189 protein-coding genes and 7 pseudogenes are annotated in these 230,686 nt (G+C 68.9%); 99 read left to right on the forward strand and 97 right to left on the reverse strand.

What is annotated here, in order from left to right:
• Positions 1 to 748 precede the first annotated feature (748 nt).
• Together O3597_RS25660 and O3597_RS25665 are read left to right on the forward strand one after the other, a co-directional pair.
• The gene (locus tag O3597_RS25660; RefSeq protein WP_281602618.1) at positions 749 to 1,102 is read left to right on the forward strand and encodes a CU044_2847 family protein; all 354 of its coding nucleotides are present in this window, start codon (positions 749 to 751) and stop codon (positions 1,100 to 1,102) included.
• Positions 1,103 to 3,941: 2,839 nt separating this feature from the next.
• Positions 3,942 to 6,125 (forward strand): annotated as a pseudogene (locus O3597_RS25665) (bifunctional (p)ppGpp synthetase/guanosine-3',5'-bis(diphosphate) 3'-pyrophosphohydrolase); the annotation flags it as partial.
• 35 nt (positions 6,126 to 6,160) lie between these two features.
• Here the strand turns inward: O3597_RS25665 and O3597_RS25670 are convergent.
• Positions 6,161 to 6,886: a hypothetical protein gene (locus O3597_RS25670; RefSeq protein ID WP_281602619.1), complete on the reverse strand. Its 726-nt coding sequence runs from the start codon at positions 6,884 to 6,886 to the stop codon at positions 6,161 to 6,163.
• Between the two features lie 116 nt (positions 6,887 to 7,002).
• Here O3597_RS25670 and O3597_RS25675 point away from each other — a divergent pair, with 116 nt between their 5' ends.
• Positions 7,003 to 7,359, forward strand: coding sequence for a hypothetical protein (locus O3597_RS25675; RefSeq protein WP_281602620.1), 357 nt, complete (start codon positions 7,003 to 7,005; stop codon positions 7,357 to 7,359).
• A gap of 155 nt (positions 7,360 to 7,514) precedes the next feature.
• On the opposite strand, the gene O3597_RS25680 is transcribed toward O3597_RS25675, so the two are convergent.
• From O3597_RS25680 to O3597_RS25710, 7 genes and pseudogenes are all read right to left on the reverse strand, one after another.
• A complete protein-coding gene (locus O3597_RS25680; protein WP_281602621.1) occupies positions 7,515 to 7,865 on the reverse strand; it encodes a helix-turn-helix transcriptional regulator in 351 nt (116 codons plus the stop codon).
• A gap of 55 nt (positions 7,866 to 7,920) precedes the next feature.
• Positions 7,921 to 8,835 carry a thiopeptide-type bacteriocin biosynthesis protein gene (locus O3597_RS25685; RefSeq protein ID WP_281602622.1) on the reverse strand — a complete coding sequence of 305 codons (915 nt, stop codon included), beginning with the start codon at positions 8,833 to 8,835 and terminating at the stop codon, positions 7,921 to 7,923.
• A gap of 10 nt (positions 8,836 to 8,845) precedes the next feature.
• Positions 8,846 to 9,925 (reverse strand): lanthionine synthetase C family protein, encoded by a 1,080-nt coding sequence (locus O3597_RS25690; RefSeq protein ID WP_281602623.1) that lies wholly within the window; start codon positions 9,923 to 9,925, stop codon positions 8,846 to 8,848.
• A pseudogene (locus O3597_RS25695) lies at positions 9,922 to 12,664 on the reverse strand (lantibiotic dehydratase). Before O3597_RS25695 ends, O3597_RS25690 begins: the two are co-directional and overlap by 4 nt.
• Before the next feature lie 74 nt (positions 12,665 to 12,738).
• Positions 12,739 to 12,885: an FxLD family lanthipeptide gene (locus tag O3597_RS25700; protein ID WP_281582658.1), complete on the reverse strand. Its 147-nt coding sequence runs from the start codon at positions 12,883 to 12,885 to the stop codon at positions 12,739 to 12,741.
• A 13-nt stretch (positions 12,886 to 12,898) separates the two neighbouring features.
• Entirely contained in the window at positions 12,899 to 14,137 is a 1,239-nt protein-coding gene (fxlM, locus tag O3597_RS25705) for a methyltransferase, FxLD system (protein WP_348650312.1), read from the reverse strand.
• A gap of 826 nt (positions 14,138 to 14,963) precedes the next feature.
• Positions 14,964 to 17,171 (reverse strand): tetratricopeptide repeat protein, encoded by a 2,208-nt coding sequence (locus O3597_RS25710; RefSeq protein ID WP_281602625.1) that lies wholly within the window; start codon positions 17,169 to 17,171, stop codon positions 14,964 to 14,966.
• Positions 17,172 to 17,805: 634 nt separating this feature from the next.
• Between O3597_RS25710 and O3597_RS25715 the strand changes: the two genes are divergently transcribed.
• On the forward strand, positions 17,806 to 19,683 hold the full coding sequence (locus O3597_RS25715; protein WP_281602626.1) for an Hsp70 family protein: 1,878 nt from the start codon (positions 17,806 to 17,808) through the stop codon (positions 19,681 to 19,683).
• 28 nt (positions 19,684 to 19,711) lie between these two features.
• Positions 19,712 to 21,676 carry a hypothetical protein gene (locus tag O3597_RS25720; protein WP_281602627.1) on the forward strand — a complete coding sequence of 655 codons (1,965 nt, stop codon included), beginning with the start codon at positions 19,712 to 19,714 and terminating at the stop codon, positions 21,674 to 21,676.
• A gap of 266 nt (positions 21,677 to 21,942) precedes the next feature.
• On the opposite strand, the gene O3597_RS25725 is transcribed toward O3597_RS25720, so the two are convergent.
• On the reverse strand, positions 21,943 to 22,404 hold the full coding sequence (locus tag O3597_RS25725) for a hypothetical protein (RefSeq protein ID WP_281602628.1): 462 nt from the start codon (positions 22,402 to 22,404) through the stop codon (positions 21,943 to 21,945).
• A gap of 255 nt (positions 22,405 to 22,659) precedes the next feature.
• Here O3597_RS25725 and O3597_RS25730 point away from each other — a divergent pair, with 255 nt between their 5' ends.
• Positions 22,660 to 23,604: a hypothetical protein gene (locus tag O3597_RS25730; protein WP_281602629.1), complete on the forward strand. Its 945-nt coding sequence runs from the start codon at positions 22,660 to 22,662 to the stop codon at positions 23,602 to 23,604.
• Between the two features lie 438 nt (positions 23,605 to 24,042).
• Here the strand turns inward: O3597_RS25730 and O3597_RS25735 are convergent, their stop codons facing one another.
• Positions 24,043 to 25,089, reverse strand: coding sequence for a hypothetical protein (locus O3597_RS25735; protein WP_281602630.1), 1,047 nt, complete (start codon positions 25,087 to 25,089; stop codon positions 24,043 to 24,045).
• 467 nt (positions 25,090 to 25,556) lie between these two features.
• Entirely contained in the window at positions 25,557 to 26,951 is a 1,395-nt protein-coding gene (gene ltrA / locus O3597_RS25740) for a group II intron reverse transcriptase/maturase (RefSeq protein WP_281602631.1), read from the reverse strand.
• Between the two features lie 790 nt (positions 26,952 to 27,741).
• Here ltrA and O3597_RS25745 point away from each other — a divergent pair.
• The gene (locus O3597_RS25745; RefSeq protein ID WP_281602632.1) at positions 27,742 to 30,792 is read left to right on the forward strand and encodes a BTAD domain-containing putative transcriptional regulator; all 3,051 of its coding nucleotides are present in this window, start codon (positions 27,742 to 27,744) and stop codon (positions 30,790 to 30,792) included.
• The gene (locus O3597_RS25750) at positions 30,789 to 32,192 is read left to right on the forward strand and encodes a hypothetical protein (RefSeq protein WP_281602633.1); all 1,404 of its coding nucleotides are present in this window, start codon (positions 30,789 to 30,791) and stop codon (positions 32,190 to 32,192) included. Before O3597_RS25745 ends, O3597_RS25750 begins: the two co-directional genes overlap by 4 nt.
• A 181-nt stretch (positions 32,193 to 32,373) precedes the next feature.
• On the opposite strand, the gene O3597_RS25755 is transcribed toward O3597_RS25750, so the two are convergent.
• From O3597_RS25755 to O3597_RS25780, 6 genes are all read right to left on the reverse strand, one after another.
• Positions 32,374 to 33,585: a hypothetical protein gene (locus O3597_RS25755; protein ID WP_281602634.1), complete on the reverse strand. Its 1,212-nt coding sequence runs from the start codon at positions 33,583 to 33,585 to the stop codon at positions 32,374 to 32,376.
• A gap of 378 nt (positions 33,586 to 33,963) precedes the next feature.
• Positions 33,964 to 35,745, reverse strand: coding sequence for a hypothetical protein (locus O3597_RS25760; protein WP_281602635.1), 1,782 nt, complete (start codon positions 35,743 to 35,745; stop codon positions 33,964 to 33,966).
• Positions 35,746 to 35,771: 26 nt separating this feature from the next.
• The gene (locus tag O3597_RS25765) at positions 35,772 to 37,037 is read right to left on the reverse strand and encodes an AAA family ATPase (RefSeq protein WP_281602636.1); all 1,266 of its coding nucleotides are present in this window, start codon (positions 37,035 to 37,037) and stop codon (positions 35,772 to 35,774) included.
• 450 nt (positions 37,038 to 37,487) lie between these two features.
• On the reverse strand, positions 37,488 to 38,138 hold the full coding sequence (locus tag O3597_RS25770) for a hypothetical protein (RefSeq protein WP_281602637.1): 651 nt from the start codon (positions 38,136 to 38,138) through the stop codon (positions 37,488 to 37,490).
• Between the two features lie 217 nt (positions 38,139 to 38,355).
• Positions 38,356 to 38,811, reverse strand: coding sequence for a DUF4262 domain-containing protein (locus O3597_RS25775; protein ID WP_281602638.1), 456 nt, complete (start codon positions 38,809 to 38,811; stop codon positions 38,356 to 38,358).
• Positions 38,812 to 38,862: 51 nt separating this feature from the next.
• Positions 38,863 to 39,219 (reverse strand): hypothetical protein, encoded by a 357-nt coding sequence (locus O3597_RS25780; RefSeq protein ID WP_281602639.1) that lies wholly within the window; start codon positions 39,217 to 39,219, stop codon positions 38,863 to 38,865.
• Between the two features lie 92 nt (positions 39,220 to 39,311).
• Here O3597_RS25780 and O3597_RS25785 point away from each other — a divergent pair, with 92 nt between their 5' ends.
• Together O3597_RS25785 and O3597_RS25790 are read left to right on the forward strand one after the other, a co-directional pair.
• Entirely contained in the window at positions 39,312 to 39,554 is a 243-nt protein-coding gene (locus O3597_RS25785) for a hypothetical protein (RefSeq protein WP_281602640.1), read from the forward strand.
• A 66-nt stretch (positions 39,555 to 39,620) separates the two neighbouring features.
• Positions 39,621 to 40,214 carry a hypothetical protein gene (locus O3597_RS25790; protein WP_281602641.1) on the forward strand — a complete coding sequence of 198 codons (594 nt, stop codon included), beginning with the start codon at positions 39,621 to 39,623 and terminating at the stop codon, positions 40,212 to 40,214.
• Positions 40,215 to 40,347: 133 nt separating this feature from the next.
• Here the strand turns inward: O3597_RS25790 and O3597_RS25795 are convergent, their stop codons facing one another.
• Positions 40,348 to 41,196 (reverse strand): hypothetical protein, encoded by an 849-nt coding sequence (locus O3597_RS25795; RefSeq protein WP_281602642.1) that lies wholly within the window; start codon positions 41,194 to 41,196, stop codon positions 40,348 to 40,350.
• 273 nt (positions 41,197 to 41,469) lie between these two features.
• On the opposite strand from O3597_RS25795, the gene O3597_RS25800 reads away from it, so the two are divergent.
• On the forward strand, positions 41,470 to 42,462 hold the full coding sequence (locus O3597_RS25800; protein WP_281602643.1) for an IS481 family transposase: 993 nt from the start codon (positions 41,470 to 41,472) through the stop codon (positions 42,460 to 42,462).
• Positions 42,463 to 42,621: 159 nt separating this feature from the next.
• Here the strand turns inward: O3597_RS25800 and O3597_RS25805 are convergent, their stop codons facing one another.
• The 11 genes from O3597_RS25805 to O3597_RS25855 form a co-directional block, all read right to left on the reverse strand.
• Entirely contained in the window at positions 42,622 to 42,963 is a 342-nt protein-coding gene (locus O3597_RS25805) for a hypothetical protein (RefSeq protein WP_281602644.1), read from the reverse strand.
• 240 nt (positions 42,964 to 43,203) lie between these two features.
• On the reverse strand, positions 43,204 to 44,004 hold the full coding sequence (locus O3597_RS25810; RefSeq protein ID WP_281602645.1) for a hypothetical protein: 801 nt from the start codon (positions 44,002 to 44,004) through the stop codon (positions 43,204 to 43,206).
• Positions 44,005 to 44,447: 443 nt separating this feature from the next.
• The gene (locus tag O3597_RS25815) at positions 44,448 to 44,822 is read right to left on the reverse strand and encodes a hypothetical protein (protein WP_281602646.1); all 375 of its coding nucleotides are present in this window, start codon (positions 44,820 to 44,822) and stop codon (positions 44,448 to 44,450) included.
• A 295-nt stretch (positions 44,823 to 45,117) separates the two neighbouring features.
• Positions 45,118 to 46,239: a M23 family metallopeptidase gene (locus O3597_RS25820; RefSeq protein WP_281602647.1), complete on the reverse strand. Its 1,122-nt coding sequence runs from the start codon at positions 46,237 to 46,239 to the stop codon at positions 45,118 to 45,120.
• A 151-nt stretch (positions 46,240 to 46,390) separates the two neighbouring features.
• Positions 46,391 to 47,128 carry a GGDEF domain-containing protein gene (locus O3597_RS25825; RefSeq protein WP_281602648.1) on the reverse strand — a complete coding sequence of 246 codons (738 nt, stop codon included), beginning with the start codon at positions 47,126 to 47,128 and terminating at the stop codon, positions 46,391 to 46,393.
• Between the two features lie 97 nt (positions 47,129 to 47,225).
• Complete coding sequence (locus O3597_RS25830; protein WP_281602649.1) at positions 47,226 to 48,179, reverse strand: hypothetical protein; 954 nt, start codon at positions 48,177 to 48,179, stop codon at positions 47,226 to 47,228.
• A gap of 188 nt (positions 48,180 to 48,367) precedes the next feature.
• On the reverse strand, positions 48,368 to 49,729 hold the full coding sequence (locus O3597_RS25835) for an IS4 family transposase (protein WP_281602650.1): 1,362 nt from the start codon (positions 49,727 to 49,729) through the stop codon (positions 48,368 to 48,370).
• Positions 49,730 to 49,882: 153 nt separating this feature from the next.
• Positions 49,883 to 50,218, reverse strand: a complete 336-nt coding sequence (locus O3597_RS25840; RefSeq protein ID WP_281602651.1) for an Lsr2 family protein — start codon at positions 50,216 to 50,218, stop codon at positions 49,883 to 49,885.
• A 140-nt stretch (positions 50,219 to 50,358) separates the two neighbouring features.
• Positions 50,359 to 51,519: an FAD-dependent monooxygenase gene (locus tag O3597_RS25845; RefSeq protein WP_281602652.1), complete on the reverse strand. Its 1,161-nt coding sequence runs from the start codon at positions 51,517 to 51,519 to the stop codon at positions 50,359 to 50,361.
• Positions 51,520 to 51,717: 198 nt separating this feature from the next.
• Complete coding sequence (locus O3597_RS25850) at positions 51,718 to 52,254, reverse strand: hypothetical protein (protein WP_281602653.1); 537 nt, start codon at positions 52,252 to 52,254, stop codon at positions 51,718 to 51,720.
• A gap of 97 nt (positions 52,255 to 52,351) precedes the next feature.
• Positions 52,352 to 53,083, reverse strand: a complete 732-nt coding sequence (locus O3597_RS25855; protein WP_281602654.1) for a hypothetical protein — start codon at positions 53,081 to 53,083, stop codon at positions 52,352 to 52,354.
• Between the two features lie 548 nt (positions 53,084 to 53,631).
• Between O3597_RS25855 and O3597_RS25860 the strand changes: the two genes are divergently transcribed.
• Both O3597_RS25860 and O3597_RS25865 read left to right on the forward strand, forming a co-directional pair.
• Positions 53,632 to 53,757 (forward strand): hypothetical protein, encoded by a 126-nt coding sequence (locus O3597_RS25860; RefSeq protein ID WP_281602655.1) that lies wholly within the window; start codon positions 53,632 to 53,634, stop codon positions 53,755 to 53,757.
• Between the two features lie 528 nt (positions 53,758 to 54,285).
• Positions 54,286 to 56,205: a hypothetical protein gene (locus O3597_RS25865; protein ID WP_281602656.1), complete on the forward strand. Its 1,920-nt coding sequence runs from the start codon at positions 54,286 to 54,288 to the stop codon at positions 56,203 to 56,205.
• A 5-nt stretch (positions 56,206 to 56,210) separates the two neighbouring features.
• Here the strand turns inward: O3597_RS25865 and O3597_RS25870 are convergent, their stop codons facing one another.
• The 5 genes from O3597_RS25870 to O3597_RS25890 all read right to left on the reverse strand — a co-directional run bounded on the left by O3597_RS25870 (position 56,211) and on the right by O3597_RS25890 (position 63,259).
• Complete coding sequence (locus tag O3597_RS25870; RefSeq protein WP_281602657.1) at positions 56,211 to 56,579, reverse strand: hypothetical protein; 369 nt, start codon at positions 56,577 to 56,579, stop codon at positions 56,211 to 56,213.
• A 234-nt stretch (positions 56,580 to 56,813) separates the two neighbouring features.
• A complete protein-coding gene (locus O3597_RS25875; RefSeq protein WP_281602658.1) occupies positions 56,814 to 57,710 on the reverse strand; it encodes a replication-relaxation family protein in 897 nt (298 codons plus the stop codon).
• Positions 57,711 to 57,922: 212 nt separating this feature from the next.
• Complete coding sequence (locus O3597_RS25880) at positions 57,923 to 60,412, reverse strand: DUF87 domain-containing protein (RefSeq protein ID WP_281602659.1); 2,490 nt, start codon at positions 60,410 to 60,412, stop codon at positions 57,923 to 57,925.
• Positions 60,413 to 60,509: 97 nt separating this feature from the next.
• Entirely contained in the window at positions 60,510 to 62,300 is a 1,791-nt protein-coding gene (locus O3597_RS25885; protein WP_281602660.1) for an SCO6880 family protein, read from the reverse strand.
• On the reverse strand, positions 62,297 to 63,259 hold the full coding sequence (locus tag O3597_RS25890; protein ID WP_281602661.1) for a PrgI family protein: 963 nt from the start codon (positions 63,257 to 63,259) through the stop codon (positions 62,297 to 62,299). Before O3597_RS25890 ends, O3597_RS25885 begins: the two co-directional genes overlap by 4 nt.
• 165 nt (positions 63,260 to 63,424) lie before the next feature.
• On the opposite strand from O3597_RS25890, the gene O3597_RS25895 reads away from it, so the two are divergent.
• A complete protein-coding gene (locus O3597_RS25895) occupies positions 63,425 to 64,579 on the forward strand; it encodes a hypothetical protein (RefSeq protein WP_281602662.1) in 1,155 nt (384 codons plus the stop codon).
• 39 nt (positions 64,580 to 64,618) lie between these two features.
• On the opposite strand, the gene O3597_RS25900 is transcribed toward O3597_RS25895, so the two are convergent.
• Together O3597_RS25900 and O3597_RS25905 are read right to left on the reverse strand one after the other, a co-directional pair.
• Complete coding sequence (locus O3597_RS25900; protein ID WP_281604640.1) at positions 64,619 to 65,533, reverse strand: conjugal transfer protein TrbL family protein; 915 nt, start codon at positions 65,531 to 65,533, stop codon at positions 64,619 to 64,621.
• 15 nt (positions 65,534 to 65,548) lie between these two features.
• On the reverse strand, positions 65,549 to 65,929 hold the full coding sequence (locus tag O3597_RS25905; RefSeq protein ID WP_281602663.1) for a pilin: 381 nt from the start codon (positions 65,927 to 65,929) through the stop codon (positions 65,549 to 65,551).
• 656 nt (positions 65,930 to 66,585) lie between these two features.
• On the opposite strand from O3597_RS25905, the gene O3597_RS25910 reads away from it, so the two are divergent.
• Together O3597_RS25910 and O3597_RS25915 are read left to right on the forward strand one after the other, a co-directional pair.
• A complete protein-coding gene (locus tag O3597_RS25910; RefSeq protein WP_281602664.1) occupies positions 66,586 to 68,976 on the forward strand; it encodes a PKD domain-containing protein in 2,391 nt (796 codons plus the stop codon).
• A gap of 95 nt (positions 68,977 to 69,071) precedes the next feature.
• Positions 69,072 to 69,539, forward strand: coding sequence for a hypothetical protein (locus tag O3597_RS25915; RefSeq protein WP_281602665.1), 468 nt, complete (start codon positions 69,072 to 69,074; stop codon positions 69,537 to 69,539).
• A 149-nt stretch (positions 69,540 to 69,688) separates the two neighbouring features.
• Here O3597_RS25915 and O3597_RS25920 read toward each other — a convergent pair whose 3' ends face one another.
• Entirely contained in the window at positions 69,689 to 70,573 is an 885-nt protein-coding gene (locus O3597_RS25920) for a hypothetical protein (protein WP_281602666.1), read from the reverse strand.
• A 763-nt stretch (positions 70,574 to 71,336) separates the two neighbouring features.
• Between O3597_RS25920 and O3597_RS25925 the strand changes: the two genes are divergently transcribed.
• Positions 71,337 to 72,128 (forward strand): hypothetical protein, encoded by a 792-nt coding sequence (locus O3597_RS25925; RefSeq protein ID WP_281602667.1) that lies wholly within the window; start codon positions 71,337 to 71,339, stop codon positions 72,126 to 72,128.
• Positions 72,112 to 73,041, forward strand: coding sequence for a DNA methyltransferase (locus O3597_RS25930; protein WP_281602668.1), 930 nt, complete (start codon positions 72,112 to 72,114; stop codon positions 73,039 to 73,041). The genes O3597_RS25925 and O3597_RS25930 overlap by 17 nt, the downstream gene beginning before the upstream one ends.
• A gap of 300 nt (positions 73,042 to 73,341) precedes the next feature.
• On the opposite strand, the gene O3597_RS25935 is transcribed toward O3597_RS25930, so the two are convergent.
• Entirely contained in the window at positions 73,342 to 73,470 is a 129-nt protein-coding gene (locus O3597_RS25935; protein WP_281602669.1) for a hypothetical protein, read from the reverse strand.
• 26 nt (positions 73,471 to 73,496) lie between these two features.
• Here O3597_RS25935 and O3597_RS25940 point away from each other — a divergent pair, with 26 nt between their 5' ends.
• From O3597_RS25940 to O3597_RS25955, 4 genes are all read left to right on the forward strand, one after another.
• Entirely contained in the window at positions 73,497 to 74,126 is a 630-nt protein-coding gene (locus tag O3597_RS25940; protein WP_281602670.1) for a hypothetical protein, read from the forward strand.
• Between the two features lie 168 nt (positions 74,127 to 74,294).
• The gene (locus O3597_RS25945; RefSeq protein WP_281602671.1) at positions 74,295 to 74,567 is read left to right on the forward strand and encodes a DNA-binding protein; all 273 of its coding nucleotides are present in this window, start codon (positions 74,295 to 74,297) and stop codon (positions 74,565 to 74,567) included.
• A gap of 90 nt (positions 74,568 to 74,657) precedes the next feature.
• Positions 74,658 to 76,124: a tyrosine-type recombinase/integrase gene (locus O3597_RS25950; RefSeq protein ID WP_281602672.1), complete on the forward strand. Its 1,467-nt coding sequence runs from the start codon at positions 74,658 to 74,660 to the stop codon at positions 76,122 to 76,124.
• A 93-nt stretch (positions 76,125 to 76,217) separates the two neighbouring features.
• Positions 76,218 to 76,811, forward strand: a complete 594-nt coding sequence (locus O3597_RS25955) for a class IV adenylate cyclase (RefSeq protein WP_281602673.1) — start codon at positions 76,218 to 76,220, stop codon at positions 76,809 to 76,811.
• Here O3597_RS25955 and O3597_RS25960 read toward each other — a convergent pair.
• The 3 genes from O3597_RS25960 to O3597_RS25970 are packed head-to-tail and all read right to left on the reverse strand — an operon-like array spanning position 76,808 to position 79,337.
• Positions 76,808 to 77,608 carry an endonuclease/exonuclease/phosphatase family protein gene (locus O3597_RS25960; RefSeq protein WP_281602674.1) on the reverse strand — a complete coding sequence of 267 codons (801 nt, stop codon included), beginning with the start codon at positions 77,606 to 77,608 and terminating at the stop codon, positions 76,808 to 76,810. The genes O3597_RS25955 and O3597_RS25960 overlap by 4 nt on opposite strands.
• 13 nt (positions 77,609 to 77,621) lie before the next feature.
• On the reverse strand, positions 77,622 to 78,227 hold the full coding sequence (gene tmk, locus O3597_RS25965; protein ID WP_281602675.1) for a dTMP kinase: 606 nt from the start codon (positions 78,225 to 78,227) through the stop codon (positions 77,622 to 77,624).
• 6 nt (positions 78,228 to 78,233) lie between these two features.
• Positions 78,234 to 79,337: a radical SAM protein gene (locus O3597_RS25970; protein WP_281602676.1), complete on the reverse strand. Its 1,104-nt coding sequence runs from the start codon at positions 79,335 to 79,337 to the stop codon at positions 78,234 to 78,236.
• A gap of 714 nt (positions 79,338 to 80,051) precedes the next feature.
• Here O3597_RS25970 and O3597_RS25975 point away from each other — a divergent pair.
• From O3597_RS25975 to O3597_RS26005, 7 genes are all read left to right on the forward strand, one after another.
• A complete protein-coding gene (locus O3597_RS25975; protein ID WP_281602677.1) occupies positions 80,052 to 80,357 on the forward strand; it encodes a hypothetical protein in 306 nt (101 codons plus the stop codon).
• The gene (locus O3597_RS25980; protein ID WP_281602678.1) at positions 80,354 to 81,808 is read left to right on the forward strand and encodes an APC family permease; all 1,455 of its coding nucleotides are present in this window, start codon (positions 80,354 to 80,356) and stop codon (positions 81,806 to 81,808) included. Before O3597_RS25975 ends, O3597_RS25980 begins: the two co-directional genes overlap by 4 nt.
• 263 nt (positions 81,809 to 82,071) lie before the next feature.
• Positions 82,072 to 82,848 carry a hypothetical protein gene (locus O3597_RS25985; protein ID WP_281602679.1) on the forward strand — a complete coding sequence of 259 codons (777 nt, stop codon included), beginning with the start codon at positions 82,072 to 82,074 and terminating at the stop codon, positions 82,846 to 82,848.
• Positions 82,845 to 84,038 (forward strand): histidine decarboxylase, encoded by a 1,194-nt coding sequence (locus O3597_RS25990; RefSeq protein WP_281602680.1) that lies wholly within the window; start codon positions 82,845 to 82,847, stop codon positions 84,036 to 84,038. Before O3597_RS25985 ends, O3597_RS25990 begins: the two co-directional genes overlap by 4 nt.
• A 31-nt stretch (positions 84,039 to 84,069) precedes the next feature.
• A complete protein-coding gene (locus O3597_RS25995; RefSeq protein WP_281602681.1) occupies positions 84,070 to 85,191 on the forward strand; it encodes a class II histone deacetylase in 1,122 nt (373 codons plus the stop codon).
• A 68-nt stretch (positions 85,192 to 85,259) separates the two neighbouring features.
• Positions 85,260 to 86,021: a class I SAM-dependent methyltransferase gene (locus O3597_RS26000; protein ID WP_281602682.1), complete on the forward strand. Its 762-nt coding sequence runs from the start codon at positions 85,260 to 85,262 to the stop codon at positions 86,019 to 86,021.
• Between the two features lie 14 nt (positions 86,022 to 86,035).
• On the forward strand, positions 86,036 to 86,935 hold the full coding sequence (locus O3597_RS26005; RefSeq protein ID WP_281602683.1) for a hypothetical protein: 900 nt from the start codon (positions 86,036 to 86,038) through the stop codon (positions 86,933 to 86,935).
• Positions 86,936 to 87,864: 929 nt separating this feature from the next.
• On the opposite strand, the gene O3597_RS26010 is transcribed toward O3597_RS26005, so the two are convergent.
• A complete protein-coding gene (locus tag O3597_RS26010; RefSeq protein ID WP_281602684.1) occupies positions 87,865 to 88,680 on the reverse strand; it encodes a helix-turn-helix transcriptional regulator in 816 nt (271 codons plus the stop codon).
• 399 nt (positions 88,681 to 89,079) lie between these two features.
• On the opposite strand from O3597_RS26010, the gene O3597_RS26015 reads away from it, so the two are divergent.
• The 3 genes from O3597_RS26015 to O3597_RS26025 all read left to right on the forward strand — a co-directional run bounded on the left by O3597_RS26015 (position 89,080) and on the right by O3597_RS26025 (position 91,664).
• A complete protein-coding gene (locus tag O3597_RS26015; protein ID WP_281602685.1) occupies positions 89,080 to 89,304 on the forward strand; it encodes a DUF397 domain-containing protein in 225 nt (74 codons plus the stop codon).
• 598 nt (positions 89,305 to 89,902) lie between these two features.
• Positions 89,903 to 90,655, forward strand: coding sequence for a hypothetical protein (locus tag O3597_RS26020; RefSeq protein WP_281602686.1), 753 nt, complete (start codon positions 89,903 to 89,905; stop codon positions 90,653 to 90,655).
• Between the two features lie 379 nt (positions 90,656 to 91,034).
• Positions 91,035 to 91,664, forward strand: a complete 630-nt coding sequence (locus tag O3597_RS26025; RefSeq protein ID WP_281602687.1) for a hypothetical protein — start codon at positions 91,035 to 91,037, stop codon at positions 91,662 to 91,664.
• A 228-nt stretch (positions 91,665 to 91,892) separates the two neighbouring features.
• Here O3597_RS26025 and O3597_RS26030 read toward each other — a convergent pair whose 3' ends face one another.
• The gene (locus tag O3597_RS26030) at positions 91,893 to 93,539 is read right to left on the reverse strand and encodes a GNAT family N-acetyltransferase (protein ID WP_281602688.1); all 1,647 of its coding nucleotides are present in this window, start codon (positions 93,537 to 93,539) and stop codon (positions 91,893 to 91,895) included.
• A gap of 513 nt (positions 93,540 to 94,052) precedes the next feature.
• Between O3597_RS26030 and O3597_RS26035 the strand changes: the two genes are divergently transcribed.
• From O3597_RS26035 to O3597_RS26045, 3 genes are all read left to right on the forward strand, one after another.
• On the forward strand, positions 94,053 to 94,661 hold the full coding sequence (locus O3597_RS26035) for a sigma-70 family RNA polymerase sigma factor (RefSeq protein WP_281602689.1): 609 nt from the start codon (positions 94,053 to 94,055) through the stop codon (positions 94,659 to 94,661).
• Positions 94,662 to 94,675: 14 nt separating this feature from the next.
• Positions 94,676 to 95,479: a hypothetical protein gene (locus O3597_RS26040; RefSeq protein ID WP_281602690.1), complete on the forward strand. Its 804-nt coding sequence runs from the start codon at positions 94,676 to 94,678 to the stop codon at positions 95,477 to 95,479.
• A gap of 174 nt (positions 95,480 to 95,653) precedes the next feature.
• Positions 95,654 to 100,537 carry a DEAD/DEAH box helicase gene (locus O3597_RS26045; protein WP_281602691.1) on the forward strand — a complete coding sequence of 1,628 codons (4,884 nt, stop codon included), beginning with the start codon at positions 95,654 to 95,656 and terminating at the stop codon, positions 100,535 to 100,537.
• A 368-nt stretch (positions 100,538 to 100,905) separates the two neighbouring features.
• Here O3597_RS26045 and O3597_RS26050 read toward each other — a convergent pair whose 3' ends face one another.
• Both O3597_RS26050 and O3597_RS26055 read right to left on the reverse strand, forming a co-directional pair.
• Positions 100,906 to 101,982 carry an integrase core domain-containing protein gene (locus tag O3597_RS26050; protein ID WP_281602692.1) on the reverse strand — a complete coding sequence of 359 codons (1,077 nt, stop codon included), beginning with the start codon at positions 101,980 to 101,982 and terminating at the stop codon, positions 100,906 to 100,908.
• Between the two features lie 119 nt (positions 101,983 to 102,101).
• Positions 102,102 to 106,151: a hypothetical protein gene (locus O3597_RS26055; RefSeq protein ID WP_281602693.1), complete on the reverse strand. Its 4,050-nt coding sequence runs from the start codon at positions 106,149 to 106,151 to the stop codon at positions 102,102 to 102,104.
• A gap of 707 nt (positions 106,152 to 106,858) precedes the next feature.
• Between O3597_RS26055 and O3597_RS26060 the strand changes: the two genes are divergently transcribed.
• Together O3597_RS26060 and O3597_RS26065 are read left to right on the forward strand one after the other, a co-directional pair.
• Positions 106,859 to 113,596, forward strand: a complete 6,738-nt coding sequence (locus O3597_RS26060) for a polymorphic toxin-type HINT domain-containing protein (protein ID WP_281604641.1) — start codon at positions 106,859 to 106,861, stop codon at positions 113,594 to 113,596.
• Positions 113,593 to 114,060: a DUF4304 domain-containing protein gene (locus O3597_RS26065; protein ID WP_281602694.1), complete on the forward strand. Its 468-nt coding sequence runs from the start codon at positions 113,593 to 113,595 to the stop codon at positions 114,058 to 114,060. Before O3597_RS26060 ends, O3597_RS26065 begins: the two co-directional genes overlap by 4 nt.
• 523 nt (positions 114,061 to 114,583) lie before the next feature.
• Here O3597_RS26065 and O3597_RS26070 read toward each other — a convergent pair.
• Positions 114,584 to 116,119 carry a tyrosine-type recombinase/integrase gene (locus tag O3597_RS26070; RefSeq protein ID WP_281602695.1) on the reverse strand — a complete coding sequence of 512 codons (1,536 nt, stop codon included), beginning with the start codon at positions 116,117 to 116,119 and terminating at the stop codon, positions 114,584 to 114,586.
• A gap of 280 nt (positions 116,120 to 116,399) precedes the next feature.
• Here O3597_RS26070 and O3597_RS26075 point away from each other — a divergent pair, with 280 nt between their 5' ends.
• Positions 116,400 to 117,749: an MFS transporter gene (locus O3597_RS26075; protein ID WP_281602696.1), complete on the forward strand. Its 1,350-nt coding sequence runs from the start codon at positions 116,400 to 116,402 to the stop codon at positions 117,747 to 117,749.
• A gap of 107 nt (positions 117,750 to 117,856) precedes the next feature.
• Here O3597_RS26075 and O3597_RS26080 read toward each other — a convergent pair whose 3' ends face one another.
• From O3597_RS26080 to O3597_RS26105, 6 genes and pseudogenes are all read right to left on the reverse strand, one after another.
• Positions 117,857 to 118,048 carry a CsbD family protein gene (locus tag O3597_RS26080; RefSeq protein WP_281604642.1) on the reverse strand — a complete coding sequence of 64 codons (192 nt, stop codon included), beginning with the start codon at positions 118,046 to 118,048 and terminating at the stop codon, positions 117,857 to 117,859.
• A 63-nt stretch (positions 118,049 to 118,111) separates the two neighbouring features.
• Positions 118,112 to 118,820, reverse strand: a pseudogene (locus tag O3597_RS26085) (hypothetical protein).
• A 98-nt stretch (positions 118,821 to 118,918) separates the two neighbouring features.
• Positions 118,919 to 119,191, reverse strand: a complete 273-nt coding sequence (locus O3597_RS26090; protein ID WP_164449697.1) for a GlsB/YeaQ/YmgE family stress response membrane protein — start codon at positions 119,189 to 119,191, stop codon at positions 118,919 to 118,921.
• Positions 119,192 to 119,364: 173 nt separating this feature from the next.
• A complete protein-coding gene (locus O3597_RS26095) occupies positions 119,365 to 119,586 on the reverse strand; it encodes a hypothetical protein (RefSeq protein ID WP_120732857.1) in 222 nt (73 codons plus the stop codon).
• A gap of 105 nt (positions 119,587 to 119,691) precedes the next feature.
• Positions 119,692 to 120,780, reverse strand: a complete 1,089-nt coding sequence (locus tag O3597_RS26100; protein ID WP_281602697.1) for a sporulation protein — start codon at positions 120,778 to 120,780, stop codon at positions 119,692 to 119,694.
• Positions 120,781 to 121,038: 258 nt separating this feature from the next.
• Complete coding sequence (locus O3597_RS26105; RefSeq protein ID WP_281602698.1) at positions 121,039 to 122,355, reverse strand: hemolysin family protein; 1,317 nt, start codon at positions 122,353 to 122,355, stop codon at positions 121,039 to 121,041.
• Between the two features lie 278 nt (positions 122,356 to 122,633).
• Here O3597_RS26105 and O3597_RS26110 point away from each other — a divergent pair, with 278 nt between their 5' ends.
• Positions 122,634 to 124,004 carry a hemolysin family protein gene (locus O3597_RS26110; protein ID WP_281602699.1) on the forward strand — a complete coding sequence of 457 codons (1,371 nt, stop codon included), beginning with the start codon at positions 122,634 to 122,636 and terminating at the stop codon, positions 124,002 to 124,004.
• Positions 124,001 to 125,065 (forward strand): hemolysin family protein, encoded by a 1,065-nt coding sequence (locus tag O3597_RS26115; RefSeq protein ID WP_281602700.1) that lies wholly within the window; start codon positions 124,001 to 124,003, stop codon positions 125,063 to 125,065. Before O3597_RS26110 ends, O3597_RS26115 begins: the two co-directional genes overlap by 4 nt.
• A gap of 628 nt (positions 125,066 to 125,693) precedes the next feature.
• Here the strand turns inward: O3597_RS26115 and O3597_RS26120 are convergent.
• Positions 125,694 to 126,416 carry a class I SAM-dependent methyltransferase gene (locus O3597_RS26120; protein WP_164449692.1) on the reverse strand — a complete coding sequence of 241 codons (723 nt, stop codon included), beginning with the start codon at positions 126,414 to 126,416 and terminating at the stop codon, positions 125,694 to 125,696.
• A gap of 295 nt (positions 126,417 to 126,711) precedes the next feature.
• On the opposite strand from O3597_RS26120, the gene rpmF reads away from it, so the two are divergent.
• The 6 genes and pseudogenes from rpmF to O3597_RS26150 all read left to right on the forward strand — a co-directional run.
• Positions 126,712 to 126,891, forward strand: coding sequence for a 50S ribosomal protein L32 (gene rpmF / locus O3597_RS26125; protein WP_164449691.1), 180 nt, complete (start codon positions 126,712 to 126,714; stop codon positions 126,889 to 126,891).
• Positions 126,888 to 128,120, forward strand: coding sequence for a GTP-binding protein (locus O3597_RS26130; protein WP_281602701.1), 1,233 nt, complete (start codon positions 126,888 to 126,890; stop codon positions 128,118 to 128,120). The genes rpmF and O3597_RS26130 overlap by 4 nt, the downstream gene beginning before the upstream one ends.
• Positions 128,121 to 128,122: 2 nt before the next feature.
• Complete coding sequence (locus O3597_RS26135; protein WP_235945119.1) at positions 128,123 to 128,836, forward strand: class I SAM-dependent methyltransferase; 714 nt, start codon at positions 128,123 to 128,125, stop codon at positions 128,834 to 128,836.
• Positions 128,837 to 128,862: 26 nt separating this feature from the next.
• Positions 128,863 to 129,174, forward strand: coding sequence for a hypothetical protein (locus O3597_RS26140; RefSeq protein WP_164449571.1), 312 nt, complete (start codon positions 128,863 to 128,865; stop codon positions 129,172 to 129,174).
• 115 nt (positions 129,175 to 129,289) lie between these two features.
• On the forward strand, positions 129,290 to 130,153 hold the full coding sequence (locus O3597_RS26145; protein WP_164449689.1) for a methyltransferase domain-containing protein: 864 nt from the start codon (positions 129,290 to 129,292) through the stop codon (positions 130,151 to 130,153).
• A pseudogene (locus tag O3597_RS26150) lies at positions 130,137 to 130,229 on the forward strand (transcriptional repressor); the annotation flags it as partial. The gene O3597_RS26145 and the pseudogene O3597_RS26150, both read left to right, overlap by 17 nt.
• A 37-nt stretch (positions 130,230 to 130,266) precedes the next feature.
• On the opposite strand, the gene O3597_RS26155 reads toward O3597_RS26150, so the two are convergent.
• From O3597_RS26155 to O3597_RS26170, 4 genes are read right to left on the reverse strand one after another with little or no spacing between them, the layout of a single operon-like run.
• Positions 130,267 to 130,689, reverse strand: coding sequence for a Fur family transcriptional regulator (locus tag O3597_RS26155; protein WP_164449688.1), 423 nt, complete (start codon positions 130,687 to 130,689; stop codon positions 130,267 to 130,269).
• Entirely contained in the window at positions 130,686 to 130,883 is a 198-nt protein-coding gene (locus O3597_RS26160) for a hypothetical protein (RefSeq protein WP_235945118.1), read from the reverse strand. Before O3597_RS26160 ends, O3597_RS26155 begins: the two co-directional genes overlap by 4 nt.
• Positions 130,880 to 131,140, reverse strand: coding sequence for a type B 50S ribosomal protein L31 (locus O3597_RS26165; protein WP_164449687.1), 261 nt, complete (start codon positions 131,138 to 131,140; stop codon positions 130,880 to 130,882). Before O3597_RS26165 ends, O3597_RS26160 begins: the two co-directional genes overlap by 4 nt.
• Positions 131,137 to 132,432, reverse strand: a complete 1,296-nt coding sequence (locus O3597_RS26170; protein WP_164449686.1) for a GTP-binding protein — start codon at positions 132,430 to 132,432, stop codon at positions 131,137 to 131,139. The genes O3597_RS26165 and O3597_RS26170 overlap by 4 nt, the downstream gene beginning before the upstream one ends.
• A gap of 45 nt (positions 132,433 to 132,477) precedes the next feature.
• Between O3597_RS26170 and O3597_RS26175 the strand changes: the two genes are divergently transcribed.
• The 14 genes from O3597_RS26175 (at position 132,478) to O3597_RS26240 (ending at position 145,028) form a co-directional block, all read left to right on the forward strand.
• A complete protein-coding gene (locus O3597_RS26175) occupies positions 132,478 to 132,999 on the forward strand; it encodes a winged helix-turn-helix domain-containing protein (protein ID WP_164449685.1) in 522 nt (173 codons plus the stop codon).
• 57 nt (positions 133,000 to 133,056) lie between these two features.
• Complete coding sequence (gene rpmB, locus O3597_RS26180) at positions 133,057 to 133,293, forward strand: 50S ribosomal protein L28 (RefSeq protein WP_164449684.1); 237 nt, start codon at positions 133,057 to 133,059, stop codon at positions 133,291 to 133,293.
• Entirely contained in the window at positions 133,293 to 133,460 is a 168-nt protein-coding gene (gene rpmG / locus O3597_RS26185) for a 50S ribosomal protein L33 (RefSeq protein ID WP_095565727.1), read from the forward strand. Before rpmB ends, rpmG begins: the two co-directional genes overlap by 1 nt.
• Positions 133,460 to 133,765: a 30S ribosomal protein S14 gene (rpsN, locus tag O3597_RS26190; RefSeq protein WP_164449683.1), complete on the forward strand. Its 306-nt coding sequence runs from the start codon at positions 133,460 to 133,462 to the stop codon at positions 133,763 to 133,765. Before rpmG ends, rpsN begins: the two co-directional genes overlap by 1 nt.
• A 139-nt stretch (positions 133,766 to 133,904) precedes the next feature.
• A complete protein-coding gene (locus O3597_RS26195) occupies positions 133,905 to 135,377 on the forward strand; it encodes a choice-of-anchor M domain-containing protein (RefSeq protein ID WP_281602702.1) in 1,473 nt (490 codons plus the stop codon).
• Positions 135,378 to 135,506: 129 nt separating this feature from the next.
• Entirely contained in the window at positions 135,507 to 136,745 is a 1,239-nt protein-coding gene (locus O3597_RS26200; protein ID WP_281602703.1) for a DUF916 domain-containing protein, read from the forward strand.
• 26 nt (positions 136,746 to 136,771) lie between these two features.
• Positions 136,772 to 138,346, forward strand: a complete 1,575-nt coding sequence (locus O3597_RS26205) for a TIGR03773 family transporter-associated surface protein (RefSeq protein ID WP_281602704.1) — start codon at positions 136,772 to 136,774, stop codon at positions 138,344 to 138,346.
• Positions 138,343 to 139,938 (forward strand): anchored repeat ABC transporter, substrate-binding protein, encoded by a 1,596-nt coding sequence (locus tag O3597_RS26210; protein ID WP_281602705.1) that lies wholly within the window; start codon positions 138,343 to 138,345, stop codon positions 139,936 to 139,938. The genes O3597_RS26205 and O3597_RS26210 overlap by 4 nt, the downstream gene beginning before the upstream one ends.
• Before the next feature lie 14 nt (positions 139,939 to 139,952).
• Positions 139,953 to 140,939 (forward strand): choice-of-anchor M domain-containing protein, encoded by a 987-nt coding sequence (locus O3597_RS26215; protein ID WP_281602706.1) that lies wholly within the window; start codon positions 139,953 to 139,955, stop codon positions 140,937 to 140,939.
• A complete protein-coding gene (locus O3597_RS26220) occupies positions 140,936 to 141,679 on the forward strand; it encodes an anchored repeat-type ABC transporter ATP-binding subunit (protein WP_281602707.1) in 744 nt (247 codons plus the stop codon). Before O3597_RS26215 ends, O3597_RS26220 begins: the two co-directional genes overlap by 4 nt.
• Positions 141,679 to 142,617: an anchored repeat-type ABC transporter permease subunit gene (locus O3597_RS26225; protein WP_164449679.1), complete on the forward strand. Its 939-nt coding sequence runs from the start codon at positions 141,679 to 141,681 to the stop codon at positions 142,615 to 142,617. Before O3597_RS26220 ends, O3597_RS26225 begins: the two co-directional genes overlap by 1 nt.
• A 120-nt stretch (positions 142,618 to 142,737) precedes the next feature.
• Positions 142,738 to 143,385, forward strand: a complete 648-nt coding sequence (locus O3597_RS26230; RefSeq protein WP_281602708.1) for a choice-of-anchor M domain-containing protein — start codon at positions 142,738 to 142,740, stop codon at positions 143,383 to 143,385.
• Positions 143,382 to 144,035: a choice-of-anchor M domain-containing protein gene (locus O3597_RS26235; RefSeq protein ID WP_164449677.1), complete on the forward strand. Its 654-nt coding sequence runs from the start codon at positions 143,382 to 143,384 to the stop codon at positions 144,033 to 144,035. The genes O3597_RS26230 and O3597_RS26235 overlap by 4 nt, the downstream gene beginning before the upstream one ends.
• An 816-nt stretch (positions 144,036 to 144,851) precedes the next feature.
• Positions 144,852 to 145,028 carry a hypothetical protein gene (locus O3597_RS26240; RefSeq protein ID WP_281602709.1) on the forward strand — a complete coding sequence of 59 codons (177 nt, stop codon included), beginning with the start codon at positions 144,852 to 144,854 and terminating at the stop codon, positions 145,026 to 145,028.
• A 501-nt stretch (positions 145,029 to 145,529) separates the two neighbouring features.
• On the opposite strand, the gene O3597_RS26245 is transcribed toward O3597_RS26240, so the two are convergent.
• Positions 145,530 to 145,985, reverse strand: coding sequence for a nitroreductase/quinone reductase family protein (locus tag O3597_RS26245; RefSeq protein WP_281602710.1), 456 nt, complete (start codon positions 145,983 to 145,985; stop codon positions 145,530 to 145,532).
• Positions 145,982 to 146,761, reverse strand: a complete 780-nt coding sequence (locus O3597_RS26250; RefSeq protein WP_164449675.1) for a glucose 1-dehydrogenase — start codon at positions 146,759 to 146,761, stop codon at positions 145,982 to 145,984. The genes O3597_RS26245 and O3597_RS26250 overlap by 4 nt, the downstream gene beginning before the upstream one ends.
• Positions 146,762 to 146,890: 129 nt before the next feature.
• Here O3597_RS26250 and O3597_RS26255 point away from each other — a divergent pair, with 129 nt between their 5' ends.
• From O3597_RS26255 to O3597_RS26265, 3 genes are all read left to right on the forward strand, one after another.
• Positions 146,891 to 147,535, forward strand: a complete 645-nt coding sequence (locus O3597_RS26255) for a TetR/AcrR family transcriptional regulator (protein ID WP_281602711.1) — start codon at positions 146,891 to 146,893, stop codon at positions 147,533 to 147,535.
• A gap of 425 nt (positions 147,536 to 147,960) precedes the next feature.
• Positions 147,961 to 148,653, forward strand: coding sequence for a response regulator transcription factor (locus O3597_RS26260; protein ID WP_348650367.1), 693 nt, complete (start codon positions 147,961 to 147,963; stop codon positions 148,651 to 148,653).
• A complete protein-coding gene (locus O3597_RS26265) occupies positions 148,650 to 150,101 on the forward strand; it encodes a HAMP domain-containing sensor histidine kinase (protein WP_281602713.1) in 1,452 nt (483 codons plus the stop codon). The genes O3597_RS26260 and O3597_RS26265 overlap by 4 nt, the downstream gene beginning before the upstream one ends.
• A 61-nt stretch (positions 150,102 to 150,162) precedes the next feature.
• On the opposite strand, the gene O3597_RS26270 is transcribed toward O3597_RS26265, so the two are convergent.
• From O3597_RS26270 to O3597_RS26285, 4 genes are all read right to left on the reverse strand, one after another.
• Positions 150,163 to 150,759, reverse strand: coding sequence for a DedA family protein (locus tag O3597_RS26270; RefSeq protein ID WP_281602714.1), 597 nt, complete (start codon positions 150,757 to 150,759; stop codon positions 150,163 to 150,165).
• Positions 150,750 to 151,397: a DUF998 domain-containing protein gene (locus O3597_RS26275; protein WP_281602715.1), complete on the reverse strand. Its 648-nt coding sequence runs from the start codon at positions 151,395 to 151,397 to the stop codon at positions 150,750 to 150,752. The genes O3597_RS26270 and O3597_RS26275 overlap by 10 nt, the downstream gene beginning before the upstream one ends.
• A complete protein-coding gene (locus tag O3597_RS26280) occupies positions 151,394 to 153,172 on the reverse strand; it encodes a glycosyltransferase (protein WP_281602716.1) in 1,779 nt (592 codons plus the stop codon). Before O3597_RS26280 ends, O3597_RS26275 begins: the two co-directional genes overlap by 4 nt.
• A 316-nt stretch (positions 153,173 to 153,488) precedes the next feature.
• Positions 153,489 to 154,910 (reverse strand): phosphatase PAP2 family protein, encoded by a 1,422-nt coding sequence (locus tag O3597_RS26285; RefSeq protein ID WP_281602717.1) that lies wholly within the window; start codon positions 154,908 to 154,910, stop codon positions 153,489 to 153,491.
• Between the two features lie 720 nt (positions 154,911 to 155,630).
• On the opposite strand from O3597_RS26285, the gene O3597_RS26290 reads away from it, so the two are divergent.
• From O3597_RS26290 to O3597_RS26300, 3 genes are read left to right on the forward strand one after another with little or no spacing between them, the layout of a single operon-like run.
• Entirely contained in the window at positions 155,631 to 156,341 is a 711-nt protein-coding gene (locus O3597_RS26290; protein WP_281602718.1) for an ABC transporter ATP-binding protein, read from the forward strand.
• Positions 156,338 to 157,909 (forward strand): ABC transporter permease, encoded by a 1,572-nt coding sequence (locus tag O3597_RS26295; RefSeq protein WP_281602719.1) that lies wholly within the window; start codon positions 156,338 to 156,340, stop codon positions 157,907 to 157,909. The genes O3597_RS26290 and O3597_RS26295 overlap by 4 nt, the downstream gene beginning before the upstream one ends.
• The gene (locus O3597_RS26300; protein ID WP_281602720.1) at positions 157,845 to 158,870 is read left to right on the forward strand and encodes an ABC transporter permease; all 1,026 of its coding nucleotides are present in this window, start codon (positions 157,845 to 157,847) and stop codon (positions 158,868 to 158,870) included. Before O3597_RS26295 ends, O3597_RS26300 begins: the two co-directional genes overlap by 65 nt.
• A gap of 175 nt (positions 158,871 to 159,045) precedes the next feature.
• Here the strand turns inward: O3597_RS26300 and O3597_RS26305 are convergent, their stop codons facing one another.
• The 3 genes from O3597_RS26305 to O3597_RS26315 form a co-directional block, all read right to left on the reverse strand.
• Positions 159,046 to 159,486 (reverse strand): hypothetical protein, encoded by a 441-nt coding sequence (locus O3597_RS26305; RefSeq protein WP_164449668.1) that lies wholly within the window; start codon positions 159,484 to 159,486, stop codon positions 159,046 to 159,048.
• Between the two features lie 123 nt (positions 159,487 to 159,609).
• Positions 159,610 to 160,020: a MerR family transcriptional regulator gene (locus O3597_RS26310; RefSeq protein ID WP_164449667.1), complete on the reverse strand. Its 411-nt coding sequence runs from the start codon at positions 160,018 to 160,020 to the stop codon at positions 159,610 to 159,612.
• Positions 160,021 to 160,035: 15 nt separating this feature from the next.
• Positions 160,036 to 161,019: an NADP-dependent oxidoreductase gene (locus O3597_RS26315; protein WP_281602721.1), complete on the reverse strand. Its 984-nt coding sequence runs from the start codon at positions 161,017 to 161,019 to the stop codon at positions 160,036 to 160,038.
• A 302-nt stretch (positions 161,020 to 161,321) separates the two neighbouring features.
• Here O3597_RS26315 and O3597_RS26320 point away from each other — a divergent pair, with 302 nt between their 5' ends.
• The 4 genes from O3597_RS26320 (at position 161,322) to O3597_RS26335 (ending at position 165,297) form a co-directional block, all read left to right on the forward strand.
• Positions 161,322 to 162,521 (forward strand): sensor domain-containing protein, encoded by a 1,200-nt coding sequence (locus tag O3597_RS26320; protein WP_281602722.1) that lies wholly within the window; start codon positions 161,322 to 161,324, stop codon positions 162,519 to 162,521.
• Entirely contained in the window at positions 162,509 to 163,171 is a 663-nt protein-coding gene (locus O3597_RS26325; RefSeq protein WP_164449664.1) for a response regulator transcription factor, read from the forward strand. The genes O3597_RS26320 and O3597_RS26325 overlap by 13 nt, the downstream gene beginning before the upstream one ends.
• Positions 163,172 to 163,301: 130 nt before the next feature.
• Positions 163,302 to 164,075, forward strand: a complete 774-nt coding sequence (locus O3597_RS26330; RefSeq protein WP_164449663.1) for an ABC transporter ATP-binding protein — start codon at positions 163,302 to 163,304, stop codon at positions 164,073 to 164,075.
• Positions 164,076 to 164,172: 97 nt separating this feature from the next.
• Positions 164,173 to 165,297, forward strand: coding sequence for a serine hydrolase domain-containing protein (locus tag O3597_RS26335; RefSeq protein WP_281602723.1), 1,125 nt, complete (start codon positions 164,173 to 164,175; stop codon positions 165,295 to 165,297).
• Between the two features lie 53 nt (positions 165,298 to 165,350).
• Here O3597_RS26335 and O3597_RS26340 read toward each other — a convergent pair whose 3' ends face one another.
• From O3597_RS26340 to O3597_RS26370, 7 genes are all read right to left on the reverse strand, one after another.
• Positions 165,351 to 165,959 (reverse strand): ATP/GTP-binding protein, encoded by a 609-nt coding sequence (locus tag O3597_RS26340; RefSeq protein WP_164449658.1) that lies wholly within the window; start codon positions 165,957 to 165,959, stop codon positions 165,351 to 165,353.
• Positions 165,940 to 166,317, reverse strand: coding sequence for a DUF742 domain-containing protein (locus O3597_RS26345; protein ID WP_164449657.1), 378 nt, complete (start codon positions 166,315 to 166,317; stop codon positions 165,940 to 165,942). The genes O3597_RS26340 and O3597_RS26345 overlap by 20 nt, the downstream gene beginning before the upstream one ends.
• 8 nt (positions 166,318 to 166,325) lie before the next feature.
• Positions 166,326 to 166,736, reverse strand: coding sequence for a roadblock/LC7 domain-containing protein (locus tag O3597_RS26350; protein ID WP_164449656.1), 411 nt, complete (start codon positions 166,734 to 166,736; stop codon positions 166,326 to 166,328).
• Positions 166,737 to 166,753: 17 nt separating this feature from the next.
• The gene (locus O3597_RS26355) at positions 166,754 to 169,153 is read right to left on the reverse strand and encodes a nitrate- and nitrite sensing domain-containing protein (RefSeq protein ID WP_164449655.1); all 2,400 of its coding nucleotides are present in this window, start codon (positions 169,151 to 169,153) and stop codon (positions 166,754 to 166,756) included.
• A gap of 119 nt (positions 169,154 to 169,272) precedes the next feature.
• Entirely contained in the window at positions 169,273 to 170,901 is a 1,629-nt protein-coding gene (locus O3597_RS26360; protein ID WP_281602724.1) for a prenyltransferase/squalene oxidase repeat-containing protein, read from the reverse strand.
• Positions 170,902 to 170,927: 26 nt separating this feature from the next.
• Entirely contained in the window at positions 170,928 to 171,818 is an 891-nt protein-coding gene (locus tag O3597_RS26365) for a terpene synthase family protein (RefSeq protein ID WP_281602725.1), read from the reverse strand.
• A 26-nt stretch (positions 171,819 to 171,844) separates the two neighbouring features.
• The gene (locus O3597_RS26370) at positions 171,845 to 173,227 is read right to left on the reverse strand and encodes a cytochrome P450 (protein ID WP_281602726.1); all 1,383 of its coding nucleotides are present in this window, start codon (positions 173,225 to 173,227) and stop codon (positions 171,845 to 171,847) included.
• Positions 173,228 to 173,471: 244 nt separating this feature from the next.
• Between O3597_RS26370 and O3597_RS26375 the strand changes: the two genes are divergently transcribed.
• Positions 173,472 to 174,452, forward strand: coding sequence for a helix-turn-helix domain-containing protein (locus O3597_RS26375; RefSeq protein WP_164449653.1), 981 nt, complete (start codon positions 173,472 to 173,474; stop codon positions 174,450 to 174,452).
• 471 nt (positions 174,453 to 174,923) lie between these two features.
• Here O3597_RS26375 and O3597_RS26380 read toward each other — a convergent pair.
• Together O3597_RS26380 and O3597_RS26385 are read right to left on the reverse strand one after the other, a co-directional pair.
• Positions 174,924 to 175,163, reverse strand: a pseudogene (locus O3597_RS26380) (hypothetical protein); the annotation flags it as partial.
• 308 nt (positions 175,164 to 175,471) lie between these two features.
• Positions 175,472 to 176,254 (reverse strand): transposase family protein, encoded by a 783-nt coding sequence (locus O3597_RS26385; protein ID WP_281602727.1) that lies wholly within the window; start codon positions 176,252 to 176,254, stop codon positions 175,472 to 175,474.
• Between the two features lie 228 nt (positions 176,255 to 176,482).
• Here O3597_RS26385 and O3597_RS26390 point away from each other — a divergent pair, with 228 nt between their 5' ends.
• Complete coding sequence (locus O3597_RS26390; RefSeq protein ID WP_164449652.1) at positions 176,483 to 176,902, forward strand: helix-turn-helix domain-containing protein; 420 nt, start codon at positions 176,483 to 176,485, stop codon at positions 176,900 to 176,902.
• 32 nt (positions 176,903 to 176,934) lie between these two features.
• Here O3597_RS26390 and O3597_RS26395 read toward each other — a convergent pair.
• Positions 176,935 to 177,559: pseudogene (locus O3597_RS26395) on the reverse strand (phosphoesterase PA-phosphatase).
• A 218-nt stretch (positions 177,560 to 177,777) separates the two neighbouring features.
• Between O3597_RS26395 and O3597_RS26400 the strand changes: the two are divergent.
• Entirely contained in the window at positions 177,778 to 178,296 is a 519-nt protein-coding gene (locus O3597_RS26400; RefSeq protein ID WP_164449650.1) for a hypothetical protein, read from the forward strand.
• 13 nt (positions 178,297 to 178,309) lie between these two features.
• A pseudogene (locus O3597_RS28620) lies at positions 178,310 to 179,461 on the forward strand (MAB_1171c family putative transporter); the annotation flags it as partial.
• An 87-nt stretch (positions 179,462 to 179,548) separates the two neighbouring features.
• Here the strand turns inward: O3597_RS28620 and O3597_RS26405 are convergent.
• From O3597_RS26405 to O3597_RS26430, 6 genes are all read right to left on the reverse strand, one after another.
• Entirely contained in the window at positions 179,549 to 180,580 is a 1,032-nt protein-coding gene (locus O3597_RS26405; RefSeq protein WP_281602728.1) for a trypsin-like peptidase domain-containing protein, read from the reverse strand.
• A 494-nt stretch (positions 180,581 to 181,074) separates the two neighbouring features.
• A complete protein-coding gene (locus tag O3597_RS26410; protein WP_281602729.1) occupies positions 181,075 to 182,493 on the reverse strand; it encodes a ricin-type beta-trefoil lectin domain protein in 1,419 nt (472 codons plus the stop codon).
• 99 nt (positions 182,494 to 182,592) lie between these two features.
• Positions 182,593 to 184,968 (reverse strand): non-reducing end alpha-L-arabinofuranosidase family hydrolase, encoded by a 2,376-nt coding sequence (locus tag O3597_RS26415; protein WP_281604643.1) that lies wholly within the window; start codon positions 184,966 to 184,968, stop codon positions 182,593 to 182,595.
• Between the two features lie 648 nt (positions 184,969 to 185,616).
• Positions 185,617 to 186,162 carry a peroxiredoxin-like family protein gene (locus tag O3597_RS26420; RefSeq protein WP_281602730.1) on the reverse strand — a complete coding sequence of 182 codons (546 nt, stop codon included), beginning with the start codon at positions 186,160 to 186,162 and terminating at the stop codon, positions 185,617 to 185,619.
• A gap of 26 nt (positions 186,163 to 186,188) precedes the next feature.
• Positions 186,189 to 187,223, reverse strand: a complete 1,035-nt coding sequence (locus O3597_RS26425; protein WP_281602731.1) for an NAD-dependent epimerase/dehydratase family protein — start codon at positions 187,221 to 187,223, stop codon at positions 186,189 to 186,191.
• A gap of 86 nt (positions 187,224 to 187,309) precedes the next feature.
• Positions 187,310 to 187,873 (reverse strand): TetR/AcrR family transcriptional regulator, encoded by a 564-nt coding sequence (locus O3597_RS26430; RefSeq protein WP_164449645.1) that lies wholly within the window; start codon positions 187,871 to 187,873, stop codon positions 187,310 to 187,312.
• Positions 187,874 to 188,083: 210 nt separating this feature from the next.
• Between O3597_RS26430 and O3597_RS26435 the strand changes: the two genes are divergently transcribed.
• From O3597_RS26435 to O3597_RS26460, 6 genes are all read left to right on the forward strand, one after another.
• Complete coding sequence (locus O3597_RS26435) at positions 188,084 to 188,794, forward strand: alpha/beta hydrolase (protein ID WP_164449644.1); 711 nt, start codon at positions 188,084 to 188,086, stop codon at positions 188,792 to 188,794.
• An 81-nt stretch (positions 188,795 to 188,875) separates the two neighbouring features.
• Complete coding sequence (locus tag O3597_RS26440) at positions 188,876 to 189,427, forward strand: hypothetical protein (RefSeq protein WP_164449643.1); 552 nt, start codon at positions 188,876 to 188,878, stop codon at positions 189,425 to 189,427.
• 55 nt (positions 189,428 to 189,482) lie between these two features.
• A complete protein-coding gene (locus tag O3597_RS26445; RefSeq protein WP_281602732.1) occupies positions 189,483 to 191,297 on the forward strand; it encodes a glycoside hydrolase family 15 protein in 1,815 nt (604 codons plus the stop codon).
• 32 nt (positions 191,298 to 191,329) lie between these two features.
• A complete protein-coding gene (locus tag O3597_RS26450; RefSeq protein WP_164449641.1) occupies positions 191,330 to 192,109 on the forward strand; it encodes an SDR family oxidoreductase in 780 nt (259 codons plus the stop codon).
• Positions 192,110 to 192,186: 77 nt separating this feature from the next.
• Positions 192,187 to 193,176: a PaaX family transcriptional regulator C-terminal domain-containing protein gene (locus O3597_RS26455; protein WP_281602733.1), complete on the forward strand. Its 990-nt coding sequence runs from the start codon at positions 192,187 to 192,189 to the stop codon at positions 193,174 to 193,176.
• A 202-nt stretch (positions 193,177 to 193,378) separates the two neighbouring features.
• Positions 193,379 to 194,617: a cellulose binding domain-containing protein gene (locus O3597_RS26460; protein ID WP_281602734.1), complete on the forward strand. Its 1,239-nt coding sequence runs from the start codon at positions 193,379 to 193,381 to the stop codon at positions 194,615 to 194,617.
• A 108-nt stretch (positions 194,618 to 194,725) separates the two neighbouring features.
• Here O3597_RS26460 and O3597_RS26465 read toward each other — a convergent pair whose 3' ends face one another.
• Both O3597_RS26465 and O3597_RS26470 read right to left on the reverse strand, forming a co-directional pair.
• Positions 194,726 to 195,391: a response regulator transcription factor gene (locus O3597_RS26465; RefSeq protein ID WP_281602735.1), complete on the reverse strand. Its 666-nt coding sequence runs from the start codon at positions 195,389 to 195,391 to the stop codon at positions 194,726 to 194,728.
• A complete protein-coding gene (locus O3597_RS26470; protein WP_281602736.1) occupies positions 195,388 to 196,572 on the reverse strand; it encodes a histidine kinase in 1,185 nt (394 codons plus the stop codon). Before O3597_RS26470 ends, O3597_RS26465 begins: the two co-directional genes overlap by 4 nt.
• A 201-nt stretch (positions 196,573 to 196,773) precedes the next feature.
• On the opposite strand from O3597_RS26470, the gene O3597_RS26475 reads away from it, so the two are divergent.
• The 3 genes from O3597_RS26475 to O3597_RS26485 all read left to right on the forward strand — a co-directional run bounded on the left by O3597_RS26475 (position 196,774) and on the right by O3597_RS26485 (position 199,077).
• The gene (locus tag O3597_RS26475) at positions 196,774 to 197,784 is read left to right on the forward strand and encodes an NAD(P)-dependent alcohol dehydrogenase (RefSeq protein ID WP_281602737.1); all 1,011 of its coding nucleotides are present in this window, start codon (positions 196,774 to 196,776) and stop codon (positions 197,782 to 197,784) included.
• A gap of 49 nt (positions 197,785 to 197,833) precedes the next feature.
• Complete coding sequence (locus tag O3597_RS26480; protein WP_093411352.1) at positions 197,834 to 198,205, forward strand: metalloregulator ArsR/SmtB family transcription factor; 372 nt, start codon at positions 197,834 to 197,836, stop codon at positions 198,203 to 198,205.
• Positions 198,206 to 198,429: 224 nt separating this feature from the next.
• Positions 198,430 to 199,077: a carbohydrate-binding domain-containing protein gene (locus O3597_RS26485; RefSeq protein ID WP_281602738.1), complete on the forward strand. Its 648-nt coding sequence runs from the start codon at positions 198,430 to 198,432 to the stop codon at positions 199,075 to 199,077.
• Here the strand turns inward: O3597_RS26485 and O3597_RS26490 are convergent.
• Positions 198,965 to 199,747: a transposase family protein gene (locus O3597_RS26490; protein ID WP_164446258.1), complete on the reverse strand. Its 783-nt coding sequence runs from the start codon at positions 199,745 to 199,747 to the stop codon at positions 198,965 to 198,967. The genes O3597_RS26485 and O3597_RS26490 overlap by 113 nt on opposite strands.
• A gap of 144 nt (positions 199,748 to 199,891) precedes the next feature.
• Here O3597_RS26490 and O3597_RS26495 point away from each other — a divergent pair, with 144 nt between their 5' ends.
• The 3 genes from O3597_RS26495 to O3597_RS26505 all read left to right on the forward strand — a co-directional run bounded on the left by O3597_RS26495 (position 199,892) and on the right by O3597_RS26505 (position 202,906).
• On the forward strand, positions 199,892 to 201,169 hold the full coding sequence (locus tag O3597_RS26495; RefSeq protein ID WP_281602739.1) for a cellulose binding domain-containing protein: 1,278 nt from the start codon (positions 199,892 to 199,894) through the stop codon (positions 201,167 to 201,169).
• Positions 201,170 to 201,250: 81 nt separating this feature from the next.
• Positions 201,251 to 201,520 carry a hypothetical protein gene (locus O3597_RS26500; protein WP_281602740.1) on the forward strand — a complete coding sequence of 90 codons (270 nt, stop codon included), beginning with the start codon at positions 201,251 to 201,253 and terminating at the stop codon, positions 201,518 to 201,520.
• A 108-nt stretch (positions 201,521 to 201,628) separates the two neighbouring features.
• A complete protein-coding gene (locus O3597_RS26505; RefSeq protein WP_281602741.1) occupies positions 201,629 to 202,906 on the forward strand; it encodes a CehA/McbA family metallohydrolase in 1,278 nt (425 codons plus the stop codon).
• An 86-nt stretch (positions 202,907 to 202,992) separates the two neighbouring features.
• Here the strand turns inward: O3597_RS26505 and O3597_RS26510 are convergent, their stop codons facing one another.
• Both O3597_RS26510 and O3597_RS26515 read right to left on the reverse strand, forming a co-directional pair.
• Positions 202,993 to 204,618, reverse strand: coding sequence for an alpha/beta hydrolase-fold protein (locus tag O3597_RS26510; protein ID WP_281602742.1), 1,626 nt, complete (start codon positions 204,616 to 204,618; stop codon positions 202,993 to 202,995).
• Between the two features lie 322 nt (positions 204,619 to 204,940).
• Entirely contained in the window at positions 204,941 to 206,236 is a 1,296-nt protein-coding gene (locus tag O3597_RS26515) for a hemolysin family protein (protein ID WP_281602743.1), read from the reverse strand.
• A gap of 240 nt (positions 206,237 to 206,476) precedes the next feature.
• Here O3597_RS26515 and O3597_RS26520 point away from each other — a divergent pair, with 240 nt between their 5' ends.
• Together O3597_RS26520 and O3597_RS26525 are read left to right on the forward strand one after the other, a co-directional pair.
• Complete coding sequence (locus tag O3597_RS26520; RefSeq protein ID WP_281602744.1) at positions 206,477 to 207,148, forward strand: lytic polysaccharide monooxygenase; 672 nt, start codon at positions 206,477 to 206,479, stop codon at positions 207,146 to 207,148.
• Between the two features lie 150 nt (positions 207,149 to 207,298).
• Positions 207,299 to 207,631, forward strand: coding sequence for a hypothetical protein (locus tag O3597_RS26525; RefSeq protein ID WP_281602745.1), 333 nt, complete (start codon positions 207,299 to 207,301; stop codon positions 207,629 to 207,631).
• A gap of 41 nt (positions 207,632 to 207,672) precedes the next feature.
• Here O3597_RS26525 and O3597_RS26530 read toward each other — a convergent pair whose 3' ends face one another.
• Both O3597_RS26530 and O3597_RS26535 read right to left on the reverse strand, forming a co-directional pair.
• On the reverse strand, positions 207,673 to 208,188 hold the full coding sequence (locus tag O3597_RS26530; protein WP_164449723.1) for a YetF domain-containing protein: 516 nt from the start codon (positions 208,186 to 208,188) through the stop codon (positions 207,673 to 207,675).
• A gap of 51 nt (positions 208,189 to 208,239) precedes the next feature.
• Complete coding sequence (locus O3597_RS26535) at positions 208,240 to 208,515, reverse strand: BON domain-containing protein (protein WP_164449627.1); 276 nt, start codon at positions 208,513 to 208,515, stop codon at positions 208,240 to 208,242.
• Between the two features lie 287 nt (positions 208,516 to 208,802).
• Here O3597_RS26535 and O3597_RS26540 point away from each other — a divergent pair, with 287 nt between their 5' ends.
• Positions 208,803 to 209,474 (forward strand): hypothetical protein, encoded by a 672-nt coding sequence (locus tag O3597_RS26540; RefSeq protein WP_208021017.1) that lies wholly within the window; start codon positions 208,803 to 208,805, stop codon positions 209,472 to 209,474.
• Entirely contained in the window at positions 209,471 to 210,661 is a 1,191-nt protein-coding gene (locus O3597_RS26545; RefSeq protein ID WP_164449626.1) for a DUF2254 domain-containing protein, read from the forward strand. The genes O3597_RS26540 and O3597_RS26545 overlap by 4 nt, the downstream gene beginning before the upstream one ends.
• Before the next feature lie 51 nt (positions 210,662 to 210,712).
• Here O3597_RS26545 and O3597_RS26550 read toward each other — a convergent pair whose 3' ends face one another.
• Positions 210,713 to 211,543 carry an NAD(P)H-binding protein gene (locus O3597_RS26550; RefSeq protein WP_166459120.1) on the reverse strand — a complete coding sequence of 277 codons (831 nt, stop codon included), beginning with the start codon at positions 211,541 to 211,543 and terminating at the stop codon, positions 210,713 to 210,715.
• Between the two features lie 123 nt (positions 211,544 to 211,666).
• On the opposite strand from O3597_RS26550, the gene O3597_RS26555 reads away from it, so the two are divergent.
• The 3 genes from O3597_RS26555 (at position 211,667) to O3597_RS26565 (ending at position 215,455) form a co-directional block, all read left to right on the forward strand.
• Positions 211,667 to 212,083 (forward strand): MarR family transcriptional regulator, encoded by a 417-nt coding sequence (locus tag O3597_RS26555; protein WP_164449624.1) that lies wholly within the window; start codon positions 211,667 to 211,669, stop codon positions 212,081 to 212,083.
• A gap of 466 nt (positions 212,084 to 212,549) precedes the next feature.
• Positions 212,550 to 214,079 carry a non-reducing end alpha-L-arabinofuranosidase family hydrolase gene (locus O3597_RS26560; protein WP_281602746.1) on the forward strand — a complete coding sequence of 510 codons (1,530 nt, stop codon included), beginning with the start codon at positions 212,550 to 212,552 and terminating at the stop codon, positions 214,077 to 214,079.
• 230 nt (positions 214,080 to 214,309) lie between these two features.
• Positions 214,310 to 215,455: a glutamate--cysteine ligase gene (locus O3597_RS26565; RefSeq protein WP_281602747.1), complete on the forward strand. Its 1,146-nt coding sequence runs from the start codon at positions 214,310 to 214,312 to the stop codon at positions 215,453 to 215,455.
• A gap of 17 nt (positions 215,456 to 215,472) precedes the next feature.
• Here the strand turns inward: O3597_RS26565 and O3597_RS26570 are convergent, their stop codons facing one another.
• From O3597_RS26570 to O3597_RS26585, 4 genes are all read right to left on the reverse strand, one after another.
• Positions 215,473 to 217,257 (reverse strand): N-acetylglutaminylglutamine amidotransferase, encoded by a 1,785-nt coding sequence (locus O3597_RS26570; protein WP_281602748.1) that lies wholly within the window; start codon positions 217,255 to 217,257, stop codon positions 215,473 to 215,475.
• Positions 217,258 to 217,328: 71 nt separating this feature from the next.
• On the reverse strand, positions 217,329 to 218,984 hold the full coding sequence (locus tag O3597_RS26575) for a right-handed parallel beta-helix repeat-containing protein (protein ID WP_281602749.1): 1,656 nt from the start codon (positions 218,982 to 218,984) through the stop codon (positions 217,329 to 217,331).
• Positions 218,985 to 219,224: 240 nt separating this feature from the next.
• Positions 219,225 to 220,292, reverse strand: coding sequence for a lytic polysaccharide monooxygenase (locus O3597_RS26580; RefSeq protein WP_164449619.1), 1,068 nt, complete (start codon positions 220,290 to 220,292; stop codon positions 219,225 to 219,227).
• Positions 220,293 to 220,518: 226 nt separating this feature from the next.
• The gene (locus tag O3597_RS26585; protein WP_164449618.1) at positions 220,519 to 221,301 is read right to left on the reverse strand and encodes a pyridoxamine 5'-phosphate oxidase family protein; all 783 of its coding nucleotides are present in this window, start codon (positions 221,299 to 221,301) and stop codon (positions 220,519 to 220,521) included.
• Positions 221,302 to 221,412: 111 nt separating this feature from the next.
• Here O3597_RS26585 and O3597_RS26590 point away from each other — a divergent pair, with 111 nt between their 5' ends.
• Complete coding sequence (locus tag O3597_RS26590) at positions 221,413 to 223,233, forward strand: carbon starvation protein A (RefSeq protein ID WP_281602750.1); 1,821 nt, start codon at positions 221,413 to 221,415, stop codon at positions 223,231 to 223,233.
• Positions 223,233 to 223,685: a hypothetical protein gene (locus tag O3597_RS26595; RefSeq protein WP_281602751.1), complete on the forward strand. Its 453-nt coding sequence runs from the start codon at positions 223,233 to 223,235 to the stop codon at positions 223,683 to 223,685. Before O3597_RS26590 ends, O3597_RS26595 begins: the two co-directional genes overlap by 1 nt.
• Here O3597_RS26595 and O3597_RS26600 read toward each other — a convergent pair.
• Positions 223,651 to 225,057 (reverse strand): NAD(P)-binding domain-containing protein, encoded by a 1,407-nt coding sequence (locus tag O3597_RS26600; RefSeq protein ID WP_281602752.1) that lies wholly within the window; start codon positions 225,055 to 225,057, stop codon positions 223,651 to 223,653. The two genes, O3597_RS26595 and O3597_RS26600, sit on opposite strands and share 35 nt — an antisense overlap.
• A gap of 141 nt (positions 225,058 to 225,198) precedes the next feature.
• Here O3597_RS26600 and O3597_RS26605 point away from each other — a divergent pair, with 141 nt between their 5' ends.
• Complete coding sequence (locus O3597_RS26605) at positions 225,199 to 225,576, forward strand: metalloregulator ArsR/SmtB family transcription factor (RefSeq protein WP_164449614.1); 378 nt, start codon at positions 225,199 to 225,201, stop codon at positions 225,574 to 225,576.
• A gap of 109 nt (positions 225,577 to 225,685) precedes the next feature.
• Positions 225,686 to 225,808 (forward strand): 50S ribosomal protein L36, encoded by a 123-nt coding sequence (locus tag O3597_RS26610; protein WP_164449613.1) that lies wholly within the window; start codon positions 225,686 to 225,688, stop codon positions 225,806 to 225,808.
• On the opposite strand, the gene O3597_RS26615 is transcribed toward O3597_RS26610, so the two are convergent.
• Together O3597_RS26615 and O3597_RS26620 are read right to left on the reverse strand one after the other, a co-directional pair.
• Entirely contained in the window at positions 225,777 to 226,769 is a 993-nt protein-coding gene (locus tag O3597_RS26615) for a DUF817 domain-containing protein (protein WP_348650313.1), read from the reverse strand. The two genes, O3597_RS26610 and O3597_RS26615, sit on opposite strands and share 32 nt — an antisense overlap.
• A gap of 42 nt (positions 226,770 to 226,811) precedes the next feature.
• A complete protein-coding gene (locus O3597_RS26620) occupies positions 226,812 to 228,635 on the reverse strand; it encodes a hypothetical protein (protein WP_281602753.1) in 1,824 nt (607 codons plus the stop codon).
• Positions 228,636 to 229,007: 372 nt separating this feature from the next.
• On the opposite strand from O3597_RS26620, the gene O3597_RS26625 reads away from it, so the two are divergent.
• Together O3597_RS26625 and O3597_RS26630 are read left to right on the forward strand one after the other, a co-directional pair.
• Positions 229,008 to 229,343 (forward strand): YciI family protein, encoded by a 336-nt coding sequence (locus O3597_RS26625; RefSeq protein WP_164449610.1) that lies wholly within the window; start codon positions 229,008 to 229,010, stop codon positions 229,341 to 229,343.
• On the forward strand, positions 229,340 to 230,665 hold the full coding sequence (locus O3597_RS26630; RefSeq protein ID WP_281602754.1) for a sigma-70 family RNA polymerase sigma factor: 1,326 nt from the start codon (positions 229,340 to 229,342) through the stop codon (positions 230,663 to 230,665). The genes O3597_RS26625 and O3597_RS26630 overlap by 4 nt, the downstream gene beginning before the upstream one ends.
• The last annotated feature ends 21 nt before the right edge of the window (positions 230,666 to 230,686 follow it).

Raw genomic sequence — 230,686 nt, forward strand, 5'->3', positions numbered from 1 at the left:
ACCTGCGATCTCGTGTCACCTCACCATCCAGTTGTCGCCATCGGCGCGGTACGTTCCGTGGACCGGTATGTGTTTGGAGGCAGATCGACCACGAGTGGTTGCCCGGCTCCAACCCTGTTCCAGGCCACGCTGAATCGAACATCACGACCGACCGTCCAACTGCCAGCGGACATCTTCGTCCGGATCCGACTCGACCCCGTCGCGATACTGCTCGGCGTGCGGCGTTCACCAGCTCGTCTTCTCGTACCCCGCAGCCCACCGTGGAGACAGCCGGTCCGAGGGAAGGTACACCGTCTGCGCTGGCTCGTCGCCCAGAACGGGCGCCCGACAGCGGCCACCAAACCGATGTATCCGTCGGCCGCACATGCCCGGCGTAGTCACCCCAGCTCTCCGCCGGTCCACCCGTGCTACTCGCAGCGGTCCACAGCGGCAGCGCCGATCGCGGAGCGACGAGCAGCGGCCACCAACCGAGAAACCACGGGTGCAGCCCTCGTGCCAATCCTGCCGCACCGCGGCGGCGACAGACGATTGCCCAAGCGAACGTGACGCCTGCGAGGGCTTCCCACGATGAACTTTGTCCCGAAGAGCTCACAGCCCTCTGAACTGGACCGGATCGGCCCCAACGTGACGTCCCAAGCTGCAGCCGCCCCGGTCTACTTTGACCCAGCGACGGCGCTGGGGGTCGTGCGCCTTGCGCACCTCCGCTACTCTTCGCGCGTGTTGCATCACGACTGGCGAGGGGTGCGGTGTGAATGAGGAGACCGGAAGTGCCGGGGTTTCGTCTGTGGTGCCGCTGCACATCGATGGGCACCTGATCTATCTAGCCGGCGCAGTCCTAGATGCACAACAAGGCAGCGACGAGGTTGAGGTTGCGTCCCGACCGCTTGATCTTGACGAGGCGCTTTCGGCATTGGCGGCCTTTGCGGTAAAAGTCGGGGATCGCCTTAAGCAGGCCGATGTCAGCCGATTGGCTATCGAGTTCTCCTGCGAGTTCGCCGTTGAGTCTGGCAAGTTAGTGGCAGTGCTGGGCAAAGCATCGACCAAGTCTGGTGTCAAGGTTGGCCTTGAGTGGGACAGAACCAGGCATGAGCAGCCATGCTGAATCTGGCTGGGAGGGCTATCTCCGGACAGCCGTTGTGGCCGTCGAAGCTCCTGCGGCGAGGGGGACGCGACCAGTCTTAGGGACCGGATTCGTAATCGCGCCGGGTTTAGTAGCAACATGTGCTCATGTGGTTGGCGAACAGGATCAGCCGCTTCCTGAGACTGTCAGCGCAAGAGCAGTAGACGCCAAGGTTCAGCTCGTTCTTGAAGTATCGACCGAACGGTGCTTCCGCACATCTGCTGGATTAGACTTGGCTTTGCTGCAGGTGCGCGAAACCTCCATTCCAAAGGATCTCCCTTCGGTGCTCACGAGTGGTGTGGTATCTGTGGGTGATTCACTATGGACCTACGGTCACCCGGCTGGCATGTTTCGCGCGGGTCAATCGGCCAATCTCGTTTACGAGGGTGAGTCGCGGCGCAGCGAGGTCGACTCGTTGCGACTTCTGCGTGGGCAGGGTACCTGGCTGCCTGAGGGTTTCAGCGGAAGCCCAGTCGTTAACCAACGCACTGGTGCAGTCTGTGGCATGATTTGCACCTCGGCCAGAACGGGTAGTACTCACATGTTGCCCATCGACGAGATCGTGCGTCGTTGCGAGCCGGCACAAGTCACGCTAATAACAGCGCCTGCCACTCATCGTCGCTGGCTCGATTCACTCACGGATGAGCAGATCGGTGCAGGTGAGTGGCGCTTTCCCGGCCGGCAAGTTCGTGCCTATCTTGCGCTCGCCTCCCGCACAGCCGCCGCGCACCCGTATAACCTACTGTCGGGAGCCGTAACTCCTCCGCTGTCTACTGTCTATGTTCGACAGGCTGCTCGGCGACGCGAGGCAGGCATTTCTGAAGTTGAATTGACGCAAGGGCATCCGGCAAGCATCGTATTTGATGGCGAAAAGGATGCAGTAATTGTCGGCGGCGCTGGTGCAGGAAAATCCAGCTTATTTCAGATCGCCATAACGGATATTGTCGATCGTTGGCGTGATGGCGAAAGTGCCAATGTCCCTGTCCGAGTGCAAGCAGCCGACATACTCGCTACTGGCCGTCTAGGTGAAGCGATCGCCCGAAGCGTACGTGCTGAACTCAACTTGCTGGTTGCCGGCCTTTGGTCTGCTGAATTCTTTGAGCGGCCACCTTTCTTTGGTGGCCGCTGGTTGGTCTTGGTTGACGGCCTTGATGAAATTATGGACACTCGCAAGCGGCAACGAGTGTTTAGGATGATCGAGAGCTACCGCAGCGGCCCTGGCTGCGTCCACCGATTCATCTTGGCCACCCGTCCAGGAGCAGTGGAAGGAATTGCTGGGCCGGAATGGGAACCTTTCCACTACGAGCTTCTTGCCTTCGATGACGAACAACGCCGCCAGCTTGTTAATGGCTGGTTTATCCAGTTGAAAGTCGCTAGACCTAGCGATACGGCAACAGATTTCATAAAGGAGCTCACGAATCTTGGCTTGGACGAGTTAGGGCGAAACCCGCTCATGGCCACCATGCTCTGTCAGCTCTTCATCGCCAGTCCTGACCGTCGCCTTCCGCCAGGAAGATCGCGGATTTTTCAAGAGTTCGTTCAACTTCTGCGTGAACGTCAGCACAGCGACGCCGAAGGTGGTGTTCGCCAGCAATTGCGCCACGCACTACGCCGCTATGGGGCGGGTGCCGAGCAAGCCGGAGAAAGGCTCATCGCCGAGGGTGAAAACCTTATCGGGCGTCTAGCGGCTGACCGTCTAGACGGGGATACCGCCTCGGCAGTGGACAAGCTTGACGACTGGACCCGTGAGCTACGTGGCGCAAGCGTTCCGCAGGCGGTCTGGCGAAGCTTGCTTGTTGACTACCTTCGCGGCAGCGGGGTCCTGCTCGCCTGGGGTGACGACTTTATGTTCCTGCATCAGACTGTTCAGGAGTATCTGGCTGCGCAGTTCATTCCTCGTGATACGGCCCGTGCTGATGCCGTCTTTTGGGATCTCTTCAACAGGTCGGCCGGTGGCAAAGCGCTGGCTCCAGTTGCGTGGCGACAGTCCCTTGCCCGGTTTCTCGTCGCCGCGTGGGAAGAGTCGCGGGCGATGGCGAGGGCTCTGGACTCTCTCGCCTCTACTGGTGGCTTGAGCGGGGCCTTGTTTGTAGCGGCGGTTATCGATGACGTCTGCTACGTTGCCCCCGAGACCGTCGCTGCCGCGGTCCACACCCTGTCCGTCACCGCGCGAGATGCTCGAACGTCTACGAAAAGTCGCCATCTAGCCGTCGTTACCTGCCTTCGTCTCGACCGGCAGGTAGGCCTAAACCTTGCCGCAGAACTCGTTATCGATGAGCGGCAGGACCCCGTGCTGCGAACTCCGCTCCTGCGAACTATGGCATCGATGGCAGGGGCCGCTGACAACCTGTCGAAGGTTGACGACGATGGGGTAACCATCGCCGGTGACCAGTGGATCATGCGGCAGATTCTTCGACTCGAGGGCGTCGATGCAGCTGCCATCCTGTCGGCAATCGCTCGCCACCGCCCGCCGCGTAAGCCCCACCCTCAAGACGCGGGATCCGAACAGCGGCAGCGAGTATGGGCCGCCGACGCCCTTGCGCGATCAGGAAATACCTTGGGGCTGCAACTTCTCGTCGACCTCGCCACTGATCGACGACTTGACGCAGCCGAACGGCGTGCAGCGGCATCGGCTCTGCACGCCACCGGCGACGGCCGGGGTGCAACTTTACTGCGCAGGCTTGCCTTTGATGAATCTGTGAAGGGCGCGGAACGTCAACTGGCGGCTCGCACTCTGCGAACCACCCCGGGGACGAGATCGCCTGTCCGCCGCGTTGTCAACGGGCTCGGCTTGGGTAAGGTTTTGAACATCGCGCCCACGGTCAGCGTGGTCCTCGAACCCCTTGTTGCCTGCCACCGCCATCATTACCCGCGAGCAGATGCGCGCATCTTACAGCAGGCATTCGACGCCGCGGCTTGGTGGCATTCCGGCCAGTATCGAAAGTCTGGCGACCCGTATATCACCAGCCCGTTGGCGGTGGCGACGATCCTGGCGAATTTGGGTATGGACACCGGAACGCTTGCCGGCGCGCTACTGAGCGGTACGACAGACGGCAGCGGCTTCGACGTTCACCAGATTCGCGAGGAGTTTGGCGGTGAGGTGGCAAGCTTAGTCGACGGAGTACGGAAGCTCGACCGTCTCCCTTCCGCTGATGACGATTTCGCCACCGTACGGAGGGTGGTCGGAACTATCGCACGAGACCCGCGCATCTTGGTGATCAAGCTCGCTCGGCGCCTCCATAATCTCCGTACGCTTACTTTCGAGGTCCGGAGCGAGCAGGAACGAGTTGCTCGCGAAACGCTGCAGCTTTGGACGCCCCTCGCACACCGCGTCGGCATGAACACGATGCGATGGGAGTTAGAGGATCTGGCGTTCGGGACGTTGTTCCCGAAGCGGTTTGAGGAGATCAACAGGCTGATTGGGGAGCACCAGCCGCAGCGGGAGGCGTTGCTGCGGCAGGTGACCCAGAAGGTGCAGACCGACCTGAAGGCCGCGAACATCAAGGCGGAGACCACCGGGCGGCCGAAGCACCTGTACTCGATCTATCAGAAGATGATCGTGCGGGGGCGGGAGTTCAACGACATCTACGACCTGGTGGGTGTGCGGATCCTTGTCGACACGGTGCGGGACTGCTACGCGGCGCTGGGGGTGATCCACGCGAACTGGCAGCCGGTGCCGGGCCGGTTCAAGGACTACATCGCCATGCCCAAGTTCAACATGTACCAGTCGCTGCACACCACGGTGATCGGGCCGACCGGCAAGCCGGTGGAGATGCAGATCCGCACGTACGCGATGCACCGTACGGCGGAGTTCGGCATCGCGGCGCACTGGAAGTACAAGGAGCACAAGGGCACCCAGATCGTCGGCCCGCCGGCGCACATCGACGAGATGACCTGGCTGCGGCAGCTGCTGGACTGGCAGCGGGAGGCAGCGCACCCGAGCGAGTTCCTGGACGCGTTGCGCTTCGACCTGTCCAGCCAGGAGGTGTACGTCTTCACCCCGAAGGGCGACGTGATCCCGTTGCCGACGGGTTCGACGCCGGTGGACTTCGCGTACGCGGCGCACACCGAGGTGGGGCACAAGTGCATCGGGGCGCGGGTCAACGGCAAGCTGGTGCCCCTCGAATCGACGCTGTCCAACGGCGACGTGATCGAGATCTTCACCTCGAAGTCCGACACGGCCGGCCCCACGCAGGACTGGCTCGGCTTCGTCAAGAGCCCCCGGGCCCGGACGAAGATCCGGCAGTACTTCAACAAGGAGCGCCGCGAGGAGGCGATCGAGGAGGGCAAGGACGCGATCGTCAAGGCGATGCGCAAGCAGGGCATGCCGTTGCAGCGGATGCTCACCTCCGACAACCTGATGGCCATCGCCCGGGACCTGCACCTGCCCGACGTGGCGTCGCTGTACGCCGCGGTCGGCGACAGCCAGGTCTCCGCCCAGTCGGTGGTGCAAAAGCTGATGGCCTCCTACGGCGGCGAGGAGGGCGCCGCCGAGGACATCGCCGAGACCGCCGTGGCCACCCGCCCGCCGCGCGGAGCCTCCAACCAAGAACCCGGAGTAGTGGCCCACGGCGTCAGCGATAGGTGGGTGAAGCTGGCCCGCTGCTGCACCCCGGTCCCGCCGGACTCGGTCTTCGGTTTCCTAACCCGTTCGGGCGGGGTGAGTGTGCACCGCAGTGACTGCGCTAACGCTGCCCGGCTGCGCAGTCACAGCGAGCGGCTAGTAGAAGTGGAATGGAAGCCCGGCTCCACCTCTTCATTCCTGGTCGCCATCCAAGTGGAGGCGCTCGACCGGCACAAGCTGCTCGCGGACGTCACCCGGGTGCTCTCGAACGAGCGGGTCAACATCCTCTCCGCCACCGTCACCACGACCTCCAACCGAGTGGCGGTGAGCCGGTTCAGCTTCGAGATCGCCGACCCGAAACATCTGGCTCACCTACTTGCCCGAGTGCGCAGGGTCGACGGGGTCTTCGACGCCTACCGGATGACGGGGCTTGCCCCCTGACCTTGGATGTGGGGTAGTTGGGATGCGCCATCATCTTATCCGGCGAATCTAGTAACGGCCTCCTTAATCATTTCTTGCGCTCGACGAATGGCTGTTTGTGCCTCCGCTGCAGAAACTTCAGCCTTCTGGAGCATGGAGTACGCGTCCTGGAGCGTCTTTGAGGGTAGTCCATTAAGGTGCGGATGAAGCTGCGCGGAAATTTTCTGTAACTCGTCCACAAGATCTGCGGCGTGCCGCAGCGGCAGACCTTCCTCGGCTAGTTGGAACAGCCGGGCAGTGGATTCTCCAAGAGACACTGCGCCTCCGAAATTGTGTTGTTTGGTACGCGCCGGGTGTTGGGCTGGCTTTCGCTTGCCGACGCGCCGCTCGAACTCACGAGCTGGTACGACTTCGGCTCCGATGACGCTCTTGACCTCTTCTGCCAGTCGCGCGAGTTCCTGTTGCAGATGATCGGTGCGAGCGGAGGTGGCGGATATTTCCCTAGTCAAACGCGTTAGCTGAATCTCGAACGCTTTGTCCCGGTCCATATTTCGCCGAAGCGCCCTGGCTAGCCTAATAATGTTTTTTGGATCGTTCGGGTCCTCATCTGCTTGATTCAGGGCGGCAAGGTCACCGTGATCCTTGCTGAGTCGTCCTTTGATAAGCCCGACGAGGTTGGCTAGCTGGCCCCAGGTTGCTTGCCCTGCCGCTGCCGCAAACGCCTCACCGCCCTTGTATGCAATCAGCGCCATGGCAGCAATCGCAACGGATATGGGATCCATACCACCTCCTCAGGCAGCCTGGTACCGGCGTTCCGGAGCCTGCCAAAGAACTCACCACCCACCTTCCCGGTTGGTCCCGTCCCGGCAGCGAAGTTCCGCTTCACGGTAAGCCCTCGATGCTCGGCGCCGATGTTTGGGTGGGCCGCTGCTGTAAGGACGGTCGGTGGCTGTCGAACACGACAAGCGGTCACAGTCGTTCACCCACCGCAACAACGCCGGAGGCAGAGCTCCTCGAGCCGGCGACCCAGGAGTCCCCGCCGGGGACGATCAAGAAGACCTTTGATCTCCTCAGGGGCCAAGTGGCGGGGTTGGTTGATGTCGCAATGGACTACCGAAAGCTCTTCGCGGACGTGCATCGTCGCCCGGTGATGTTCACGCTGGACGGCTCGTTCCACGACTTCACGGTCTTTATCCGGGGCTGCAACGCCGGCAACGACTGGCAGCTTGGTGGATTCCATCAGCGCGTTGTCTAGGGCGTCACCGACACTGCCGATCGAGGCGTCGATACGGGCGTCGAGCAGGTGGGGGGTGAACCGGAACGATCCGTGCTGCGCCGCTGCATGTTGACGCCGGTCGCGTCGACGCGATGATCGGCGCGTGCCTGTTCGCCCCCTGGTAGGAGTTCAGGTCAGGGTTCATCGGCCATATTTCCCCCGTCCATCACCGTCTCCCAGCGTGCTCGGCGTGCCGCCTCGGCCTTTTCGGCGCGGTGTATGGTCGCGAGCTGGCGGTAGGCGTCATAGGCGGCGATGAGTTCGCCTTGGGCGTCGGGGAGTGACTCACATTGCCGCCAGAAGACCCGGTCCACCACCTGATGGCCGCGCTCGACCATCGCCACGGTGCTGCGACTGCTGCGGACCTGCCGTGCGAGATCACTCTGGATGAGTTGGCGTGCCTTACGCCAGGTGGCGAGCTTGCGGCCGAGATCTTGCCGCGCTTCCTGGAGCTGCTGGCGGTCGATCATGAGCTGCCTACCCATCTGGAGACTGTCGCCCCGGGCGCGGCGGCAGTGTTCGACGCACGGCAAGCCGACACTAACGAATCGCAGTGGACATCGGCTGGCTCGCCTCACGGTGCTGAGCACTCGCCGAGGCAGGTACGTCGTCACCAGGCGTCGCCTCGAGGTCTGTTGGAGGTGTCGCGGGAGGCAGCGGCCCCTTGACGTGGCGCGGCCAGTGCTCGCCCGGTGGCACCGGAGCGTGGCCGAAGATGGCTTGGGAGGCGGCGTGGGCGAGCGTGGCCTGGGTGGTGGCGGGTATCCCGATCCGGTTCCAGTGGAAGATCACGTGTTCGGCGATGACCGCGCGCACACCGCGGGTGAGCTGTCCTGTTTCGCGTAGGCAGTGCAGGGCTGTGCCGGTGGTCTCGAAGGCGGCCTGCCAGTCGCCGGGTGTGCGGGCGGTGCCGAGGAGCAGGTGGCGGACCTTGCCCGTGAACGCCTCCCAGGTGTCGGCGTCGGGCGCGGGGCGCTGGTGGGGTTCTGCGGTGCGCCGGTGGGCGAGGCGTGCCCAGACGTCGCCTTGTTCGTTGAGGTCGAGCCCGGCGGCGCGCATGAGGGCGGTGCACAGGACCAGGGAGCGTTCCCGCCGGTCGGTGGGGTGGTCGTGGAGGTAGGTGAGCAGGTGGCGGCTGTCGTGGTGGAACAGCGTGTGGGCGGTGTCCATCGCCTCGGTGCCACCAAAGGTGTGGGTTTCAGGTTCGTAGATGTCGCCGCTCCACGCGCACCCCTCGGTGAGCAGCTCGATCAGCGGCTGAGGGCCGGTGGGCGTGCTGGGTAGGTAGCGTATGCGCCAGGGTCCTTTGCGGATGAACCACCAGGCGGTGATCAGGCCGGCGGTTTCGGCAGCGGGTAGCATGCGGCTGAGGTGCGCTACCGCCTGCCGTTCGCGGTCGTGGCGGTCGCGGCCGGGGTAGCTGATGGTCACGTGCTGCCAGGCGGTGCGACTCATGGCGGTCCCTTCAGGTGAGCAGGAGGCAGGCGTCCCACAGGGTGGCGGTGGTCGCGGCGGTGGTGAGGCGGCAGCCGGTGGTGCCGTCGAGAAACCCGGCAGGTTCGTCGGCGGCGGGCGCGGCGTCGTGGTGCAGGCGTGCCAGGTCCGTGACGGGTGTGGGGGTGAGGGCGTCGGCGGCGATGCGTCGGCCGGTGGCCAGCAGGCCGGCGGTGCCGTGGCAGAGGCTGCGATCGGTGAGCCGCTCAAGTTGTGCGGGGTCGGTGACGCAGGTGGTGAACGCGGTTTCGGCGAGGCGTTGGCGGGTGGTGTCGTGCAGGGCGAGGGCGGCCAGTTGGTGGGCGCGGGCGATGCCGGGGGTGCCGTAGCACCAGGACGGGCGCCCCGGCTGGTGTTGGGCCGGTGCGCCGCGGTGCAGGTCGTCGACGGTGAGGGTTTGCGGCCACCAGATGCCGCCGGTCTCGGTGTGTTGTTGCCAGGTGTCCAGCCAGCGGCAGATGCGGGTGATCGCGGTGGTGTGGTCGTCGACGGTGATGCCGTCGCGGTGGGTGAGGGCGAGCAGCGCGAGGGGGCCGGTGATGCCGTGGGCGATGCCGTGGTTGGCGTGCCCTCCTGGTGGGGGTGGCTGGTGGCGGTGGGGTCCGTTGGCGCACCACCAGCCGGGCAGGTCACCGACGGGTTCGGTGAGCCGGACCAGATAGTCCAGGACGTGGCGGAGCAGGACGTGGTCGCCGAGGCGGCGCAGGACGACGCCGAGGCCGGTCAGGCCGCGGATGAGGTCGTACTCGGCGTAGTGGGGTTGCTGGCGGGCGTCGATGCGGCGGTGCGCCGTCTGCAGCCGTCGGCGGGTGACGGTGGCGGTGCCCGTGGCGGCGATTGTTCGTGCGCGGGTGAGGCCGGGTTCGTTGCAGGTGGCGAGGACGAAGGCGAGCGCGGGGGCGCCGTAGAAGAGGCTGGCGCCGGCGGCGATGCTGACGCCGTGGGCGGTGGCCTTGCGCAGGGCGGCGTACGCGGCGACCTGGTTGCCGGTTTCCAGGTGCAGCAGGGCGACGCCGGCCGCGCCGTCGGCGAGGGACTGTCCGGTGGTCATGACGGTGCCGGTCGGGTGCGGGCGATGGTGCGGGCCAGGCGCAGGCAGTGCCGTTCGGAGGCGAGGTCGACGCCGATCATGCGGGCGTGGTGCAGGTGCAGCAGGTCGGCCAGCACCTGGTCGAGGTCGAGACCGTCGGCCGTGGCCAGATCCCGGTAGCCGGTTATCGCCGCCGCCAGGTCGCCGTCGCGGTGCGGGGTGCGGGCGAGGTGGAGCTGGTTGGGGTCGAGGCGTGCGCCGCGGTGGTGGGGGACGTGGTCGGCGAGCCAGCGCCAGCCGTCGCCGGTGAACGCGCCGGCGATGGCGATCATCCCGGCGGCGGTGCGGGCCTGCCGGTCGCCGGTCAGCCGCCGCAGGACAGTTTGGGAGTCGGCGGCGAACACCGCCTCCGCAGCGGTGAGGGTGTGGCCGGTGCCATGGCGGGTTTCGGGCCGGTAGGTGTGCAGGCTGTAGTCGTGCACCACGCCGTCGTCCTCCAACCGCTGCACCCACTGGGCGAGGGTCCTGGCGGTGACCGCGAACTGATCCATGTCGCTCAGCGGGATGCGCAGTCGCAGGTGAGGTTCCGGGTCGGGGTAGCGCAGGAACCACCAGCCCGCCGGCAGCAGCGGGACGGTCCGGCGGGCGAGGTCGGTGACGATGTCCTCGACCCGCCCGGACAGGTGACCCTCCAGCCACGATGACTGTCCCGGCCGATGCCGCACCGTCGACACCTCCCGGGCAGGTCGAGGCGGAGTGCTGGCCGGTGGGGCGTGGGTGAGGGTGAGCAGCAGTTCGGCGGGCCGGTTGTCGATCCAGCCGGCTGGCCCTGGGGCCTCGGTGACGACCGTGCGAGGCTGCCGCTCCAGCTGGCGGCGCAGCACCGCCAGGTGGGCGTTGTCGTTCAGGTCCAGGCGCAGCTGCACATCGTCGTCGCCGACCAGGATCTCGTCTGGCAGCCGGCGGCGTTCGCGCCACCGCTGCCAGGCATCACGCCACCGCGGCCACGGCACCCCACGAGGTAACGCGGAGTGGTCGATGATCCAGCGGGCGGGATGCAGGATGCTGCGACCGCGTCGCACGCGGGGCAGGAACGGCAGGTCAGCGGCGTGGCCCCAGTCGAATCTGCCGCACGGTGCCGCCCACGCGGTGCCGATCTCGGTCAGGAACCGGACCAGCGGTTGCTGCAGACCCGGGAGCAGCACACTGTTGAGCAGCAGCGGCTCGACCGGCCGCCCGCTGCGGCGCGACACCAGCCACAGCCGCTGTCCGTCGCCGGTCACCCCCAGGTCCGCGACCGTGAACGGCGGGTCAAGGTGGAAGTCACCGACGGGTAGGACGGGCAACACCCCGGGAGTGCGGGCAACCGCAACCAGGTGGGCGTCCAGTGGCGGACCGGACACCTGCACCGCGACCGCGCCGGGCAGGACCGTCGACAGGTTCCGATAGACGTGCTGAAACGCGGCCCGTTCGGCAGGGGTGAGCAGGTGTAGGAACCGGCCAGCGGACACCCCGGCGTGACGGGATCCGCTGAGCACCGTCAACGCGAACCTGCCTCGGTCCAGGTCGTGCCCGGTGGCGGCGGCGAGGGTGAACCGCAGCTCGGTGTGCGGGACCGGCGGCCGATCATCGCCGTCGCGGAGGCGGCCGATCAGGTCGTCGTCGAGGATCACCTCCGCGCCGCCGTCCAACGCCGACTGCTGGGCCAAGTGCCCGAGCAGCCGGTCCCTGCCGGTGACCAGCGCCGGTGCGTACCGGGTGGAGCCTCGGTAGCCGGCGGGAAAGCCCAGCACGGTCAGCACCTCGCGCACCGGCACGGCCGCACCCGGACCCCACCGCTGGATAAACGCCCGGTGGTACTCCACCCACCCCCGCATCGGCGGCGCTACCGCCGTCAGCGTCTCCGCGGCCCGGCCGGCCTCCCGCAGCACCGCTGGCGGCAGCGTCACCGACACGTCGACACGCAGGTCCACCGCAACCCTGGCCGCCGGGGTCGGGTAGCGGGGCGTGGCGGGCCAGGTGGGCGGCGGGGTCGGTGACGGTCATCGCCGGCCGCACCGCCGACAGCAACACCCCAGCACCGACCAGCGAACCCAGCATGCGCTCGGCCGCGCCGATCCTGGCTGGCTCCGGCCCGGCGACCGTGGTGGCGAGGTCACCGAACATGATCGGGGAAGCCGCCGCGTGCAGTGCCGCCCGCACCTGCCCGGTCAGGCGGACCTCGACGTCCCACCGGCGGTCGCCGTCGGCACGGGCGCACGGCAGCACCCACACTTCGCCACGCTGGTAGCCCACCGCGTTCGTCACCACCGCCACACCGCGCAGCACCGTCAGGTCCTGCTCCACCCGTGCGGTGTGCGCGGCGATGAACCGCCCGTCCGGCCGGACAACCCTCCGGTGCTCCTCGCCCCACCGAACCGAACTGCGGGCACCGAAGTCGACCGGGGCTACCCCGGCGAACGTGCCGAACGGTGTCGCCCGGCCGGTCCACCGCAACACATACCGCACCACCGACTCAACGAGGCGGCGCAGCCGATCCGGATCAGCAGGCTCGCCGGTCACCGCCCGGGTGACCTGCTCGCACAGGTGCGGCGAGGCGCAGGCGACGGCCTCCGCGAACCCCGGCAGCGCCCACACACTGGTCAGCCACTGCCGCCACAGCTCCGGCCGCTGAGAGGTCAGGTCAGACCACGCGGGCAGGGTCAGACCGCTCGGGTAGGCGGCGACCCGGATCAGCGCCGCACCAGCCGTAGAAAACACGCTGCACCACCGAAAACAAGGGGGAAGGGCCCGGTGTCGGCGGACACCGGGCCCCGACAGAGGGTGCGACAGGGTTACTTGCTGCCGCCGGAGCAGGCATTGGAGCCTGTGTTACCGGAGCCGCAGTTGTCGTCGGTGCTGGTGGCGTACCCACCGGCGGCGGGGCCGGCGTCCACCAGCGTGATGTCCAGGTCGAACTCGTCGAGGTCCGTGGTCTCCACTCGCTGTGCCTTCCTATGCGGGGGTGAAGGTGAGGACGAGACGGCTGTGCCGCTTGTCCAGCACCGTCCCGGCCGGCAGGTCGCCGTCGGGAGTCCGCGCGGGCAGGACATGCAGCACCGGCGCCGGTTCGCCGCCGTCCACCCACGCCCGCATGTGCGCCACCATCCGCCCGGCCGCGCCGGCGGCGTCCGGTCCGTGGGCACACGCGCCAAGGTCGAACACGTCATCGGTCCAGCGCAGCGCCGACCGGTAGACGAACGTGCCCCCATGCAGGGCGGCGGGCGTCCCGAACCGCCACGCCGGCGCGACGACGCCGGCTTCGACGGCCTCCTGATGCGCCGCAAGCACCACGAACTGATCCACCTCGGCGGCAAGACGCGCCGCCAGCCACAAGTCCAGATCGGCCAGGACCGTCCGAGGCGGCAAATTCACTCCCGCCCACGCCTGCTCCCGCGGCCGCGACAACAGCCCACCCACCAGGTTCGGGCTGACCTGCTGACCCTCATCCAGCCGCAGATGCACACCGTCGGCCACATCGACGTACCGCACGTCGTGCGCTCCGGCGCCTTGCATCGACACGAACCCACACAGGCGCTGGCTTCGGCTGACCAGCCGGTCACCGTCACGACGCAGCGCCCACGACCGGGTCATCCCGAACGTCCGCAACGGCACCACCAACACACCGCCCTCGACCAGCTGACCGGTCCACGCCGCCGGGATGTCCCACGCACCAACGGTCACGATGATCAGGTCGAAGCAGGGCCCCGGAACCAGCGGCTGCTCAGCATCGGCGCACACCACGGTGACGTCGCGGTACCCCGCCGCCGTCAGACACGCCACCGCCCGCTCGGTCACCTCCGGGTCGATGTCCACGCTCGTCACCGACCCCGACTCACCGACCAACTCGCGCAGCAGAGACGCGTTGTAGCCACCCGAGCCGATCTCCAGCACATGCCGACCCGCCAACCCACCATCGAGAGCGTCGACCGCCTGACCCAGCATCTCCGCGATCAACCACGGCGCCGACACCGAACTGACGGTCTCCTCACCGCGCCGCTTCGTGACCACAGCGCTGTCGCCGCGATACGCCTCCTCGACCGCCACGCCCGGCGTGAACACCTCCCGAGGCACCGTCCGCAGCGCCGCCTCGACCTCGGGCCGCAGCACCAGCCCTTTCGCCTCCTGGTCGGCGACCAGTTGGTCGACCATCGCGTCCCGGAGGCCTTCGCTGCTCACCGTGTCGACACCCATGTGCTCTCACTTCTCCTATTCGCGGGCTATCCGTACGACCCGCTTTTTCTCTGCATCCGAGGCTGGCAGGACGGCCTCGGGGGGTACGGATCCTTATGCCGCAGGGGCGCCGGCGTTCGTGGAACCGGGCGCGTCGGCCGGTGCTTCGCCTGGATCGTCGCGGTGAAGCCGCTACGTCAGGCCGAACCTCGCCCCGGCTGGTGCGTGCCCGGCGTCGGTTGGCCGCCGATCGGGGGAAGCGACGACCAACCGACCAGCACCACCGGGACGACAGGTGCATAGCCGAGGGTTACGGCCGCTCAGATCTGCTGCCGCCCCAAGGGCCGCACGATCCGATCGCTGGCGGTCCACCGGTTGGCGCAGATGCCTCTGGGCTGATCACGGCCCCGGCGCCATGGACATCATCAAGGGCCCGAGGTGCAAGATCCATGAGGTAGGCCTCCCTTTCGTGGACGATGCCGACGATCGGCCGTCCGGGGCCGCGCTCGTCGCATCACCACTCAACGCCTGCCCGCCGATGTCGAACACCCTCGACACGAATTCTCGACACGGGCAGTGCCGGCTGAGAGAGTGCCGGCGACGATACACAGACAAATACGGCTCGACGCCAACAGCTGCACCGGATTAACCCGCTTGCCGCTGATCAGCTGCCACAATGCCTGCGACGCGCGGCTCGGCGTCCGGTTCCGCCGACGGTGGCGTGTTCCCAGAGGAAGCTCTGGTGGGAATGGATCAGTCGGTTTCGCCTAGCCGCAAGTACTGCCAGCTCGGCGACTCGACTACCAAACCTGGTGGCAGGCAGCGCTGGAGTCGCCCGCAAGATTGACTACGCCTCAGCCCGCCACGCATTCAAAACACGAACCGCTGCCGACGTTTCCGGGTGCTCGTCACCCTGCACTCGCACCGAGTCGTTGACCACTTTCTCCAGGATGGTGATCGCCTCTCCGGTTCGGCCGGCCCGCCGATAGGAGACGGCGAGGTTGGCGCGGGCGGTGATTGTGTCCGGGTGCTGGTCACCCAGCACGCGCACCGAGTCGTCGACAACCTTCTCTAGGATGGTGATCGCCTCTCCGGTTCGGCCCGCCTGCGCGTAGGCGGCGGCGAGGCTGGCGCGGGCGGTGATTGTGGACGGGTGCTGGTCACCCAGCACCCTCTTCCGGTCGTTGACCACTTTCTTCAGGATGGTGATCGCGTCTCCGGTCCGGCCCGACTGCCAGTGGGAGGCGGCGAGGTTGGCGCGGGCGGTGATTGTGTCCGGGTGCTGGTCACCCAGCACGCGCACCGAGTCGTCGACAACCTTTTCTAGGATGGTGATCGCGTCTCCGGTCCGGCGCGCCTGCCGATAGGCGGCGGCGAGGTTGGCGTGTGCGGTGATTGTGCCCGGGTGCTGGTCACCGAGCGCTCGCAGCGCGTCGTCGACCAGCTTCTCTAGGATGGTGATCGCGTCTCCGCTTCGGCCCGCCTGACAGTAGGCGGCGGCGAGGTTGGCGTGTGCGGTGATTGTGGACGAGTGCCGGTCACCCAGCGCTCGCAGCGCGTCGTCGAACATTCGGCGCCAGTAGCCGATGGCGAGGGTATGCAGCCCGGAACGCAAGAGGCTATTGCCGGCGTGGTACAGCAGCGGATGTCCGTCCGGGTGCCACAGCAGCTCACCGCCGATGCTGGCCAGGGTGGTGGTGTTGGTACGCAGCGCATCCACGAGGTTGGTGGTGGCGTGGTCGCGCTCCGGCCACAGCTGCAGTAGCGCGTCGGCGGTGGCCCGGATGACGACGGTCGGGTCGATCGTGCTCGCTTCCCGGGTGGCGCGGGCGGTCAGAGCATGGACCCGCACGGCGCGGGGCCCGTCAGCGGGGGCATGGGTCAGCAGGCCGTAGCGGTGCAGCGTCCGCAGAGCCATATAGGACTGGTCGGCGGTGACGACCCGGTCGGCCTGGTCGGATAGGTAACCGATGACCGCGGAGGTCTTCCACAGTTCGTCGGGGTGACCGTCGGGGTTGAGTACGGCGGCCAACGCCAGGGCGGGCCGGGCCAACCCGGCAGGGTTGGCCCGATCGGCGGCATCCAAGGCGAGCAGGAGCGTGACCGTCACGGGTCGGCCGTAGTCGTCGGGGTCGCTGTCGGCGGGCATCACCTCGGCCACCCGCGCTGCGGCGGTGTATCGGGCCAGATATTCCACGCACCCAACCGCCTGGTCGATCATGTAGGCGGTAGCGTGGGACAACGCTAGGGGCAGGTGCCCGACGGCGGCGGCCAGGTCACCCGCGCCCGAGTCGAGCAGGCCGGGATACCCGGCTTCGGTGAGCCGGTCGGTCAGGTATTCCACAGACTCCGTCGGGCTGTACACCCCGATGTGGATACTCTGCCGGCCGCCGGTGGCCAGGGCAGCGTCGCGGCGTCGGGTCGTCGCGAGCGTCCATCCGGTCGGCCGGTGCGGCGGCCACCAACCGACCAGATGGGCCGGGTCTGTGATGTCGTCCAGGACGATCAGCCAGGTCCGGTCGGTGGTGTGCAGCCATTCGCAGAACGCGGCGGCGTCGGCAGCCTGGTCCGTGCCGTCGGCGCCTGGGGCACCGACCCGCAGCGCGGCCCGCGCGTAGCCGGTGATGATCTGCTCAGGGCTGCCCGCGGGCACCCACGCCACCAGATCCGCGGTCCGCTCTACCTGGGCCTGATGAGCGAACCACGCCGCCAGCTGCGATTTGCCAACCCCACCCTCACCGGCGAGGACCCGGGTACCCACCCCGACCGGCCAAGCATCGTGCTGGGTCAACACGACATCAGCACCGTCATCACGTGCTTCCTGAATCCTCGCGCGCACACCGTCGCGGAGCTGGAACGCCGACGCCAACACCGGCGGCTGCCCTACCTGGGCCGGCCACTTCACCTCTACCGGATGATAGTGGCGATGCTCGTGAAACTCGGGCCGGACATCGCCGTGGACGATGCCGGTGTTGGCCACACCAGCCCGGTCGGCCCTCGCGGCACCGGAATCGGTGACCGCGGCCGCCGCGGGCGGATCAAGCGGTGAGGTCACGGCCGGGACCGGCGCCGAACACCGGTGTTGGCCACCGAACCGGGACCGTCCGCAGTCGCCTCCCCTGATCGAATGACCTGCGCCGGACGGTCGTCACCCTCGACCATGTCGGCTCCCGTGTTCGCCTGCCCGCCACCGGTAGCGCAGGCCGCGCCCGTGTCCTCTATCCGGTCCGGCTCCACTCTCGACCCATCCTTTGAACCATGCTTAGGCAGCAGGTATGGCGCGGCCAATGCGACTACCGCCACCACCGCACCGATAGCACTGGCCACCTTGTCCGCCCTATCCAGGCCCACCGCCACCAGGTACACCACCAGCCCAGCAACGATCACCCCGAACGCCACGCGCCCGGCCCGCACCCACCCTTGGCTTCGACGAGGCACCACGACCTCCGACATCACGACCAGCGCCGTTGAATGCCTGCCAGTCTATGAACCCAACCCACCGAGGGTAACGGCAAGGCAACCGGCGACGGTGGGAAGGACTTCCGGGTGTCGGGTCACCAGTATCGATGTCAGGGTTCATCGCCTCCATTCGAGCGCCCCACCAACCTTCTTCCGGGCTTCTCCCCGCTTCGCTGCTCGCTGTAGTTGAGGCGTGACGTGAATATGATCCTCATGTTTGACTGTCGGGTATGCGAGCGGGGCAGGCGCGGCTGGCGATCGATTGTGGAAGCGCCACGACGACCGCGGTCCTGGCCTGGCCGGACGGGTCGTGGTCACCGCTGCTGTTCGACGGCGAACCGGCGTTGCCCAGCGCGGTGCTGGTGGCTGGTGATGGGTCGGTGGTGACGGGGCAGCGGGCGTGGCAGGCGGCCACCGCTGATCCGCAGCGGTTCATACCCCGTCCCCGGCTTTCCGTCGACGAGCAAGTGAGCGTGGCCGACGTGCAGGTCGCGCCCGCCGATTTGGTGGCGGCGACCCTGCGGCGCGTCGTCGACGAAGCCCACCGGATGGCTGGTGGGCCGGTGGAGGATGTGCGGTTGGTGGTGCCGGCGGGATGGGGGCCGCGGCGGCGGACGTGGCTGCGACAGGCCGCCCACCGAGCCGGCTTGGCGCAGCCGCGCCTGGTGGAGGCGCCGGTGGCGGTGGCCTCGGATGCCCTCGCCTCGGGTGTGCAGCTGCCGGTGGGTTCGGTGGTCGTGGTGTGTGACCTGGGCGCCGGCGTGGAGGTGAGTGTGCTGCGGCGGGGCCCGGCTGGGTTCGAGGTCCTGTCTACCCTCGCGGACCCCGACGCTGGTGGTGACGCCATCGACGCCGCGTTGACCGCCACCGTGCTCCCCGACGGCGGGGTGCCGGCGGCGGATGGGTGGGCGTTGACGGCGAGCCTGCGCACGGCGAAACACGCCCTGGTGGGGCATGCGGCGGTGGCCGTGCCGGTGCCCTCAGGGCCGGCGGTGGTGCTCAACCATCTGATGGTGGAACAGGCCGCCCGCCCGGCCTTGGTCCGGGCGGCGGGCCTGGTGCGTAACGCGGTCGACGCCGCCGAGGTCGACCCCGCCACGATCGCCGCCCTGTGGTGCGTCGGGGGTACCGCGCAGATGCCGCTGGTCGCCGACGTCCTGGCCGCGGAGACCGGGTTACGGCCGACGCTGGTGCCGGATCCGCTGGTGGCGGCGGCCCGCGGCGCGGTCGACGCCGGCGGCCTCGACACCGGGCAGGCGGCGGTGGTGGCGGAGCCGGTGCCGTCGGTGTGGCGGGCCGTGGCGATCGGGGTGCCGGGGTTCGCGTCGCTGGCGTTGGTGTCACACGCGCTGTTCACTCCGACGTGGCATTCCGGGCTCATGCGGGAGTGGGCATTCATGAACTGGGGTGAGGTGGCGATGGCGTCGGTGTTCGCCGTGATCGCCTGCCTGGCCGCCGGCACCGTGCTGGGTTCCACGTTGGCCGCCCGCACCGACAGTGGGGTGCCGTTGTCGGCGGGGGCGCAGGTCGCCACCGGCATCCTCACCTCCGCCTGGCTCGGTGTCGCCGTGGTCGGCATGTATGCGGTGGTGGGTTCCCAGTACATCGGCACCGAGTTGGGGGCGTTCCTGCGCTGGACCATGGTGCCGGTGGTGCCGATGCTGGTGGTCGCGATGGTGCTGGCGCTGATCGCGTTCCGCCAGTGGCGCACCCCAAAGGGCGGCTGGTCGGACTTCCTCGCCTTCCCCGTGACGTCGGTGGTGACGGCGACGGTGGGGATGATGCTGGTCCAGTGGTCGCTGCCCGCGACCTATGCACCCGGCATGGAGGTGTGGCTCGGTGTCGCGCAACGGGTGGGTGGGTTGCTGATCGGGGTCGGGGTGATCACAGCGTTGGTGTCCGGGTGGTGGTTGCGGCTGGTGATGGGGGTCCCGTTCGCGATCCTCACCGCCACCCTGGTCGGCCGGTACAACACCGGCACCGTCGCCGGTCTCTACATCGTCGCCGCCACCGTGTGGTGGCTGGGCCGTCTGTGGACCCGCATCCTCTACACCGCCCCCACCCAATCCCGCCGCAGTCTTCCCCTACCCGGCCCGCCACACCCGTGACGCACCAACCGACGGCAGGGGGTGGGTGATGCGGTGGCCGCAGCGGGTCGCGGCAATGCTGCTGACCACCGTCCTGCTGGCCGGCCCGCCGACCCTGCTCGTGCGGCTGGTGGGCTGGCCGACGACCGACACACCACGGGTCGCCCTGTGGCAGTGGGTCCGCGACCCACTGACCGAACAGAACCTGACCCTGATGCTGGTCGTGGCGGCCTGGCTGCTGTGGGCCTTCATCGCCTACCTCGTGACCGCCACCACCGCCACCCGCCTGTGGGCCAGCGTGCGATGGCTACGCCACCTACCGCTACCCACCCCCTGGCAGGCCACCGCCACCGGCATCGCCAGCGCCGCCGCCCTCACCATCACCACCCCCACCGCCCTGAGCACCGTGGACGAGCATGCGGGTACGACGGTCGGCACCCTCGAGACCCACCCCTCCGACGGCGCTGAGCAACCAAATGCCGCCGACGGTGTCAGTGTTCCCGGCGGCTGGCTGCCCTCGCAGGTCGCCGAGCAGGTCGGTGCCGCAGCGAGCCTGATGTGGCTGCGCCGCCGCCGCGCCTACCGCCCCGCACGTCCCGACCAGAACGGCCCGGACGTCGGCGAGTTGGCACCGCTACCGGCCACCGTGACCGCGGTCCAGTCCGCGATCGCCACCCACGACAAGCCCGCCCCGACCGCGGCCGCAGCGGTCGGGATCCTGCCGGAAGGGTTTCCGCCCGCGGGAGCGAGCATCCTCGGCCCGGGTGCCCCAGCCGCCGCTCGCGGTCTGCTGGTGACCGTCCTTCTCGCTCGCCTACGGGACCACACCGCACCGGAGGTGGTGATCACCCGCGACGCGGTGGCCGCCCTGCTCGGTCCGGCGGCCCCGCGGCTACGACCCGGGCCAGGACTGCGGATCGCCGACGACGCCGACCACGCCGCAACACTGGCAGCAACCGCGCCCATCCCAACCGGCGAAGGCGGGGGCGGGCGGCCGCGGTCGGTGCTGATGCTCGCCGCCCCACCGAGCGGCCGCCTTGCGGACATCCTCACCGCCGGCCCTGTGACCGTGGTCGTGGTCGCGTCCTGGCCGCACGCACCGGTCTGGCACGTCGATGCCGACGGCCACTCCACCACTGATGCCGGCGACGGCCCGGCGGTCGGGCCGCGGGTGTGCGTGCTGGATCCGCTCGCCACCACCGACCTGCTCACCGTCACCGGGCACGCCCACCCCGCACACCACAGCACCCCGACGCAGCCACGAATACCGCGTCAGAGCGGCCCGCAACCCGCCCCCGTAGACCCAGGGCCGCGACTGTGGATTCGGGTGCTCGGCGAACCGGTCCTGATTTTCGACGGCGCACCCCTGCCCGTGCGGCGCAGCGCAGCCCTGCACGCCGTCGTCTATCTGGCCGTGCATGCCGGCGGGGTCGACAGCCAGCAGTTGGCCGAAGCGTTGTGGCCGGGACTGCCCGCGCACCGGCTCACCGCACGCCTCTACACCACCCTCAGCGACCTACGGACCCTGCTGCGCACGACCACCGGACACACGATCATCGACCGCACCGGCGACCGCTACCGCCTCAACCCGGACCAGGTCGACGTGGACCTGTGGCGCCTGCGTCGCGCTGTCGCGCACGCCGCGTCCACCCTCACCGATCACGGTGCCGCCTGGCAGGCGGTCGTGAACGCCTACACTGGCGACCTCGCCACCGGATACGCCTGGCCGTGGCTGGACCCGCACCGCGAGACCGCCCGCCGCCGAGTCCTCGACGCCTACGCGGCCCTGGCCGCCACCGAACCCGACCCGAGACGGGCACTGGCCTGGCTCCAGGGCGGGATCCGCGTCGACCCGTACAACGCCACCCTGCACCAACATGCCATTGCCGTCCTCACCGCCCTGGGCGAGCACGCGGCGGTCGCCGAACTGTCCGACCGGTACACCCGTCGCCTCGCCACCGCCGGCCTCGACAGCGCCCTGGACGCCGCCAGCGTGCCCGACCCCGCCACCTGACCGCCCTCATTTGTCGCTGTACAGGACCGGGTTTACAGGCAGGTATGCCAGAGCATACGAAGATCCACGTCTAGGAAGAGCCGAACGAAGCGTTGTCGAGCAAACCTCCGTGCCACAACGGCGGACCCATTCTCCGACTACACCCCGTCACTGCCGGGGTTAGTCCTTGTCGCTCCGCGGCGCGAAGCGGCCCTAATCGGGAGGAAGTAGGTCTACTTCCGAGTTAGTCGCGCTCGTACCGGATGCGGCCATGAGCGTGCGGCTGATCATGTTGGAGCATCACCCACTGCAGACTCATCCCGGGTCGCTAGACGTGTGGCCGCGAGCACCTCGTACTCGGCGTCTGTCGGCGGATATGCGAGATGCCCATCATTGTCGATCCACTGACGTAGGCTGTTGGCCCGGTTGACGGATTGTTCGACTCGGATGAGGGCGTACTCGGACGGTCCGCCGTTGGTCAACTCCTCAACCGCCCGAGCCACTTCCTCGGGATCGGTCACATTGGACACCCCGTACACCGCGTGCATCCCCTTCTTCCACCCGTAGTGATGGCGCTCCCGGTCTAGACGAATCTGAAGGGCCTGCTCATCGGCTCGCCGCTTTTCGGCCTGCTGACGATCCCGCCAGTCACTGAGCGCGGACTTGCCGCCCATGAAAGCGAATACCGCAAGCACTGCGGTCGCGAACCCACCAACACCGTCGCCGACGTTGCCGAAGTCATCGAACACGCTTCTCACGGTAGAGAGTCGGCTCAACCCTGAAAGCGGGCCGACCCGAGCAACTACTGAGGCAGGTGCCGCGACCACGCGGCGTAACTCGGTACGACGGTCAGCTCACACCCACCGGGCACGGATGCGGCAAATGGGGAGGCCCGCTGGTCTTGAAGTGGGGCGTGCCGAAAGTCGTGGCCACCGTCCGTTCCTCTCCACGCATCCAGGAACATCGGCGAACCGGCAACTCCACCGCTCCCTTATCATGTCGATATGGCATTCTGGCAACACTCTCCCGATGACGTCGTCAGCAGACTGGTCGAAATCGCTGACCTGTTCGTCGCCTCCCGTGATGCCTTCTTCGAGACGGCCGACCGCTTTCATTGGACGCCGGCTCAAGGCTCCCCCGCCGCACACGCCGCGGCGGAACTTCCCTCGCCTGACCCCGCGGTCGCCAAGCCGCGAGGAGAGACCGGGCATCGGCTGATCGCTGAGGTCGTCCAGACCTACCTGCTTACGGCTAGCGGCCACCTCGGCGGACTCGCGAGCCTTTATGCAAGCTGCGAGGTCATCTTCCCCACGCCAGCGCTCATCCGTTCAACCATTGAGAACTGTGCACACGCTGTGTGGGTGCTCGGCAAAGAGCCTGACGAGCCGTCCGAGAACAGGCTTGCGCGCGCCTACCTCGAAGAGCTCGTTAGCGCGGAGGAAGCGAAGAAGAACGCCGGTCGGATGCGAGCCAAGACGCAGCCGAGTTACCTGCTGGCTGTCCAGCACTACACGGCCCTGAAGGATGAGATTATCGCGCGCTTTCCCGGCACTACCAGGGAGGACCTGGGGAAACGGACCCTGAACGGACAGGCCCTTCCCAACTTGGAAGCTGCCGTTAGCTGGATGTACGAACTGACCCAGAGCCACGGCGGGACGATCGACAGCCGCGCCGGGACCGGCGTTTACGGCCTTCTTTCCAACATGACTCACCCGACCCTCTACCCTGCCCGGCAAAGACGCGAATGGGCTGACGACCCGGTCACAGGTCACCAGGTGGCCTACCTTCGTGTCGACCTGGGTTTCGCTGAGAAAGCGGCGACGGCAGCTCTCGCAACGTTCTACAACGCCCTCAACTACACGACGTCCTACTTCGGCTGGCCCACCGCCGTCATTGACGAATTCACCGCGAAGATTGAGGAGTCCATGCCGACGTTCTTCGTAGATTAGGAGCGAGGACACTCGGCGCCTTTGAACCGAGGTCGTCCAGAAAACATTTCTCGGGCGCACACGTAGCGCATCGAGACGAACAGGGGCTACTCCGGTTCGTCCTAGATCGGCTCAGCTTGTTCTTCTTTCCACGCGACGGCTGCGTCGCGAGCGATTCGCGGCAAAGCAGTGAGCCGCACTGTTGGACCCAAGTCCTGGCGGAGGTTGAAGCTGGATCCATTTCCCCAACTCCGGATCCTTTCCGGCCCGATCGCGGTCGCGGACCGGCTCACCCACCTGTTGGCCGGACGTGGCGACACCGTTGTGCTCCCTGCCTGCGATGACGCAGCGGCGAGGAAATGCCCGTTGGCGCGGGCAGGGTTGGGTTGCGGTTCGCGGACCACGGGGCGCACGGCGCACTCGATGCCGTTTAGCTTCCAGATCTCAAAGTGTCGTACATCAGATCACCGAGCGAAACCGCCATGCTTCGAGAACCGCTAGTCGTGATTGTTCGATCCAAGTCCTGCCGCCGACGTCGACCGTCGATCCCACGTGATGGTCATGAGTCCGCCGAGGTGCATTGATAAAGGATTCGACTGTTTTCCGCTTGAAAGGAACCCATGATATTGCGGCGTGCTCGTAGCCGGAATGCGCTATTCGAGTTCTCTCGAGAAACGCGTCATCGTCTACTTGAATACGCACCACCGCGACTACATGCCCCCGGAGGATGGACTGCAATATTCCAAGCCACGTGATAAAAATTCTCCCGTAACAATCCGGGGTTAGCCCCAGCTCCTCATTCAGGCCACGCATAATCAATCCGTACAGGTCCTCAGGGAATCCTGGACGGGAAAAATCTGGCTGCTTCATCGTCTCGAATACACCGACCGTCCACCAGCCGACAGCACTGTCCGTTGCGGCAGATCGTTCGACGCATAGTAGCCTGCCTCCGTCTTGGGAAACTAGAACTATATTTGCCGCAAGCGAGCTGGGAACAGGGCGTTCCAGGTAGCGCCGAACGTTTTGCTCGATCGCACTGTCGGCGCCCGTGAAAGAGTCGGGATCTTCGGCCCTAAGGCGCTCGATCGCAAGGACTTCCGGGTATTCGCTCGGAGCTAAGGTGATTCGGCAGTATTGGGTTCCCTCAGACTCCCGATGATCGATTTTAAAGCCGGTCAGGTAAACAGTGTTGCCAGACACCATCCGCTTTGCGATATCGACTTGGTTGGCGAGCTTTGTGGAGTCGATCCATTCCTGCCCCGGGCGCCCACTCTTGCTGACATGCTCGGTTATTAGGCGATGTGGTTCCAGCTGGCGGGCCGGACTCCACATGCCTAAGGGGAATAGCCCGTCCAATCGGACATCGAAATTTACGCCCCGCCCTCGCGTGAGTGTCCGCGCCACCTTTTTGGCGTAGTCGCTGATCATGCCTGTTGCCAACTCTGTGGCCACTGCTGCACCGACGGCAGATGCGGTGGAGAGCACGGTCACCAAAGTCAAATTCATTGCCTGACTATAGCTGTCATCTTCAACTGCGTTGCATTTCACCGTGTCGTTGCAATTTCCGGAACTGTCTGCGCCGCGCGTTCAGGGCGCACTCAACTCGGCTAGATCCGCACGCCGAGAGGACGGACGAGTCAGCAACATCCCGTAACGCAACGTCACCGACTTGGACCGTGACCAGAGCAGGCAGCGACTCGCCGAACGCATATCGAACTCGGCGCCGGGGTTGCACTTGCAGCCGTACCTACCTCTGCACTCGGATCTGTACACCGACACCATTCTCTGCGTCGTCGAGCCCGATACGCCTGCCGGCTGATCGGTGCCGCCGTCCTGCTGTGTAGCTGTCTGACCTGGGGTGTTGAGTCGGCCTGGAGCGCGGTTCCAGCGTTGCCGCTGGCCCGTTTCTCCAGGCCGCTCGCCGAACCCGCCGTGCGTGTCTCCACGCAACGGGCTCTCCACGGGTTCTGTCGTTAGGTGTTGATGGTTGCGGTCCACGGGTTGGGGATCTTGGTTCCTCGGTAGCGGTAGCGCGTCACGTGGATCGCGGCTATCCGCTGGAGTTCGATCCCGCTGGCGGTCGGCTGCTGCCAGTGCCCCTCTGGGGTGATGTGGCGGCGGCGGAACTCCTTCCACCTCCACCTGCGCCGTGTGGTTATCATGCTGACCACGCGCCAGAACGTGAACGTGTCCAGCATGTTGAAGGTGTGCTTCGCCACGGCATGGCGGAAGTAGTTGGCCCAGCCGTGCGTGACCTGGTTGATCCTGGTCAGCACGTATCCGAGGTCCTGCTGTGATGTCCTGCGGGTGAGTGCACGGATCTTCGTCTTCAGCGACCGGATCGGTCGTTTGGCGATGAAGGTGTACACGTACCACTTGTTCGTGCCTCGCTTGCGGCGCCACTGGATGTGGAACCCCAGGAAGTCGAACCCGTCGCTCATGTGCACCACCTGGGTTTTGGCTGCGGACAGCCGCAGTCCGAGTGGTGCCAGCATGCTCGCGACGTCCTCGCGCAGCGCGTGGACGTGGTCCTCGGTGCCGTGCACGAGGACCACGAAGTCGTCGGCGTAGCGGACCAGCCGCCACGTCGGCAACCCCTTGCCGCGCCGGTAGTGCCGGCGTGTGCCGGTGGACATCGGCCCGCCTGGCTTCCACGGTGCCATCAGGTGCTCATCGAGCGCCGACAGCGCGATGTTGGCCAACAGCGGGGACAGGATGCCACCCTGCGGCGTGCCGGAGTGCGTGGCTTCCCGCTCGCCGAGTTCGGTCAGAACTCCGGCCTTCAGGAACGCCTTGACCAGCGCCAGAACCCGCTTGTCCTTGATCCTGTGCCGGATGCGGTCCATCAGCACCACGTGGTCGATCGAGTCGAAACACGCTTCGATGTCCGCGTCCAGCACCCACCGGTAGCCTTTGCTCCCGTACTGGTGGATCTCAGCGATCGCGTCCTGGGCCCGCCGCTTGGGCCGGAACCCGTACGAGACCGGCGCGAAGTCGGCCTCGAATATCGGTTCCAGCACCAGCTTCAACGCCGCCTGAACGACCCGGTCCGCGACAGTCGGAATACCGAGCTTGCGGACCTTACCCGACCCGCCCGGCTTCGGGATCCTTCGTTCCCGTACCGGCAGCGGCCGGAACGTGCCCGCCTTCACCTGGGCACGTAGGTCGTCCAGAAACCCGGGGACGCCGATGTACTGCTCCACGTCGGCGACCGTCAGGCCGTCCACGCCAGCGGTACGCGCTCCCAGATTGCCCGCCACCCGATCAAACGCCAACAACAGCGTCGCCGGGTGGTGCACGAGGTTGAACAGGTCATCAAACCGGCGGCCAGGCTCGGCCGCCGCCCAACGATGAAGCTTGGCCTGCATCTCCGATACCCGCCCATGCGGACCCAACGGCCGCACCGGCGGAGCGTCGCCGTTCGGCGTCGCGTCTTCCGGCATTACAGCATCCATCCCTTCTCGAATCCGCTGCCGTCCTTCCCCATGTGCCGGACTCTCTCCGGCCCGGAGTACTACGACGGCTCCGCCCCACCCGGCCCGTTCAGCGGTCGGTGCGCCTATCCCGACCCGACCGGCTGGCCGCCGGCCGACCCGGGAACCGTGACCAGGTGGTTCCCGCGTTCACTGCTGTTCGTTCGTCGAAGTAGGAGCCCGACTATGCCCCTGCGGCATCGCCACAGGTACGCCGCAGACCTTCCCCGTGGCCTCCCGAACCATCACGCCGCTCGGGAGATCCCCGCTGCCTCACAACACATCGGGAAAGCACCGCACCCGGCCCATATCCACCAGGTTCGAGCCGGTTACACATTGAGGGGCTTATTAACGCCGGTTCCTCGCGTACTCCTCTCCGTCTCGCTTGCCGGACCCACGCCATCTGGCAGTACTGACGCATCCCGGCTTTGTCAGGGCCGCTTCCACCCTCCCCGGCACCACCCGGATCAGGCTGCCCTCAGCTACGCCCACCTGCTGCGACAGATAGACGGTGGTGGTGTTTCACCTCCACTCGAACAACAGCGCCTCGCGGCGCACTGTGAGGTCGTGTTAGGTGCTGTGAGGTGCTGTAAGCCGTAGAAGTGGCATCGACGACCCTGCCTGCTCCTACGGTCGGTGACACCACACCAGCCGATTGACATGAATCTGGGGACGGAGGAAGGGCATGGCGAAACCACCGGTCTCGATCGCCACCGTGGTCGCGGTCGTCCTCGCGGCAGCACCACTCGTCCTGGCCTACCGGGCCGGCTGGCTGCGCCCGATCACACCGGCGCCGGAGCAGATGAGGGCATGGCTGCAGCAGCCGCTCACTACCGGCTTCGTCACCACGCTGCTGCAGACCTGCGCGTGGCTGCTATGGACACTGCTCGCCACCAGCGTGGCCCACGGCTTGGACCGGCAGCTGCGGGCACGGATGCGGTGGCGGCTCGCGCTGCGCCTACCCGGGCCGTTGCAGGGTCTCGCGGCGGCGGTGCTGGGCGCCACCGCCGTGACCTCGTCCGCCCTACCCGCCGCCGCGCACACCGGCTCCACAGCCGACGCGTTCCCCGCGCTACCTCACGGCGACGACACAGCCCGGCCGGTGCTTGGCCCGCACCAACCGTCCAGCACTATCGAGATGGGCCGAGCCGCCGCCCCCAGCGTGCTCGATGAGGCGGTACACGACTCTGCGGATCAACGTCTTCGGGCTGGCACTGACACCGGGCGGCCGGAGCAGGGACACCGGCCGGCGGCACACACCACCAGCGTCTCGTCCGAACAGCCCGCTACCTGCCGGGTGGAACGCGGCGACACGCTGTCGGACATCGCCGCACAGTGGCTTGGTGATCCCGACCGGTGGCCCGAGATCTTCGCCCTTAACCGGGGCACTCATTACCCCGACGTCGGCGGCACGCTCACCAACCCGGACCTGATCTACCCCGGCTGGCTGCTGACACTGCCCGACGACGCCACCCCACCGGTTAGCACACCATCCCTCACCCCACCGCCGACCGACCCCAGTCCGGCAGAGCCCGAACAACCGGCCCCCGCCCAGCCGTCGCCCAGCGCGCTCCCGTCCGAGTCGCCGACGGCCGAACCGGCTCCGCCCGGGCCGCAGGACGATGACGACGGCGTGGTGGAACCTGCCGCACCGGCCACCGAATCCGCCGCACCGACGGAACCCTCACCGACACCCACCACCTCGACGACCAGCCTCGACAGCAGCGACAAACAGCAGCGTCCCACCCCGCGGCCGGAACCGCCGGGCATCTCCCTCGGCGGCGGGAGCTGGCTCGACCTCGGCCTCGTCACCGCGATCCTCGCGGCCGTCGCCCTCGTCTGGGCACACCGCCGTCGCCGCTACACCCCCCAATCACCCACGCCGCAGCTGCGCCTCAACGACCCGAGCCTCGCCCCGATGCCGAAACTGGTCACCCGGATCCGCCGCAGCCTGCGCCTATCAGCGTCCGGCACCCCACACGACGACCTCGCCGCCGGCCCGGACGCAACCACCGCCCCCGCAGCCGACGACGAACCCGGCGGTGCGCCGACACGTGATGGGCGGCCGCTCACGCCGGCGCTCGATGGTCCGATGATCGAGGTGTGGCCACCCGCCGGGCTCGGACTGACCGGTCCCGGCGCCCACGCCGCAGCCCGAGGCTTCCTGGTATCAGCCCTCGCCACAGGCGGGGTAGACGACGCCCACGGGCGCGGCGGCCAGGTCGTCATCCCCTCCAGCACCCTCACCGCCCTGTGGGGCACCACCGAGGCCGTCGGCCTGCCGGACACACCGCGGCTGACCGTCACCGACGGGCTCACCGACGCCCTGACGCTGCTCGAAGAGCAGACCCTGCTCCGCACCCGGTTGTGCTTCGACGCCGAAGTCGACACCACCGCCGGCCTCCACGAGCTGAACCCGCAGACCGAACCCGTGGCACCGATGGTGCTCATCGCCGATGCCACCGCCGCGTATGAGCGCGCCCGTATCGCCGCGCTGCTCACCCAGGGACAGCGACTCGACATCCACGGCGTCCTGCTCGGCGCCTGGCCCGACGGCGACACCGTCGTCGTCGCCCGCGACGGATCCACCAGCCCCGCCGACGGCACCGCCCACCGGCACGGCCACCACCCCGCCGACGTCGGACGCCTCACCGTCATCGACCCGACCGACGCCACCGACCTGCTGAGGGTCCTCGCCGAGTCCCACACCGGTCAGACCCCGCCGCCACCAGCGGACGACGCACCCCCAACCGTCGACATCCCACCCGGCCCGGAAGTCACCGACAACCGCGACGGCACACCCCACGACGCGGGCGACCTGCAGCCCGGGCCCGCCGAACCACATCCTCGACCAGCTCCCACCGCGGACGAACCGGCCGCACCACCAGAAGCGACCCAACCACCAATTACCCACGACCAGGCCGAAGCCGACGATGCCAATGCCGCTCAAGACGACGACGCCATTGCCACCGGGCGGGTTCAGGTCCAGGTCCTCGGCGATGCCCGCATCGTTGACATGGCCACCACACTGCCGCTGCGCGGCAAAGCCCTGGAACTGCTCACCTACCTCGCCGCCCGCGCGGGTGTCGCCAGCCAGGAAACGATCCTGGAAGACCTGCTACCCGACGCCGCGACCAGCAAAGCACCACACCGGCTGCACACCTACGTCTACAACCTGCGCCGCGTCCTCGCCAGCACCGGCGGCCCCGCCACCTACCTGACCCACCCCGGCCGTCGCTACATCCTGCACCGCGACACCCTCGACGTGGACCTGTGGCGCATGAGCGACGCCCTCGACGAGGCCAACCGCGCCACCACTCCCACCGCCCGCATCGCCGCACTCCGCCGCGCCGTGGCCACCTACCAAGGCCCACTCGCCGACGGCAAAGACTACGAATGGATCGAACCGTACCGAGAAGCCGTGCAACGCCAAGCCGTCGACGCCGCCCTCGCCCTGGCCGACGCCCTGCACGACCAACCCGGCGAAGCGCTCGCCGTGCTCACCACCGCCATCGGCCACCACCCGCACACCGAAGCCCTTCACCAGGCGGCCATGCGCGCCCACGCGGCACTCGGCAACCCCACCGCCGTCCGGGATTTGCACCGCCAACTGACCCGCGCCCTCCACGACATCGACACCACGGTCAGCGACGACACCACCGCCCTCGCCCGAACCCTGCTCAACCAGCCGCAGCGCAGCCAACCCGCCAACGGCGATGACAAGGGCCCCTCATGACCGCCACACCCGCGGCCACGGGCCGCTCCAACGGAACCACCTGGCACCCCGCAGCCTCGCCCAGCCGTTTCCCCGCCGAACACAGCCCGACCCGACCCAATCAGCCCGTCGGCGAGCAGACCGACATGCAGCTGAACCAGGCCGTCCACCGCGCCGCGAAGATGCGCACGCTCTTCTACGTCGTCGTGCTCCTCGTCGCCCTCGCCGGACAGGTCACCGCCGCGACACAGAAACTCGACATCCACCCACTCATCGCGATCCCCGCCGTCGGTGCCCTGGAACTCGGCGGCATCGTCGTGATGACCAACGCCGACGTACGCCGCCGCCTCGGCGAACGAGCGATCGCCTCCCGCATCCTGTCGGCCGCCATCGCCGCCAGCGCCGTCGCCTTCAACTGGCTGGCCCACGACAACCACCTCCTCGGCGGCTTCTTCGCCGGCATGTCCGCCCTGGGCTACCTCGTCTGGCTGATGCACGTCGAGAACGGACGACGAGACCGCCTCCGCGCCACCGGCGCAATACCCGCCACCACACCGGCGTACGAACTCCTCGGCCACTGGCTACGCCACCCCCTCATCACCCACCGGGCCCGCAACATGGCCAAGGCAGACCCGCGGCTCGGCCTCTACGGATCCCTCCATGCCGCGCGGGAAGAATTACGTCTCGCACGGCGCGACGCCGCGGTCGCCAAAGTCCTCCACCGCAAGATCAGGTCGGCGGTCGACCCGGCCACGGCCGCGATCGCAGTCCACGTCTACAACCTCGACGAGATCGCCGCCCGCCTGGCCGACATCGCCGACTACGACGGCCTCACCACCCTCATCGCCGCCGATCTCACCCCAGCCCGCATCGCCTGCAGAGCCGAGCGACGCGAGCAGGAACGCCGCGACCGAAAGCGCCCACAGCCCAGGCGAACCACTGCTGGTCGGCAGACGCCCCCAGCCCGCGACGAGCTACCGGGCGGTCTGTCTGTCGGGTCGTCGCGCACGCCAGATGAGACACGGGGTGCCGAATCCTTGACGGAGGTGGACGCTAACGGCGATGCCTACGAGGTCCGAACGCCTCCGACTTCAGGCGCCGGGCACGCCAGCAAAGATTCACGGGCAGCAGTATCGACGCGGGCGGAGGCTGGTCTGGATGGTTCGACCGCAGCCGGTTCCGGCCTGCCGTACGCCGACGAGAGCAACGTCGACGATGCCGCTAGGGACTCGGGGCCACGCAATCATGCAAGGTTGGCTGCGGTCCCGGGCGCTACAGCCGCTGCCGTTGCCTACTGGCTCAACCTCGACCCTCAGTTGGGGTACGACGAGATCGCACGCCGTGTTGGTCGGACAGAGCGAACCGTGCGCCGCAACCTGCCACCCGGCTTCCGTCGGCAACGCGTCCATCGCCAGCCGTAGGCATGGTGGGAGTAAGAACTTGATCAGGGGTCAGGCGCGAGCCCTCGTGACGTGGTGTCCCTACTTCGCGGCTGCAGGCCGTCCGCGTTCGGACGGCCCCCAGCTGGCATACCTCACGTTGCTTGACCGTCGATCGTAGGTACTCGTGGCTGGGCGTGGACGGCTGTGCAGTGAGCGGATCTCAGTTTCCCATCGCGACCTTCACAGCTTCGGCAGCGACGGCAGCACCTATGGCAGTCGCGGTATCGAGCGCCCATTTACCGGCGGCCTTAAGGTGCCGGAAGGCGCCTGCCCCGTCGCCCTGCCGTGCTGCGAGTTCAGCCTGACCGATGTCCGCTACGACCTGATCATCTTCCGGTGTTGTCGCTTGTTCGCGGAGTGTGACACGTAGTTGGGCAAGTTCTTCGGCGAGGCTTGGTAGATCGAGCTTATCTCCTTGTTGATTCCAGAGTTGCACGAATGTGACGTCGTGTACGTGACTGTTCGGTCCAACTGCTCCGGGCTGTCCTTGTACGTGGTACCGGTCACCCATAATGACCTCCACTCCTCGTTCTCTTGTCAGGGCGCCGTATCGGCCTCGGCCACCGAGCTCGATGAGAAATTGTGTATAACGATCAGCGCTGGAGCCATCTGACAACTCAAGGAAGTCTTCCTCGAATATCTCCAGTTCATTCGCAACCAGTTCGATCAGCGCTGGTGCCCCCAGATCAGGGTCCATAACCCTGGGCTGGTACTCGACAGGCACTCTGGCTGAGGCTGCAGATAGAGGTTCGGCCGTCACCTGGATTAAGGGGATGTTCGTGCCTCGAAGTTCTCCTAGTAGGACGTCTTCGCGTCGGTCCGAGGCCGCACCTGTGAACGCAATGGCCAGGCTGACCTCGCGGAGTGCGCTGTATCCGGTTGGATGTTCGTCGATGCCGGTAAGCAGTCTCCGAGAGGGGAGGACCGCGTAACGTCGGTTACGCTCGATGAAATCCTGCAACGTATCACTTAGCTCAGGTGCTAATACGGAAGATCCAAGCAAGAGGCACGTTCTCGGGCTTAGCGGGCTGAGGTGGCGAGGTGTGGGCTCCCCTATGTACGCTCGAAGCATTGTAAGGGCTTGCCGATGCTCGCGGACATTCCGCGGATAGGAGCGGAGTGAGAATCGGCACTGGAGGATGCCTGGCGGAAGCGTCTTTCGCGGAAGTGTGTCTTCCACGAATACCAGGAGCGGCTTCCCGCTCCGAATTCCGAGGGAAATCTCGTACATGATGTGTGGTGATGTGCCGGTTTCGCGTTCGGTCAGGACGACGACCATTGCGTCGCAGCAGCTGAGGTGACGCTCAAGTTTCGCCGAGTTGACGTGTGTTGAGGGAGGGTCGAGGCTGGCGATCAGGCCCTCGGCCTCCATCAGCCGAGCGAAATAATCATTGACCATGGCGTCTCGAGGTCGATAGCTGTGGGAGAAGTAGACCAAGCTACTCAACTCGCTGCCCTCCGACTTGGTCCAGCCCTCGCGGTACATTATCGCAGGTGCGCGCAAGTGGCATGTTTCCCGAGCTTCGTGTCGACGACCATTCTCGATCGTCCGTGGCAGGTTGCTGGCAAGCTGGCTCAGGAATTGCGCTGTTGAGGCCGTCGTGTCTGGCCAGCAACGTAAAAAGGGCTCGACCTCTCACTCGGCAGGATGGGGCGGGTGCGCGCTGTTGTCCGCCGACGTGTCACACCGCCAGGTCGGCACCGCCGGCCCCACCGAGAGTGGAGACAGGCGGCGCCGACCTGGCTGCGGTCAGGTGTTGCGCAGCGCGGTGGCGGCGGCGCGGGCGATGAGGCGCCCGGCGTCGGCCGGGTTGCCGAGGACGGTGGCGTGGGCGCCGGCGAGTGGTCGGGCGTCGGGTGGGCCGAGCCAGAGCAGTCCGCAGCCGGCGCGGACGAGGCGGTCCAGGCGTGCCTGCCCGTCGATCAGTTCGCTGCTGGTGAACTCGCCGTCGCTGACCACGACGAGTAGCCGTGCTCCGGCGCGTGGATCGGCCAGCCCGAGGGCGGCGTCGAGAGCGTCGACGGCGAGGGGGAAGCCTTGGGTGTGGCCTTCCCGGGCGAACAGGCGGACCTTTGCCGGTGGCTGGCCGGGGTGGGTGACGGCGGTGACGTACTGGCCGAAGGTGACGGTGGCGCTGGTGCCGCCGGCCCAGGCGGTGGCTTGAGCGGTGATCCACGCCGCGGAGGCGATCGGTCCGGCGAACGCGTCCACGGACGGGGACACGTCGGCGACGATGCCGACGTGGATCGGTGGTTGGGGTGTGCGGCGGCGTTCGGTGCGCCGCCACGGCTGGGAGGTGGGCAGCTGCCCGGCGGCGCGTTGGGCGTCGGCGGTGAGCGCGGCGCGGGTGACGAGCCGTCCCGGTGGTGTGGTCGAGGTGATGACGGTGTCGGTCGGTTCCCGGTGGGCGGCTTGCCGCAGGGTGCGGGCGAGGTGACGGGCGGCGGCACGTTCGTCGTTGTCGGGTGGGCGGGTCCGCGGCGTGGGTGGCCGTGTGCGCACCAGCGGCGACCCGTTGCTACTGGCGCCGCCTCCACCACCGGCATCTGTGCTGGTGCCGAACACGGTGGCGGCCGCGTCCTGGGATCGTGTGCGCTGGTTGGCTTCGGCTTGGCGCTGCGCGGCGCGTTGCTGGGCGCGGGCGGCGGCGGCCGCGGCGGTTTGGGCGGCTTCGGCGTCGTGGCGGGCCACGGCACCGACGACGTTGCTCGCGGCGTTGCGCAGCACACCTCCACCGGCGGAACCACCACCCCCGCCCTGTCCTGGGCTGCCCGGCCCCGCTTGGCTGGGGGTGGGTGGTGTGGTGTCGGGGTCGATGCCCAGGGCGTGGCACCAGCGTCGGCCGAGGGCGAGCATGGCGTCGGTGTCGTCGTCGGGCACCTGGTGGGCTTCCTGCCAAAGCCGGGTGAGGGTGCCGAGCAGGGCCGGGCGCAGGATCCGGCTGACCGCTGCGCGGAGTTGGTCTGCCTCGTCGGGGTCGAGGACACCGGCGTCGACGCGGCCGAGGACGAGCGCGGCGCTGGCGGCGGCCGCCCACGGGTCGTCGGTGGTGGGGATGTCGTCGAGCAGGATTGTGGTGACGGCGGCGCGTAGCCAGCGGCGGTCGCCGGGCCGGCGTCGTAGTTGGGCGGCCTCGATGCGGGATTCCTCCAGCAGCGCGGCGGCTTCGGCAACTCGGGCGGGTCCGGACCCGAAGGCCCAGCGGGTGTGCTGGGAATGGGCGGCCTCATGCACCAGTAGCCCCCATGCGACTGGGTACTGTTCGCGGGCGTCGGGGTCGTGGGGGTCGACGTGGCGGGGGTCGACGCCGAGGTAGGTGCCGTCGATTTCGATGGTGGCTTGTTCGCGGATGAAGCAGGCGGGTGCGCCGCCGGCGGCGCCGGGTTCGATGACGACGAGCAGGTCCTCGCGTCCGGCGATCGGGGGGATGTGCGCGCTGAGCGCGGCGGACAGGTGCAGCCAGGCGTGGTCTGCCGGCAGCGGTGTGGACGCGGCGTCGGGGTCAGCGTTGAGGTGCTGCGACAGGGACATGGTGCTGCCCTCCTAGATCAGTGGGTTTAGAGCTGGTTGCCGAGGGCCAGCGGCAGGATCTTGGCTTTGGCGAAGGCTTGGCCGACGGCTTTGTGGACGACGTCGCGGTCCTCGACCGGGGCGAGGCCGATCAGGTTCGCGGTGGCGGTGTCGATGCCGAGAACGTCGGTGATCCGTTTGAAGGCGAGCAGTTCCCGTAGCTGGGGTGCCCAGCCGATTTCGCCGCTGTCGTACTGGGTGGCGAGGTTGCGGGCGGCGCGCACCATCCGGGAGTCGACGCCGAGCGCGGCGGCCAGGTCGTAGTCGGAGGACACCTTGACCTGGGTGGAGAACCGGGAGGAGAGGGCTTCGGTGAGCACGGCGCCGTGCACGCCGGGGTTGTGGCCGGCGACGATGTAGAAGCCGGGGGCGGCGGTGACGACCCGGCCGGCGGCGGCTTTGAGGATGATCTGCCGGCGGCCGTCCATGGCCGGGTAGACCACGGCGAGGACCTTCGGCTGGATCAGGGTGGCGTCGTCGATGAACAGCACCCCGCCGGCTTCCATCGCCTGCGGTAGCGGGCCGGGCACGAATTCGTAGCCGCCGCTGTCGGTGGGCACGTAGTCCCCGACGATGTCGCCGACGGTGGTGTCGCCGTCGCCGGGCACCGTGTACAGGTCGGTGCCGAACGCGGCCTCGATCAGGGAGGTCTTGCCGGTGCCGGGTGGCCCGTACAGCAGCACGGGCACGTCGGCGTCGCGCAGGTCGCGCAGCACGTCGACGTCGGGGCGTTTGGCCAGCAGCCGCGGGTAGTACAGCTGCCCGTTGGGGCGCCGCACCGGTCCGCTGGTCGGCTTACGCGGCCCCGCCGGCGCCGCCGTCGAATGGGTTGTGGTGGCCGGTTGGGTGGCGCTGGTGGCCGACGGCGGTGGTGGGGTGGGGGTTGCCGGTGCGGTGGCGGAGGCCGGTCGAGCCGGCTGGGGCTGCGCCGACGGTATGGGGGTCGGGTTCGCCTGGTGTTCGGCCGTACCGGCCGCGGTGATGCGGTATCGCTTGGGTGAGCCGGGCAGTAGGTCGGCGTGGCCGCGTTCGGTGAGCCGGTCGCAGGCCTGACCGATCGCGCCGGAGGACCGGCCGACCAGTACCGCGGCGATGTCACCGACGTCCATCGCGCTGCTGGCGTGGGCCAGGACGGCGAGGACCTGGTTCTGCAACTCCCCGGCGCGCAGTCTCGGTAGTCCGCTGACCGCGTTGATGCCGCTGCTCGTGGCCGACCCGCCGGGCGTGGGTGTGCCCGCTGTCGGTGTCGTCATCGCTGGTCCTCGGACGCCGCCGGTTGGTGCGGCGGGGACACGACCACCGTCACCCGCCACGGCGCTCACGTCCTGGTCGCGGCTGGTGGGCGGTGGTGCGGGATGAGGGTCCATGGTGTTCCTCCTGTCGGAATGGGCAGGAGGTGGCCCCGCCTCCGGCGCGGCCACCTCCCGGAACGGGAAAGTTGGTCGGCGCCGCCGGACGGGCCCTCGGATACGGGGCGTGGCGGGCTACCGGTGGTGGTGCCGGAGTGAGGCGTCGGTCAGCTACAGAACGCGCCGCGGATACCGCGGGAGCGGTGCCGCTCGCGCCGTTCGTTCAGCAACGCCGGTGCGGGCAGCAGGTTCGTGTGGTGGCGGCTGACGGGCATCGGATGGCGCTGGCTGCGGATCTGCGCGGTTCGTTAGGACCGGCGGCTACCGGTGCCGTGGCCGCGTCAGTGGAGGGCGCTAGTCAGGCCACTCCTCCCAGTTCCACGTGCCGGCACCGACAGCGAACAGGTCATCGTCGTCCGGGCCGACGAACTCCCGCACACCTGCGTCGTGCAGCAGGAGCACGTCGCCGCTGGCGAGTAGCTGTCCGGGCAGGAAGTCGGGCAGCGATCCGTCGCGGCGCCACTGCGCGTCCAGATCGGCCATCAGGCGCGCGACCACGTCTCGGGTGAAGCGGGGCCTGTCCCAGCCGTTCCAGCGCGGCGGCCCGATCTGGCACGGGTACGGGCCGCCGTGCGTGCCGGAGATCCGGACCACGGCGGGACGCCACGGCTCCCCGTCGGCGTCGCGGCTGCCGGTCGGGGTGAGCTGCCGGGCGGCCCCGACGCCGACCGCGGTGGCCAGCAGCATCGCGATGGCCCGCCACGCCCGTCCGATCGCGGTGACGGTGTCGGCGACGATTCCGTCGAGGTCGTCGGGGTCCTGGCTGATCGTGTATCGCAGGTGAGCATCGGTAATGCCGGTGACGTGCTCGATCAGGACCGCGCAGAGTCGAGCGGACTGAATGTCGGTGGTGGCGACGCGCGGGTCGGCCAGCAGGGCGGTTTCGTCGAGGTCGTAGCCGAACAGGGTGCAGACCCGCACCAGCGGGCTGTGCGATGGAGGCATCGTGTTCTCCCAGGAGGATCGTCAGCTCGCGAGGACGTGGTGGCGGCGTGCCTGGCTGCAGGCGGCCCGTCCTCGCGGCGACAGGTGGGCGGGATGGGTGGTCTCGTGTCGGGCATGACAAGCCCCACGCGGGGCGCGTGGGGCGGGTTGATTGCGAGCACCCGCTGGCCCGCGACGGATGACGGCTGGTGTGCGGCTGCCAGGCCGAGTAATTGAGCTAGGGGCGGGCGAGCAGTGGTTGGACGTGTGGCGGGTAGGCGTAGCCGTCGTCCCACGGGAAGCGCCCGTGCTTGTCCGGCCACACGATCTGCCGCAGGCGCACACGGTCCTTGCCGTATCGGGCGTAGGCCGTGCCAGGATGCAGCGCCTCGGTGGCCAGCCCGTCGACGATCGTTACGTCATAGCCGACGATGAGGTCGTCGAGACGTTGATCGTGAACCAGTGGCGGCACACCACCGTGTAGGCGGTGGGCCAGGTCGTTGAGCAGTTCGTGGGCGATCAGCGGATGGAGTCCGGCGATGATCAGCTCGGGAAGGTGGCGTTCGGTCAGGCCGACGGTGTAGGCGAACGTGGCGTCGGTGTCGCCGGGCTCCGGCACGACAGCGGTCACCGACCAGCCGACGTCGTGGATGTGCTTCTGCTGGCGTCGGAGGTATTCGTCGGAGGCAGGCATGCGGTTCTCCTTACCTGTAGGCGGGGCATGGATGTGGTGAGGTCCCGGCCGTCACGCGGCGAGGCGTACGGCAGCCGTCACGGGATGCCGCATCGGCGCGGACCGGCTCACCGCAGGGGCGGGGCGCGTGGGGCGGAACCAGCCGACGAAGGTTTGCGCGACAACGGCGACGGCCGGAACCTGCGCACGTCCGGATAGGAACCGTCGGGGGCGGCGGGCGACGTCCTGTGCCCGCTGTGCGTCCCGCAACGGTGGACACGGGTACACCTCGTGCACGCAGCGCAGGTTGCCGCACCGGCCGCGGCGGTGCGGGTCGGGTTGGTGATCGGCGGTGACGCGCATGGCCATGCGCCACAGCAGGACGTCCGTGACGTCGTGCGGCACCTCGGCGGGGGCGGTGGGCAGCATCGAATGGGTCTCCTTCCAGGGAGTGGATCGGTGGGTGGTCACCACCGGCGTGCCGCCGTGGCCTGGGAGCCGTCCTACCGTCGGGTCCGGCGGTGACCGCACCGATGGACGCTCGACTTTGCGGTGAGATCAAGTCGTCCACGGGCGGCAGCGGACAGGGAGATCCGGTGGATGGCCAGGTAAGCAGCCGTTGCCGCATCGACCCCATGGGCAGCGGCTTCGTTGGCGGGACGTGCGGCCATCTGCTGAAGCGGATGGTCAGTTGCCAGATGGTGACCAGGTCCGCAGAGCTCACGCCCGCCGGCACCTGGTACGGCGGCCACCTGCTCGATTGACCTGCGCAGACGAGGACACAGCGTCGCGGTTGAGGTTCACATGCAGGTCGGTCGTAGGCTTCGGGCGTGACGGTCGGGCGGACCAGCGGACTGACCACACCGCAGGGGCATTTCCTGCACGCCGTGCTGCTCGGGGATCGTTCGTTAGCGCGTCGACTGCAGTCACGAGCCGGGCAGGATGCGACGGCATGTGCCGCGGTGCTGGAGGGCGCGTTCGTCGTGGTGATCGGCCGGCTGCGCCAGACTCGGTTCGGTCCGGTGGAGATTCGCTTGTTCTCTCAGCGGGTGATGGGACATGTCCGTGCCGACTCCGGGGTCACAGTCGATGACGTATCGCGGATCATCCATCGGGAGCTGGGAAACGTGGTGTCCGGCGATGACGTCGTCCCTGCGCATAGCGTTGTGGTACAGCAAGCGGTGGTCGCTGCCGCCACCACTGAGCTGAGACTCACGCCGGGTGAGATCGACCGCGTGATCAGTGAGGCCGAGGCACTCGCGAGGCAGTGGGGTTTCGCACTCGCGCCCTATCGGCCCAGCCTGCTGATGCGCTGGCGCTTCGAGCTAGCAGAAGGCCGCTGGTACGGATCCCTCGGTCGAGAGCGTTGGGCTGCCGAGAGGATGGGAGCCTTCGTCACCTGGTTAGGCGCTATCCGGTCATGAACGCCCGTGAATCCGCCACCGTTCGCCCCTGCTGCTACTGTCCGACTGCGTAGACGCACACGGCAGGCGGCTAGATCCGATGGTCGGGCGTTAGTTTTCAATCGGGCTCGACGCATTTTTAGTAGGCGGTGACTTAGGAGGTAGCTGTCAATCCACTGGTCGAATCCCGACTCCCATCGGGCTTCGATCCGTTACCCTCGGGCCGCGCATCAATATGAACTCGGGGAGCCGCGCGTTCACCGTCGTCGGACGCGCGGGCTGCCAGCAATTCTAGTTCAGTAACTGGAATTGAGACACCTAAGAGTGCCGTTGCTGTGGCGACCTTCACGGCGTCGCGGAGCGAAGTGGTCTTGATGGCCGCAGCGGAGGCGAGGCCGGCGATGAAGTGAATCTCTCGATCGCGATCTTCGCGCAACTTGTCGATCAGCCTTATCATGAGCTCGCGTGCTTTATCCGCTCGTCGGAAGAACAGGTATCCGATCGCCTGGTTTACCAAGCCGACTGCTCCGAGCACGCCCGCTGGCTCCGGTTCATCTGGATGCTGGAAGAGATACACGCACGCCCATACGACCACTCCGAACCCTGCGACGGCAAACACAAGGCTAGCTACGAAAGTTGCCAGCGCCTGCTGATAGCCTTGTGCGTAGTATTTAACGATCAGACGTGTGTGGCCGTCCGAGTGCTGACGGACCACTTCCGCTATTGCCTCCGCGGACTCGCTGTCATCTCCGAAATTGACGAAGATGTTGTTTATTGACTCGCGCTCTGTCTGTTCCGGCGGTGACGAGTGCGCACCATTTTGCGGGCTTTTTTCATCGCTCGAATTGGGTGCTCTCTCGGGGAGTCCCAGAGTCTGAATAAGGTCAGACTCTACGCTGCCCGCCTTCTTGCCTACAAAACGCGACACGGCGCTTGCTATCGCCGCAGCCACGCCAGACGAGCCGAGCGCCGCAACGGCAGCGATCAGTAGCTCTGCGCCCATACAGATCCCCGATTCGTCACTGGACAGTGCGATGGATCGTAGCTAGGTTTGAGGATCTTTTACAATGTCATCATTCCGACGCACCGACAGCGGTTTTGACCCGCAGCATCGGGAAGGCTACGCATTCTCGTCGGAAGATCCGCACGTCAAGAGGATCGGCTGGGCTAGTTGTTCCGTACATGGACGTTGGTGACACGGTCAGATCTTGAAAAGGTGAGGACCTCCGGGTGAGGTGGAGCTTGTCGAAGGTTCCGCTTCACCCAGGAGGTCCTCGTGCCTCACGCTAACGCACCGTTGACCGAGCTCGGCCGGCTACGCCTGGCCCGATGCGTGGTCGAGGACGGTTGGTCGTTACGGCGTGCCGCCGATCGTTTCCAGGTCAGCCACAACACCGCCCGCAGGTGGGCCGAGCGATACCGCAGCGGCGGACCCGCTGCCATGCACGACCGGTCCAGCCGGCCACGTCGCAGCCCACGGCGCACTCCGGGCCCGCTCGAACGCAAAGTGCTCCACCTGCGCATCAAGAAACGGTGGGGACCGGCCCGCATCGGCGGCCGGCTCGGCTTGCCCACCTCGACCTGCCACGCGGTGCTGCGCCGCGCGAACGTGTCCCGGCTCGCTCACCTCGACAGGGCCACCGGCCAGCCGATCCGCCGCTACGAACATCCGGCACCTGGCGATCTGATCCATGTCGACATCAAGAAACTTGGCAACATCCCCGACGGCGGCGGCTGGCGCGTCCACGGCCGCCGCATCGGCGGGCGCAACAGCCAACGCCATCCCACGACCAGCCGCACCCCGCACCGCAACCCGGTCATCGGATACGGCTACCTGCACACCGCCCTGGACGACCACTCACGGCTGGCCTATACCGAGATCCTCACCGACGAGACCCGCGAAACCGCCACCGCCTTCTGGCAACGCGCCCATGCCTGGTTCACCAGCCACGGCATCACCATCCGCCGCGTCATCACCGACAACGGCTCCTGCTACCGATCACGGCTCTGGCGCGAAACTCTCACCGCAGCCGGCATCACCCCGAAGAAGACCCGGCCCTACCGGCCACAAACCAACGGCAAGGTCGAACGCTTCCACCGCACCCTGACCGAGGAATGGGCCTACGCACGCCCCTACCCCTCAGAAACCGCACGCCGGGCAGCCCTACCCCACTGGCTGCACTCCTACAATCACCACCGAGCCCACACCGCACTCAACGGCCAACCACCCGCCAGCCGCGTCCCCAACCTCTCCGGACGGAACAGCTAGTGCCGTGACCACGAACGTTCACGGTGTTGGTTGACACGCCGTGCCGCCTCTAGTACCGCACCAGGTGCGGCTGGAGTACGAGACCGGACGGTATCGCAGCGGGTCAGGCTGCGGCGGTGGCAGATCTTGTACGTGTGCGCGGCTAAGTGATCAGGAAGGTCAGCAGCTGCTCAGACTGGACCCAACACGCCGAAACGTCGTTGGGGACGCACTGCATGTGCTGCCTGAGCAGCATGCCTCGCCGGTTGGTCGCCCGACCTCGCCAAGCGCATCCAGTAAACGATTCCTCGCATCCTGCAATCGGACGGGATAGTCCGGCCTGAACACCTCCGCCAGCGAGGTCTCCAACGTCCCGGAGATGCGATACAGCGGGGACCACACCGCACGATCGCGATCGACCAACTCGTCGAAATCGGCAGTGTCCATCATCCGGTGCAGCCAGTCTGAGAGCACCAGCGCTTCGTATCGGCTGAGCCTGATCATGAGGTCGTCCTCCGTCACCGCGCCGAGGCTACCGCCCGCTGGACACCGTGAACGTTCGTGGTCACGGCACTCGCAAGTCCCTCGCAAGATCCTCTACGGCGGTCCGCTAGGTCGAGGTGCCGGTCGTCGTTCGGCGGCTGAACTCGGCGGGGTGCAGTCTGCGGCCGTACCGATCTTTGTACATGGACCTGTACGCCGACCCCGCGCGGATGATCGCGGACTTGAGCGGGCACGAGACCGGGTAACGGTCGGTCTAGGTCACGGCTGTGCTTGCGGTACGAGCTGCCACGGCCATTGGTGGGCGCCGATGGCGTAGCAGCCGTTGTCGTCCGGCGGTACGCGATCGTCCTCGATCCAGCGGCTGTTGATGCCGTTGTCGTGCTCCCATTCGACGATGGCCAGGTTGCCGTCGAATCGCAGGCGGGGGTGTTCCCCGGGCATGTCGCTGGGGTGGAGGTCGGTGAGGTGGGTGGCCATGCGTTGCACGGCGAAGCGGGGGAAGCGGCACAGCAGACCAGTTCCGTCGCAGGTGGTGTAGTCGACGGCGACCATGGCGCGGTACTGACCGTCGCCGACCTGCTGGCAGGTGACAGTCGCGGGGGTCCAGGTGGCCAACGGTGGGGTGATGTCGCCGCGGGTGTGGGCGATGCGGTAGCGGTCGTTGGTGTGGTCGCTGGTGGGGTCCGGGTGCAGACCGAACCAGTGCATGCCCTGCTGGTTGGCGAAGCGGAGCAGGTCGAGGAGGTCGCGCCGGCCGCTGCGGAGGGGCAGGAAGCCGTGCCCGTCCTGGGCGGGTATCGGGTTGCCGGTGGCTCCGGTGGGGGCGTGGGTCCACGTGTCGGCGCGGACGCGGTGGGCGGTGCCGTCGGCGTCGTACCAGCGGGGGACGCCGTTGGAGGTGAGCCAGGCGCCGTCGGCGTCGTGGGACCAGATAAGCGCGGCCTGGTCCGGCATGCCGGCTGCGTACTGCTGTCGGGTCCTGTGGTGGGCGATGGTGGCGGCGGCGTGTTCGGCCAGCGGGAGGACCTGGCACACCCGCCACCAGACTCGAGGTGTCATGGCGGCCGTTCCTTCCAAATAGGAAGGCCACCCGGGTGCCGCGCGGGGGCGCGGGCCGGGTGGCCGTCGGTCGTGGGATGGGGGGTCCGCTGTCCGCGCGGGCGGGCGGTGCCGCGAGAGCGGCAGGCGCTGTGGGGTCCACGGGTGGCTGGGCGGCGTCGCCGTGGCGGGCTTCGGGCAGCCGCTGTGCGTGCTGGTGGCGAGGCAATCGGTCAGCGGCGGCTGGTCATCGAGAGGGCGGTGTTGTGCCGGCCGATGCCGGGCAGGCCGGTGGGCGCCGTCGGTCAGGAGGCGGTGAACTCGGCTTGTGCGCTAAGGCTGCCGGCCGCGACATACGCGCGGGGCTGCGGGGGCGGGACTGGCGGTTGCCGGTGTGGATCACGTGGTGCAGGGCGGTCTCCGCCGCGCGGCGGGTCACCGTCCTGGAAAGGGGTGGGGTCGGGTCAGCGGGATTGCGCAGTGGGGTGCTGGGCTACCCAGAGGCGGGTCATGGCGCGGAGGTGCTCGATCTGCGCGGTCCGTCGGCCGATCAGTGCGTCGAGGCGGGGTCCCCGCGCCTGGAGGGCTCCGGTGGAGTCGATGACCGGGATCCGGTCGTCGGGCCCGGCGGCGAGGACCTGCTCGACGTCGCGCAGCGCGTCGCGGAGGGTCGGGACGAGTCGGGTGATGTGGGTTTCGGTGCTGGCGAGCGCGGTGAGCACGTCGCGCAGTTCCGAGGCCACGGTCGGCTGGTCCGTGCCAGCCGGGAAGGCGTCGGTGAGCGCGTGAGCGTCGATCCTTACGCCGCAGTACTTGAGCACTAGCCGGGTGTCGATCATGGTGCTGTCTCCTGGTTGGGTGCGGAGCCCGCGAGGGGTACGCGGTGTGGTCGGGTGTGCCGGCCCGGTGGTGGCGCTTTGTCGGCTGCGCCTACTGGACGTCGTCGGGGCGAAGGATGTCCGCCGTGTTCGGCCGGTGAGAAGACGCCGTTGATCCGCGACCAGGGCCTCGCGCATGTGGTGCAGGTCCATGCCTGCCCGACACCTGGTGCGCCGTAGGTGGCGACGAAGGCGAGTGTCCCGGCCGCTTCGCAGGCGTGCTCGCCGCCGTGCACAGGGTCATCGTTCGTGGTGTTCATGCCGTGCTCCTGTCGGTGATGGATCGACGATGTGCCGGCGCGTTACGGCTGCTGCCGAGGGGTGCACCCATGCCGGCCATGAAGGGCACGGGGTCGACCGCGCCGGCAGCGCTGGCGTCGCCGCGAAGGTGCACCTCGTAGTGCAGGTGGGGGCCGCTGGAACGGCCGGTGGAACCGACGACGCCGATGGGCTCACCGACGGTGACCTGCTGCCCCACGGTGACGATCGGCGGCTTGTCCAGGTGGCAGTAGCGGGTCATGACCCCGCCGGGGTGGTGGATGTCGACGTACCAGCCGCATCCGGCGGTGAGGTGGGGGTCGCCGTCGCGGTGGCAGCCCCACTCGCGTCCGGTGCCGCGATGGATGGCGTTGCAGCGGACGGTGCGGACGGTGCCGGCGGACGCGGCGCGGATGGTCGTGCCGCGGGGGACGCTGAGGTCGACGCCGTCGTGGCTAGGCCGCTCGTGGCTGCGAAACCCTGATCCGACCGGGGCGAGCACCGGCTGCGTCCACGGACCTACAGACCCGCACCCGGGCAGCCCGTGCGCCGATAGGTCGGCGCGGGCGGCGATGACGGTGACCATCTGCGCCGCCGGGTGTTCCCAGGTCGCGTAGGCGTCGGGGTAGGCGCTGATCTGTACGGCCTTTGCGGCGTCGGTCAACGGCATGCGCTGCCAGCCGTTGACCGTGAGCAGCGTGGCGTAGAACCGCTCCGCGGCGTGGGCGGGATCCTGGAGTTGCACTGGTGTGCCCCAGCCCTGGCTGGGGCGTTGCTGGAACAGTCCGACGGAGTCGCGGTCGCCGCCGGGCAGGTTCCGCAGGCTGCTTTCCTGCATCGCGGTGGCGACCGCGATGACCCAGCCGCGGGCTGGGACACCGAGCCGGGCGCCGGTGGTGACGATTGCCGCCGCGTTCGTGACCTGCCCACCGTCCCACCCATCGACCGGCGGCCAGGCACCGACTGTGGTCGCCGGGGCGGCGGTCGGTTCGGTAGAGGGGTGAATCGGCAGGCAGGTGTCGGCGGCGCTGCCGGTCAGCAGGCCACCGAGCCCTCCGGCGCAGAGCACGAACACGGCGATGACCGCGATGATGGCTGTCACCAGGGACCGGATCTTCATGGATGCCTCCAGGTGTCGCCGAGACAGGAACGGCCAAGGCCCTGGCCCAGGGCGTGGCAGGTGCCAGGGCCCGGCCCGGGTGGTGGCGAACCGCTGCAGCGAGACCGCGACCGGCTGGTCTAGCGGGAAGGGCCAGGCCTTGGCAGTGGCGTCAGCGGGGGTGTGGCGTGGGCCAGTCGCGGGGGCGACCGCCGCTCGGGATGTCTCCCATGTGCTCGGCGTAGCCGTGCACCACACCGCCGTGGGCCTTGGCCCAGTACATGGCGATGTCGGCCAGGTGCAGCAGAGCCTCGGGATCGTGGCCGGCCTGACCGGTGCTCGTGTAGCCGACGCTGGCGACGATGTCGATGCGCCGGCCGTCGAGGACGAACGGGACCTGGCTGACCTCCGACCAGGCACGGTCGGCCACCGCGGCCGTGGTGTCACGGCCGCCGTGGACGATGAGGGTGAACTCGTCGCCGGAGAGCCGGGCGGCGAACACGTCTGTGCGGGTCAGTCGGCGGAGCCGTTCGGCGACCTGGGCCAGCAGGGTGTTACCGGCCCGGTGCCCGAGCCGGTCGTTGACCAGCTTGAACCCGACGAGGTCAACAACGATCACACCGACCTCACGGCAGGTCGCGACGGCGTGCGTCAGCCGTTGGATCGCCGCCCGCCGGTTGGGTAGACCGGTGGTGTCATCGGTGGTCGCCTGCCGGTGGTACCGGTCGCGTTCGACCCGCAGGGTTTCGACCAGGGTGTGCGCGTTCGCCACGACCCGGTCCAGCGTCCGCAGCCGGGTCCGGGCGCGGGTCAGCAGGGTCCACAGGCGCAGCGCCCACAGCCCGGCGACGGTCAGCCCGGCGAGGAGCCCGCCCGCGGCGGTGAGGACAGAGGTGAATGTCTGAGACACTGGTTATCGCTCCTTGTGGATGAAGGAGCACCGGGGGCAGGCGTCAGCGCGCCAACGTCGAACGCCCGCCCCCGGGCTGCCACGGGTGAGGGCGCCGCTACGCGGCCTGGTACGTCGCGACCGTGGTGTCCAGTCGCGTGACGGTGCCGGCGATGACGAGCTTGTCCAGGGCGTTGGCCACCGCTCCCGCGCTGGCCTTGTTGACGTTGTCGCCGTCGTGGGCCTGGTTGATCAGCTTGCAGATCTCGGCGATCTTGTAGGCGGTGTCCGGATGGCGTCGCAACAACTCCTGGACCTGGTCGCGCAGCTCGCCCTTGCGGCGTCGGGGCCGCGCCGACGTCCGGCGTCCGTCGCGCTGCGGCGTGCTGTCTGACGATTGGTCCGCCTGCGCGGGTGGCGGCTGCGCGACGTGCACCGGTGAGGCGGCTTCCGAGACGCTGGCACGGTCGTCGGGGCTCGGTTCGTCGCCGGGCTGGTCCTGGCTGGCATCGCTGCTCGGCGTAGCACCTCCGGGCGGCGGCGCCGATCGGTTGTCTCGCGCGGGCGGTGCTTCCGATCCGGGCTCTGCCTGCTGTTCGGGGGTCTGCTCGACCGTCGCGGCCGGGACTGCCGCCTGCTGCGGCGGCGCCGTGCCGGTGTGGTCGTGGTGTGCCGTCGTGTCATCGGTGTGCTGGTCGTCAGGCTGGCGGTCGTCGACGGGTGCGGCGGCCTTGGGCTGCAGGTCCTCCTCCGGCGGGCCGCCCTCGCGCGGTGGCGCATCGTCTGCAGCGGGGTCGTCGTCGGGTGGTGGGGCAGGCGGGATGCGGCTGCCGCCGGCGACAGCCGCGGCGGCTGTGGCGCCGGTGTCGGTCACCTGCCACAGCGTGGTGCGTTGCTCGGTGCGGATCCGCTCGGCGTAGCCGGCGTTTTCCAGCTCCCGCAGTTTGGGGGTGGTCGTGGGGTAGGCGATGCCGACGGACGCGGCGATGCTCGCGGCGGTGGCCGGGCCGCGCTCGGCGAGCGCGGTCAACACCCGTTCCAGGGTGGACGGGTTCGTGGTGCTGTCGGTCATACGATGGTTCCTTCCTGCCTATCGGGTGTGGATGTGGTGAGGGCGTGCACTCATGCACGCTTCGACCCGAGCCCGGATCAAGTCGTGTGGATGAACTCCCTGCCTACGGGCCGCGACGCCCCCGGACCGCGGTTGGCGGATCGTGGTTCGCGGCCCGTAGCGGCCGGGCTAGCGGCAATGCGGGGTAGTTAAGGTTCCGGGCTGGTCGTCAAGACCGGCCCGGCGAGGACGTTGAGGCTGATGGTGGCCTGGTAGGTGTGTCGGTCGATGTTCGGGCCGCGAGCGTTGTATTTGGAGATCGCTCGTTTGACGGTGCGGGCGTTGACGCGGAGCCGCCGTTCGGGCAACAGCTCGGCGAGGACGAGGCGGCCGATTCTGCCGACCAGGTCGATGACGGTGCCGGCGATGACACCGGCGGCGTGGATGAGCTGGTCACGGGCCGTGTTGAGCGCGATGGTGAAGCTGGCCCGGTCCGGGTCTGTGCCCGGCTCGCTGTTGGTGGCATCAGCCATCGCGGTGCGCAGGATCTGGTAGGTGATCAGCAGCGCGTGGATCTCCTGATCGACGCCGGTCGGGGTCCGGGCCCGCAGCACCCGGCCGCCGAGGATGCTCGACTTGATCTCCAGGTAGGCGGTCTCAATCTCCCACCGCTCGTGATACAACCGCACGATCGCCGTGGCCGGGTAGGCGTCCGGGTCGAGCAGGGTGGTGATCAGCCGGTAGACACCGGTGAGCACGCCGGCCTTGGTCTTGATGCTGATCTCGGCGTCGATGACCCGGACACTCTGACCGCCGAACACCGACCGGTAGGAGCCGTCGGCCAGACGGTGCAGTACCGGCAGTTTCGGACCGCCCCGGCCGGTCTTGGCCCGCACCAGCAGATGCGCCTGACGGCCGGTCACGATCGTGAGGAGATGCCCGGCGGCGAAGTTACGGTCGGCCAGCAACAACACTCCGGCGGGTAACCGGGCGAGGAGGTCTTTGGCGTAGGTGGTCTCACCGGAGGTGATCGGCCCGAACACCGCGTCGATCACCGACCGGGTGCCACACGCCATGATCGTGACCAGCCGCAGCATCGGATAACTCGACCCGCCGGTGCGGCCCCCGCGCTGCTTGCAGTACCGGGCCAGATTCGCCGCGCTGTCAGCCGCGAACAGGGTGGTGCCGTCGATCGCGCAGACCAACAGCCCGCGCCAGCGCACCGGCCCGGCCATGCTGGCCGCCGGGCCACGCAGCAGATCGAACAACGCCCGCAACGGTTGCGGGCCGAGCCGGCGTCGGGCTTTGGTCAACGCCGCCTCGCTCGGGTCCGCGACCGGCAACCCCTCCAGGCCGGCGACCAGGCGCTGCCACACCTGCCGATACCCGAGTTCAGCGAACAAACAGCCCGCGAGCAGCAGATACACCACCACCCGCGAGGGCAAATCCCGCACCCGCCGCTGAAGACAACGCGTCTGAGCGAGGACCGTATCGACCATCTCGAACGGCACCTGCTGGGTCAGCTCACCCAGATGACCCGGCGCGAACGGGCCCGCAGCGACCCGCACCACACGCGCAATGACAGACTGAACCAACAGCGGGACTCCCAGCGGTGAGGCATGTCTTGGCGGACGTACCTCTCTACCGGAGTCCCGCTGCCTGCATCCGCACCGACACGCCGCCCTTGACCAGCCACCGCCGCGCTTAACTACCCGGCATTGGGGCTAGCGGGCGGTGTAGGCGTCGCGGACGGCCGCCGGGATCGCCCCTCGGGTGCGCGGTTCGGGTAGCTGGTGCTCGCGCCAGTGGGTAGCCCACCACCGTCGGATGTCGGCATTGCGGCCGGCACCGGCCTTCTGTGGAGTTGGTGTCGTGGTGGGTTTCGGGAGGCGGCGGGCGACGGCGATGAAGGGCTGGAAGGCGGCGGCCATCCGGTCGAAGTTGGGGCGGGACAGGTCGATCTCGTACCGCACACCGTTGAAGGCGAACTGGTAGGTGCCGACCTCGTCGGTCGATCCGTCGAGGTCGTCGTAGACCATGCTGGTTGTCCTGATAGCCATCGGCTCGGGTCCTTTCGCATCGGAGACACAAAACAGCCCCCGGCCGGTACGGCAGCGGGGGCGAGTGAGGGGATCGCGGGTCTGGATGCCGCGTGGGGCAGCTTCCATGGGGCCCTTCGGCCCGGTGGAGGCGGCGCGGGCTAAGGGGTGCCGAGGCCGAGCTTGGTGCCGATGACCGGGCCGTGCCGTACCGCGGCGACGGCGGCCGGCAGGTGCCGGCGTTGCCATCCGTGCAGAGCCGCGGGCATGTCGGCGTCGTAGCGGCGGTGCTGGGTGAGCGCGACGGCCAGCCCGGCGGCCTGCTCGATGCCGTTGTTGGCGCCGCGGGCGGTGTGCGGTCGCACCGGGGCGAGAGCGTCACCGAGCAGGACCGCGTGCCCGTCACCGACCGGCCACACCATGCGGGTGGGCGGGTCGATGTCCAGCACCGGCACGGCCATCCGGGTGATGGTGGCCGCCACGACAGCCGCATGCTCCGGCGGCAGCAGCTGCGCGGCGTGCTCGTCGACATCGGCGCGGGCGGCCGGGGTGATGTGCCGGGGCAGGGCGAACACCCGCCGGGTGGGCTCCGCACCGAAACGCCGCTCGTACTCGGCGGTCGTGCAGCCGAGGTAGAACGTCCAGTCGCAGCCGCCCGGCACCGGCGCGATATTGAACTGGACGCCAGGGCAGGGCTCCAACCGGACAAAATCCCGTAGGCCAGGCTGCGGGGCGCGGTCGGCGATACCGCGGTGCGCGACGTAACCCGCATAGCGCAACACCCGCGCGGGGTCCAGCAGCCGACGGCCGATCGAGGACCGGCCGTCGGCGAACACGACCAGGTCAGCCGGGTCACGGCGGCCGTCGGCGAAGGTCAGGACCGGCCGGCCGCCCTCGTGGGTCAGACCGGTGACCCGCATGCCCGTGCGCACAACGCCCGCTGGAACCCGCGCGGTCAAGGCATGGTGCAGCAGGGTCCAGGTGGTGTTGCGGCCGGGATAGGTGCGCAGGACCGTCTGGTGCGGCCGGCGGTCGCGGACCGCGATCTGCCGGATCGTCTCGGAGTCGTAGGCGACGACCTCGCGCTGCGCGATCCCGAGCCGGTCGAGCACGTCGAGCGCGGTGTGTTCCAGGCCGATCAGCCCGCCGCCGCGCGGGGCGGACGCCGGCATGGCTTCGTAGACGGTGACGTCGCAGCCGGCCCGCAGCAACAGCAGGGCGGCGACGGGGCCGGTCAGGCTGCCGCCGACCACGGCGACGCGCAGCCGACGTCCATCGCCGACCGGGGCGGTGCGGGCGGCGGAGGCAGGGTTCGGGTCCATCAGGGTTCCCTTCGAGATGGGGTGGGAACCCGGGCACGGCCGTACGGCCGTGCCCGGGGTGCGCGGTCTGCGCGGTGGTCGGCCGGGCAACGGCCAGGTCGTGCAGGTGCGGGCGGGTCTCAGGCCGCGAAGAAGACGGTCAACAGGCGGCAGCGGGAGACCCGGCGAGATCCGGAGGCGGGCCGGCCACGCCGGCGATCACCGCAGGTGTCTGCCCCGGGAAGAGGTGTAGGGCGGCCCGTACGCGGGCCCGGCGGGTTCCGACGCCCCAGCCCGGGGCGGCCGGCGGGACCGCCGGGTGCGAGGCCGGCGGCGGGCGACGGCCAGCCGCAGGTCGGTGTCGATGGTGACCATGTCGAAGCCGGCGGCGTGGCCGGCGCGGAGCAGGTCGAGCAGCCTCCCGTCATCGAGGACGATCCGAGCCTGGACGGGGACGTGCCGGCGTGGTGGACCGCCGAGCCATTCGGTCCAAGTGATGCCGTGGATAAACCGGCGACCGTCGGCCGCGCGGTGGAACGGCTCCGCGGCGGCGTCGTCCGCGGCCGGGCTCGGCTGGACGTTCCCGTCGAGGTAGAGGCGGTCGTCGAGGTCGCTACAGCAGTCGCGCATCAGGTGCAGCGCCGGTGGAACATCAGCGGTGACGGTGCCGTCGAGGTCGACCCGCTGGCGGGCAGCAACCGCGGCGTCGGCCAGTCGCCGCACCGTCGTCAGGTCGAACCAGAGTCGCAGGGGCATGCGAGGTCACCCTTTCGAGGACTGGGGAACTCGGGTTGAGCAGCACGGGCTGTCGGACGGGCGGCAGCCGCTGCTGCGGATCTGGCTGGTCGTGTGGTCACGGGTGCAGGTCGACGGCGAACAACCGCTGGTCCTCGTCGAGGGAGTCCAGATGCCGGGCGGCCTGCTCCAGATAGGTGATCCGGTCGGCGAAGTACGCGCTGGCCGGTTGCAGCCGGTCGCCGCCAGCGGTGAGGAACGCGTCGGTACACAGCGCCCACAGGGCGTGGTAGTTGGCGTACGCGCTGGCACCAGCCTGGAACATCTCCAGGTCTCCCACGTCGAGGCGGCCCGGCCCGTACGTGGCGGCGTTGTGCATCCGCATGGCCTGCACCCGCGGCAGCCGGTGGAACTCCGCGGTCGCCATGTCTATCGGGTAGGCCTCCGGGTCGGACAGATGCCGCTGCAGGAACACCGGCCACGCCGCGGCGGCCTTCGTTCCCGCGACGACGCGCGCCCAGTGGGCGTGGCGCACGGTGGCCCCGACGTAGGCGCCGTGACGCATGCCGGCCAGATCGAGCAGCCGGATGGGCCCTCCGGCGCAGTACCGGGGTCCGGCCGTGGTCGTGCGCAGGTCGATCAGCTGCCGACGCTGCCACGGGTAGAGGGCAGGCGACGCCCAGAACCGGGGGCAGCTGGTGCCCGCCACGCCGAGGTGGCGGTGCAGGTTCCGGGTGCTGTCGAGCACCTGGGACAGGTCCCCGGACACGCAGACGATCATGGTGCGGACGACTGCCGGCGGTACGGCCACGGAGACCGGGGTGAGGGCGGGGGTCGTCTTTTTGGCCATGCGGTTCTCCTCGCTGGTGGGCGTGCTGCGGGCACGCGGAGGTGGCCGGGCCACTGGATGCGTGGTCGCCGGCTGATAGGTGGGCTGGATGTGGTGCGGGTGTGGTGGTGCGACCGTCGGGGTCGTCGCGGGCTGCTGGGCCGACCAGGCCGGTGAGGGCGGGTGGGCGTCAGGGGCCGGGGTGCGGCGACGGGGTCCGAGGGTGGGACCGACCGGGTGGAGATAGATGAGGGTGTTGTTGTGCCGTGAACCGTAGCGGCCCGATCTGTCAGCACGGAGAGAGCCGCAGAATCGGCAGAGGCCTGCTGACCTGTTGTGTCAGCCAGAGCCCGGCAGTTTAAGAGGCCTGGGCAGAGGCTCTTGACAGATTCCGTGATCTGACAGGAAAGGAGTACGCCCGACAGACCTTTGGCTGCACGACCTGAGGCGAGTGTGCCTGCCGCTCGGCGTAAGAACGGCGATGTCATCACAGCCGAAGGCCGACGCGCCGGTGATGGTGGACGAGAAGAAGGGCGGTCGTCCTGGTATTGCCAGAGGTGGCGGAGCAGGTGATCGGTGAGCATGCGCTGGGTGTGATCCTGGGCGGCGCGGCGCGGTCCTTACCGAAGACCCTGGTCACGGCCACGATGGCCCTGCGTACCGGGCACGATGATTGGATCCGGCGCGCCCGCTGATGCGGCGACCGCCACGATCAGCGACCAGGTTGCTGTCTGCCTTACCCCCGCGCTCCGTGGGATCGGGCAATACCCGACTCGTCCGAGTCAAGGGCACCGCGCTTAAGGTGACACTCGACATCGAGCCAGCCGAGTCGGATATCCGGCGGCGAAGAGCTCTCACATGGTGTGCAATCCGATCTGCTGCGGCACTGCCACTGCATCCGTACGCTAGCGTCAAGATTCGCACGCACATCGATACGTGAGGGTGTGGTCGCGATGGAATTCTCTAGTTCTCCCGAAACGCCCGATGACCTCGAAACGCCCAGGCTTCCCGAACCGCCCAAGCGTCTTGAGGTGGCCCCGCTCACGCCACTTCTTGATGACATCGACCCGAGACAGTTGTTCCAGCGTAGTGCTACTAGGGCAAGCAGCCTTCCCCTCCTGCGGCAAGGCCACCTGGCCCCCGACGAGTCACCGGATGACCACTCGGAGTTGGGGCTCGGGGGTATGACGGCACCTGACCGGCGACGCCCGTCGCTTCGTGCCTTGACCGCCGACGTATTGGACCAACGCTCAGACGAGGGCCTCGGACCAGAGGGCGGGACTGGCGAGAACGACGTGGTTGACGCGCATCCCGATCGGTCCAGGGGTGCCACCGACAACCTGCCGGAGGTGGCCACCAGCCGACCGAACGACCTGCCTGGCGACCGCGAAGCTACGGGCCGGGTTGACGAGCCCCGCGTGATGGCCGTTGATGTTTGGCGGCCAGAGCGCGACGAGGACGGGACTGCCAACGGCGGCAGTCTCGTACGGCGCGTCAGTGTGGGGGGAGTGCCGGATCTGCCCCGCGTTGTTTCCGCTGATGTCACGGTGCGAGATTCGGCGGAAATCGAGCTCTACAGTGGTCCACTTCCGGCCTCTGCGGGCAGGGAATCGGAAGTCCCGCAGACGGCGCCCAGTAGGTCGGGCGACGCGTCTGACCTCGAACCTTCGAACCGATCCCACGGCCGCGACCTGACCACCGCTCACATCTGGCGGCCAGAGCAGGACAACGGCCTTCCTGATATTCACCCCAGTCGTACCGGTTATGACCGGGGTCCAGGGCTTACAGATCAGCAGGCCGGGGTCGCAACGGATGCGCCGCTGGCGCGCCCCGACCTTGTTGCCAGCGACTATGAAGTCCCCAGTGCGGAGACCGAGCCGGCACAGGCCGACCGCGATGTCCGATCAGACGACCCACGGTGGGCAGACCACCGAGCTGCGCTCGCCTCGGAGAAGGAGCTGGCTGCGGCCGACGTCGATGAATCGGACCTCAGTCCCTTGCCGGACACGGATAGGCCCGACCAAGCCGCGTCGACACATCGGCCGGAACGTCTCACCCAGATTCAACGAGTTCACGGTGAGCATCCGTCTCCGGCCTTGGGGGACACGGCGCTGCGGGAGCCCATCTCCGACCTCGTCGCTGAGCTGGACCTCACCACGCAGTGGCATCGGCTTGTGGAGCAGCGGACCTCGCAAGTCGCGGACCTGGTCGACCGCGTGCGAAGCCTGCCAGTGGTTCGCGCCAACCCCGATCTTGTCGAGGAACTGGACGCGTTGCGGTTGGCCGACCCCGCCACATGCCTACACACGGTCAGCCATCTGCTGGCCGAGGTTCTCGAGCTCAGATCAGCGCCAGACGGCGGGAACGGCTTCCACGAATGGATGGCGGCTCTCGACGCACTCGCCACCAAGGCCGCACGACTGCAGCCGGAAGCAGTGGTCGCTCCCGATGCGCGCGGCCACATCGACGGGCGGATGCCAGCTGGACCGGTGTCGGAGGTGACGATTCGCGACTCGGTGGGCGTGATGTGGGGTGCCCACAACCGGCTCAACGTTGAACACCGATGCGTGGTGGACAGCCCGATCATCGAAGTAGCCGAACTGATCGACATGGACGACGGAGAACCGGTCTTCAACTGGTCGGCCTGGCGCTACAACCCCGCCCGCACGTCCGGCCACCGACCAGTTGCAGGCGGGGTGGTCGAGACATCACTGCACCACGGATTCCTAACCAATATCTGGAACTGCACCGGGATCACTGTCGGCGACCGCAACAAGGTGAACCTGACCTACGTCCACCGGATGACGTCCTGCGAGGTAGATCTCGTGCCGCTGCTGCGCCACCCGCGGGTGCGAGCCGACCTGGCGCTGTGTCGCGACGACTCGCCGGAGAATGCAGAGGCCGCGGAGGAGGCCCGCCGCCGGCTGCCGACCACCGTGGCACAAGCGGTGCGGGCAATCGACATAAGTCGACTGATCTCCGAGGAAGAGGTTGCCGCCTGGGCTGCCCGAATGCCCCCGCCTCAGGTCCGCGGGCGAGTGAGCACATTGACCATCAAGCATGGCTTCGGAGTGGCGGTCGGGATCGACCCGACGGTGACCTGGAACCGCACCACACGGATCAATCCGATCCGGGTCAGATGACGTGGCTAGCCGTTGAATGTGAAGTTGTTCGTGTTGCCGTCGCCGACGACGACACCCTTGCTGTCGTAGATGTACACCTGCTGGTGACCGGGTGGCCGGGTCACATCCAGCAATGTCCGAGCCGCGTCGAGCACGTCTTCGTCCTGGTCAGCTCCGACTGCAGTGAGATCGTCGCCGATCGCGGCGACCCAGCGGTCCGGGTCGGGCTCGGGCACCTCGAGCGCCTGCTGCGCCCCCGGCCGGCTGGTAAGTCGGGCGCGTAGCAGGCCTTTCAGTGCGGCATAGGTTTCCCGCACCGCGTCGCCAGCCACCCCCGTGGTGCCAGCGAGGGCCCCGGCGGCCAACGCCGCGGCGATGAGTTCGATCCCCGACATCGCAGCCCTCCAGGAGGTGATGACACGTATTCCGGCTGATCCGCAGCCGCTACGGTAATCCGCCGCGCCAAGTGTCCCGCGGCGACGAGGCAGCCGATGTCGCGTAGGCGAAACTGCTGTAGTCCGACCGGTGTCTCGGGATTCTCGGGCGCAAGTACCTCATGAACAGCGAGGCCAAGCGCGACCAACGCCGTGTTCTCACCGTCGCTGAGTTGCGTCACCTTCGGCGGGTAGTCACGGCGGCCTGGGCGTCTCCGCATCGCAGGCAGTGAACCGGTTCGGGTTCGTGGCCGCGTGCGGGCCGTGGTCGCTGGGAAGTTCGTGCAGGTGCCGCAACCGGGCAGGGTCGCTGGTGAGAGTCCAGACACGTCCGGCGGGGTCGGCGCCGTGCACGGCGGTGGCGATCGGCATCGGCGTGGGGATGCCGGCGAGCGCGTCGAGGAGGTGGCGTTCGCGGGCCCGGCTGGGCAGCCGGAACAGGACGGGGTAGCGGGGGCCGAATTCGGTGACTCGTTGGTAGGCGCGCAGTTTGGCCAGGACTCGTCCGAGGGGTTCGGTGCCGTTGTCGTGTTCGAGGAAGAACCCGACGGTGGTGTCGTCGACGGTCCAGATGCCGTGGCCGTCGGGTTGGATTCCGGCGGCGCCGTAGGCGTTGGTGGTGTGTTGTTCGGACCACCATCGGTGCAGGCGGGCGTGGGGGTGGGTGCGGGTGTGGGCGATCAGGTCGGTGAAGAAGTCGTTGACGCCGAGGAGGTGGCGCAGTTTGCGGCTGCCGAGGATGCGGTCGGCCCGGCTACGGCTGCTGCGGGGCGCCTTCGCGGTGGGGTTGTCGGGGTCGTGGTAGGCGTCGCGGTGCAGGCGCAGCCCGAGGGGTCCGAGCGCGTACAGGTATTGGGTGGAGTCGGCGGCGCTGGTGTCGACGAACCGGTCGACGGCGGTGATGCGGTGCAGCAGGGTCAGCCGCAGTCGGGCGCTACGGTCGGACGGGAACAGGGCTTTGGTGATCTGGCGGGTGGACAGCAGGTAGTGCTCGGCGAGCCAGGACAGCAGCAGCCGGTCCCGGGGGGTGAGCCGGCGGGTGTGCCGGTAGGGGTCGGACGAGGCGGCGCGAGGCGGAAGACGACCGGACACGGGCAGGTGCTCCTAGGGGGAGTGGGCCCTCCTTTCGGAGGGTGTCTGAGTGAGCCCCGACGACACCGGCCAGCCGGCAGGCTGCGGTGCGGCACGAACAGCGCGGTCACGGGTTCTGTCAGCCGGTGTCGTCGGTGAGGGGTGGAAGGGGCGGTGGATCCCGTCGGGGATCCCGGCACGGAAGCCGGCACCGGCCGGGGTGACAGGACTGGTCAGGGCGAGTTCTTGGCGGGCCTGCGGCGCCGGTCGTCGGGTCGCTGGCTGTGCCGTTTGACCAGGGCGTCGATCGCGGACGGGTCCTGGGCGGGCATCGCGGTGGCGACCTGTTGGCGGATGGCGGTGGCCTCGCCGATGACCGGCAGCGGCGGGCGGGTCCGCAGGGTGAACGCCGGGGTCTGCCGGCCGTCGACGACCAGCCGCCCGACGGCGGTGTACGCGTCGAGGTGGGCCAGGTCGTGCTCGTCCAGCTCGGGCAGCGTGTGCCGGGCCAGCACGCGGGCGTCTTCCGGCGCGACACTGAAGTAGATCTTGTTGCGGGCGTTCGCGGACACGGCGGCGAGCAGCTCGCGGGGGAACTGGGCGAGGTCCTGGTGGGCGAGGGTCATCGCGAGGCGGTACTTGCGGGCCTCGGCCAGCATCGTGTCCAGACTCGCGGCCAAGGTCAAGAAGTTCTGCGCTTCGTCGAGGTAGATCGCGCAGTCCCTGCGCCGCTCGGCGGGGATGCTGGCGCGGGCGGTGGCGGCCTGCCAGACCCGGGCCAGGATCAGCGAGCCGAGCAGTCGGCTGGTGTCCTCGCCCAGCTCGCCTTTGGGGATGCGGACCAGCAGCACCCCACCGTCGAGGATTGTCGACATGTCGAAGCTGGACCGGGGGTAGCGCATCGTGGTGCGGACGAAGTCGCGCAGCAGGAAGGCGCGGAGCCGGGCCAGGACGGGGCCGATGATCTGTGAGCGCAGCGCGGGGGACAGGTCGTCGTACCACTGCCAGAAGCCGTGCAGCCCGTCCGGGTCGTCCAGGTCGACGGTCATCGCCGACCGGAACTGGGCGCTGGTGAGCAGGGGCGGGATGTGTTGGAGGGTGACGTTGGCGTGCCGTAGCAGGGTCAGGCACGACACCCGCATCACGTCGTCCATCCGGGGCCCCCAGGCTTTGGAGAAGATCGACCCGAAGATGGACACGAGGTTGTCGACGACCAGGTCATGGTCGTCGCCTTCGAGGGGGTTCATCGCCGGCGGGTTGGGTTGGGCGGGATCGAACAGCACCACCCGGTCGGCCACGGTGGCGGGAATCCGGTCGAGGACGTCGAGGACGAGATCGCCGTGCGGGTCCAGCACGACCGTGCCGCGGCCGGCCCGAATGTCGTCGACGATCAGGTTGACCAGCAGGGTGGTCTTACCCGAGCCGGTCTGACCGACCAGGTGGGTGTGGTAGCGGGCGTCCGGTACCGACAGGGCGACGGCATGCCCGCCGACCTCGGCGTCACCGAGCACCTTGCGGCCCCGCCCACCCCCGGGCACGGCGACCGGGGCTGGCATGGACTTGGCGCGGGCACGGTCCAGTCCGGGCACGGCGAGGTCACGCGGCAGACCCGCCATCGCGGCGAGCTCCGGCGTCGAGGTGAGAAACCCCGGTCCGAGGCGCCGCGTAGTGATTATGTGGACGGGGTGGCGCATGCGGGTTCGGTGGGCGAGGCGGTTGCGGCCGGCGTAGACGGCGAACGTCGACGCGACCGCGTCGGCGATCCCTCGCAGCCGGTGATGTGGCAGCGTGCCGTCCCGCAACGGGCGGGCGGCGACCGCGTAGCGGATGCCGGTTTCCCACAGTTGGTGGGACGTCTTGTCCAGGATCGCCCGGACATCCCTCTCCACCGTCGGATCGCGGCGGCCGACCGGCGCCGCGCTGGCGGGGGAGCGGGCGTTGCCGGGCAGGAAGATGCCGATCAGCTCGGTCAGCGGTCCGGCGAGGTTCACCGATGGCACGCCGCTGGTGCCCTGCCGCAGGCGGCCGGCGGCCTGTCGTGCCCGCCCGGCGCGGCGGGCTGTGGCGGGACGGGCGAGGATCTGCACACACGCGTGCTCATCGGCGTGCAGTTGGGCGCCGGCGGCCATCAGGGCGCGCAGCGGATCGGCGTCGTGGTCGGCGGCCAGCGGTAGCCACTCCGCGGCCACGGGCAGCAGATGCCCACCCACCGCCGCGGTGGCGGTGGTGGTGGGGATCGGGTCCGGGGCGGGTGTGGTGGTGGTGGCCGCGGCGGGCCACGCCGCGCGGACGGCGGCTTCGACCGCCCCGCTCGGGACGGTGCCGGGCACCCACACCGAGATCACCAGTCGCCGTCCGGTCCAGGTGTACTGCCAGACGATGTGCGGGATGCCGTAGAGCAGCCGCCGACGGCGGGACGGGGTGAGGATGCCGGCCAGGTTCGCCCACAGGGCGGCGGCGCCGTGCTGGTCGACCTCAGGTGGTGGGGCGATGGTGACCAGCCGGGCACCGGCGGCGTGGTGGCGGTGTCGCCAGAGGGCGACACGGTTCCGCCCGGCGACCCAGGCGCAGAGCAGGAGTCCGGCGACGCCGAGCAGCCAGGGCCGCTCGATGGCCCAGTGCGCTGCCTGCAGCACCCAGCCGGTGACAGGTGGAGCAGGGATCGTCGGATCGGGATTCGGATCGACAGTGGATGGTGACAGGGAAAGCCAATGGGTTGCCATGCGGGTGTCCTTCGCGGGGGAGGCGAACGGCAGGCGGACGGCGCCGCACCCGTGCTGGGATGCGGCGCCGTCCGCCTGCCGTGTCGGTGAGCGGGGTCTAGACGCGGTCGGTGTCGACCAGGTCGAGGGGGTGGGTGGTGGCCAGGGCATGCTCGGTGTCGCTGGAGATCGCCTCGAACGCGGTGCGGTTGGTGCCGCTGATCAGCAGGCCTTGACCCCGGTCGGCGGTGAGGAGCAGGCGTCGTTCACCGGCGGTCAGACCGAAGGCGTCACCGACGGCGTCGATGGCCTGTGGGGCCTGGCGCAGCAGGATCTGGGTGGCGGCGTTAGCGACGACGGCGTGGCCGAGGTCGGTGCCGAGCACGTCGGCGGCGTCCTGGGTGACCACGGTCAGTCCGGTGTGGCGTTTACGGCCGGCTTTGGACAGGCGGAACAGGAACTTGGCGCCTTCGCCGTCGCGCATGAGCAGCCATGCCTCGTCGACCACGACGATCCGCCGCGGTGGAGGGCTGCTGGCGGGTGGGGTGTCGACCTGCCGCCAGATCGCGTCGAGGGCGAGCAGGGTACCGACGCCGCGCAGCTCGTCGGGCAGCTGCCGCAGCGACCAGACGACCAGGTGGCCGTCGGGTCGGGTGGTGCTGGGCCCGTCGAACAGGTCTTTGAACGAGCCGTCGATCCAGGGTGCGAGCCGGGCGGCGAGCTGCCGGGCGGCGGGGTCGGTGTCCGCGGTCAGGGTGGTGGCCAGGTCACGCAGCAGGGGGGCGGGCCGGTGGTGGGTGCGCGGGTCGGCGGTGATCCCGGCCTGCCGGTAGACGGCGAGGATGGCACGGTCCAGGGCTGCCCGCTCGGCCGGTGGCGGCTGGCCGCCGACGAGGACGGCGATGAGGGTGTGCAGGAACAGTCCGCGGCGGGTGAGCACGTCGGGACGGGTGTCGCCGGCGGGCAGGTCGAGGGGGTTGATCCGCACACCAGGGGCGCCGAGCCGCACGATCGTGCCGCCGACGGTGTCCGCCAGGCGCAGGTACTCGTCTTCCGGGTCGATGATCGACACGTGGACGCCTGCGTACAGGTGCCGCAGCGTTTCCAGTTTGACGAAGTAGCTTTTCCCGGCGCCGGATCGGGCCAGCACCACGGCGTTGTAGTTGTCCTGGGCGAAGCGGTCCCACCAGACGACTCCGGTGCCGGTCGGGTTGATGCCGTAGAGGACCCCGCCGGTGGGCGCCGGGTCACCGGGTAGCGGTGCCGGCAGGTCGGGGGAGGCCAGGGGGAACGCGGCGGCGAGCGCGTCGGTGTCCATGGTGCGGGGCATCCGCAGCCCGTCGCAGGCCAGCGGCAGGGTGGTGGTCCAGCCGGCGAGCTGCCGCCAGGTGGCCGGCTGCACCTCCAGCAGGGTGGACGCGGCGGCGGCCTTGACCCGGGCACACGCCTGGACCAGTTCGTCCTCGGTGCGGGCGTGCACGGTGACGTACACGCCGACGCGGAACAGCTTCGCCGCGCCGCGGGCGAGCCGGTCGGCCAGGTCGGTGGCATCGGCGGCGGCGGCCTCGGTGTATGGGTCGGCGAGCGCGCCCCGGTCGGCGGCGAGACGCCGCGAGGACTCCAGCCGGGCGCGTTGCTTGCGCAGCCGGGCGGCGGCGACCGGCGCGGGCAGCGGGTCGATGTGCAGGGCGACGTCGACCCGGCCGGGGTAGGACAGCAGCGGCTCCAGCCATGCGGGTCCGACCTCGGCCGGGTAGCCGGTGACCACGAGGGTGGCGGTGTAGCCGTCCCCGACGCGCAGCCACCGCGGTGTCACCTCGACCGAGGCGGGTCCGACCGCGCCGGCCAGACCGGCCGAGTCCTCGCCGGCCGCAGTCGTGTGGGCGCGGAGTCGTCGAATGCCGATCACCGGGTTCTCCTTCCAGCGGACGTGTGGGGGGCGGTGACGGTGATGACCGTGTCCGGGGCAGCCAGGCCACCCGGGCGCGGCGGCCGGTAGGGGTCGGCGGCAGCGGCGAGCGCCGCGGTGGCCGCCGACCCGTCGAGGACGCGGGCGGCCACCCCGAGCCCGGACAACGCGCGGACGGTGTCGTCACCACGGCGACGCGCACCCTGGTCGCCGCCGGCGGTGCGGGTGGCCACGAGGACCTGGCGGCGCAGCGGATCCCGCCGCTGCGCCAGGTCGGCGAGGAACGCGGCATGGTCGGCGCACGCGGCCTCCAGCGCGGGGTGCGGCTGCGTGCGGGCGGCGTCGGCCACCGCCCGGGCGTGGGAGGCCAGGTCGACCGGCTGCGCGGACACGAGAACCTGCGTCGGCGCGGACAGGCTGTTGAGCCACCGACCGAACCCGTCGATGAGGGCGGCCTGCTCGTCGGCGGTGCGCAGCGTCAGGTTGACGGTCCCGGCGGCGACGATCGCCGCCCGGTCACCGCCCACGGTGATCTCACCGCCGTCGTCGATCGCGGTCGCGGGCAGCCGCAGCGGAGCCGGCAGCGGCACACGTGCCGTCGGCGGCTGCACCCACTCGGGCACTACGGCCGCGGCTTCCCCTGCCGGCGCGAGACCTTTCGGGCTGCGGGAGTGCCGCGCCGCGTGGATCAGCCACACGTCCATCGGCAGTCCGTCACGGCGACCGAGGACCAGGCCGACCACGACACCGCCGACGACCACGCCGGCGACGACGATGACCTCTAGCGGCAGCACGGCCCGCAGGCCGCTACCGGCGCTGTAGAACAGCAGCCCGGCTACCGCGAGGATGGCCAGCTGCCGCCAGGTCAGCCCGTAGGCGACCTTGTCCGGCGCGTCGACGTCGGCGGGAACCCGCGCCCGGAAGGGCTCCTCCTCGGTGACGCTACTCTTCGTACTCATTTGATGATCACTCACCTTCTTTGGTGGGTGGTCCGGCGGTGATGCTGGTAGCGCGGCACCAATGCCCGGACCTGGATGTGTGGGGTTGACGGACGGCGACGGGCATTCCGTTGCCCGAGCAGTGGGCGCTCGCCGGTGGCGACGGTCGTGGAAGGACCCGAGGCGATGACTGGTTGGTCTGCGGTGGCTGGCACTCACGCGTTCGTGGTGCCGGGCGAGGAGCAGGCGCGGGCGCTGGCAGAGGACCTGGCTGCGTACGGCTTTGCCCTGGTCACGGCCAGACCGGCCCGCCAAGCGGCAGGGTGGGCCGTGATGGCCTTCGACGAGGGCCCCTACCCGCCGGACGCCGCCGGGCACCGGAGTATCGACGCGGTCGGGAGGCAGGCTGCCGCGGTGGCCCGCCGGCACGGCGGCTATCCCGACGGCGGCAGCCGCTGCGACCCGTCGCTGCTCGAGCGGATCCGGCCGACGGGCGCCCCGATCGAGCACACCAACCCCGGCGCCCGGCCGCCGGTGCCCGACATTGTCATCGGTGAGGCGCCGCCACCCGCCAGCCTGACGCTCGCACCCGACCAGGTTCGGGACGTGCCGATCGACCTGTCCGGGTTGGATGAGATCGCCTGGGCGGATCTGGAGCACGTCCACGGGCCCGCCGATGATGTCCCCGACCTGGTGCGGGCCCTGGCGGATCCCTACGGCGACTGGGAGTCAACCCTCGACGAACTGTTCGGCGACGACCTGCTGCACCAGGGAACCTGCTACACGGCGACCGCGCCGGCGCTGCCGTTCCTGACCCGCATGATCGTCTCCGGGGCGCTGCCGGCCAAGCAGCGGCTCGACCTGCACGTGTGGCTGCTCATCGCGGCCGGCCGGCGGGCCGAGGGTCTCCTCGTCGACGCAGACCGCGCCGCCGTCGAGCACCGCCCGCCCACGGTTGACGAGATGGTCCGGCAGGTGCACTACACCGTGGGTGCGCAGCTTCCCGTGCTACTGGCCCGGTGGGACAGCGAACCCGCCGCTATCCGCTACGCGTTGGCATGCCTGACCGCGCTGTACCCCCACCACGCCCACCCCATCGCCGAGCACATCGCCGACATGGCCGCACAGTTCGACGGGACGCAACCAGGCGCCTACCTGAACCTGGCGCACGCCCTCGTGCGTTCCCAGGACGATCAGGCCTTGAGCATCGCGACTGACATCGTCGGATGGGAACCTGACCACAACCCCGCATTGTTGGACGCACCTCACGTCCCAGCGGCGGTCAAGGCGAGCTACATCCTGACCGAGGGAGCGCTTCGGGTCCTCAGCACCACCCCATAGGACACCACCGGAACCACACCAACCACTGCCGTCGTCGGGTCATCTCCTGAGCGTTCTGATGGCGGACAGGCCGGGAATGCTGCGGGCGAGCTGCTGCACGACCACGACCCGCACGACAGTGCCGAGGAACGCGGTCGGGCCGCGTCCGCCCTGGCTGGCCCACCGACCGACCAACGCCGGAATCTTCACCGTGGTCCACAGCAGGACGATCACGATGAACAGGTTCAGCACACCCCCGGGATCGACCGGCAGTCCCAGGACGGGCAGCAGATGAGCTGCGTCGAGCAGCATCCACTGTCCGGCGGTGAGGGTGAACGCCTGCGCGGTCGGGATCGCCAGGCAACCGCCGTAGGCGCGCCACCACATCCGGGCGATGCCCTCCAGGGCGGGCACGGCATGGCAGGCCAACGCCAACGGGGCGATCGCGGTCATCACCAGCAGGGCGATGAATCGGCCGATGAGCTGGAACGCCGTCATCACGATCAGTACCGTGATGACCAGCACGAGGATGAGGAACAGCAGCGACGCGGTCGCGTCCCGCCCGGCGTCGACGTGCCGGCGTACCGCGGCGAACGTGCTGTCCCCGTCGTAGGTGCCCTCGCTGATCGCCCCGGTCAGGGCGTTGGCGACAGTGATCAGCTGCCCGCAGAGCAGCTGGGAGAAATGCGCGGTGACGAACCCGACGACCAGCCGCGGGGCGAGGTCCTTCACGGTGTAGCGGGACTGCTCGTTGCCGCCGGACGCCATGACCATGACGCCGGCGGCGACGAACACCAGAACGAACACGGTGTCGACGATCCAGATCGACCGGCCGGTCAGGGCCTGCACCTGAGGCAGCGCCGTGACCTGCGGGGTCGTGAGCAGCATATTGGTGATCAGACCGAACACCGCGTTGAGGCAGGCCAGGACCGCCTCGATCAGCCACTCGACGACCTGGTCGAGGATCGGGCCCATCATCCAGCTCACGGCTCACCCCCCGACGACGCCGCGCATCAGCTGCAGCAGGACCGGGGCCAGCACTGCCAAGCCGTAGCCGACCAGGGCGTTGCGCAGCGCGCTCTTGGCCTTGTCGACCTGGCCGGGGTCACCGCCCGCGGTGGCCCAGTAGACCCCCGCGAGAACCAGGAACAGGGTGGCGATCCCGGCCAGCAATCCCATGATCAGATTGCGGAGGTTGGTGATGACGACCGGCAGGCTGTTCGCCGCCAGATGGGTGAGCTCGCCCGCGTCGGCGTGCGCGGCGCCCGGCGCGGCGAGGACCACGACGGCGACGCCGACAGCGGTGGCGGCGCGGGCGATACGGCTGATCACCGGGCGACGCGCGCCCGGTCGGGTACGGATGAGAAGCATGGTGGTCACCTCCCACCCCACCGCCGGTCACCGAATAGGGGCACCGGGGCGGGGTGATTGCCAGAACGGACAGTGGGGTGCCGTCGAGCGCGGGGTCGGCATGTCATGCCATCCCGGGAGGAGCTTGTCCTCCCTTGTGGGCGCTGGCGTGATCGATGAGGTGTCAGCGCATACGACGGCGCGGCACCCGGGGAAGCGTGAGAGGCGTCGCCCGCTGCTCGACGGCGAACGGAACCCAACGACGGCGCTCGCCGTTCTCGTCGGGTCCCGTACCTACCAACCGGCCTGTGTCAGACGTGGCGCACACGTGCCGAACTGACAGCGCTCTGACCCCGCGTCCGGAACAAACGTCACTGACGGGCATCGGCCGACGACAAAGCATCGGTCGTTATCTCTACAGAAAGCTGGGATGAGGCTGTTCGGTTACATACCGTCGGCATCGGTGCCCGCCAGGGCATCGCCGTCGCCTTCTCGTCAGCCCCTCGAGGTGATGCGGAGCCTTCGCGCGGCGGCTACACGGGGAAACGGGGATCGCAATGGGAAAGGTTGGTAGGCGCCGTGCTGCCGCGATACTGGCGGTCGGCGCGGTGCTGGCGTGGCCTGCGTTGACCGCGCCAGCGGTGGCAGGCCCGTCGACAGGACAGGTCGATGCGGCCGTGCCGTCGGGCACCGAGGGTGAGCAGCGTGTCCTGGGCATCGTTCCCGCTGACGCGCCGCTGCCGGAGCCCGGCAAGGCTGCTGCGCCGCGCCGGTCCGCCGCCGGCGATGAGCCACTGACGGTGCAGCAGGCACAGCAGATGGCACGGGACAACGCCCGGCCGGCACCGCCGGGCGCGGCGGGTTTCGACGTCGCCGCCGCGGCGGGTCCGCAGATTCTGCGCGAGCGGTTCAGCCCACCGGATCAGCCCGACGAGGACCTGGTGCGGGAGTGCCAGACGACGTCGGCGGCGACCGGCGAACGGGGACACATGCGCAACCGGCTGATGTGGTGTGCCCGCTACATCGCCTACGACTACGTCTTCGACAGCCAGAACAAGCAGACCGGATTCGTGTACATGCCGGTCATCGCCGTCGGGTACGGCCGCGACGACAGCCAGCGGAACATCACGATGTTCCTGCGGGCGGAGTCCGTGACGTTCGGCGGCAGCTACACCCCCGCGTCGCTGTTCGGCCTGGAACTAGAGTGCTACCGCGACACTCCTGGCTGTGACGTCAGCGGCGGCACCTATCTGATGCCGCTGTCGCTGTGGGCCGAACGGGCCGCCGACAACCGGTGGGTCACCTGGCACCTCACCTCCGACGAGTCGGTGTCGACTCTCCAGGACCAAGCGTTGTACCACGCGTTCAACTTCGAGGTCCAGGCTCAGGACGGCCACACCTCCGACAACGACAACGTGTACTGGGTCCGCTGCGACTCGGGCACGTACTTCCTGCCCACCCGGGTAGGGGCCTGCATCTTCCACGACGTGATTCCGCACCTGCAGTACCGGCTGTACGAGGCCGACGGCAGCCAGACGCCGGTGCACGCCGTGGCGAAACACATCCGCGACGCGTTCGCCAATCCGAACGCCACGTATCCGCTCAAGCCCGACGGTGACAAGGTCATCCCCGGCCGGTACGGCGGACCACTGGACCATTACCTCGAGCGGATACCCAGCGACGGATCGACTTACGACCGCAACGGGCGGGAGAAGGACCGGGCGTGCGACCGTCTCCCGCCGTACGACAGCACTGGTCTGCCGAACCCGCCCGGCGAGGGTGAGCAGTGCGACGAGTTCCCGTTCGCCAGCACCCAGCAGGGCGCGGCCAACCCGAACTGGGACTTCTCCGTGCGGGCGGTGCCCACCGGTGACAACAGCCGGGCCGGGTCCGCCCTGCGGGACTTCTACCGCGACGATCGGATCCTGTACTCGGAGAACAAGCCACCGGGGGAGTGGGTCGACCTGTTCTTCGTCGAGATCATCGAGTCCTCCGACGGCACCGGCGGCGGAATCGGCGAGATCGATCAGGCACCCGTGGTCGACGCCGGCCCCAACGTCACCGGTGACGAAGGCTCTGCGATCACCCTGCACGGTTCGGCCCGCGACCGGGAGTCCACCCCGTCGGTGAGGTGGACCTACACCGCCGGCGACAACGTCGATGCCGGCGCGACCTGCCAGTTCACCGACGCCCATGACCCGCAGACCTCGATCAGCTGCACCGACGACGGCACGTTCACGGTCACCCTGACCGCCGACGACGGGTTCAACGCGCCGGTGTCCGACACCGCCGTGGTGACCGTGCACAACGTCGCCCCGCAGGTCACCGTGACCGGCCCCGATCCGTGGCAGCTGTTCAAGGCCCGCACCCCGGTGACCGTCACCGCCACCTTCACCGACCCGGGCAGCAACGACACCCACACCTGTGCGGTGAACTGGGACGACGGCACCACCGGCACCGCCGCGGCCAACGCACACACCTGCACCCTGCGGCGCAGCTTCGCTCACGCCGGCATGTACACCCTCGACGTGACCGTCACCGACGACGACGGCGGCAGCGACGCCGCCACCGTCATGATCGTGGTCTACGACCCGGACGGCGGCTGGACGAACGTCGACGCCGCCACCGAGACACCAGCCGGCGCGTTGAACGGCACCCCCACGACCGCGTGGACGTGGGCGCACCTGACCGCCCGCTACTACACCCAGACCGGCCCGCCCACCGGCGAGGCCAAACTGTGGATCCCCGAGGTGATCCGCATGGAGCCCACCTCCCGGCTGGAATGGCTGGTGGTCACCCCCGACGGCAAGGTCGCCGCCAAGGGCACCAGCACGACCACCACCGGGGACAACGTCGGATTCGTCGTGTACGGCTACCGGGGCTGCCCCGCCGCCGGCCCGAACTGCCAGCCCGGCCCCGACCGGATGCGAGCAGTTCTCTGGCCCACCAGCAGCGGAACAATCCCCGGTAACACGATCACCTACGACAACCGGCGCGGCGCCGACTACGACGTCGACCGTTTCCAACCCCTACCCGTAACCGCCGGAGCGGTGCAGATCCACCACTGACCTCCGGCCGTCCGCTAACGTTCGGTGTGGGTCAGCCCCGTCCTCTACGTGGCAGGCCCACACCGAATCCCTAGAGACATCCTTCGGGAGGTGCGGTGGCGACCCTGCTGGGCAGCATCGACGCCACACCAACCCCCGACCACTGCATGATCACCATCATCGGCGGCGACTTCGACTCCTTCGGCCATCCCGACACCAACGCCGTCGTGCTCTGCTGGGCCGGCACCGAACAGATCCAGTTGTTCAGCGAAATCAGCACTGGTCACCGCCCACACGTCACGGTCGAGGCCTGGGACGGTCCCGCACCGACGGACACCGGCGAATGGGAAGCCCACGGACACGCTGAACTGCACTCCACCAGCGGCACGCTGGGTATCAGCATCTTCGACGAGAAGATGCTGACCCCGTTCATGCCCATCGGAGCGCCGGGAACATACACCGTCGACGTGCACGCCACCGGCAGACGCCAAATCCGCGCGCTGTACGGGAAACCCCCGTGGTTCGCCGACGAACTACCCACCGGCATCGAACGTTTCCGCGTCCGTGTCTGGCCCAAGCAATAGCGCCGCCAGCACCTTACAACCCACGTCACTGCGGAAGCTCAGCCCCACGGCCACGAGCTCGCGACCGCCGAACGGTCCGCTGGCCAGCCCGAACCACATGGAAGACCAGAATGGAGCTGGGCCTGGGCACATATGCCCAGGCTCACCAATCAGGTGGCCAGCGTGACGCAAGCCCGGGCCGCGACGCGTGCGCCGGCTTTGCCAGCACGGATGCCACTGCGCCGCCTGGCCTGCGCCGCCGCCCGCTCGACAACGTCGGCCGAAGTGACCTCGCTGAGGCTGCCCTCGACGACAGCCCGCGCGAGTCGCTCGTCGGCGCGGGCCAGCCGCATCCGCAACGCGTCCACGGTGATACCGAGCCGGACGGCGATCGGTTCAGGAGCCCGCCGGCCCAGCCGGATCTCAATCCACGGCTGCACGTCCGCCTCGTCGATGACGCCGAGGGTGCCGGCGCGCCGGACCAGCAGGTCCGGATGGCCATAGGGCGCCTTCGGGGTCCGGGATCCTGCGAGGGCGGACTCGATGTCCTCGACCGGCACCACCTGGTCGTCGGCCAGCCGCACCTGCCGCGCGGCGCGGAACGCCGCCATGGTCAGCGACGCGTACACCGCAGGCCCGGTCAGGTCGCAGTGATCACGCAACGCCTCCAGGAAACCCGTCAGCACCTCGTTGTCGATGTCGGCGGTATCGCCCCGGTAGCCGGCGGACACCTGCCCGGCGATACGCACGAGCGCGGGCATTGCCATCCCGACCGCGGCGATCGTCCACTCCTTGCCCCGCAAGCGGGCCCGCAGCACCAGCTCCCGCCACACCGCATCACGGCCCGCGTATCCGCCGGGATGGGTCAGCAGCCAGTCCCGCAGCACCGGCAACGGCACGACACCGCACGGCAAACCCAGGTCCTGGCCGATCTCACGCGCCAGCCGGTCACAGTCAAGAGCCAACGGCGCCGGCCCGCGCGTCAGCGCCACGAACGCCGCGTCCGCGGCCAGTAGATGAGAGGCCGGCCAGGACGGGGTGTCGGCTACGACCATGTCAAAACTCCCAGAGGACAGAGGGGGACACGACAGCGGTGATGCCGCCGACGGACATCGGCGGATCCCGTGCGAGCAGTACGCCACCGGTGTCTGACCCGGGCATGACAACCACGCCCCGCGCCTGTCACCGACCACCGTTCACCCGGGATCTGACACCAGCCCTCCCCGCCGGTCGGCAACACCGGCCCTCTGCCCCGAGCAGCTCCTTGACCTGCGCTGTCAGCCCGACGACCGCAGGGGAATCGCCAGCGACCATGTGCTCATCCCGACGCCGGCAGCCGGTCTGACGAACCCGCCGGACTGTCAGAGCCTGAATGTCTGACACCACGTCGCTGACAGAATCCGCCCACTCATCCAGGGCTTGTGTCCGGCAGGGATGTCAGAGGTGTCCGCCGATGACAGGGACATGCCACTGGTCGCGGCGTCGGTGGAGGACGCCGCGGACGGGGAACGGTGCCGGACACGTCCCTGTCAACGGTGACCGTGATGTCCGACGCCGATGTCCACGTCGCACCCGTCGAGGTCAAACCGGACAGTGGCCAGCCGGACACCGCCGCCACCGCGACACGGGTCACCGTCGGCGTCCCTGCGCTGTCAGGCCGGTTGACGTCCCTGTCAGATCGGCAGGTGTTCGCTCGGGCTGACAGACACCGATTGGTAGACGTCAGCGCATCACGGCGCGGCGCGGAGCCGACACCACATGAGCGAGCACTCCACGCCGCAACCCGCCCACACGGGCGGCACTGCCCACGTCCCTGCCATGGATCTGATCACCGGCGACCCGCCGGTGCCGATCACCGTCTGGCGCACCGCCCGCGGCAGCAACGACCACCACGGCATTTCCCGCCGGCTGGCCTACCGGCTCGTGGCCGCCTACAGCCGACCCGACGACGCGGTCGTCGACCTCACTGACGCACACCTGCTGAGCACCGCCTGCCGGCGCGGCAGGCGCCGGCACCACCCTGCCTGGTTCACCGGCGACCCGGCGCTGGTCATCGGCCCCGCCACCCCGCACCACCCGCACACCTGCGACAACCCGGACACCGACGGCCCGGATGACGCGCCAGCGTGGTTCGGTGACGACCTCACCGACGGTGACCCGGCGCCCGCCGACAACCCACCCCACACACTCGGCGGTGGTGACGATCTTCAAGGGCGCACCAGCCTCGTCGTGGCCACCTGGCCGCTCGATGACAGCAGCGACACCGCCAACCGCGTGCGCCTCGCGTGGCTGCTCGCCGCCTGCACCCGGCTGCTGCGCCCCGGCGGATGCCTCGTCCTCGTCGTCGCTGTCCCCGCCGGGACGGTCGCGACACCCGAGGACTTCACCCCCGTCGTCGACGCCGCCGCCAGCGCCGGACTCGGATACCTGCAACACATCGTCGCGGTCACCGCCGACACCGACGGCGACCGATTCACCTACCACGCCACCGACGAGGAACTACTGTCCCTGGCCCGAGCCACCGGCGCCGAGCAGCTCGTCCTCCACGTCAAAGTCCACGCCGACCTGCTCGTCTTCACCACCCCACCCGGCGGTGACCGGCATGCCTGACCCCACCCCGCATCAGCCCACCGGTACACCAGACGGCACCGACACGATTGCGGCCTGGCCGCAGGACCTGTCGGTGTGGGCGACCGCCCAGTCGACCGGCCCCATTCAACGGCGCGGCCGATACGTGCCCCAGTCGGTCAAACACCCCGCCCGGATGCTGCCGGCGATCGCCGCCCATGCCGTGCGCTCCTACACCCAGCCCGGCGACCTGGTCCTCGACCCGATGTGCGGAATCGGCACCACCATCGTGGAAGCCATCCACGCACACCGCGACGCCATCGGAGTCGAATACGAATCCCGCTGGTCCGACATCGCCGACCTCAACATCACCCACGCCCACCGACACGGCGCCACCGGACGCGGCTCGATCATTCGCGGAGACGCCACCCGCCTGGCCACCCTGCTCCCCGCAGCCCTGCACGGTCAGGTGTCCCTGGTCGTGACCTCACCACCGTACGGACCAACCGTGCACGGCCTCGTCCGACCCGGAACCGACGGAGTCACCAAATTCGACAACCGCTACGGCGACGACAAAGGCAACCTCGCCTACCGCAACTCCCTGACCGCCCTGGTCGACGGGTTCACCGACATCCTGCGCGGCTGCCACACCCTCCTACGCCCCGGCGGAGTCGTCGTAGTGACCGCCCGCCCGTGGCGCAAACGAGGCGAACTAGTCGACCTACCCTCCGCGGTCCTGGCAGCCGGCACCGCCGCCGGCTTCACACCCCTCGAACGGTGCGTCGCCCTGCTCGCCGCCGTCCGCGGTGGACGACTGATTGCCCGACCATCGTTCTTCCAACTCCAGCAGGTCCGCAAAGCCCGCTCATCCGGAGTGCCGATGCACCTCATCGCCCACGAGGACGTCCTCGTCCTGGGCAAGGCTACTCCGGAGCCAGGAACCGAACTGACGTGACCACCGCACCTAGGGTCACGACGGCGGCGAGGCGGGGCAGGGCCCCTCGGTATCGCTGCCTATGCGGTCGACCTCGATGGAGCTCGGGGTGTCGGCGTACAGGCCGGATGCAGAGGTTAGGTACGGCAGCAAGTGCACACCGAGCCGAGTTCGATCTACGTCCGGCGACCCGCCGCCTCATCTGGTGGCCGACCCCAGTCGGTGACGCTGCGTGACAGGTGTTGTTCGACCTAGCCTCTGCCCCGGCGGACCGATGTGCCGACGACGGTGTATCCGCTCTCGGTATGCCGCTGCTGAACTTCATTGCTGCTCGATGGACTCATTGACCTCGGGGTCCTGCAGGGTTACCCGAGCCGAGATCCTCGCGATCGTGGTGGTCGTCGTGAAGCGCTGGCAGAGGGTTGGTCCCTTGCGGGCCACCAGCACCATGAGGGGTAAGCCGAGGAGGTCTCAGCATGCGAGGGCGACGACCGGCGCGGAGGCGGCGGGACGCGCGACGGCGCGAGCCCGCTAAACCGACGGATTGGATTCAGGGAATTTCCGCTCTGCTGGCGGTCGTACTGGCGGCGCCAGCCCTGGCCGTGGCGGTAGTAACGTACCGCGACCAGCAGGAGATCAACCGGGCACAGTTGGAAATGACACGGCTGGAGCGTCAGCGGTACGACCAGCGCTTCGCATCGCGGGTCGCCGTATGGCAGATCCGGGAAAAGCCATGGGATCAGGAGGCGCCGGTACACGTGCGCGTGCAGAACCGAGCACCCGTACCACTAAAGCGCCTGTATGTCGAGGCCACATCGGATTTCCTGCTGAGCTGGCCCAGCGGTCCCAGGTTTTTCGATCTGAACGTGGACATCCCGCCCTGCACCCTAATGACATTCGACATCAACAACATGATCGTGCCGGAGGGTGAAAGTGATCTGGCACTGATCAATGTCGCCCTCTGGTTCTCCGACCCAGTCGGCTCGTGGAAGGCCGGACCTCAGGGGGTAGAGAGGGTCGACGAAACGTCACGCAAGCCGGTGTTCGGTTACGGCGTGGAGTTGTCGGAGGAGCGGGAGACCGCAGCCGACTGCGGCGAGGGCTGACTCAATACCACAACCGGCCCTCGACTTGGCTGATGCGTCTACAGCAGCCGAACTGTCCACACCTGATCGTCGCGGTCGAAGGCCGCATCGACTCCGCCACCCTGTCCCTAGAGGGCCCGCCACCCCAGGTGGCGGGCCCTCTTTCTTGCACCAAGAAGGACAAATGCCATGGATAGCACGAACCGTGCCTCCTTCCTGAACACTTCAGCATCCCCACCCGTCTGGACGATCGAGCGCATCCGTGCACTAGGCGCGGTGACCGATGTCGCCACCGCCGGGCAGATCTTCGGCCTGTCCCGTAGCAGCGCCTACGAGTTGGCACGCGGGGACCGGCTACCGGTGCCTGTGTTGCGGGTCGGCTCCCGCTACCGGGTCTCCGTCGCGACGATCCTGGCCGCCCTCGGCGTACCCAGCGAACCCCCGACCCCACCAGCGACTTGATCACCGCCCCACGACGAGCGTCGATCACCACCCAACGGACACCCACAACCCGATGCCCGCCCACCGGCGGCGTCGGCGAGGAGAGAACTCGTGGCAGACGGATCCATCACCAAGCTCTGTAGCTGCCGCACAGACGGCAAACGTCTCGGCGCACGCTGCCCCAAGCTGCGCCGGGGCAACGGGTGGAACCCACACCACGGCACATGGCGCTACCAGCTTGAACTCCCCCTCGACGCCGCCGGTAGGCGGCGGCAACTACGCCGCGGCGGCTTCGACACCCGAGACAAGGCCACCGACGAACGCGACCACGCCCGTGCGCTGCTCGACCTCGCTGGCCGCGATGAGATTCGACGCCGGCAGGTCGCGGACCTGCTGCAGGCGGTCCCGCCCCAGCAGCCGCTGCCCGACCGCGATCACGTGGCCCGCCGCATCCGCGCCGATGTGCCCGCCGGCACCCAGCTCACTGTCGGCGAGTACCTCGCCGAGTGGATCAAGGGGCGGACGAAGCTGCAACCGGCGACCCGCCGCAGCTACCAGGACCACATCACCACGTACTGGACACCCCACCTGGGGCAGGTTGCTCTTCAGGACCTCACCGCAGCGCACATCGAATCGGTGTTCACCGCGATCGAGTCCCGCAACGCCGAGATCGTCGCCGCGAAGGCCAGCCCTGTGAAGGAGGTCCGGGACACGGTCAAGGGGAAACGGACGGTCGGTGCTGCCAGCCAGCAGCGCATCCTGGCGACCCTGCGCAAGGCCCTCAACGACGCGCGCCGTCTCTACCATCACCGCCTGATCGACCGAAATCCGGCCGAGTCCGTCGAACTCAGGTCCGGCAAGTCACCGAGGCCTCGGTTGTGGACCGACGCGGCGGTCAACCGGTGGCGTCACACCGGGCAGCGACCCAGCCCGGTGATGGTCTGGACACCCGCCCAGGTGGGCGAGTTCCTCGACATCGCCGAAGCCGAAGAACCCGAGCTGTATCCCCTGTTCGACCTGGCCATCCACCGCGGCCCGCGCCGAGGCGAACTGTGCGGACTACACGACTACGACATCGACCTGACAGCCGCCGCGATCACCATCACCAGCCAACGCACCAGCGTCGGCTACCAGGTGATCGAAAAGGGCGTGAAGTCGGCGGCCGGGGACCGGGTCGTCGACCTCAGCGACGACACCGTGACCACCCTGCGCACCTACCGTCAGCGCCGCGCGGGGTGGAAGCTCGCCGCCGGCGAAGCCTGGCCGGACACCGACATCTTCTTCGTCCGACGCCGCGACGGCCGACCCTGGCACCCGGAGACGGTCACCGGCCGCTTCGACCGGCTCGTCGCCCGAAGCGGCCTGCCCCCGGTTCGGTTCCACGACATGCGGCACATCGCCGCGACCCTGATGCTTGCGGCCGGGGCCAGCATCAAGGAAATCCAGGACACCCTCGGCCACTCCTCGTACACGATGACCGCCGACATCTACACCTCCGTCCTCGCGGAGTTGAAGAGGACCACCGCCCAGGCGACGACCAGGCTCGTCCCACGCCGCAACCGCCCGAAGGCGGCGTAGCTTCCCACCTACCTGCCGCAGATCGTTACCACGCCCTGTCGCCAGGGCGTGGCTTCCATGTGCTGCTGCTGTCACGCCGTAGGCTGCCACGACGTGACGCCCTTCGACGCATCCGCAGCGGCGGACTCGACCGTGATGGCCGTTTGCGAGGTGGAGGTCAAGTACCGCGTCGCTGACCTTCCCGCTCTGGAGACGGCTCTGGCCGCGCGTGGGGCGGTGCTGTCGACGCCGGTCGTTCAGGACGATCAGGCTTATGCGCGGGTCGGATGGGAGTACGGGCAGTCCAAAATCGGTATGCCGTTCGCGCGGCTGCGCACGCAGCGGGGGCGGCATCTGTTGACGGTGAAGACTCCGGTGGCCAACGAGCAGTCGTGTGTGGAGCACGAGACGGAGGTGGCCGACCGGGATCAGATGCACGCGGCGATCCAGCAGTTGGGTTTCTACCCGACGGTGCGGATCCGTAAGACCCGCCGCACCGCCGAGCTCGGCCGGATGTCGTTGTGTCTGGATGAGGTGGACGGTATCGGCTCGTTCCTGGAGATCGAGCGGATCGTCGCGGTTGGTGAGGCGGGCGAGGAGGTTCAGGCGGATCTGCACCGGTTCGCGGTTGCCTTGGAGGTGCCGTTGGAGCGGACCAGCGACACCTACGACTCGTTGATCCGGGCGGCGCAGACGGCCAGGGTTTAGAACAGTGTGGCCGGCGCGACCCCCGACGACACCATCATGCTGGTGGTGTCGACGGGCAGGTCCAGGTCGACGGTGACGGCGGCGTGGTCGGTGAGACCCTGTTCGCGCGGCTCCTGCAGGTAGCCGCCGCCTCGGATCGTGTCGTGTAGCGCGGCGCCGATGTGCCAGTAGTCGAAGCGGTAGCCGTTGCCGGCCCGCCCGAACCAGCTGTGCTGCTGGACGCCGGGGGCGAGGTGGGTGTGTGCGTCGGTGAGTCCGGCGGCGGTGAGCGCGTCGAACAGGGCGTACTCGAACGGCCGCCACACCCCGGGGTAGGGCGGCTGGTGGTCGCGGGGGATGACGTTGTAGTCCCCGCCGAGCACCAGATGGGCCCGCTCGTCGGCCGTCATCCGGTCGAGGGCGTCGGTGAGGGATGCCAGGAACGCCCGTTTGCGTTCGACCTTGGCGGGGGCGCGGTCGCTGGAGGGCACGTAGACGCCGAGGACCGTGACGGCCGGTGCGGTGTCGATGGTGGCGGCGACGGCCCGTCCGGGGACGCTGAGTCCGGCGGTGAGATCCGGGCGGGCGGTGACCGGAATCCGGCTGATTATCGCCGCGCCCCGGTCGCCGGGCAGGGGTGGGTGGTGCACGTGGCAGCCGGCGCGGTGGAACTGGTCGAGTAGGTAGGCGGTGCCGTCGCCGGTGCTGGTTTCGGTCAGCAGCAGGATCTGCTCGGGCCGGTCGGCGAGCCACCGCAGTAGCCCGTCGGCGCGTCGCCGGGAGGTGGCCTGGATGTTCAGCGTCAGGATCGACAACACAGGGGCGAGCCTGTCAGGCCGCGGGGCGGTGGGCGAGGAGCGGGTCCAGCGTGTCGAGGATCGCGGAGGTGACCTGGTCGGGGTTCCGGCCGCGGCAGTCGATGGTGGTTTGGTGCCATGACTGGCGGTGCAGGAACGCGAACGCCTGGTCGTAGAGCTGCAGTTCCCGCTCGGGTGTGCCGGTGGCCTCCAGGCGGGTCAGCTGCCGGCGGGCGGTGAGGCGGGCGCCGATGGTGTGCGGGTCGTCGACCAGGTAGAAGCAGACGGCGGGTTGTAGCACGTACCGGTTGTAGCTCCAGATCTCCCGCAGGTCGACCGCGTCGACGCGCTGCAGGACCAGGGAGGACTGCACATACCTGTCGCTGATGACGATGTGGCCGGCGTCGAGCGCGGGGATGATCTCGTCCTCGACGTGCAGGGTGCGGTCGGCCGCGATCGCGAGGGCGAGGGCCCGGCCGTGGATGACGTCCTCGGCCTGGCGGAGCAGCTCCCCGAGCCGGGTCCGGGTGGGCTCGGATGTCAGGTGCACGAGGTGGCCGCGGTGGCGCAGCCGTTCGGCCAGCAGGCCCGCGATGGTGGTTTTCCCGACGCCGTTGGGTCCCTCGATCACGATGAACATGACCGGTCACCGCCGAGTCGTCGGGATGGGCAGCAGGGGGAACCGGATCGCGTCGGGTGGGCACTGCTCGGCGTCCGGCGCGCCGATGCGCTGCCCGGCGGCGACCACCGCCGCGGGGCAGCCCTTGCCGCAGGAGCTGTTCAACGCGCACGCGCCGCAGGTCGGGTCGGCGCCGACCTGGTAGCGGTCGTGGAACCGGTACGCGTCGAGGACGTCGGCGATCTCGCCGTCGAAGATGTTGCCGACGAGGAATTCGCGGTCGGTGTGCCGTGACTGCGGTGTCCGGGCGGCGAAGACCAGATAGGGACACACGGCGGTGTCACCGTTGGCGAACACGTAGATCAGGGTGCCGGCGTCGCAGCCGGACAACGGCCGCTCGTCGTTGGGGAACCGGATCGGCACCAGCTCGACCCGATCGGCCAGCGGCGCGGTCGCTGCCGTGATCGCCCGCATCGTCTGCTCCGGTGCGGCGAGCCGGCCATGGGACTTGATTCCTCGGCCGAAGCTCGACAGCGGGTTCATCAGCACGTACTCCGCGCCCAGGTCGGCGGCGAACGCGCACAGCTGCGTGAACTCCTCCGGGCGGGTCAGCACGTTGGGTGTCGACAGGATCCCGTGCAGCAGCCCGGCGTCGGCGAACCTGCGGGTCGTGTCGACGGTGACCGCGAAGGAGTCCCGGTTTCCCCGGAACCGGCCGTGCGAGGCAGGACGGAACCCGTCGAAGCTGACATTGACCCGCACGGTGCCCAACTCGGCGAGCGCGGCGATTTGCGTGTCGCTGGTCTGGGTGGCGTTCGTGCAGATCTTCACGGGCAGGTCCATCCGCGCTGCCGCGGCGCACATCTGCACCAGGTGCGGATGCGCGAACGGTTCCCCGCCGGTCATCGTCAGCCGGGTCACCCGGGCCCGCCGCAGCCGAGGCAGGACCACCTCGACCATGTCCTGAAGCGCGATGTCGGCTCCGGTGTCGGTGGAGGAGACGAAGCAGTGCGCGCAGTGCAGGTTGCACCGCTCGGTGATCTGCACCAGCGCCTTGCGCTCACCGTCGTCGACGGAGGTGCGGAAGTAGCAGGAACTGGCGTGGGTGTCGACGACCAGACGTTTCCTCATGACCCCTCCCAGCGTCCGCGGGCCGCAGACGTTTGCGCCGCCTGGCCTTGCCCGTGTGGGACTCCTCGTTCAGGAGACGGCTCGTCTGCTCGTGTCGACCACCCTCGACACCGAAATCCGACACGCCCGGCAACCCGGTCATACCTGTGGTAGGGCACCTGCGCTGCCGCGAGCCGAGACGGGACGGAAGGTCTCACGGCGCGATGCGATCCGCCGGGGGAGGGGCTGCCGTCGGCGCTACCGGCACCGGGCCGGCGTGGATGTCGAATCTTCGCGTCGACAGTGGTCGACACCGCACCGTCTGGCCATAACTGATCCCACGACATCGACCGCTGCGGCATCCGCACAACCCCGGTACGGCAGGTGACCCGACACCCGCCCGAGCCGGTCGCCGGGGTCGCAGCCCGGTGAGGCGAGCGGACGCTCGCGTCACCCGCTCGTGGGGAGGCACAGGTGCGAATCCCGTCTGACCCGTCCGCCTACCGGACGAACCCGGCCGCCGCCGGGTTCCGGCGGCGTGGGACGCGGACTCGCCCGCTGCGGTGTCCGCGCCGCCACCCCGAGCGCCCCGGGTCTCACCCGACGGCGGCAACCGTCGGCCCACTCGTGAGACCCGGGGCAGCACCCCGCCCCCTGTCACACCGTCTCGACGACGAAGGAGCATCCCTCGTGTCATGCGTTCGGACCCGTCACCGCCCGTCACGCCGATCGACAATGCGCACCCGGCTGGCGGCGACACGAGCCCCCACACCTGCCAGCCCGTCGGTCGAGGACGGGTGGGGTTACGCGATCCGGCGGGCGTGGCGCAACGGCAGCCACGACCTGTTCGGGTTCACCACCGACCGGCACCAGGCCGACCGGGCCCTGGCCCGCGACCACCGCTTCTGGCGTAGCGGTCCGGTGCGGCCGGCGGCGGTGTACGTGGTGGCGACCCCGGCCTGCGCCGTGATCGCCCATCCGGTCGACGGTTGCCGCAGCTCGTCGTGCCCGGACTCGCTCGGGCGGGGTGAGGTGCGGTGACGGCGGGCGTGCAGGTGGCGCTGGAACGTAAAACGGTGACGCCGTTCGGGTTGTGGGTCTTCGGATCGCAGGCGTCGGCGCCGCTGGTGGTGCTGGTCGGCGGTATCCCGGCGATCTACGCGACCACCGGGGTGAGCGCGCTGCCCCTGACCTATGTGCTGGTCGCCGCGGCAGTGGGCGTGCTGGCGGTCGGGTACACGGCGATGGCGCGTCAGGTCGGGCACCCGGCGGCCTACTACGGCATCCTCGCCCGCGGTCTCGGACCTGGCTGGGGGGTGGCCGGCGGCATGGTCGCGCTGGTGGCCTACAACGCGATCCAGATCAGCCTCTACGGGCTGCTCGGCGCGACCCTCGCCGCCCAGGTCGGCGGGGCGTGGTGGGTGTGGGCGGGCATCGCCCTGGCGGCGGTCGCGATGTTCGGGCGGTGGCCGATCCACCGGTCGACCCGGGTCCTGACCGCCGTCCTGGTGGTGTCGTTGCTGATCGTCGCCCTGTTCGTGCTGGCCGGGGTGGGTCAGGCCGCGGCCGGTGGCCTGTCCTGGGAGGGCTTCGACGCCTCCGGGTTGGCGGTCGGGGGCATCGGCGGGGCGGTGGCGTTCTGCGTGGCCTCGCTGATGGGCATCGACGCCCCCGGCTCGTTCGTCGAAGAGGCCGTCGACCGGCGTGCGGTCAGCCGGGCCACCGTGGTCGGGGCGCTCGTGCTCGGCGGGGTGTACGCCGCGGCGGCATGGGCGATGGGTGTAGCGGTCGGCCCGCACACCGTGGCCGACCGGGCCGCCGCGGACGCCGATCTGCCGCTGACGATCCTGGGCTGGTTCGGAACCTGGCCGGTGGCCGTGGCCGGGGTGACGCTGCTGCTCGGGATCGCCACCGCGACACTCAGCTTCCACAACGTGATCGCCCGGTACGTGTTCGCCATGGCCCGCGAGGGCGTGCTGCCGGCCAGACTCGCCGGAGCCGAGGATGGCAGGCGGGTCAGCGCGCCGCGCGGCGGCTCACTGACCCAGACCGGCATCGCCGCGGTGGTGGTCGCCGGGTTCGCCGCCGCCGGCGCCGACCCGCTCACGCAGATGTTCACCTGGCTGTCCACGGTGGGAGCGATGGGCCTGCTGAGCCTGCTGCTGGCCGCGTCGCTGGCCACCCTGATCGCGCCCCTGCCTGGCCGCGGTGAGCGGGCCAGCGTGTGGCAGTGGCGCCTCGCACCCGTCCTGGGTCTGATCGCCGGGACGGTGCTGCTGGGCCTGATGGTCCTCAACGCGGGCAGCCTGCTCGGCGCCGCACCCGGGTCCCTGGTCCCGCTGCTGCTGCCCCTGATCATCGTCGCCGCCGCAGTGATCGGCGGGGTGTGGGCCGAGCATCTGCGGCTGTTCCGGCCGCAGGTCCACGCCGGTATCGGCCGTGGCACGCCGCCGCCGAACGCGGTGCCCGACGCCATCACCATCTCGATCTGACGAGGACCGCGATGATGACTCACGCGCAACGACCTGCCGGCCACCACGCTGGCCGCGTCGACCCGCTGCATCCCGGCTGGCACCCGCAGCACGGCCAGGTACCCGCCGACCATCAACCTCCCGACGCGTACGGCTCACCGCGTCACTATGGGCCTGCGTCCGGCTACGGTCCGTCGCCCGCGCCGGGCTACGCAACGCCGTCCCGCTACGGACCCGCCGCCTACCCGTCGGAGCCTGCGCCCGAACCGCCCCCGCCCCCACCTGTGCCGCCGGCACCGGCCGGGCAGCTCGGCATCGAGGCAGCGGGGCGTGACGAGCGGTGGTGGGCGGATCTCCGTCAGCAGGTGGTGTACCGGTGCACACGTCTCAACGCCGGGCACCTGCACGCCGCCGACGAGCGGTACGGCACCCGCGAGGCCCTCGGCCCGCACGCGGTGATGCTGTTCTTCACCTCCGACGCCCCGGCGGAGCCGCAGGGCTTCCGGCTGCACACCGCCGTCCGGCTGTTCCTGTCCGCACCCGAGTCGCAGCATCTCCCGACGCTGCTGACCGACCTGGCCGGCATCGCCCGCACCAACATCGCCTCTGCGGCGGCCGCCGGGCAGCCGTGGCATCCCCTGGGTCCGCAACGGTCGATGGTCAACGGCGGCGACATGACCCTTCCACCCGACGCGACCTACGCCGGCGCGGGGGTGAGCACGCTGGACTCCGCCGACGGCTCCTGGCATCAGCTCGCCCACGCCCTGCGCAGCCCGTCCGGCACCGCCTACAGCAGGTCGGCCTTCGACCTCAAGGGCCAGTGCTACGTGCTGCTGACCGACGACACCGCCATCAAGGTCGACCGCGACCCCCACGCCCGCCGCACCGGCGACGGCGTGCGCTCCAGCAAACCCCTCGACCCAGCCTGGAACCCGCTCTGGCACAACCCGAACGCCACCCTCACCCAGCAGGGCGACTCGACGATCCGCGAGGTGTGGCAACGTCTCGCCGCCCTGCACGACATCCTCCGGGCACACCTGGACCGGGGGCCGGCAGCGTGACCCTCGATCTGACCGCCGCCGCGGACCTCACCCGCGACGACATCGACGTCACCGCCGTACTCGACCACCTCATCCACACCGCCGACGCCGCCGCGGCGACGAGCATCGGCTACCCGGGCGCGGTCGACCTCGACCACACCCCGGTCATCACCCGCCTCGCCGCCCGGCTGTGGAACAACATCGGCGATCCCGCCGACACCGGCGGAGTGGCGCACACACGGGTGCTGGAACAAGCCGTGATCACCTGGGTCGCCGACCTGCTCGGCATGCCGGCCGACGACCGGTGGGGCTACGTCACCACCGGCGGCACCGAAGGCAACCTGTCCGCCCTGCACGCCGCCTACCGACGGTGGCCGACCGCCCGCATCTACTACTCCACCGCCGCCCACTACTCCATCCCCAAGATCGTGACCATGCTCGGCGCCTCCACCGTCGTCGTGCGGGCGCACCCGGACGGCGACATGGACTACGACGACCTCGCCGCGCAGATCCGCAAACGCCGGCGCTGGCCCGCGATCGTCGTCGCCACGGCCGGCACCACCATGACCGAAGCCATCGACGACACCACCCGCATCCACACGATCCTCACCGCCTACAGCATGGTGGGGCACCTGCACGTCGACGCCGCCCTGTCCGGCATCCCCCTCGCCCTCGACGGACAACTCCGCCTCGACGACCCCAGCGGCATCAGCAGCATCGCCATCAGCGGACACAAGTTCCTCGGCGTGCCCACACCCTGCGGAGTGGTCCTCATCCGCAACAGCGCCCGCACACCAGCCCGCCAGCCGATCGCCTACACCGCCAGCGTCGACACCACCATCACCGGCTCCCGCTGCGGCCTGGCCGCCGCCCTGCTCTGGCACGCCATCGCCGCACACGGCCGCGAAGGCCACCGCTGGCGCGCCAGCCACGCCCGCAGCATCGCCGCCTACGCCGTCGAGCAGATCCGCGCGACCGGCTGGACAGCCCGCCGCTGGCCCCACGCCTTCACCGTCGTCCTACCCACCCCACCCGAGCCGGTACGCGCCAAATGGCTGCTGGCCACCGACGGGCCCCTGAGCCACCTCATCTGCATGCCCGGCATCACCCGCGGCCAGATCGACGCCCTCACCGCCGACCTGGCCGCCGCCATCCAGGCACCGATCCCCCACCCCCGCACACCACACCCCACGTTCACCACCGCGCCCTGACCCTGGCACCCGTTCACGGAGGCGACACCCCATGCCCACCGGCTACGTCTTCCACCCGCACTACCTGTGGCACGACACCGGCACCAGCGACGGCCTCCTGCCCCCAGATCCGTCCGCGGGCATCCCACCCGGCACGCACATCGGCAACGCCGACACCACACGCCGTATCCACGACCTGATCCACGCCAGCGGCCTGCTCCGCGACCTCGTCGCCATCGAGCCCCGCGAGGCCACCATGACCGAACTCCTGCGCGTACACACCAGCGACCACGTACAGCACATCAAAGACCAGAGCGACCAGCGCGGGGGAGGAGACGCCGGCGACGGCTTCACACCCGTGGGCCGAGGCAGCTACCGCATCGCCCGACTCGCCGCCGGCGGCCTGACCGAACTCGTCACCCGCGTCGCCGAAGGCCAGGTCACCAACGGCTACGCCCTGACGCGGCCGCCGGGCCACCACGCCACCGCCGACCACGCAATGGGCTTCTGCCTGTTCAACACCATCGCCGTCGCCGCCCGCCACGCCCAGACCACACTTGGCCTGCCCCGCATCGCGATCGTCGATGTCGACGTCCACCACGGCAACGGCACCCAAGCCATCTTCTACGCCGACCCGACCGTCCTCACCATCTCCCTGCACCAGAACAACTGCTACCCACCCGACTCCGGCGGACTCCACGAGAACGGCGCCGGCCCGGGTGTCGGGTACGCCCTCAACGTGCCGCTACCGGCCGGCACCGGCCACGCCGGCTACCTCCACGCCATGCACCAGGTCGTCCTGCCCGCCCTCGACCGCTTCGCCCCCGACCTGATCCTGCTCGCGGCCGGCTTCGACGCCAACGTCTTCGACCCCCTCGCCCGACAGATGCTCACCGCCGACACCTACCGACAGATGACCCGCCTCCTCGTCGACGCCGCCGGGCGGCTCTGCCACGGCCGACTCGTCGCCACCCACGAAGGCGGATACACCCCCTGGTACGTGCCGCACTGCGCCCTCGCCTTCCTCGAAGAACTCGCCGGCACCACCACCCACCTGCCCGACCCGTACGCCGCCGTCGTCGCCGGCTACGCCGCCGAACCGCTCCTGCCCCACCAGCGCACACCCATCGACGCCGCCGCGCAACTCATCGACCGCATCAACCCCGCCACCTGACCCACGGCCAGGCGCGGCCGGCGCCGATGCCGCCGACGTCACCCACATCCAGCCTTGAAGAGGAACCGATGACGATCACGTCGCTGTCCGCCAACCCTGGGCCCGTGCACCTGTTGCTCGACCCGGTCATCCGCACGGACCTGGATCGGATCGACATCCGATCCCACCAGTCGGTGCTGGAGATCGGGGCCAGCCCCGGTGAGATCACCGCCCGACTGGCGCAGCTCGTCGGCCGCTACGGGTCGGTCACCGCCGTCGACCACGACACCAGCCACCTCACCCCGACCAGCGTCATCGACGTCCAGCAGCGCGACCTCGACCGAGACCTCCTGCCCGGTACGACGGACAGCTATGACCACATCGTCGCCCGCTGGCCGTACGGCTCCCTCCGCGACCCAGTCGACGTGCTCGAACAGATGATCGCCCGGCTACGGCCCGACGGCTGGCTCCTCCTAGCCGACATCATCCCCACCCCACCGCGGATCCACCGGACACCCGCGGACGACGACACGAGCCTGATCGACCACATGCTGCACCAGATCCACCACGCACTCACCGGCCCCGACGGCACGCCGACATGGACCAGCGACATCGCGACCCTGCTCGTGGACCACGGCATGGTGCAGCACTGCGTGCACACCACCACCGAAACCTGGACCGGCAACGGTCCCGGTTGCCGCCTCCTCGCCGACATCGCCGCACAGCTACATCCCACCCGGGTCGGCATCACCGACACCGACATCGACCGGTTCACCGCCCTCATGACCGACCCCCGTGTACTCCTGGCCTCCTACGAGCGGCGGGTCATCCATGCGAGTAAGAGCAAGTGAGGCGCGGCCGCTCCATGACGACCCCGACTCTCGCCGCCCGCCGCCTGCTCACCGCACTCCTCGGCGGCGGCGCCATCCTGCTGACCGCATGCCAGCCCGGCCATACCGCCGACCCGCGACCGAGCGCCACCGGCTCCCCAGCCACCACACCCTCGGCCAGCCCACCTACCCGGACAGCCACGAGCCCTGGACTGACTGCACAGCAGCGGCTGACGGTCCTCGCGGACAGCGTCAACAGCACACCCGCCGAGACCACCAGCGACCTGCCCTACACCTACCTGCACCTGCAAACCTGGGCCCGCGCGACCAACACGATCGTCCGCACCGACCTGCAACGCTGGCGGCACACCGCGGACAGCTCCGGCACAGAAATCACCCGCCGGGCCCCGGACGTGCCGGGCGTGGACCATCGCCCCACCCGCCAGGAACGGCGCCTGTTCGACCAGGCCACGCCGACCACCACCCACTACCCAGCCGGGGAACTGCACGCCTACCTACCCGGTGCCTTTCCCACCGACGCGCCAGCGTTGGCACAACTGCTGGCACCGCCCGAGCTGGCCGACGAGCCCGCCTACCCCAGACTGCTGGCCGGCGGTGTCGTCGGGCTGGCCACCAGCCATCACCTCGACCAGCAGCAGCGAGCGGCGACCCTGCACGTCCTCGCCACGATCCCCGGCATCACGTACCACGGCACGACGACCGACCTTGCCGGACGCACCGGACTGACGTTCCGGGTAGAGGCCGAAGGGTCAACCTCGACACTGATCATCGACCCCACCACAGGGCAGCTGCTCGCCGCGCACGAGACCGTCGCCGGGATCAAACCAGGACTGTTCTCCTACGTCCTCATCCTGGCCAGCGGCCACACCAGCGCCGACAACATCACACCCGCCACCACCGGGATGATCAGATGAAAAGCTGACCAGCCGGCGAACCTATTCGGAGGTGCCGGCGCAAGATCCGGTCCCCGCCGGCCAGCGGAAAGCCGTCCCGTCCTCGTCCGGACCGAACGTGTCGAGCAGACCGAACCGCACAGCGCGACGCGCCCACAGCAGCGCCGCAGCACGGACCTCGTACGGCCGTCGATAACCCGGTCGAAGAGGTCTGAGCTGCCGGACCGCAATACGTCGGTGGACACCCACCGGCAGCGCGTCGGGGTCAACCGGCGCGGCCGCGCTGTGGCCTCCCGACGTCGGCTGTCTCGTCGTGCGCTCTCAGGTCACCGATCATCTGCCGCCATCGTGACCTGATGCGACTGGCGTGGCGCCAGTGCCTGAACCGCGGCGGCTGACACGACACGCCGCCTCCGCGTGGCGCGCAAGCAGGACGACCACCATCCGCTAATCTGCCAATGGCAAGTTGCCATGGGCGGATCGGATTTTGCGTTCTGCAAGTCAAGTGGATCGCGCGAGGGTAAACGGAGGATCTCGATGATGGTTACCGGTGGCGGCGTGAGGACGGACCCACTGTCCGACATCGACACGTCGTCCATGCGGCTATCGCTGGCGGTGTCGCCGCCGAAGACCTGGACGGCCGGCCCGTGGCGGGCGGCCCTGATGGTCCGGAGCGAGACGATGAGCCGAGCGGTGATGGCCGCCGTTGCCTTGCCAGCGGGAGCAGCCCTGGGGGACATGCGCATAGCGGTCCTGGCAGGTGTGCTGCTGATCGTATTGGCGTACCCGACAGGGCGTGAGTCGGTGAGGGTCATCCTGCAGCCTGTGTACGGCCGGCGGCACTCCGATGACGTCGACGGAGGCAGGGGTGGACCGAGGGCGGTCAGGCCTGAGGCCGAGGTGATCCCTGTGCCCAGGCCCCGTCATGCGCGGGGCGGTGACCGGGATGGTCAGTGAGGCCGGTAGCGGTCGAGAATTTTTTGAGCAGTTTCGTCCTCGCCGGGGACGGCCTGGTCGTACAACGCGCGGAACGAGGCCTTGTAGCCGTCCACCATGTCGGCGTCCTCGACGAGGGCCACGTCGTCGGGCTGGTTGTCGAGGTAGACCACGTCGGGATCAAGGTCGGAGTCGAACTCGTGAAAAGAGAACGGACCAACGAAGCCGGCTTCGGCGGCGGTTTCTTGCTGGAGGACGACCAGGTCGAGGCGAGGTAGAAGCTTCACGATCTTGTCGATCTGATGTCGCATCACGTCGGGGCTGTGGACGGGCTTGAGCGCGCGCTCGTCCAACACGACACGCACTAAGCATTGCCGATCAGCCGTGAACACCCGAGCCTGCCGAGCCATACGTAGCCGAACCCTCGCCTCTGCAGCCTGACTGTCGTTGCGGTAATGCGGACCGGCGGTAACCACGAGCCGTGCGTAATCCTCGGTCTGCAGAAGCCCGGGGATCAGGAAAGGGTGGTACTGGCTGATCTGTGCGGCATCGTCCTCATAGCCCAGAAAGTCCATGTAGGAGGCCGACACGTAGTCCCGGTACTCCGCCGCCCAGTGACGTCGGCGCGCCAAACGCGCCAAGTCGATCATCTGATCGACCTCGTCAGGGTCGCTGACGCCGTAGAGGGACAGCAGCACCCGGAGATCGTTGACCGAGATGCTCACCGTGCCGCTCTCGATGCGTACGACCTTGGACAGCGACCATTCCATCTCGCTGCGGACGTCCTCAAGCGAGTAATTGCGACGAAGCCTCATGCTGCGCAGCGCCATACGCAGGCGCCTGCGATTAGTCGTCGGCCCCTGCCCGCCCGTCCTCACGTCCACGCCTTTCCGCCGATAATTGCAACAGGCAAAAGGAACGCGGAAACTTGCCTGGAGCAGTTTGCTTTCGCCTGTCCGGCTATGACTAGTGGCAATAAGCTAGCAGACCATCCCATCCAGCCCCGCGCGGGCCAATGGACCATGACATTCGTAGCCGAACCCGGCGCCGCCCTGCTACTTTGCTTACAAAGAGCAATCACCTGCAAGACGCAACGTGAGGGTGGTTGCTCGACTGGCGGGCATCCTCCACGCCGACGAGCTACGAAAACGACCAATGATTTCGTCCGATTCGCACAACCACCCATAACTACGACCCCCAGCACGAGTCAGAGAAATTCAGGAGGAAGAATGGAGAAGAACGAGTACTCGGCGCCCTTGTGGACACGACGCAGCTCCAAGTGCGCCAACGACCACTGCGTCACCGTCTCGCGCCATGACCGCGGTGTAGACATCTTCGACTCCACCGACCCCGGAACCGCACTGTCATTTCCCGACAGAACATGGAGGGCCTTCCTCCTTACTTTCGCGAACCCGCGATCTTCGCGAGATTCAGAGCCGACGCGACTCGCTTGATCGGCGTCCCCAAGCCCAGTTCTGTGTCAGCCCTGGGACTGTCGGCTAGTTGACACCACTGGCAGGGCGTCTCTCTGGGGCGCCCTGCTTCATTCGGTCTCTCCTTCACGTACCAACAGCAATACGTACGCGAGCCCACCGTTGCCCGGTCGCGATGGTCCCACCAACAGGACTTCTTGCCGCTAGACACTACGAAAGGCCGGCCCTGCGATGTGGGCACGACACGGCGGAGCAGCACCGGAACGCCGACCGTGGAACTTCCACCGACGCCGCCGAGCAGCCTTGCGGCCAGCGAGCACCTCTCACGCGATACATGTCGTCCGGCCATCGCCGACGACGCCCGACTCGGAGTAGCCAATCTTCGAAGACGAGGAGATGGCCCGCATCAAATAGATCTCCGGAGGGCAGATGACGGGGAACCCAATCCAGGCAAAATACATTTCTCACGTACAACCTCGCCCCACCCTTCGCGGAAGAGGGCGACCACGACCTTGATGCGACTGCTCCACCGGCTGATAGCGATGTGACCCGACAAGCGCTCCAATCGTGTCCTGTCGTATGACCGCAGCCATCGGTGCAGGTGAGGACAATGTCCGCCGTGACAGAGGTCGAGTGGACAGCGGCTCTCGCCGAGTTCGTGCGCAGCCGGGCAGCCGGTGAGGCACCCGACGAGATCACTGCCTTGGCGATTACGGAACGAATCATCGAGTCGTTCCCCGAACCCACACCTGCGCACGCCGTGCGATGGAAGCTCGCCGCCTGGCGGCGCCAACCAGTGGACCCGGCCGTCGCCGACGCTGTCGAACGGGTCGCGCACGTCCTCATTCACACCGACATAAGCGCCACCATCAGTCGTCAGCAGGTGGGCTCCCACGCCGGACGTCCGCTCGATCTCTTCGTGGCAACGATGGCATGGGGATTCGGCGAGCAGGCGTACGGATGGCACCGCACACGCCGGATCCTCGACCGGGACGGACAACAACGCCTACCCGCGCTCGTGGACGCGCTCCGCGGGAACGCGAACCGCCCGGCGCAGACGTGGCACATCCTGATGGGCCCGCAGGGTCTACGCGGACTGGGCCCTGCCTTCGGCACGAAGCTTGCCTACTTCGCCAGCTACAGCAACGAACGCGGCGACGGCCCGTTGATCGCGGACCGATGGACAGCGTGGGCGTTCTGGGCCTTCGCGGGAACGTGGGACATCCGATCGTCGCCGCACACCTACGCCGAGTACGTACACCACTGCCACGCATGGGCGACCCGGCTACACCGCCGGCCAGACGACGTGGAGCGGGCGTTCTTCCTCGCCGGCCCATACATCCGACAGGTCTGGCACCAAGCGATGCAGTAAGCCTCCCGGCTGACAGTGCCCCACCGCAGGGTTGAGCATGATGCCCTTCCGGCCCTGAGCGACCTCTCCGTCAGGACCGGACCCAGCCTGCTACCCGCTGACGCGCGCCCGGCACCGCATCAGCGAGGCACGCAGCGACCCGGGCGATGAATAACCCCAAGACCCATCCCACAGATCCCTAATCTGCTCCGGATTGCCGGGCGGCTACCTCCAGAGCTACGAGCTCCGCCTCATCGAACACCGCCTCCGTCCACCCCACCAACGTAGCCTTCCGGCGGGTACCGCTTCGCGGCCTCCGCGAGGGGACGTACACGGTCCAGACCGGCGAAAAACCTCTTCCCGTCGTGCTTATACCGACAGCTGCTGCTACCTAATATCGATGTTCGATCACGGCCTGACGCACCTTGTCGATGTCATCGGCATCCCCCGCCGGCTGCTGCCACCGGCGCTTCACCTCAACGAACAGCCGATTGTTCTCGATACCCCGCAGACCTCGTCGATGGACGACAAGGTCCGGCTGCATTCGCGTCCTCTTGGCCCTGTCCCGAACCTTCATGGCCCCTTTCCTGCCCTGTCGGTCGTACTCGGCGTCCACGTGCCACATCGGATCCACGTGCGCCACAAGGTGATGGGTGAGGCGAGCGGTCAGCGCTCGCTCGCCGACTCCGTAACGAAGCAGGGCCCAGTCGTGCACGTACAAGTCGCCGAGAGCCCGCCTCAGCCACATAAGGGCTACCTGCTCCGCGTCGAGGAGTTCGTCAGCCCTCATCGGCTCGCTTCATCGATTCCCTGGTACGAGTACACCTGGACGTCATCCCAGCGCTCGCTCTGGGCGTACAGATGCGCCACCACCGGCATCGCGCACTCCGATGCACCGACGTACAACCCAGCCTGCGGCATCCTCACCACCGCCGGGAGGACGCCCGCTGCGGTCGTCTCCACCGGCATCATTCGTCCGTCTACCGGTCCGCCGATGAACCAGGCTTCCACCGCCGCCACACAAAGATAGTGCCCGCCGGCATCTGCCCCGGCCATCGTCCGCCCGGATCGACGTACCACGCTCGACCTCGCATCGGGCCGGACTACTTGTGCCCGCATCGCCCGCCCATCACCTGAGTCGGCGCCTTTCGCCTCCCCGGAACCACTCGCCATCCACGCTAACCAAACTCTCGTGCACTCGGTTGAGCATGCGCGCTTGTAGAGCGGCGGCGATCCGTCAGGCGCGGAAGTGCGAGGGCTACTGCTGTCCGCCTAGGCCAGAGCCGGGGACCGGAACCTGGTCGAGGCGGACTGGCCCGCCGGGAAGGTGAATCAGCACGTCACCGGTGCTCTCGTCGGCACCCATCACAGCGTCGCCGATGACGTCGAGCAACGCCGTGAGGCGGGGAAAGGCGGTGGTCTGTTGGATCCGGTCGACGGCTCCAGCATCGCGGAACGCCTGTACGGCCATCGCGGCTAGATTGATGGCGCTGCGTCGGTACTCGGCGTCGTTGCGGGTCAGCAGCGGCCCACTCAGCAGCCGATCCCGGTGTTCGGGCCGGACCGGCTGGTACTCGATGAGCAGACCGGCGCGCTGTACGGCAAAGCCGGTCCCGCCGTCATACAGCGCATGCCGGCTCTGCTCAGGCAGCCGCCCGATGACCGGGCCTTGTCGCAGCTTCCGAATCTCCGGGACCTGTTCGATCGTCGGGTCCACTAGCCTGCCGTGGTCGGGCAGCAGCAAGACGGTGTGCCCGACCAGAGTGGCGTCGTCGTGCCAGCGCGGTTCGTCGGTGGCGTACCGGGTCCTACTACCGTCCGGGTAGTGGATCACCACACCGACCGGCACGATTTCGGCGCGGATACCGAACTGCTGGTAGGCGTGCCGCAGCTGCGCACACGCGTCGAGGCACGCATTGGCCCGCTGGCCCTCAGCCATCTTCACCCACAGCAGGGGCAGGAACTGGATGGCAAGCAACTCCCCAGAACCGTGCATCAACAGCGACGGCAAATGGTCGTCAGACAGAGCCAGCGTGCCTGGGTCGAACTGCGTCCGACCGCCGCGCGGCACCGGCACCCGCCCAGGCCGCCGTCGGTCCCGGCCGGCCTCCTGATATCGGACGAACGTGCGCTCACCCGGGTCGGGTCGGATCTCGGTGTGCACCCCGAGAACCACCCACGGGTCGAACCCGCTGTCACGCTCCAGCACCTCGAAACTGTGGTTGCGGTAGAACCGCTCCAGCGCCGGGCTGTCGGCCATCTGCCCATACGTGATCATGTAGCCGCAACGGGCGTACATCTGCTGGCAGCGGTATAGCAACGTACTGCCGATCCCGTGACCGCGCATCGCCTCATCAACCGCGATCGCCTTGACCCGCACGATCCACATCACACCAGCCATGACCAGCTGGGACAGCTGCTCACCGGTCAACCCTATTCGCCGGTGATGCTCGACGAGCTGCTGGATCACACCGCCCGGCGGGTACGCAACCAGCGCCCCGATGACACCGTACTCATCGTGCTCGGCCACCAACACCAGGGTCGTTGGCGGCAGCAGCCGGCGCAGATCCATGGCCCCCGGACCGATGAACGTCTCAGCCATGTGCCGCATGAACTTGTCCGGACCACCGTTTAGGCCGGCCCGCAATGCGGTCCCACCGACACCGGCCTCCACCGCGTCGGCGACTGCCTCTTCTAGATGAACTCCCGCGAGCGCAGAGAGGCGACCCACCGTAGCCATGTCCGCGCCTCGGGCCAGCCGCACTCGCACCTTGTCCCTTACTCGCCAGCCGTCGACCAGGTGCTGCTCCGTCAGGTCCGTGCCCGCCGACGCGGACAGCCGCGCTGCCGGGATCGGACGCCGAATCGGCTCCCGGCGCCGAGACCGGCTGCTGCGCTTACCCACCACAAGCTCCCTCCCATCGGCGACTCTTGTCAGAGAGTAATCGCTCTGTTGCTATGCGATGTACTTCGATTAAGGGATGTGTGGGGGTAAGGGGGCGCCCACGACATCGGCGTTGATGGGATAAAGGTCGGTATCCGCCGAATGTGACGGGCATGCTGTCATCAGCGGACGGCGCTGCGGGTAAGAAAATCTTGATCCGGCGGTTCACGCAGCCCTGTGTTTCGCCCTCTACCTATCAGTGCCGTGCACCAGCGCGGCCCCGACGAGTGAAGCGAGGTTCAGTGGACGCATCCAACTGGGGCGGACTCGCGGCTGCCGCTGTCGCCAGCCTCACCGGGTTGCTGGCACTGTGGATCCGCGTCCGGTGGCACGTACGACAGGAGAAGGCCCGCGGTGACTCGCTCATCGCGATCGCCGAGGCGTTGCCCCACGGTGGCCGACTCCGTGACCAACGCGCCGACGGGTCATGCATCACCCTTACCGTGCCCGCCGCATCCGTCACCGGGAGCCCTCGTGGATGACAAGACCGCCGAGCGGGCCGAGCCGCCAGCGCAGCACGGCAACTGGTCCTGGACGCTCCACCGGACGCTATACGCCCAGACAGACGAAGCTACGGTGTGCGATCGAGAACGGATCCGCGAGGAGTTCAGCGCGTTCTACGAGGGGTTTATGACCCGGCTGGGTGCCTGGCTATACCTGCACGGCTGGGCGTCCGAGGCTGACGCATACGACATCGCGCAGGAGACGATGCGCCTGGCGTTCGAGAAGTGGTCCACGATCGAGTACCCCAAGGCCTGGGTGCGGAGGACCGCCTCGCGGCTGTGCGTTCAGCGACTGGCAGAGAACAAGGTGCTCCCATTGGAGGACAACGAGGAGAGGATCCCGCGCAAGGCGGACGCCTCTGGATACGCCGCCTCGGAAGCCCTGCACGACTTCCGGGCAGCTCTGCAGCAACTCCCTCCGCGCCAACGCCAGGTGCTGTTGTGGGCATCCGAGGAGTACGAGCCGGCCGAGATCGCCAGGGAGTTGAACATGACGCCAGAGGCGGTGCGAAGCAGCCTGTGGAAAGCAAGACGCAAACTCGCCGAGATCATGCGGGCGCAGGACCCGGGCGAGCAGTGAGCGAGGGGGCGACCATGAACAACCGGACCACACCAACGCCGAACAGCCGCCCTGCAGCCGTTGACCCGAAGCCGCCCGTCAGGATCTGGAACGCCGAGGGCATTGATGCAGCGCTCCGTGCTGCCCGCATTGAAGTCCAGCGCCAGTTCGAGGAGACGTGGGATGTCACGGCGGGGCTGCAGGAAATCATGCTCGCCGAGCGCTACCACCAGGCAGTCGCATCCCGCGAGGGCAAGGTCGACCTCGAAGCTGGCTTGGCGGAGATCGTCGGCCCACCGTCGCCATCCTGGCCTGACAGGGGCAACGAGGGTTCAACTCTGCCCACCGACGGTGGCGTCGACCTCGTCGTGACGGGCAACGGCACGTACCAGGTGTACCTGCCGAAGGTCATGCACCAGCCCCTCCCGACTCCGCGTGACACCCTTGAACAGGTCCGCTCCGTGGCAGGCAGGATCCTCACCACCATTGAGGAGGTCCGGCAGACGGACGCTGCCGCGCTCGTCCACAGCGTCGCGTACGCCGAGGCCATGTCTATCGCGCGTCACTCAGCCGAGAGGCTGCAAGGCCTGCCAGACGCCATCGAGGGTCGGCTCGTCACGCGGGAACAGGCGGTGCAGGTGGTGGAAAGCACGGGGGTCGCCTGTCAAGCCATGTGGCGGCATTTGCATGTCCGTACAGTCGGCGACTCCCCGCTCCCACTGGGCGTCAGGTACTGCGAGCAGGCTCTGCTCGATCTGTCGAAGGAAGCATTCCAACTCCGCGTACCCGTACAACGTCTGTTCGAACCCTCGGACGACTTGGTCGACATCATGGGATGACCCGGGCCATAGGTTGTCCCATGGGTTTCGCCAAGCGGGGACCGGGCTGGCCGGGGGCCCGTCACTGCGGCGGTATCCACAGCAGCGGTGGGTGACGGTAGAGTCCCGTACCTCCGGGGTGACTCTTCCGGCGGGTGGTGGCTCGCCGGCAATTGTGACGGGATTCGAAGCGCAGTGACGACGACCACGACCGTGCACGACGTCATCAAGGCGATCCGCGACAACTCGCCGAGCAATCGAGATCGTGGCACCCGCTTCGAGGAACTGATGCTCAAGTACCTCAGCACCGACCCGCAGTGGACCGAACAGTTCAGCCGGGTGTGGATGTGGGCCGACTGGCCGGGAGCCGCAACCGACAAGCGGGACGTCGGCATCGACCTGGTCGCGCAAGACCGGGAGACGGGTGGCTACTGCGCGATCCAGTGCAAGTTCTACGAGCCGGACCATACCGTGGAAAAGGCGGATATCGACTCCTTCTTCACCGCCTCCGGCAAGGGTGGCTTCACCCGTCGCCTGATCATCTCGACGACCGACAAGTGGAACGTCCACGCCGAAATGGCCCTCACAGATCAGCAAATTCCGGTCACTCGCATCGGGCTCGAGGAGATCGCGCAGAGCCCGGTGCAGTGGCACCTGCCCACCCTCGACCACCAAGTCGAGATGACGCTGCGGGCCAAGAAAACGCCGCTCAAGCACCAGCGCGAGGCGATCGACGACGTCTTCACCGGCTTCGCCAAGCACAACCGCGGCAAGCTGATCATGGCGTGCGGGACCGGCAAGACGTTCACCAGCCTGAAAATCGCCGAACGGCTACAGCGCGAGCGCGCCGTCGCTGGGGAGGCAGAGCACACCACCGTGCTCTTCCTGGTCCCCTCCATCGCCCTGCTCTCGCAGAGCCTGCGCGAATGGTCGTACGAATCCGAAGTGACGCTGCGCGCGTTCGCGGTGTGCTCGGACACGAAAGTCGGCAAGCAGCGAGCGGCCTCGGGCGACGACAACGACATGGCCACGTACGATCTGGCGCTGCCCGCCACCACCGATCCGGACCGGTTGATCGACCAGATGGCCCGGGTCGCGGCCGAGCCGGGGCTGACTGTGGTCTTCTCCACCTATCAATCCATCGGGACGGTGGCGGCGGCCCAGCATAAGGGCCTGCCTCGCTTTGACCTAATCTTGTGCGACGAGGCTCACCGTACGACTGGCGTGACGCTGGCCGGCCATGACGAGTCGTCGTTTGTCCGGGTTCACGACGACGCCTTCCTCGGCGGCGACCGCCGTCTCTACATGACCGCCACCCCGCGGATCTACAACGAGGACACCAAGGCCGAGGCGAGGAACGCGGACGCGTTGCTGGCCTCAATGGACGACGAGGCCACGTATGGCCCTGAGTTCCACCGACTGGGCTTCGGGAAAGCAGTCGAGCGGGGCCTGCTCACCGATTACAAGGTGCTCATCCTCACCGTGGACGAAGGCAGGGTCGCCAGAACCCTGCAGCAGGGTCTTGCCGGTGGGGACTCCGAACTGAGACTCGACGACGCCGCGAAGATCATCGGCTGCTGGAACGCGATGGCGAAACGAACCGGCACGTTCGCCGATGGCTCCGGGTTCGCCGAGGGCGAGGCGCCCATGAAACGGGCCGTCGCGTTCGCCCGCTCGATCGCCGACTCGACCGCGATCGCCAAACGTTTCAACGAGGTGGTCGACGCCTACGACGACGCCGACGACGAGGTGCTGCGCTGCGAGGTCGAGCACGTCGACGGCACGTTCAACACGCTGCGGCGCAACAAGCTGCTGGACTGGTTGAAGCAGGACCCGGGCCCGGCGCAGGCCCGCATCTTGTCGAACGCCCGCTGCCTCTCGGAGGGCGTGGACGTGCCGAGCCTGGACGCCGTCCTCTTCCTCCACCCCCGCAACTCCGTGGTGGATGTCGTCCAGTCCGTCGGGCGGGTCATGCGCCTTGCTCCCGGCAAGAACTATGGCTACATCATCCTGCCGGTCGCCATCCCCGCCGGCATGGCGCCCGAGAAGGCGCTCGCCGACAACCAGCGCTTCAAGACGGTGTGGCAGGTCCTCCAGGCGCTGCGCGCCCACGACGACCGGTTCAACGCCACCGTCAACCAGATCGAGCTGAACAAGAACAAGCCCGACAACAAGATCGGCATCGGCAGCATCGGTCCGGGTGACGAGTCGGTCGGCGACCGCGATGGATCGAGTACGGCCGCCAGCGCCGAGGCCGCGAAGGCGAAGGAAGCCCAGAGCGCCAAGCACATCCAGGAGGCGCTCTTCTCCGTCACCGACTGGCGGGAGGCAATCTACGCCCGCATCGTCGAGAAGGTCGGCCAGCGGCAGTACTGGGAGGACTGGGCGAGGGACATCGCCCAGATCGCCGACCGCCACGTCACCCGGATCAAAGCCGCTCTCACGCTGCCAGACAAGCGAAGCGCCTTCGAGGAGTTCCTCGGCGAGCTCCGGGTCAACATCAACCCCGGCGTCGGCGAGAGCGACGCCATCGACATGCTGGCCCAGCACATCGTCACCAAGCCGGTCTTCGACGCGCTGTTCAAGGACTACGGCTTCGCCGAGCACAACCCGGTCTCCAAGGCCATGCAGCGCATGCTCGACATCCTCGACGACCAGGGGCTTGACGCCGAGAGCAAGAAGCTCGACGAGTTCTACCAGTCGGTGCGGGTGCGCGCCGAAGGCATCGACAACCACGAGGGCCGCCAGCGCGTCATCGTCGAGCTGTACGACAAGTTCTTCAAGACCGCCCTACCGAAGACCGCCGACGCCCTCGGCATCGTCTACACCCCCGTCGAGGTCGTCGACTTCATCATCCGCTCGACCGAACACGCACTGAACAAGCACTTCGGCCGCTCGCTGTCAGACGAGGGTGTCCAGATCATCGACCCGTTCGTCGGCACCGGCACCTTCCCCGTTCGCCTCCTTCAGTCCGGCTACATCAAGCCAGAAGACCTAGTCCGCAAGTACGCGAGTGAACTGCACGCCAACGAGATCGTGCTGCTCGCGTACTACATCGCCGCCGTCAACATCGAGGCGGCGTTCCACGACCTAGCCGGTGGCGAGTACCTGCCCTTCGAGGGCATTGTGTTGACGGACACCTTCCAACTCGCCGAGGGCTCGGCAAAGCTGGACGGGATGGACGTCCTCGAAGGCAACAGCGAGCGCGTCAAGAGGCAGCAAAAGCAGAACATCACTGTCGTTGTCGGCAACCCGCCCTACTCTGTGGGCCAGGACAGCATGAACGACAACAATCAGAACCTCAGTTACGAGGTTCTGGACGCACGTATCGCTGAGACGTATGCGGCCAAGTCCAGTGCAACCCTCAAGTACAAAATATACGACTCCTATGTACGCGCCATCCGCTGGGCCTCAGACCGGATCAGGGACGAGGGCATCGTCGCCTATGTCTCCAACGGAGGATACATCGACGGAACCAGTGCCGACGGGCTCCGAAAGTCCCTGGTTGACGAGTTCGATGCGATCTACTGCTACAACCTGCGTGGAAACCAACGCACTGCCGGGGAACTCTCCCGCAAGGAGGGCGGGAAGATCTTCGCTTCCGGCAGTCGCAACACCGTCGCCATCCTCATACTCGTTAAGGGTGGCAAGCGCGAGGGCATGAACCCGGGATGCACATTGCATTATCGGGACATCGGCGACTATCTCACCCGTGAAGAAAAGCTTCGCATCGTCGGTTCTCAGCACCTCGACACAGTCGACTGGCAGCAGATCACTCCGAACGACGCGGGCGACTGGATCAACCAGCGAGACGATCGGTTCGCAACATTCCAGCCGCTGGGTGAAAAGGATAAGGCCGCCCGAGTGGGCGCGATCTTCGAATTGCACTCCTTGGGCCTCGGCACGAATCGCGACTCGTGGGTCTACAACTTCTCGGCCGAGAAGCTCGCGGAGAATATCGGCTCAATGGTCGACTTCTACAACAGCCAGGTAGCGGGCTTCGCGGAGCACTGCAAGGCCGCAGGACTGACGCAGCCGACCGTGCGCGATGTCGAGCAATGGATCGACACTGACCCGAAACGCATCAGTTGGAATCACGCCGACAAGGGACGCCTGATCCAGGCAGTGCAGTACCGGTTCCTACCCGACCGAGTGTTCCGTTCCCTTTATAGACCGTTTACCAAGCAGTATGTGTACTTCGATTCGCTACTGAACAACAGGACCTACCAGCTACCAAGGATGTTCCCGTCGCGAGATGAAGGGAACTACGGCTTCTACATCACCGGCACTGGCTCCGATGAGCCCTTTTCGCTCCTAATGACGGATGCCATCCCCGACCTCCACGCCGTTGGCACCAAGAGTGTCGGCCCACATTTCGCCCGCTACATCTATCGGGAACTTGGGAAGGGCGATGATCTCTTCTCCGCGTCGGAAGGCGAGGGAGGCTATGAACGGATCGACAACATCACCGACCATGCTCTCGCTGTCTATCGTCGAAGCTACGGCGATCCCGCAATCACAAAGGACGACATCTTCTACTACACGTACGGGCTACTGCACTCGCCGGAGTACCGGGAACGGTTCGCGGCAGATCTGAAGAAAACTCTGCCGCGTATCCCGAAGGTGGCCGACTTCCGCAGCTTTGCCAAAGCCGGCCGGAAGCTCGCCGACCTGCACATCGGCTACGAACAGGTGAAGCCGCACCAGGGCGTCGTCGAGACAATAGCGGGCGACGCTTCTACCACCCCGCTCGACGAGCTGTTCCGAGTCGCCAAAATGAAGTTTCCCAAGACCAAGGGTGTGACGGACCGATCGACGATCTTATACAACCAGCGAGTGGTCCTCAGTAACATCCCAGAGGAGGCGTACCGCTACCAGCTCGGTGCCCGGTCGGCCATTGAGTGGATCATCGATCGGTACCAGGTCAAGACCGACAAGGACTCGGGTATCGTCAACGACCCAAACGATTGGTCCGACGATCCGCACTACATACTCGATCTCCTCAAGCGGATCGTGACCGTTAGCCTGGAAACGATGAAGATAGTGGACGCGCTACCTACCTTGGATATCTTGAGCTAACGGTGTCGAAGGGGCGCCACCGCCACGGGCCGGTTGGAGTAGGCGCCAGCTTTAGCGGGCAGGTTCCGGTTGCTGAACGCGCTGGGTGGAAGGGGTTCGCCGGCTGGCGCGAGCGGCCCACCGATCCAGGGGCCGGTCGGCGACAGCTGCCCGCGCCGGTGTCACGAGGTGCGGGCCCTCGACGACCACCACCGCCGTCGCTGGGCCCGCGGTGGCACGGTCGACTCGGTGGCGGACAACGACGGCGCAGGCTGGGCGGAGGTTGCGCTGTTCGGGAGCGGATCGTTCCCGAGGACGGCCTTGCGGATCTCGGCTGTGCCGTGCCAAAACTCGTTCAATGGCGGTGACCTGGTGTTTTGAAGATCAGTTCAGGCTGCTCGGTGGTACTCGTTGATCAGCCCGCTGAGGCGTCTTCGGCGGCGAATGGGCTTGTCTATGGGGATGATGACGGCTGGGTCGTGGTTGGGTGGCCGCTGCTGGCGCCCTTGGTGCGGTCGGTGGTCGTTGAAATGGTTGACGTACTCGCCGACTAGGTTCAGAGCGTGCCGCTCGTTATAGATCAACACGTGGTCGGTGCACTCGTCGCGGAGGGTGCGGCCCCAGCGTTCGATAAAGCAGTTGGCTTGTGGGGTCCGGGGTGGGGTCTTGACCACGGTGATGCCTTCGGCGGTGAAGACGTGATCGAAGGTGGTGGTGTACTTGGCGTCGCGGTCGGGGATCAGGAACCGGAACTGGTTGACGCGCTCGCCCAGGTCCATGGTGAGGTTGCGGGCCTGCTGGGTTACCCACTGCCCGGTGGGGTGCGCGGTGATCCCGAGGAGATGGACCCGTCGGGCGGACAACTCCATGACCACCAGCGCGTAGAGGCGTCGTAGCAGGATCGTGTCGAGGTGGAAGAAGTCGATGGCCAACAGGCCAGCGGCCTGGTTGCGCAGGAAGGTCCGCCAGTCGGTGTCCTGTTGGCGGGGCGGCGGGCCGACACGGCGGCCGGCCAGGATCCGCCGGATCGTGCCCGCCCCGACCTGATGGCCGAGTCGATGTAACTCGCCTTGGATTCGGCGGTGTCCCCATCGCGGGTTCTCTCGGGCCAGCCGAAGTATGACGTCGCGGATCTCGTCGCTGACGGGTGGCCGGCCAGGTCGGTTCGGGTAGGTCCAGTGGCGTCGCACCAACCGGCGGTGCCAGGCCAGCAACGTCGCCGGGGTAACGATCCGATGTTCCCGCATCCGACGCGGCAGCAGGCGGGCCAGGGCCGACAGGATCGCCCGGCCCGGCCAGGACAACTGCGGCCGGCCCCGAACCTGCCGGCGGAGTACCGCTACCTCGTGCCGCAGCACGAGGACCTCGATCAGCAACGCCCTGTCACGGCGGATCAACAACCCCAGGCCGTTGAACAGGCGGATCATCCCCAGGTACAGCAACCGCACGACCATACCAGCGATCATCAATCCGAGCCGACAACTCCCAGCTCACAACATGTGCGACGAGTTTTGGCACGGTACACGTCACCGACGCGCCGCAAGGAGCTGTCGGTGTCCACTTCCTGGGGGGAACCTCAGCAACGTCAGTCGTTTGTTCGATGGACACACTCCTCCACAAAGGCGGACAGGGCCATCGAGTCAATGCGGGCGATGGCCTGTACGACCGTTTCCCATGGCCCGGCGGCCAACGCTGTCACGACCAATGATCGCGCTTTAGAGGGGTCAGCGGCCAAGGCCACATTGCAAAGTGCCCGTGCTTGTGATTTCGGGTTCTCGAGAAGCGGGGCGATACGTTCAGCGCTCTCGATTTCTCCAACGGACACTAATACTTCGACTAATTGTTCTCGAGCAGCTGATCGTGAGTACCGGCCGGTGAGGTGCTCAGCGACGTGCATCGCCTGCGCGGGGTCTCCTGCGGCTACCCACGCGGTGACAAGCTCATGTCGAACTAATGCCCTCCATGTGTGATCGGATATAGACCATGCGATCTCTTCGGCACGCTTGGGCTGGCCAGCCTTGGCCCATGATTCGACCAGGTCGGTTAGTACGAGCGCATGCAATTCATTGTCGTTGATATACAGTGAGACTTGCTCGGCCGTGGCAGCAGCGGCCATGGCGCGACCCGGCTCATCGAGCGCAATCCAGGCGCCGACCAACGGGGCCAATGTCCGCGCTTGCGTGAACGGATCGGCGATAGAACGGGCAGCACGTTCAGCGGCATCAGCAACTGCTATCGCGCGATCATGCTCACCGGCGACAGCCATCGCCCCGACAAGGTCAGCCAGAACCCACGCCTGCCTGTCGGGACTTGTGATGGACAAGACGGCCCGCAGGGCCACATCGACGGCTTTCACGACACGCGCTTGCTCGCCGGCTGCAGCTAGGGCTTTGATCATTTCGCTAAGCGCCCGCACTTGGCCCTCAGGGTCTCTGACAATTCGAGTGATCCGTTCTGCCCTGTCGAGTTCGCCAGCGGCGGCTGCCACCCTTACCAGCTCGTTAAGCGCTTCCCCCTGCGGTCCCGTGATGGTTTGAGCGAGCCGCTCGGCGCGGCCGAATTCGCCGATGACAGCCAATGCCTTCACCGTTTCGGCAAGTGCCTTCTCTAACGCTCGGGGGTCAGTGATAGTTAGAGCGAGTTGCTCGGCGCGGTCGAAGTCGCCGGCGGCGGCCAGTGCTTTGACCAGTTCGGTAAGTGCTTCGGCCTGGGGGTAGGGGTCAGCGACAGAACGTGCGACACGCTCGGCTTCGGCGGCCATAGACGCTGCCCGCCGTGCCTCATCGGCGGCTGCCAACTGCGCGGCCAGGTGGGCCAATGCTTTCGCCTGCAGCCTCTGCTCAGGGATGCATCGGGCGAGCAGTTCGGCGTCGTCGTGTTTGCCAGCGGCTACTAGAGTCCCGGCTAAGTCGGTCAAGATTTGCGCATACACATTCGGCTTGGCGATTGACCTCGCCGCCTCTTCAGCTGCCCTGGCTATGACCATGACGTGGATCACGTCGCCCGCTGCTGTGAATCTTCTGGCCAAGTCGGTGAAGGTTGCCGCCCGCAGGTCCGGGTCGGTGATTGCGCGGGTCACCTGTTCGGCCCGATCAGCCTTGAAGGTGGCCGCTAGCGTCCAGGCAAGGTCGGCCAGAGCTTGCATTCGCAAGGACGCGTCACTGAGCGTCAAGGCGAGACGTTCGGCGTCGTCTACTTGTCCGGCTTCAGCCAATACTACGACCAAACCCGCAATGACCCGGTCTTTGATTTTCGGATCCGTCAGCGATAAAGCGGCCTGCTCAGCGGCGATGGCTAATGAGGTGGCGCGGCCGAGCTTGCCGGCGGCAACCAACGACCTGGCCATGTCGGCCAACGACTGCGCGTGTAGTCGCGGTTCGGTGATGGACCGGATTATTCCCTCGGCGCGGTCGATCTCGCCGATGGCAATCAACATCCCATTTAGGCCCGCGAGCGCCCACTCCCGCAAATGCACGTCGTCGATAGCTCTAACGGTGTGCTCGGCAGCATTGGCAAGCGCTGCGGCGCGGTCGGTTTCGCCGCCTGCGGCGAACGCTTCGACCAAGTTGGCCATGGTCCGTGCCCGTGTCACTGGGTCGGTGATGACACGCGCGGCGTCCTCAGCAGCGTTGGCTACCGCTCCGGCGCGGTCGGGCTGACCAGTGGCGGCGAACACCTTGACGAGGTCGGCCAAGGCTCGTGCTCGCGTAACCTGTTCAGTGATGTCGCGGGCGATCTGCTCCGCGCGGTCGAGTTCGCCAGTGACAGCTAGCGCAGCGACCAAATCGGCCAACATCTGCGCCCGCATACCAGGGGTGGAACTCGATCGGGCGATCGTCTCGGCATGGTCGGAATCGCCGCCACCGGCGAATGCCTTGACCAGGTCAGCCAAGGCTCGTGCCTGCACCCGCGGGTCGGTGATGTCGCGGGCGATCTGCTCCGCGCGGTCAAGTTCGCCAGCGTCGGTTAGCGCCTGGGCGATATCGGCGAGTGCCTGCGTCTGTAGATGGTCGTCGGTGAGGGCGCGGGCGATGTGCTCGGCGCGGTCGAGTTCGCCCGCCGCAGCCAGCACCCCGACTAGTTCAGCCAAGGACTGTGTCCGCGAATCCGGATCGGTGATCGACCGAGCAAGGGCCTCGGCGCGGATGGGTTGGCCAAGGGTCGCCCAAGCGGCGGGCAATCGGGTAGGGATGTGGGAGTTGCGGTCGGCAATCTGGTCGCGGTACCACGCCAGGCGCAGTGCGTTGAACAGATCGGGAGACGGCTGGGCACTGTTGAGGTTGTAGGCAGCAATGATCTCAGTCAGGGCCGCGATGTCGCCGCCGGTGGTGTCCAGCATTCTGTCGTGGCGGACAGGGTCGGTGGCTATCGCGACCAGCCGCTCTATCCCACCGGCATTCATGAGCATGCGAGAGTATCCGCGTAACAGATATTCAGGGGTGGCGGGGGGCCAGCCACGATGCTGGTAGCTGGTGGCCCACGTATGTATGCGCTCGGCGAAGTGAGCGAGCGTAGGTGGGCCGAGTCTGTCAACGGCCTGAAGCCTCAAGGTCTCGTGCGTGAACGTAAGAACCCGTTCGTTGGCCTGCGGGTGAGTACGACGAGCGATGGTGCGACCAAACACCCCCTGCAGGAGCCGGTCGATCCTAAAGGTGGGTTGGTTGGTGAGCTCTTGCAGGTCAGAGAGGTCAAGCCCGCCGCCACTAGCGGTAACTAAGCCGAGAACCTCATAGCCCAGACCATCGTGTGGATCTCGGGCCAGGACTTCGTCGAGCTCTAGCCGTGCCAGCTCGGTGATCCTGGCAGCATGCGGCGAGGCGCTCAGCGGGCGGATTCGACAGCTGCGCAGAGGGTGATCGGCATCGACATCAGCCGGGATGGGCGGGTCAGGGCGGCCGGCGACGACTACCTGCAGGCCGTCCGGGAGCCGTTTGGGTAGACAAGCGGCAACGCTGGACAGCCCCGAGCCGGGGATGGAGCCACAGTCTTCGTCCAATCCGTCGACAAGCAGCACCAACCGCTTACCCGTCTTTGCCGCTCGTGCTGAGACCTCGCCGAGCAGTTGACGACGCAGTCGCTCACGCGCCGCAGAGGAGGTCAGCGGCGGAAGCTGGGTACCCGTGATCGCAGACAGTTGGTCGAGCAGCCCATCGGTAAGCGCGGCGCTGTCAGCCTGCCCCGCCAAGCGGGCGGTGACGAAGAACGAGACCACCCAAACGCCAGGCGGCGGGTTCAGGACGAACCAGGCCATTAATGCGGTCTTCCCTGCTCGGGCTCCGGCCTGCCACCACACATAGGTTTCATCGCCGTCTGCGCACCAGCCGGCCAACTCGGCTAGCTCGTCGTCGCGGTCCAACAACTCGAGCGGGGCGAGATCGCCGACCTGCTCGACGTAGCCGGACCGTTGCCACCAGCCCGGCCGGTGGGTTGCCCGCTTGCCTGACAGGTCATCGCCGCGTACCGCCTGGTACAGGCGCAATCCGCGAGCGATCTCGCTTCCAACTGCTCCAAGCGCCTGCAGTAGAGCCCTGGCCTGCTCCTGGTCGGCAGGCAATTCCAGACCCCGGAGCATCTTGCTGATCCGACTACGAGAGGTCATACGCATCGCCGCCGCGAGCATGCTGAGGCTGCGCATCCCGTTGGCACGATGAAGCTCGTCGCAGTAGACGAGCCAGGCCAGCCGAGCCCCAACGGCGGGCCATGCCTGTCGGTCGATTGGCTCTCCTTGCCCCCTGCGCCGCGGACTCATCCGGCCACAGCCCTCTCCCCGCGAACACAAGACGTGCTGTGCGGCACCTGTGCGCCAAGTGTGCCCACAACCATCAGCAGTCGGGCTGCACAGACCACCTGTAACGGCGACTCCCCGAAGAGGGCTACAGCAACGCACAGATCCGGCACATCGGTGACCGCACGCTTGGTGGAGTCAACACGGAGCGACTGCCCCGGATCACCGTCGATGATGGGATCTACACAAATGGAACTCTTGTCCACGCTCGCCACCGCCGTTGGTGCCCTGCTCGGCCTCGCAACTGCTGTGATCAACCTCGCCACCGTTATCCGAACTCGGCCATGGCGGAGAGAACATCAGGACTGACAGTAACGCCTAAGGACGACCATGAGAAGGACCACGTCAAGTGTGCAGCTCCAGCGACGTGGCCCTAGTTGAGTCGGCCTGGAGCGCGGTGCCGCGTTGCCGCTGGTCCGTTTCTCCAGGCGGCCTGGGCCTGCGGTTCACCGCACCCACCCCATAGCCGGCGACACACCGGCTCCCGTTACTCGCCCTGTCGCCCCTCGGACACCCCCGGAGGTCACCCGGTGACGCCGAACCGCCCCCGCCACGGCATGCTCACGATCACCCGCTCCCGCACCCGACGGCGAGCCATCGCCGTCGCGGTCGCCGTCGTGATGGCCGCCGGCCTCCTGCAGGTACCAGAACGGGCCGCGGTCGCCGCCGCCTACACGAAGCCGCCCATCACACCGGTACCCGCCGTGCCGGTCACCGACGTCGCACCCGCCGACACCCCGCAGACGCGCCTGAGCCGGGCCAGCGAAAAACCGGCTCCGGTCTGGCCCGCCGCCGGCGCCGCCCGCATCGCGGTGGCCGCCGACGGCGGACCCGCACTCGGCAAACCGGGCGGCCTGCCCGTGCGGGCGACGACCAGCGACTCGACGATGCGACGGCTCGGCGCGCCACCACGACAGGTCGACATCGAGGTGCTGGATCGGGCGACCACAACCAAGGGCGGGATCAGGGGTGTCCTGCTGCGGGCCGCGGCCAGGGACGCGAGCAGCGGAAAGCTGAACCTCAGCATCGACTACGGGTCATTCGCCACCGCCTACGGCGCCGACTGGGCCACCCGGCTCAGAATCGTCGCCGTACCCGAGTGCGCCCTGGCCACTCCGCAGCAGAAGCAGTGCGCGGCGACTCCGCTGACGTCCACGAACAACCTCGCGACCCGTACGGTGTCCGCCGACGTGAGCGTCACCTCGCAGACGTCGCTGTTCGCGGTGTCGGCCGGGGCATCAGGTCCCGCCGGTGACTACAGCGCCACCCCGCTGCAGTCCTCATCGACCTGGTCGGCCGGCGGCAACAGCGGAGACTTCACCTGGTCCTACCCCATGCGGGTGCCCCCGGCGCCGGGTGACCTCACCCCGCAGCTCGCGCTCGGCTATTCCGCCCAGTCCGTCGACGGTCGGCACGTCGCGAGCAACAACCAGCCGTCCTGGATGGGAGAAGGCTTCGAAGCCTGGCCCGGCGGTTACATCGAGCGCCGCTACCGCGCCTGCGCCAAGGACATGGACGGCAACGCCAACAACACCACCAAGACCGGCGACCTGTGCTGGGCAACGGACAACGCGGTGCTGTCGCTGGGAGGGCACTCCGGCGAGCTCATCTACAACGCCAGCGAACAGCGGTGGCACCTGCGCGCCGACGACGGCACCCGCATCCGACGCGAGACCGGCGCCACCAACGGCGACAACAACGGTGAACACTGGGTGGTCACCACCACCAACGGCATCGAGTACTGGTTCGGCCGGAACCGCCTGCCCGGCTGGACGTCCAACAAGCCGGTAACCAACTCGACCTGGACAGCTCCCGTCTTCGGTAACCACCCGGACGAGCCCTGCCACGCCACCACGTTCGCCAACTCGCACTGCGGGGGCGACAACCAGGCATGGCGGTGGAACCTCGACTACGTCGTCGACCTCAACGGCAACTCGATCTCCTACTGGTACGAGAAGGAAACCAACCGCTACGGCCGCAACCTCACCGCCACCGACGCCGCCCGCTACGACCGCGGCGGCTGGCTCGACAAGATCGAATACGGCACCCGCAACACCAACGACGTCGACTCGATCTTCTCCACGCCCGCCCCGATGCGCGTCGACTTCGCGGTCGGCGACCGCTGCAAGAGCAACTGCACCACCCACACCGAAACCACGTGGCCGGACACCCCGTGGGACAGCGAATGCACCGCGGCACCCTGTACCGACAACCATTCGATCACGTTCTGGTCCACCAAGCGGCTGGCCAGCATCACCACCCAGGTCCGCAACGGCAGCGACTACGACAACGTCGAGCGGTGGACCTTCACCCACGGCTTCCCGGACCCCGGCGACGGCACCCGAGCGGGTCTCTGGCTGGAAAAGATCTCCCACGCGGGGCTCGTCGGCACCACCAGCACCGTGCCGGACATCGAGTTCACGCCGGTTCAGAAGCCGAACCGAGTCGACGCGATCGGCGATCACTCGCCGGCGATGAACTGGATGCGGATCACCCGGATCCGCACCGAGACCGGCGGCACCATCAGCGTCAACTACTCCGACGCCGACTGCGTCGCCGGCCAACCGAAGCCGGCCCCGGCAGACAACAAGCGGCGGTGTTACCCGGTGATCTGGGAACCCGAAGGCTACAGCTCACCGGTCACCGACTGGTTCCACAAATACGTCGTGACGACGATCTACGAGGCAGACAACACCGGCGGCGCCCCACCCCAGGGCAGCCCGCGCGTCGTCTACTCCTACAAGTACTTCGACGCCGCCTGGCACTACAACGACGACGACGGAATCATCGACAAGAAGGCCAAGACCTGGTCCGACTGGCGCGGCTACGGCCGAGTCGAAGTCACCACCGGTGACCCCGGCGAGCAGACCGCCACCGAAACCCGCTACTTCCAGGGCATGCACGCAGACCGGGCCTCCACCACCGTCGGTGACCGGCGCAGCGTCACGATCGACGGCATCACCGACCACGACTACTACGCCGGCATGGTCCGCGAGCAGAAAACCCTCAACGGCCCCGGCGGGCCGTCGGTGTCCCGAGTGACCAACGAACCCTGGGCATCCGCCGCCACCGCCACCCGGACCATCAACGGCGACACCGTCACCGCCCGATTCACCCGCATCGCCACCGTCCGCTCCTACACCGCCCTCGACGCAGGACGCGGCGAACGCGTCACCCGCACCACCACCAGCTACGACGCCTACGGCATGGCCACCGCCATCGACGACTACGGCCATGACGGCGTCACCGGCGACGAACAATGCACCAAAGTTCACTACACGCCACGCAACAGCGACATCTGGCTCATGGACCGGCCCCACCGGACGCAGACCTTCGCCGTCAAGTGCGCCGACACCACCGGCACCCTCACCGAAAGCCAGGTCATCGGGGAGACCCGGACCTCCTACGACGGCAACTCCTTCGGCACCGTCCCCACCCGTGGCCTGACCACCCTCACCGAGGAGATGGCCACCTGGAACGGCGGCGCTCCCACGTTCACCACCACCGGCCAGGCCGGCTACGACGCCCACGGTCGCATCACCTCCTCGCGCGACGCGATGAACTACGAGACCAAGACCGCCTACACCCCCGTCACCGGCGGACCGGTCACCTCGGTCAAGATCACCAACGCGATGCTGCACGACACCACCACGACGGTGTCACCGGCCTGGGGCTCGGTCACCAGCAGCGTCGACGCCAACGGCAAGCGCACCGACCTGGCCTTCGACGGCCTCGGCCGCATCACCAAGGTCTGGCTAGCCGACCGCGACAAGGACACCGATCCGGCCAGCGTCGTCATGGACTACCGGATCCAGAACGGCGCCGCCAGCTACGTCGCCACCTCCCGGCTCAATGCCGCCGGCGGCTACGTCACCTCCTACGCCCTCTACGACGGTCTGCTGCGTCCCCGCCAGACCCAAGCACCCTCCCCGTCCGGAGGCCGACTGCTCACCGAGACGTTCTACGACTCGGCCGGCCGCGAAAAGAAGGTCTTCGGCGCCTACCACACGACCGGGAACCCCGGCGGCTCCCTGGTCACGGCCACCGAACGGGCCCTGGTGCCCACGCAGACCCGTACCGACTACGACGGCGCCGGGCGTGTCATCGCCAGCGTCTTCCAGCCGTACGACGTGGAACGGTGGCGGACCAAGACCTACTACGCAGGTGACCGTACCGACGTCACCCCAGCCAGCGGTGGTACCGCGACCTCCACCGTCACCGACGCCCGCGACCGGGCCGTCCAACTGCGCCAATACCACGGACCCGCCCCCACGCCGACCGTCGCCGGCAGCTGGGACACCACCACCTACACCTACAACCGCAAGGGCCAGACGGAACTCATCACCGACCCGGCCGGCAACTCCTGGAAGTACACCTACGACCTACGCGGACGGCAAGCTACGACCGAGGACCCCGACCGCGGCACCACCACCTTCACCTACGACAACGCCGGCCGGGTCAAGACCACCACCGACGCGCGACAACAGACGATCGCCTTCGTGTACGACCCGCTCAACCGCAAACGCTTCGCCTACGACAACCAGGTCGGCGGCACCATGCGCGCCCAGTGGATCTACGACACCCTCGCCAAGGGCTACCTGACCCAATCCACCCGCTTCCTCCCCGGCGGCGCCAACTACCAGGTCAAAGTCACCGGATACACCGACACCTACCAGCCCGAAGGCACGCAATACATCATCCCCACCTCCGAGACCGGCCTCGGCGGCACCTACAACTACACCAACACCTGGAACCCCGACGGCACCCTCGCCTCACTCGGCATGCCTTCGACCCGGTCCGACCTCGGCGCCGAGACACTGCTGTACAGCTACAGCGACCTGGGGCTGCCCACGACACTCGAGACGCTGACCGGCAGCACCACCACCAGCTACGTCGACGAAACGATCTACAACGCCCTCGGTCAACTCGACCAATACGACCTGCACACCGGCAGCGGCGGACACGTCTGGCAGCGCTTCACCCGCGAACTGGAAACCGGGCGACTCACCGGCATACGCACCGACCGAGACAGCGTCGCCCCCCACACCCTCGGCGACACCCGCTACACCTACGACCCCGCCGGCAACATCACCAAGATCGCCGACGTGGCACCCGACCCGGTCGACGACACCCAGTGCTTCACCTACGACCACCTCCGCCGACTGACCCACGCCTGGACACCGACCTCAGGCGACTGCGCCGCCACCCGCAGCGCCGCCAACCTCGGCGGCCCAGCACCCTACTGGCACTCCTGGACCTTCGACGCCATCGGCAACCGGAAAAAGCACAACATCCACACCACCACCGGCGTCAGCACCACCGACTACCACTACCCCACCCCAGGGACCGCCCGACCCCACGGGCTGACCTCCACCAGCGGCGCGAAAACCGGCACCTACACCTACAACGAAACCGGTGACACCCTCACCCGTCCCAGCCCCTCAGGCACCCAAACCCTGACCTGGGACGCCGAAGGACTCCTCGAAACCGCCACCGACACCACCGGACAAACCCGCTACATCTACGACGCCGACGGCAACCGGATCATCCGCCGCGACCCCACCGGCGCCACCCTCTACCTCCCCGGCCAGGAAATCCGCTACACCAACGCCACCAGCGCCAACACCTGCACCCGCTACTACACCCACGCCGGCAGAACCATCGCCTCCCGCACCGCCAACGGACTCACCTGGCTCGCCGACGACCACCAGGGCACCCAGAGCACCGCCATCGACGCCATCACCCAGGTCGCCACCACACGCCGCCAAACCCCCTATGGCGAGCCGCGTGGCAGCAGCCAACCTGCCTGGCCCAACCTCAAGGGATTCGTCAACGGCGACACCGAACCCACCGGCCTCACCCGCCTCGGCGCACGCCACTACGACCCCGCCATCGGCCGCTTCATCTCCGTCGACCCCATCCAGGACATGGCCCAGCCACAGCAATGGCACGGCTACTCCTACGCCAACAACAACCCCATCACCTTCAGCGACCCCAGCGGCCTCTACGCCACCGGCGACAACGAAGGCCACGTCCGCGACATGAGCCCCCAACGCGGCGTCCACAAAATCGTCGACTACACCCCGAAGGTAAGTAAGACAACCAACCAACGTCCGCCAACCGTACTAGTCAGCAACATCAACTACACGATCAAGGTGGACCACTCCGACGGGCAGGTTTTTCTTAACACTTACCCTGTGCCCCCGGGAATGAGTGCCTCGCTACTAACCTCGCTCATGAAGAACTATTGCCAGGACGGCATATGCGATGAGATCTTCAAGTGTGGCAACTTCATGTCCTGCGAGATGGCGCAAACTGACCAAGAAGCGGCCATGGCCATTTCGGGGATTTGCACCCAAGATTTATGTACGAAATCCTTCCGATGGGCTAATGCGAAAGATCACTACAATCTGACCGCATACGTTCACGGCTGGGACGACGGCAACTTCGGAGGAACTAAACTTGCCAGTGCGCTTGCCAGTTCTCTGGGTGGAAAACTCGCCTACCGATCACAACTGTCGGCCTGTCGCGGGAGCAGCTTCATCCCTGGCACCCGAGTCCTCATGGCGGACGGCTCAACAAAGCCGATCGAAGAGGTGCAGGTTGGAGACCTCGTAGTCGCTGCAGACCCTGAAACTGGAGAAAGAGGTCGACGACTCGTTACGCATGTAATCGGCAGCGACGGCGAGAAGACTCTCGTTGAAATAACTGTCGCCAGCGATGAGCTGGAAGTGGCTAATACGGTCGTCGCAACTGACGAACATCCGTTCTGGGTGGCGAATCTCAGTCGCTGGATCGAGGCCCGTCACCTGCATCTAGGTGACGTCCTCAAGACTGCTGCCGGAACCTACGTGCAAGTTGCGGCGCTGCGCACTTGGACTGAGTGGCAGTCCGTGCACAACCTCACGGTTGATGACCTCCACACGTACCATGTTGTGGCAGGGGACGCTACACTGCTGGTTCACAATACGGGAGGCTGCAATCGGAACGCCAAGGGACAGTTCACGTCCGGCGAGAATGAGGACGCCGATCGAGGGCGCCAGATTCACAAGATAAGTTACCGGGCTGCATTGGGTGATGGTTATGACTACGAGCACACCCTTCCGAGTGGGCGCCGGCCTGACGCCATTGACTGGCAGAACCGAATAGTCCGCGAACTAAAATCTGACGCAGCGAGCAGCCAGGCAAAGGGGCGCCGTCAGCTCGCTGACTACGTGGCAGAGTTGGAGAGCGTGACGGGTAAGAAGTGGACTGGCGTCCTGGATACGTACTCACGGCGTAGGCTGGCCCAATGAAGGTGAAGCAGGAGTTTTCCCGGATCCTTGAAGAAGAATTAGACGGGATGCGTTTTCGTCGGCGCGGTACCAACTGGTACCGCCTTGGTCAAGAAATTTACTCAATAGTGAACATTCAGTCGTCGAGGTGGGACTCGCTGTTTTACGTCAACCTGGGGTTTGCTCCGGCAGGCGATGTTCCAGGAGGCTGGCTCGCTGAGTCGAAGTGCATGCTTCGCTTTCGGCTCGAGGCGATCAAACGAGTGCGCCCTGATAGCCTGCGTCTCCTAGACGACAGTGTTATAAGTGAGAGAGGTGATCAGCATTGGCGGTCGGCGGTAAGAACTGGCCTGGTTCTGCCGATCGTGGAAATCCTCAAACGTGCCGACAGCGTCGAAGGTCTAAGGAGTTTGCTCGAGACCGAAATATCAGACCGAGTCATGATACATAAAGACATGCGGGGATTCCTTGCCTTACCTGAATAGCCTACGGATCGACAGGTGGGGGTTCGAGGCCTGTCAGCGTGCAAGATCATGAAGGGTCGGGGCTACAGGACGCGGTTCGGGGCTTTGTGGTTCTGCCGACGTCCGGTATCTGGCTGGGAGGAGTGTCGCAGAACGGAGCATCCTTTGCTCTAGGACTGCTCGGATGCCGAGTCTCGGGCGCAGCAGAGCAACGGCCGACACAACCTGACCATTCAAGATCTGTACCGGAACGGACTGCGGCGAAGGTGGCTGCTCGGTGGATGCTCGGGCGTCGAGGAACTGACGCGGACGAACCGCTGTCTGGTCGGATCCGACCACAGTCGAGGCCCGCTCTCAGATCGATGCCAGTGTATTGGTGGCGTCGCGACCATGTGGACCTACAAGAATGCAGCCGGACGAGGGCAGACTATCGGGCTTGCGGCCGGACGAATTTTGGTTGAGTCTTGGCCGTAAAGGTATGTACATGTGGCTTTGCACTACGGATCAGAAGGTTAGGGGTTCGAGTCCCTTCGGGCGCGCAAGATCATAAGGGGTCTGACCTGCCGGAACGGCAGTCAGGCTCTTTTGCTGTCTGGCCCGGGTGGACGGTGGGTGTCACGTGGGTGCGATGTGGGTGCAGCCCTGGAAGCGGCCTTCTCGCGGGTCTGTCGGGATGTGACCTGCGGCTTTGTGGCCTGCTTGCGCTTCGTTGGGGCGGGAGCACCTGTTTTCGGTTTCGTCGGCGTCGGAGTGCCGGCTTTGGGGCCGCGGCCGGGCCGGTTCGGGCCTTGGTCTTGATCTTCTTGCGGGTGCGGCGGGCGGCGTTGAGGACCAGTTGGGCGGTGGCGTCGGCGCAGCGGCGTTGGATCTGCGGTAGGACGCTGGTGTAGGTGTCGGCGGTGACGACGATGCTGGAGTGCCCGAGGAGGTCCTGCAGCGTTTTGAGGTCGGCGCCGGCTTCGTGGGCGAGGGACGCGGCGCCGTGGCGCAGGTCGTGCAGCCGCACCGGGGGCAGCCCGGCCCGGCGGACGAGGATCCGGAACCGGGTGGTGGCGTAGTTCGGGTTGATCGGCTTGCCGTCGGCCCGGGTGAACACGTATCCGCTGTCGGTCCAGGACCTGCCATTGTCCGCCGCCTCCGCCTTGCGGTCCTGCTCGTGGCGGCGGTGCACACGCAGGATCTGCACGCTGCGTTTGTCGAGGGCGACCGACCGCCGCCCGGCCGGGGTCTTCGGCTCGCCCTCAACGACCTGGTAGCCGGCGGTGGTGCGGTTACGTTCGATGGTCAGAGTGCCGCGGTCGAGGTCGATGTCGGACCAGCGCAGCCCGCACAGCTCGCCGCGGCGCAGTCCGCGTAGCCCGGCGAGCCACCAGAGGGCGAACAGCGGGTCGTCGTTCACCGCGCTGAGGAACTCGGCGAGCTGGTCGGCGGTCCAGACCGCCACCGGCGGCCGGGCACCGGTCTGTTCCCAGGACTGCACGCGGGCGTCGGTCCACACCGTGGCGTGGGGTTGCTGGTAGCCGGTGATCTCGATGTGCCGGGCCGGGTTGCGGTCCAGGATGCCTTCCTTGACGGCGAGGTTGAGGGCGGCCCGCAGGGTGGTGCGCAGGTGGTTCATCGCCGAGGCGGACTGCGGACGGCCCTTGCTGTTCCTGGTCGCCGCTATCTGCGCGAACACGGTGCGCAGGAGCGGAGCGTCGAGGTCGGCCAGGCGGTAGCGGCCGAGGTTGGGGATGAGGACGGTGTCGACGTCGCGGGTGTAGTGAAAGCGGGTGGTGGGTCGGATCTTCGTGCGGTTGTCGAGCCAGTGACGCAGCCACCGCTCGACCGTCCAGCCCTGTGCCGTCCGGTCCGCCTGCGTGGTGGTCAGCCATTCGTCGCGGGCGTGGCGGGCGGCGGCCTGCGAGGGGTAGCCACCACGGCGGACCCGCTCGGAGCGGCCGAGCAGGTTCCTGGCGGAGCAGTGGAAGTACCAGGTGCCGTGTCCGCGTTCGCCCAGTCGGGGGCAGGACTGTTCCCATCGGCGCCGCTGGTCGTCGCGGCACCCGCACCGTTTGAAGATCACACCTGACCTCGCCATGACGGAGCCTTTCTCGTGGAGTCACCTCTTTACCGATGCCGGTCTGGCTTCTGGTACGGGTCCGTCAGCCGATGGTCGCCAGCGGTGTCTTCCGACCATCAGCGCGCCCGGCCCGGGGTGATGAACCGTCGCTGGGCCGGCTGAGCGGCGGATCGCGGCTTCGTGTGGCCACGTGTCGAGGGCCGGTTCGCCGCCGCTCATGGTGGTGTTGCCGCTGTTGACGCCGGGTCGTCAACCATCGGCCGCAGCACTCGGCCTGCCACCGTAGGCTTGGCTGATCATGGCTGATCGCCGCACGCGCAACCTTCGCAACGTTCTCGCCGTGCCGGCGTTCCGCCGGCTGCTGGCGGTACGGCTCGGTGGGCAGTTCACCGACGGGGTGTTCCAGGCCGCCCTGGCCGGCAGCGTGTTGTTCAACCCGGACCGGCAGGCCACGCCGACGGCGATCGCGTTCGCCGCGGCGGTGCTGGTGCTGCCGTACTCCCTGGTGGGGCCGTTCGCGGGGGTGTTGCTGGACCGGTGGAGCCGCCGGACGGTGACGGTGGTGACCAACCTGGTCCGGGCTGGTGTCGTGCTGCCGATCTCCGCGTTGATCTTCCTCGGGTCGGAGGGGCCGCTGTTCTTCGTGGCGACCCTGGTGGTGATTGGGTTGGGCCGGCTGCTGTTGTCGGGACTGTCCGCGGCGACACCGCACGTGGTGGTCGACCAGCGGCTGGTCACCGCGAACGCGGTCAGCGGCACGGCGGGGTCGGTGGCGTACTCGCTCGGGCTGGGCTGTGCCCTGCTGCTGCTCCAGACCGTCTTCCCGGCGGGGAACGCCGGTTACGCCGCCATCGCTCTGCTCGCGCCGGTCGGTTACCTGATCTCCGCCGCGTTGGTCCGAGTCTGGTTCGCCCGCGACGAGTTGGGCCCCGATGAGGCTCTGCCGCACCGGCCGGGCCTCGCCGGGGAGGCGGCGGCGGTGGTGCGCGGCATGGTCGACGGAGTGCGGCACCTTGGGCAGGCGCGGGGTGCCGCGTACGCGATGGGGGTGCAGGCGGGGTTCCGGCTGTTGTTCGGGGTTCTGGCGCTGGCGATGCTGCTGCTCTACCGCAACCGGTTCGCCGGCGAGGACCTCGACGGCGTACCGGCGCAGTTGGGTCTGGTGTTCGCCGCGGGCGCGGCCGGGGTGCTGCTGGCGGCGGCGGTGACCCCGACGGCGGCCCGCCGGGTCGGCGGGTGGCGGTGGGTGGCCGGGTTGCTCGCGGCGGTCGCGGTGGTGCTGCCGGTGTTCGGGTTGCCGTTCGACCCGCTGCTGCTGATCGTTGTCGTGTTGGTGGTCAACGTGGCCGGGCACGGCATCAAGATCGTGGTGGACACGATGGTGCAGCACGAGTGCGCCGACGCGTTCCGGGGCCGGGTGTTCGCCGTGAACGACACGGCGTTCAACCTGGCCTACGTGCTCGGCATGGTGGTCGCGTCCCGGTTCATCCCGGACGATGGGCGTTCGCCGGCGCTGCTCGGTGTCGCCGCGGCCGGCTACGGCTGCCTCGCGGTGGGCTATGCAGTCGTCGCCGGCCGGTGGGCGCGTAAGGCCGGAGACGACATCATCGCCCTTCCGGTGGGGACGATGCCGGTGGTCGAGCGGTAGCCGCCGGGCACTCTGGGAAAGGGCCGGCTGGCACAGGGAACGGCCACGACGGGGTGCCGTCGTGGCCGTTCAGTCATCTCACCCTGCCGCGCCCTGCGCGGTGCCGGTCAGCTCTTGAAGGCGTCCTTGATCTTCTCGCCGGCCTGCTTGACGTTGGCGCTGGCCTGGTCGCCGCGGCCCTCGGCTTCGAGTTGCTCGTCGTCGGTGGCCCGGCCGGCGCCTTCCTTGACCTTGCCGGTGGCCTCTTCGGAGGCGTTGCTGATCTTGTCGTCGATACCCGTGGAGCCTCCCGCGTCGATGCTGGCGCTACACCGACGTCAGTACCCCCGGCGCGGGACCTGAACCTCTCGACGGGTCGGCCGCTAGTGGGCGCGGGCTGCCGGTCGATGTCGGGTTCGAGGTAGATCGCCGTGGCGGTGGGGCAGGACCCGGCGGATTCGGGTCTCGGCGTCGTCGATGGTGGCGGCGACGTCGGCTCCCCGGTCGGCGGTGCCGATGGCGATGACGACCAGCAGGACGCCGATGCACAGGGTGGCGATGCCGTCGAAGAGGGCGTTGCCGGTGAGCACGCTCAGTCCCACGCCGGCCAGGGCGAACAGCAGGCCGAGCAGGGCGCCGGCGTCCTCGAGGAGGATCACCGGCAGTTCGGGGGCGCGGGCGTGGTGGACGAAGGAGACCCAGCTCCGCCTGCCACGAACCTTGTTCGCCTCCTTCACCGCGGTCCGCAGGGTGTAGCCCTCGAGGGCGATCGCGATCAGCAGGACGGCGACGGCGACCAGGGGTGCGGTGAGCTCGTGCGGTTCGCTGATCTTGTGGTAGCCCTCGTAGAGGGCATAGAGGCCGCCGAGGGTGAACAGGATGATCGCGAGGATGAACGAGTAGACGTAGCGCTCCCGGGCGTAGCCGAACGGGTGCAGCGCGGTGGGGGCACGGCGGGCGCGTTTGCCGCCGACGAGCAGCAGCGCCTGATTGGTGGTCCGCGACGGAGTGCACGCCCTCGGCGAGCATCGACGCCGATCCGGTGATGCCCGCGGCGACGAACTTGCTGACCGCGATACCCAGGTTCGCCACCAGCGCCGTCGCGGGCCGCTGCCGCAGGTGCTTCCCGTGCCGGCAGCACGCCGCCGGCCCGCCCCGAAGGGCTGGGCCGGCGGGATGGGTGGTGGCGGTCAGTGAACGCGGCGGCGGCCGTAGGCGCCGGCGGCGATGGCGACGCCGATCGCGGCGAAGACGACCTGGATGGCCAGTTCGATCCAGTCGATGCCGGCGGTGTCGTCGACGCCGAGGGCGCCGGCGACGAGGGTGCCGAGGATCGCGGCGACCACGCCGATGAGCAGGGTCAGCCAGATCGGGATGTTCTGCTTGCCCGGCACCACCAGGCGGCCGAGCGCGCCGATGACCAGACCGATGATGATCGCGGTGAAGAAGCCGGTAACTTCCACGAGAGCCGTCCCTCCAACAGGGGGTTTGTCGTCGGCTCCGATCATTGCCCTGCCCCGCAACCGCCGAAACCAGCCCCGCGAGCCATCACGGACGGCAGCAGGGACGGAAGGCAGAACAAGCCGATGCCCGGCGGCCTGGAGGGTATCCGGGCCACCGGGCATCGGGGCGGGTGCTACTTGCCGCCGGTGAGGGCGACCAGGGCGTTGGCGGTGCGGAAGTACGGGTTGCGGCCGAGGTCGCCGACGGTGGTGATGTTGAAGGCGTCCTTGAGTAGCTTGGCGTCGCCGTCGCTGACCCCGGCGAGGGCGGACACCGGGGCGTCGACGATCTCGGTGAGGGTCTTGTCCTGGTAGGCCTTGTCGACCAGCTTGGTGAGGTCGGCGGTGACGGGCATGCACACTCCTTCGAAATCCGACCAGACAATCCGGTCGGCTGCGGACAAACCTGTCGAATTAGATCATGGAGTGGGTGGTCGGCTCCACTGTGGATCGCAGGCGGTTCACTCCTCCTCGTCGCTGCCCTCGTCCTCGCCGAAGGAGTCGAAGACCTCGTCGGCGACCATGCCGCCGGCGAAGCCGAGCGCGGCGCCACCGACCACGCCGGCGGCGACGGCACCCATGCCGGGGCCACCGTGCCGCTCGTGGTGGTGCTCGTCCTTGTGGTGCCCTCCGGGGTGGCCGTACCCGGCGTGCCCGTAGCCGGGGGCGCCGTAGGCGGGCTGCCCGTAGCCGGGCGGCGGAGGCGGTGGCGGGTAGCCGGGCGTGCCGTAGCCCTGGGCGGGCGGGGCGTATCCGTGGCCGGCGTGGGTGCTCTGGTAGCTGTCGAGGGCCTGGCGGACCCAGCCGTCGACCTGCGCGGCCCAGTCGATGCGGTCGGCGTCGGCGTGTGCGGCGTGGTAGCGGCCGTAGGAGTCGTGTCCGCCGGTGAACAGGCCGCCGCGCTTGTCGAACTCGAGGACGACGTCGACGCGGTGCTCGTTGGCGACGAAGGTCAGCTCGACCTCGTTGACGCCGTGGGCGTACTGGGGGGCGGCGTAGTACTCGATCTCCTGGTAGAACGGCAGGTTCTGGTGCAACCCGGCGATGTGCCCGCGTTCCAGGTCGGCGCCCTTGAACTGGAAGCCGAGCCGGCCGAAGGCCTCCAGGATGCGTTCCTGCACCGGCAGCGGGTGCACGTACACCGGGTCGAGGTCGCCCTTGTCGACCGCGCCGCGGATGGCCACCTCGGTGCGCAGGCCCATGGTCATGCCGTGCAGGTGCTGCCCGTACAGGTCGGTCACCGGGGTCTCCCACGGCACCGCCACCTGCAACGGCAGCGACAACTGCTGGCCCTCACGCAGGTGCAGGCCGCCGGCGACCTGCACGCGGTGGAACTCGACGAGGGCGTCGTACCCCTCCTCCGCGCCGTCGACCTCGACCCGGGTGACCAGGCCGACGGTGATGTGGTCGATCTCCACGTCGTGGCTGCCGCCGGTCAGGTTCACCTGACCGGCCAGCATCAACCCCGGGCGGGTGCTCGGATTGGACAGGACGGTATCGACGCTGGGGCCGCCCACCCCGAACGCGCCCAGCATCTTCTTGAACACCACGAACCTCTCCCTCGACGACCACCGGACGCGCGACACCCGGATCCGGTGGAACTTCCACGAGGATCCTTGTGTCACAACGAGATCAACGCAGTCCATAATGGATGCAGTCGCGTCGGCAAACTACCAACGCCACCTGAGAAGTAGCTGAGTGCATCCGGAGCATTACTCTCGGATAGTGCCGTGTGCGTGTCGGTGTGGCCCTTGTGGAGTGCGGCCCTCACCCCACAGCACGCGATCGCTAGTTGTCGGCCAGGCTTGTCAAGAGGTTGTCTCGTCCTCGCCGGCTTCGTGCCCGTCGCCACGCACCGGGATGGTGCGCAGGCGCACCCGGGTGATGGCCCGCCCGGTCACCTCCGCCACCTGAGCGGACAGACCCGGCAACTCGATCACCTCACCGGAAGCCTTCGGAATGTGGCCGAGGTGGGCCAGGAGCAGACCCGCCACGGTCGTGTAGTCCCCGGCTTCGAGGATGTCCTCGTCAAGGTCGATGCCGACGTCGGTCAGGTCGTGCAGCGGGAAGCCACCCGGCATCGGCAGCGCCCCGTCGGCCTCCCGGACGACGGCCTGCACGTCCCGGTCGGTCTCGTCGTAGATCTCCCCGACGATCTCCTCGACCAGGTCCTCCATCGTGACGATCCCGTCGATGGAGCCCCGCTCGTCCACCACCAGGGCGAACTGCTGCCTCTGGGCGCGCAGCTCCCGGATCGCCTCGGTCACCTTCAACGTCTCCGGCAGGTACACCGGCGGGCTGGCGTGCTCGGCGACCGGGCCTTCCTGGTCGAGCAGGTCCCGCAGGTGCACCACACCGACGGTGTCGTCCAGGCCGCCGCGACCCACGACGGGGGCACGGGTCTGCCCCGACCTGCCCAACTCACGCAACGCCTGCGGCGCGGTCAACGCCTCGGACAGGGTGACCACCTCGCGGCGCGGAACGAGGATCTCCCGCAGGATCCGCTCGGCCACCTCGAACGCCCCCGAAATGATCATCCGGTGTTCCGGGGTGAGGTTGCGCTGCGCGGCGACCATGTCCCGCAACTCCTCGGTGGTGACCTCCTCCCGGCGGGCGCGGGGGTCACCGCCGGCCAGGCGCACCACCGCGTCGCTGGCCCTGCTCAGCAGCCACACCGCCGGACGGGAGAACGCCGACAACGCGTCCAGAGGCCGAGCGACCAGCAGCGCCCAACCCTCGGCGCGCTGCATCGCGATCCGCTTCGGCGCCAGCTCACCCAGCATCAGGGTGACGAAGGTCAGGATGATGGTGACGACGACGATGGACACCGGCTCCGCCGCGCCACCGAGGAAGCCCAAGGGGCCCACGAGCGGCTCGGCCAGGGACACCGCCGCCGCGGCCGACGCCAGGAAACCGGCCAGGGTGATACCGATCTGGATCGTGGCCAGGAACCGGTTCGGGTCCCGCGCCAGCTTCGCCAGCACCCGCCCGGCCCGGGAGGTGCGCTCCAGTCGCTGCAGCTGGCTCTCCCGTAGCGACACCAACGCCATCTCGCTGCCCGCGAACACCGCGTTCACCAACACCAACACGAACACCAGCGTGACCTGCACGCCATAGCCGCCCACGGCCTGTTCGACGCCTCCTCGCCCGGACCCTCCGGAGCATCAACCGTAGCGGTGGCCGGCACACGGAAGCTGATACACCCACAATCCGGCACAACGGGCCGCTGGTGCCTGCTCGCCTTCGGGTGGAGCGGGACCACTCACCGCGTGGTGTTCCCCGGTGCGGCGTGGCGGTGGGCGCACAGCAACGGTTCAGGATGCCTGCCTAACCTGGTCGGCATGTCCCGCGACGGTGAGCCTCCCAGTACCGACCAGCCCGAGGTCCGAGAGGCGGCGTGCCGGTGACCGAGTGGCTGTTGCTGGCCGTCGCGGTCCTGCTGATCGCGGCGAACGCGCTGTTCGTGGCTGCGGAGTTCGCCTTCGTCACGGTCGACCGGGCGACGGTCGAGCGTCGGGCGCAGGACGGCGACCGCCGCGCCGCCGGACTGCTGGCGGGGTTGCGGACCCTGTCCACCCAGTTGTCCGGTGCGCAGTTGGGCATCACGGTGACCAGTCTGGTCGTCGGGTTCCTGGCCGAGCCGTCCCTGGCTACGCTGCTGCGTGGCCCGCTCGGGCTCACGGGTCTGTCCGACTCCGCGGTGACCGCGGTCTCGTTGACGCTGGCGTTGGCCCTGGCGACGGGTTTCCAGATGGTCTTCGGTGAACTCGTACCGAAGAACTGGGCGATCTCCGAACCGCTGCGCGTCGGCCGCGCCGTCGCCGGGGCGCAGCGGGGCTTCACCACCGCCGCCGGCCCGCTGATCCGTTTCCTCAACGGCATCGCCAACCGGATCCTGCGCCTGATGGGCATCGAACCGACCGAGGAACTGGCCTCGGCGCGGACCCCGCAGGAGCTGGCCTCGCTGGTCAGCCGGTCCGGCCGGGAGGGCACCCTCGACGCGCGGACCGCGGAACTCGTCGCGCGTTCGATCGACTTCGGTGAGCGTACGGCGGCCGATGTGATGACCCCGCGTACCCGGGTGCGGTTCGTCTCCGCCGACGCGCCCGCGGCGGAGGTCCTGGCCCTCGCCGCCGGCACCGGGCACGCCCGGTTCCCGGTCACCGGCACCGGCGTGGACGACGTCGTCGGCGCGGTGCACTTCAAGCACGCCCTGGCCGTGCCCGCCGCGCAACGGCCCACGCAGTCGGTACGGACGATCACGTCCGGTCTGCCGGAGGTGCCGGAGACCATGCCACTGGACCCGCTGCTGGCCGTCCTGCGCGAGCAGGGACTGCAGATGGCGGTCGTCGTCGACGAGTACGGCGGCACCGCCGGCATCGTCACGCTCGAGGACCTGGTCGAGGAGATCGTCGGTGAGATCGCCGACGAGCAGGACGCCCCGCACCGCCGCCACCACCGCGCCGCCGACGGGACGTGGATCCTGTCCGGCCTGCTTCGCCCCGACGAAGCGTCCCGGCTGATCGGTCTCGACCTGCCGGAGGCGCGGGACACCGACACCCTCGGCGGGCTCGTGACCGAGCACCTCGGCCGCTTCCCGCAGGTCGGCGACACCATCACCCTGCCGGTCGCCGACCGGAACCAGTCCGACCCGGACGGTCTGCCGACCCCGACCCACGCCGAACTCGCCGTCACCCGGCTCGACGGCCGCCGCGTCGACCGGCTCACCCTGTGCCGCACCGACACCCACCTGAGCGAGGCAGCCCGGTCATGAGCGACCTCACCGCGATCCTGTTGGCCGTGGCGCTGCTGGCCGGCAACGCCTTCTTCGTCGGGGCGGAGTTCGCCCTGATCTCCGCCCGCCGTACCCAGATCGAACCACGTGTAGCGGCCGGCTCGACCATCGCCCGGATCACCCTGCGCGCGATGGAGAACGTCTCCCTGATGATGGCCGGCGCGCAACTCGGCATCACCGTCTGCTCCCTGGGCCTCGGCGCGATCGGCGAGCCCGCCGTGGCGCACCTGCTGGAGAAGCCCTTCGCCGCCGCCGGCGTCCCTGAGGCGCTGCTGCATCCCATCGCGTTCACCATCGCCCTGGCGATCGTGGTGTTCCTGCACATGGTGCTCGGCGAGATGGTGCCCAAGAATATCGCCCTCGCCGGCCCCGAACGCTCCGCCCTGGTCCTCGGGCCGGTGCTCTACGGCGTCGTCACCGTCCTGCGTCCGCTGATCTGGCTGCTCAACCAGATCGCCAACGCCGTCCTGCGCCTGCTGCGCGTCACGCCGAAGGACGAGGTGACCTCCGCCTTCACCAACGAGGAGATCGCCGGCTTCATCGCTCAGTCCCGGAAGGAAGGGTTGATCGACCAGCAGGAACACGACCTGCTCACTGGCGCGCTGGCCTTCAACGACCAGACCGCCGCCACCGTCGCGCTCCCGCTGGCCTCGCTCATCACCCTGCCCCGGGACACCACCGTGGCCGAGCTGGAACGGCAGTGCGCGGCAACCGGATACTCCCGTTTCCCGCTCACCGACCCGCAGGGCGGACTCGCCGGCTACGTCCACGTCAAGGACATCCTCGAACTGCCGGCCGAGCAACACGACGAGCCGCTCGACCCGGGGCTGATCCGACCGCTCGCGACCCTCGACGCCACCGGGTCGCTGCGCGACGCGCTCACCGCCATGCAACAGCGGGGCGCCCACCTGGCCACCGTTTTCGACGCGACCGGCCAGCTCCTCGGCCTGGCCGCGCTCGAGGACATCGTGGAGAAGCTCGTCGGCGAGGTCCGCGACGCCACCCAACACACCGCGGAACGCGCCATGGTTCCCTCCTGACCCCACCCATGAGCGACTCGTTGCTGCCCCCGGGGACAGGGTTGACTGAGCCATTAAGGCGAAGGCGGTCCTTGTCGCGGTAGGCATCGTCGACCGGGCTGATGAAGATCCCGACCAGGCGCGGTTACCAACCGCGATGGTGCTCCGTTGGTGCTCGGATGTCCGGCGCTCAACCAGCACGATCGGATCAGGACCAGCAAAACGCGTCACGCACGCTCGATCACTTCGCGTGCGGATCCAGCGCCCCATTCGCTCTATCGCCCTGACCAGCAGATACTCAGCCGCTCGTTCCGACACGCATCAGCACTCAGCGACACGCGCGAAGCTGTAGTTACGCAGCGTAGAGAGCATCTGACGGGTTCGGACTACGGATCAGAAGGTTAGGGGTTCGAGTCCCTTCGGGCGCGCAAGATCATAAGGGGTCCGAGCTGCGGGAACGCGGCTCGGACCTTTTTGTTGTCCACCTGCTCTGGACGGTGGGTGTCACCCGGTGTCATCACGTTCCGTGACCGTACGTCCTGTGATGACTGCTTGACCTGCGGCCTTTTCGCTTCGCGGATGCCTTGGAGTTCGGAGTATGTGCCGCTGGTCGGGGCTGGGGTGTGCCCGGACCCGGGAACCGGATTCCTCAGGATCGGCGTACGGCTCGGACGACGTCCAGCGACCCGAACTCGCCGGACAGGCCAGCCTCGGCCAGGTCGGCGAGCAGGGCCTCGGCCGAAATGACGTGCCAACCGTAGTCGGCGTGGTCCTCCCTGAGGACTGTGTCGTCGGCGTCGAGCATGCGGTATTGCATCTTCCAGGTGACGGTGTCGGGGCCGGACGGTTCGGCGGACCCGCCACCCTCGTAGGTGTGGCGGCCGACCGAGACGGTGCCGAAGACCGCGAACGGCACCGGTGTCGGCTCCGCCGGTGGTTGCAGGTTGAGCACCAGTGGCGCGCCAGGGGCTAGGCGCTCGGCCACCCGGCGCAGGAATGTCCGCCGCCCGTCAGGATCGAGATGGCCGATCATGTTCATCGCCAGGACGGCGCCAAGACGAGCCGGCAGATCGGCACCGAGGGCGTCGGCGGCGACGACGGTGACCCGCCGCCGCAGGTCGGGCCGGGCGGCCATCCGGGACAACAGCACCGCCCGCAGCACCGGTGACGGTTCCACCGCGAACACGTCTGCGTCCGGCACGGCCGTGGCGAGCACCTCGGTGCCGAGGCCGGTGCCCGCGCCCACGTCCAGCAGGGTCCCGTCACCGACCGCGCCGCGCAGCGCCTCCGTTACCGGTGTGCGCAGGGCGTGCCAGGCCGGCTCGCTGAGCACGTGCAGGTATTCACCGGAGATCGCGTACTCGTCGCCCATCCCGCCACCATAGTGGAAACTATTTTCGTTATGCCTTACGCGGGCCAGCCCGCCCTCGGCGGCGCACATCGGTCGACGACCAGCTTCGGAACGGGGCTCAGGGCTCGTCGTGGTGGCCGGCGTGTGTCGCGCGCCGGTGGCCGTGGTGGATGTAGTCGAGGTGGTCGCCGTGCAGCACGGCGCACACGGATGAGTGCGCATCTGTGCAGTGAACGCGAACGCCGATGGACCGAGGAAGAAAACGAAAACCAGTTCCGATAGTGTGGTCTCCGTTCTTTCGACGGAGGGAGATCTCGTGGCCGTACCGAAGCGGAAGATGTCGCGGTCGAACACGCGGCACCGGCGGGCGCAGTGGAAGGCGGCCGTGCCGCAGCTGACGCCGTGTCCGTGTCCGCGTAAGGAGATGGTGGTGCCGCACCGGGCGTGTGCGCACTGCGGCCTGTACAAGGGGCGTCAGGTGGTGGATCAGCCGTGACGTGCCGGCTGCCGGTGACGGTGCTGTCGGGGTTCCTCGGCGCCGGGAAGACCAGCCTGCTCAACCACGTCCTCGCGAACCGGGACGGGCTGCGGGTGGCGGTGATCGTCAACGACATGAGCGAGGTCAACGTCGACGCGGCGCTGGTTCGCGACGGCGGTGCGCTGTCGCGGACGGAGGAGCGGCTGGTCGAGCTGACCAACGGCTGCGTCTGCTGCACGCTGCGCGACGACCTGCTCGACGAGGTGGCCCGGCTGGCCCGGCAGGACCGCTTCGACTACCTGCTCATCGAGTCCAGCGGCATCTCCGAGCCCATGCCGGTCGCGGCGACGTTCGCCTTCGGCCTCGAGGACGGCCAGATCCTCGACGACCTGGCCCGCCTGGACACCACCGTCACCGTGGTCGACGCGGCCGGCCTGCTGGCCATGATCGAGGCCGGGGAGACCCTCGAGGCGCGAGGACTGGCGGCGTACGAGGACGACGACCGGGGCATCGCCGACCTGCTGGTGGACCAGATCGAGTTCGCCGACGTGCTGGTGGTCAACAAGACCGACCTGATCGGCGCGGACGACCTTGCGACGGTGGAGGCGCTGCTGGCCCGGCTGAACCCGGCCGCCCGTCAGGTCCGTGCCCTCCACGGTCGGGTTGCGCCGGCGGAGATCCTGCACACCGGTCGGTTCGATCTGGAACGGGCGGAGACCGCGCCCGGCTGGGTGGCCGAGCTCAACGGCGGGCACGTGCCGGAGACCGAGGAGTACGGCATCTCCAGCGTCGTGTTCCGCGACCACCGGCCGTTGCATCCGCAGCGGCTGTGGGATCTGCTCACCGCCGGCCTGGACGCGTTCGGGGTCGTACGCTCGAAGGGTTTCCTGTGGCTGGCCAGCCGCCCTGACGTGCAGGCCCTGTGGTCTCAGGCCGGCCCGTCCGGGCGCTGCGACCCGGTCGGCGTCCCGGTGGTGGTGTCCGGGGAATGGCCGGAGGATCCCGACGAGCGAGCCGAGCTGGAGTCCCGGTGGCATCCGGTCTTCGGTGACCGACAGCAGGAGATCGTCCTCATCGGCGTGCACCTCGACGGCGACAGCCTGCGTGCGGCCCTGACGGATTGTCTGCTCACCGACGGCGAGATCGCCGCCGGGGAGGACGCCTGGCGGGCGCTGCCGGACCCGTTCCCCGCGTGGGACCTGGGTGACCTGCACGATCACGACCACGCCGACCCGGTCGCGGTATGACGATGGCGAACACCCCGGCACCGGAGGACGTGGCCCGGTGGCGGCGCGATTGGGAGACCATGATGCGCCACTACCAGCCCGGCCGCGACGACCTCCTCGCCGCCGGTCTCACCGCCGCCGAACAGGCGCACGGGCGCGCCCCCGAAAGGGTGCTCGATGTCGGCGGCGGGCCGGGCACCACCGCCGAGGCGGTCCTGCGACGCTGGCCCGACGCACACGTCACCGTGCTCGACATCGATCCGGCCCTGCTGGCCCTGACCAACGCCGCCCTGCCGCGGGTGCGTACCGTCCTGGCCGACATCGGCTCACCCGGCTGGCTCCCGGCGGCGGGCGGTCCGTACGACCTGGTGCTGGCCCTGATGACCCTGCACTATCTGCCCGAGGACCGGGTTCGCGACTGGTACGTCGAGGCCGGACACCTGCTCGCCCCGCAGGGACTGCTCCTGGTCAGCGACGCCATGCACGACGCGCCCGTTTCCTCAAAGTCACAAAGCGGTGGTATGGATCCGTGGACGCTGTGGTGGGCCGCCCTGTCCGCGCAGCCGTCGATGGCACCGCTGCTGACCGAGCGAGCGGTGACGCTCAGCGGCTTGAAATCGGCGGAATTCGTCGCGTCGACCGACTGGCACGGCGAGGCGGCCCGGCGTGCCAAATTTGGCGAGACGGCGGTGCTCCACCTGCATGCCGGCCATGCCCTGATGGCGTTCCGCCGATGAGCCCGCCGTCACCACCTGGTGCCCGCGTGGGCGTCGCCTACTGCGACGGCCACCGCTGCCGGGCGCTACGCCACCGCACCGTCCCGAAAGCACCCGACAAGCCAGCGGACCTCGTCGAGATTCTCGGGCAGGCGGTCCGCGCCAGCCATGGCGGTGTCCTGGTCCGGACGCAGTGCCTCGGCGTCTGTCACCGCGCTCCGGTCCTGCTCCTGCTAGCCGGTTCCGACCCGATCAGCCGGCGCGGAATGCTGATCGGTCCCGTCGAGGAACGCCAGCACGTCGACGCGGTGGTCGACCTCATCCGGAAGGCGGACGTCCGGAGACCCGACCAAGCGTGATCATTGTGATCGATGGCCGGTGGAGTCTGGGCCAGGGATGCTGCCCGTCGCACTGGCGACGGCGCATGCCGACAGGCGGGAAGCCGAGTGTGAAACGAGGACAGCAGCAGTGACGATGAGCAGCGGCGGGCGGTCGAACGGGACCGTCGAGGTGTTCGAACAGGCCGCGACGAGTTACGACCGGACCGGGGTGTCCTTCTTCGGGCCCTTCGGCGCCGAACTGGTTCGTCGTGCCGGCATCCGGCCGGGAGAGCGGGTCCTGGATGTCGGCTGCGGCCGGGGAGCGGTCCTGTTCCCGGCGGCGCAGGCGACTGGGCCGACCGGTCAGGTCACCGGCATCGACCTGGCGCCGGCCATGGTGGCACTCACCGCCGAGGAGGTCACCCGCGCCGGGCTGACCCACGTCGACGTGCGGGTGGGCGATGCCCAGCAGCCGGACTTTCCGGAAGGCAGCTTCGACGCGGTCCTGGCCGGGCTGGTCGTCTTCCTGCTGCCCGACCCGGGGCACGCCCTTCGGGCGTACGCGCGGCTGCTTCAACCGGCGGGCCGACTGGCGGTCAGCACCTTCGCCGCCCAGGACCCGGCGTTCGTCGCCGCACTGGACGCCCTCGCCGGGCATCTGCCGGCCGACCGGCCTCGACCGGCGCCGGCGGCCGACCCGTTCGCCGACGACGTGGCGATCACCGCGACGATGGCAGCGGCCGGCCTCACCGTCACCGCGATCAGCGAGCACCGGGTGGACAGCCGCTTTCGCGACGTGGACCACTGGATGGAGTGGATGTGGTCGCACGGCGGACGGGCTCTGCTACGGCACATTCCCGCCGACCGACTGGACGCCGCGACCACCGACGCCGCTCGCGCGCTCGAACCCGCCCGCCGACCCGGCGGCGGCCTGACCTTGACCACCGCCGTCCGGGTCACCGTCGCGACGCCGCACCCCGCCGCCGAGCCGCAGGAGACGTCCGAACGTCACCCGTGACACCCGCCAGCGTGGCGAGGTGCTGGTACGGCTGCGGGAGGTCGAGGGCTTCCATTCGGCGCAACACCTGTACCAGCGATACGCCCTACCTCGACCCGACCCGGGTCGCCGCCTCACGGGCCGGTGCAGGTCGCGCAGACGCCCCGGAGGTCAAGCCGGTCGGGATGCGGGGTGAAACCAGTGTGCTGGTGCAGCTCGCTGAGCCAGTTCGTCACGATCTCGGGTGGGCACTCGGTCACCGTCTCGCAGCGGGTGCAGATGAGGTGCTGGTGTGGTGTGGTGCCGCAGTGACGGTAGGCGCGTTGGCCGTCGATATCGAAGGTGTGCAGCAGGCCGGCGTCGGTGAGGCTGTGCAATGCCCGGTAGACGGTGGTCAGGCCGATGTGCCGGCCAGAGCGGTTGAGCTCCACATGCACCTGCTGTGCGGTGAGCGGGCGGGCACGTCCGACCAGCAGTGCCAGGACGGCGCGGCGCTGCGCAGTGGACGACAGGCCCGCGCCTCGCAACTGCGCGTCCGGAACCAGCGGCGCGGTCATGGCGGGTCAGGGGCGTACGCCGACGTTGACGGCGGTGAGCAGGCCGGTGGGCCGCAAGCGATGTCGACCGCGAGCCGGTCACCGGGGGCGACCAGCTCGCAGGCGATCGTCAGGTACCAGGCCCGGTCCCGCCGCGCGACGTCAGCCAGTTGTGGCGCCAGCTTGGCCCAGTCGACCTGGCTGTCGGTGTTCATCTGCCCTGTGGTCCGCGGCGGGCGTACTTGTTGCGGAACTTCTCGACCCGGCCGGCGGTGTCGAGCAGGCGTTGCTTGCCGGTCCAGAAGGGGTGGCTGGCCGAGGAGATCTGGACGTCGATGACGGGGTAGGTGTTGCCGTCGGTCCATTCGATTGTCTGGTCGCTGGTGGTGGTGGAGCGGGTGAGGAAGGCGAAGTCGGCGTCCTTGTCGCGGTAGACGACGGGCCGGTACTCGGGGTGGATTCCGGGCTTCATGCGGGTCGTGCTCCTTCGGTGTCGGTGTCGGTCAGTTCCTCCGCCACGAGGGGGAAGCAGCCGGTGAACGGGTCGGGGTAGGTGCGCCAGATCTCCTCGCCGTCGGCGAGTTCGGCATCGGTGAGCAGGCAGCCGGCGAGGATGCGGTGCAGGTCGACGGGGTCGGCGTCGAGGCCGATGAAGACCAGGTGCTGGTGGCGGTCGCCGTAGTAGGGGTCCCAGTCGAGGGCGGCGGCGAGGCGACGCTGGTCCTCGACGTGCTCCCAACGGTCTTCGGGCAGGCTGACCAGCCAGTGTCCGAGGGAGCCCATGGCCAGGCCACCGCCGGCGAACTCCCAGGCGATGACGGTGTCGGGTTGGCTGGCCAGCCAGAGGTGACCCCGGGAGCGGATCATCTCGGCGTTGACGTCTTCCAGAACGTCGTGCAGGCGTTGCGGGTGGAACGGGCGCCGGGCGCGGAAGACGGCGGAGACGACTCCGCAGTCGGGCTCGGGCTCGTGCGTGCCGAGGGTGTAGCCCTGTAGACCGCGGGCGAGGACCCCGGGGGTCTCCGGTCGGTGTCGGTGGGTGTGGCGTAGTTGGCGGGTCAGCGCGCCAGCGTCGACGAGGTCGTCGTCGACGCGGAGGTGGGTCGCCCAGGGCGCCATCCGCTGTAGTAGGACCGCCAGTCGGCTGGTGTCGAACTCCCCGTCGCGGGATCGACCCCAGAGGACCAGGGTGTCGGCGTACTCGATCTGCCGGACGATGACGTCGGCGAGCGCGCGGTGGTCGTCGTCGGCGGCCTGGATGCCGAGCGTGGTGAGGTCGTCGGTGCTGGCCAGGCCGTCGAGCAGGTGCTCGGCGTCGAGGACGGTGACGTAGGAGTCGACCCGGAGCAGATCAGTGATCGGCGCCCCGTCGACGAGGCAGTGCGCGCAGGCGGCGGCGACGGCCTCGGGTTCGACCACCTCGGGCAGCATCAGCACCAGGTCCTGGTTGGGGTGGCTGCGGGCGAGCCGGACGAGGGTTGGTAGCACGTCCTCGCGCAGCGTGCAGGAGACACAGCCGTGTCGCAGTGCGACCTGCTCGTCTTCGACGATGCCGGTGCCGCTGCGGACCACTCGCCGGACGACGCCGTCGCGGATGCCGGTGAGGTCGTGCCGCACCAGCAGCAGCGAGGTGTCGGCGGCGAGCAGTGCACGGGCGACGGCGAAGGTCGCCGCCGGCCAGAACCCCGACAACACGGTCAGTGACGGGCGGGTGTCGGCGTCCGCTGTCCTGGCACGGGTCGGGGCCTGTGGTGACGACGACATGGGATTCCTCTCGACTTAACTGAAAACGATTGTCATTCTAAGCATATGCGAGCCGTCGAAGCGAACAGGGATGTGCCGGTGGGTGCGGCAGAGGCGGAGCGGGGCGATGACGTCCTCACCGTCACGATCCGCCTGAAGCTCGGACCGGGCGGCTGTGAAGAGGACATCGATCGACTCGCTGCTCTGCTGGCCTTCCTGGGCGGCGACCCGAGGCCGGTGCCACCCTCGGCGCGCGGGCCAGGTCTTCACCTGCGCATCGATCCTCGAGCGCGAGCGGTCTACCGCGACCGCACCGAGATCGTGTTGACCCGTCGGGAGTACGACCTGCTGCTCTGCCTGGCCCAAAATCCACGCCAGGTGTTCACCCGGCGGCAACTGCTCGACCAGGTGTGGGGGCAGCCCTATACGAGTCCCCGCAGCGTGGACGTCCACATCCGGCGGCTGCGCGCCAAGATCGGCACCGACGTGCCGGTGGTGACGACGCTGCGCGGTGTCGGCTACCGCCTGGGCGCCGACTGTGCCGTCGAAATCGTCGAGGACCCGGTGTGGGTGTGGCCGAACGGCTGATGTAAGACTGAAAACCGTTTTCGTTATCATCACCGTGTTGTGTGAGGAGTCATCACTGTGTCCAGACGTTGCGACGTCACCGGCGCGAAGCCGAGTTTCGGCAACGCCGTGTCCCACTCCCATCGGCGCACCCGCCGTCGCTGGAATCCGAACCTGCAGAACCACCGTTACTGGCTGCCGTCGGAGCGGCGGTGGGTCAGCCTCACCCTGACGGCGAAGGCGTTGAAGACCGTGGATCGCAAGGGCATCGAGAAGGTCGTCGCCGAGCTGCGTAGCCGGGGAGTGAAGCTCTGATGGCCCGCCAGACCGACGTTCGTCCGATCGTGCGGCTGCGCAGCACCGCCGGCACCGGCTACACGTACGTGACCCGCAAGAACCGCCGCAACGACCCGGACCGTCTGGTCCTGCGTAAGTACGACCCGATCGTGCGCCGGCACGTCGAGTTCCGCGAGGCACGCTGATGGCCAAGAAGAGCCTGGTCAACCGGCAGGCCCGCCGTGAGGAACTGGTCGCCCGGCACACCGAGGCCCGGGCCGGACTGAAGCGGCTGATCGCCCACCCGGACACCGACCCGGACGTACGCGCCGACGCGGTCCGCCGACTCAGCCGGCTGCCGCGCGACTCCAGCCCGGTGCGACTACGCGTACGCGACCAGATCGATGGTCGCCCACGTGGGGTGTTGACCCGGTTCGGACTGTCCCGGGTTCGGTTCCGGGAGTTGGCCCTGCGCGGCGAGCTGCCCGGGGTCCGTAAGGCGTCCTGGTGACGGTTGCCGGCACCGGTGGGGCGCGGGCCACCCGTTCCGTGTCGCCCGCCGCCCGCCCGACGAAGGCGTTGCCCACCGGCAGGCCCTCCGGGCGCAGGTACCACCGCGCGCAGACGCGCGCGGCGTGGAAAGGGGAGGTATGAGTGCAACACTGAGGGCTCGCGGTTTCGCGGCCCTTGTCGCGGGGGCGGTGGTGGTCGCCGGCACGGTGCTGGCGCCGACAGCCGCGTCCGCGGCGGAGAAGGTGGTGCTCTCCAAGGGGCACACCGACGCGGTGGACGTGCACTACAGCGACGGGGAGCTGTCGTTGAAGGTGCATGACGACACGGTCAGCCCGGCCGTGACCCGGGACCCGGCGGATGTGACGTTCCAGGTTCTGCCGGAGGCCGCGATGGCGGTTCCGGACGACTCCCGGTTCGCGTTCCTCGGGCCGGCGGGCAGCCAGATCTGGCTGCTGCCGATGACGCAGGATCCGGATCTGCTCTGGCCGGGTTGGAACACCACGACGCTGAAGACCGGGGTGTTCGAGGGGAACAAGGTGCGGCTGAGCCTGGTCGGCGTGCAGGGGCCGGGCAGCGTCACGCTGTTCACGCAGGACTCGTTCGGCGGTCCGATCATCAAGTTCCGCAGCGACGACGGGCTTCCGGACGCCATCGACGTGCCGGTGCACACGCACGCGCACTCGAACTGGGCGTTCAGCGCGTTGGGCGACTACACGCTGAAGTTCCAGGCCGACGCGACGTTGGCCGACGGCACCACGCTCAGCACCGGGCCGGTCGACTACTCGTTCGTGGTGGGCGAGCTGTCCGGCGGCGGACCGGAGGTCAGCCTGTCGGTCAGCGGGATGGCCGACGAGTACCAGCCCAACGACACCGTGACGCTGAACGCGGTGCAGACGCCGCAGACGGAGCTGGACCACTACCACTGGTTCAGCAGGTGCCCGGGCGCGGCGGACTGGACGATCGTTCCGGTTGAGGGTGGCGCGAGCTACTCGTTCACCGCGACCCGGGAGTTGAACGCCTGCGAGTACGTGGCGAAGCTCTACGACGACGACCACGCGGTCGTGGCGACCAGTGAGCCGGTGACCCTGTGGGTGGCGTTCCCGCCGCAGGATCCGGGCACGTCGCAGACGATCACCGCGTCGATCGACGAGACGCAGGGCGCGCTGGTGATCAGCGTCAACCCGGACGACCGGGCCGTGGTGCTGCCGCCGGCGCAGCTCAACGCCGCCGGTGACCGGTGGGAGAGCACGGGTGAGCTGCGGCCGGTCACGGTGACCGACACCCGGGCGGGCCAGCCCGGTTGGAGTGCGTCCGGGCAGATCCCGGCGGACTTCGTCGGGCCGGACGGAGCGACGTTCAGCGCGGGTTACCTCGGTTGGACGCCGCGGGTCCTGGCTCAGGCCGACGGGCAGGGCGTGGTTCCCGGAGCGGAGGTTTCTCCGTACGTCGTCGGGGTTGGCGGCGGTCTCGGCAACAGCGCGGTGCTGGGTTCGGCGCCGGACGGTGCCGGGCGGGGCAGCGCGCAGCTTGGCGCGGGCCTGCGGCTGAGCCTGCCCACCGAGACGGCCGCGGGAACCTACACCGCGACCCTCACCCTCACCGCGATCTGATCGCAGCAACCCGTCCGGTGGTCGGGCGTCGAGCCTGACCACCGGACGACCGCGGGGTGGGCGTGTCGTTGCCGCGACCCGCCTGCCCCGCACCTCCCCTCGTACCCCAGGAACGGAATCGTCCCCGCAATGCGCCTGCTCGCCACCATCGCCGCCGGGATCGCTCTGCTCGGCGTGGTCCCCGCGCCACCTGCCGCTGCGCTGGCCGCACCCGCACCAGCCACCCCGCCGGCGCAGCAAGGGACGTCGCCGGCACCGCCGTCGGCCGCGGCGACGTGGGGCGTGGCGCCGTCGAGCGCGCGCGGGCCGAACGGCCGGCCGGCGTTCAGTTACAAGCTCGATCCGGGTGCCACCCTGACCGACTACGTCGGCGTCACGAACCACTCGAACCGTCCGCTCACCCTGAGCCTCTACGCCAGCGACGCGGTCACCACCACGCAGGGCGGGTTCGATCTGCTGGCCGCTGATCGGAAGCCCACCGACGTGGGCTCGTGGGTACGCCTGCCGAACAAGACGGTGACCATCCCGTCGACGTCCCGGCTGGACATACCGTTCACGCTCACCGTTCCGGACAACGCCACGCCCGGGGATCACGCCGGAGGGATCGTCGCCTCGCTGGCCGGCACCGCCGTCGACGCGCGGGGTAACCAGGTCGCCGTCGACCACCGGGTCGGCGCGCGCATCTACCTGCGGGTCACCGGTGAGCTACAGCCGACGCTCACCGTCGAAGACCTGCGAGTGCGGCACACCGGCTCGGTCAACCCGCTGGCCGGGGGTACGGTCACCGCCACGTTCACCGTCCGCAACACCGGCAACGTCCGGCTCTCCGGGCAGCCGGTGCTCGGCGTGGCCGGACCGTTCGGCCTGGCCAGGCGGTCCGTGGATGGTGTGGCCCTACCGGAGATCCTGCCCGGTGGCGAGCTGACCACCACCGTACGCATGCCGGGTGTTGCGCCGCTGTTCCGGCTGACGGCGGACGCGACGGTCACGCCGGCCGCCGTGGGGGATCGGGTCCTCGACCCGCCGCCGCGGGCCGACCCGGCGCAGGCCGTCGTATGGGCGGTGCCCTGGCCGCAGTTGGTCCTGCTGGCCATGCTGGCACTCGCCGGCTGGGCACTGGTCGCGGCCCGGCGCCGCCGGGCGGCGCAGCTCGCGCGGGCGGTGGCCGCCGCTCGGGAGGAGGGCCGTGCGCAGGCCAGCCGGGCACCGGATGGCCAGGACATCCCAGTAGCCGCCGGCCGGCAGCCCTCGGCGGCCACCGGCGGAGCAGCACCCGACGACCCGCCGATGCCGGACGCCGACCGTTCCGGCACGGGCTCCGACAACCGGCCTCTGGCCACTGGAAACACGGGGAAGGACGAGAAGTGACTCGGCTACGCCTGGGGGAGCGCAAAATGAGGACGAGAAGCATGCGCGTCGGCGCCGCGAGCCTTGCCGCCGTCGTGCTGGCACTGGCCTCCGCAGCGACGCCAGTCGCCGCGGAACCGGTCGCCGTCGTCTCGACCGGCGTCGACCTGGTCTCCGTCGCGCTCGACGGGGACACGATGTCGCTGCGCTTCCGGGACGAGCAGGCGGTCGGGCGCGACCCGGCCGAGGTGGTGCTCGGCCCGGACGGCGGCCTGGCCGGCCGCGTCCCGGCCGGACCGGCCTTCGCCTTCCTCGGGAAGCCGGGCCACGCCGTGTGGGCACTGTTCGCCGGGGACACCGGGTTCCCGGCCCTGGACACCACCGGGGTACGCCCTGGCGTCGTCGTCGACGACCGGGTGACCCTGACGCTGGGCTCGGTCGAGGGGCCGGGGACGTTCACCGCGTACACCCTGGCCGGCCTCGGCGCGGCGACCCCGCTGTTCGGCAACGGTGCCGACCTGCCGCGGTCGACGCAACTGCCGGCGGGCAGCCGTACCGATGGCGTGGTGTGGGCCTTCGACGCGGCGGGCGAGTACCGGTTCACGCTGACCGGCTCGGCCGCCCTGCGCTCGGGTGCGACGGTGCGCGCCGAGGCGACCTACCGGGTCCACGTACCGGCGATCGAGCCGGCCGAGCCGGCGGTGCCCGCACCGATGAAGCAGGCGGCGCAACCGCGCGCCGAGGCAGCCGAGGCGTTCGCCGCGCCGAAACCCGCCGCCGTACCGAAGCCGGCTGCCGCGCCGAAGCCCGCCGCCGCGCCGCAGGCGGCGGCCGTGCCGCAGGCGGCGAAAGCCGCTGCCGGTGCTCGTCAGGTGATCGCCGACGGGCACGTCGACATGGGCCCGAACCTGTCCGGGGACAGCTGGACGATCCGGATCAAGGACGACCGGACCAGCCCACCGGTCTGGCGCGAGACCGCCGACGTGGTCCTGCACGCCAAGGACAAGGCGAAGATCACGGTGCCCGCCGGGGCGGACTTCCTCGGTAAGACGGGCGACACCGTGTGGGTGCTGCCGCAGACCCAGCAGGCGGGTCTCGTCTGGCCGGGCTGGAACACCCAGCACGCGTCCGTCGTGTCGGGAATCAAGGGCAACGTCACCTGGACGCTCAAGGGAGTCAACGGGCCCGGCCGGTTCGCGCTGTTCCTGACCGGCTCGTTCGGCAAGGCCGACGTGCTGTTCGACTCGACCAAGCCGTTCCCGCAGAAGCTGGACATCCCGCTCAACACCCACACGCACGGCAACTGGGCGTTCGGTAAGCCTGGTCTGTACCGCCTCGCGGTGCAGATGAGCGGCACCACGACCGTCGGCAAGGCGGTCACCGACACGAAGACGCTCACGATCGCCGTCGGCGACAGCACCGACCCGAACGCCGGCTTCGGCTCCGGCTCCACCGGTGGTGGCAACGGCGACGACGGTTCGGATCAGGGTGGTGGTGGCCCGCTGCCGCGTACCGGCGCCGGCTGGGTGCTGACGGCCGCGGCGCTCGGCGTCGTCCTCATCGCGGTGGGAACCCTGCTGTTGCTGCTGGTCCGTCGCCGCTCCGCCACCCAGACCGGGTGACGGCGGTGGCGAGGACTGGCAGCCGCCGGGCCGGCGCGCGCCGGCTGGTCGTGCTGCCGCTGGTGGCCGCGTTGCTCGCCGGCGGCTGCCGGTCGGAGGTGGCGTTGAGCGCGAACGACGACCGTCTGCAGGTCATTACGACCACCGGGATCCTGCGGGATCTGGCCCACAACGTGGGCGGCGACCGGGTGCGGGTCACCTCGATGGTGCCGGACGGTGCCGACCCGCACAGCTACGAGCCGTCGCTGCGGGACATCCGCGACGTCGTCTACGCCGACGTGGCGTTCAGCAACTACCTGCTCCTTGAGGAGCAGGCCGTCATCAAGGCGCTCGACGCCAACCTGCGTGACGGCGTACCGAACGTCTCGCTGGCCGAAGGGGCGGTGAAGTACGCGGCGGACATCATTCCGCTGGTCGAGGACGTGTCGCTGGACACCATCTGGCTGGGCATGCGGGTGCGCGGCACCGGCGCGGCGCTGGGGGCGAACCGGTCCTCGGAGGTGCTGCTCAGCGCGACCCGCGCGGACGGACCCGGTCGGATGTTCGCGTACCTGACCGAGTCGTTCGGCAACCCGTCGTTCTACGTCGACTCCGGCGACGGGTTCGACCCCGCCAACGGCTACCGGGACGACACCGCGACGCTTCCACCTGACGCGCACACCCACATGAGCTGGGCGTTCACCGAGCCGGGTGTCTACCGGCTCACGATGCAGGCACGGCTGGCCGTCGACCCGCAGTCGGCACCCGTGCCCATGGGCGAGCAGGTGTTCACCTTCGCCGTCGGGGTGGACCCGCACTCGGTGCCGGGCATGCCGGAGGTACTGAGCGGTGGGCACGCCGACGTCACGGTCGACCTCGACCAGCGGCGGCTCTACCTGCTCGCCGACCCGGAGGGCGGCGGCGAGGCGACCCAACGGGTGCACGACCCGGCGCGCACCGTCATCGAGGTGCCGAACAAGGCGCTGCTGGAGGTGCCCGGCGACCGGCGGTTCCGGTTCCTCGGCCGGCCGGGAACCCAGGTCTACCAGCTTCCGCAGGCGGTTCTCGGCAAGCACGTGCACGGGGAGATCGACCCGCACCTGTGGCAGAACGTCCGCAACGCCATCGCCTACGTGCAGCTGATCCGGGACACCCTGGTCGGGGTGGACCCGGAGGGCGCCGCCGACTACCGCGCGAACGCCTCGGCCTACCTGCGGCAGTTGGAGGAGCTCGACACGTACGTCCGGGACACCATCGCGCAGATCCCGCCGTCGCGTCGGCACCTGGTCACCACGCACGACGCCTTCGGCTATCTGGGCAAGGCGTACGACGTCCAGATATCCGGCTTCGTCACACCCAACCCGGCCGCCGAGCCGAGCCTCGCCGACCGTCGCCGGCTCACCGAGACGATCCGCAACCTGAACATCCCCGCCGTCTTTTTGGAGCCGAACCTGGCCGCCCGGTCCGCCACCCTGACCGAGGTGGCCCGGGAGGAGGGCCTGCAGGTGTGCCCGATCTACGGCGACGCGTTCGATCGCGACGTCACCACCTACGCGGAGATGATGCGGTTCAACGCCGAATCGCTGCGCGACTGCCTGAGCACGAACAAGTGATGGAGGAACCAGTGATGGCAGGACGGGCGCGCCGCACCCGCGCTACCACAGTCATCCTGCGCGGCGCGCTCGCGACGTCGATCGTGTTGGCGACGGCACAGGTCCTGGCACCACCCCCGGCGCGGGCGGCCGAGCCGACGCCGAACCTCAGCCAGTCGATCGCGGCCGACCAGCCCCTCGCCACCGGCCGGGTGGAGCTGTCCGCCGGACACATCGACATCGGTCCCCGCTACGTCGACGACAGGTGGACCCTGCTGATCCACGACGGCACGCAGGCGCAACCGGTGTGGCGTGACCCCGACGACACGCTGCTGCGGGTGTCCGACGCCGCGCAGCAGACCGTTCCCGACGACCCGGCGTACGCCTTCCTCGGCATCGAGGCCGGCCAGCAGGCGTACGTGGTGCCGCAGGTCCAGGTCCAGGATGTCGTCTGGCTCGGCTGGAACACCCAGGATCCCCGGGTGATGCAGACCATCGACCGGGGGGTCACCCTGACCCTGCTCGGCGTGCGCGGTCCAGGAACCCTCACGACCTACCTCCAGTCGGGCAACTTCGCACCGCCGCAACCGCTCTGGCGATCGGCCGAGTCGACGGCCCAGCCCTTCTGGGTCGAGGTCAACACCCACACCCACGCCAACTGGGTCTTCTCCGCACCGGGTGTCTACCTCGTCGCGGTGCAGGTGTCAGCCGACCTGGTCAACGGCGAGGAGGTGTCGGCGACCCGGACACTGCGCTTCGCCGTGGGAGACGCCACCAGCGCCGACGAGGCCTTCGCCGCCACCGCGGACATCGCCGCACCGGCTGGCCAGGAACCGCCCGGCCAGGAACCGGTCGGAGCCGACAACCGGACCGGTGGTTCCCAGACGCCCCTGATCACGGTGCTGGCCGGGACTGCCGTCGTGCTCGCTGTCGGCCTGGTCGTTCTGCTGTTGCGCGGACGCGGTGCCCGACGACGGGCCGAGCGGGAGCGCGCGATCGCCGCACCGGAGGATCAACGGTGAGAGCACTTGAGATCGACGGGCTGGACGTGGACCTCGGCGGCCGGGCGGTCCTGCGGGACGTACGGCTGCACCTCGATCGCGGCGAGCTGGTCGGACTACTCGGACCCAACGGCGCCGGAAAGACCACACTGCTGCGCGCCATCCTGGCACTGACCAGCACCCGTGCCGGTCGGGTGCTGGTGGAGGGCAGACCGTCGCGTCCCGGCCGGTCCGAGATCGGCTACGTCCCGCAGCGTCACGAGTTCACCTGGGACTTTCCCATCTCCGTGGAGCAGGCCGTGATGAGCGGCCGGACCGGCCGCATGGGGCTGCTCCGCCGTCCCGGTGTGTCGGACTGGCGGTCCGTCGGCGACGCCCTGGACCGCGTACAGCTCACCGAACTGCGCCGGCGGCCGGTCGGTGAGCTGTCCGGTGGGCAACGCCAACGCGTCCTGGTCGCCCGGGCTCTCGCCCTCGCGCCGCGCATCCTGCTGCTCGACGAGCCGTTCACCGGCCTGGACATGCCCACCCAGGAACTGCTGGGCCGGCTGTTCACCAGCCTGGCCGGCGAGGGGCACGCGGTGCTGATGACCACCCACGACCTCGTCGCCGCGGTGGACACCTGCACCCGACTGCTCCTGCTCAACGGCCGGATCATCGCCGACGGGCACCCTGCGGACCTGCAGGACGCCGAGCTGTGGACCAAGACCTTCGGCGTGAGCGAAACCTCACCCCTGCTGAAACTCGTGAGGGCGACCTGATGTCGATCACCGACTTCCTCACCGACCTGTTCAACCCCGACCTCGCGTTCCTGCCCAAGGCGCTGGCGATCGCGGTGATGTCCAGCATCGTCTGCGGTGTCGTCGGCTGCTACGTCGTGCTCCGTGGGATGGCCTTCATCGGCGACGCCGTGGCCCACGCCGTCTTCCCGGGTATCGCGGTCGCCTTCGTCCTACAGGGCAGCCTGGTCCTCGGCGGCGCCGTCGCCGGCGTCGCCACCGCACTGCTGATCGCGATCTTCTCCCAGAACCGGCGCGTCAAGGAGGACTCGATCATCGGGGTCTTCCTGGTCGGCGCGTTCGCCCTCGGCATCGTGATCATCTCGCAGGCCCCCGGATACGCCGGGTCACTTCAACAGTTCCTGTTCGGCTCGATCACCGGCATTCCCGACCGGGACCTCTACGTCGTCGGCGGCACCGGCCTGGTCATCCTCGGCCTGGTGCTCGCCCTGCACAAGGAATTCGTCTCCCTCTGCCTGGACCGGGAGATGTCCCGCGCGATGGGGCTGCCGGTCTTCTGGCTCGACATCGTGCTCTACGTCCTGGTCACCCTGGCCGTGGTCATCTCCCTGCAGACCATCGGCAACATCCTCGTCCTCGCGCTGCTGATCACCCCGGCTGCGGCGGCCCGCCTGCTCACCGACCGGCTCGGCGTGATGATGCTGCTCGCCCCGACAATCGGCGGCACCTCGGCGCTCGTCGGGCTCTACCTGTCCTGGAGCTACGACACCCCCGTCGGCGGCACCATCGTCCTGGTCGCCACCGCCATCTTCCTCGCCGCCTGGCTGCTCGCCCCACGACACGGCCTGCTGACCAAACGGATGCGTCGTTGCCGTGGGCGGGAATCCGCCGACGTCGTCCGATCCTCGTCGGTGCCCGATCTCACGCGCCCGCAGGACCCCTCGGCGTCGCTGCGGTAGGCCAGGACCGTGGGCCGGTGGTGAGAAACGGCTCCCGGTCGACCCTTCCCCGTCTTATTGAAAACGACTATCGTTACTAATAGCTGTGGTCCAATGGGGACCACGGGAAGGAGTTCCTCTGTGCGTAAGCCCATCCGCCTGCTACTCGCCTCCGGAGCGGTGACCGCGGCGCTGCTCGCGGCAGCGCCACCGGCGCAGGCATCCGTAGTGACGTTCAACTCCGGGCACCTCGACCTGGTCGACATCGCCTACGAGGCCGGCGAACTGGAACTCGGCGTCCACGACGAGGACAACGACGTCGAGTACGCCGCCAGCGAGGTCAAGATCGTCGTCAAGCGGCAGGCCAAGGTCACCGTCCCCAACGACCCCGCCTTCGGATTCCTCGGCACCCCCGGCGTGTCGAAGGTGTGGATCCTGCCCGAGATCCAGAACACCAACCTCGTCTGGCCCGGCATCGCCGCCGAGGAGGTCGAGCCCGGCACCTTCACCGCCGACGCCCTCGCTCTCAAACTGCAGTCGGTCAGCGGACCCGGCCAACTCGCCATCTACACCGAGAACGCCGTCGGGCAGCCCACCATCCTCGCCGACAGCGGCGACGGCCTGCCCGACACCATCGCGGTGACCGCCGGCGACCACACGCACGCCAACTGGGCCTTCGACTGCGCCGGCACCTACCGCATCACCTTCCGTGCCACCGGCACCCTCGCCGCCACCGGCCAGCAGGTCACCAGCGAACCCGCCACCCTGCGCGTCGTGGTGCGGTCGTGATTCCCGTGCGTATCCGCAGCCGATTCCTCGTCGGTCTCACCCTGGCCGCAGCGCTGCTGGCCGGCACCGCCACCCCCGCCGCCGCAGCACCGGTCGTGCTCTCCAGCGGCCACGTCGACGTCATCGACGTCGACTACGCCGGCGGCGCACTGGCCGTCAACCTGCTCGACGACACCGTCACCCCGTCAGTGGAACGAAACCCCGCCGACGTCGTGCTACGCGTTCCCGCCACGGCCAAGCTCACCGTGCCCGGCGGCAGCGCCTGGTCGTTCCTCGGCACCGGCGGCCAGGCCTGGGTGCTGCCCCAGAGCAACACCGCCGGACTGCTCTGGGCCGGCTGGAACACCACCGAGGTGCCCAGCGGCGTGTTCCAGAACAACCGCGTCACCTTCAAGCTCACAAACGTCACCGGGCCGGCCGGATTCAGCGTCTACACCGTCTCCGGCGGCACCCCGACGGTGCTGTTCGACAGCGGCAACGGCCTGCCCGACAGCCTCAACGTCAACCGCAACACCCACGCCCACGTCAACTGGGGCTTCGACGCCGCCGGCACCTACACCGTCACCTTCGAAGTCACCGCAAAGCTCGCCTCCAACGGCGCCACCATCACCTCCGGCGCCAAGGCCTGGACCTTCGAGGTTCTCCCCTGACCACCGCCACCTGGTAGTAATCGAAGACAGCTGTCAGCCGAGGTAGGGGTACCTGCAAGCGGCGGACCCGGCCGGCGCGAGCAGGTCGCCCACCAGGGCCTCGCGCCGGCCGGCCTGCGATCCGCGCGACCGGGCCGGACGGCATGCGCGAGCGGCAGTGGCGGGCGATGACGGCGAGGCCGACGCGGGGCGAGTCCGTAGGAGAGCAGGAACCAGCTGCGGCATCGGGTCGCCATTGCTCAAGTACAGCATGCAATTCGCTGTCGGTGCCGACCGGGAACCAGGAGTTGGGCCCATGGCTCCGGCTGGTCTTATCGACCCACATCGAGCCGGTGGTGACCCGGGCTATGAGCGCATATCGGGGTGCACCGGGCGCCGGCCACCCGCCGGTGGTAGGAGCGACCGGCAGCTCGCCGGCGATGCTCTTGGTGGTGCCCCACAGGACGATCTGGACGCTGCCCTGCGCTCTCACCCGGAAGGCGTCCCCGCAGATGATGCTGATGGGCGACGACCACGTCGTCTGCCGGCAAATGGAGCGATTGGTTCGCCCACAGCACAGAGGTGCCCATGCCGTCCGTGATGTGGTAGTCCCGGCGATCACCTCGGCGCCAGGGGCGACCCGTCCGGGGTGCACCGGTACCAGTCGCCGTGAGTGAGGAAGCGAGCGTCGCAGAGGCGCGGATCGTCGCTCCCACGCTTCACCCTGGCGTTACGTGTGGACTGCCCCAGCACCGGCTCCAGCCCGACGTCGTCCAAGGCCTTGGACGGGGCGTAGGCGAGCAGGCGAGTAGTACCCGGCCGTGCTGGGTATGACCGATGAGGAACGAGATTCTGGAGGAGCCTGAGATGTCTGCCCTTATTCGACGGGTCACGGATTTCCTGCGCAGTCCACGCGGGCGGCAGTTGGTGGAGCGTGGCCGGCAAGAGGTCGGCAAGCCGTCAAACCAGCGCAAGTTGCGAGAAATCAAGGCCCGGTTGGGCAAACGCCGCTGACTGAACCGCCCCCCGGCCCAGTAAGTGGCCGGCCGCGGCACCGGGGAGTAGGCAGGCGTCCATGAGTGCGGCTGTGCCAGGCGGTCTCGTACTCGTCCGGTCTGAGGTAGCCCATCGAGGGCAGGATCCCGTTGTCCGGCAAGCGTTCGGAGAAGCGGAACGACGTGTAGTTCGATCCGATGAGCGCGCCGTAGGCCCGGGCGGTTTCGGTTCGGAATCGTGTCCGGGAACGCGTCCAGGACGGCGCGCTGTTCCTCCCGGCTACCGTCGACCGCGGCTCGCAGGATGGTCCAGCTCGCCTCGGCCTGTATTCGCCGCCGGGCGGCGGCGACGATCGCCGCGCGTAGATCGCGGTGCGCGTCCGAGGTGATACGTGACGAGCAGGGTCGCCATGACCTGCGGCGGTCCGTGGCGTGCCAGGAGCCGAGCGGCCTCTTTCCGGCTCGTGATCTTCGCCGGGTCGGGTCAGCACATGGTGAGGACAGGGATCAGCGCGGCGGCTCAGTCGAAGTCGATTCGTATCAGTCTGCCGGCGGACCAGTCCTGCAATCGGGTCGGCCTGATGGTGCCAGGGTCGTGGGGCTGGTTGAGGTCGTCGACGATGGCTGCGATGACTGCGGCCCGTTCCGTGGGGTCGGTGACGATGGTCGCGTGCGCCGGCAGGTCCGCTCTGATGCCGTTCTTGAGGTGGAAGGTGAAAGTGGGGTTGGCTCGTAGGTTCGCGTACCAGTCGGTCGGGCCGGCGCCCGCTCCGCTGCACAGGTAGGTTGCGCCGTTGGCGCGATAGAAGAAGATCTCGATGCGACGGGGTCGTCCGGTACGTCGACCGGTGGTGGTGATGTCCACGATTCGTTCGCGGGTTCCGGCTGCGGGTGTGATCTCGATGGCGCGCCGGATCTCGTACGGCAGGTGTGCCAGCGGGTCAAGCCTGCGGCGCTCACGGTGTGCGGGGTTCATGCGGCTTCCCTTTGCAGTGCGGGGCCGAGGAGCAGTCCGCCGTCGATGACATATTCGGCGCCGGTGATGAAGGCCGCGTGGGGCGAGATCAGGAACAGCAGCAGCGCAGTGATGTCGGCGGGCTGCCCGAGTCGCGGGACGGCGAACGGCTCGGGCGAGTAGAAGTCGGCGATCGGGGCGTGGCTGCCGGCGGCCGGCTCGGTGATGAAGGGGGTGGCGACGACGCCGGGGTGGATGGCGTTGACGCGGATGTTGTCGCGGCCCAACTCGAGGGCAGCGGTCTGAGTGAGCCCTCGGACCGCCCACTTGCTGGCGACGTAGGGCGCGTAGAGGGCGGTGCCGCCGATGCCCATGGTGGAGGCGATGTTGACGATTGCGCCTCCCCCCGCGCGCCGCAGCGCCGGTGCGGCTGTCTTGATGCCGAGGAAGGTGCCGGTGAGGTTGACGTCGAGGATGCGAGCCCACGTAGTCCGCTGGGTGGACTCGATGAGGGCCGGCGGGTTCTGCACCCCGGCGTTGTTGACCAGGATGTTGAGTGCACCGAATGCCTTTTCGGTCTCCGCGATGGCGGCGGCCCACGACTCCTCCCGGGAGACGTCGAGGTCGACGAAACGCGCCCCGCCTCCCAGTTCGGCAGCCAGGCCGGCGCCGCGTTGGGCATCGATGTCGCCGATGACGACGTTGGCGCCTTCGGCGTGCAAGGCGCGAACGTGGCTGGCTCCCTGTCCACCGGTGCCGCCGGTGACGAGCACGGTCTGATTGGTGAAGCGGGGCATCTGATCCTCCGAGTACGAGCGAGAGACGACAACCCGTAGGGTCGCGTGGTGAGTCGAATGACTCGCCTTGCCGAAGGTACGCCCGGGTGGAGTGGTGAGTCAACCCACTCGCCTCGCTATGATGGGCGCATGACCCCAGCGCCGTCGGCCTATCACCAGCGCGTGGCGCAGGAGAAGCGCGCGCTCATCGTGCAGGCCGCTACTGAACTTTTCCTCGAGTTGGGCTACGACCGGGCATCACTAGCGCGTGTTGCCGACCGTGCTGGTGTTTCGAAAGCGACGCTGTTCAAGCAGTTTCCGACCAAGGCGGCACTGTTCGATGCCATCGTCATCGACTCGTGGGCCGAGAGCGAGGTCGCCGAGGTGCCACCCGCCGGTGACCTGACGGCCGGCCTGACGGTGCTCGGCCGGCGCTACGCGACGCTGTTGAGCCAGTCGGCGATGACCGACCTGTTCCGCATCGTCATCGCCGAACTGCCACGCTTTCCCGGACTGGCCAAGGCGCACTTCTCGCGCGGCAAACTGCCGTACTTCGAGTCCGTCCGGATCTACCTCGTGACCGAGCGCGAAGCGGGAGCCGCAGACGTGGCTGATCCGGAGATGGCCGCTACGCAGTTCCTCGGGATGATCTCCAACTACCTGCTCTGGCCGAGCCTCGTGCTCCCGGACTGGACGGTGACCCCCGACCGCACGACCGCGGTTGTGGACGAAGCCGTCCGCACCATGGTCGCCCGGTATGGCACCGCCCCACCCGTCTGGACGGACGGTGGCTGAAACAGTACGTCATAGAAGGAACGGCAGCTTTGGGGCGTTTCGCCGGATTCCGGCTACGGATCAGAAGGTTAGGGGTTCGAGTCCCTTCGGGCGCGCCATACAATCAACGCCGCAACCAGCGAAAACGCTGGTTGCGGCGGCCTTGACTCTTATGTGGGAGGCCGGTGCTCTGCTGGTGCTCCGATGTCTGCGTGCCGTCTGAGGGGCGGTTCGTGCGCGTGGGTGATGGCCAGTGCGCTTACGTGCCCAGTCTGGATCATGGTTGACGGGTACGCCGGCCGATCCCGGGTGACCGTCCACCGTGATCGGTCAAGTGAATCTTGAGGAATCCGTGGCGCGCGGTCCGCAGCAACGCACTAATCCTGGTCTCAGCTTGGGCGCGGACAATGAGCAGCACGGCATCGACTGGAAGGGGGCGGGTCGGGGTGCGGATCATGATCGCGGATGATGACGCGGCCATCCGTGAGTCGCTCGAGCGGGTGCTCCAGGTCGAGGGTTACGACACCAGCACCGTCGCCAACGGTCTCGCCGTGCTCGACGAGGTCGGTGGGACCGGCGGTGACACGCTGGATCTGCTGATCCTCGACGTGATGATGCCCCGCCTCGGCGGGTTGGAGACCTGCCGGCGGTTGCGGGCCGCGGGTCGGGATCTGCCGGTGCTGATGCTGACCGCCCGTGACCAGGTCTCCGACCGGGTCGCGGGACTTGACGCGGGCGCCGACGACTACCTGCCCAAGCCGTTCGCCACCGAGGAGTTGCTGGCTCGGGTGCGGGCCCTGCTGCGCCGGCGTACGCCGGACGACGGCGAGTCGCAGGTCCTGTCGTTCGCCGATGTCCGGCTCGATCCCGACAGGTTCGAGGCGTGGCGGGGCGGGCGGCCGCTGCGCCTGACCCGGACCGAGTTCTCCCTCCTTGAGGTTCTCCTGCGCAACGCGACGCGGGTGTTGACCCGCGACGCGCTGTTCGAGGCGATCTGGGGCTTCGACATGAGCGCCACCGCCAACAACCTCCAGGTGTATGTGAGCTACCTGCGCCGCAAGATGGAGGCCGAGGGTGAGCCACGATTGATCTACACGCTGCGCGGCCTGGGGTACACGTTGCGGGAGACTCCTCCGTGAGCAGGTCCGCCGGCCGGGAACCGGGCCGGCTGACCCGATGGTGGCGCCGGCGGTCCCTGCGGGCCAGGCTGACGGTGATCGCGGCGACGGCCATCGCCGTCAGCGTGTTCATGGCCTTCCAGGTATCCAGTGAGCTGCTGGACTGGCAGCTGCGGGACACCGCCGAGAATCAACTGCGCGCCGACTCCCGTGTCCTGGCGGCGACCGCGGATCGCGTCGGTCTGGCGCAGGTCCCGCTGCCGCCGTATCCCGGATCCGGTCCGCTGGTGCGGGTCATCCTGCCCGACGGCTCGACCCGGACGCCGGCCGGCCAACCCGCGCTGCCCCCGGTCAGCGAGCCCGCCGGGCGCGTGGCGCAGGGCGGCTTGGCCGACCTGATGGAGTCGAACGACAGCGATGAGGAGGGCTACCTCATCTACACGCTCCGGGCGGGCGACGGCGCGGTCCAGGTGGCCCGCGTCGTCGACGACAGCCCGGTCAACCAGTTCGGGTTCGGCATGCTGCTGATCGGGCTGCTCTGCGTGGTCGGCGGCGCCCTTGTCGGGCGGACCGTGGCGCGGACCGGACTGGCACCGATCGACCGGCTGACCGCCGCCGCGGAACGTGTCGCGCACACCCGGGATCTCGACGCCCACATCCGGGATGAAGGCGGCGGGGAGATCCGTCGGCTGATTCGGTCGATCAATGACATGCTCGCCGCGCTCCGGGACTCCCGGCAGGCCCAGCGGCTGCTCGCCGAGGACGCCGCCCACGAGCTCAAGACCCCGCTCACCAGCCTGCGCCTCAACGTCGAGCTGCTGATCCGGCTCGATCGGCGCGGCACGCTGGACAGCGCACTGCCGGCGGAGAGCCTGACCCGGCTGCTCAACGATCTCGGTGCCCAGGTGGCCGAGTTGAGCACCCTTGCCGCCGAACTGACCGACCTGGCCCGCGGTGACGTCAGCGACGAAAACACCGAGCTGCTCGACCTCGCCGACGTGGTGGTGGCCGCCGCGACCCGGGCGCGTTCCCGCGTACCCGACATCGAGATCGCGCTCGACGTGACCTCCGTGTGGGTGAGCGGCCGTCCCGCCGCGCTCCAGCGGGCGGTGCTCAACCTCATCGACAACGCCGGCAAGTGGTCTCCCGCCGACCAGCCGGTCCAGATCCGGCTCCATGCCGAGGGCGCCTCGGCGGTGCTCGAGGTCGACGACGCCGGGCCGGGCATCGACGCCGCTGACGTACCGCGGGTGTTCGACCGGTTCTACCGTGCCGACAGTGCCCGGGCGTTGCCGGGATCCGGTCTCGGGCTGTCGATCGTGCAGCGGGTCGTCGACGCCCACGGTGGCCGGGCTGCCGTCGCCCGCTCCGCACGCGGTGGCGCTTTGCTCCGGGTCGACCTTCCGGCCGCTACCGCGCCCGCCCCGATCGCGCGCCGCGCCGCCGGAGAGGACAGCGCGGTGCGCTGACCCGCCCCCGTTCCGGCGGCGCGACGAGGGACGGCGGCCCTCGGGCATGGCCCCGCGGCGGTCATCCCGCCGCGGTCGCCGCTCGGCGGCGGCGCAACACGTAGCGGACCAGTTCGCCGAGCGCGGTGATGGACAGGGCGAGACCGAGGCCGACCGCCAGGCCCAGCGTCGAGTTGGATTCGAAGGCGGCGCCGCCGAGGTAGCCGATCAGGCCGGAGTAGCCGGCCCAGGTGACGGCGGCGATGGCGGTGAACAGGGTGAAGCGGGCAAGCGGGTAGCCGGTGGCACCGCTGGCGGTCACGATCGCGGTGCGGCCGCCGGGGACGAACCGGCCCGCGATGATCAGGGCACCGCCCCGGCGGTGCAGGTGCGGGGCGATCCTGTCGGCGGCGCGGATCAGGCGGCCGCCCGGACGGCGCTCGCGCAACAGGCGCCCGATGAGATAGCCGACGTGATCACCGACGAAGGCGCCCAGCGCGGCGAGCACGATGATCAGCGGAAGCGACGGGATGCCCGACACGGCGAAGACCGCCGCCGCGATGACGACCGACTCCGACGGCAGGAACGGCAGGAACGCGTCGAGGATCGTCAGCGCGAGGATCGCCAGGTAGATGGCCGGAGAGGTCATCGCGTTCTCGACCATGACCATCAGGTCCATCGGGACCGCTCCTCCCCTTCGAGCACCCAGGCGCAGAGCCCGACCACGACGAGCACGAGCGCCAGCAGAACCCGTTCGGCCAGGCCCGCGAACGGGAGAGGACCTTGGCCGAGCAGCACCGCCGGCCCGTTCACCGCCGCGAACCCGACGCACGCGGCGAACGCTGACCACCCGGCCGCGCGCAGCCAGCGGACCCGGGCCGGGTCGGCCCCCCGCCCGGCACGCTTGACGATGAGCAGGGCGAAGAGCGGTGGGAGCGCCGCCATCAGCGCCGCGCCGAAGCGATGCAGCCCAGCGGCGACGCCCGGTTCGGTCCCCGGCAGGTTCGTGGGGAACACCACCACCGCGACCAGGGACACGCACCACACCGACAGCAGCAGGGTGAGGGGCCAGGCCGGTGGCAGCACGCGCCGGGCGCCGGCCAGGAGCCATCCGCCGGCTGCCGCGAGCCCGCACGCCGCCAGGGCCAGCAGGACGGCGCCCGGCACGGTCCGGATCGATTCGCTGACCATCTGGTCCACCGGGTCGACGTCGCCGACCAGCAGCAGGCCCGATCCGGCCGCCGTGCCCAGGCCCAGGCTCAGCTGGGCGTTGCGGTACCAGCGGGAGGTGCCTGGCCGGACGGTCGTCGCTGTCATGCGGCGACCTCGGCGGGCGCGGGCGCCTCACGGGCCGGACGGATCCGGTAGAGCTGCTCGAACGCGGACACCGTGCGGGTCTGGTCGTGCTGCTCGGCCACGGCACGAGCCCGGTGCCCCAGCTCTTCCGCGTGCTTCGGGTCGCAGAGCACGGTGAGCAGTCGCTCGGCGAGCACGACAACGTCGCCGGGCGGGAACAGGTAGCCGGTCTCCTCGTCCCGTACGAGGTGGGGCAGGGCTGCGGCATCGGCGCCGATCACGGGCCTTCCGCTGGCCATCGCCTCGAGCGTGACCAGGCTCTGCAACTCGGCGGTGCCCGCGTTGACGAAGACCGTCGACGCCGCGTATGCGGAGGGAAGGTCCTCGTCAGGGATGAAGCCGGTGAACGTGACATGCTCGGCGACGCCCAGCTCCCCGGCGAGCGACCGCAGTGTCCGCTTCTCGGCCCCGGTGCCGACCAGGAGCAACTGGACATCGAGGGAGCGCCGCACCAGCGCGAACGCCCGCATCACGACGTCGAGGTTCTTCTCGGCGTCGAGTCGGCCCACGTACGTGATGGTGGGCTTGTGCGCGAGGCTGTAGGCCCATCGGAATTCGGCCGCGGGCGCCTGCTCGCGGAAGCGGGTGAGGTCGATTCCGCACGAGATGGGCAGGACCGGCCCGGACACGCCGGAGACGACGGCGAGCGTGGCGGCGTACGGGGTCGGGGCCGTGACGATGTCTGCCTTGGCGAACACCCGGGCGGCGTCGCGCCATGCCCACTCGTGCGCCCTCGCCCGGCCAGCATTGCCGATGGGCAGGTAGTGGATCAGGTTCTCGGGCATGAAGTGGTTGGTGGCGATGATGAACAGACCGCGCTCGCGCGCCGCGTCGACCAGCGCCCGGCACAGCGGGAAGTGGCTTTGCACGTGCACCACGTCGGGCTGGACCTCGTCGAGGATCCGGCGCGCTGCCGCGCGCAGCCCCAGTGGCGGGCAGAACCGGAAACCTGAGTGACCCGGCACCGGCAAGGAGCGCACGCGGTGCTCGACGACGCCGTCGCTGGACATGCTGGCAAGGGTGCGGGTGTCCGTCGACGGCGCGATCACGTGCACCTCGTGCCGGGCGGTAAGTGCCACGGCCAGGCGCTGGGCGAAGTAGGACGCCCCGTTGACGTGCGGGGCGTAGGTGTCGGCACCGATGAGAATGCGCATGGGACAACTACCTTTCGTAGATGGTGTGGCTTTTCGTAGGTGGTGTCGCTTCATGAAGTGGTGGAAGACAGCGACCGGCACGGCGACGGCCGCGGTGAGCAGGAAGATGCCGCCGGGCAGTGCGAGCAGGCCGGACAGTTGGCTGCCGAGGAGAGCGCCGAGACCGATCAGCACCAGGCCGCGGACCGCGGCGGCGGCACCCACCCAGGCGGCGAATCTGCGGTACGGGAGCCCGGCGAGTCCCGCCGACACGAACGCCGGGAGGGCGAAGACGTCGACGAGCTTGGCGGTGATCACCAGCCGAGGCAGTGACATCCTGGTCAGCCGGTCGAGCAGAGCCGTCACCTTGAGCCTGCTCAGCAGGGACGCCACCCAGGGCCGCCGGGCGGACCGGCCGACGAGGTAGAGCAGGCTGTCACCCACCACCTCGGCCAACGCGACGATCACCCAGATCGGCCAGAACGCCGCAGCGCCGGCGCCCACCAAGGTGCCCGCGGTGATCGTCGCGGCCGGGCCCTCGATGAGCACGAAGAGACCGAGCACCAGGTAGGGGTGCTCGAGCACGGCCTGGGTCAGATCCATGCCGAGAAGCTTCGGCCGAAGGTTTCGCACCGATCGTCCCTCCGCAGGGCCGACCGATGTAGCTCCGTGGTAGAGAATGCGATCACCGACCACGGCACCCACCGGCCTGCCAACCGACCGGCCGGTGCTTCCCCGGGCGGCGCTGCGTCGACTGCCATCACTAAGCCCCCTACAGGCGGGTTACGTCGCTTGTCTGAGGCCTAGTGATACGGAGCGAACCTGAGGCGACCGTTAATGCGGCGCTCAGGCCGGGTGGCCGAACCAGGTGCCCAGCGCACGCACCAGCGTGGTGGCGTCGAGGCGACGAAGCGCAGCGTCACGTACGCACGTCGGCCGGCGCTGCCCGCACGTTCGGCCGTAGCACCCACCACAGCAGGCCGACCCAGAGCGCGGTCAGCATCGCGGCGCCGAGCAGGTCGGTCGGGTGGTGCATGCCGCGGTACATCCGGGACAGCGCGACACCGGCCGGCACGACCACCGCGAGCACCACGGCGAACCAGCGCCACCGGCTGCTCACCCGGTCCATGATCAGGACCGCGACCGCCACCCAGATGCACATCGTCGCGGCGATGTGCCCCGACGGGAACGACGACGTGGACATCGGGCTGTCGAGCTGCGGCCCCGGCGGGCGGCCCCGCTGGACGCTGGCCGCGGTGCACAGGAACAGGGTGAGCTCGCCGACCATGGTGAGCACCACGAACACCACCGGTCGCCACTGCCGCCACACGGCCAACGCGATCGAGCAGAACACCAGCGAGATGGCCAGGATGGCGCGGATGTCGCCGGCATTGCTCCACACCCAGCTCACCTCGTCCAGCGTGGGCGTGCGCAACGTCTGCAGCCACCGGACCACGCCGTCGTCGAAACGTCCCAGCCAGGTGCCCTCGGTGCGGTTCTTCAACAGGTAGCCGACGACGTACAGGATGCCGAACGTGAACACCCAGCCGGTCAGGATCTCGGTGGCCTTGACCCACCGGTGCGGGATCGGGCGGCTGGAGTCCGGCGCCGGTTTGACCACCTCATCGGCCTCCGGCTTCAGGCCGTCGTCGAGCGGTGCCACCGGGTGCCCCGCCTCGCGCCGCCACAGCCGGAACGCGTACGCCGTGACGCTCAGCCACAGCGCGCCGAGCAGCCAGCCGGCCAGCACGTCGGTCAGGTAGTGCACGCCGAGCGCGACCCGGGTCACCCCGATCGCGACCACGAGCAGTGCGACGGCCGCCGTGAACAGCTTCCGGTAGCGCACCGCGGGCAGGAACACGAGCAGCAGCGCGCCGTAGACCACCGTCGACCCGAGCGCGTGCCCACTCGGGAAGCTGTTGCCGGACGCGATCGCCACCGGTGCCTCGACCACCGGGCGCAACCGGCCGACCAGCGACTTCACCGACGGGTCGAGCAGCAGCGCGCCGGCGGTGGTGGCCAGCAGGTAGACGGCGAGACGGACCCGCCGGCGCACCAGCAGCAGCAACGCGGCGACGCCGACCAGCCAATGCATGACCGGCCGCCCGCCCAGCTGGGTTGTCCCGTCGAGTGCGTTCACCAGGTACGGCCGCGGCGACACGACCTCGTTGAGCACCCGGACGACACCGCGGTCGACGATCGTCAGCGGCTCCAGGTGCAACCGGACGAGGAGCACCAACAGCCCGAACCCGATCCCGATCGCGACGACCAGCAGCGGCACCCACCGGCCGGCCAGCCGACCGGGCGGCGCTTCCCCGCACGTCGCCACGTCGACTGCCATCAATGGCCTCCAGGTACGAGTTACATCGCTTGTCCGATGCCGGCTTCGTACCGAGCGAACCTGAGACGACGATTAATGGACGTGCGGGGCGGTGAAGGTGAAGTGGCACCGTGGTACCGCCGCTCGGCCGAGGATGACGACCGCAGTACGACGAAACAGGACGGAATCGGGCCTGGCGTTCAGGCCATGACGAGGCTTGACAGCCCACTGCGGAGGTTCGGGGCGGCCACCGTTGCGCTGGCGACGGCGTTCGCTGTCGTCGCCTGCGGCCGGCGCCGACAACAGTTCGGCGCCGGCCGCGACCGGATCGTGCCGCCGGAGGGCGGCACGGACGAGTACCACTGTTAAGAACAGTGACGAACGGTGCACAAGCCGCCGACGTCGTACTCCCACACGTCCGGGTGGACCGGGGCGATCTTTCATTCGCCACCAGCGGGACTTGGTGCTCTGCCGGACAACCTCGACGCCACCACGCTGGTGGGTGCGCTGGGCACCTGGTTCGGCCACCCAGCCTGAGCGCCGCATTAACGGTCGCCTCAGGTTCGCTCCGTATCACTAGGCCTCAGACAAGCGACGCAACCCGTAAGTAGGCGAAGCCACTTGTCGGATCCCCTTACAAACCCTGATCAACCACTCATCGGAGGTCTCGTGTCCGCACGTCCAGATTCCACGGTCGTCGATCGGCAGTCCGGGAGCGCGCCGTCAGCCGACGCTGCGGCCATGCTCGTCGGCGCCGTCAAGCGATACGGCTCCGGTCGGTCGGCCGTCGTCGCGCTCGACGACGTCACCATCACGTTCCCGGCGGGGAAGTTCACGGCTGTGATGGGACCGTCGGGTTCGGGAAAGTCGACGATGATGCACTGCGCCGCCGGGCTGGATCAACTGACGTCGGGCCGCGCGTTCGTCGGCGACACCGATCTGTCGGCGCTCAACGACCGCGAGTTGACCAGGCTTCGCCGCGAACGGATCGGGTTCGTGTTCCAGGCGTTCAATCTCGTGGCGACGCTCACGGCCGAGGAGAACATCTGCCTGCCGTTGGCGTTGTCGGGACGCCGGCCGAATGTCGCAGTGCTCGATCAGGTCGTGGCGCTGCTGCGCCTCGGTGACCGCATGCATCATCGGCCGACGGAGCTCTCGGGTGGCCAGCAACAGCGAGTCGCCGTCGCCCGGGCGCTGGTCGCCCAGCCACAGGTGGTTTTCGCCGACGAGCCCACCGGCAACCTCGACACGCGGTCTGGACAGGAGATCCTCGGATTCCTGCGATCAGCGGTCGATCTGCATCACCAGTCGATCGTGATGGTCACGCACGATCCCAACGCCGCTGCCTGGGCGGACCATGTCGTGTTCGTCGTCGACGGCCGAGTGCACGACGTGATGGATCATCCGTCGGCCGGTTCGGTGCTTGACGTGATGAAGGGCCTGGGGCGATGAGCCAGATGATGCGGAGTGCGGCTCGAAGCGTGCTCGCGAGTCGGGGTCGGTTCGTGCTGACGGGCACGGCGATCATGCTGTCGGTGGCGTTCCTCGTCGCGACGCTGGTGCTGTCCGACTCGATGCGTGGCCGAGCGGCCGGTGACATCGCCGAAGCGTTGGCCGGGACGGACGCCGTGGTGCAGGGCGTCGTGCTCGGCGAGCCCGGGGGAGGGCCGGGAGATCCGGAAAGGTCGGTTCGGCGGTCACTGGATCCCGACATCACCGAGCGCGTGGCCACGGTCGATGGCGTCGACGGGGCCGCCTCGCAATGGGTCGGCTTCGCGAAGCTGGTCGTCGACGGATCGTCAGTCGGAACCGGCACGGCGAGCGACGTCGGTCGCAACTGGGTCGCCGACCCGGTGCTCAATCCGTTCCGGCTCGCGAGCGGGCGACCACCAACCGAGGTCGGCGAGATCGTGATCGACCGATCGCTCGCCGATGACGCAGGCTTGGCTCCGGGTGACGTCGTACAGGTGCTGACCACGACTGGGATGTACGACGCGACCATCACCGGTGTCGCGACGTTCGCGTCGGCGGATGCGGCACCGCTGCAGCGGACGGTGCTGTTGCCCGACGGAGCGGTGTCCGTCTGGCTGGACGCTGCGGCACCGACGGAGGTGCTCGTCGACGTCGCGGAGGGCGCTGACCGCGCCGAGGTGCTCGGCCGATTGTCGGCGCTGACTGACGCCGAGGTCGTCGACGGACCCGACCACATCCGGACGATGCAGGACGCCGCGACGTCACCGCTGCAGTTCCTGACCGTGTTCCTCCTGGCCTTCGCCGTGATCGCGGTCTTGATCGGTGTGACGATCATCTTCAACACGTTCGCGCTCACCGTCGCCCGCCGCCGACGGGAGTCGGGGCTGCTGCGTGCGATCGGTGCGGAACGACGCCAACTGCTCGGCGGAGTGGTGATCGAGGCCGCGCTCGTCGGGACGATCGCCACGCTCGTCGGCCTCGTGTGCGGGGTCGCGGGAGTGGGCGCTGCGTTGGCTCGTCGGACTCGCCGGGATCACGTTGCTCACCGGTCCGTCGATCGTGAGCACGACCTCGATCGCGGTCGCCGCGACCGTCGGTATCGGCGCAACGATCCTCTCGGCATGGATCCCGGCTCGCCGTGCGGCGGCGACACCACCGATCGAGGCGCTGCGCGAGAGCGCGGCGGAACCCCGGGTCGTGAGCCAGGCGCGAACTGCGAGCGGGCTCGTGCTCGCCGCGGCGGCGATCGCTGGAGGAACTTTGGCTGTGGTGCGCTCGAGCGCGACGTGGGCCGTACTCGTCATTGCCATCGTCCCGGCGCTCGTGCTGTGCGGCCCGGCGCTCGTGACCGCCGCAGCGCGTGGGAGCGCTCAGATGGCCCGCCGGGTCGCCGGTGTGTGTGGCGCGATCGCAGCGGGCAACCTGGCTGCGAGCCCCCGTCGATCGGCGTCGACGGCGCTCGCGCTCATGCTCGGCACCGCGATGGTGACGATGTTCGCGATCTTCGCGAGCTCGCTGACGAGCGCGGTCGGGACGGACGTTCGTGAAGGACTGCAGGCGGACGTGGTGGTCACGTCGGCGACCCCCGACTTCCCGACGATCGACCCCACCCTGGCCGGCCGGATCGCAGCGTTGCCCGACGTCGACGCCGTCGCTGCGCTGTCGACCGCTGAAGGGATCGTGGCAGGAAAAGCCGAGGCGATCGGCGGCATCGACCCGACAACACTGCCCACCACGTTCGACCTCGACCCGATCGCCGGCGACCTCGCCGACCTGAGCGAGGGGGGCCTGGCCGTGGTCGGCGACGACCCGACGCTGCTCGGCAGCACCCTCGCGATCGAATTCGAACGCTCGACACTCGAGGCACCGATCGTTGCCGTGGTCGCGAGGAGCACCGGCGGCTTCGAAGCCCCTCTGTACTTCGTCGACCGTGCGACACTCCACGCCTCGGTCGGTCGTCTGCTCGACGCTCTGTTGTTCGTCGACCTGGCCGACGGCGTGGTCGCGGACGCCGAGGAAGACGTGAGGGCGCTGGTCCGAGCCACGCCCGGGTCGTTCTTCGAGACCCGGGCGGAACACGTCGCCGACAGCGGGAGCGAGATCGCCGCGTTCGGGAACTTCATCGACGGGATGCTCATCCTGGCGAGCTTGATCGCGCTGCTCGGAGTCGCCAACACCACGGCGCTCGCGATCAATGAACGCTCAGGAGAGCTCGGGCTGCTGCGAGCGGTCGGCGCGACTCGCCGAGAGCTGCGTCGAATCGTGCGGCTCGAGGTGGCTCTCCTGTCGTTCGTGGCAGCATCGATCGGTATCGCCGTCGCAGTCGGCTTCGGTTGGGCGCTGATCGACGTCACCGGTGGCGCGGAGATCCCGTCCGTCGTCGTACCGTGGTCCCGTCTCGCGGTGACGCTCGTCATCGCGGTCGCAGCCGGCATCGTCGCTGCGGCGTGGCCCGCGTTCCGCGTCTCCCGGGTACCCGTGCTCGAGCTGGCGGGCCGGGACCGCTGACACGCAGGTCCTGCGCCTGGACCGGACGGCCCACGAACGGTCCCGGTGCAGTGACCCCCGGCGGAGTACGCGCCCGCCATCGGTCGCGACGATGATCATGCCGTGACGCACACGGATCACCGCACCGGTCGCGATCCGGCCATCGGTGGCTCGGTCACGACGATTGATGGACGCGTCAGCGTCGGTAGGCGTCCGGGAAAGCGGCGATGGCGGCCTGCAGGTCGGCCATGGGTCCGCCGTCGATCGGCGTGCGGGCTGTCAGCAATCGTTCGGTGCCGCGCCAGACTGCTGTTGCGTAGTCAGCCTCGGAGCTGTGGCAGAGCAGCCGTCCGGCGGGCGTGCTCAGCTGCAGTCCATGACGGCGGGTACGGCGCACCGCGAAACTCCAGCCGCTGGAGGCGCCGGTCAACACGTAGCTGGCGTCGCGGCCCGCCGCCAGGGTCGCAACGCCGTTGAGCATGTCCGCGGCGGCGAGATACACCATCAGCAACCCGCGGGACCCGAGCTGGCGGGAACTGTGGGATCCACCGTCCCAGCGCAGGCTGACGTGTCCCAACTCGAACCCGGTGACCTGCATTGGCGCATCAACGGGTGCGTCGAACTCCACGGCGATCACCCCGACATGGTCACATGCCCTCGTGGTCGGTTGGTTGCTCGTGCGACGGGCATCCCTCGCCAGCGTCCAGGACGCGAATCACCTGGTAGACGGGCTCGCTCAGATCAGCGCAGGAAGAGCGGATCAATGGGTGTCCACCGTCGCGGGCGGCGCCTGCTCGGCCAACTGGGCGTGGCAGACGGACAGCAGTTGCCGCAGTCGGGTCAGCCGTGCGATGTGCTCGTCGATGATCTCCAACCGGCGGCGGAACATCTCACTCGCCTGAGGCAGCCGGATGCGGTCGGGCACGGTGTGTTCGGGCAGAGTGTCGCCGTCGAGCAGATGAAGATGGTCGCTGAGGGTGGCGATGTCGTCGACGGTCAGGCCGAGCGACAGCAACTCACGGATGATCTTCACTCGGGCCACGTCGGCATTGCGGTAGGTCCGTTGCCCGGTGCGGGTGCGTATCGGTGGCGGCAGCAGTCCTCGCTGTTCGTAGAAGCGCAACGCCCGCGGGGTGGTGCCCGCTGCCGCCGCGGCGTCACCGATACGCATCGTGCCTCCCGACTGTCACAGCTCCACGAGGACGGCGCCGACGTGCCGTCCCTCGACGACATCCCGGAACGCTCGGGCGGCCCGGTCGATTCCACGGATGCGGGTATGCGGAAACCGGATGCTGCCGGTGTGCAGCCAGGCACCGAACCGCTGCGTCCATTCGGCGAGCGCCTCGGGGTGGTCGGCGGCGTTGAACCCGCGCAAGCTGATTCGCTTGAGCACGATGGGTACGAGGTCCAGTTCCAGCGGGGCGGTCGTGCCGGTGCCCTCGGCGGCGAGTTGCGCCGACAGCGCGCCGATCAGCACGATGCGGGCGTGGGGCCGGGCGGCGTGCACCGCCGCCTGAAGTTGTTCGCCGCCGACGGTGTCGAGCGCCACGTCGATGCCGTCCGGAGCGGCGTCGGCGAGCTGAGTGGTGATCGGTCCCGCTCCGCGAACGATGACCGCGTCGTAGCCGAGTTCGGTGGTCAGGATGCGGGCCTTCGCCGGTGAGCCGGTGGTGCCGATGACTCTGGCCGCGCCGAGACGACGGGCGATCTGGCCGGCGAGGGAACCGACGGCGCCGGCGGCGCCGGTGATGAGCACCGTGTCGCCGGTACGGACGGCGGCGGTGCGGGTCAGCGCCGCGTACGCGGTCCAGCCCTGCGACAGGTGAGCCGGCGGATCCGGTAGCGAGTCTCCGAGCCGACGGCACCGGTGGACCGGGACGACCGCGTACTCGCGCCAGCCGAGGTCGTGGCCGACCAGCTCACCCGGACGCAGGCCGCTGGAGTCGGGGGCGGCGACGACCTCGCCGATCGCGGCGCCGGGCAGCGGATCGCCGGGTCGCGGGCCGGGCAGTCCCGCCGCGGCCGCGCCGATGAGGGTCCGGAGCAGGGCCGCGGAGACCAGGAAGGCACGGTTGCGGACCAGGACCTCGCCGGATGCGCGGGGCGGCACCGGGACCTCGACGACGGTGAAGTCCTCCGGGCGCGGCAGGCCGTCCGGAGTTGTGAGCAACTGAACCTGACGATGGACGGAAGGCAGTGACGGCACGTGACGCTCCTTGTTCGGTCGGTGGAGCGCGACCGTAAACCCTGACCCATGCGTCAACTGCAAGTCTCAAGGGCACCCACAGGACTGGTACAGCAGGCTGTACTTTCTGGGCCACGGCACGTCGGCGTCGACCTTGCGTCGCTATCGTCACTGCCGGGAGGTACGGGATGCCGCGCAGGGACGCCGCTGGCGCTTCGGCCGCTGCGGGACGACTGGGCCCGCAGCTTTGGCGGGCGGCGCGGCGGTACCTGCGTCGCCGCCTACGAATGTCTGTCGACGCCATCGAACACCTTGTCGGCGGCCTCGGCACGTCGATCCTGGCGCTGGCGGCCGTACTGCTCCTGGTCCTGGTGGCGCTCGCCAGCGTGGTCGGCATCGGCCTGGCGGTGGTCCCGTCGGCGGCGAAGGCGGTCCGCCTCGCCGCCAACCGGGAGCGGGCACGACTGTCACGATGGGACCGCGACCTGCCCCTGCCGCCGACGGTCCCCACCGGCCTGCGCGACGTCCTGCGCGACCCGTGGTTTCGACGCGAGTGCGCGTTCGTGGCCGTCCACGGCACCGTCGGTTTCGGCCTGGGGGTGCTCGGGCTGTCGCTGCCGATCTCCGCCGTGCAGAACCTGCTGTTCCCGCTCTACTACTGGGTGCTGCCGCCGGAGGCGGGCGGCCCGGGGTTCATCGACTGGCGGATCGACGGGTTGCCCGACGCGCTGGTGGTGGGGCTGATCGGGGTCGGTTGGCTCGCCGCGACCGTGGCGCTCAACCCGCCATTGGCCGGGCTGCAGGCGCTGCCGGGGCGACGGTTGCTGGCGCCCCCGCGCGACGTCGACATGTCGCTGCGGATCGCCGAGCTGACCGCCACCCGGGCGGCCGCGCTGGACGCGCACGCCGCCGAGCTGCGACGCATCGAGCGGTCCCTGCACGACGGGGCGCAGAACCGACTGGTCGCGGTCACGGTACTGCTGGGTGCCGCGCGGCGGGCGATGCTCCGGGATCCGGCGCGGGCGGTGGAGATCCTGGACCGCGCGCACGACTCGGCCGAACAGGCCCTCGCGGAGCTGCGCAGCGTCGTACGCGGGATTCTGCCCCCGGTGCTCGACGACCGTGGACTCGCCGCGGCGCTCGACGGTCTGGCCGCCGGCTGCGGGGTACCGTGCACGGTGGAGGTCGACGTCCCGGGCCGATGCGCCGCGTCGGTCGAGGCGACGGCGTATTTCGTGGTCGCTGAGGCGCTGACCAACGTCGCCCGGCACAGTGGTGCCGCCTCGGTGGCGGTCACCGTGCGGCGCAGCGTCGACCGGCTGTACGTGTCGATCGTCGACGACGGTCGGGGCGGTGCCGACGAGGGCCACGGCTCGGGCATCGCCGGCATCCGGCGGCGGGTGCAGGGCCACGACGGCCAGTTCACTCTGACCAGCCCACCAGGTGGGCCGACGACCCTACTCGTGGAGTTGCCGTGCGGATCGTGATCGCCGAGGACGACGCCCTGCTACGGGAAGGTCTGTCGCTGCTGCTGCGGGCCGAAGGGCTCGACGTGGTCGCCACCACCGACTCACCGACGACCTTCCTGGCCGCCGTGGACGAGTTCCGGCCGGACGTCGCGATCGTCGACGTCCGGATGCCGCCCACCCACACCGACGAGGGCATCGTGGCCGCCGTCGAGGCCCGGCGTCGTCGACCCGACCTCGCGGTGCTGGTGCTGTCGGCGTACGTCGAGCAGGCGTTCGCCACCGACCTGCTCGCCGGTGGCGCGGTCCGGCTCGGCTACCTGCTGAAGGAGCGGGTCGGCCGGGTCGAGGAGTTCCTCACCGCGCTGCACCGTGTCGCCGACGGCGGTACCGCGATCGACCCGGAGGTGGTCGGCCAGCTGTTCGCCCGCAGCCGTCCCGACAGCACCCTGGCCCGGCTCAGCGGCCGGGAACGCGACGTGCTTGCCCTGATGGCTGAAGGGCTCGGCAACGGGGCGATCGCGCAGCGGCTGTTCGTCACCGACGGGGCCGTGCACAAGCACATCCGCAGCATCTTCGCCAAGCTCGGTCTCGCCCCGGACGACCGCGCCGACCGGCGGGTGACGGCGGTGCTGCGCTACCTCGAGGACGCCCAGCGCCGCAGTTGGTGATGCCGGCGCCGCGCGATTGGTACAGCCTGCTGTACCCCGGTTGGCCAGTACGCTAGATCGTCCCGCAGCCCGTCTGACCATAGCGTTTTCCATGTCATCGTCCTCTGACGACATGGAGAGGTTGGTCCAGATGTCCGTCCGCGTTGGACGCCCCGCCGACCCGGCGGTCCGCGTGATACAGCTCGCCCGTACGTATGGTTCCGGACCGCAGGCCGTCACCGCGCTCGCCGGCGTCGACGCGGAGTTCCACCGGGGCACGTTCACGGCCGTGATGGGGCCGTCCGGTTCCGGCAAGAGCACCCTGTTGCAGACCGCGGCCGGCCTGGACCGGCCCTCCTCCGGGCAGGTGTGGATCGGCGGCCAGGATCTGTCGCGGCTGTCGGAGACGAAACTGACCAAGCTCCGGCGCAGCCGGATCGGCTTCGTCTTCCAGGCCTTCAATCTGATCGGCGCGCTGACCGTCGAGGAGAACATCCACCTGCCGCTGCGGCTGTCCGGGGTACGCCCGGACGCCGCCTGGCTGCGCCAGGTGGTCGAGCGGGTCGGGCTCGGCGACCGGTTGCACCACCGCCCGGCCGAATTGTCCGGCGGGCAGCAGCAGCGGGTGGCGATCGCCCGGGCGCTGGCGATGCGCCCCGAGGTGATCTTCTGTGACGAGCCGACCGGCGCGCTGGACACCCAGACCGCCGCCGACGTGCTGGCCCTGCTGCGGTCGGTGGTCGACGACGCGCAGCAGACCGTGATCATGGTGACCCACGACCCGGTGGCGGCCTCGTACGCCGACCGGGTGATGGTCCTGGCCGACGGTCGGATCGTGCGGGACATGCCCCAGCCGGGCGCGGAGCAGATCGCCGAGCAGTTGGCGTGGCTCGGCCGCCGCCAGCTCGTCACCCAGGAGAGCTGAGCCATGCTGATGCTCGCCCTCCGGAGGAGCAGCCTGCCATGCCCACCCACCTCACTCGACTCGCCGGCCCACCCGGTCGCGTCGCCGGGTCGTCGCCATGGCGACGACCGCGGTGATCGCGGCGGGCGGTCTCACGGCCGCCGGCCCGGCCGGCACCGCCTGGGCCGGGAGCCGTCCCGACGCCATCGGCCAACGCGTCGAGAAGCTCGTCGGTACCGATCGGCACCCGGGGGCGCTGGCCGCCGTCCGGGACCGTCGCGGCCGGACCCAGCACCACACGGCCGGGGTCGGCGACCTGCGCACCGGCGCGAAGGTGCCGAAGAACGGCCGGGTACGCATCGGCAGCGCCAGCAAGATGTTCGCCGCCGTCGTCGTGCTGCAGCTCGTCGGGGAAGGCACAGTGGATCTCGACGAGTCGGTCGAGACGTACCTGCCGGGTCTGGTGCGCAGCCCCGGGGTGGACGCCGACGCGATCACGGTCCGTCAACTACTGCAGCACACCAGCGGGCTGCCCGACTACACCGACACGATGTTCCCGAGAATGATCGACATCCCGCCGTACCAGCATGTCTACCTCGAACCCCGGGACCTGCTCGACATGGCCAACGCCAGGGAAGGCGGGCCAGCCGGCGACTGGGCCTACAGCAACACCAACTATCTGCTGGCCGGCCTGATCGCCCAACGGGTCACCGGCCGGCCGTTCAACGAGCTGGTCACCACCCGGGTCATCGAGCGGATCGGCCTGCGCGACACCTACGCGCCCGGGGTCGGTGAGGAGGGCATCCGCGGTCGGCATCCCAAGGGTTACCAGCTCGATGAAGCCACCGGCGAACTGCTCGACTTCACCCGGATGGACCCGAGCTGGGGGTGGGCCGCCGGCCAACTGGTCTCCACTCCGGCCGATCTCAACACGTTCCTGCGTGCCCTTCTGGGCGGCAAACTGCTCAACCCCGCGCAGCTGGCCGAGATGCGGACCACCGTCGCCGTGCATCCACAATCGGACCTGGGGTACGGGCTCGGTCTCTTCCGTACCCCGTTGAGCTGCGGCGGGGTGGCGTGGGGCCACGGCGGCGACATCCCCGGCTACTCGACCGTCAACGGCGCCACCGAAGACGGCCGCGCGGCGACCCTGGTAGTCACCTCGCTCAACGGGTCGGTCACGGACGGCTCTGTCGCCGCCGACCGGGCCGCCCTCGTCGACGCCGCGCTCTGCGCGAAGTGACCGGCATGGCCGGAGTACGGCGGTCTCGACCGTGCGTCGGGGCACCTCGCCGGTCAATGACCCACGGGCTCAGGTCTGCGGGTCAGCCCCTGCTTCTTGACATGCTCGATCAGCGCCACGAGGACCTCTTTGGACGACTGCCGTTCCCGCGCGTCACACATCATGACAGGCACGTCCGGGTCGAGGTCCAGGGCCAGTCGAACTTCGTCAAGGCTGTACTGGCGCGCGTTCTCGAAGCAGTTGACGGCAACGATGAATGGCAGCCTCGCGCGTTCGAAGTAGTCGACGGACGGGAAGCAGTCGGCAAGCCGCCTGGTGTCCGCCAGGACCACGGCGCCCAGGGCGCCGATGGTGAGTTCGTCCCAGACGAACCAGAAGCGGTCCTGGCCCGGGGTGCCGAACAGATAGAGGACGAGTTCCTCGCTGATGGTGATCCGGCCGAAGTCCATCGCCACAGTCGTGGTCGACTTCGCCTCGACACCGGAGATGTCGTCGACTCCCACGCCCTGCTCGGAGAGGACCTCTTCGGTCCGCAGGGGCTTGGTTTCGCTGACGGATCCCACGAGGGTGGTCTTGCCTACGCCGAAGCCACCCGCGATGAGGATTTTGATGGCGGTGGGAAGGGTCGCATGGCCCGTCCGCTCAGAGTTGACGTAGTCCATTGATGAGCGCCTCGAATACGCTGTCGTCGGGAAGGGTGGCGGCTTGGCGAGGGTCGTTCACCTGAACGAATCCCTGAGCGATCAGTCCGTCGAGCAGCACTCGAACGGTGCCAAGGGGCAGGCTGAGATGCGCGGCCACTTCTGCGAGTGCCAGCGGTCGTTGGCACAGGTGAATGATCCTGGCCTGCTCTGGTGCTATCCCCACCTCCGACGGCGGGGCCGATCGGGTCGCCAGGACCAGAGCGACCACATTGAAGCTGTTGGCTGGTTTGGCCCGCCCGCCGGTTACGGCGTACGGCCGGACTACCGGCCCGGCTGCGTCATCTAACCAGACCGGTTCTTCGTCGGGCATCGTCATGGCGGCCCCTAGTTGTTGGTGTACTGACTCGGCCTGGTCGGGGAGGCGAGGAACTTGCCGGCTCGCGCAACGACCATCGCCATTTCGTACGCGACAAGTCCGACGTCGGTGTCTTCGGCCGCGAGGACGGCCAGGCAGGCGTTGCTTCCGGCCGCGGTGACGAAAAGGAACGACGATTTCATCTCGATGATGGTCTGTTGAACGGGTCCGCCGCCGAACCGCTTGCTGGCGCCCTTCGCGAGGCTCTGGATCCCCGATGCCATCGCGGCCAGGTGTTCCGCGTCGTCCCGGCTGAGCTGGGCGGAGGAAGCCATGAGCAGCCCGTCAGCGGAGAGCACGATGGCATGCTCAGCCTGCTTGACACGCCCAACCAGGTCGTCGAGCAGCCAGGCCAGATCGCCCGTGGAATTCTGCTGCACTTGCCCGTTCCTCTTTCTCACCGGTCGGTTTCGGCCGCGGACGTGTTGTCGGCGGCGTTGGGTTGCTCGTCGTCGGCGGCGTCGACGAGACGTGCGGCGTCATCACGGCCGCGGCGGGTGCCGGACTGGTAGGAACTCATCATCCTGCGGATGTCGTCGGGGGATCGCCCCGCCTCGTCGTCCGGTGGCTGTGTCTGGCCTGGGGACGATTCGCGCAGTTGTCGCGCGATGTTGGCCTGGCGGACCCTCATCGGCAGGCCGTGCTCGGTGTGCTCGGTGTGTCCGGCAGCAGGTCCGGGCCGCTGTTTGACGCTGGGCGGGCTCTTGACCGGCTCCTCGGTGACCGTGGCGGCGGCGTCAGCGGCGGCACGCAGTGGACGCACCGCTGGCAGTTCCATCGTTTCGCCGTGCACGGGTGCGGGCTCGACGACGGCGAGCGAGGTCTGCCGCGCCGTGGTGACCCGCTGGGCATCGCCTGCGGCAGCCGCGTCCCTGGACACGCCCACCGTCGGTGCGGGACCGGCGCCGATCGGGTCGGCCGTCGCAACCAGGTCCTTGGGAATGAGGACGACCGCCGTCGTGCCGCCGTAGGGCGACGGCTTCAACCGGACCGCGAGGTGGTGCTTGGCGGCCAGCCGACTGACGACGAAGAGTCCCAGCTTCTTGGCGTCGGCGAGGTTGAACTCTGCGGCGACTGCGAGGTCCGCGTTCGCAGCGGCCAGATCGTCCTCGGCCATGCCGAGACCTCTGTCCTCGATCTCGATGGCGAAGCCGTTGGCCACAAGCTGCCCGCGCACCTCGACAGGGGTGCTCTTCGGCGAGAAGGTCAGGGCGTTCTCGATCAGCTCGGCGAGCAGGTGGATGATGTCGCCGGCGGCCCGGCCGGCGAGCGCGACCGACCCGAACGGCATCACCTTCACCCGGGTGTAGTCCTCCACCTCCTGCACGGCAGCGCGGGCCACATCGACCATCGGCACGTTGCGGCGCCAGCCACGGCCGGGCGTCGCACCCGACAGGACGATGAGGTTCTCGGCGTTGCGCCGCATCCGGGTGGCGAGGTGGTCGACGCGGAACAGGTCCTCGAGTTCGTCGGCGTCCTCCTGCCGGCGCTCCATCTCGTCGAGGAGGGTCACCTGGCGGTGGACGAGGGCCTGGGTGCGCCGGGCCAGGTTAAGGAACACATCGCGTACGTTGCGGCGTAGCTCCGCCTGCTCGACGGCCGTACGCACAGCGGTCTCCTGGACGGCGTTGAACGCCTGGCCGACCTGCCCGATCTCGTCCGAGCCGAAGTCGAGAGGCGGTGCCTCGACGGCGACGTCCACCTTCTCGCCGCGCTGAAGACGCTCGACCACGGCGGGCAGCCGCTCGTCGGCGAGTTGATGAGCCGCGTCACGTAGCCGCTGCAACTGCGCCACCAGAGCGCGCGCCGTCGTGATCGACAGCACGATCGACGCGGCAACGGCGATCGTGCCAAGGCCCGCCGCGAGAAGCAGCCGGATGATGACCCAAACGGCGACGCCCACGGCACCGGACACGATTCCGTTGCCACCGGCTGTGACTACTTCCTGCAGCTCGGACTGGGCGTCGTCAACCACACTGCGCCACTCGCCGGCCTCGACGGGCAGGCTCGACCGGGTGCGGCTGGTCTGCGCCACACTGTCTTCGATCGCCCGAAGACGGCGGAAGGTGTCGCCAGCAAGCAACTGCTCATATCGAGCGCGGTCGGCGGGTGACAACTGGATCGAGGTTTCCGATCCCGCGAACCGTTGGGCGCCCACGAGCTGCGCGAACTGCGCCTGCTCAGCGGCGGTGATCCGACCGCTGGCGAGGACGCCACTCAAGAGCGCGTCCTCTTGCGAGATCAGCTCCCCCATGCGGTTCAGCTGGATGAGCGCGGCGGCGTAACCCGCGATCGTCTTGTCGTCCAGGCTCGCCGTGGCGTGGTAGATGCCGAAGATCGAGTCGATCGAGTCGCCGAAGGCCCTCGCTGCGCTCGAGCGGTCGATGGTGCGTGCATCGACCAACTCCCTGACACCGCCCAGGGCGTCCAGACTGACGTAGGCGGCGTCGAGTCGTTGGGCCAACGTGTTGCTGCCCGCCAGATCCGTCTGCCAACTCCGTGCTGACGCTGTGAACGTCGCGGCGAGTTGCTCGGTCTGCCGGCGCTGGGTGTCCAAGGACGCTCGCGCTTGACTGTCGTCGGAGCCACCCAGGTAGGCCAGCGTGAGTCGGCGTTCGTTCTGCAAGGCCGTCAGCAGGGGTGCGCTCGGCTCGTACACCTTGCTGTTCAGCGTATTGACCCAGAGCAGGTTGAGACCGTCCCGGAGGGTCACCCACGCCGCGAACGCCCACAGGGCAGTGAGCGACAGCAACATCGCGACCACTTTGGTGCGGATATTGGTACTGCGAAAGCGCATCACACCGTCCCAGTCGGCCGTTGCACCTGGCTAAGTCCTCGGTGAATTTCTGACGCCTGCGCGTCCCACATCAACGGCGCGCGACAACGGGAGCACGCTAGCAGCGTCCAAGAAGGTCCTCAAGCGTCCCTGATCACCGGCTTGCTGGCTGCCTGCCGCGGTTTGGGTGCAGTTGTCGTGACGGTCGCCGCAGTTATGTCGTGCCGTTGCCGCACAAGGTGCAATGCGGCGAGCACCGCAGCGCGGACAATCGCCAGCGGGCGATAGAGCTCCTTGCCGTACCACAGGGGAGGGGCAGGCTCCCGGCCCGCCGTCTCGCAGAGGTACGCGTAGCCACGCCTCGCGGCCGCCTGGACTTCATCGGCTCTCGGGCGTGCTGCCAGGAGCACCTGCAACGCGTACGCGGTCTCCTCAGCGGTGCCGTCCCAACGCCCCCACGACCCGTCGGCCCGCTGCGTGGACAGGACCCAGTCGACCGCCCTCGCCACCGCGTCGACCGCGGTGGGCCCACGGCCGAAGTCTTGAAGAGCAAGGGCACAGCACATCGTGGCGTAGTACGGCGAGGCATGCCATCGGTCGCGCCACTGCCCGTCCGGCTGCTGGCGCTCTCGCAGCGCCACCGTCAACCGATCGATGGCGGCCACGTACCGCGGCTCCGGATCGAATCCGCTGGACACGTGCTGACCGAAAGCGTCCAGGACGTGCGCGTTGGTGGTGACCGACCACCCGTCCTCACCAGGCCAGGTGCAGAATCCATCCGCAGTTTCGTATGCCCAGAGAGGTCCGGGGTCCACAGGCTGGCCCAGATGTCCGAGCGCACACAGCGCCACCGCCGTGGTGTCTGAGTCGGCGGGCAGCCCCGGCCCGGTCGGAGTGCCCAGCGGGTTCAGCGCGGCGCGGAGGCTTTCCACGATGCGCGGCGACACCTCGACTCGAATGCCAGCCCGTGCCAGTCCGCTCACCACCCACGCCGCTTCGAAGACAGTGATGGGCAACGGACACGGCACCGGGCCGCCGCCAGCGACTGTCGCCAAATGAGCCAAGGCATGGTTGCTGGAGGAGCCCGATTCGTTGTTGCCGATCCAGGCGGCGGTTGCCGCCGGTGAGGCGCCGACCGTCCCGGGCCCCGCCGGTCGAATGCCTGCGGCGCGAGCTGCGGGACCCAGGACCTCCAGGAAATGCACCAACTTGCCCGGCAGATCAACGCCGGCAGCGACCGCTTGTCGGACCCTGACGAGACGGCCGTCGTCCATCCCCGTCGGCAGGCCTAACCGCCCGCCGTACCAGGGTTCGAGGCACGGCACCGCCAGGTGTTCAAGCCGGGCGAGATGCTGGTTGATGCCCGCCACGAGGGACGGCACGATGAGATCCGCGCCTGGCGTGTCCGGCACCAGCAGGCCAGCCCGTAGCCAGGTAGTAAGCGCCTGCAGGCTGCGGGCGACGGCAGGGGCCAGGCGCGCCGCCACGTGATCCCGATGTGCCCTCGGTCCCGTGGAGCGGAGGGTCGCGAGCAGCGCATCGGTGGCGCTGAGGGTGGGAACCAGCGCATACCCCTGCGGTGGACCCCACCCTCCGTCCGCCCGCTGCGTCTGCAGCAGGAATGCGATGCGCTCGGCATGCCCACCCAGCCACGGCGACAGCGACACAAGCCGAGCGGTCTCGTAAACCGATGGGGCGACCTGACCGTGCGGCTCCGCCTCCAGCCCGGCAATTAGATCAGCTACGGCACCGTCAATGCTGCCGTTCAATGTATGGACGGGGATGGCTGGGCGGCTCACAGGCTGCCCCAGAAGTCCGACACCTGGTAGAAGCCGGCGGTGAACGAGATCTGGCGTCGCAGAAACGCGGCCTGTCGGGGACAGGTCTTCTCCAGTGGCTCGATCAGTTCGTGGCAGCTCTGGATGACCGCGTTGAGCCTGGCGGTCACTTCGGTTCTGCTCACGAGCATGAGCGCGTTGAGATCTCCCCACTGGAGGTCGCGCTTACTTGTGCCCAGGTCGTTGATCAACCGGATGGCGCGCTGCACCTCGCGGCTGGCAGCCTTCAGGTCGTCAACGTGGTCCAAGCAGTCCTGGTCACCGAGGTGGGCCCAGTGCGTCACGCTGACCAGCACGACAGCGGCGTTGTCCGCGTTGGCGAGGTACTGGTCGAGAGTCAGCGCAGTACGCCGCGAGGCCGGCGGCGCCTGATGCGCGGTCTTCCATCGCCACTCCTGCGCCATCGCTGCGACCATGCGTCCGATCTCGTCCCGCCACATCGGGCCCATGGCCGCGAACGCCGGCGCCGACACCAACTCGTTCCGTATCTCGGCCAGTAGCAGCGCCAGCGGGTGCCCGCCGTCGACGCACGGATCGCCGTTGGCGGCTGTGACGCAGCTGGCGACGAGCGCCTGGACATCGTCGTCCGTCTGCGCGAGGTGGTCGAACTGCCAGTCCGCCGCGAACACCCACAGCACGGTCCGAGCTGTCAGCCTCAGTTGGTCGCCTGCGTACTCGGGCGCTGTGAACGCTACTGACATCGCGATGCCGCTGATGAGCGCCGCGTCGAAGGGTCGCGCCGCGAACAGGTTCTGATGGCGCGTCACGACCTCGTGCAGGTCGCGATCGAGCGTGACGGCCAGCGCGCAGACTCGTGCCTGCTCTTCTACAGTGAGCGCGTCGCCCATGGCGACCGGGACAGGCGGGCCGGGTGTCACGAGACTGAGGAGTGGTCGTGCCGCGGCAGCAGTGTGAGCGTGTTCGGCCGGGGCCGCAGTGAGGCACCGAGCCGCGCCTTGAGGTCAGCCGGCCCACCGAGCTGGAAACGGTACCGGCTCAGCAGCGTGGCGATGATGATCGGGGCCTCAAGGAGGAAGAGGTGCTGGCCGATGCACTGGTGCGGGCCGCCTCCGAAGGGAAAGTAGCTGTAGCGGTGCTCCCGCCTCGGGCGGTCAGGAGCGAACCGCTCCGGGTCGAATGCGTCAGGGCGATCCCAGAACTGTTCCATCCGCTGGGTCGCGTACGGGCTGACCAGGATGGTTGCTCCGGCTTCAATCCGGACGCGACCAAGGACCTGCTCCTCGGCCGCTGTTCGTGGGATGTTCCAGCCGGCTGGCCAGAGGCGCAGCATCTCGTCCAGGACCATGCGGGTGTAACGCATCCGCGGGATGTGGGCCCGCTGCACCGGTCCACGCCCGACAACCTCGTCGACTTCGGCGTACAGCCGGTCGGCAACCTCGGGGTACTTCTCAAGAACCGGCCACAGCCAGGACAGGACACCGACTGTTGTCTCGGTGGCCGTACTGAACATCGCGACAAGGTCGCTGCGGACCTGCTCCTCGCTGACCTGAAGTCCGTTGGCCCTTGGGCGGCACAGCGCAGCGATGATGTCGTCGCCCTCGCCCGGGTTCGCGCGCTCCGTACGGATGATCGGCAGGACCAGCGTGTCGATGGCCGCGACCGCCTTGCGGAACGCCCTGTCACCGGGCAGGGGAACCCAGTAGGGCGCGCTGGGCACGAGTAGACGAAATACCATGGTTCGGGTGATCGTGCCCAAGTGACCGAAAATCTCCACCGCGTCGCCTACGGAAATCTTCCGCCCGAAAAGGACCCGAGTTGTGGCCTGGCACACGATCCGCGACATCAGGGTCATGGAGTCAACTGCCACACCCTGCCGAGCCGGTTCTCCCAGCGCATCAATCGCCTCAGCGATGGCGACCGCCATCCGGTCGACCATCTGCTCGACACGCTGCTTGGTGAACAGCGGTTGCAGGGTGTCCCGGCTGGACTCCCACACCTCTCCCTCGGTGACGAGGATCGCCTCCCCGACCACCCGGCGGATCGAACGCCAGAGCATGCTCTCACCGTCGCGGATGTAGTTGGTCGTGTCACGCAGGATCTGCTGTAGGTGTTCGGGGTGGGTGACCAGGTAGGGGCGCATGGTGCCCAGGTTGAGGCGCACGACCTCACCGCCGGACTCGTGTCCGAAGTGGACAAGTGCCGCGAGGGGGTCGCGGAGCATACGCGGCAATGTTTCGCGCAGGGGAATGAGCCTGGCGCGGCCGGCGGGTTGCGCCTGAGACATGAGCACCTCCACGAACTGTTGTCCTCCGAGCGTATGGCCAGGCAGGTCCCCGCAGCAGGGGCCCTGCATGATCAACTTTCGCGTCCTATCGATAACTCCGGATTTGTCTGAGGTGGACGGCGGTCCGGCGGATGACCGACCTTCAGTCGAGGGTGCCAAGGCGGCACGCCCGCTGACGCGCCGCCCGCGGATGTGGCCCGGCAGGACGAGGTGATCATCGGTAACATCCCGGACTCGGCTCAGAGTATGGGTGGAGGTGAATCCATTGCTGCCGTGCGAGGTGCTCGACACGTCCGTGCTTCCACCGAGTGACCGTTTCGAGTGCTGGTACGAGGTCATTGCTCGCGAAGCCGCTCCGACCTACGTCAAGAGCCCGCACCTTGCCGACTTCAAGGCATTGGCCAAGCGAGTATCCCTGGGAACTGTCCTGCTGGCTGAGTTGCGCTACCCAACCCTGGACACCATCCGTTCGCCACGGCTGGTCAGGCGGTCGCAGCCCGACACCTACCAACTGGTGCTGATGACCACGGGGGAAAGCGTTGCGAACCAGGAGCGCACCCAGTCCTCCGTGCCGCAGGCGTCGTTCACCCTGCTGGACAACAGCAAGCCGTTCACTGGCACCCACTACGCGTCGGGGCCGACGCTTGCCAGCTCCATCTCTCTCGTCATCCCCCATCAGGCGCTGCCTCTGCATCCAGACAAGGTGCGCACGCTCCTCGCGAGCTCAATCGGTTCTGACACAGGCATGGCGGCTCTGCTTGCTCAATTCGTCCACCGCGTGGCAGCGCGCCCCGAAGAATTCGCCCCGAGTCAGGCGGTGACGCTAGGCGCGATAGCGCTTGACCTCGCGGCTAGCACCCTGGCGCAGCGCTTGGCTGTTCAAGAGCTGCTGCCGGTCGAGGTTCGGGAACGTACGCTGCGAACCGAGATCGAATCCTTCATCGAGAAGAACCTTGGCGACACTGATCTGACCCCTCGTTCCGTCGCCGCCGCGCACCACATTTCGCTGCGTATGCTCCACCGGCTCTTCGCGTCCGAGCAGCACACCGTGGCGGAACTGATCCGGCTCCGGCGATTGGCCCGGTGTCAGCGGGATTTGACCAATCCGTTGCTAGCCGATCGACCGATCCACAGAATCGCGGCGCGTTGGGGATTTCCGGCCAAGGCGCATTTCAGTCGGCTCTTCAAGAGTACTTTCGGCATGTCGCCGCAGGAGTACCGCAACCTGCACCGTTAGTTCACGGGCGACCCCGACTACCCGCTGCCCGGCGGAGAGTTTCGAGTCCGGTGCGTCCTTGGTGGGCGCGGCTTGTCGATTTCCACCGTGCAGGCCGCTCCGGACCCCACCGCACATGCTCCTGCCGGTGCCGCGCCGGCGGCACAGCTCATGCGCGTCGGTGCCACACATCGTTGCCGAACTGGGCTCTCAGCAGCCACGTCTCCGGCGGCGTTGCTGAACGACCGCGCCGCGCTCCGTACAAGACTGCACAGAAGTGCAACCCTCTGGCACCAGCGGTCAACATCCCAACTATTCGTTGATCGCAAACTGGAGCAGCGAGCGGGATCCGGGCGATAGGGCGGGGCTACCAACGGGGGTGCCTCTTTCGTTCGGAACGCTGCACCGTAGGCCACACCTCGGTGTCACATAGCCACCGCTTCCCACCCCCCGGGCCCGCACCGCCCCTCCGGGGTGGGAAGCGGCGCAGGCTGATCCGCAGCCGTGTCGCGGCGTTACCTGCTCGTCCTCGATGATGTCGGCGCCGGTGCGGACCACTCGCCGGACAATGCCGTCGCGGATGCCGGTGAGGTCATGCCGCACCAGCGGCAGCGAGGGGTCGGCGGCGAGCAGCGCCCGGCCGACGGCGAAGGTCGCCGTCGACCAGAACCCGGACAACACGGTCAGTGACGGGCGGGTGTCACCACACCCCACCGCGCGCAGGTGCGCCAGGTGTGCCGGCCACGGATGGGGCCGGTGACCCCGGCGGAAGTGTCCGGGGCCACCGGCGGCCAGATCGCGGGGTCGGTGCAGCTGCGATGTGCGGCGCCGCCGGCCGGGTCGTCTCCCTCGTGCCGGTGGCATCTCGGGGCGGACACGCAGCCAACGCGGTTCGCACATCCCCCGTGCTGCGACCGCGCCGCGTCTGGCGATCGTTACCCGACCGTGATGCAGCCTGCACCTGTCGGGGACATCGAGCAGGAATAGTCCGTCACTATGGTTGTCCACTGCGGTGTTACAGCCACCACAGTGAGCGTTTTTCATCCTCGGTAGGTCGGGTTCTCGACGTGGTGCAGGACGAGGATGGCCTGCACGATCGCGGTCGTTCGGGATGGGCTGCAGCGCAGCTTGGTCAGGACTTTCCAGGTTTTGAGGGTGGCGACGGCTCGTTCGCCGCGGGCGCGGATGCGGGCGTGGGCCTTGTTCACGGCCTTCTGCCGACGTGACAGCGTTGGGCGGTAGCGATGGCGCTTGAAGGGGGTGCGGACTGAACCGCTGGCGCCTTGGTACGCCTTGTCCGCGAAGGTCATCACGTTCGCGCCGGTTAACACGGCGATGATGTCGTGGGTGCGGGCGGCGGTCAGGTCGTGTGCCGAGCCGGGCAGCGCCGCCGATGTCCAGACGAGGCGTCCGGCCGGGTCGGCGATGACCTGCACGTTCATCCCGTGCCGTCGGTGTTTCCCGGAGTAGTACGGCTTCTGGTCGTACACGCGGTCGATCGGGATCAGGGTGCCGTCGAGGATCGCGTAGGCCAGCCGTCGGATCCTGCTCATCGCCTGGTGCAGGTCGTCGGTGGTCGCGGCGAGCAGCGTGATCGCCTCGTGGACATAGCGCCAGGCGGTGGCGAGACCGATCTCGAATCCGGCGGCCAGACGGGCAAAGGTGTCGCCGTTGCGGAGATGGGCCAGCACGAGCAGGGCTTGGCGGCCGGGGTCGAGGCGCCGCCACCGGGATCGTCGCTGGTGGCGATGGGTGCGGATCAGGGCGGCGACGTGGTTCAGGGATCGAGTGGACAACGGGATCGAGGCAGGGTAGGACAGCAACGAGGCTCCCGGGAGGGGCATCTTTCTTGGTCGATTGCTTGTCTTACCGGGAGCCTCACCTCACCTGGCTACAGGCCTCCTCCACGCCGCTGACCTGCACCATCAGGTTGGAAATGGCTCAGTGGTCAGGTATCGCTAGTGAAGCATGGTCGATCCGCACCTGCAACTATTGTGGATCGCAAATCCCGCTTCATCACGATTGTGGCGCGCTGGGATGGGAGGACGGTCATGGCGGACGGTGGCGCAGACGAGGGTGGACCGTCCTTCGCGGCGCGGCTCAGACATCTGATCGACACGCATGTCAAGCCAGGTACCGGCGAGCCGTACTCCCCGGATGATGTCGCCAAGGGAACGGGGCTGTCGACCAGCTACGTGAACTATCTGCTCAGCGGTGAGCGGGACAACCCCTCGCGCTCGGCGATCCAGCAGTTGGCGAACTTCTTCCGGGTGCAGCCCAACTACTTCTTCGATCCCGTGGTGGAGTCCGAGCCCGGCGAGCTTGACGACGCCGACCTGGCGACCATCACGGTGCTGGCGCGCGGGCTGCCACCGGGCGTCCCGCGCGCCAGCCTGCGCAAGATCGTGGAGCAGGTCGCCGCGTTGGAGGCTCGCAACAAGTCGGCGCGTCGGGGCCGGCCGACGCGGTAGCAGGACGTTCCCCAGCCCTGTCGACTCAGGGCCTAGCCGAGCAGCAGAAACGTCGGCAGCGCCACGACGAGTCCCACCGTGGTTCCGGCGACCACCTGACCGACGGTGTGCTCGCGAAGCTCCACTCGTCGACCAACCCACGAGGACGACCCCGGCAGCGGCGAGAAGCAGATCCGGTCCGAAGACGATGACCAGGACAGCGGCCGAGCCGGCGGCGACCGCCGCGTGGATGCTCAACTTCCACACCAGGTTCACCAGGGTCACGGCCAGGCCCAGGGCGAACATCACGACGACCATGGCGATCACCGGCCGGGGTGCCCGGAAGCCGACCAGGAGGGTCAAGCCGACCAGCACCGAGAGGAGCCCGTACGCCAGCGGCGTGCGCCGCTGCTCGCGTACCCGGATGTGATGGTCACTGAGGCGCCCTCGGCGGACTCCCCACCAGATGAGGCTGTTGGGGATGACCGAGCAGAACAGCGCGCCCACCAGCGCCCAGCCGAGGCCCGGCCCGACGGCCGGCGCGCTGGTCTGCAGGGCGACGACGACCGGCATGACCGCGGCCAGGAGCGCTGGCGCGAACACCTCGGTCACCACCCGAGCGAATCGGGTGGAGAGGCTCCGGCTGGGGGAGTCGCGGGCATCGAGCACCTGACGCATTCTGCCGCTTGCGGCGACCGTCCGGGACGTGCTACCCGGGGGACCGCTGCCACCGACGTGCTCGGGGCCCCTGAGAGTCGGCCGGCTTGGCTATGCTGCCTGTCTGCGACCGCCACCATCGTGGCTCAGGCGAGCGCTGGACGCTGACATCGGCGGCCGGAGGGATGCAGGGGCGAAGGGCGTTTCGGGCACCGTCCGCAGGAGGGTCAGGACAGACGATGTGGCACCAGAAGCACCGGGCGCACCGGCTGCTACGTCGGCTCGATGTCGCCCTCCCGGTGCCGTTGACCGTTTCGGCGTTGGTGTCGGCGCTCGAGGAGAAACGCGGTCGCCCGATCCACCTCGTCGCGATGACCGTCGACGAGCCGACCGGACCGTGCGGACTCTGGGTCGCGACGGCCGAGGCCGACTATGTCCTCTTCGACCGCGACTCGCCGCCCGTGTTGCAGGTCCAGACGACGTTGCACGAGCTGATGCACATCGCTTTGAAGCACATCGGCACGACGGTTGTCGACGGTGCCGCACAGCCGATCGAGCGTGGTGATGCCGACCCGGTCGAGACGGTACTGGCCAGATCGTCGGCGTCCTTCGACCAGCAGCAGGAGATGGACGCCGAACTGCTGGCTACCTACCTGGGAGCTCGGTTGGACAGGGTCGAGGAGGTAGGCGCCTTCGAAGACCTGCACGAGGACACCGCCGCGGTGATGTACCGCATCGCAGCGGCGTTGACCCACTAGACGGGAGCGGCAGATGCTGGTCGCTGTCGGTCATGTGGGCGCCGCGCTCGTGGCCGTGGCGGCGCTCGTCGTCAAGCTGGGTGCCCTGCTGCGGGACCCGAAGGATCAGAAGATCTGGGCGAGCGTGGCGATCTGTCTGGGCTGTGGTCTCGCCGTCACAGTCGGCTGGGCACCCGTCCACAGCGCCGTCGACCAGTTCACCCGCGTACCGAATCTGGCCAAACTCGCCGAGCACGGCTCGGCGCTGCTGACGGCGACCGCCATCCAGTTTCTCTTCCTGCACCTCGGTGACCCGCAGCGAGCACGGCGGCAGATACGTCGGCGGTTGGTGCTGCTGGCCGTGGTGTTCACGGTGATGGCGACGATGTTCTGGGCGGCGGACTTCCCGACCTCCGAGCCCCTGCACTTCGCCGACCGGTACGGGGACCTTCCCGAAGTCGGCGTCTACATGCTGGCGTTCCTGCTGTACCTTGCCGTCTCCGTGGCCGACATCCTGCGCATGTCCCTCGGCTACGCCAGATACGCCGGCACCCGACTGAAAGTCGTCATGCGCCTGCTCAGCGCGGGAGCCGCGTTCGGCGGCGCCTACGTCGGCCACAAGGCATTCTTCATCGCTCTGAAGCTGGCCGATGGCAGCGCGCCATGGTCGGAACCTGTCGTCTCACAAACCCTCGTCACCCTGTCGGTGTCGTTCACCTGTTCGAGCTTCGTGCTGTCGACGATCTGGAAGTTCGTCGACGACCTGCGTGTCTGGCCGCGCAGGAGCGAGGCGTACCGGCAGCTGCACGCGCTTTGGTACCTGCTGTATCAGGCGGTCCCGACGATCGCGTTACAGCCGCCGCGTCGACCTGAACGCGCCCGGGGCGTCGCATGGGGCGCCGGCCAGCGGCTGTACCGGCGATGCGTGGAAATCGGTGATGGACTGCAGGCCACAGGCCAACTGGACCCGCGCCGAAAGGCGGCGGCCCGGCGACGCGCCATCGAGGCGGGCTGGGACCAGGACCGGGCGGTCGCGGCCGGCGAAGCGGCGGCCATCCTGTCCGCGGTGCACCGCCAGCGGCAGGAACCACTCGTTCGCCCGGAGACTGGTGCCGGCCTGGAGCAGCGTCCGCCGTTGATCGAGCGGATGGACGTGGACGCGGAGGCGCGACGGCTGGGCATGATCTCCGCCGCGTTGCAGGAACCCTTCGTACGAGCCGCCGCAGCCGAAGCCGTCGACTCCGGCACCGAGGTACACCAGAGCCGGCCGACCTCAGCGGGTGGCGGCGGTCGGCGTGACCCTGGTCTGCCGGGTGTCGCCGCCGCGCAGGTAGGTCATCGAGACGGGCTGGCCGGGCTCGACCGACCGCAAGGCACCGATGAACGCCTCAAGCGTGTCGATACGCTCACCGGTCACCTGCGTGACGATGTCCCCGGGCCGCAGACCGGCGGCGGCCGACGGACCGTCTTCGTCGACGTCGCGGACCAGGACACCCCGGTCGGTGCCGGCATTCAGCGACCGGGCGATCTGCGGGGTCAGGCGCGCCACCGCGACCCCGAGGTACGGCTGGGTGACCCGGCCGTCGTCGAGGAGGTCGTCGGCGATGTCCAGGGCGGTGGCGGCGGGGATCGCGAAGCCGATTGACACCGCGCCGGTCTGCGGCGGCAGGTAGGCGTCGTTGATGCCGATGACTCGGCCCGAGTAGTCGGCGAGCGCGCCGCCCGAGTTGCCGGGCGAGATCGCCGCGTCGGTCTGGATCAGGTCGACCAGGGCGTTGCCCTGACCCGCCGAACCGGGGATCTCCCGACCGACACCGGATACGATGCCGGCGGTGACGCTGTTGAGGAAGCCCAGCGGGCTGCCGAGCGCGAGGACCGGCTCACCCGGTGGCGGAAGCTCGGTGTGGAACGGCGCGGGCGGCAGGTCGGCGCGCTCGGCGCGGAGCACGGCGAGATCGGTGACGGCGTCGGCGGCGACCACCCGGGCCGGTACGCGGGTGCCGTCGGCGAGAGCGACCTCCACGTTCTCCTGGTCACCCACGACGTGCTCGTTGGTGAGGATCAGTCCACCCTCCCGGAACACGACCCCGGAGCCGAGACCCTGCCCGACCCGAACGGTGACGACCGAGGGTTGTAGTCGGGCGACGATCTGTGGCAGGTCGGCTGCGGCCGGTGCGGGCGCGGCCGACGACGCGGCGGTCGGTGCCGCAGTCGCTCCTCCGTCGTCGGCGGCCGTGCAGCCGGCGGTGGCGATCAGCATCGCTCCGCCACCCAGCAGAGCCACCCAGCGCGATCGGACCGTCACGGTGTAGTCCTCCCCGGTGGTAGTACAGCGGTCGGGTGCCCTGGCTGGCCCGCTACCCGAACCTCCCGACGGCAAACCCCGCGGCTGCGCGCGACGTCGGAACGTCACGGTGCTGGGCAGCAACCGTCATCCGTTCGTCGCACATTTCCCCCGGCGGCGGGACATGAGCCTGCCGATGACGGCACGGCCCGGGCCATGGCCGCCACCGGTGCGATGACGGCGCCGGAACTCTCACGGTGATCCTGGCCGCGCTGCTGGTCGGTGCGGCCGTCGGCCGGTGGCGCCAACGACGACGCCAGAGTCACCCGACCCGGCGGTCCACCCCGGCGAGCGTGGCGGAGCGACCGGACCGAGCGGTCCCGCTCCGTGTCGAGATGGTGCGGGCGGGCCCGGCGTGTTGCCGGGCCCGCCCGTCTCGATCATGACCCTCAGGGTCTTCGGATGCCGCCGCACGGGTCGGTAGACCTGACCCGCCCTCGGCTCGGTTGTGGTGGTTATGCGAGGGCTGCGAGGCGGAATTGTTGGTTGGGTTGTCCGTGGCAGTCGTAGAGCTGGATCTGGGCTCCGTTGTTGCTGCTCCAGACGTCGAGGCAGCGTCCGGACTGGACGCCGGTGATGGTGCCGTTGGAGTTGACGTTCCATTGTTGGTTGGTGCCGCTGTGGCAGGTGTAGATCTGGACGGCGGTGCCGTTTCCGGAGCCTGCGGCGTCGAGGCACATGTTGTCGTAGACGCGTAGTTGTTTGTTGGTGGTGTAGGTCCAGGACTGGTTGGTCTGCTTGTTGCAGTCGTAGAGCTGGACGCGGGTGCCGTTGTTGCGGGAGGCGTTGGGTACGTCGACGCAGCGGCCGGACTGGGTGCCGATGATTTCGTTGGCCGAGCCGGACGGCGGTGGGGTGGTCGGCGTCGGCGTGGGGGTCGGCGGCGTGGTCGGCGTCGGCGTTGGGGTGCCGGTCGGCGGCGTGGTCGGATCCGTCGGTAGCAACGGGCAGGTGCTGCGGTAGGTGACCACGCCGCTGCTGTCCAGCAGCGGGCAGAGGAACTGGCTGTACCGAGAGTCGTTGTCGACGAACATCTTCAGGAACGGCAGCATGGTCCGGATCAACACCGGGTTGGACCGTCCGACCATGAACCCGTGGTCCCCGCCGGCGACCTCCAGGTAGACGCTCTCCGTCGAGGCCGGAAGGCTGTTGTACAGGTTGAGGGCGTAGGACGGGGTGACCACCGTGTCCGCCTGCCCGGAGATGACCATCGTGGGTACCCGGTCGTTGGCCAGGTTCTGCGACGGCGAGTACGGCGTGATACCGACGGCCGCCTTCAACGACGAGCGCCGGATGGCTGCGCTGAGCGCTCCACCGCCGCCCATCGAGTGACCGGAGACGGCCAACCGGTTCGGGTCGACCCGGTCGCGTACCGGGCTCTGCTGCGTCAGGTAGTCGAGCGCGGCGAGCAACTGGGTGCCTCGGGCGGTGTCGAAGTCGTTACGGCTGTTCGTCTCGATACCGATCACGACGAAGCCGTGCGATGCCAGCCACGGACCCATCCAGGCCAGCTCGGCGGAGAACAACGCCGTGTAACCAGGCGAGATCGCGATGGCACCGAAGGTGCCCTGGCTGGTGTCGGTCGGGTAGTAGATCCTGCCGCCGTTGAAGCCGTACCCGGTCGGGACGCTTACCGACGTGTTGGCGAACGGGCCGTTGACGGCCGCGACGCTGGCCCGGGTGGGGTCCGGGCCCCGCTGGTACGGGTTGTCGGCGGCCGATGCGGACCCGGTCGCCACCGTCACGGTGAACATCCCGACGGCGGCTGCGAGCCCCGCCGTGGCGAGCTTGAGCAGCCGACGCCGAATGCCGGGGGACACTCGGCCGGCATGATCTCGTCCCGCGAGCGGGGGGTGGTGTGCGTGTCCTCGCACTGTCGATACCTCCTGGTGGTGGGGTGTGTGAGGGATGGGCGGGCCCGGATTGCGCCGAGCCCGCCCGTTCCGGCTGTGCCCGAGCCGGAGCTGCCGCCGTCAGCGCTGCAGGGTCAGTACTCCCGGGCGGTACGGCAGCAGGCCGTAGTCGCCGCCGGAGTTGGGTGAACGGCCCTGGTAGAGCAGTTGCAGGTTGCAGGGGTCGATGGTCATGGTCTGGTCGGCGTTGGTCCGGATCAGCTCACCGTGGCTGATGTCGTTGGTCCAGGTGGCGCCGCTGTTGGCCTTGCCGGCGAACGGGTTGCTCTCGCTGGTGGCCTGCGGGGTCCAGCTACCGCCCAGACTCGTCGCGGTGAACGAGCGGAAGTAGCGGCCCTGCGAACCGATCGCCTCGACGATCATCAGGTACCGCTGCTGACCCTGGAGCTTGTACACCTGGACACCTTCGAACAGGTTGTTCGTGGTGTCGGTCATGATCGTGGTGTAGTTGGAGCCGAAGCTGCCGGGGAAGTTCCCGATCGGCATGCTGGCCCGGTAGATCCGGCCGTTGTCACCGGCGAAGAACAGGTACATGTTCTGGTCGTCACCGATCAACGCCTGGTCGATCGGACCGGTGCTGGAGTTCGAGATCGACCCGGTGAACAACGTCTGGTGCGCCGACCAACTGTTCACGTTCGTCGGGTCGGTCGAGGTGCGGTAGGAGAAGGCCGGCCCACCCCACTGGTACGCCAGGACCCAGACGTTACGCGGCGCGAAGTAGAACAGTGAGGGAGCGACCGCGGCGAAGGGCATCTGGTTCTGGCTGGCCGAACCCATCTGGTTCCAGTTCGAGAACAGGCCGAAGTTCATCGACCCCCAGGTGGTGCCCGTGTCGTGCGTGGTGCCGTACACCAGGTGCTGACCGTTGTACGGCGCGTGGGTGAAGTCCTTCAACGACACCCAACCCGACCGCGGCTGCGCCAGGGCGCCGGTCGACGACCACCGGTACGACGACGGCAGGTTGCAGGTACCGGTCGGCGGCGGGGTGGTGGTCGGCGGCGTGGTGGTCGGCGGGGTCGTGGGACCGCCGAGCGAGACGAGGCGGAACTGCTGGTTGGGCTGCCCGTGGCAGTCGTAGAGCTGGACCTGCGCTCCGTTGCTGGTGCTCCAGACGTCCAGGCACCGCCCGGACTGGACGCCGCTGATGGTGCCGTTGGAGTTGACGTTCCACTGCTGGTTGGTTCCGCTGTGGCAGCTGTAGATCTGGATCGCGGCGCCGTTTCCGGAGCCTGCGGCGTCGAGACACATGTTGTCGTAGACACGGAGCTGCTTGTCAGAGGTGTAGGTCCAGGACTGGTTGGTCTGCTTGTTGCAGTCGTAGAGCTGCACCCGGGTGCCGTTGTCACGAGAGGCGTTGGGTACGTCGATGCAGCGGCCCGACTGGCTGCCGACGATCTCGTTGGCGGAGCCGGAGGGCGGCGGTGTGGTGGGGGTGGGCCCCGGCGTGGTGGGGGTGGGGCCCGGCGTGGTGGGCGTGGGAGTCGGGCCGGGGCCGGCGCTGTTCAGCGCGTCCAGGGTGGCCGTGTACGCCTGCTTCTTGTTGCCGTTGTTGTCGAACAGCAGCGGCGTGCCGTACGAGCGCCACGAGTCGCTGTCCCGGATGCCCCACACGGTGATGCCGTTGCACCGCGGGACCGCGAGGCAGTCCTGGACCACCCGACGGTACGTGTCCGCCTGCTGGGTGCCGGAGCCTTCGATGTCCAGCTCGGTGATCTGCACGTCCACCCCGAGGGCGGCGAAGCTGGACAGCGTGGTGCGGTAGTTGCTGTTGTACGCCGACTGGGCGTTGAAGTGCGACTGGAACCCGACGCAGTCGATCGGCACGCCACGCTGCTTGAAGTCCTGCACCATCCGGTAGACGGCCTGGGTCTTGGCCCAGGTCCAGTTGTCGGTGTTGTAGTCGTTGTAGCAGAGCTTGGCGCCCGGGTCGGCGGCCCGGGCGGCCCGGAACGCCGCCTCGATCCAGTCGTTGCCGGTGCGCTGCAGGTTCGAGTCCCGCCGCGCGCCGCTGTTGCCGTCCTCGAACGCCTCGTTCACCACGTCCCACGAGTCGATCTTCCCGCGGTAGTAGGTCGCGACCCGGGTGACGTGGTTGAGCATCGCGTTGCGCAACGCGGTGCCCGACATGTTCCGCATCCACTCGGGCTGCTGCGAGTGCCAGGCCAGGGTGTGACCCCGGACCTTCCAGCCCCGGGACAGAGCGTGGTTGACGATCCGGTCCGCGTTGCCGAACGTGAAGTTGTTCTGCTGCGGCTCGGTCGCGTCGATCTTCATTTCGTTCTCGGGCGTGACGCTGTTGAACTCGCGGTTCAAGATCGTCGTGTACGCGCCGTCGTTGAGCTTGTTCGCCGCCACCGCGGCGCCGAAGTACCGGCCGGACTGGCCGGCAGCCGCAGCCAGGGTGGTTTCGGCGGCGTGGGCGAGACTGGGCAGCAACGACACGACGAGGGCCGCAACTATCGCGGCACTTCCGGATGCAGAGAGCGTTCGAAGTCGACGCCCGGAGGGACGGGTCCGGGAGATCATGCTGATCCTCCATGATGGGGTAGGACAAACGCGGTCGCTGTTCGGTGGACGATTCCGCTCGGGATCGGCGGAGTCCCACGATGTCGAGCCGCCGGTCGGTGCGGACTCGCATCTGGCGCACCCCCGGTCGGGAGTCGGCTCCGGCCACTGACCAGCAGGTGAAGGGTTGCGATGAGTGGCCAGGTCGCCCGCCGGGAGTTGGTTGCGGCGTGAGGTGGTGGTGGAGGTGGTGACCTGGGATGGTGGTGGGGTGCTTGGTGCTCGGGTGCGGCGCCTCCAGCGACTGGAAGTGATGTTAACGATCACATCGATCGATGGCTCTCAGGCTGGCAGATAAATCCATGGTTTTCAACCGGTAGTTTCGGGCGGTGACCGATAGTTTTTCGGCCGATGCTCGGTGTGGGAGCTCCGGGTACGCCCGTCGCTGCCCATGTTGGTGCGGTTCAGGCCCAGCTTGCTGGCGACGAGGTGACGGAACGAAGGCGGCGGTGCCGTCAGCCCTGACGCTCGAATGGGCTGACCGCACCGCCGCTGGCTCAGGTGGCTTTCGGTCGGGTGCTATGACGTCCGGTGCGACCGGCGGAGGGCGAGGTGGAGAAGCTCGTCGACGCTCCATTGATCATCGGCATGACGGCCGTACTTGTGGGCGAGGACGCGGCCGTCGGTGCCGATGAGGAAGTCGGCGGGCAGGCCGAGGGCACTTTCCCCTTGCGCCGGGGGTGCGGCATTACCGGCGGCTACCCCGCGCAGGGCTGCGATCCAGGTCCGTGGGTGCAGCACGGCCCAGGGAGAGGCGTCGACGCCGAAGCGGACGTAGAGGCGACGGTCCGGATCGGCGATGGTGGCGAACGGTAGGTCGCCCTGGTACGGCTGCATGGCGGCGGCGGTGGAGTGGAAGACGGCGACCTCGCGGACGCCTGCGGCGACGATCTCGTCATGCCGTCGGGTGATGGAACGCAGGTGCAGGTTGCAGATGGGGCAGCCGGCGAAGCGGCGGAACTGCAGGTGAACCAGGCGGTCCGGATCGGGAATCTGGACCGGTTGCCCGGTTATGGTGGTGAGATCGAATCGGGCGAGGACCTGTCCGTTGTGGAGTTTTGCCATGACGACGGTGTCGTCTCCTTCGTCGCTTACGCGGGTTGGGCTAGGCGGGGCCAGGGGTAGCCGGCGGCCCCGGCTTCGGTGAGAGATGCGCGGACGGCGTCCCGCCAGTCCTCGCGCGGGGTGTAGCCGAGGGTGCGGGCGGCGTGGTCGGAGGGGCAGTCCCAGTCTTCGGAGACGTGCACCAGAGAGCGGGTCAGGAAGGGTTCGGCACCGGGCAGGACAGGGTGCAACTTCTCCATCAGCCAGGCGAAGGCGTAGCCGGCGCTGTACGGGACGCTGAACCAGGGCCGCGGGGAGCCGGTCTCGTCGGCGATGAACTCGATGACTTCGCGTGCGGAGGGCGAGGTCGGGCCGCAGATGTTGAACGACTCGTAGTCGTCGAGCCGCTCGGCGGTCGCGGCCAGCGCGAACGCCTCACCCAGGTCGCGACCGCCTACGAGTGCGAGTCGAGCGCGTCCGCTGGCCAGCCAGGGCACGAGGCGGGTGCGTAGCCGAGGTACGAGTGCCGGCACCATCCCGAGGGCGTTGCCGGCACCGACGAAGTGCCCGAGGCGCATGGTGACCATCTGGGTGCCGCGATCGCTGCGACGGCGCATGTGGTCGTCGATGTCGATGAGCCGGTCGAGGTGGGGCCAGAAGCCGGTGCGGCGGGTCGGGGCGAAGTCGTCTATCGGGCCGCCGCCGGCGGGGCGCGCGGCGATCGCGATGGTGCTGGTCTGGACGAAGCGGCGGACACCCCGGTCGATCGCCTGGTCGATGAGGTCCCGATTGGGCTCGAAGAACTGACGGCGCTCCAGTTCGGCGTGGCCCCAGAAGGCACCCCAGGTGCCGGCGTGGCAGACGACGTCCACGGCATCGACGACGGTCCTGCGGTACTCGGGGTCGCGCAGGTCGCCGACCCGGGTTTCGCCGGCGAAGGCTGACGGAAGTCGGTCGGGCGTGCGGCAGGCGGCGATGGGGGTGACGTCTTGCCGGGCGGCCAGCGCGGCGAGGACGTTGCGGCCGAGGAATCCGGTGGCACCGGTGACCAGAACTCGCGTGGTGCGCGATTGTCGGCTCATGCCGTCGCCTCGGTCGGGGTACCGGCGGCAGAGGACGGAGCGGGCAGTAGGACGATCACGGTTACTCCTTGCTGTTGCTGGCGGGACTACAGGGTTTGGATCCAGCCGGTAAGCCGGGCGGTCTCCCGGTCGACGTACTCGGGGTCGTCGAGGCTGTGAGCGATCAGCGACACGCCCTGGAGTGCGGACAGCAGGTGCAGGGCCAGGTCGGCGGCGTCGGTGTCGCGTCCGAGCGCGCGGAACTGCTCCTCCAGCCAGCCGAGCAACTCGGTGAAGATGGCGCCTGTCTGCTCGGCCAGTGGACCGCCGGCCTTGTGCAGCTCGGCACACAGGGTGCCGACCGGGCACCCGCTGCGGGCCAGCACCGCGCGGTTGTCAGCCGTCATCTGCACGAACGCCGCCAGTCGCGAACGGGCGTCGCCGCTCTGATTCCACTGTCCACGGAGGGTGGCGTAATGCCCGGCGTGGTGAGCGACGAGCGCTTCGCCGATGGCCTCCTTGGTCTTGAAGTAGTAGTAGACGTTGCCCAGCGGCACCCCGGCCGCGCCGGCGATGTCCGCGAGCGTGGTACGGGCGAATCCCTGCTCATGCACCAGCCGAACGGCGGCGTCGACCAGTCGGCTGCGTTTGTCGGGATGACGGTTCAACATGCCCCCTCGGTACTCAGTTAGTTAGCTAACTTACTGACTGGAGGCAACCGTGGTCAAGCAAGTCATCCGTCGCGTCAGGTTGGCGTGATCACGGTGCCCGCCGGATGGCGGCCATGGGCTGCCCGCCGGTTTCACCTTTGCCTGGCGGGTATTCAGGCGCACCGCCGAGGCCGGCGGTGACAACTGCACGCAGTGAGGGAGCGCAGCGTCATGCCCGATACGCAGCCCACCATCGTTCTCGTGCACGGTGCGTTCGCCGAGTCGGCGAGCTGGAACGGTGTGATCGAACGGCTGGCCCCCGCGTACGACGTGGTGGCCGCCGCCAACCCGTTGCGGGACCTCGCGGGTGACGCGGCGTACCTACGAGACGTGATACGCGGGATCGGCGGTCCGGTCGTCCTCGCCGGTCACTCGTACGGGGGAATGGTCATCACGCAGGCTGCGGCCGGCGATCCGTCGGTGCGGGCGCTCGTGTACGTCAACGCTCTCGCCCCGGAAACCGGTGAATCGGCGCTGTCACTGTCCGGAAAGTTCCCCGGCAGCACGCTCGCCGACACGCTGGTGCAGTATCCGCTGTCCACCGGCGGTAACGAGGTGGCGATCGGCCAGGACGCCTACCACGCGCAGTTCGCCGCCGACGTGCCGTCCGACCTTGCCGCGCTCATGGCCCGGACCCAGCGGCCGATCACCGAACGAGCCCTGGGCGACGGTCTCTCCGGAGCCCCCGCCTGGCGATCGCTGCCCAGCTGGTTCATCTTCGGGGACGCGGACCGGAACATCCCGGTCGCCGCGCACCGGTTCATGGCCGAGCGGGCCGAACCACGTGGCCAGCGGGAGATCGTCGGCGGCTCGCACGCGATGGCCGTGGCCCAGCCGAGCGAGATCGCCGAGACGATAATCGAGGCGGTCCGCGGGTCGTGAGCCGCAGTGGCGGCCGGCTGACCGGTGCCGGCGATCCCGGTGCCGGTGCGTACCGGGCGCAGCCGTGGGTACCCAGTGCCTATGGCGCGGTACACGAAGCCTGAGCTGCGCGAACAGCTCAAGGAAGAGATCAAGGCGTCCGACCGGGGTGGCCGTCCGGGACAGTGGTCGGCGCGCAAGTCGCAGCTGCTCACCAAGGAGTACCAGAAACGCGGTGGCGGCTATCAGGGCCCGAAGGACGAGCGGCAGAAGTCCTTGCAGCAGTGGGGCGACCAGAAGTGGCGGACCAGGCAGGGCGGCACCCGGGCGCGACACGACGGCGAAACCGATCGTTACCTGCCCGATCAGGCGTGGAAGCAACTCTCCGCCGAACAGCGGCAGGCGACCGACGCCAAGAAGCGGAAGGCATCGAAGTCCGGGAAGCAGTACGTCGCCAACACCGGTCCGGCCAAACGCGCACGTCGAAACGCTGTTTCGTCCGGGTCGCTCACCGATCTGCCGGTAGCCGAAGCGGCCCGTCACGTCCGTGACCTCGACACCGGCCAGCTCCGGGCGGCGCTGCGGGAGGAACGCGCAGGCAAGGGCCGCAAGACACTCATCCAGCGCCTGGAGTCGGCGCTCGGCCGCCGCTGACCGGGGGCCGGGCCGCGCCGGGGAGTAGGACGCGCCGGCACGGGTACGCCGGGGCGTGGCTGCGATCAGCGACTATGCGCTCCTCGGCGACTGTCAGGGGGCCGCACTGGTCTCCTCGGACGGGTCCGTGGACTGGTGGTGTCCACCCAGATTCGACGCGCCGAGCGTCTTCGCGCGGCTGCTGGGCACCACCGGGGGCTACTGGTCGATCCGGCCACGGGGGCCGTACACGACCACCCGGCGCTACCTCGACGGGACAATGGTGCTCCGTACGGAGTTCCACACCCCGGGCGGCGTACTGCGTCTGACGGATGCCCTCGGCCTCGGCTTCGGTGAACGCGGGCACGGGATCGGCTTCGCGTCCCCGCACGTCCTGCTGCGGCAGGTCGACGCGGTCGCCGGCACAGTGGAGGTGGCGATCGAGGTCGTGGCCCGGCCGGAATACGGCCGGACAAGTCCCTCGATCGCCGAGACGCCGCTGGGGATCGAGATATCCGGCGGCACCGACCGGCTGGTGCTGACCAGCGACCGTGGTCTGACAGTCGACGGTCCGGTGGTGACCGGACGGTTCACGCTCGCCGAGGGTGACAGCGCGGTGCTCGCGCTGCATCATCGCCGAGCCGCGGACCGGCAGATCGTGCCGCTGGACGGGCGTGCCGTACTGCGCGACACCATCGCCGCCTGGCAGTCGTGGGATCGCATCCACCAGGGCTATCAGGGGCCCTACCGGGAGCAGGTCCGGCGCAGCGCCCTGGTGTTGCAGGCGTTGACCTACCAACCGACCGGTGCGGTGATCGCCGCGGCCACCACCTCGCTGCCGGAAGAGGTCGGTGGCGCGGCGAACTGGGACTACCGGTTCGCCTGGCTCCGCGACGGCAGCTTCACCCTGAAGGCGCTCTGGGTTGCCGCCTGTCCGGACGAGGCACGCAGGTTCTTCGACTGGATCGCCGCGTCAATGGGATCGGTGCGGGGGGCGGACCACGTGCCGATCATGTTCGGCGCTGCCGGTGAGCGTGACCTGACCGAGCACGCTCTGGAGCACCTGGAGGGCCACCGCGGCAGCCGACCGGTCCGGATCGGAAACGACGCCTGGCAGCAGAAGCAGCTCGACGTCCTCGGCGAGGTGCTGGAGTGTGCGTGGGTGCTGCGGGACCAGATGGCGGACCTGTCGCCCGCCGCGGCGGAGCTGCTTCGATCGCTGGCCGACCGGGCCGCCGACACGTGGCGGCAGCCGGACGCCGGCATCTGGGAAGGACGCGAGGGCGAGCGGCACTACCTGACCTCGAAGCTGGCGTGCTGGGTGGCCCTGGATCGGGCCGTCAAGCTGGCGCGGGAAATCGACGCCGAGGCGGCGGTGCCACGGTGGTCGAAGGCCAGAGACGAGGTACGCGCGGCGATCCTGAACGAGGGGTGGAATCCGTCGAGCGGGGCGTTCACCGGCGCGTTCGGCTCGGACCACCTCGATGCCAGCGTGCTCGGCATGCCGATCCTCGGGTTCCTGCCCGGCGACGACGAGCGGGTCCTCGCCACGGTGCGAGCCATCGAACGGGACCTGACCCGGGACGGTCTGGTGCAGCGCTGGACGGGCGCGGGCGATGAGGGCGCCTTCATCACCTGCTCGTACTGGTTGGTCGAGGCACTGGCCCTGGCCGGGCGGATCGACGCGGCCCGGCAGATCTTCGACAGCGTGACCGCCCGAGCGAACGATCTCGGCCTGCTCTCGGAGGAGATCGACCGCAGCGACGGCAGCCAGATCGGAAACTTCCCCCAGGCGCTGTCCCACATCGGCCTCATCAACGCCGCCTGGGTCATCGACCAGGTGGAGGCCGGCGTCCGATCCCGTTCGGTTAGGACCGGGGCAGGCGGGTAATCCGCCGCCCGGCGTCGACGAAGGAGGCCCTGATGACCGGACGGCTGGCGGGCAGGACCGCTCTGATCACCGGCTCCGACTCGGGAATCGGGCAGGCCACCGCGATCGAGTTCGGTCGGGAGGGAGCCGACGTGGTGGTGCACTACCTGCACGACCACGCGGGCGCGAACCACACGAAGGCCGAGATTGAGAAGGCCGGTGGGCGGGCCGTCGTGGTCCAGGGGGACATCAGCGTCGAGCATCAGGTCGAGGCGATGTTCGACGAGGCCCTCACGGAGTTCGACCGGCTGGACATCCTGATGAACGACGCGGGCGTGGACGCCTCCGGCATCCCGGTGGCCGACATGGACACCGAGACCTGGGACCGGTCGATCCGGACCAACCTGTACGGGATGTTCTTCTGCTGTCGGCGGTTCATCCAGCACCGCCGTGACCAGGGCGGACACGGCAAGATAATCAACATCACCTCGATTCACCAGGAGGTGGCCCGGGCGGGCGGCTCCGACTACGACGCCAGCAAGGGCGGCATGCTGGAGCTGGCCAAGAGCATCGCTCTGGAGGTCGCTCCGATGCGCATGAACGTGAACAACATCGGCCCCGGCATGGTGCTCACCCCGTTCAACCAGCAGGCGATCGACGACCCGAAGTACCTGGAGGAACAGGTGCAGTCGATCCCGTGGAAGCGGGCCGCGCAGCCGGAGGAGATCGCCAAGCTCGCCGTCTTCCTGGCCAGCGACGACGCCGACTATGTCACCGGGTCGACGTACTTCATGGACGGCGGCCTGATGCAGAACCAGGGCCAGGGTGCGTAACTGTCCGGCCCGTCCTGACCGAGGAGTATCGGCCGGCCGGCGAGCTGACGCGCCGGGTGGTGATGCAGGCTGTTGAGGTGAACGCCCAGGAGCCCGCCGACGAGGTCCGCATTCCCCGGGCCCAGATCGGTTCCAGTCCGCAACACCTGCTGACGACGCTGCTCGGCGAATATCTCGACTCCTCGCAGGCCGATCTGCCCTCCACTGCGGTCATCGCGATACTGCGCGAGTTCGGGGTGAGCGAGTCCAGTGCCCGGGCGGCGTTGTCCCGACTGGTCAAGCGCGGTCTCATCGCGACGCGCGGCAACCGGCGACCACCGGTCTATCACCTGACCTCGCAGGCGATCGCCAAGCATCGCTCCCGGATGCGGCACTTCCTGAACTTCGGCGCCCAACCGCCGCGGTGGACCGGCGAATGGGTGATGGTCTCCTTCTCGATCCCCAGCTCCGGCCAGGCGGTCCGCCACGGGGTGCGCAGGTCGTTGACCGCACTACGGTTCGTGGGTCTGTACGACAGCGTGTGGATCCGACCGGGACGCGAGGCCGCGCCGGCCCGGGAGGCGCTCGACGAGCTGCTGCGACCCGTCGAGGGTGCTCGGTGGTCGATCATGCACGTGCGCTTCGACGAGGAGTCAGGACCACACGGTCCGGCCTCGGCGTACGATCTGACCGCACTCTCCGCCGCCTACTCGGCCTTCATCGAGCAGTACGCCGATCTGCGGGTAGCCGCCCGCAACGGCGAGGTGGACGCGGCCAGGGCGCTGGTCGCCCGGACCTCTGCCATGGATTCCTGGCGCAGATTCCCGGACACCGATCCGGATCTGCCCCATCATCTGCTGCCCCGGCCCTGGCCTCGCCAACGGGCCAGGGAAACCTTTCTCGACATCCACTCCGCGCTCGGTGCGCTCGCCCAGGCACGTCTGGTCCAGGTGACGACGCCGTACTGGCCGGACGCCGCCTCGTGGATCACCCATTTCCAGGCCTCACAGGATCCAGCCCGGCCGGAGCCGACCGGCGGGAGCGCCGCGGCCACCTCGCGGGCCGACGGCGATCCGAGCCCTCGGTAGCGAGCTATACATTGACACTTTTCGTTGCGGGAGTGATAGTAACTGCACACAGCTCCCATCGGATCGCCTGTGGGGACCGCGGCCGGGCGGTCCGCCGCGTCGACCTGACCCGTGGCCAGCGTTGGCCGCCGTGGTCGGGGTGCGAATGAACCACCGCCACCGCCACCGCAGGGAGCGCCGTCCCGAGTTCGCTGGAGGGTGCATGAGCAGGAGATCGAAGATCTACGCGGCCCTGGTGGCCGCGATCGTCCCGGCCACTGCCGTGATCGTGACGCTCGGCGCGTCACCGGCCGGTGCGGCGGTGGGTGGTTCCGGTCCATATCCCGCCGACTACGAGACCTCGGCGAGCCTGGCCAATCACACCATCTTCCGGCCCCAGACGCTGCCGGCCGAGCGCCTTCCCATCCTCGTCTGGGGCAACGGCGGTTGCTCGGCCAACGGTCTGTCGCAGGGCAACTTCCTCCGCGAGATCGCCTCCCACGGGTTCCTCGCCATCGCCAACGGCGCCCCGAACGGATCCGGCTCCACCAACGCCCAGATGCTGACCCAGTCCATCGACTGGGCCGTCGCGGAGAACTCCCGGCAGGGCAGCAAGTACTACGGCAAGCTCGACACCTCCAAGATCGCGGTCGCTGGCTTCTCCTGCGGGGGCCTGGAGGCCTACGCCGTCTCGAACGACCCCCGCGTCACCACGACCGGGATCTTCAGCAGCGGCCTGTTGAACGATGCCGACGACTACCAACTCCGGAGACTGACCAAGCCGATCGCGTACTTCATCGGCGGGCCCAGTGACATCGCGTACCCGAACGCCATCGACGACTGGGGCAAGTTGCCGTCCGGACTGCCCGCCTTCATGGGCAACCTGAACGTCGGGCACGGTGGGACATACGACCAGCCCAACGGGGGCGAGTTCGGTCGGGTGGCGGTGCTCTACCTCAAATGGCGACTGAAGGGCGACACCACCGCCGGCACCAACTTCGTCGGCACCAACTGCGGCCTGTGCCGCAGCCAGTGGAGTGTCCAGCAGAAGAACCTGACCCTCGACGGCGACCCGCCGCCCACCACTCCGCCGCCCACGACTCCGCCGACCACCCCGCCCACCACGACTCCGCCGACCACCCCACCCAGCACTCCGCCGAGCGGGTCCCCCGCCTGTACCGCCGTCTACTCCGTGCAGGACCAGTGGAACAGTGGTTTCGTCGCCAACGTCAGCGTCACGGCTGGAAACACCGCACTCACCGGCTGGCGGGTCACCCTCAACCTGCCGAACGGAGCGTCGGTCAGCTCGATGTGGAACGGTGTGAACACCGGCACCAGTGGCACCGTCACCGTCGCGAACCAGAGTTACAACGGACGGCTGGCCCCAGGTCAGACCACCGGTTTCGGGTTCCAGGGCACCGGCAACGGCAGCGGAGCCACCGTCACCTGCACGGGCAGCTGAGCCACGCCCGACGAGACAGATCCCTGGACGGGCTGAATATCGTGTCGGCCCGTCCAGGGGCCAGCCCTCGGTGTGCGCGCGGCGCACCATCCCCCCCCACCGCGCCGGTCAGGGCAGCCAGCCGGGGCGGACCAGACCGGCCTCGTACGCGAACACCACCAGCTGGGCGCGGTCCCGGGCACCGAGCTTGACCATCGCCCGGGACACGTGCGTCTTGGCGGTGGCCGGGCTGACCACCAGCCGGGTGGCGATCTCGTCGTTGGACAGCCCGGTGCCGACCAGGGCCACCACCTCCCGTTCCCGCTCGGTCAGCTCGGCCAACCGCCGGGGCGCGGCCGGCGTGGCGGTGCCGGCGGCGAACCGTTCGATCACCCGCCGGGTCACGCTCGGCGACAGCAGCCCGTCGCCGGCCGCCACCACCCGCACCCCCTGGATCAGCTCGGCCGGCTGGGTGTTCTTCACCAGGAACCCGGCAGCACCCGCGCGCAACGCCTCACCGACGTACTCGTCCAACTCGAACGTGGTGAGCACGACGATCCGCACCCCGGACAGCTCGGGGTCGGCGGTGATCTGCCGGGTGGCGGCCAGCCCGTCCATACCGGGCATCCGGATGTCCATCAGGACCACGTCGGGAACGGTCTGCCGGGCCAGCCGGACCGCCTGCGCACCGTCGCCCGCCTCGCCGACGACGGTGATGTCCGGCTCGCTGTCCAACAGCGCGCGGAAGCCGGCCCGGACCAGCACCTGGTCGTCGACGAGCAGTACCCGGATCACGCGGTCGCCTCCCGTGTCTCGTCGCTGCCCAGCGGCAGGGTGGCGCGGACCCGCCAGCCGCCGCTGCCGTCCGGCGCGGGGCCGGCGGTCAGTTCGCCGCCCAGCGCGGCGGCCCGCTCCCGCATCCCCGTGATGCCGTTCCCCGCCCGTGGAACAGGACCCGGCTGCGGAGGCGGCGCGCCGCCACCGTCGTCGTCGACCTCGACGACCAGCGCCTCCGGTCGGTACCCGATGGTGACGGTCGCGGCGGCACCCGGCCCGGCGTGCCGGCGGATGTTGGTGAGCGCCTCCTGCACGATCCGGTACGCGGCCCGATCCACCGCGGCCGGCAATTGTCGGCTCGTCCCGTCGATCACGGTCCGGGTCCGCAGTGCGGCGTCCTCGGTCAGCTCGGCGAGCCGGTCCAGCCCCGGTGCGGGCGCGCGCGGAGCGGCCTCACCGGCCGGGTAGAGCGTGTTCAGCACCGCCTGGACCTCGCGCAGCGCCTCCGCGCTGGACTGTGCGATCGCGTCGAGCGCCGCCCGCGCCTGCTCCGGGTCGCGGTCCATCAGGTGCAGACCGACACCCGCCCGCATGTTGATCAGCGACAGGTGGTGGCCGAGCACGTCGTGCAGTTCGGCGGCGATCAGCAGCCGTTGCTCGCTGGCCCGGCGACGTTGCCGCTCCTCGGACAGCCGGCGCTGCTCCGCTATGCCGTTGCGGACCTCGGCGGCGACCAGGATGCCGATCTCGGTGACCAGGCCGGCACCGGCGATCAGCGCCAGGGCCGCCAACGCCTGACTCAGGGTGGCACCACTGACCAGCACCCAGACGGCGTACGACCCGGCGGTCGCCGTCGCCACCAGCCACCGGTGTCCGACGGCCATGACCGCCGCCGCACCGATCATCGGCGCCAGCAACGTCACCCCGACCGGCCCGCCGAGCAGGTGGTACGTCAGGGTCGCGGCGACCACGATCAGGAAGTTCCGCCTCGGGAACCGGTGCCGGTCGGCAAGCGCCAGCCCACTGAACACCAGCAGCACGTACCCGACGAACCCGGCACTGGCGTGCTGCCAACCGGCGACGATCGCGGTGCCGACCGGTTGCGCGAGCGCGGTCAGCACCGCCAGCCCCGGCCCGGGCCGCGACTTCGGCCGTTCGTCGGGGGATGCCACGTCGGCACCGGGGCTCGACCGGCTCATGCCCGCACTGTAGGCCGATCGGAGTCGCCTGCGGCAGCCCGGACGGGAGCAACCCGGCATACCTCCGGCGGAGTAGGTCGCTCCTGCCGCTGCCGCGCGGGGAGTAGCAGCGGTGCCGCCGTCGCGCCGACGCGCCGACCGGTCACGGCCGGCAGGCTCGGTCGTACGGCAATCGACATCTTTTGACGAGGAGTTCCCGAGATGAAGGCGATCGTGCAGGACCGGTACGGCTCCCCCGACGTGCTGCGGCTGCGTGAGGTGGACGTCCCGACGCCCGGCGACGACGAGGTGCTGGTCCGGGTACGGGCAAGCTCGGTCAACGCGTACGACTGGCACGCGATGCGGGGCGACCCGTATCTGTCCCGACTGTCGTTCGGACTCCGGCGGCCCACCGCGTCGGTCCGGGGCCAGGACTTCGCCGGCCGGGTCGAGGCGGTCGGCCGGGCGGTGACCCGCTTCCGGCCCGGCGACGAGGTGTACGGCGAGGCCGGCCCCGCCGGAGGTGCGTTCGCCGAGTACGTGTGCGTGGCCGAGAAGCTGGTCGAGGCGAAACCGGCGAACCTGAGCTTCGAGCAGGCGGCGGCGATCCCGCTGGCCGCCACCACCGCTCTGGTCTGCCTACAGGACGGCGCTCGACTTCAGGCTGGGCAGCACGTGCTGATCAACGGGGCGTCCGGCGGGGTGGGCACCTTCGCGGTGCAGTTGGCCAAGGCGTACGGCGCACAGGTGACCGCGGTGTGCCGGACCCGCAACGTCGACCTGGTCCGGTCGCTCGGCGCGGATCATGTCGTCGACTACACCAGGGAGGATTTCGCCCGTACCGACGCGGTCCGTGCCGGCCGCCGCTACGAGGTGCTGCTCGACCTGGTCGGCAACCGGTCGTTGACCGACTGTCGACGGGTGCTCACCCCGGACGGGACACTGCTGCTGTCCGGCGGCGGCGTGTTCACCGGCGGCAGCGTCTTCGGGCCGATGAGCCTGCTGGTCCGGGGGCCGCTGGTTGGCCGTCTCGTCCGGCACCGCATCGTCGCGCCGTTCGCGGCGGGGGGCCGGGGGCACCTCGCGACGCTGCGGGAGCTGGCCGAGTCGGGCAGGCTCACGCCGGTCGTCGACCGGACCTACCGGCTGGACGAGGTGCCCGACGCGATCCGGTACGTCGAGACCGAGCATGCCCGCGCCAAGGTGGTCGTGAGCCTTCTACCCGACAACTGACGGTGATACAGCCCTCGTTTCACCACTTATCCGAGATGTTGCTGCGACGATGCAAGGCGTGGGAACTGCGAAGACTACGACGCCCGCCATCTCGCCTCTTACCGGCGAGCCGATCAAGCCTGCCGATGCCGAGCGGCTCGCGGGAGTGCTGAAGGCATTCGCCGATCCAGCCCGGTTGCGACTGCTCAGTCTGATCCAGTCGTCTCCGACGGGGGAGGCATCCGTCAGCGACCTCACCGCGCCGCTCGGACTCTCCCAGCCGACGGTGAGTCATCACCTGCGGATCCTCACCGAGGCCGGTCTGCTCGAGCGGGACAAGCGTGGCGTCTGGGCGTACTACCGTCTGGTGCCGTCCGCGATCGCCGCGATCGCCGACCTGTTGACGCCACCGCGTAAGCGAGCGGCGAAGAAGAGCCGCTGACCGGGACCGTCGACGGCCGGCACTCGTGCCGGCCGACCCGGCACCTGGCCTGCACGACGTCACCGAGCCGATGGCCGTTCTTGTGGCCATCGGTCCGTCGGCGTTCGCGGCCGACATTGGATGTGGTGGCCACATTGTGGGCGATTCACCGATAATTCATCGACGTTCATCTATAGTTGGCGAAGCGTGGATCCCGTCCCATCCATCCGAGTCAGGACAGAGCCATGAAACGCATCCCGCTGAGAGCCACTGTGCCCGTCGGGCTCGCGATCGCATTGATCGCAGGCCCGCTGGGGACACCGGCCACCGCGCAGGCGACCGTACCCATCACCCTAACCGGCGCCAGCGCCAGCAGTCCCAGCACTGACGTCACCATCGCCGGGCGGGCCGTGACGATCACCGCGCCGGGCACCTACGAGATCAGCGGCACCCTCAACGACGGCTATCTGAGCGTCGACACCGCCGCCTCGGGTGCCGTGAATCTGATTCTCAACGGCGCCACGATCAGCAATTCCAGCAACGCGCCGCTGCAGGTCGCCGACGCCGACGAGGTCGTGATCACACTCGCCGCCGGCACCACCAACCAGCTCTCCGACGCGACCCGTTACGTCTACCCGGACCCGAGCACGGACGAGCCGAACGCCGCCCTGTTCAGCACCGCCGACCTGCGGATCAACGGGACCGGAGCGCTGACCGTGCGGGGCAACGCGTACGACGGCATCACCAGCAAGGACGGCCTGGTCATCGAGTCGAGCCTTTTCATCCTGCGTAGCGGTTGGCGTCGACGTGGTGGAGAACGAGGATGGCCTGCACGATCGTGGTCGCTCGTCGTGGGCAGCAACGCAGCTTGGCCAGGACCTTCCAGGTCTTAAGCGTGGCGATCGCCCGTTCGCCGCGGGCGCGGATCTTCGCGTGGGCGCGGTTCACGGCCTTCTGCCGGCGTGACAGCTTGGGCCGGAAGCGGCGCCGCTTGAACGGCGTGTGCACGCTCCCGCCGGCTCCCTGATAGCCCTTGTCCGCGAAGGTCATCACATCAGAGCTGGTCAGCGCCTCGATGATGCCGTGGGTCCGGGCTGCGGTCAGGTCGTGGAACGAGCCGGGTAGTGCCGGCGAAGCCCAGACGAGGCGGCCAGCCGCGTCGGTGATGACCTGCACGTTCACGCCGTGGCGCTTATGTTTTCCGGAGTAGTACGGCCTCTGGTCGGCAACCCGGTCGATCGGAATCAGGGTGCCGTCCAGGATCGCGTACGCCAGCCGGCGGATCCGGTCCATGGCGGTGGCCAGGTCATCGGCGGTCGACGCGAGCAGGGCTACAGCTTCCTGCACGTACCGCCATGCGGTACTCACGCCGACGGCGAACCCGGCAGCCAGGCGGGTGTAGGTATCACCGTTGCGCAGGTGAGCCAGAGCGAGCAGTGCTTGCCGTCCCGCGTCGAGGCGTCGCCACCTGGATCGACGCTGGTTGCGGTGGCTGCGGATACGGTCAGCGAGGTGGTTCAGCGTCCGGCTGGACAACGAGATCGTGGACGGGTAAGACAGCACAGGCGAGGCTCCCGTGTTGGGGCATCGGGTTTTGGTCGATTTGCTGTCTTACCTGGAGCCTCGCCCTCATCGATCACCGGGCTACGCACACCGTCCCTGACCTGCAAGATCAGGTTGGAAAACGCTCAGTCCGGCACGATCACGGTGAACGCGGTCGACGACGGCATCCGGGGTAAGGACTTCCTCGACGTCACCGGAGGCAACCTCGACGTCACCGCGGGCGGCGACGGCATCAAGTCCGACGACACCGAGGCGGACCGCGGCCGACTCGCCATCACGAACGGCACCGTGCGGGTGAACGCCGGTGACGACGCCATCAAGGGCGAGAACACCGTCGCCATCTCCGGCGGTACCGTGACCGTCACCAACTCCTACGAGGCGATCGAGAGTCGGCAGGTCACCATCAGCGGCGGCAGCGTCAACGTGACCGCCCGCGACGACGCGATAAACGCGGTCGAGGACGGGTACGGCGACTTCGACGTGGCGCCGAACGCGTTCGTCCGGTTCACCGGCGGGACCACCGTGGTCAACTCCAGCATCGACGGCATCGACTCCAACGGCTCGGTGACCTTCGCGGCCGGCACCGTCGTGGTCAGCGGACCGAGCACCGGCAGCGCCGGTGAGGGTGCGATCGACTCGAACGGCCCCGTGTACTTCACCGGCGGCACGGTTCTCGGGGCCGGGTCGACCTCGATGGCGGTGCTGAGCCTGCCGCCGACCTCCGGTCAGGGCTGGGTTGCCCCCCAACTGTCCAGCAGCCAGCCGGCCGGCACCCTGCTCCACCTGGTCTCCGGTGGCCAGGTGCTCGCCTCCTACCGGGCTCCCAAGAACTTCCGCGAGGTGGTCTTCTCCTCCAACCGGATCCAGCACGGGCAGACCTACGAGGTCTACCGGGGCGGTAGCCTCTCCGGCGCGACGATCGGCGGCATGGCCACCAGCGGCGGCAGCATCGCGGGAGCCACCAGGCTGATGACCGCCACCGCCGGCCAGTACCGCGGCGGCCTGGTCGGCTGGCCGCCCGGCGGTCCGGGCTGGCCCCCGCCGACCACTCCGCCGCCCACCACCCCGCCGCCGAACCCGACCACTCCGCCGCCGAACCCGACGACCCCGCCGCCGAGCGCTGGCGGCTGTACGGCGACCTACAGCGTCGCCGGCCAGTGGCAGGGCGGCTTCCAGGGCGAGGTGCGGGTCACCGCCGGCTCCTCCGCGATCAACGGTTGGCGGGTGACCTGGACCTTTGCCAACGGCCAGACGATCAGCCAGGTGTGGAACGCGACGATCAGCGCCAGCGGCTCGGCGGTGACGGCGACAAACGTCTCCTTCAACGGATCGCTCGGCGCCGGGGCCAGCGCCACCTTCGGGTTCCTCGGCAGCTGGAACGGCAGCAACTCGGTACCGACCCTGAGCTGCACCGCATCCTGATCGGTATCCACCGCCCGAGCAGGGGAGCCCGGCACCGCTTGGTGCCGGGCTCCCCTGGCCACGGGCTGCCAGACTCCTCGCATGCTGCCCCCGCGCTGTCACGTCTGCCATCTCGAACCAGCTCGGCCACCGCTCGGCGACACGCGCAACGATTTCGTTCTGGTGTACTTCGCCGACGCCGTCAACCCCCCACCCGGCTGGGTGGGGCACCCACCAGGTGCGGTGTGGTTCTGCGGGGAGCACGCGCCACTGGGTGCGGAGCGGGAACATCTGGGCAGCGATAGCGCACTGCGCGACATCGACACCGCACTCGGCCGGCTGCCCAGGCGGCTGCCGAAGGCCGACCGTTAGCGAACCCCGGCGTCGGTCAGGGCCCGGAAGCTCCGTACGGCAGGTGTTCGCCTGAACGACGACCCAGCTTGGTGGCATCGTCAAGTAGAGACATGTTCATGTTTGCTCATGAGTGGACATCATTCCCACCACTGCCACCACGACCACCGATCCACCGACGAGGTGCCGTACGGTCAGGTCAACGTCGCTCCGGCACTCGGCCGGCGGTCGCTGCTGGCCGGTGCCGGCGGCGCGCTGATGCTGGCCGCGCTGCCGACCGCGGCCCGGGCGGCCAGCACGACGACGGCCAGCGCGCCGACCACCACCGCTGCGGCCGGTGCCGCCCGGACCTCCCTGGTCACCCAGGGCACGATGCTGGTCCACGCGGACCTGCACAACCACACCGTCGCGTCGGACGGCGACGGCAGCCCTGAAGCCGCGTTCGCCTCGATGCGTGAGGCTGGTCTCGACGTCGCCGCGCTGACCGACCACGCCACGCTCTTCGCCATCGACGGGCTCAGTTCGTCCGAGTGGCGGACCACCGGTGACCTCGCCAACGCCGCCAACGACCCGGGCCAGTTCACCGCGATCCGCGGGTTCGAGTGGTCCCATCCGTTGCAGGGGCACATCAACGTGTGGAACACCTCCGACTTCGCCGACCTGTGGCGGGCCGGCAGCACCGGCAGCCTCTACCGTTGGCTGATCGGCCGGCCGGGCGGGCTGGCCAGCTTCAACCATCCCGGACGTGAGCCGGGCCGGTTCGACAACTTCTCGTTCAACGCCTCGGCCCGCAACCAACTGGTGGGGTTGGAGATGTTCAACCGCACCGACGACTACCTGTTCGAGGGTTGGTCGTCCGGGATGACGTCGCCGCTGGTGGCCTGCCTCAATGCCGGTTGGCGGCCGGGCCTCACCGGTGTCACCGACGAGCACGGCACCACCTGGGGCTTCCACGAGGGCAAGGGCCGCAGCGGCCTGTGGGTCACCGAGAACACCCGGGCCGCGGTGTTCGAGGCGATGGCGGCCCGCCGTTCCTTCGCCACCCGCGTCTCCGGCCTGCGGGTGGACGCCACGGCCAACGGCGTACGCATGGGTGGCGTGCTGAACGTGACGTCCGGCGACATCCGGTTCCTGCTCGACCTCGACCGCGGCCCGGCCTGGGACGGTAAGCCGCTGCGGATCCAGGTCCTGCGCCCCGGTACGTCCGCGCCGACCGTCGTCGACGTCATCGACACGGTCAACGGTCGGGTCACCGACTTCACGGTGCCGCTCGACGCCGCCGACGGTGACTGGGTGGTGCTCCGGATCTCCGATCCGTCCCTGGCCAACGGCACGCCCGGGCCGGCCGGCCACCCGTGCAACGACTTCGGAGTCGCGTACACCAGCCCCTGGTGGTTGCGCCCCTGAGCGCGACCGACCCGTCCCGACGGAGCCCGGGACCGACCATCCGTGGTGGGCCGACGACGCAGGTCGCCGGCCCACCACGTTGCGCGTTACCGGACCCGTAGCTGCTGGTGGACCCCGGCTGCGGGCGCGTAATTCCGGTCACCGGAGTAGGCGACGTGAACCGGGTACACCCCTACCGACAGCCCGGTGGTCGGCAGCTTCACCACGGCCTTGCCGCCGCTCAGTGGCACCACCTGGGTGGTGCCGCCGAAGGTGACGGTGATCTCGCCGGTCACCTTCGGCGCCTTCCTGTGCCGGGTCTGTGCCCGCACGTCGACGTGCAGCTTGAAGGTGCCACCACTGGCGATCGACGCTGGCGTGGCCTTCGCCTTGACCACGGTCCGCGCCGTGCCCACGGTGTCGACTTCCGACCACAGGTGGTCGCGGGCGAAGATCGTGAACAGTTGGCTCGCCGTCATTCCGTCGTGCGCGCCGGGGACCTGGGTCGTCCGAGCGGCGTATCCCCGAGCCCGGAAGTTGTCCGCGATGGCGTTCTGCGCGTTGAGGTTGCCTTCGAAGACACCGTTGCCGAGAAACACGAAGAGGTCGTCCTCGCCGACTGCGGCGGCGACGTTGTCGTAGTCCTGAGCGGACAGGGACGGGTTACCGGAGAAGTGCCCGTAGTAGGCGAACGTGGTCGGGTAGCCCCTGATGACATGGGCACCCGTCATGCCGCCGTAGGAGAATCCGGCGTAGGCGCGGCCCTCCCGCTCGGTCGAGACGTTGTACTTCTCCTCGATGAGGGGAAGGATCGTCTGGACCAGGTTGTTGGCGGCGTTGGTCTGGTTGTAGGAGCCGAAGCCGAGACTGGTGCCGGTGAAGTGGTTGCCCATGGTGACCACCACAGTGGGCTCGATCTCGCCCTTGGCCGTCATGTTGTCCAGGATGTTGGGGACGTTCGCCGGGACCATGAAGTCGGTCTCGTCACCGAAGATGCCGTGGGCGAGGTACGCCACCTTGTACGGCTCGGCGCGGTTGGCGTCGTAGCCGGCCGGCAGGTACACGCCGAGGTAGTGGCCGCTGTCGCCCAGGATCGTGGTGTAGGGGATGTACGAGACGGTGCCCCGCTTCTTACGGTTCGCGATCGGGAGTTCGTACTCGGCGCGCCCCTTCAGCACCGGGTCGTTCTGCTTCCTGGCGTACGGCACGTACACGGCGTCGAGGACGTCGTTGTTCCTGACCCGGAACGAGGACTCACCCGGAGGCCGAGGGTTCGTCGAGGCGGGGTCCCAGATGCGCTTGTTCTCCCAGCCCTGGGTCGGGTCCCAGACCCGGTACCAGTAGCTGATCCCGCCGGCGTGCAGGGGCAGCGAGACCGACCAGTAACCCTTCGAATCCCTGGTCATGTCCCTGAGGAACTCGGTGCCGCCGGAGTGGTACCGCCCCGGCTGCCACTCCTCCGGCTGGTAGCGGGTGTTGCCGGTGTCGACGTCGAGCAGAGTCAGATCCCCGGCCAGGCGGACCTGCGTCGCGCTGGGATTGTGGTAGACGAACGTGACGGTGTATCCGGTCGGTGAGCCGCGATCCGGCTTGACGGTCGCACCCTCCACCACCGTGCGCTTTCCTCCGCCGGCGGCTGGTGCGGAGATGGTGGCGCTGGCACCGACACCGAGCGTCATGATCGTGAGTAACGAGATCGCACGGCTGAGCCGGCGTCCGATGGGTTTCCTCATCTGGGGCTACTCCTCAATGGTCTAGCGCGGCCTCATTGGGATCTACGGCTTCTTCCGGACATCGACCACCGAGGGGGACGTTCCGCCTCACCTCCAACCGAGGTCCTGCGGGGCGCGGTCAGCCCCCACAGGCAGCCCGTGCGTGTCCAATGCCCGGCTCGATGGTCCGCTAAATCGAATTAGCTTCGATGGTGTGGCCGGGCTCACCTTCGGGTGTCAAGGATGTTGCAGCGGTGTTGCGTGATACGCCACCGGAGCGGACCGGGTTAGCCGCACCGCGCGGCCCGGCCGGCACACCGTCGTCCTCACCAACCGCACCTGGTCAGGCGACGCCGTACTCGCTGCCCTCTGTCGTCACGGTCCGTAGGCGTACCCAGGTGATGGCCCGGTCGGTCACTCCGGCGATCTCTGCGGTCAGCCCGGGCAGCTCGACCACCTCGCCCGGCTTCGTCGGGATGTGGCCGAGATGGGCCAGCAGCAGTCCCGCCACGGTGGTGTAGCCGCCGGTGTCGAGCACCTCGGGAAGGTCGACGCCCACGTCCGGCAGGTCGTGCAGCGGAAAGCCGCCGGGTAGCAGCAGGGCGCCGTCAGGCTCCCGAACGGCCGACTGGACGTCCCGGTCGGTCTCGTCGTAAATCTCGCCGACGATCTCCTCGACCAGGTCCTCCATGGTGACGATCCCGTCGATGGCGCCGCGCTCGTCGACCACGAGGGCGAACTGCTGCCGCTGCTGGCGCATCTCCCGGATCGCCTCGGTGACCTTCAACGTCTCGGGCAGGTACAACGGCTCGCTGACGTACGCGGCGACCGGTCCGTCCTGGTCGAGCAGGTCCCGCAGGTGCACCACGCCGACCGTGTCGTCCAGGCCACCCCGTCCCACGACGGGGGCGCGGGTCTGCCCCGACCTTCCCAACTCCCGCAGCGCCTGCGGCGCCGACAGCGACTCGCTGAGCGTGACGACGTCCCGGCGGGGCACCAGGATCTCTCGAAGCACCCGCTCGGCGACCTCGAACGCTCCCGAGATGATCATCCGATGTTCCGGGGTGAGGTTGCGCTGGGCGGCCACCATGTCCCGCAACTCCTCGGTGGTGACCTCCTCCCGTCGCGCCCGGGGATCACCGCCGGTCATCCGGACGACCGCGTCGCTGGCAGCGCCCAACAGCCACACGACCGGACGAGAGACCGTCGACAGCGCGTCCAACGGACGGGCGACCAGTAGCGCCCACCCTTCGGCACGTTGCATCGCGATGCGCTTGGGTGCCAACTCACCCAGGACCAGGGTGACGAACGTCAGCAGGACGGTCACCAGGACGACGGACGCGGGCTCCGCGGCGCCGCCGAGGAATCCCAGGGGGTCCACGAGCGGCTGCGCCAGGGACACCGCCGCAGCCGCCGACGCCAGGAAGCCCGCCAGGGTGATACCGATCTGAATCGTGGCCAGGAACCGGTTCGGGTCGCGGGCCAACCTGGCCAGCACCCGTCCCCCTCGGGAGCTGCGCTCAAGACGCTCCAGCTGGCTCTCCCGCAGCGACACCAGGGCCATCTCGCTGCCGGCGAACACCGCGTTCACCGCAACCAACACCAACACCAGCGCGACCTGCACGCCATAGCCGCCCACGGCCCGTTCGACGCCTCCCTACCCGGACCATCCGGAACATCAACCGTAGCGACGGTCGGCAGGCGGTGCCGCGCCACCCGGCAGTCCGGCGTACGCATCGGTGAGTGCTGCTACGAGCGACGAAATCCGAACAACGGATATCAATAGACGATCATTGATATCTTGTCCGTTTGGTGTGATACTCGCTGGAAGCGCTCCCAAACCCGTCCCGGTGAGCGTTTCAGAAATGGAGGATGCACCGTGAGTTCACACCATCCCCACCGATCCGGCCGGCGATCCCGGCCCGCCGTCCGGGCCATGGTCCTGGCCCTCGCCGTGGTGACCGCCCTGCTGCCCTGGACGGGTGCCGCCCAGGCCCACGGCACCGTGATCAACCCGGCGACCCGCGCCTACCAGTGTTGGCAGAACTGGGGCCACCGGCACATGGATCCGGCGATGCAGACGCAGGACCCGATGTGCTACCGGGCGTTCCAGGCCAACCCCGACACCATGTGGAACTGGATGAGCCAGCTGCGGGACGGCCTCGGCGGGCAGTACCAGGCCCGTACACCCGACGGGCAGCTCTGCAGCAACGCCCTGTCCCGGAACGACACCGTGAACCAGCCGGGGGCCTGGAAGGCGACGAACGTCAGCCGCAACTTCACGCTCCGGTTCTACGATCAGGCCAGCCACGGCGCTGACTTCTTCCGGGTCTACGTCACCCGGCAGGGCTTCAATCCGAACTCGCAGCGCGTCGGTTGGGGAAACATCGACCAGATCCTGCAGACCGGGCGTTACGCGCCGACGCAGAACATCTCGTTCAACGTCTCGATCCCGTCCGGGCGTAGCGGCCAGCACGTTCTCTTCGTGATCTGGAAGGCGTCACACATGGACCAGACCTACATGTGGTGCAGCGACATCAACATCGTCTGATCCAACCGACCGTCAGCACAACTCGGCTCCGGCCCGGGACGAACGGGTCGGAGCCGAGGCGTCTCGGCGGTGGTGATCGGGTGCGTCCGGTTTCCCGGTGGCCTGCTCGTACGCCGCAGCATCGGCAGGCGGCGAGGTAACCTCGGGCGAGTGCGGATCATCGCGTTCCTGGCCGTCTCCGTGGTCGTGCTGACCGCCGTCCTGCTGGTTTCCGCGGTCCTGACCGGCGGTGCCCGCCGCCGGCGGCACGCCGCGCAGGCGTCCGCCCGCTGGGCGGTGCGTCACTACGCCATACCCGGGCGTGGGCACACCGTCGTCGGGGTCACCCTGACCGACGCGGACGGGCGGGTGCACGGTGAGCACGTGGTGGCGCGGATTCCGGACGACGCCCAGGACTGGCAGCGCGACTTCGTCGCGGCCCGTCAGGAGGCGGAGGAGCGCGCCTTCCATCTCAACATCGACCGTCCGCCGATCGAGGGCTGACGGGGACGAGGCGGCGAACGCGGCGTTCGTCGGCAGGGCGGCTACCGTCCCTCGTCGCGCACATCGACGAGCGTGCTGCCATCGCCGAGCTGCTCGCGGGTGATGATGCTCAGGCTGCCGTCCGTCTCCAGCACCACGGCGGCGAGGTTGTGCAGGTCGCCCGCGCCCTGGCTGCGGGCGGCCTGCCGGATCTCGCTCTCCGCCACCCGGGTCGACCGCAACGTCTCGGTTCGTAGCCGCCCGTCTCGCAGCAGCATGGTGGGCCGGGCCTTGAGCACCTTCTGCGACGGCGGCCAGCGGACGGCGAGCAGTGCGACCGCGTACTGCAACGCCACCAGCAGGATCAGGGCGAGGATGCCCTCCACCAGCGACACGTCCCGCGACAGCAGGATCGTCGCCAGCGTCGAGCCCAGCGCGACCGTGACCACGAAGTCGAAGGCGTTCAGCTTGGACAGCGTCCGCTTGCCGGAAACCCGCAGGATCACCACAAGCGCCGGGTAGACGACCGCCGCGATCACGAGCAGGCGTACCAGGTCGGCAGGATTGTTCAGCACCATCGTTTTCACGTACCCGAACCCTGGATCCGCAAAAAGGCCGCGTCGATCGGGTCACCCTTCCAGGTGGCGGAGGCGATTGCTGACATCGTGCACTCCCGGGGTGCGCCAGGCGAGAGCATGCGCCTCGGCGCTCAGCCCGGCCGTGCTGACCGTGCCCTCGAGCACCACCACCCGGTTCTGCACCTCGATGCAGATGCGCTCGTGACGCAGTCGCGAATCCTGCTGCATCCGAGTGAGCAACCGACAGGCCAGTCGGGTGTCGGCGGTGGTGGGCTCGGCGTAGAACAGCGGGGGCATGTCGTGGGGAAAGAACCACGGGTGGGTCATGGCTGACTCCTTGAGGGGACTGGTCTGCTAGGACTGCCCTACCCGGCGGCCACGGCGGACAACACGACGAACCGATGACGGTCTCTGCCCGTGACTGTGACGGTCGGTGGATTTCGGCGCTCGACGTTTGCGGACGGCGATGTCGGGTAGCGGACTGCCAGCGCGGCCGACCACGGCTCTGCCGCACGACCGCCAGGAGGACATCACCGTGACCCGCCTATCGTTCCGGGAGGACACCAGGAGCGAGCGCGGGTGGACGGGGTACCGGTGAACCGGCCGGCGCGGCGATGAGCCAGCCCGCCGACGGTGAGCAGACACCGGAGGACGCGGTACTGCACGGCGTCGCCCGGCGGCTCGACAAGCCGATGGGCGCCCTCGGTGTGCTCTTCGTCCTGGTCGTCCTCGGGCAGGCGCTCGCCGGACATCCCACGCTGTCCACCGCCCTGACCGTGCTGGGCTGGGTGCTGTGGGCGGTCTTCGTGGCCGAATTCGCCCTGCGCGCCTGGCTGGCCCGCCGTGACGCCCGCCGGTTCTGGCGACGCAACTGGTGGCAGATCATCTTCCTCGCCGTGCCGTTTCTCCGTTTCGCCCGGGCCGCCTCCGCCCTGCGCGCCGCCCGAGCCGGCGGTGTCATCACCGCGGCCGTCCGCGGCTCGCGCTCCGCCGGCCGGTTGTTGACCGACCGGATAGCGTGGCTGGCGATCATCACGACGACGGTCGTCCTCAGCGTCGGCCAGCTGCTCGTCGTCACCGGTTCCTACCGGTCGTACGGACCAGCGCTGCACGATGTCGCCATGACCACCATCACGGGTGAACCGCTCGGCGTGGACGATCCGCTCGCCCAGGTCGTCGAACTGGTGCTCGCGATCTACTCGGTGGTCGTGTTCGGAACCCTTGCCGGTGCGTTCGGCGCCTTCTTCCTCAGCGCCGAGCGGCAGCGAAAGGCTACGGCGACGTGAGCCGGCCCCGTACGGGCGCCGCCCGGCTCGCCGAGATACGGCAGAGTTTCTGGCTCATCCCGGCACTCTTCGCGGCGAGTGCGGTCGTGCTGGCCATCGGCCTGTCGGTGCTGGAACTGCGGCTGCGGTTGCCGGTCGAGAGCATCCTGCCCAGCGGCCCTCCCGGTGCCCGGTCCCTGCTGTCGTCGATCATCACGGCGATGATCTCGTTCACCGCGCTGGTCTTCTCCATCACGGTCGTCGCGCTGCAACTGGCCAGCAGCCAGTACTCCCCACGGGTACTGCGCACGTTCCTGCAGGACCGGGTCATCCAGTCCACGCTCGGGACGTTCGTGGCGACGTTTCTCTTCGCGATGGTGGTGCTCGCCGCGCTGCCGGCCCGCGACAGCGATCGGCTGCCCGAACTCTCCCTCGCCGTGTCGATGTCGCTCGTGCTGGCCAGCACCGGGATGTTCATCTACTACCTGCACCACATCACCACCGTGATGCGGGTGTCGCACATCATCGTCGCCATCGGCGCGCAGACCCGTCGGACGATCGATCGGCACGTGCCGGAGCACGAGGAGCCGGTCGAGGTCGTCGGCGAGGTGGTGCAGGTCTTGCCGGCCGCGGCGCCGGGACTTGTCACCAGCGTCGACCTCGCCCTGCTCGCCCGACTGGCGCGGGAACACGACTGCGCGATCACCGTCGTGCCGGCGCCGGGAGACTTCGTGGTCGCCGGTGCGCCGTTGCTGCACTGCCACCGGCTGCCCGGCGTCGAGCCACGTCCACTGCCCGACGAACGCGTCGCCCACTCGGTCACCATCGACGTCGAGCGCACACCGGGCCAGGACGTGGGGTTCGGCCTCCGCCAGTTGGGGGACATCGCCGCGCGTGCGCTGTCCCCCGCCTCCAACGACGTCACCACCGCCGTACGCGCCGTCCAGGAGGCACACGACCTGCTCCGTCGGCTCGCGACCCGGCCCGATCCGGTCGGGATCGTACGCGACGACGACGGCACGGTGCGGGTCCTGGCGAACCAACCCACCTACGACACCTACCTGGCGATGATCGTCGACGAGCTGCGCAACACCGCCGACGGAGAACCACGGATCAGCCGGCTGCTCGACGCCGTCGTCGCCGACCTGGACTCCGTCGCGCTCCCTGTCCACCGGCCGGCGATCCGACGGCGGCTGCCGGCGAGCTGACGATCCGGCCCGAGGTTTATGCAGGTCTGCTGCTCGTCGCAGCGGCAGTGGTCAGGTCGCCCGCCCGAAGGGCGGCCCCGCCTCGGCCAGGAATGCCGGCAAGGTTCGCGCGGGCCGTCCGGTCACCCGCTCGACGGAGTCGGTGACCTCCGCGAAGCTGCCCGCCCGTACGCGCTCGAAGGTCAGCGCGAAGAGTTCCCGTTCGAATCCGGTGGTCCCGTCCACGGCCTCGTCGATGGTCATCTCGTGCAGGACAACGGGACGTCCCGCTGCGGCGGAGAGCAGCTCCGCGGTGCGCGGCAGTGTGAGTGACTCCGGGCCGGTGAGTTCGTACACCTGGCCGGCATGCTTCTCGTCCAGCAGCGCCTGCTCGGCCACGGCGGCGATGTCCCGGGCATCGATCCAGGCCAGGCTGGCACCGCCGCTGGAGAACGGCAGCGCCCCGTCGGCGATCTGATCGCGGTAGAACCGCGGGTCGGTGAAGACCTGCATGAACCAGCTGGGCCGCAGGATCGTCCAGGCGTGCCCACTGTCGCGCACCGCCCGCTCCGCGCGCGGTGCCCATCCGTCGGCGCCCATGTAGTCGGCGTCCTGCTCGGACAGCAGGACGATCCGGGCCCGGGCGGGCGTCTCGTCGAGCAGCGCGCCGATGAGGTCCGGCGCGTCCGCCCGATCCGGTCGGACGATGTACACGGCGTCGACGTCCTCGGTCGCCGCTCTCCACCCGGAGGGGACGTCCCAGGAGAAGGCGGTCGGTCGAACGCCATCCAGGTCAACCGATTCGGGGTTGCTGCTGCCGCCGAGCACGTCGACGTCCTTGTGCTCGACAAGCAGCCTGGCCAGCGGTAACCCGGTCTTGCCACGCACTCCGGTGATCAGCACGCGGGGCGCATCGGCCCCCACTGAACGCGGACTCGTCACGTCGAACCCCCATTTGGTTGAGTCACTAAAGTTCCTCGCTCAACCTAAACGGCGTTACCTGAGGGAGTCAACTAATCTGAGGCCGTGACCGAGTTGGCCGACACCCTTGCCCGGCAGGTGTGGGATTTCGTCTTCGCGTACGACGCGGCCTACGACCGCGCGGCGCAGGTCGCGGGGCTCAGTGCCGCACAGGCATGTCTGCTCGAACACCTTTCCGAGGAGAGCCGCCCGATGGGAGAGCTCGCGCTGGAGTTGCGGTGCGACGCCTCGAACGTCACCCAGCTCGTCTCTCGACTGGAGGCCCGCGGCCTGGTGGCCCGGGTGCCCGATCCGGACGACCGGCGGATCAAGCGGGTGTTGATCACTTCGGCGGGAGCTGACGTGCGCCGCGCCGTCCGAGTGGCGTTCGAGTTCCCGTCCGAGCGGCTGGGGTCGCTCACCGACCAGGAGCGGCGCCAGCTCTCCGGTCTGTTGGCGAAGGTGTTGGGTCCGGCTTCGTAGGACTGTGCCGGCGGAGCGTTCCCGAGCCGCAGCCCGACCGGAAGGAACCCCGTCCGTACGGCCGGCAGTTATGGGCAACCATCGATGTTAGCGTCACCATGACTCGATCGTCGGCCTGTGCCGTGAGTTCTGAGCGCCACCGCCCGGTGCGCGATGCCTGAGTTTGGCCGAAGGAAGGTGGCGCCGGGGTCACCTGGGCCGGATGTCCGATAGTTCCGCAAAGTCGCAGCTCGTGATTCCGGGAACATTACGGCTTGACGAACGGCATGTTATCGCCCACAGTCGATGGGCAAGGACGGCGATGCCTACGGCTTACCGGGCAAGCCTGCTTCGTCGGGCCGGTGGACCAGGCGTGTGCGGGGGACATGCGGACATCAATGTTAGCGCTAACAGAAGCGCCGCAGGTGCTGGGTGGTATGCCCGTCCTCGGGTGAACCGGCCGGCTCTCGGTCATTGAAGGAGGAACATGTCTGCCTTTGGTAGGTCTCCATCTCTCCCGCCGCCCTCGCGGCAACGTAGGTGGTTGTTGCGGGTCGCCGCGGCGGGCGTCACGGCGGTCGTCGCCGGTAGTGCCGCCGCCGTGGCGGTGTCGACACCGGCCGCCGCTGCGACGGTCGACACGACCGCGTGGTACGTGTTGGTCAACCGCAACAGCGGCAAGGCCCTCGACGTGTACAACCTGGCCACGAACGACGGCGCCCGGATCACCCAGTGGTCACGGAACAACGGCAACCAGCAGCAGTGGCAGTTCGTGGACTCGGGCGGTGGCTACTACCGGCTGAAGTCGCGGCTGTCCAACAAGGTGCTGGACGTCTACAACTGGTCGACCGCCAATGGCGCCGCCATCGTGCAGTGGTCCGACCACAACGGGGCGAACCAGCAGTTCCGGTTGGCCGACTCCGACGGCGGCTACGTCCGGTTGATCAACCGGAACAGCAACAAGGTGATGGAGGTCCAGGGCGCCTCGACCGCCGACGGCGGAAACATCGTCCAGTACGACGACTGGAACGGCGCCAACCAGCAGTGGCAGCTCGTCCGAGTCGACGGGGGCGGAAACCCGACGCCGACGACTCCGCCGCCGTCGGGTACGTGCAATCTGCCGTCGTCGTACCGGTGGTCGTCGACGGGGCCGCTGGCGCAGCCGCGGTCGGGGTGGGTGTCGTTGAAGGACTTCACCCACGCGCCGTACAACGGTCAGCACCTGGTGTACGGCACCACGCACGACACGGGCACCACCTGGGGGTCGATGAACTTCGGCCTGTTCTCGAACTGGAACCAGATGGGTTCGGCCAGCCAGAACCAGATGCCCTTCGCCGCGGTCGCTCCCTCACTGTTCTACTTCGCGCCGCGTAACGTCTGGGTCCTGGCGTACCAGTGGGGTGGGCCGGCCTTCTCCTACCGCACCTCGACCGACCCGACGAACGTGAACAGCTGGTCGGCGCACCAGACGCTGTTCACCGGGTCGATCTCGAACTCCAGCACCGGCCCGATCGACCAGGCGCTCATCGGCGACGACCAGAACATGTACCTGTTCTTCGCCGGGGACAACGGCCGGATCTACCGGGCCAGCATGCCGATCGGGAACTTCCCGGGCAGCTTCGGCTCGAACTACACCACGATCATGACCGACACGACGAACAACCTGTTCGAGGCGGTGCAGGTGTACAAGCTGCAGGGTCAGCAGCGGTACCTGATGATCGTCGAGGCGATCGGTTCGCAGGGCCGCTACTTCCGCTCGTTCACCGCGACGAGCCTGGGCGGTAGCTGGACCCCGCAGGCCACCAGCGAGAGCAACCCGTTCGCCGGCAAGGCCAACAGCGGCGCCACCTGGACCAACGACATCAGCCACGGTGAGCTGATCCGGACCAACGCCGACCAGACCATGACCATCGACCCCTGCAACCTGCAGCTGCTCTACCAGGGCCGTGACCCCAACTCCGGCGGCGACTACGGTCGCCTGCCGTACCGGCCCGGCCTGCTCACCCTGCAACGCTGACGACACCACACAGATTCGGCTCCGAGATGCCTGACGTCTCCGAAGGAGGGCACTCGCCGTATCGGATGAGCGGAGGCACACTCCGCGCCCGAATCGGGTAGAGCCGGACCGGGCGGGCTCGGCACATGCCGAGCCCGCCCGGTCGTCGGTGCCCGTTTGCCGGATCCGTGGTGGGGAAGTCCCGCGAGTGCGGCGGCGCTGACCGTCGCCGGCAGGAGGGGATGCCGACGATGACGAACCACCCGTCCACCGCATCGCCCCTGAGTGCCGTGGACGTGCCAGCGCGCCTGACGATCGGGGTCGAGGAGGAATTCCTGCTGCTGGACCCGGCGACGGGGGAGAGCCTGCCGGTCGCCGACCAGGTGCTGACGGCCCTGCTCGGAACGGCTCGAAAGCAGAGCCGGCAGGAGTTCCGGCACAGCATGGTGGAGATGGTCACCCCGGTCTGTGCCGATCTGGCCGACCTCCGGACACACCTGATCACCCTGCGGCGCGCCGCGGCGGAAGCCGCACGGTCCGCGGGAGCGCGGTTGGTCGCGGTGGGTGCCACTCCGGTGCACGAGCCGCACCGGACAGTTCCGGACGAACCCCGCTACCACGCCATGTCCCGCCGTTTCGGCCCGGTCGCGCACGATCCGGCCGTGTGCGGTTGCCACGTGCACGTTGGTCTGCCGGACCGGGAACTGGCGGTGCAGGTCTGCAACCATCTGCGCCCGTGGCTGCCGGTGGTGCAGGCGATCACCGCCAACTCGCCGCTGCACGACGGCGCGGACACCGGCCACGCGAGCTGGCGTTCCATGCAGCTGGAGCGCTGGCCGAGCATCGGTCCCACCCCGTACTTCGCCTCGGTCGCCGACTACGACGCCACGGTGGCGGAACTGGTCGATGCGGGAATCATGCTCGACGCGGCGATGGTCTACTGGTACGCCCGACCATCGGCCAGCTATCCCACGGTGGAGATCCGGGTGGGCGACGTCTGCCCGGGGGTGGACGACACGGTGCTGGTCGCGGCCCTGGTGCGAGCGCTGGTCGCCACCATGGTCGACCAGGTGCGAGCCGGCGTTCGGGCACCCCACCTGCGTGGCAGTCTGCTCGCGGCGGCCCACTGGCGAGCGGCGCACGACGGGTTGGACGGGCAACTTGTCGACCTGCGTGGTGGCGGTGCCCGCCCGGCGTGGGATCTCGTGGAGGAGTTGTTCAGCACGGTGACGCCCGCACTGGTCCGGCACGGCGACCTGGCCTACGTGCTGGAACAGTTGGCCCGGCTGCGCCGCGACGGCACCGGCGCGGCCCGGCAGCGGCGGGTCATCGCGCGTACGGGTGGCGATGTGCGGGCGGTCCTCGACCACCTCGCCGCCGAGACCACCGCCGGCTGAACCCGCAGCCGGCACGCTCAGCGGACGTGGTGGGTCTGGAGCCAGAGTTCGAGCAGGCCCAGTTGCCACAGTTTGTTGCTGCCGGCGGCGGCCTGCGCCTGGTCGGGGTCGGTGAGCAGCGCGTCGACGTACGCCTGCCGGAACAGCCCACGCTCGCGCGCTGCCGGCGCCCGCAGCGCCGCCACCACGAGGTCGCGGACCGGGCCGTCGACGTTGCGTAGCGCGGGCACCGGAAAGTAGCCCTTCGGCCGGTCGATCACCTCCGCGGGCAGCACCTCGCGGGCGACCTCCTTGAGCACGCCCTTGCCGCCTTGGGCAACCTTGTGCTGCGGTGGGCAGGCTGCCGCGAGGGCGACCAGATCCTGATCGAGGAACGGGGTGCGCACCTCCAGTCCCCACGCCATGCTCATGCTGTCCACCCGTTTGACCGGATCGTCGGGAAGCATCAGGTGGGTGTCCAGGCGCAGCACCGCGTCCAGGGCGGTCTCCGCGCCCGGGGCGTCCAGCTCCGCGAACACCAGGTCCCGGCTGGCATCGACATCCACGGCGTGCGCCGCACCGACCACGCGGATCAGCTCGGCGTGGTCCCGGTCGAAGAAGGCGGCGGTGAAGGTCCGCGCCGCCTCGGCACGAGGCACCCCGGTCAGCGGCTGGTGATAGCCGTATCCGGCGAACACCTCGTCGGCGCCCTGCCCGGACTGCGCCACCTTCACGTGTGCGGCGACCTGCTCGGAGAGCAGATGGAAGGCGACCACGTCGTGGCTGCCCATCGGCTCGGTCATCGCCTCCACCGTCCGGCGGACGGCCGGCACCAGGTCGTCGTTGGCGAGTTGGATGCGGACGTGGTCGGTGCCGTACGCGCGGGCGACCAGATCGGAGTAGTGGAACTCGTCGCCGGCCTCGCCGTGCCGGCTGTCGAAGCCGATGCTGAAGGTGCGCAGGTGTTGCTGCCCGGCCTCGGCGAGCAGAGCCACGATGAGACTCGAGTCGAGACCGCCGGAGAGCAGCACGCCCACCGGCACGTCGGCGACGAGCCGTCGTCGTACGGCGGTGCGTAGCGCGTCACCGATCGCGGCCCGCCAGTCCCGGTCGTCCCAGCCGGCGTGGGCGGGATCCCGGACGTAGTCGGGTTGCCAGTAGCGGCGATCGCGGCTGCGCCCGTCGGCCTCGACGACCCGCACGGTCGCCGGGGGCAGTTTCCGGACACCGCGCAGGATGGTGCGGGGCGCGGGCACGATCGAGTGCCACGACAGGTAGTGGTGCAGCGCCACCGGGTCCACGTCGGTGTCCACGTCGCCCGCCTTGAGCAGCGCCGGCAGCGTCGAGGCGAACCGCAGTCGACCCGGCGTCTCGGCGAGGTAGAGGGGCTTGACGCCGAGTCGGTCCCGGGTCAGGACGAGCCGACGGCGGACGCGGTCGACCAGGCCCACGGCGAACATGCCGACCAGATGGTCGACGAAATCCTCACCCCACTGGGCGTACGCCACCAGGATCACCTCGGTGTCACTAGTGGAGTGGAAGGTGTGGCCGGCGGTCCGTAGCTCCTCGCGTAGTTCCGGGTAGTTGTAGATGCACCCGTTGAAGACCAGGGCGAGACCGAGATCCTCGCGGACCATGGGCTGGCCGCCAGCGTCGGACAGGTCGATGACGGTCAGCCGCCGGTGCCCGAGGGTCACCCAGCCGTCGCTCCACAGGCCCTCGCCGTCCGGGCCCCGGGAGCGCATCGCCTCGGTCATCCGGGTCACCGCGGCGGCGTCGGGCGTGCTGCCGTCGAACCTCGCCTCACCGCTGATGCCGCACATCACGTTCCGCTGTCATGCCCTCTTCCTCACGTCTGTCCGGGTACCGGAGGGTGGCACCCGAGGCGAACCTCCTACGACCGGTGGTCCTGGTTACCGGTCCAGCGACCACCCGTGGTGGCGCCGTCGGTCCGGATCACGCTGTGGTTGCCGTCGAGGTCGTTGTCCACGACCCGGCAGTTGACGCAGTCGGCCCGGTCGGTGACCCAGATGCCGTGGGTCTGGGTGGCCGAGCCGCTGTCCCGGATCAGGTTGCCGCGGATTGTGACCGAGTCGGCGATGGCGTTGACGGTGATGCCGGCCCGGGTGATGGGCGCGGGGGGCAGCTCGTACGGCGTACCGGGCGCTGGGGTGTCGGCGCTCCAGCTGCTGGCGTCGTCGGGACGGATCGGGGCGAGGGTGAGGGTGGTGGCGTCGTTGGCGGCGACCACGGCGTACCGGTGGCCGACGCGGAGTACCTTGCCGCGGTGACCGTCGGCCGGCCAGTCCGCGCGCTGGTCGACGAGGGCGTTGCGGGTGTAACGGACGGACTCGCCGCCCCCGGAGACGGCGGGGGCGCACTGGCGGCCGTTGTTGCGGATCCGGTTGTTGATGATGACGGCGTCGCGCAGTGGCCGGTCGAAGCGGATACCGTCGCGACTGTTGCCCCAGATGTCGTTGCTCTCGATGACGATCTCCTCGGCGGCGGCCCGGTCTCCGTCACCGAGATCCTGGTGGTGATAGCCGTACCGGCCGTTCCCGGTGATCCGGTTACCCCGCACCGTGTAGGGGCCGGAAGTGTTGCCGATGTTCACCCCGTCGCGCAGGTTGCCGTCGATGACGCAGTTGGTGAGCAGGCCGCCCTTGCCGGGGACGCCGGTGGTGCCCTTCGCCGAGACCTGGAAGCCAGCCTCCAGGTTTCCCACCATCATGCATTCGGTGACGATGAGCCCGTCGGCACCCCAGTCGGAGATGCCGAACCGGTTGCTCTCCGCGTGGCAGCCGCTGATCCGGATGCCGCGCGGCTGAGGTCGGTCGGGATACTGCATCTCCAGGAAGATGCCGTTCGTCGCGTTGCCGACCGCGACGCAGTTGGTGATGGCCAGCCGTTCGATCGGTCCCCAGCCGCCGATGCCGATGCCGATTCCTGCCCCGCCCATCTCCAGTCCGTTGTCCATCCGGCCGCATTTCAGCACTCGGACCGCTTCCACCAGGGTGTCCTGGAGGAAGTCGCAGCCGAAGCCGGTGGCGGCCGTGTGGTGGATGAAGAGGTTCCGGAACAGAGCGCCGCTGACGTACTGCAACCCCAGCCCTTTCGCCAGCGGGTTGTACTGCGCCGACGCCACGCCCTTACCGTCGATCTCGAAGTCGGCGAACGTGCAGTAGGCCAAGGGGCGGTCCGGACCGGCACCGTGCAGTTGAGCGGTGTAGAAGGCGAGCGGCACCGGCTGGGACCGGTTGCCCTCGTTGCTCAGGACGAAGCGGGTGGCACCCGGCCCGGCGCCCTGCAGGGACACCCCACTGCGCCAGACGGTGCCGGCGTCCCGGATCGCGTACACCCCGGGTGGGCAGTAGATCACGCGTGCCCGCCCGTCGGCGGCGAATGCGTCACCGAGCAGGTCGACGAGCGCGGCCAGCGCGGGCTGGTCGTTGGTGGTGCCGTCGCCGGACAACCCGTGTTCCCGGGCGTTGCAGAGCAACGGTGCTCCCGCCACGGCGTACGGCCGCACGCCGGACCGAGCGGCTGTCACCTGACCTGACACAGGACATCACCCTCCCCGTGACGGCAGGTCGACCGGAAGCCGGCCGCCGTCAGACCCTCGGGGCTGTGCGGCGGCGGGCCTGCCTCGACGGTACGTGGGTGACGTCCTCGGCGAGGACGGATCCCGGAAGAGGGCGAAGTTCACCGCCACCGCGTGCGTCCGGGCGACGGCTACGCAGGTGCGCGTGAGGGGTGGCGCTGGTCCGCGCCACCCCTCACGCCGCTGCTGTCAGCGGGCGGTACAGGACAGGGTGGGTGTGCCGTTGGTGCCGTTCCAGGAGCCGTTGAATCCGAAGGTGGCGCTGCTGTTGGCGCTCAACGACCCGTTGTGGCCGACGTTCGAGGCGGTGACCGACGAGCCGCTCGAGGTGATCGACGCGTTCCAGGAGTTGGTGATGCTCTGGCCGTTGGGCCAGGTCCAGTTGACGGTCCAGCCGGAGATGGCGGCGTTGCCGGCACGGACGGTGACCTCGCCACCGAAGCCACCGGGCCACTCGTTGGTCTTGCGGTAGGTGGCGGTGCAGGCGCCGTTACCGGTCGGCGGCGGAGTGGTGGGCGGCGGGTTCGAGGGCGGCGGGGTGGTCGGCGGCGGGTTCGAGGGCGGCGGCGTGGTCGGCGGCGGGTTGCTGCCCCCACCGAAGGTCACGTCGCTGCAGATGTAGTACGGCTGGTCGAGGTGGGACGCCTGCCAGATCGTGTACACGACGTGCCGGCCGGTACGGTTGCCCGCGTTGACCTGCGCCTCGTAGAGCCCGGTGGTGGGGTACGAGCCGGTGCGGAGCACCAGTTCCAGGCTGTTCCAGGTGAGGGGCTGCGTGGTCGGATCGAAGCCCTGCTTGGTGATGTAGATGAGCATGTAGTCGGCACCGTGCCGGGCGCCGTCGGTGAGGGTCAGGGTGAAGTTGTTGGGCATCGGCTTGGCGGTCCAGGCACCGACCGTGTCGAGCGAGGCGTACAGCCCGCCCTGGGTACGGCCGCCGCTGCACAACTGGCCGTCCGGGATGACGGCCTGGTGGTTGCCGCCGACGTTCTCGCGGAACAGGCCGTTCCAGTTCCACATCGTGTTCGGGTTGGCCTGGAAGGCCTGCCAGCACATCGGGTCGCTCTGGGCCATGGCCGGGTTGAGGTGGTCGTCACCCCAGCGCTCCCAGCATCCGTAGTTGCGGGACGGCGGGTTCGTGACCGACCCGTGCGCCGAGGCCGGGCCGGGCTGGTTGACCACGACCATGGTGAACGCGGCGACGAGGACGGAGGCCGCGCCGAGTCCTAGTCGACGTGCTGTTCGTGCGAGTTTCATTGATGCTCCAGTTGATCCGCCGACGCCGGTGTCACCCGCCGGGGTGCCCAAACCCCGGGAGGAATGCGTCGATCGACATGACGATCTCAAGGGGCAGGCGTGTGAAACGCGCTGCCTGCGACGGCCTGGTGGCTCCCAACCGCGATAGTACCCATCATATCCACTCGCGTGAATCTTTTCCGGAAGGGGTCGGCCCCCCCCCCCCCCCCCCCCCCGGCACCCCGTCCTAACCGTCGAGGGCGTCTTGGCAGGCCCGGGCGAGCCGGCGCTGGCGGGTCAACCGTCGCCACAGGCCGAGCGGCGGCGCGAGGGTGGTACGCGCCGGTGCCGCCGTCACGGCCAGGACGCCGTCGGCCAGCTCGCCCCGGGTCGTCCACGGGGTCCACCGTTCGAGGTCGGGGGCGGAGAAGTCGTGCCCCAGCAGCACCGCCGGGCCGTCGGCGGGTAGCCGACCGGCGAGGCTCCGTACGCGGACCGGCTCGCCCACCTGGCCGTCGGCCCGCGTCACCGAGTCCACGTACAGCCGGTCATCACGGGCGACCGCCAGCACCTCGCCGGTGCCGTCGGGCCGGGCACCGATCGTGGTGGCGGTGTCGACGTCCAGCACCACGATCAGCCGGGGCAGGTACCACCAGTGCTCCCGGCGCAGCAGCGGTGAGTCGATCAGGGCCCTTGCCGGCGGATACTTGCGTAACTCCTGGTCGAGCAACCGGTCCGTGAACAGCGTGCCGTCGCGATCCTCGGTGAGCCGGGGCCGGCCGGCCACCGCGACCGGCCGCCAGCCGCGCCCGGTGAGCCGGTCGTCGGAGACGACAAGTGCCGCGACCTGCGCGGCGGCCAGCCGGCGGGCCAGGGTGACCTCTGCGTACGGCAAGGCGACGGCGGGCCGGTCGCCGAGCAGCAGCGGCGTGACCGGGCGGGCCTGTGGTACGCCGTCCGGGTCGATCCAGGCCAGCTCGCCGACCGTGGCGGCCTGGATCGCGCGGGGAACATGTGCACCGTCGTCCATGTGATCCGAGCCGTTCGGTTGACCTTGGAATGTGATCCCCGTTACATTACCGGCAGGTTTCGGGATCTGCACACGAGCGCCCGCCCCCACGGGCCGCAAGGAGGCAGCCGTATGCCCGCCATCGTCGTCGTCATCGCGGTCATGGCGATGTTCGCCCTCGGCTACCGGTACTACTCGCGTTACCTCGCCGACCGGGTCTACGGGTTGGATCCGACCTACGTCACCCCGGCGCACCGGTTCGCCGACGGAGTCGACTTCGTCCCCACGAACAAACATGTCCTCTTCGGCCACCACTTCACCTCGATCGCCGGAGCCGCCCCGATCGTCGGCCCGGCGATCGCGGTGTTCTGGGGGTGGGGTCCGGCGTTGGCCTGGGTCGTGTTCGGCACCATCTTCGCGGCTGGCGTACACGACTTCGGGGCGCTCGCGGTCTCGGTGCGGCACCGGGCGCGCAACATCGGCACCCTCGCCGCGGACGTGATCAGCAAGCGGGCCCGTACGCTCTTCCTGCTGATCATCTTCTTCCTGCTCACGCTGGTGAACGCGGTCTTCGCGGTGGTGATCGGCAACCTGCTCGTGGCGTACCCGGGCGCGGTCATCCCGATCTTCGTGGAGATTCCGCTGGCCATCGCGATCGGCCAGTACATCTACCGCACCCGCAACGCGGCGCTGGTGCCGTCGCTCATCGGCGTGGCCGCGCTCTACTTCCTGATCTGGGTGGGCAACCTCTACCCTGTCGAGATCACCGGGCTGGCCGACGCGCTGGGCTTCGAGCGGACGCGCGACCTGTGGGTGGTCATCCTCTTCGTCTACGCGTTCATCGCCTCCCGGCTGCCCGTGTGGTTGCTGTTGCAGCCGCGCGACTACATCAACTCCCACCAGCTGTTCATCGCCATCGCGGTGATCTTCGCCGGGGTGCTGGTCGGGATGGACCGGATCGTGGCGCCGATGTTCAACGACGTGCCGGCCGGCTCACCGAGCATCTTCCCGTTCCTGTTCATCACCGTGGCCTGCGGTGCGATATCCGGGTTCCACTCGCTGGTGGCCTCCGGGACCACCTCCAAACAGCTCGACAAGGAGACCGACGCCAGGTACGTGGGCTATGCCGGGGCGATCGGCGAGGGCAGCCTCGCCCTCGGGTCGATCATCGCGGTCACGGCCGGGGTCGCCGCCACGCGCGCCGAGTGGGAGGGGTTGTACGCCAGCTACGCCGAAGCCTCCGGCGGCGCCACCCGCAACTTCGTGAACGGCATCGCCAGCTTCGCCACCAACCTCGGCATCGAGTTCCAGCTCGCGACCGTCTTCGCGGCGGTGGTGGTGATCTCGTTCGCGGCCACCACCATGGACACCGGCGTCCGGTTGCAGCGCTACATCGTGCAGGAGATCGCCGAGCTGGTCGGATGGCGGCGGCTGTCCCGCCACCTGACCCTGGCCGGGCTGGTGGCGGTCGCCGCACCACTGACCCTCGCCCTGCTGCCGGGTGGCGGGGACGCCGGCTACACCTTCGGAGTGCTGTGGCGACTCTTCGGCACCACCAACCAGCTCACCGCCGGGCTCGCCCTGGCCGTCATCGCGGTCTGGGTGCTGCGCCGTCGGCGCAACCCGGTCGCGGTAATCGTGCCGCTGGTCTTCCTGCTGGTGATGACGACCTGGGCACTTGTCGTGCAGTTGCGGGAGTTCGTGGTGGCCGACGAGTGGGTGCTGGCACCGCTGGACGCCGTCATCTTCGTCCTCGCGCTCTGGCTGATCGTGGAGGCGGTGCTCGCCCTGCGTCGCGCCAGTGGTCAGCCTGTCGAGCCGGAGACGGACTCCGGGCCCGGCCCGGACAGCGGCGGTGCGGGTGCCGCCGACTCCGGGTCGGCCGACGAGTCGCAGCGAGCGGTCGGTGCCGAGTCGGCAGCCGGTACCGGTGCCACCGACGATCGCCGCTGATGGCCCGGCACCGGGTTCTGCTGATCCGACCGTGGGATGCCCCCGGGGCCGGCTCCGGCTGCTGCACCGGCGCGGCCGGAGTCTGCGTCGAGGGCCGGCACGAGGATCCCGCGTCGGCGCGGCAACGGGCCGACCAGCGGCCGTTGGGCGAGGTCTACCGGACGGTACGCGCCCGTCTGCCGGCCGAGATCGCGGTGGAGATCGTCGACCCGCGGAACACGCTGTTCCTGTTGCCGGCGATCGTGCGCGATGGTCGCCGGCACCGACGGCCCTGGCGGACCCTGCTGCGGGACCTGGTCCGAGCTACCGGATACGCGGCGATCATCGTGGACGGCCGGGTGGTCAGCGAGTCCGGCCTACCCCCGGCGGAGCAGGCCCTGCGCATCGTCCGCCAGGCGCTCGACCCGTCGGCTGCCCTCAGCCACCGCAGCAGCCGCCGGCCCGGTCGGTAGCCGGCTCGTCGGCGCCGACCAGGTTGAGCGGCGCGGCGAGCAGACCGCCGCTGACCCCGGTGGCCAGGCCCTTGCCGGACGGTTGGGTGGTCGGGCCGCAGCAGTTGTCGCCGTCGACCGATTCGGCGGGGTTGCTGTTGCAGACGCCGGTCTCGGGCAGTTCGAGTCGTACGTCGCGGGCGGCCTGCCAGTCGCCGGCGAGGGCGGCGACCACGGATCGGGTCTGTTCGTAACCGGTGGCCATGAGGAAAGTGGGTGCACGGCCGTAGCTCTTCATGCCGACGGCGTAGTAGCCGGGCTCCGGGTGGGCGAGTTCGTCGACGCCGTGCGGCGGCACGGTGCCGCAGGAGTGCTCGTTGGGGTCGATGAGCGGAGCCAGGGCGCGGGTCGCTCCCATGATCGGATCGAGGTCCAGGCGCAGCTCGGCGGCGATCGTGTGGTCGGGCCGGAAGCCGGTGGCGGCGACGATCCGGTCCACCGTGACCTGCTCCTGGGCATCGCCGCGTCGGACGATCACCGCGACCCGACCGGCGGTGGGAGTGATCGCGTGGACGGAGAAGCCGGTCAGCAGGCGGATCCGACCGGCGTCGACGTGCGACCGCAGCCGGGAGCCGAGCGCGCCGCGAGCGGGGAGCGCGTCGGCGTCACCGCCGCCGTAGGTCCGCGTCGGTGACGGTGATCGGATGGCCCACGTCACCTCGGTGCCGGGGGCGGTTGCGGCGAGCTCGGCGAGCGAGAGCAAAGTGTTGGCGGCGGAGTGGCCGGCGCCGACGACAAGCGTGTGCCGACCGGCGAAGCGGGCCCGGTCGGTGCCGAGGACGTCCGGCAGGGCGTGCTCCAGGTGGGCGGCGGCTCCGGTCTCGCCCAGGGCGGGCAGCCCGGACGCGCCCAGCACGTTCGGGGTGCCCCAGGTGCCGGAGGCGTCGATGACGGCCCGCGCGAGGATCTCCCGGCCGTCGGTGAGCCGGATCAGGAAGGGAGCGGACTCCCGGCCGGTGGTACGCAGTCGGTCGTAGCCGAGTCGGCTGATCGCGGCCACCCGCGCGCTGTACCGCAGATGTGGCTTGAGCTGCGGCAGGTTCGCGAGCGGCTGAAGATAGTTCTCGACCAGGTCGGCGCCGGTCGGTAGGGCGTCCGGATCGGGTGTCACCCAGCCGGCCTCGTCCAGCAGGCGGCGGGCGGCCGAATCGATGTTGTACCGCCAGGGCGAGAAGACGCGGACGTGGGCCCATTGCCGCACAGCGGCGCCGGCGCCGTCGCCCGCCTCCAGAACGGTGTACGGCAGCGCGCGCTCGTGCAGGTGGGCGGCGGCGGCGAGGCCGACCGGCCCGGCCCCGATGACGGCGACGGGCAGTTGATCCAGGTCGCTCATCAGCTACTCCTCATGTTCGATGGTTGTCGAAACAGGCGGGTGGTCCGGCCCCTCGTGTCACACGGGCGGCCTCGACCTGCTGTCTCGATGTTCTTCGAAACAGAGATTTGCACGCTGCTTAGACAGATGTCAACCTAGGGTATGTCGAAGCAGGCGGCGCCACTTTCCCTCGATCTCACCGCCGCCCCGTGCTGCCCGCCGCTGGCGCAGCAGCGGGTGTCAGATGAGACCGCCGTGGTGCTGGCACCCGCATTCAAGGCCCTCGGCGATCCGGTGCGGTTGCGGTTGATGTCGATGATCGCCTCGGCCGAGGGCGGAGAGGTGTGTGTCTGCGACCTGACCCCGGCCTTCGACCTGACCGGCCCGACGATCTCGCATCATCTGCGGACGCTGAGAGAGGCGGGTCTGGTCGACTCCGAACGACGGGGCACCTGGGTCTACTACCGGGCCCGGCCCCAGGTGCTGCGGCAGTTGGCCGCCCTGCTGGCAGTCGAACCGTCGCCTCCGTCCGACCGGTAGGTCGGGTGACCGGCCCCCGATCGACCGCCACCGGCCGGGGAATCCCACCGTCGCGGTCGGCGTTGCCACCCGCGTACGGCGTGAGACCCGAGCCGAGGAGAAAACGGACATGAAGGTACGGACATCCCTCCGGTCGCTGAAGCGGAAGCCGGGTTCGACGGTGGTGCGCCGACGTGGCCGGGTGGTCGTGGTGAACCGGCTCAACCCGCAGTGGAAGGGCCGCCAGGGCTGAGCTGGTCGCGAGACGATCGGAGCCGCTCCCGCCGGCCGACCGGCACCGCTGCCGACGCCGTTTCGTCGGTGCCTCGGTGCGGTGGCCGGTCGTCGTCGGGCGGCTGCGGCGGTGCGATCCAGGTGACCAGCACCACCGAAATGATCATCAAGAGGAACCACGACGTCAGCTTCGTCAGTGACACCGGATGCCAACCGTCCGCCTGGCTCGGGTAGAGCCAGGCGTTCGACCAGGTGGCGATGTTCTCGGCCAGCCAGATGAAGAAGGCGACGAGGACGAAGGCCAGCAGCAGCGGCATGCGCAACCGGGCCCGGAAAATCCGGAAGTGCATGACGCAGGGACCGAACACCAGCGCCACGGCCGCGACGAGCAGCCACCGCACGTCCGGCAGGTAGTGGTTGGTGAAGAAGTTGACGTAGATCGCGGTCCCCACCAGGGCCGTCAACCAGCGTCTCGGATAGCGCGTGAAGCGCAGGTCGAACAGCCGGTTCACCCGGACCAGGTAGGAGCCGACCGCGGCGTACATGAAGCCGCTGAACAGGGGCACCCCACCGAGCCGGAGCACCCCCTCGGGCTCGTACGTCCACGAGCCGACATGGGTCTTGAACAGCTCCATCACCGTGCCGACGAGATGGAACAGGACGATCACCCGCAGTTCGCGCAGGCTCTCCAGCCGCCCCGCGACCATGGCGACCTGGATGGCGACCGCGGCGACGGTGAGGGCGTCGTTGCGGGCGAACGCGGCGTCGTCCGGATACCAGAGGTGCGCAGCACAGATGATCGCCAGCATGGCGGCACCGAACACGCACGCCCAGGCCTGCTTGAGCCCGAAGACCACGAACTCGGTGATCCACCCCGCCGGCCCCTGACGCGGTAGCCGGGCGAGCGCCGCGCGGAAGCGGGCATCGATCGCGCGTTCGGCCGTGGTCAGCGCGGCCCGGCCGTCGGGGGTGTGCTGCATCGCTCCGAGGCTAGTGCTTCCAGATGGGCAGGCAGGCGGTGGTCAGGACCGTCTGGTGAGCACGATCGTCGGCTTGCTGCCGTCCGGTGCGGCGAAGGAGTACGTCAGGGTGTCGCCGTCGATCACGTAGTCGGCCGTGTTTCCCAGCGCCGTTCGGAACCCGTCAACGCCGGGCAGCGGCATGGTACGACCGTTGAGCGTCATCGAGCCGTCCCCCACGACGTCCGACAGGGTGAACGTGCGTCCGGTGTCGGTGTAGTTCCCGGTGAACCGGGCGGTCGCCCGCCCCGTCACGTCGGCGATCCGGCAGGAGGCCTCGTACCCGGCGTTGAATCGGCCGTCCGCCGTAAAGGTCGCCACCCAAGGCCCGCGGCACGAGGGCACGGTGCCGTACTCCGCCGACAACACCCGCATCACGTTGGCGACGTCGGTCACCCACTCGCCGACGAGCCCGCTCGACTCGCACATCTCCTCGACGGTGAGCAGTTCGGCCACCAAGGCGACCTCACCGGCGGTGGTCGCCCCCACGGCCGCGGCACCTTCTCCCGCTCCGGCCTGGGGTGTTCCCGGCCGTGCCCCGGGACAGGCGCAGCCCTCCTCGGTCAGGCAGAACATCGCGTGGCCGCCGGGAGCCAGCTCGACCGTGCCGGCGAGCGGCATGGCGACGGCGCCGGCCGCGCCACCCTCGACGGTTACGCGAAGCACCTCACCACCGGACGCGTTGATCCGTATCGGCAGTGCGCCGAAGGCGGGTACCCGCATCCGGGCCTCGACGGGTTCGGCCGCGACGGTCAACACCGGGGCTACCCGGGAGCCGGTGATCCCAGGGCCCCGCGACTCCCACACCTCACCGAGTTCGGGCGACCGGACGAGCGACGTCGCGACGCGGCGGACCGCCTCGGTGGCGGACCGGTCGAACAGCGTCTCGACCGCCCGAGCGCCCCGGCGGCCCAGCATGGGCAGCATCGTCCGCCACGGGTCGGCGCCGGTCGCGGCGGCGACCGCGTACAGGCCGATGGCGTCGTAGCTGCGCGTCGTCAATGCCCTCGCCGGTTGCAACAGCCAGGTGTCCCATCGCGCTGCGCTCGACGGGGAGCCACCCACATAGGCTTCCCCGGCCCATTCCGCCTGCCCCTCGATGATCCACAACGGAGCTCCGTCGAGGTTGCGCAGCGGTGCCGCGTCGTACTGGAAGCAGTGCCAGACCTCGTGTGCGATCGTGCTGGTGATCGAGGAAGCGTCGGCACCGAACAACGTGCGCGGCAGGGCGATGCGGCAGGCGCGGGTCGTACCGCCGTCACCGGCCACCGGGGTCGTCAGGGCGTCGCCGCCGGTGCGGGCATCCGCGACCGTCCGTACCCGTACCGTCAGCCGCAGCCGGTGGCCGGTCCGCTCCTCGATGTCCGCCACGATGCCGGCCACGACGCCGGTCAGTTCCTCGTTCGACGGGACGGTGTCCGGCGCGACAGTGGTCGAGCCGCGGCGCGCGAGGCCCTGTCCCGGACGGACGACGAGTTCCTCCTCGTCGGCGGAGGGCTCGACGATCGCCCTGATCCGGTCGGCGACCGGTGCGTCCAGGGTGGGCAGTGCCTGCGCGGCCGTACGCAGCGCCAACCCCGCCATCGGTGGCGCCGTCGTGTCCGCCGGCGTCCACGGTTCGACGCCCGGCAGCGGCTCGACGAGCCCGGCGACCATCCGCAGCGCCTGTTCGACCGGTAGCGCGCCGCGTGCGTCCAGCAGTTCGCCGAGCGCCAGCAACCCCGGATCGGGCCGGGCTTCGACCGGGTCACCGCCGGACCGGGTGGGCTTCGTCCCGGCCCCGGTGCAGCCGGAGGCCGCCGCGAGCAGGACGGCGAGCAGGAGCACGAGGAGAGCGCCTCGGCTACCGCGTCGTGACAAGGGGACCTCCGGAGCGTCGGCCGGCGGCTGGGCGCATCGCCGTCAGTGCTGTCCTGGTGCCGGGCCGTCCCGCCTCGTCACCGAGTGTCCGGGCCGCGCCGAGTGCGACGGTACGGCGAAATCGACCGACGGTACATCCGTTACGAGCGCCGCAGTGTGGCGCCGGTCGACACGTGCGGTGACCGATCGGACGGTGTACGGGAGCCGGGTGGCGGTACGGGGACTGACAGGACGGCCGACCGGGGATACGGTCGGGCGGGCAGGGGCTGTCCGATCGCTGGCCTGCCGTTCGTCATGCCGATGTACCACCCGGCAGGACGACTTGATGGGAGATCCGACGTGAAGTACATGATGCTGGTCTGCACCGATCCGGAGCCGGACCCGGAGCCGAGCAACCACCCGGACGTCGAGGTGTGGGTGGCCGAGAACGACGCGGCCGGTCGACGCCTCCAGGGCGCCCAGCTGGCGCCAGCCTCGGCCGCCACCACGGTACGGGTCCGCGATGGCCAACTGTTGGTCTCGGACGGGCCGTTCGCCGAGGTCAAGGAGATGATCGTCGGCTTCGACCTGCTGGAGTGCGCCGATCTGGACGAGGCGATCGAGGTGGCCCGGGCGCATCCGATGGCCTGGGCCGGGCGGATCGAACTCCGCCCGTTCGCCGACTTCGAGCAGTGACGGAGCCGGCCGCCGAGAACGCGGCGCCGCGGGCGTCGACCGACGACGACGGCGCGGCGGCGCGGCGGCGTGCCGGTAACGGGGGCACGGCGGCCGACCGGGCCGCGGCGGCGCAAGCCGTCGCGGCCACCGCCGTCGAGGCGTACCCGCGGATCGTGGCGGCCCTGATCCGGATCACCGGAGACTGGACGCTGGCCGAGGACTGCACGCAGGAGGCCCTGGCCCGGGCACTGGATCGTTGGCCGGTGGACGGGGTACCGGCCAACCCGGCGGGCTGGCTGATGGCCGTTGCCCGGAACCGGCTGCTCGACGTGCTGCGGCGGGCCTCGGTCGAACGGCGCAAGCTGCGCGAGGTGGCGGTGCTGGCGCTGACGGCCGCCACCGCGGAACCGGTACCGGACGAGGAGGTGGTGGACGACCGGCTGCGGCTCATCTTCACCTGCTGCCATCCGGCACTCGCGCCGCAGGCGCGGGTCGCGCTGACCCTCCGGACGATCTGCGCGGTACCGACCGCCGACATCGCCCGGGCCTTCCTGGTCAGCGAGTCCACCATGACGCGGCGGCTCACCCGGGCCAAGACGAGGATCGCCGAGGCGGGTATCCCGTACCGGGTGCCGCGTGGCCATGCCCTGACCGAACGCCTGCCCGGCGTGCTGGGCGTGCTCTACCTGCTGTTCACCCAGGGCTACGACGCGGACGGCGAACCGGCCTTCGCCGAGGAGGCGATCCGGTTGGCCCGGTTGCTGGTCCGGCTCATGCCGGAACAGCAGGAGGCGACGGCGTTGCTGGCGCTGTTCCTGTTGCAGCACTCCCGCCGGACCGCCCGGCGGGACACCGACGGCAACCTGATTCCGCTCGATCGACAGGACCGGTCCCGGTGGGACCACGCGGCGATCGCCGAGGCCGACCGCCTGCTCGTCCGGCTGACCGGGTCCGGCCCGTACGCGTGGCAGGCCCGGATCGCGGCGTGCCACGCCACCGCGCCCAGCGCAGAGGCCACCGACTGGCGACGGATCGCCGACTGCTACGACCAGCTCGTCCAGGCGCAGCCGACCCCGGTGGTGGCGTTGAACCGAGCCGTCGCGCACGGGTACGCGTACGGGCCGGAGGTCGGGCTGGCCCTGCTCACCGAGGCGCGTGCCGGCGGCGGGCTCGACGGCTATCCGTTGACCCTGGCGGTGGAGGCGGACCTCGTCGCCCGGCAGGGTGACCGGGAGCGGGCAGCGGCGCTGTTCCGCGCGGCGGCGGACCGGGTGCACGGCGAGGCCGAGCGGCGGGCCCTGCTCGATCGGGCACGTTGTGCTTCGAAGCCCGAGTCGTAGCGACCGCAGCATCAGGGCACC

Origin of the sequence: Verrucosispora sp. WMMA2044, assembly GCF_027497155.1 — a bacterium.
GTDB classification, from domain to species: domain Bacteria; phylum Actinomycetota; class Actinomycetes; order Mycobacteriales; family Micromonosporaceae; genus Micromonospora; species Micromonospora palythoicola.

Excerpts from the sequence above, each read along its gene's own strand:
- O3597_RS25845 (WP_281602652.1), bottom strand. The coding sequence starts at position 51,519 with ATGGACCCGAACCCTGCCTCCGCCGCCCGCACCGCCCCGGTCGGCGAT.
- O3597_RS25920 (WP_281602666.1), bottom strand. The coding sequence starts at position 70,573 with ATGGTCGTAGCCGACACCCCGTCCTGGCCGGCCTCTCATCTACTGGCC.
- O3597_RS26600 (WP_281602752.1), bottom strand. The coding sequence starts at position 225,057 with ATGAGCGACCTGGATCAACTGCCCGTCGCCGTCATCGGGGCCGGGCCG.
- O3597_RS26485 (WP_281602738.1), top strand. The coding sequence starts at position 198,430 with ATGAAACGCATCCCGCTGAGAGCCACTGTGCCCGTCGGGCTCGCGATC.
- O3597_RS26610 (WP_164449613.1), top strand. The coding sequence starts at position 225,686 with ATGAAGGTACGGACATCCCTCCGGTCGCTGAAGCGGAAGCCGGGTTCG.
- O3597_RS25670 (WP_281602619.1), bottom strand. The coding sequence starts at position 6,886 with ATGGATCCCATATCCGTTGCGATTGCTGCCATGGCGCTGATTGCATAC.
- O3597_RS25940 (WP_281602670.1), top strand. The coding sequence starts at position 73,497 with ATGCGAGGGCGACGACCGGCGCGGAGGCGGCGGGACGCGCGACGGCGC.
- O3597_RS25840 (WP_281602651.1), bottom strand. The coding sequence starts at position 50,218 with ATGGCTATCAGGACAACCAGCATGGTCTACGACGACCTCGACGGATCG.
- O3597_RS25735 (WP_281602630.1), bottom strand. The coding sequence starts at position 25,089 with ATGAATTTGACTTTGGTGACCGTGCTCTCCACCGCATCTGCCGTCGGT.
- O3597_RS25895 (WP_281602662.1), top strand. The coding sequence starts at position 63,425 with ATGACTGGTTGGTCTGCGGTGGCTGGCACTCACGCGTTCGTGGTGCCG.
- O3597_RS26165 (WP_164449687.1), bottom strand. The coding sequence starts at position 131,140 with ATGAAGCCCGGAATCCACCCCGAGTACCGGCCCGTCGTCTACCGCGAC.
- O3597_RS25995 (WP_281602681.1), top strand. The coding sequence starts at position 84,070 with ATGCCCACCGGCTACGTCTTCCACCCGCACTACCTGTGGCACGACACC.
- O3597_RS25815 (WP_281602646.1), bottom strand. The coding sequence starts at position 44,822 with ATGATCGACACCCGGCTAGTGCTCAAGTACTGCGGCGTAAGGATCGAC.
- O3597_RS26060 (WP_281604641.1), top strand. The coding sequence starts at position 106,859 with ATGCTCACGATCACCCGCTCCCGCACCCGACGGCGAGCCATCGCCGTC.
- O3597_RS26435 (WP_164449644.1), top strand. The coding sequence starts at position 188,084 with ATGCCCGATACGCAGCCCACCATCGTTCTCGTGCACGGTGCGTTCGCC.
- O3597_RS25925 (WP_281602667.1), top strand. The coding sequence starts at position 71,337 with ATGGATCTGATCACCGGCGACCCGCCGGTGCCGATCACCGTCTGGCGC.
- O3597_RS26400 (WP_164449650.1), top strand. The coding sequence starts at position 177,778 with ATGTGGCACCAGAAGCACCGGGCGCACCGGCTGCTACGTCGGCTCGAT.
- O3597_RS26565 (WP_281602747.1), top strand. The coding sequence starts at position 214,310 with ATGACGAACCACCCGTCCACCGCATCGCCCCTGAGTGCCGTGGACGTG.
- fxlM (WP_348650312.1), bottom strand. The coding sequence starts at position 14,137 with ATGGGTGTCGACACGGTGAGCAGCGAAGGCCTCCGGGACGCGATGGTC.
- O3597_RS26195 (WP_281602702.1), top strand. The coding sequence starts at position 133,905 with ATGAGTGCAACACTGAGGGCTCGCGGTTTCGCGGCCCTTGTCGCGGGG.
- O3597_RS26530 (WP_164449723.1), bottom strand. The coding sequence starts at position 208,188 with ATGGTGCTGAACAATCCTGCCGACCTGGTACGCCTGCTCGTGATCGCG.
- O3597_RS26285 (WP_281602717.1), bottom strand. The coding sequence starts at position 154,910 with ATGGCAGTCGACGTGGCGACGTGCGGGGAAGCGCCGCCCGGTCGGCTG.
- rpmG (WP_095565727.1), top strand. The coding sequence starts at position 133,293 with ATGGCCCGCCAGACCGACGTTCGTCCGATCGTGCGGCTGCGCAGCACC.
- O3597_RS26605 (WP_164449614.1), top strand. The coding sequence starts at position 225,199 with ATGTCGAAGCAGGCGGCGCCACTTTCCCTCGATCTCACCGCCGCCCCG.
- O3597_RS26590 (WP_281602750.1), top strand. The coding sequence starts at position 221,413 with ATGCCCGCCATCGTCGTCGTCATCGCGGTCATGGCGATGTTCGCCCTC.
- O3597_RS25820 (WP_281602647.1), bottom strand. The coding sequence starts at position 46,239 with ATGAAGATCCGGTCCCTGGTGACAGCCATCATCGCGGTCATCGCCGTG.
- O3597_RS25765 (WP_281602636.1), bottom strand. The coding sequence starts at position 37,037 with ATGACGACACCGACAGCGGGCACACCCACGCCCGGCGGGTCGGCCACG.
- O3597_RS26560 (WP_281602746.1), top strand. The coding sequence starts at position 212,550 with ATGTCTGCCTTTGGTAGGTCTCCATCTCTCCCGCCGCCCTCGCGGCAA.
- O3597_RS26300 (WP_281602720.1), top strand. The coding sequence starts at position 157,845 with ATGGTGACGATGTTCGCGATCTTCGCGAGCTCGCTGACGAGCGCGGTC.
- O3597_RS26075 (WP_281602696.1), top strand. The coding sequence starts at position 116,400 with ATGGCTGATCGCCGCACGCGCAACCTTCGCAACGTTCTCGCCGTGCCG.
- O3597_RS26330 (WP_164449663.1), top strand. The coding sequence starts at position 163,302 with ATGTCCGTCCGCGTTGGACGCCCCGCCGACCCGGCGGTCCGCGTGATA.
- O3597_RS26120 (WP_164449692.1), bottom strand. The coding sequence starts at position 126,416 with ATGGGCGACGAGTACGCGATCTCCGGTGAATACCTGCACGTGCTCAGC.
- O3597_RS26595 (WP_281602751.1), top strand. The coding sequence starts at position 223,233 with ATGGCCCGGCACCGGGTTCTGCTGATCCGACCGTGGGATGCCCCCGGG.
- O3597_RS26470 (WP_281602736.1), bottom strand. The coding sequence starts at position 196,572 with ATGAGCCGGTCGAGCCCCGGTGCCGACGTGGCATCCCCCGACGAACGG.
- O3597_RS26200 (WP_281602703.1), top strand. The coding sequence starts at position 135,507 with ATGCGCCTGCTCGCCACCATCGCCGCCGGGATCGCTCTGCTCGGCGTG.
- O3597_RS25935 (WP_281602669.1), bottom strand. The coding sequence starts at position 73,470 with ATGGTGCTGGTGGCCCGCAAGGGACCAACCCTCTGCCAGCGCTTCACG.
- O3597_RS25775 (WP_281602638.1), bottom strand. The coding sequence starts at position 38,811 with ATGCCTGCCTCCGACGAATACCTCCGACGCCAGCAGAAGCACATCCAC.
- ltrA (WP_281602631.1), bottom strand. The coding sequence starts at position 26,951 with ATGCAGGCCAAGCTTCATCGTTGGGCGGCGGCCGAGCCTGGCCGCCGG.
- O3597_RS25945 (WP_281602671.1), top strand. The coding sequence starts at position 74,295 with ATGGATAGCACGAACCGTGCCTCCTTCCTGAACACTTCAGCATCCCCA.
- O3597_RS26170 (WP_164449686.1), bottom strand. The coding sequence starts at position 132,432 with ATGTCGTCGTCACCACAGGCCCCGACCCGTGCCAGGACAGCGGACGCC.
- O3597_RS26010 (WP_281602684.1), bottom strand. The coding sequence starts at position 88,680 with ATGGCGCTGCGCAGCATGAGGCTTCGTCGCAATTACTCGCTTGAGGAC.
- O3597_RS25970 (WP_281602676.1), bottom strand. The coding sequence starts at position 79,337 with ATGAGGAAACGTCTGGTCGTCGACACCCACGCCAGTTCCTGCTACTTC.
- O3597_RS25810 (WP_281602645.1), bottom strand. The coding sequence starts at position 44,004 with ATGACACCTCGAGTCTGGTGGCGGGTGTGCCAGGTCCTCCCGCTGGCC.
- O3597_RS26615 (WP_348650313.1), bottom strand. The coding sequence starts at position 226,769 with ATGCAGCACACCCCCGACGGCCGGGCCGCGCTGACCACGGCCGAACGC.
- O3597_RS26475 (WP_281602737.1), top strand. The coding sequence starts at position 196,774 with ATGAAGGCGATCGTGCAGGACCGGTACGGCTCCCCCGACGTGCTGCGG.
- O3597_RS25685 (WP_281602622.1), bottom strand. The coding sequence starts at position 8,835 with ATGAGTCGCACCGCCTGGCAGCACGTGACCATCAGCTACCCCGGCCGC.
- O3597_RS26065 (WP_281602694.1), top strand. The coding sequence starts at position 113,593 with ATGAAGGTGAAGCAGGAGTTTTCCCGGATCCTTGAAGAAGAATTAGAC.
- O3597_RS26585 (WP_164449618.1), bottom strand. The coding sequence starts at position 221,301 with ATGGACGACGGTGCACATGTTCCCCGCGCGATCCAGGCCGCCACGGTC.
- O3597_RS26310 (WP_164449667.1), bottom strand. The coding sequence starts at position 160,020 with ATGCGTATCGGTGACGCCGCGGCGGCAGCGGGCACCACCCCGCGGGCG.
- O3597_RS25720 (WP_281602627.1), top strand. The coding sequence starts at position 19,712 with ATGCGGTGGCCGCAGCGGGTCGCGGCAATGCTGCTGACCACCGTCCTG.
- O3597_RS26510 (WP_281602742.1), bottom strand. The coding sequence starts at position 204,618 with ATGAGGAAACCCATCGGACGCCGGCTCAGCCGTGCGATCTCGTTACTC.
- O3597_RS26390 (WP_164449652.1), top strand. The coding sequence starts at position 176,483 with ATGGCGGACGGTGGCGCAGACGAGGGTGGACCGTCCTTCGCGGCGCGG.
- O3597_RS26025 (WP_281602687.1), top strand. The coding sequence starts at position 91,035 with ATGTTCGATCACGGCCTGACGCACCTTGTCGATGTCATCGGCATCCCC.
- O3597_RS26340 (WP_164449658.1), bottom strand. The coding sequence starts at position 165,959 with ATGGACTACGTCAACTCTGAGCGGACGGGCCATGCGACCCTTCCCACC.
- O3597_RS26425 (WP_281602731.1), bottom strand. The coding sequence starts at position 187,223 with ATGAGCCGACAATCGCGCACCACGCGAGTTCTGGTCACCGGTGCCACC.
- O3597_RS25975 (WP_281602677.1), top strand. The coding sequence starts at position 80,052 with ATGCGCACCCGGCTGGCGGCGACACGAGCCCCCACACCTGCCAGCCCG.
- O3597_RS26000 (WP_281602682.1), top strand. The coding sequence starts at position 85,260 with ATGACGATCACGTCGCTGTCCGCCAACCCTGGGCCCGTGCACCTGTTG.
- O3597_RS26225 (WP_164449679.1), top strand. The coding sequence starts at position 141,679 with ATGTCGATCACCGACTTCCTCACCGACCTGTTCAACCCCGACCTCGCG.
- O3597_RS26015 (WP_281602685.1), top strand. The coding sequence starts at position 89,080 with ATGGAGAAGAACGAGTACTCGGCGCCCTTGTGGACACGACGCAGCTCC.
- O3597_RS26280 (WP_281602716.1), bottom strand. The coding sequence starts at position 153,172 with ATGGATCTGACCCAGGCCGTGCTCGAGCACCCCTACCTGGTGCTCGGT.
- O3597_RS26175 (WP_164449685.1), top strand. The coding sequence starts at position 132,478 with ATGCGAGCCGTCGAAGCGAACAGGGATGTGCCGGTGGGTGCGGCAGAG.
- O3597_RS26440 (WP_164449643.1), top strand. The coding sequence starts at position 188,876 with ATGGCGCGGTACACGAAGCCTGAGCTGCGCGAACAGCTCAAGGAAGAG.
- O3597_RS26145 (WP_164449689.1), top strand. The coding sequence starts at position 129,290 with ATGAGCAGCGGCGGGCGGTCGAACGGGACCGTCGAGGTGTTCGAACAG.
- O3597_RS26205 (WP_281602704.1), top strand. The coding sequence starts at position 136,772 with ATGAGGACGAGAAGCATGCGCGTCGGCGCCGCGAGCCTTGCCGCCGTC.
- O3597_RS26540 (WP_208021017.1), top strand. The coding sequence starts at position 208,803 with ATGAGCCAGCCCGCCGACGGTGAGCAGACACCGGAGGACGCGGTACTG.
- O3597_RS25795 (WP_281602642.1), bottom strand. The coding sequence starts at position 41,196 with ATGGGCGCAGAGCTACTGATCGCTGCCGTTGCGGCGCTCGGCTCGTCT.
- O3597_RS26160 (WP_235945118.1), bottom strand. The coding sequence starts at position 130,883 with ATGAACACCGACAGCCAGGTCGACTGGGCCAAGCTGGCGCCACAACTG.
- rpsN (WP_164449683.1), top strand. The coding sequence starts at position 133,460 with ATGGCCAAGAAGAGCCTGGTCAACCGGCAGGCCCGCCGTGAGGAACTG.
- O3597_RS26320 (WP_281602722.1), top strand. The coding sequence starts at position 161,322 with ATGTCTGTCGACGCCATCGAACACCTTGTCGGCGGCCTCGGCACGTCG.
- O3597_RS26250 (WP_164449675.1), bottom strand. The coding sequence starts at position 146,761 with ATGCCCCGCTTCACCAATCAGACCGTGCTCGTCACCGGCGGCACCGGT.
- O3597_RS26335 (WP_281602723.1), top strand. The coding sequence starts at position 164,173 with ATGGCGACGACCGCGGTGATCGCGGCGGGCGGTCTCACGGCCGCCGGC.
- O3597_RS25745 (WP_281602632.1), top strand. The coding sequence starts at position 27,742 with ATGGCGAAACCACCGGTCTCGATCGCCACCGTGGTCGCGGTCGTCCTC.
- O3597_RS26570 (WP_281602748.1), bottom strand. The coding sequence starts at position 217,257 with ATGTGCGGCATCAGCGGTGAGGCGAGGTTCGACGGCAGCACGCCCGAC.
- O3597_RS26450 (WP_164449641.1), top strand. The coding sequence starts at position 191,330 with ATGACCGGACGGCTGGCGGGCAGGACCGCTCTGATCACCGGCTCCGAC.
- O3597_RS26255 (WP_281602711.1), top strand. The coding sequence starts at position 146,891 with ATGACCCCAGCGCCGTCGGCCTATCACCAGCGCGTGGCGCAGGAGAAG.
- O3597_RS26275 (WP_281602715.1), bottom strand. The coding sequence starts at position 151,397 with ATGACAGCGACGACCGTCCGGCCAGGCACCTCCCGCTGGTACCGCAAC.
- O3597_RS26295 (WP_281602719.1), top strand. The coding sequence starts at position 156,338 with ATGAGCCAGATGATGCGGAGTGCGGCTCGAAGCGTGCTCGCGAGTCGG.
- O3597_RS25750 (WP_281602633.1), top strand. The coding sequence starts at position 30,789 with ATGACCGCCACACCCGCGGCCACGGGCCGCTCCAACGGAACCACCTGG.
- O3597_RS26055 (WP_281602693.1), bottom strand. The coding sequence starts at position 106,151 with ATGCGCAGCCTCAGCATGCTCGCGGCGGCGATGCGTATGACCTCTCGT.
- O3597_RS25900 (WP_281604640.1), bottom strand. The coding sequence starts at position 65,533 with ATGGGCCCGATCCTCGACCAGGTCGTCGAGTGGCTGATCGAGGCGGTC.
- O3597_RS25770 (WP_281602637.1), bottom strand. The coding sequence starts at position 38,138 with ATGCCTCCATCGCACAGCCCGCTGGTGCGGGTCTGCACCCTGTTCGGC.
- O3597_RS25755 (WP_281602634.1), bottom strand. The coding sequence starts at position 33,585 with ATGGAGGCCGAGGGCCTGATCGCCAGCCTCGACCCTCCCTCAACACAC.
- O3597_RS25675 (WP_281602620.1), top strand. The coding sequence starts at position 7,003 with ATGCTCGGCGCCGATGTTTGGGTGGGCCGCTGCTGTAAGGACGGTCGG.
- O3597_RS25730 (WP_281602629.1), top strand. The coding sequence starts at position 22,660 with ATGGCATTCTGGCAACACTCTCCCGATGACGTCGTCAGCAGACTGGTC.
- O3597_RS26215 (WP_281602706.1), top strand. The coding sequence starts at position 139,953 with ATGGCAGGACGGGCGCGCCGCACCCGCGCTACCACAGTCATCCTGCGC.
- O3597_RS26070 (WP_281602695.1), bottom strand. The coding sequence starts at position 116,119 with ATGGCGAGGTCAGGTGTGATCTTCAAACGGTGCGGGTGCCGCGACGAC.
- O3597_RS25870 (WP_281602657.1), bottom strand. The coding sequence starts at position 56,579 with ATGTCGGGGATCGAACTCATCGCCGCGGCGTTGGCCGCCGGGGCCCTC.
- O3597_RS26345 (WP_164449657.1), bottom strand. The coding sequence starts at position 166,317 with ATGACGATGCCCGACGAAGAACCGGTCTGGTTAGATGACGCAGCCGGG.
- O3597_RS25780 (WP_281602639.1), bottom strand. The coding sequence starts at position 39,219 with ATGCTGCCCACCGCCCCCGCCGAGGTGCCGCACGACGTCACGGACGTC.
- O3597_RS26580 (WP_164449619.1), bottom strand. The coding sequence starts at position 220,292 with ATGAAACTCGCACGAACAGCACGTCGACTAGGACTCGGCGCGGCCTCC.
- O3597_RS25890 (WP_281602661.1), bottom strand. The coding sequence starts at position 63,259 with ATGAGTACGAAGAGTAGCGTCACCGAGGAGGAGCCCTTCCGGGCGCGG.
- O3597_RS26365 (WP_281602725.1), bottom strand. The coding sequence starts at position 171,818 with ATGGGCGACGCGCTCACTGTAGAAGAGCAGGCACGAGTCTGCGCGCTG.
- O3597_RS26240 (WP_281602709.1), top strand. The coding sequence starts at position 144,852 with ATGAGGAACGAGATTCTGGAGGAGCCTGAGATGTCTGCCCTTATTCGA.
- O3597_RS25850 (WP_281602653.1), bottom strand. The coding sequence starts at position 52,254 with ATGCCCCTGCGACTCTGGTTCGACCTGACGACGGTGCGGCGACTGGCC.
- O3597_RS25905 (WP_281602663.1), bottom strand. The coding sequence starts at position 65,929 with ATGCTTCTCATCCGTACCCGACCGGGCGCGCGTCGCCCGGTGATCAGC.
- O3597_RS26430 (WP_164449645.1), bottom strand. The coding sequence starts at position 187,873 with ATGTTGAACCGTCATCCCGACAAACGCAGCCGACTGGTCGACGCCGCC.
- O3597_RS26505 (WP_281602741.1), top strand. The coding sequence starts at position 201,629 with ATGAGTGGACATCATTCCCACCACTGCCACCACGACCACCGATCCACC.
- O3597_RS26005 (WP_281602683.1), top strand. The coding sequence starts at position 86,036 with ATGACGACCCCGACTCTCGCCGCCCGCCGCCTGCTCACCGCACTCCTC.
- O3597_RS26290 (WP_281602718.1), top strand. The coding sequence starts at position 155,631 with ATGCTCGTCGGCGCCGTCAAGCGATACGGCTCCGGTCGGTCGGCCGTC.
- O3597_RS26460 (WP_281602734.1), top strand. The coding sequence starts at position 193,379 with ATGAGCAGGAGATCGAAGATCTACGCGGCCCTGGTGGCCGCGATCGTC.
- O3597_RS26355 (WP_164449655.1), bottom strand. The coding sequence starts at position 169,153 with ATGCGCTTTCGCAGTACCAATATCCGCACCAAAGTGGTCGCGATGTTG.
- O3597_RS26245 (WP_281602710.1), bottom strand. The coding sequence starts at position 145,985 with ATGAACCCCGCACACCGTGAGCGCCGCAGGCTTGACCCGCTGGCACAC.
- O3597_RS26050 (WP_281602692.1), bottom strand. The coding sequence starts at position 101,982 with ATGATCGCTGGTATGGTCGTGCGGTTGCTGTACCTGGGGATGATCCGC.
- O3597_RS26135 (WP_235945119.1), top strand. The coding sequence starts at position 128,123 with ATGGCGAACACCCCGGCACCGGAGGACGTGGCCCGGTGGCGGCGCGAT.
- tmk (WP_281602675.1), bottom strand. The coding sequence starts at position 78,227 with ATGTTCATCGTGATCGAGGGACCCAACGGCGTCGGGAAAACCACCATC.
- O3597_RS26480 (WP_093411352.1), top strand. The coding sequence starts at position 197,834 with ATGCAAGGCGTGGGAACTGCGAAGACTACGACGCCCGCCATCTCGCCT.
- O3597_RS26040 (WP_281602690.1), top strand. The coding sequence starts at position 94,676 with ATGAACAACCGGACCACACCAACGCCGAACAGCCGCCCTGCAGCCGTT.
- O3597_RS26155 (WP_164449688.1), bottom strand. The coding sequence starts at position 130,689 with ATGACCGCGCCGCTGGTTCCGGACGCGCAGTTGCGAGGCGCGGGCCTG.
- O3597_RS25760 (WP_281602635.1), bottom strand. The coding sequence starts at position 35,745 with ATGTCCCTGTCGCAGCACCTCAACGCTGACCCCGACGCCGCGTCCACA.
- O3597_RS26270 (WP_281602714.1), bottom strand. The coding sequence starts at position 150,759 with ATGGACCTGATGGTCATGGTCGAGAACGCGATGACCTCTCCGGCCATC.
- O3597_RS25880 (WP_281602659.1), bottom strand. The coding sequence starts at position 60,412 with ATGGCAACCCATTGGCTTTCCCTGTCACCATCCACTGTCGATCCGAAT.
- O3597_RS25855 (WP_281602654.1), bottom strand. The coding sequence starts at position 53,083 with ATGGCCAAAAAGACGACCCCCGCCCTCACCCCGGTCTCCGTGGCCGTA.
- O3597_RS25680 (WP_281602621.1), bottom strand. The coding sequence starts at position 7,865 with ATGGGTAGGCAGCTCATGATCGACCGCCAGCAGCTCCAGGAAGCGCGG.
- O3597_RS26115 (WP_281602700.1), top strand. The coding sequence starts at position 124,001 with ATGAGCGACCTCACCGCGATCCTGTTGGCCGTGGCGCTGCTGGCCGGC.
- O3597_RS25715 (WP_281602626.1), top strand. The coding sequence starts at position 17,806 with ATGCGAGCGGGGCAGGCGCGGCTGGCGATCGATTGTGGAAGCGCCACG.
- O3597_RS26500 (WP_281602740.1), top strand. The coding sequence starts at position 201,251 with ATGCTGCCCCCGCGCTGTCACGTCTGCCATCTCGAACCAGCTCGGCCA.
- O3597_RS26420 (WP_281602730.1), bottom strand. The coding sequence starts at position 186,162 with ATGGCAAAACTCCACAACGGACAGGTCCTCGCCCGATTCGATCTCACC.
- O3597_RS25830 (WP_281602649.1), bottom strand. The coding sequence starts at position 48,179 with ATGACCGACAGCACCACGAACCCGTCCACCCTGGAACGGGTGTTGACC.
- O3597_RS26095 (WP_120732857.1), bottom strand. The coding sequence starts at position 119,586 with ATGCCCGTCACCGCCGACCTCACCAAGCTGGTCGACAAGGCCTACCAG.
- O3597_RS26535 (WP_164449627.1), bottom strand. The coding sequence starts at position 208,515 with ATGACCCACCCGTGGTTCTTTCCCCACGACATGCCCCCGCTGTTCTAC.
- O3597_RS25690 (WP_281602623.1), bottom strand. The coding sequence starts at position 9,925 with ATGACCACCGGACAGTCCCTCGCCGACGGCGCGGCCGGCGTCGCCCTG.